Origin of the sequence: Lysobacter sp. yr284, assembly GCF_900107375.1 — a bacterium.
Taxonomy (GTDB): domain Bacteria; phylum Pseudomonadota; class Gammaproteobacteria; order Xanthomonadales; family Xanthomonadaceae; genus Lysobacter.
The window spans coordinates 680,817-911,502 of the sequence record NZ_FNPT01000001.1; the positions used below are offsets into that span (position 1 = coordinate 680,817).

General features: G+C 70.6%; 178 protein-coding genes, 7 tRNA genes and 1 pseudogene (2 of these 186 only partly in view). 100 read left to right on the forward strand and 86 right to left on the reverse strand.

Going from position 1 to position 230,686, the window contains the following annotated elements:
* Window positions 1–352 carry the 3' portion of a response regulator gene (locus tag BLV01_RS02805; protein ID WP_091793836.1) on the forward strand. 371 nt of this gene lie to the left of the window's left edge, so only the last 352 of its 723 coding nucleotides appear in the window; the start codon falls outside the window, past its left edge; its stop codon occupies window positions 350–352.
* 352 nt (window positions 353–704) lie between these two features.
* Here BLV01_RS02805 and BLV01_RS02810 read toward each other — a convergent pair.
* From BLV01_RS02810 to lexA, 9 genes are all read right to left on the reverse strand, one after another.
* Window positions 705–781, reverse strand: a tRNA-Arg gene (locus tag BLV01_RS02810).
* Window positions 782–1,336: 555 nt separating this feature from the next.
* Window positions 1,337–1,413: transfer RNA gene (locus BLV01_RS02815), tRNA-Arg, on the reverse strand.
* 129 nt (window positions 1,414–1,542) lie between these two features.
* Window positions 1,543–1,635: transfer RNA gene (locus BLV01_RS02820), tRNA-Ser, on the reverse strand.
* Between the two features lie 100 nt (window positions 1,636–1,735).
* Window positions 1,736–1,939 carry a carbon storage regulator CsrA gene (gene csrA / locus BLV01_RS02825; protein ID WP_057948118.1) on the reverse strand — a complete coding sequence of 68 codons (204 nt, stop codon included), beginning with the start codon at window positions 1,937–1,939 and terminating at the stop codon, window positions 1,736–1,738.
* Between the two features lie 144 nt (window positions 1,940–2,083).
* Entirely contained in the window at window positions 2,084–4,717 is a 2,634-nt protein-coding gene (gene alaS, locus BLV01_RS02830) for an alanine--tRNA ligase (protein ID WP_091793838.1), read from the reverse strand.
* Window positions 4,718–4,880: 163 nt separating this feature from the next.
* On the reverse strand, window positions 4,881–5,381 hold the full coding sequence (gene recX / locus BLV01_RS26715; RefSeq protein ID WP_139178495.1) for a recombination regulator RecX: 501 nt from the start codon (window positions 5,379–5,381) through the stop codon (window positions 4,881–4,883).
* Window positions 5,382–5,926: 545 nt separating this feature from the next.
* Window positions 5,927–6,952: a recombinase RecA gene (recA, locus tag BLV01_RS02840; protein WP_091793840.1), complete on the reverse strand. Its 1,026-nt coding sequence runs from the start codon at window positions 6,950–6,952 to the stop codon at window positions 5,927–5,929.
* 36 nt (window positions 6,953–6,988) lie between these two features.
* Complete coding sequence (locus BLV01_RS25130; RefSeq protein WP_139178405.1) at window positions 6,989–7,228, reverse strand: hypothetical protein; 240 nt, start codon at window positions 7,226–7,228, stop codon at window positions 6,989–6,991.
* On the reverse strand, window positions 7,225–7,887 hold the full coding sequence (gene lexA / locus BLV01_RS02845) for a transcriptional repressor LexA (protein ID WP_091793842.1): 663 nt from the start codon (window positions 7,885–7,887) through the stop codon (window positions 7,225–7,227). The genes BLV01_RS25130 and lexA overlap by 4 nt, the downstream gene beginning before the upstream one ends.
* A 118-nt stretch (window positions 7,888–8,005) precedes the next feature.
* Between lexA and BLV01_RS02850 the strand changes: the two genes are divergently transcribed.
* Window positions 8,006–8,947: a bifunctional helix-turn-helix transcriptional regulator/GNAT family N-acetyltransferase gene (locus tag BLV01_RS02850; RefSeq protein ID WP_091793844.1), complete on the forward strand. Its 942-nt coding sequence runs from the start codon at window positions 8,006–8,008 to the stop codon at window positions 8,945–8,947.
* 290 nt (window positions 8,948–9,237) lie between these two features.
* Here BLV01_RS02850 and BLV01_RS02855 read toward each other — a convergent pair whose 3' ends face one another.
* The 4 genes from BLV01_RS02855 to BLV01_RS02870 form a co-directional block, all read right to left on the reverse strand.
* Window positions 9,238–9,762, reverse strand: a complete 525-nt coding sequence (locus BLV01_RS02855; RefSeq protein WP_091793846.1) for a CinA family protein — start codon at window positions 9,760–9,762, stop codon at window positions 9,238–9,240.
* Window positions 9,763–10,052: 290 nt separating this feature from the next.
* Window positions 10,053–12,575, reverse strand: coding sequence for a TonB-dependent receptor (locus BLV01_RS02860; protein WP_091793848.1), 2,523 nt, complete (start codon window positions 12,573–12,575; stop codon window positions 10,053–10,055).
* A 542-nt stretch (window positions 12,576–13,117) separates the two neighbouring features.
* Entirely contained in the window at window positions 13,118–14,044 is a 927-nt protein-coding gene (gene rocF / locus BLV01_RS02865; protein ID WP_091793850.1) for an arginase, read from the reverse strand.
* A gap of 286 nt (window positions 14,045–14,330) precedes the next feature.
* Window positions 14,331–15,104 carry a ferredoxin--NADP reductase gene (locus tag BLV01_RS02870; protein WP_091793852.1) on the reverse strand — a complete coding sequence of 258 codons (774 nt, stop codon included), beginning with the start codon at window positions 15,102–15,104 and terminating at the stop codon, window positions 14,331–14,333.
* Between the two features lie 724 nt (window positions 15,105–15,828).
* Here BLV01_RS02870 and BLV01_RS02875 point away from each other — a divergent pair.
* The 9 genes from BLV01_RS02875 to BLV01_RS02915 all read left to right on the forward strand — a co-directional run bounded on the left by BLV01_RS02875 (window position 15,829) and on the right by BLV01_RS02915 (window position 36,599).
* Window positions 15,829–16,704 (forward strand): sterol desaturase family protein, encoded by an 876-nt coding sequence (locus BLV01_RS02875; protein ID WP_091793854.1) that lies wholly within the window; start codon window positions 15,829–15,831, stop codon window positions 16,702–16,704.
* A 139-nt stretch (window positions 16,705–16,843) separates the two neighbouring features.
* Window positions 16,844–26,329 (forward strand): HSAF biosynthetic non-ribosomal peptide synthetase/polyketide synthase, encoded by a 9,486-nt coding sequence (locus tag BLV01_RS02880; protein WP_091793856.1) that lies wholly within the window; start codon window positions 16,844–16,846, stop codon window positions 26,327–26,329.
* Entirely contained in the window at window positions 26,319–28,067 is a 1,749-nt protein-coding gene (locus BLV01_RS02885; RefSeq protein WP_091793858.1) for a phytoene desaturase family protein, read from the forward strand. Before BLV01_RS02880 ends, BLV01_RS02885 begins: the two co-directional genes overlap by 11 nt.
* A gap of 80 nt (window positions 28,068–28,147) precedes the next feature.
* Window positions 28,148–29,884: a phytoene desaturase family protein gene (locus tag BLV01_RS02890; RefSeq protein ID WP_091793860.1), complete on the forward strand. Its 1,737-nt coding sequence runs from the start codon at window positions 28,148–28,150 to the stop codon at window positions 29,882–29,884.
* A gap of 13 nt (window positions 29,885–29,897) precedes the next feature.
* A complete protein-coding gene (locus BLV01_RS02895; protein ID WP_091793862.1) occupies window positions 29,898–31,625 on the forward strand; it encodes a phytoene desaturase family protein in 1,728 nt (575 codons plus the stop codon).
* Window positions 31,622–32,677, forward strand: coding sequence for an MDR family NADP-dependent oxidoreductase (locus BLV01_RS02900; protein ID WP_091793864.1), 1,056 nt, complete (start codon window positions 31,622–31,624; stop codon window positions 32,675–32,677). Before BLV01_RS02895 ends, BLV01_RS02900 begins: the two co-directional genes overlap by 4 nt.
* 586 nt (window positions 32,678–33,263) lie before the next feature.
* Window positions 33,264–34,754: an MFS transporter gene (locus BLV01_RS02905; protein ID WP_091793866.1), complete on the forward strand. Its 1,491-nt coding sequence runs from the start codon at window positions 33,264–33,266 to the stop codon at window positions 34,752–34,754.
* Window positions 34,755–34,968: 214 nt separating this feature from the next.
* On the forward strand, window positions 34,969–35,991 hold the full coding sequence (locus BLV01_RS02910; protein WP_175485747.1) for a M15 family metallopeptidase: 1,023 nt from the start codon (window positions 34,969–34,971) through the stop codon (window positions 35,989–35,991).
* 326 nt (window positions 35,992–36,317) lie between these two features.
* Window positions 36,318–36,599: a hypothetical protein gene (locus BLV01_RS02915; RefSeq protein ID WP_139178407.1), complete on the forward strand. Its 282-nt coding sequence runs from the start codon at window positions 36,318–36,320 to the stop codon at window positions 36,597–36,599.
* Window positions 36,600–36,674: 75 nt separating this feature from the next.
* On the opposite strand, the gene BLV01_RS02920 is transcribed toward BLV01_RS02915, so the two are convergent.
* Window positions 36,675–38,090: an amino acid permease gene (locus BLV01_RS02920; protein WP_091793873.1), complete on the reverse strand. Its 1,416-nt coding sequence runs from the start codon at window positions 38,088–38,090 to the stop codon at window positions 36,675–36,677.
* A 154-nt stretch (window positions 38,091–38,244) separates the two neighbouring features.
* On the reverse strand, window positions 38,245–39,078 hold the full coding sequence (locus tag BLV01_RS02925; RefSeq protein ID WP_091793875.1) for an oxidoreductase: 834 nt from the start codon (window positions 39,076–39,078) through the stop codon (window positions 38,245–38,247).
* Between the two features lie 89 nt (window positions 39,079–39,167).
* On the opposite strand from BLV01_RS02925, the gene BLV01_RS02930 reads away from it, so the two are divergent.
* Window positions 39,168–40,121 (forward strand): AraC family transcriptional regulator, encoded by a 954-nt coding sequence (locus BLV01_RS02930; protein WP_091793877.1) that lies wholly within the window; start codon window positions 39,168–39,170, stop codon window positions 40,119–40,121.
* Between the two features lie 24 nt (window positions 40,122–40,145).
* Here BLV01_RS02930 and lnt read toward each other — a convergent pair whose 3' ends face one another.
* The 3 genes from lnt to BLV01_RS02945 are packed head-to-tail and all read right to left on the reverse strand — an operon-like array spanning window position 40,146 to window position 44,411.
* Window positions 40,146–42,590 carry an apolipoprotein N-acyltransferase gene (gene lnt, locus BLV01_RS02935; protein WP_091793879.1) on the reverse strand — a complete coding sequence of 815 codons (2,445 nt, stop codon included), beginning with the start codon at window positions 42,588–42,590 and terminating at the stop codon, window positions 40,146–40,148.
* Window positions 42,591–42,634: 44 nt separating this feature from the next.
* Window positions 42,635–43,294: a hypothetical protein gene (locus tag BLV01_RS02940; RefSeq protein ID WP_091793881.1), complete on the reverse strand. Its 660-nt coding sequence runs from the start codon at window positions 43,292–43,294 to the stop codon at window positions 42,635–42,637.
* A 28-nt stretch (window positions 43,295–43,322) separates the two neighbouring features.
* Window positions 43,323–44,411, reverse strand: coding sequence for a hypothetical protein (locus BLV01_RS02945; RefSeq protein ID WP_217633429.1), 1,089 nt, complete (start codon window positions 44,409–44,411; stop codon window positions 43,323–43,325).
* A gap of 636 nt (window positions 44,412–45,047) precedes the next feature.
* Between BLV01_RS02945 and BLV01_RS02950 the strand changes: the two genes are divergently transcribed.
* From BLV01_RS02950 to BLV01_RS02965, 4 genes are all read left to right on the forward strand, one after another.
* Window positions 45,048–45,833, forward strand: a complete 786-nt coding sequence (locus BLV01_RS02950) for a TSUP family transporter (protein ID WP_091793883.1) — start codon at window positions 45,048–45,050, stop codon at window positions 45,831–45,833.
* 103 nt (window positions 45,834–45,936) lie between these two features.
* Window positions 45,937–46,701, forward strand: a complete 765-nt coding sequence (locus BLV01_RS02955; RefSeq protein ID WP_091793885.1) for a DJ-1/PfpI family protein — start codon at window positions 45,937–45,939, stop codon at window positions 46,699–46,701.
* A 163-nt stretch (window positions 46,702–46,864) separates the two neighbouring features.
* Entirely contained in the window at window positions 46,865–47,335 is a 471-nt protein-coding gene (locus tag BLV01_RS02960) for a hypothetical protein (RefSeq protein ID WP_091793887.1), read from the forward strand.
* A 232-nt stretch (window positions 47,336–47,567) separates the two neighbouring features.
* Entirely contained in the window at window positions 47,568–47,882 is a 315-nt protein-coding gene (locus BLV01_RS02965) for a hypothetical protein (protein WP_139178409.1), read from the forward strand.
* A 13-nt stretch (window positions 47,883–47,895) separates the two neighbouring features.
* Here BLV01_RS02965 and BLV01_RS02970 read toward each other — a convergent pair whose 3' ends face one another.
* Together BLV01_RS02970 and BLV01_RS02975 are read right to left on the reverse strand one after the other, a co-directional pair.
* Entirely contained in the window at window positions 47,896–50,976 is a 3,081-nt protein-coding gene (locus BLV01_RS02970; RefSeq protein ID WP_091793891.1) for an efflux RND transporter permease subunit, read from the reverse strand.
* On the reverse strand, window positions 50,973–52,079 hold the full coding sequence (locus BLV01_RS02975; protein ID WP_091793893.1) for an efflux RND transporter periplasmic adaptor subunit: 1,107 nt from the start codon (window positions 52,077–52,079) through the stop codon (window positions 50,973–50,975). Before BLV01_RS02975 ends, BLV01_RS02970 begins: the two co-directional genes overlap by 4 nt.
* Window positions 52,080–52,401: 322 nt before the next feature.
* On the opposite strand from BLV01_RS02975, the gene mutS reads away from it, so the two are divergent.
* The 3 genes from mutS to BLV01_RS02990 all read left to right on the forward strand — a co-directional run bounded on the left by mutS (window position 52,402) and on the right by BLV01_RS02990 (window position 60,411).
* Window positions 52,402–55,005: a DNA mismatch repair protein MutS gene (gene mutS / locus BLV01_RS02980; RefSeq protein WP_254782485.1), complete on the forward strand. Its 2,604-nt coding sequence runs from the start codon at window positions 52,402–52,404 to the stop codon at window positions 55,003–55,005.
* A 260-nt stretch (window positions 55,006–55,265) separates the two neighbouring features.
* Window positions 55,266–58,658 carry an AAA family ATPase gene (locus BLV01_RS02985; protein ID WP_091793895.1) on the forward strand — a complete coding sequence of 1,131 codons (3,393 nt, stop codon included), beginning with the start codon at window positions 55,266–55,268 and terminating at the stop codon, window positions 58,656–58,658.
* Between the two features lie 289 nt (window positions 58,659–58,947).
* Window positions 58,948–60,411, forward strand: a complete 1,464-nt coding sequence (locus tag BLV01_RS02990) for a catalase (RefSeq protein ID WP_091793897.1) — start codon at window positions 58,948–58,950, stop codon at window positions 60,409–60,411.
* 116 nt (window positions 60,412–60,527) lie between these two features.
* On the opposite strand, the gene BLV01_RS02995 is transcribed toward BLV01_RS02990, so the two are convergent.
* Window positions 60,528–60,734, reverse strand: coding sequence for a hypothetical protein (locus BLV01_RS02995; RefSeq protein ID WP_091793898.1), 207 nt, complete (start codon window positions 60,732–60,734; stop codon window positions 60,528–60,530).
* A 529-nt stretch (window positions 60,735–61,263) separates the two neighbouring features.
* Between BLV01_RS02995 and katG the strand changes: the two genes are divergently transcribed.
* Window positions 61,264–63,447: a catalase/peroxidase HPI gene (gene katG / locus BLV01_RS03000; protein ID WP_091793900.1), complete on the forward strand. Its 2,184-nt coding sequence runs from the start codon at window positions 61,264–61,266 to the stop codon at window positions 63,445–63,447.
* A 1,153-nt stretch (window positions 63,448–64,600) separates the two neighbouring features.
* Window positions 64,601–65,242: a DUF937 domain-containing protein gene (locus BLV01_RS03005; RefSeq protein ID WP_091793902.1), complete on the forward strand. Its 642-nt coding sequence runs from the start codon at window positions 64,601–64,603 to the stop codon at window positions 65,240–65,242.
* A gap of 450 nt (window positions 65,243–65,692) precedes the next feature.
* Here the strand turns inward: BLV01_RS03005 and BLV01_RS03010 are convergent, their stop codons facing one another.
* Window positions 65,693–66,115, reverse strand: a complete 423-nt coding sequence (locus BLV01_RS03010; RefSeq protein ID WP_254782486.1) for an RNA-binding S4 domain-containing protein — start codon at window positions 66,113–66,115, stop codon at window positions 65,693–65,695.
* A gap of 185 nt (window positions 66,116–66,300) precedes the next feature.
* On the opposite strand from BLV01_RS03010, the gene BLV01_RS03015 reads away from it, so the two are divergent.
* Window positions 66,301–67,824, forward strand: coding sequence for an MATE family efflux transporter (locus tag BLV01_RS03015; RefSeq protein WP_091793904.1), 1,524 nt, complete (start codon window positions 66,301–66,303; stop codon window positions 67,822–67,824).
* A gap of 139 nt (window positions 67,825–67,963) precedes the next feature.
* Here BLV01_RS03015 and BLV01_RS03020 read toward each other — a convergent pair whose 3' ends face one another.
* From BLV01_RS03020 to ffh, 9 genes are all read right to left on the reverse strand, one after another.
* Window positions 67,964–68,329: a hypothetical protein gene (locus BLV01_RS03020; protein WP_091793906.1), complete on the reverse strand. Its 366-nt coding sequence runs from the start codon at window positions 68,327–68,329 to the stop codon at window positions 67,964–67,966.
* 152 nt (window positions 68,330–68,481) lie between these two features.
* On the reverse strand, window positions 68,482–68,877 hold the full coding sequence (locus tag BLV01_RS03025; RefSeq protein ID WP_091793908.1) for a hypothetical protein: 396 nt from the start codon (window positions 68,875–68,877) through the stop codon (window positions 68,482–68,484).
* 308 nt (window positions 68,878–69,185) lie between these two features.
* On the reverse strand, window positions 69,186–69,584 hold the full coding sequence (rplS, locus tag BLV01_RS03030; protein ID WP_057948153.1) for a 50S ribosomal protein L19: 399 nt from the start codon (window positions 69,582–69,584) through the stop codon (window positions 69,186–69,188).
* A gap of 111 nt (window positions 69,585–69,695) precedes the next feature.
* On the reverse strand, window positions 69,696–70,532 hold the full coding sequence (gene trmD / locus BLV01_RS03035; RefSeq protein WP_091793910.1) for a tRNA (guanosine(37)-N1)-methyltransferase TrmD: 837 nt from the start codon (window positions 70,530–70,532) through the stop codon (window positions 69,696–69,698).
* A gap of 70 nt (window positions 70,533–70,602) precedes the next feature.
* Window positions 70,603–70,845, reverse strand: coding sequence for a hypothetical protein (locus BLV01_RS03040; RefSeq protein WP_091793912.1), 243 nt, complete (start codon window positions 70,843–70,845; stop codon window positions 70,603–70,605).
* A gap of 58 nt (window positions 70,846–70,903) precedes the next feature.
* A complete protein-coding gene (rimM, locus tag BLV01_RS03045) occupies window positions 70,904–71,419 on the reverse strand; it encodes a ribosome maturation factor RimM (protein WP_091793914.1) in 516 nt (171 codons plus the stop codon).
* A gap of 40 nt (window positions 71,420–71,459) precedes the next feature.
* Window positions 71,460–71,717, reverse strand: coding sequence for a 30S ribosomal protein S16 (gene rpsP / locus BLV01_RS03050; protein ID WP_091793916.1), 258 nt, complete (start codon window positions 71,715–71,717; stop codon window positions 71,460–71,462).
* A 323-nt stretch (window positions 71,718–72,040) separates the two neighbouring features.
* Window positions 72,041–72,943, reverse strand: coding sequence for a hypothetical protein (locus BLV01_RS03055; protein WP_139178411.1), 903 nt, complete (start codon window positions 72,941–72,943; stop codon window positions 72,041–72,043).
* A 462-nt stretch (window positions 72,944–73,405) separates the two neighbouring features.
* A complete protein-coding gene (gene ffh, locus BLV01_RS03060; RefSeq protein WP_091793920.1) occupies window positions 73,406–74,779 on the reverse strand; it encodes a signal recognition particle protein in 1,374 nt (457 codons plus the stop codon).
* Between the two features lie 320 nt (window positions 74,780–75,099).
* Here ffh and ccsA point away from each other — a divergent pair, with 320 nt between their 5' ends.
* The 6 genes from ccsA (at window position 75,100) to BLV01_RS03090 (ending at window position 82,059) form a co-directional block, all read left to right on the forward strand.
* Entirely contained in the window at window positions 75,100–75,891 is a 792-nt protein-coding gene (ccsA, locus tag BLV01_RS03065; protein WP_091793921.1) for a cytochrome C assembly family protein, read from the forward strand.
* A gap of 53 nt (window positions 75,892–75,944) precedes the next feature.
* On the forward strand, window positions 75,945–76,607 hold the full coding sequence (locus BLV01_RS03070; protein ID WP_091793923.1) for a CPBP family intramembrane glutamic endopeptidase: 663 nt from the start codon (window positions 75,945–75,947) through the stop codon (window positions 76,605–76,607).
* Between the two features lie 304 nt (window positions 76,608–76,911).
* Window positions 76,912–77,370 (forward strand): MarR family winged helix-turn-helix transcriptional regulator, encoded by a 459-nt coding sequence (locus BLV01_RS03075; RefSeq protein ID WP_091793925.1) that lies wholly within the window; start codon window positions 76,912–76,914, stop codon window positions 77,368–77,370.
* Window positions 77,371–77,373: 3 nt separating this feature from the next.
* A complete protein-coding gene (locus tag BLV01_RS03080) occupies window positions 77,374–78,894 on the forward strand; it encodes an efflux transporter outer membrane subunit (RefSeq protein WP_091793927.1) in 1,521 nt (506 codons plus the stop codon).
* Window positions 78,891–80,087 (forward strand): HlyD/EmrA/EmrK family protein, encoded by a 1,197-nt coding sequence (locus BLV01_RS03085; protein WP_091793929.1) that lies wholly within the window; start codon window positions 78,891–78,893, stop codon window positions 80,085–80,087. Before BLV01_RS03080 ends, BLV01_RS03085 begins: the two co-directional genes overlap by 4 nt.
* Window positions 80,088–80,469: 382 nt before the next feature.
* Complete coding sequence (locus BLV01_RS03090; RefSeq protein WP_091793931.1) at window positions 80,470–82,059, forward strand: DHA2 family efflux MFS transporter permease subunit; 1,590 nt, start codon at window positions 80,470–80,472, stop codon at window positions 82,057–82,059.
* 240 nt (window positions 82,060–82,299) lie between these two features.
* On the opposite strand, the gene BLV01_RS03095 is transcribed toward BLV01_RS03090, so the two are convergent.
* On the reverse strand, window positions 82,300–84,024 hold the full coding sequence (locus BLV01_RS03095) for an enoyl-CoA hydratase-related protein (RefSeq protein WP_217633430.1): 1,725 nt from the start codon (window positions 84,022–84,024) through the stop codon (window positions 82,300–82,302).
* Between the two features lie 282 nt (window positions 84,025–84,306).
* Between BLV01_RS03095 and BLV01_RS03100 the strand changes: the two genes are divergently transcribed.
* From BLV01_RS03100 to BLV01_RS03120, 5 genes are all read left to right on the forward strand, one after another.
* Window positions 84,307–84,507 carry a hypothetical protein gene (locus tag BLV01_RS03100; RefSeq protein ID WP_091793933.1) on the forward strand — a complete coding sequence of 67 codons (201 nt, stop codon included), beginning with the start codon at window positions 84,307–84,309 and terminating at the stop codon, window positions 84,505–84,507.
* Window positions 84,508–84,854: 347 nt separating this feature from the next.
* The gene (locus BLV01_RS03105; protein ID WP_139178413.1) at window positions 84,855–85,079 is read left to right on the forward strand and encodes a hypothetical protein; all 225 of its coding nucleotides are present in this window, start codon (window positions 84,855–84,857) and stop codon (window positions 85,077–85,079) included.
* Between the two features lie 104 nt (window positions 85,080–85,183).
* Window positions 85,184–85,396 (forward strand): hypothetical protein, encoded by a 213-nt coding sequence (locus tag BLV01_RS03110; protein WP_139178415.1) that lies wholly within the window; start codon window positions 85,184–85,186, stop codon window positions 85,394–85,396.
* A gap of 247 nt (window positions 85,397–85,643) precedes the next feature.
* Entirely contained in the window at window positions 85,644–85,880 is a 237-nt protein-coding gene (locus BLV01_RS03115) for a hypothetical protein (protein ID WP_091793939.1), read from the forward strand.
* Window positions 85,881–85,977: 97 nt separating this feature from the next.
* Complete coding sequence (locus BLV01_RS03120) at window positions 85,978–86,385, forward strand: glutaredoxin family protein (protein WP_091793941.1); 408 nt, start codon at window positions 85,978–85,980, stop codon at window positions 86,383–86,385.
* A gap of 60 nt (window positions 86,386–86,445) precedes the next feature.
* Here the strand turns inward: BLV01_RS03120 and BLV01_RS03125 are convergent, their stop codons facing one another.
* The 3 genes from BLV01_RS03125 to BLV01_RS03135 form a co-directional block, all read right to left on the reverse strand.
* A complete protein-coding gene (locus BLV01_RS03125; RefSeq protein WP_091793943.1) occupies window positions 86,446–87,816 on the reverse strand; it encodes an NHL repeat-containing protein in 1,371 nt (456 codons plus the stop codon).
* A gap of 184 nt (window positions 87,817–88,000) precedes the next feature.
* Window positions 88,001–89,413, reverse strand: coding sequence for a DNA repair protein RadA (gene radA / locus BLV01_RS03130; RefSeq protein ID WP_091793945.1), 1,413 nt, complete (start codon window positions 89,411–89,413; stop codon window positions 88,001–88,003).
* Between the two features lie 308 nt (window positions 89,414–89,721).
* Window positions 89,722–90,009, reverse strand: a complete 288-nt coding sequence (locus BLV01_RS03135; RefSeq protein WP_123647600.1) for a hypothetical protein — start codon at window positions 90,007–90,009, stop codon at window positions 89,722–89,724.
* Between the two features lie 552 nt (window positions 90,010–90,561).
* On the opposite strand from BLV01_RS03135, the gene BLV01_RS03140 reads away from it, so the two are divergent.
* The 6 genes from BLV01_RS03140 to BLV01_RS03165 all read left to right on the forward strand — a co-directional run bounded on the left by BLV01_RS03140 (window position 90,562) and on the right by BLV01_RS03165 (window position 100,176).
* A complete protein-coding gene (locus tag BLV01_RS03140; protein ID WP_175485748.1) occupies window positions 90,562–95,025 on the forward strand; it encodes an Ig-like domain-containing domain in 4,464 nt (1,487 codons plus the stop codon).
* A gap of 141 nt (window positions 95,026–95,166) precedes the next feature.
* Window positions 95,167–95,658 (forward strand): hypothetical protein, encoded by a 492-nt coding sequence (locus tag BLV01_RS03145; RefSeq protein WP_091793951.1) that lies wholly within the window; start codon window positions 95,167–95,169, stop codon window positions 95,656–95,658.
* A 348-nt stretch (window positions 95,659–96,006) separates the two neighbouring features.
* On the forward strand, window positions 96,007–97,005 hold the full coding sequence (locus BLV01_RS03150) for a glycoside hydrolase family 16 protein (protein WP_217633431.1): 999 nt from the start codon (window positions 96,007–96,009) through the stop codon (window positions 97,003–97,005).
* A 237-nt stretch (window positions 97,006–97,242) separates the two neighbouring features.
* A complete protein-coding gene (locus BLV01_RS03155) occupies window positions 97,243–97,908 on the forward strand; it encodes a hypothetical protein (RefSeq protein WP_091793952.1) in 666 nt (221 codons plus the stop codon).
* 134 nt (window positions 97,909–98,042) lie between these two features.
* Window positions 98,043–98,118: transfer RNA gene (locus BLV01_RS03160), tRNA-Thr, on the forward strand.
* A gap of 462 nt (window positions 98,119–98,580) precedes the next feature.
* Window positions 98,581–100,176 carry a hypothetical protein gene (locus BLV01_RS03165; protein ID WP_175485749.1) on the forward strand — a complete coding sequence of 532 codons (1,596 nt, stop codon included), beginning with the start codon at window positions 98,581–98,583 and terminating at the stop codon, window positions 100,174–100,176.
* Between the two features lie 146 nt (window positions 100,177–100,322).
* On the opposite strand, the gene ispH is transcribed toward BLV01_RS03165, so the two are convergent.
* The 5 genes and pseudogenes from ispH to murJ all read right to left on the reverse strand — a co-directional run bounded on the left by ispH (window position 100,323) and on the right by murJ (window position 107,879).
* Entirely contained in the window at window positions 100,323–101,273 is a 951-nt protein-coding gene (ispH, locus tag BLV01_RS03170) for a 4-hydroxy-3-methylbut-2-enyl diphosphate reductase (protein WP_091793956.1), read from the reverse strand.
* A 106-nt stretch (window positions 101,274–101,379) separates the two neighbouring features.
* Window positions 101,380–101,901 (reverse strand): signal peptidase II, encoded by a 522-nt coding sequence (gene lspA, locus BLV01_RS03175; protein ID WP_091793958.1) that lies wholly within the window; start codon window positions 101,899–101,901, stop codon window positions 101,380–101,382.
* Between the two features lie 76 nt (window positions 101,902–101,977).
* Window positions 101,978–104,836, reverse strand: a complete 2,859-nt coding sequence (gene ileS / locus BLV01_RS03180; RefSeq protein ID WP_217633448.1) for an isoleucine--tRNA ligase — start codon at window positions 104,834–104,836, stop codon at window positions 101,978–101,980.
* A gap of 235 nt (window positions 104,837–105,071) precedes the next feature.
* Window positions 105,072–105,995: pseudogene (locus tag BLV01_RS03185) on the reverse strand (bifunctional riboflavin kinase/FAD synthetase); the annotation flags it as partial.
* A gap of 255 nt (window positions 105,996–106,250) precedes the next feature.
* A complete protein-coding gene (gene murJ, locus BLV01_RS03190) occupies window positions 106,251–107,879 on the reverse strand; it encodes a murein biosynthesis integral membrane protein MurJ (RefSeq protein ID WP_091793964.1) in 1,629 nt (542 codons plus the stop codon).
* A 191-nt stretch (window positions 107,880–108,070) separates the two neighbouring features.
* On the opposite strand from murJ, the gene rpsT reads away from it, so the two are divergent.
* Window positions 108,071–108,343: a 30S ribosomal protein S20 gene (gene rpsT, locus BLV01_RS03195; protein ID WP_091793966.1), complete on the forward strand. Its 273-nt coding sequence runs from the start codon at window positions 108,071–108,073 to the stop codon at window positions 108,341–108,343.
* A gap of 274 nt (window positions 108,344–108,617) precedes the next feature.
* Here rpsT and cgtA read toward each other — a convergent pair whose 3' ends face one another.
* The 4 genes from cgtA to BLV01_RS26055 form a co-directional block, all read right to left on the reverse strand.
* A complete protein-coding gene (gene cgtA, locus BLV01_RS03200) occupies window positions 108,618–109,685 on the reverse strand; it encodes an Obg family GTPase CgtA (RefSeq protein WP_091793968.1) in 1,068 nt (355 codons plus the stop codon).
* A 187-nt stretch (window positions 109,686–109,872) separates the two neighbouring features.
* On the reverse strand, window positions 109,873–110,133 hold the full coding sequence (rpmA, locus tag BLV01_RS03205; protein WP_078998824.1) for a 50S ribosomal protein L27: 261 nt from the start codon (window positions 110,131–110,133) through the stop codon (window positions 109,873–109,875).
* Between the two features lie 12 nt (window positions 110,134–110,145).
* Entirely contained in the window at window positions 110,146–110,466 is a 321-nt protein-coding gene (rplU, locus tag BLV01_RS03210) for a 50S ribosomal protein L21 (RefSeq protein WP_057948185.1), read from the reverse strand.
* 540 nt (window positions 110,467–111,006) lie between these two features.
* Window positions 111,007–111,168 (reverse strand): hypothetical protein, encoded by a 162-nt coding sequence (locus tag BLV01_RS26055; RefSeq protein WP_175485750.1) that lies wholly within the window; start codon window positions 111,166–111,168, stop codon window positions 111,007–111,009.
* Window positions 111,169–111,660: 492 nt separating this feature from the next.
* On the opposite strand from BLV01_RS26055, the gene BLV01_RS03215 reads away from it, so the two are divergent.
* From BLV01_RS03215 to BLV01_RS03230, 5 genes are all read left to right on the forward strand, one after another.
* On the forward strand, window positions 111,661–113,733 hold the full coding sequence (locus tag BLV01_RS03215; protein ID WP_217633432.1) for a S8 family serine peptidase: 2,073 nt from the start codon (window positions 111,661–111,663) through the stop codon (window positions 113,731–113,733).
* Window positions 113,734–113,950: 217 nt separating this feature from the next.
* Window positions 113,951–114,919 (forward strand): hypothetical protein, encoded by a 969-nt coding sequence (locus BLV01_RS25140; protein ID WP_139178419.1) that lies wholly within the window; start codon window positions 113,951–113,953, stop codon window positions 114,917–114,919.
* A 491-nt stretch (window positions 114,920–115,410) separates the two neighbouring features.
* Complete coding sequence (locus tag BLV01_RS03220) at window positions 115,411–116,325, forward strand: OmpA family protein (RefSeq protein ID WP_091793970.1); 915 nt, start codon at window positions 115,411–115,413, stop codon at window positions 116,323–116,325.
* A gap of 401 nt (window positions 116,326–116,726) precedes the next feature.
* Entirely contained in the window at window positions 116,727–119,690 is a 2,964-nt protein-coding gene (gene uvrA, locus BLV01_RS03225) for an excinuclease ABC subunit UvrA (RefSeq protein ID WP_091793972.1), read from the forward strand.
* A 317-nt stretch (window positions 119,691–120,007) separates the two neighbouring features.
* A complete protein-coding gene (locus tag BLV01_RS03230; protein WP_091794673.1) occupies window positions 120,008–120,433 on the forward strand; it encodes an acyl-CoA thioesterase in 426 nt (141 codons plus the stop codon).
* A gap of 171 nt (window positions 120,434–120,604) precedes the next feature.
* Here BLV01_RS03230 and BLV01_RS03235 read toward each other — a convergent pair whose 3' ends face one another.
* On the reverse strand, window positions 120,605–120,931 hold the full coding sequence (locus BLV01_RS03235) for a copper chaperone PCu(A)C (protein ID WP_343124238.1): 327 nt from the start codon (window positions 120,929–120,931) through the stop codon (window positions 120,605–120,607).
* Here BLV01_RS03235 and BLV01_RS26720 point away from each other — a divergent pair.
* The 3 genes from BLV01_RS26720 to BLV01_RS03245 are packed head-to-tail and all read left to right on the forward strand — an operon-like array spanning window position 120,867 to window position 123,499.
* On the forward strand, window positions 120,867–121,088 hold the full coding sequence (locus BLV01_RS26720; protein ID WP_254782516.1) for a hypothetical protein: 222 nt from the start codon (window positions 120,867–120,869) through the stop codon (window positions 121,086–121,088). The two genes, BLV01_RS03235 and BLV01_RS26720, sit on opposite strands and share 65 nt — an antisense overlap.
* A gap of 54 nt (window positions 121,089–121,142) precedes the next feature.
* The gene (locus BLV01_RS03240) at window positions 121,143–122,744 is read left to right on the forward strand and encodes a DUF4139 domain-containing protein (protein WP_091793974.1); all 1,602 of its coding nucleotides are present in this window, start codon (window positions 121,143–121,145) and stop codon (window positions 122,742–122,744) included.
* Complete coding sequence (locus BLV01_RS03245) at window positions 122,741–123,499, forward strand: enoyl-CoA hydratase/isomerase family protein (RefSeq protein WP_091793976.1); 759 nt, start codon at window positions 122,741–122,743, stop codon at window positions 123,497–123,499. Before BLV01_RS03240 ends, BLV01_RS03245 begins: the two co-directional genes overlap by 4 nt.
* Window positions 123,500–123,619: 120 nt before the next feature.
* Here BLV01_RS03245 and BLV01_RS03250 read toward each other — a convergent pair whose 3' ends face one another.
* The 5 genes from BLV01_RS03250 to BLV01_RS03270 form a co-directional block, all read right to left on the reverse strand.
* On the reverse strand, window positions 123,620–124,960 hold the full coding sequence (locus BLV01_RS03250; protein ID WP_091793979.1) for a substrate-binding domain-containing protein: 1,341 nt from the start codon (window positions 124,958–124,960) through the stop codon (window positions 123,620–123,622).
* Window positions 124,961–125,325: 365 nt separating this feature from the next.
* Complete coding sequence (locus BLV01_RS03255; RefSeq protein ID WP_091793981.1) at window positions 125,326–126,177, reverse strand: sulfurtransferase; 852 nt, start codon at window positions 126,175–126,177, stop codon at window positions 125,326–125,328.
* Window positions 126,174–126,974, reverse strand: a complete 801-nt coding sequence (locus tag BLV01_RS03260) for an NUDIX hydrolase (RefSeq protein ID WP_091793983.1) — start codon at window positions 126,972–126,974, stop codon at window positions 126,174–126,176. The genes BLV01_RS03255 and BLV01_RS03260 overlap by 4 nt, the downstream gene beginning before the upstream one ends.
* Window positions 126,971–127,153, reverse strand: a complete 183-nt coding sequence (locus BLV01_RS03265; protein ID WP_091794696.1) for a DUF1289 domain-containing protein — start codon at window positions 127,151–127,153, stop codon at window positions 126,971–126,973. Before BLV01_RS03265 ends, BLV01_RS03260 begins: the two co-directional genes overlap by 4 nt.
* A gap of 208 nt (window positions 127,154–127,361) precedes the next feature.
* On the reverse strand, window positions 127,362–128,048 hold the full coding sequence (locus BLV01_RS03270; protein ID WP_091793985.1) for an FKBP-type peptidyl-prolyl cis-trans isomerase N-terminal domain-containing protein: 687 nt from the start codon (window positions 128,046–128,048) through the stop codon (window positions 127,362–127,364).
* Between the two features lie 236 nt (window positions 128,049–128,284).
* On the opposite strand from BLV01_RS03270, the gene BLV01_RS03275 reads away from it, so the two are divergent.
* The 17 genes from BLV01_RS03275 to BLV01_RS03355 all read left to right on the forward strand — a co-directional run bounded on the left by BLV01_RS03275 (window position 128,285) and on the right by BLV01_RS03355 (window position 144,493).
* The gene (locus BLV01_RS03275) at window positions 128,285–129,067 is read left to right on the forward strand and encodes an enoyl-CoA hydratase/isomerase family protein (RefSeq protein WP_091793987.1); all 783 of its coding nucleotides are present in this window, start codon (window positions 128,285–128,287) and stop codon (window positions 129,065–129,067) included.
* Window positions 129,068–129,101: 34 nt separating this feature from the next.
* Window positions 129,102–129,545 carry a hypothetical protein gene (locus BLV01_RS03280; RefSeq protein ID WP_091794699.1) on the forward strand — a complete coding sequence of 148 codons (444 nt, stop codon included), beginning with the start codon at window positions 129,102–129,104 and terminating at the stop codon, window positions 129,543–129,545.
* A gap of 324 nt (window positions 129,546–129,869) precedes the next feature.
* Window positions 129,870–130,526, forward strand: a complete 657-nt coding sequence (gene nth / locus BLV01_RS03285) for an endonuclease III (RefSeq protein WP_254782511.1) — start codon at window positions 129,870–129,872, stop codon at window positions 130,524–130,526.
* A gap of 146 nt (window positions 130,527–130,672) precedes the next feature.
* Entirely contained in the window at window positions 130,673–131,965 is a 1,293-nt protein-coding gene (locus BLV01_RS03290; protein WP_091793991.1) for an OprO/OprP family phosphate-selective porin, read from the forward strand.
* 225 nt (window positions 131,966–132,190) lie between these two features.
* Window positions 132,191–133,210, forward strand: coding sequence for a phosphate ABC transporter substrate-binding protein PstS (gene pstS / locus BLV01_RS03295; RefSeq protein ID WP_254782487.1), 1,020 nt, complete (start codon window positions 132,191–132,193; stop codon window positions 133,208–133,210).
* Window positions 133,211–133,723: 513 nt separating this feature from the next.
* On the forward strand, window positions 133,724–134,815 hold the full coding sequence (gene pstS, locus BLV01_RS03300) for a phosphate ABC transporter substrate-binding protein PstS (RefSeq protein WP_091793994.1): 1,092 nt from the start codon (window positions 133,724–133,726) through the stop codon (window positions 134,813–134,815).
* 319 nt (window positions 134,816–135,134) lie between these two features.
* Window positions 135,135–136,109, forward strand: a complete 975-nt coding sequence (gene pstC, locus BLV01_RS03305) for a phosphate ABC transporter permease subunit PstC (protein WP_091793996.1) — start codon at window positions 135,135–135,137, stop codon at window positions 136,107–136,109.
* A complete protein-coding gene (gene pstA / locus BLV01_RS03310; protein WP_091793998.1) occupies window positions 136,109–137,014 on the forward strand; it encodes a phosphate ABC transporter permease PstA in 906 nt (301 codons plus the stop codon). The genes pstC and pstA overlap by 1 nt, the downstream gene beginning before the upstream one ends.
* Before the next feature lie 34 nt (window positions 137,015–137,048).
* Entirely contained in the window at window positions 137,049–137,858 is an 810-nt protein-coding gene (pstB, locus tag BLV01_RS03315; RefSeq protein ID WP_091793999.1) for a phosphate ABC transporter ATP-binding protein PstB, read from the forward strand.
* Window positions 137,859–137,991: 133 nt separating this feature from the next.
* Window positions 137,992–138,702, forward strand: coding sequence for a phosphate signaling complex protein PhoU (phoU, locus tag BLV01_RS03320; protein WP_091794001.1), 711 nt, complete (start codon window positions 137,992–137,994; stop codon window positions 138,700–138,702).
* 363 nt (window positions 138,703–139,065) lie between these two features.
* Window positions 139,066–139,581 (forward strand): RNA polymerase sigma factor, encoded by a 516-nt coding sequence (locus BLV01_RS03325; protein ID WP_091794003.1) that lies wholly within the window; start codon window positions 139,066–139,068, stop codon window positions 139,579–139,581.
* 218 nt (window positions 139,582–139,799) lie between these two features.
* Window positions 139,800–140,240 (forward strand): hypothetical protein, encoded by a 441-nt coding sequence (locus tag BLV01_RS03330; protein WP_091794005.1) that lies wholly within the window; start codon window positions 139,800–139,802, stop codon window positions 140,238–140,240.
* A gap of 7 nt (window positions 140,241–140,247) precedes the next feature.
* Window positions 140,248–141,138, forward strand: a complete 891-nt coding sequence (locus BLV01_RS03335; RefSeq protein ID WP_217633433.1) for an HvfB family MNIO-type RiPP peptide maturase — start codon at window positions 140,248–140,250, stop codon at window positions 141,136–141,138.
* Window positions 141,139–141,142: 4 nt separating this feature from the next.
* Complete coding sequence (locus BLV01_RS03340) at window positions 141,143–141,910, forward strand: HvfC family RiPP maturation protein (protein WP_091794007.1); 768 nt, start codon at window positions 141,143–141,145, stop codon at window positions 141,908–141,910.
* Window positions 141,911–142,074: 164 nt separating this feature from the next.
* The gene (gene rnt, locus BLV01_RS03345; protein WP_091794009.1) at window positions 142,075–142,731 is read left to right on the forward strand and encodes a ribonuclease T; all 657 of its coding nucleotides are present in this window, start codon (window positions 142,075–142,077) and stop codon (window positions 142,729–142,731) included.
* 19 nt (window positions 142,732–142,750) lie between these two features.
* Window positions 142,751–143,731: a hypothetical protein gene (locus BLV01_RS03350; RefSeq protein WP_091794010.1), complete on the forward strand. Its 981-nt coding sequence runs from the start codon at window positions 142,751–142,753 to the stop codon at window positions 143,729–143,731.
* Between the two features lie 150 nt (window positions 143,732–143,881).
* On the forward strand, window positions 143,882–144,493 hold the full coding sequence (locus tag BLV01_RS03355; protein ID WP_175485752.1) for a glycoside hydrolase family 19 protein: 612 nt from the start codon (window positions 143,882–143,884) through the stop codon (window positions 144,491–144,493).
* A 136-nt stretch (window positions 144,494–144,629) separates the two neighbouring features.
* On the opposite strand, the gene BLV01_RS03360 is transcribed toward BLV01_RS03355, so the two are convergent.
* From BLV01_RS03360 to rnr, 4 genes are all read right to left on the reverse strand, one after another.
* Complete coding sequence (locus BLV01_RS03360; RefSeq protein ID WP_254782488.1) at window positions 144,630–145,088, reverse strand: acetyltransferase; 459 nt, start codon at window positions 145,086–145,088, stop codon at window positions 144,630–144,632.
* Window positions 145,089–145,228: 140 nt separating this feature from the next.
* Window positions 145,229–145,540: a quaternary ammonium compound efflux SMR transporter SugE gene (sugE, locus tag BLV01_RS03365; protein WP_057948212.1), complete on the reverse strand. Its 312-nt coding sequence runs from the start codon at window positions 145,538–145,540 to the stop codon at window positions 145,229–145,231.
* A 345-nt stretch (window positions 145,541–145,885) separates the two neighbouring features.
* Window positions 145,886–146,641: a 23S rRNA (guanosine(2251)-2'-O)-methyltransferase RlmB gene (gene rlmB / locus BLV01_RS03370; RefSeq protein WP_091794014.1), complete on the reverse strand. Its 756-nt coding sequence runs from the start codon at window positions 146,639–146,641 to the stop codon at window positions 145,886–145,888.
* A 201-nt stretch (window positions 146,642–146,842) separates the two neighbouring features.
* Entirely contained in the window at window positions 146,843–149,350 is a 2,508-nt protein-coding gene (rnr, locus tag BLV01_RS03375; RefSeq protein ID WP_091794016.1) for a ribonuclease R, read from the reverse strand.
* Between the two features lie 699 nt (window positions 149,351–150,049).
* Between rnr and BLV01_RS03380 the strand changes: the two genes are divergently transcribed.
* Window positions 150,050–151,435: a trypsin-like serine peptidase gene (locus BLV01_RS03380; protein WP_091794018.1), complete on the forward strand. Its 1,386-nt coding sequence runs from the start codon at window positions 150,050–150,052 to the stop codon at window positions 151,433–151,435.
* A 204-nt stretch (window positions 151,436–151,639) separates the two neighbouring features.
* On the opposite strand, the gene BLV01_RS03385 is transcribed toward BLV01_RS03380, so the two are convergent.
* Both BLV01_RS03385 and BLV01_RS03390 read right to left on the reverse strand, forming a co-directional pair.
* Window positions 151,640–152,155 carry a hypothetical protein gene (locus BLV01_RS03385; RefSeq protein WP_091794020.1) on the reverse strand — a complete coding sequence of 172 codons (516 nt, stop codon included), beginning with the start codon at window positions 152,153–152,155 and terminating at the stop codon, window positions 151,640–151,642.
* Window positions 152,156–152,183: 28 nt separating this feature from the next.
* Window positions 152,184–154,013 carry a monovalent cation:proton antiporter-2 (CPA2) family protein gene (locus BLV01_RS03390; protein ID WP_091794021.1) on the reverse strand — a complete coding sequence of 610 codons (1,830 nt, stop codon included), beginning with the start codon at window positions 154,011–154,013 and terminating at the stop codon, window positions 152,184–152,186.
* A gap of 235 nt (window positions 154,014–154,248) precedes the next feature.
* Here BLV01_RS03390 and BLV01_RS03395 point away from each other — a divergent pair, with 235 nt between their 5' ends.
* The 3 genes from BLV01_RS03395 (at window position 154,249) to BLV01_RS03405 (ending at window position 157,398) form a co-directional block, all read left to right on the forward strand.
* On the forward strand, window positions 154,249–155,466 hold the full coding sequence (locus BLV01_RS03395; protein ID WP_091794023.1) for a YfaP family protein: 1,218 nt from the start codon (window positions 154,249–154,251) through the stop codon (window positions 155,464–155,466).
* 61 nt (window positions 155,467–155,527) lie between these two features.
* Window positions 155,528–156,700: a polysaccharide deacetylase family protein gene (locus BLV01_RS03400; protein ID WP_091794025.1), complete on the forward strand. Its 1,173-nt coding sequence runs from the start codon at window positions 155,528–155,530 to the stop codon at window positions 156,698–156,700.
* 233 nt (window positions 156,701–156,933) lie between these two features.
* On the forward strand, window positions 156,934–157,398 hold the full coding sequence (locus tag BLV01_RS03405; RefSeq protein ID WP_139178421.1) for a hypothetical protein: 465 nt from the start codon (window positions 156,934–156,936) through the stop codon (window positions 157,396–157,398).
* 221 nt (window positions 157,399–157,619) lie between these two features.
* Here BLV01_RS03405 and asnB read toward each other — a convergent pair whose 3' ends face one another.
* A complete protein-coding gene (gene asnB, locus BLV01_RS03410) occupies window positions 157,620–159,305 on the reverse strand; it encodes an asparagine synthase B (protein WP_091794029.1) in 1,686 nt (561 codons plus the stop codon).
* A gap of 533 nt (window positions 159,306–159,838) precedes the next feature.
* Here asnB and BLV01_RS03415 point away from each other — a divergent pair.
* Window positions 159,839–162,256 (forward strand): penicillin acylase family protein, encoded by a 2,418-nt coding sequence (locus BLV01_RS03415; protein WP_091794031.1) that lies wholly within the window; start codon window positions 159,839–159,841, stop codon window positions 162,254–162,256.
* 146 nt (window positions 162,257–162,402) lie between these two features.
* Here BLV01_RS03415 and dapE read toward each other — a convergent pair whose 3' ends face one another.
* The 6 genes from dapE to map all read right to left on the reverse strand — a co-directional run bounded on the left by dapE (window position 162,403) and on the right by map (window position 168,869).
* Window positions 162,403–163,551: a succinyl-diaminopimelate desuccinylase gene (dapE, locus tag BLV01_RS03420; RefSeq protein ID WP_091794033.1), complete on the reverse strand. Its 1,149-nt coding sequence runs from the start codon at window positions 163,549–163,551 to the stop codon at window positions 162,403–162,405.
* Window positions 163,548–163,907, reverse strand: a complete 360-nt coding sequence (locus BLV01_RS03425; RefSeq protein ID WP_091794035.1) for a Spx/MgsR family RNA polymerase-binding regulatory protein — start codon at window positions 163,905–163,907, stop codon at window positions 163,548–163,550. Before BLV01_RS03425 ends, dapE begins: the two co-directional genes overlap by 4 nt.
* Window positions 163,908–163,976: 69 nt before the next feature.
* The gene (locus tag BLV01_RS03430; protein WP_139178423.1) at window positions 163,977–164,447 is read right to left on the reverse strand and encodes a hypothetical protein; all 471 of its coding nucleotides are present in this window, start codon (window positions 164,445–164,447) and stop codon (window positions 163,977–163,979) included.
* A 2-nt stretch (window positions 164,448–164,449) separates the two neighbouring features.
* Window positions 164,450–165,364, reverse strand: a complete 915-nt coding sequence (gene dapD, locus BLV01_RS03435) for a 2,3,4,5-tetrahydropyridine-2,6-dicarboxylate N-succinyltransferase (protein ID WP_091794039.1) — start codon at window positions 165,362–165,364, stop codon at window positions 164,450–164,452.
* On the reverse strand, window positions 165,361–168,096 hold the full coding sequence (gene glnD / locus BLV01_RS03440; protein WP_091794041.1) for a [protein-PII] uridylyltransferase: 2,736 nt from the start codon (window positions 168,094–168,096) through the stop codon (window positions 165,361–165,363). The genes dapD and glnD overlap by 4 nt, the downstream gene beginning before the upstream one ends.
* On the reverse strand, window positions 168,093–168,869 hold the full coding sequence (map, locus tag BLV01_RS03445) for a type I methionyl aminopeptidase (RefSeq protein WP_091794707.1): 777 nt from the start codon (window positions 168,867–168,869) through the stop codon (window positions 168,093–168,095). Before map ends, glnD begins: the two co-directional genes overlap by 4 nt.
* Before the next feature lie 550 nt (window positions 168,870–169,419).
* Between map and rpsB the strand changes: the two genes are divergently transcribed.
* The gene (rpsB, locus tag BLV01_RS03450) at window positions 169,420–170,268 is read left to right on the forward strand and encodes a 30S ribosomal protein S2 (RefSeq protein ID WP_091794043.1); all 849 of its coding nucleotides are present in this window, start codon (window positions 169,420–169,422) and stop codon (window positions 170,266–170,268) included.
* A 269-nt stretch (window positions 170,269–170,537) separates the two neighbouring features.
* A complete protein-coding gene (gene tsf / locus BLV01_RS03455) occupies window positions 170,538–171,419 on the forward strand; it encodes a translation elongation factor Ts (RefSeq protein WP_091794045.1) in 882 nt (293 codons plus the stop codon).
* 82 nt (window positions 171,420–171,501) lie between these two features.
* Here tsf and BLV01_RS03460 read toward each other — a convergent pair whose 3' ends face one another.
* From BLV01_RS03460 to BLV01_RS03480, 5 genes are all read right to left on the reverse strand, one after another.
* Window positions 171,502–171,735 (reverse strand): hypothetical protein, encoded by a 234-nt coding sequence (locus tag BLV01_RS03460; RefSeq protein ID WP_091794047.1) that lies wholly within the window; start codon window positions 171,733–171,735, stop codon window positions 171,502–171,504.
* 130 nt (window positions 171,736–171,865) lie between these two features.
* Complete coding sequence (locus BLV01_RS03465) at window positions 171,866–172,270, reverse strand: hypothetical protein (RefSeq protein WP_091794049.1); 405 nt, start codon at window positions 172,268–172,270, stop codon at window positions 171,866–171,868.
* A gap of 20 nt (window positions 172,271–172,290) precedes the next feature.
* Window positions 172,291–172,698, reverse strand: coding sequence for a hypothetical protein (locus tag BLV01_RS03470; protein WP_091794051.1), 408 nt, complete (start codon window positions 172,696–172,698; stop codon window positions 172,291–172,293).
* A 59-nt stretch (window positions 172,699–172,757) separates the two neighbouring features.
* A complete protein-coding gene (locus tag BLV01_RS03475) occupies window positions 172,758–173,150 on the reverse strand; it encodes an SH3 domain-containing protein (RefSeq protein ID WP_139178425.1) in 393 nt (130 codons plus the stop codon).
* A 91-nt stretch (window positions 173,151–173,241) separates the two neighbouring features.
* Complete coding sequence (locus BLV01_RS03480) at window positions 173,242–173,934, reverse strand: AIM24 family protein (RefSeq protein ID WP_175485753.1); 693 nt, start codon at window positions 173,932–173,934, stop codon at window positions 173,242–173,244.
* A 220-nt stretch (window positions 173,935–174,154) separates the two neighbouring features.
* Between BLV01_RS03480 and pyrH the strand changes: the two genes are divergently transcribed.
* Window positions 174,155–174,877 (forward strand): UMP kinase, encoded by a 723-nt coding sequence (gene pyrH, locus BLV01_RS03485; RefSeq protein WP_091794057.1) that lies wholly within the window; start codon window positions 174,155–174,157, stop codon window positions 174,875–174,877.
* Window positions 174,878–175,216: 339 nt separating this feature from the next.
* On the opposite strand, the gene BLV01_RS03490 is transcribed toward pyrH, so the two are convergent.
* Together BLV01_RS03490 and BLV01_RS03495 are read right to left on the reverse strand one after the other, a co-directional pair.
* A complete protein-coding gene (locus tag BLV01_RS03490; protein ID WP_091794059.1) occupies window positions 175,217–177,571 on the reverse strand; it encodes a M56 family metallopeptidase in 2,355 nt (784 codons plus the stop codon).
* A 1-nt stretch (window position 177,572) separates the two neighbouring features.
* Window positions 177,573–177,959, reverse strand: a complete 387-nt coding sequence (locus BLV01_RS03495) for a BlaI/MecI/CopY family transcriptional regulator (RefSeq protein ID WP_078998049.1) — start codon at window positions 177,957–177,959, stop codon at window positions 177,573–177,575.
* Between the two features lie 229 nt (window positions 177,960–178,188).
* Between BLV01_RS03495 and BLV01_RS03500 the strand changes: the two genes are divergently transcribed.
* From BLV01_RS03500 to BLV01_RS26065, 18 genes are all read left to right on the forward strand, one after another.
* A complete protein-coding gene (locus BLV01_RS03500) occupies window positions 178,189–179,334 on the forward strand; it encodes a cation diffusion facilitator family transporter (protein WP_217633434.1) in 1,146 nt (381 codons plus the stop codon).
* A 308-nt stretch (window positions 179,335–179,642) separates the two neighbouring features.
* The gene (gene frr / locus BLV01_RS03505; RefSeq protein ID WP_057948248.1) at window positions 179,643–180,200 is read left to right on the forward strand and encodes a ribosome recycling factor; all 558 of its coding nucleotides are present in this window, start codon (window positions 179,643–179,645) and stop codon (window positions 180,198–180,200) included.
* A 156-nt stretch (window positions 180,201–180,356) separates the two neighbouring features.
* Window positions 180,357–181,124 (forward strand): polyprenyl diphosphate synthase, encoded by a 768-nt coding sequence (uppS, locus tag BLV01_RS03510; RefSeq protein WP_091794061.1) that lies wholly within the window; start codon window positions 180,357–180,359, stop codon window positions 181,122–181,124.
* Window positions 181,121–181,975, forward strand: coding sequence for a phosphatidate cytidylyltransferase (locus BLV01_RS03515; protein WP_091794063.1), 855 nt, complete (start codon window positions 181,121–181,123; stop codon window positions 181,973–181,975). Before uppS ends, BLV01_RS03515 begins: the two co-directional genes overlap by 4 nt.
* Before the next feature lie 4 nt (window positions 181,976–181,979).
* On the forward strand, window positions 181,980–183,173 hold the full coding sequence (gene dxr, locus BLV01_RS03520; RefSeq protein WP_091794065.1) for a 1-deoxy-D-xylulose-5-phosphate reductoisomerase: 1,194 nt from the start codon (window positions 181,980–181,982) through the stop codon (window positions 183,171–183,173).
* A 7-nt stretch (window positions 183,174–183,180) separates the two neighbouring features.
* The gene (gene rseP / locus BLV01_RS03525; RefSeq protein ID WP_091794067.1) at window positions 183,181–184,542 is read left to right on the forward strand and encodes an RIP metalloprotease RseP; all 1,362 of its coding nucleotides are present in this window, start codon (window positions 183,181–183,183) and stop codon (window positions 184,540–184,542) included.
* 106 nt (window positions 184,543–184,648) lie between these two features.
* Window positions 184,649–187,114 carry an outer membrane protein assembly factor BamA gene (gene bamA, locus BLV01_RS03530; protein ID WP_091794710.1) on the forward strand — a complete coding sequence of 822 codons (2,466 nt, stop codon included), beginning with the start codon at window positions 184,649–184,651 and terminating at the stop codon, window positions 187,112–187,114.
* A gap of 26 nt (window positions 187,115–187,140) precedes the next feature.
* Window positions 187,141–188,163: a UDP-3-O-(3-hydroxymyristoyl)glucosamine N-acyltransferase gene (gene lpxD / locus BLV01_RS03535; RefSeq protein WP_091794069.1), complete on the forward strand. Its 1,023-nt coding sequence runs from the start codon at window positions 187,141–187,143 to the stop codon at window positions 188,161–188,163.
* Between the two features lie 162 nt (window positions 188,164–188,325).
* Window positions 188,326–188,781 (forward strand): 3-hydroxyacyl-ACP dehydratase FabZ, encoded by a 456-nt coding sequence (gene fabZ, locus BLV01_RS03540; protein ID WP_057948254.1) that lies wholly within the window; start codon window positions 188,326–188,328, stop codon window positions 188,779–188,781.
* Window positions 188,782–188,785: 4 nt separating this feature from the next.
* The gene (lpxA, locus tag BLV01_RS03545) at window positions 188,786–189,568 is read left to right on the forward strand and encodes an acyl-ACP--UDP-N-acetylglucosamine O-acyltransferase (RefSeq protein ID WP_091794071.1); all 783 of its coding nucleotides are present in this window, start codon (window positions 188,786–188,788) and stop codon (window positions 189,566–189,568) included.
* 7 nt (window positions 189,569–189,575) lie between these two features.
* Window positions 189,576–190,082 carry a hypothetical protein gene (locus BLV01_RS03550; RefSeq protein ID WP_091794073.1) on the forward strand — a complete coding sequence of 169 codons (507 nt, stop codon included), beginning with the start codon at window positions 189,576–189,578 and terminating at the stop codon, window positions 190,080–190,082.
* A 32-nt stretch (window positions 190,083–190,114) separates the two neighbouring features.
* Window positions 190,115–191,356, forward strand: a complete 1,242-nt coding sequence (lpxB, locus tag BLV01_RS03555) for a lipid-A-disaccharide synthase (RefSeq protein WP_091794074.1) — start codon at window positions 190,115–190,117, stop codon at window positions 191,354–191,356.
* A gap of 117 nt (window positions 191,357–191,473) precedes the next feature.
* On the forward strand, window positions 191,474–192,094 hold the full coding sequence (gene rnhB / locus BLV01_RS03560) for a ribonuclease HII (RefSeq protein WP_175485754.1): 621 nt from the start codon (window positions 191,474–191,476) through the stop codon (window positions 192,092–192,094).
* Window positions 192,095–192,454: 360 nt separating this feature from the next.
* Window positions 192,455–193,081, forward strand: coding sequence for a hypothetical protein (locus BLV01_RS03565; RefSeq protein ID WP_139178427.1), 627 nt, complete (start codon window positions 192,455–192,457; stop codon window positions 193,079–193,081).
* A gap of 545 nt (window positions 193,082–193,626) precedes the next feature.
* Complete coding sequence (gene dnaE, locus BLV01_RS03570; RefSeq protein ID WP_091794078.1) at window positions 193,627–197,163, forward strand: DNA polymerase III subunit alpha; 3,537 nt, start codon at window positions 193,627–193,629, stop codon at window positions 197,161–197,163.
* A gap of 166 nt (window positions 197,164–197,329) precedes the next feature.
* Complete coding sequence (locus BLV01_RS03575; RefSeq protein ID WP_091794080.1) at window positions 197,330–198,289, forward strand: acetyl-CoA carboxylase carboxyltransferase subunit alpha; 960 nt, start codon at window positions 197,330–197,332, stop codon at window positions 198,287–198,289.
* A 53-nt stretch (window positions 198,290–198,342) separates the two neighbouring features.
* Window positions 198,343–199,122 carry a hypothetical protein gene (locus tag BLV01_RS26060; protein ID WP_175485755.1) on the forward strand — a complete coding sequence of 260 codons (780 nt, stop codon included), beginning with the start codon at window positions 198,343–198,345 and terminating at the stop codon, window positions 199,120–199,122.
* On the forward strand, window positions 199,119–199,859 hold the full coding sequence (locus BLV01_RS26065) for a transglycosylase domain-containing protein (RefSeq protein ID WP_175485756.1): 741 nt from the start codon (window positions 199,119–199,121) through the stop codon (window positions 199,857–199,859). Before BLV01_RS26060 ends, BLV01_RS26065 begins: the two co-directional genes overlap by 4 nt.
* A 102-nt stretch (window positions 199,860–199,961) precedes the next feature.
* Here BLV01_RS26065 and BLV01_RS03585 read toward each other — a convergent pair whose 3' ends face one another.
* Window positions 199,962–201,029 carry an NADH:flavin oxidoreductase/NADH oxidase gene (locus BLV01_RS03585; protein ID WP_254782489.1) on the reverse strand — a complete coding sequence of 356 codons (1,068 nt, stop codon included), beginning with the start codon at window positions 201,027–201,029 and terminating at the stop codon, window positions 199,962–199,964.
* A 105-nt stretch (window positions 201,030–201,134) separates the two neighbouring features.
* Here BLV01_RS03585 and tilS point away from each other — a divergent pair, with 105 nt between their 5' ends.
* From tilS to BLV01_RS03605, 4 genes are all read left to right on the forward strand, one after another.
* On the forward strand, window positions 201,135–202,436 hold the full coding sequence (tilS, locus tag BLV01_RS03590; RefSeq protein ID WP_091794084.1) for a tRNA lysidine(34) synthetase TilS: 1,302 nt from the start codon (window positions 201,135–201,137) through the stop codon (window positions 202,434–202,436).
* Between the two features lie 635 nt (window positions 202,437–203,071).
* Entirely contained in the window at window positions 203,072–203,347 is a 276-nt protein-coding gene (locus BLV01_RS03595) for an exodeoxyribonuclease VII small subunit (RefSeq protein WP_091794086.1), read from the forward strand.
* Window positions 203,340–204,281 (forward strand): (2E,6E)-farnesyl diphosphate synthase, encoded by a 942-nt coding sequence (gene ispA / locus BLV01_RS03600; protein ID WP_091794720.1) that lies wholly within the window; start codon window positions 203,340–203,342, stop codon window positions 204,279–204,281. Before BLV01_RS03595 ends, ispA begins: the two co-directional genes overlap by 8 nt.
* Window positions 204,282–204,559: 278 nt before the next feature.
* Window positions 204,560–206,698 (forward strand): tripartite tricarboxylate transporter substrate-binding protein, encoded by a 2,139-nt coding sequence (locus BLV01_RS03605; protein ID WP_175485757.1) that lies wholly within the window; start codon window positions 204,560–204,562, stop codon window positions 206,696–206,698.
* A gap of 75 nt (window positions 206,699–206,773) precedes the next feature.
* Here BLV01_RS03605 and BLV01_RS03610 read toward each other — a convergent pair whose 3' ends face one another.
* From BLV01_RS03610 to pmbA, 4 genes are all read right to left on the reverse strand, one after another.
* Window positions 206,774–207,121: a DUF4870 domain-containing protein gene (locus BLV01_RS03610; protein WP_091794090.1), complete on the reverse strand. Its 348-nt coding sequence runs from the start codon at window positions 207,119–207,121 to the stop codon at window positions 206,774–206,776.
* Between the two features lie 261 nt (window positions 207,122–207,382).
* Window positions 207,383–208,549 carry a DUF1501 domain-containing protein gene (locus tag BLV01_RS03615; RefSeq protein WP_091794093.1) on the reverse strand — a complete coding sequence of 389 codons (1,167 nt, stop codon included), beginning with the start codon at window positions 208,547–208,549 and terminating at the stop codon, window positions 207,383–207,385.
* A 1-nt stretch (window position 208,550) separates the two neighbouring features.
* Window positions 208,551–210,074 carry a DUF1800 domain-containing protein gene (locus tag BLV01_RS03620; RefSeq protein WP_091794095.1) on the reverse strand — a complete coding sequence of 508 codons (1,524 nt, stop codon included), beginning with the start codon at window positions 210,072–210,074 and terminating at the stop codon, window positions 208,551–208,553.
* Between the two features lie 335 nt (window positions 210,075–210,409).
* Window positions 210,410–211,783 carry a metalloprotease PmbA gene (gene pmbA / locus BLV01_RS03625; protein ID WP_091794097.1) on the reverse strand — a complete coding sequence of 458 codons (1,374 nt, stop codon included), beginning with the start codon at window positions 211,781–211,783 and terminating at the stop codon, window positions 210,410–210,412.
* Between the two features lie 71 nt (window positions 211,784–211,854).
* Between pmbA and yjgA the strand changes: the two genes are divergently transcribed.
* On the forward strand, window positions 211,855–212,427 hold the full coding sequence (gene yjgA, locus BLV01_RS03630) for a ribosome biogenesis factor YjgA (protein ID WP_091794099.1): 573 nt from the start codon (window positions 211,855–211,857) through the stop codon (window positions 212,425–212,427).
* 258 nt (window positions 212,428–212,685) lie between these two features.
* Here the strand turns inward: yjgA and tldD are convergent, their stop codons facing one another.
* From tldD to BLV01_RS03650, 4 genes are all read right to left on the reverse strand, one after another.
* The gene (tldD, locus tag BLV01_RS03635) at window positions 212,686–214,128 is read right to left on the reverse strand and encodes a metalloprotease TldD (protein WP_091794101.1); all 1,443 of its coding nucleotides are present in this window, start codon (window positions 214,126–214,128) and stop codon (window positions 212,686–212,688) included.
* Window positions 214,129–214,588: 460 nt separating this feature from the next.
* The gene (locus tag BLV01_RS03640; protein WP_091794103.1) at window positions 214,589–218,779 is read right to left on the reverse strand and encodes a YhdP family protein; all 4,191 of its coding nucleotides are present in this window, start codon (window positions 218,777–218,779) and stop codon (window positions 214,589–214,591) included.
* Window positions 218,780–218,914: 135 nt separating this feature from the next.
* Window positions 218,915–220,402, reverse strand: coding sequence for a ribonuclease G (gene rng, locus BLV01_RS03645; protein ID WP_091794104.1), 1,488 nt, complete (start codon window positions 220,400–220,402; stop codon window positions 218,915–218,917).
* A 201-nt stretch (window positions 220,403–220,603) separates the two neighbouring features.
* Complete coding sequence (locus BLV01_RS03650; protein ID WP_091794106.1) at window positions 220,604–221,173, reverse strand: Maf family protein; 570 nt, start codon at window positions 221,171–221,173, stop codon at window positions 220,604–220,606.
* Window positions 221,174–221,297: 124 nt separating this feature from the next.
* On the opposite strand from BLV01_RS03650, the gene BLV01_RS03655 reads away from it, so the two are divergent.
* From BLV01_RS03655 to BLV01_RS26075, 3 genes are all read left to right on the forward strand, one after another.
* Window positions 221,298–222,098 (forward strand): SIMPL domain-containing protein, encoded by an 801-nt coding sequence (locus BLV01_RS03655; protein ID WP_091794108.1) that lies wholly within the window; start codon window positions 221,298–221,300, stop codon window positions 222,096–222,098.
* Between the two features lies 1 nt (window position 222,099).
* Window positions 222,100–222,276, forward strand: coding sequence for a hypothetical protein (locus BLV01_RS26070; protein ID WP_175485758.1), 177 nt, complete (start codon window positions 222,100–222,102; stop codon window positions 222,274–222,276).
* 489 nt (window positions 222,277–222,765) lie between these two features.
* Window positions 222,766–223,449 (forward strand): energy transducer TonB, encoded by a 684-nt coding sequence (locus tag BLV01_RS26075; protein ID WP_175485759.1) that lies wholly within the window; start codon window positions 222,766–222,768, stop codon window positions 223,447–223,449.
* Window positions 223,450–223,658: 209 nt separating this feature from the next.
* On the opposite strand, the gene rlmH is transcribed toward BLV01_RS26075, so the two are convergent.
* The 7 genes from rlmH to lon form a co-directional block, all read right to left on the reverse strand.
* Window positions 223,659–224,129 (reverse strand): 23S rRNA (pseudouridine(1915)-N(3))-methyltransferase RlmH, encoded by a 471-nt coding sequence (gene rlmH, locus BLV01_RS03665; protein WP_091794723.1) that lies wholly within the window; start codon window positions 224,127–224,129, stop codon window positions 223,659–223,661.
* 286 nt (window positions 224,130–224,415) lie between these two features.
* A complete protein-coding gene (locus BLV01_RS03670; RefSeq protein ID WP_091794112.1) occupies window positions 224,416–226,407 on the reverse strand; it encodes a SurA N-terminal domain-containing protein in 1,992 nt (663 codons plus the stop codon).
* Between the two features lie 281 nt (window positions 226,408–226,688).
* A tRNA-Asp gene (locus BLV01_RS03675) sits at window positions 226,689–226,765 on the reverse strand.
* A gap of 105 nt (window positions 226,766–226,870) precedes the next feature.
* Window positions 226,871–226,947, reverse strand: a tRNA-Asp gene (locus tag BLV01_RS03680).
* A gap of 104 nt (window positions 226,948–227,051) precedes the next feature.
* Window positions 227,052–227,126: transfer RNA gene (locus tag BLV01_RS03685), tRNA-Val, on the reverse strand.
* Between the two features lie 62 nt (window positions 227,127–227,188).
* Window positions 227,189–227,461 (reverse strand): HU family DNA-binding protein, encoded by a 273-nt coding sequence (locus BLV01_RS03690; RefSeq protein ID WP_057948278.1) that lies wholly within the window; start codon window positions 227,459–227,461, stop codon window positions 227,189–227,191.
* A 235-nt stretch (window positions 227,462–227,696) separates the two neighbouring features.
* A complete protein-coding gene (lon, locus tag BLV01_RS03695; protein ID WP_091794114.1) occupies window positions 227,697–230,141 on the reverse strand; it encodes an endopeptidase La in 2,445 nt (814 codons plus the stop codon).
* A 199-nt stretch (window positions 230,142–230,340) separates the two neighbouring features.
* Between lon and BLV01_RS03700 the strand changes: the two genes are divergently transcribed.
* Window positions 230,341–230,686, forward strand: partial view of an SMI1/KNR4 family protein gene (locus BLV01_RS03700; protein ID WP_091794116.1) — the 5' portion only. Its footprint extends 308 nt past the window's final position; 346 of the gene's 654 nt are visible here — the first part of the coding sequence; its start codon is at window positions 230,341–230,343; the stop codon falls past the right edge of the window.

A 230,686-nucleotide genomic window follows, 5' to 3' on the forward strand; every position in this document is an offset into this window, starting at 1 on the left:
CGTGCGCGCCCTGCTGCGCGCGCACGGCCCGCAGGGCGAGGCCCTGCCGGTGTTCGACGACGGTCGCTTGCGCATCGACCTGGCCCGGCGCGAGGTCCACCTCGACGGCGAACCGGTCGCGCTCGCGCGCAAGGAATACGCGCTGCTGGCCCTGCTGTTCCAGCACGCCGGCCGGGTGGTGACCCAACCGCAACTGCTGCGCGAACTGTGGGGCCCGACCCACCAGGAAGACACCCACTACCTGCGCATCCTGGTCGGCAAACTGCGCCACAAACTCGGCGACGACGCCGCCGCGCCGCGCTACATCGCCACCGAACCGGGCGTGGGGCTGCGCTTCATCGACACGCGTTGACGCCGCGCAACGCGCCTGCCCTGCCTGTAGGAGCGGCGCAAGCCGCGACCGCGCCGAAACGAGCGATCTCGCGTACGGCGCCCGGCGCCGGGCCTCATCGACAGCCGCCGCCACGAGCCGCCGCCGCGCATCGCGCCCCGGCTACCTGTAGGAGCGGCGCAAGCCGCGACCACGCCCGCACAGACCGCCGCGCCACTGACGGAGCACTCGTGAGAGTGGCTACGACTCGTCTTCCCACGCGCGTCGCAGCTTCGCTTTCGCGGTCGCGGCTTGCGCCGCTCCTACAGCTAGGCCCCGCGCATCGCAGGCAAAGAAAAAGCCGGCAATCGCGAGATTGCCGGCTTCTTGATGATGGCGCGCCCGGAAGGATTCGAACCTCCGACCCCCAAGTTCGTAGCCTGGTGCTCTATCCAGCTGAGCTACGGGCGCCTGAGTGCAATTATGACGTGTTATTCGCGCGGCGGGAAGCGTCATCGCCGCCTCGCAGCGATATAGCGACACATCGGGAAAACACCGCGTCGGCGCAGGCAGCGGTTGGCGATCATGCTTGTCTGCGCGGGCGCTTGCGACGCTGCGTTGGGCAGCGGCGAACCGATCGCAGAGCATCGGGCCTGAAGGCCCTCCCACTTCGTCGCTTCGGTAACGATCGCGATCGCGGCGACGAAGCCATCGCATGGAGTGGCGAAGCTCCGACGCTTCGCTGCCGAGAGCCTTCGTTGCTTCATTGTCTCGGCACCCGATGCCTCGGCGGTTTGCGCCGGGTCGCGGCATCGCGCCGACGGCTTGGACCCATCGCCTCGATGCCTCGACGGCTTGCGCCCCATCCGCCTCGACGATGCGTGCCTTGCCGCCTGCCTGCACGAAACGACGCACCCGATCCCGCATGAGCCGGCCTGCAAAACCGGAGGCGACCCGCCGCCGCACCGAACCAAAATCGGGACAAAAGAAAAAGCCGGCAATCTTGCGATTGCCGGCTTTCCAATTTGGCGCGCCCGGAAGGATTCGAACCTCCGACCCCCAAGTTCGTAGCCTGGTGCTCTATCCAGCTGAGCTACGGGCGCTTAGTTGGAAAATTATGACGAACAAACGGTCTTCCGTCAACATTTTCCGTGAAACCCTTTCGTCGTTCCGGCCGTGTCGCATGGCCGGATCGGCGAAAGAAAAGCCGCCGAAGGCGGCTTCGGTACAACTGGCGGAGAGTGAGGGATTCGAACCCTCGATAGAGTTTTTGACCCTATACTCCCTTAGCAGGGGAGCCCCTTCGGCCACTCGGGCAACTCTCCGCATCTATCAAGCGATGCGGGCGGCAATCATAACGGCTCGCCCGATTTACAGCAACAGCCGCAACAACATTTGCGGCGATGCTTTCAGGCGAACTGTTCCTCAGCCGCCCGTGTGTTTGCCCGAATCGTCCGACGCGTCCTCGCCGCGCTGAATGCGCTGGTAAATCTCCTCGCGATGAACCGCGACATCTTTCGGTGCGGTAATACCGATACGCACCTGGTTGCCCTTGACGCCGAGCACGGTGACCGTCACCGAGTCGCCGATCATCAGGGTTTCGCCGACGCGACGCGTCAGGATCAGCATTGAAAACCTCCTCGAGCCGGCACCCGGGGCACCGGCGTTGGCATTCTTTCCGTGCGGAAGAATGCTTCAATTTGTACACAAACGTGAACCATCTTAGCGACCGGTCAAACCTGGTCGCAAGCGATAGCAGTCACTGTTCGCCATTCAGACAAGCTTACTCTCAACCCAGTGCGCGACGCCCGCAAGAGCCTGGACCAGGGCCGGGCCGTCGTCGCCGCCGCCCTGAGCCATGTCCGGTCGGCCGCCGCCTTTACCGTTGATCTGACCGGCCACGTGCGAGAGGAGTTCCCCCGCCTTGACCTTGCCAGCCGCGCTTCCGTTCACTCCGGCGACCAAGGCCGCCTTACCGTCGCTGGCGCCTGCCAGCACGATCACTGCATCGCCAAGCTGCTGCTTGAGGCGGTCGACCGCCTCGCGCAACGCCTTGGCGTCGAAACCTTCCAGCCGGGTGGCCACGACCTTGACCGGACCGATCTGCGCCGCCGAGGCGGCCAGGTCGGCCGCGGCGCCGGAGGCGGCCTTGGCCTTGATCGATTCGAGCTCGCGCTCGAGCTTCTTCTGCCGGTCCAGCAGCGCGCGCACCTTGTCGGTCACGTCGGCCGGGTTGCCGCCGAGCAGGCGCGCGGCCTGCTCCAGGCGCGCTTCCTCTTCGGCCACGTAGTCCAGCGCGCCCTGCCCGGTCACCGCCTCGATCCGGCGCACGCCGGCCTGGACGCCGCCTTCGGCGACGATCTTGAACAGGCCGATGTCGCCGGTGCGCGACACGTGGGTGCCGCCGCACAGCTCGGTCGAAGCCTCGCCCATGCGCAGCACGCGCACGCGGTCGCCGTACTTTTCGCCGAACAGCGCCATGGCGCCGAAGTCCAGGGCTTCCTGCATGCCCATCTGGCGGACTTCGGCCTCGTAGTTGCCGCGCACATCGCGGTTGACCTGGCGCTCGAGCTCGGCGAGCTCGGCGTCGGTCAGCGGGTTGAAGTGCGAGAAGTCGAAACGCAGGCGATCCGGCGCGACCAGCGAGCCCTTCTGGGTGACGTGGTCGCCGAGCAGGCGGCGCAGGGCCGCGTGCAGCAGGTGGGTCGCCGAGTGGTTCAGCACGATGGCGGTGCGGCGGCCGGCGTCGATGGCGCCGCTGACGCGGTCGCCGACCTTGAGGCTGCCGTCGGTCAGCATGCCGACGTGGCCGTGGAACTGGCCGGCGAACTTCAGCGTGTCGGCGACCTGGAACAAGGCGCCGGACGCCTGCAGCTTGCCGGTATCGCCGACCTGGCCGCCGCTTTCGGCGTAGAACGGGGTGCGGTCGAGGATCACCGCGCCTTCGTCGCCGATGCGCAGCTCGTCGACCGCAACGCCGTCGCGCAGCAGCGCGACGACTTGCAGGTCGCCTTCGACCAGGCGGTCGTAGCCGAGGAATTCGGTCGGGGCCAGGCGCGCGGCGACTTCGGCCGGCATCGCGGTCTTGTTGCCGAACTTGCCGGACTGGCGCGCGATCTCGCGCTGCTTTTCCATTTCGGCTTCGAACCCGGCCATGTCCACCGACAGGCCGCGCTCGCGCGCGATGTCGCCGGTGAGGTCGGCCGGGAAGCCGTAGGTGTCGTAGAGCTTGAACGCGTCGGCGCCGGCGATGACGCCGCTGGAACGCGCGGCGATCTCGTCGAAGATGCGCATGCCCGAGTCGAGGGTGGCGGCGAAGCGCTCTTCCTCGGCGGCCAGCGCGGCGGCGACGAACTCGGCCTTGGCCGCCAGTTCGGGATAGGCATCGCCCATCACCTCGACCAGCGCCGGCACCAGCGTGTGGAAGAACGGGCCCTTCTGGCCGAGCATCCAGCCGTGGCGCAGGGCGCGGCGGATGATCCGGCGCAGCACGTAGCCGCGGCCGTCGTTGGACGGCAGCACGCCGTCGACGATCAGGAACGAACAGGCGCGGATGTGATCGGCGATCACCCGCAGCGACTTGTTCTCCAGGTCGGGGGTGGACGTGGCTTGCGCCGCGGCCGCGATCAGGTGGCGGAACAGGTCGATCTCATAGTTGCCGTGCACGCCCTGCAGCACCGCCGCGACGCGCTCCAGGCCCATGCCGGTGTCCACGCACGGCGCCGGCAGCGGCAGCAGGGTGCCGTCGGGCTGGCGGTCGAACTGCATGAAGACCAGGTTCCAGATCTCGATGAAACGGTCGCCGTCCTCGTCCGGCGAGCCCGGCGGGCCGCCGGCGATGTGCGCGCCGTGGTCGTAGAAGATCTCGGTGCACGGGCCGCAGGGGCCGGTGTCGGCCATCTGCCAGAAATTGTCCGAGGCGAACGGCGCGCCCTTGTTGTCGCCGATGCGCACGATCCGCTCGGCGGGCACGCCGATCTTCTTGTGCCACAGATCGTAGGCTTCGTCGTCGGTGTGGTAGACCGTGACCAGCAGGCGCTCGGCCGGCAGCTGCCACACGCCGGTCAGCAGTTCCCAGGCCCAGGCGATGGCGTCGGCCTTGAAGTAGTCGCCAAACGACCAGTTGCCGAGCATCTCGAAGAAGGTGTGGTGGCGCGCGGTGTAGCCGACCTGGTCGAGGTCGTTGTGCTTGCCGCCGGCGCGCAAGCAGCGCTGCACGTCGGTCGCGCGCGAGTAGCCCGGCTTCTCGCTGCCGAGGAACACGTTCTTGAACTGCACCATGCCCGAGTTGGTGAACAGCAAGGTCGGGTCGTTGGCCGGCACCAGCGGTGCCGACGGCACGACGGTGTGGCCTTTGCCCCGAAAGAACTCGAGGAAATCGCTGCGGATTTCGGTGGTCGTTTTCATGCCTGGGGAGATTCGCCTGGTCGGGAGCGGAGCGCTCGACCGAAGCCATGCCACCACGATGGGGGCATCGACTGGAACAGGCAACCCGGGACCCGAAAGCCGCGTAGCCTAGCAGGCCGGAGGCCCTTGTGCGCAAGGCCTGACAGGAAAAGTGCCTGAACGTTCAGTCCGATACGTACGAACGGCTGGCGATGCGAATGGTTTCCATGTCGAACCCCCGCCGCATGAGCAAATCGGCGGCCTTGCGGCGGCGCGCCGGGTCCTGCGCATAGGCCTCGCCGAAGCGGCGCCGGAGCAGGTTTCGGGCGTTCTCCAGCCAGTCGCCTTCGAAGGCCGCCATGGCCACGGCGATGGCCTCGCCGTCGAGCCCGTGGGTGCCCAATTCGGCGCGGATGTGGACCGGGCCGTAGCCGTTGTTGGCGCGGCTGCGGACCAGGGTCTCGGCGAAGCGGGCATCGTCCTGCCAACCGGCGTCGGCGAGGCGGTCCACCGCCTCCACGACCTGCTCGCGGTCGAGGCCGCGCGAGGTCAGTTTGCGGGTCAGTTCCTTGCGCGAATGCTCGCGCCGGACCAGCAACCCGAGCGCGCGCTGGGCCGGAGTCTGTTCGCGCGAAGCGCGGCGGCGTTCGCGGCGCGAGGGGCCGCTAGTACTTTGGTCGAACAGGTGCCCGTCGCCATCGGCAAACGGGTGTTCGAACGTGGATTCGGACGTGGAATGCGCGGGGAACAGGCCGGCCGCGGGATCGGCGGCGTCTTCGGCCGGCGTCGGCTCGGCGGCCGCTGCCGAGGGGTCGGCCGCGACGCGGCGGTCGTTGGGAGCGCCGCGGTCGCCGGGGCGGCATGGCGCGGCTTCGAACAGGCCTGGGTGGCCGCGAGCGGCGGCATCGGTTACGGATGGAACCTGGACGTCCGGCCTTGCCGGCGATTCGGCCTGCGGATCGCTGCCGCTGCCGCTGCCGCTGCCGGTGTCGGTGTCGGTGTCGGTGTCGGAAAACGACGATTCGCGGGACGGCCGATCCGCATCCGCGGACCGGCTCCCGCTTTCGATCGCACGCATGCGCGCGCGCAGGTCGTTCAGACTCATCGCTCCACGGCCGGGCGAGGGCTCGCCACCCTGCCCGGCCGTGCTGCCGGCGCCACCACCATGGCGCCGTCCGTCATCCCGATCGGAACTCATTGCAAAGACGATTCGCTAAGCGCCGGCGAGGATCAGTCCTCGGCGGCCTCTTCGCGCGAAGCCTCGGCCGGCACGAACTTCTCGCGCAGGTTGGCTTCCAGGCGCTGGGCCATTTCCGGGTTTTCCTTGAGGTACTGGCGGGCGTTTTCCTTGCCCTGGCCGATGCGCTCGCCGTCGCAGCTGTACCAGGCGCCCGACTTCTCGACCAGCTTGGCTTCCACGCCCATGTCGATCAGTTCGCCTTCGCGCGAGATGCCTTCGCCGTAGAGGATCTCGGTGACGATCTGCTTGAACGGCGGCGCCATCTTGTTCTTGACGACCTTGATCTTGGTCTGGTTGCCGATGATCTCGTCGCCCTTCTTGATCGCGCCGATGCGGCGGATGTCCAGGCGCACCGAGGCGTAGAACTTGAGCGCGTTGCCGCCGGTGGTGGTTTCCGGGCTCTGGCCCGGCATCATCACGCCGATCTTCATGCGCAACTGGTTGATGAAGATCACCAGAGTGTTGGAGCGCTTGATGTTGCCGGTGAGCTTGCGCAGCGCCTGCGACATCAGGCGGGCCTGCAGGCCCGGCAGCTGGTCGCCCATCTCGCCTTCGATTTCGGCCTTCGGGGTCAGCGCGGCGACCGAGTCGATCACGACCATGTCGACCGCGGCCGAACGCACCAGCATGTCGGCGATTTCCAGCGCCTGCTCGCCGGTGTCGGGCTGCGAGACCAGCAGGTCGTCGATGTTGACGCCGAGCTTGCCGGCGTAGATGGGGTCGAGCGCGTGCTCGGCGTCGATGAAGGCGGCGGTGCCGCCGTTCTTCTGGCACTGGGCGATGGCCTGCAGGGTCAGGGTGGTCTTGCCCGAGGATTCCGGGCCGTAGATTTCGACCACGCGGCCCTTGGGCAGGCCGCCGATGCCGAGCGCGATGTCGAGCATCAGCGAGCCGGTGCCGATCACTTCGGCGGCTTCGACCGGGCGGTCGCCCATGCGCATCACCGAGCCCTTGCCGAACTGCTTTTCGATCTGGCCCAGGGCGGCCGCTAGCGCGCGCTTCTTGTTCTCGTCCATCGCTGTGTTCCTTGAGTCTGTCGTGGTGGGGATACGTTAGAGGGCGCGTATCGCAGAGGCTGAGATCGTGGCGCCGAGAGCCAAATTATCCGTCGAAGCGGCCGTGCGCTGCCGGGCGGTTGCCGGCGCCGGGGTCGGATTTCCCCGCGCCAGCGCAGCGGAAATCGTCTCGTCCAGGGCGCGCAATGCGGCTTCGGCGGCCGGCACCGCGGCGCATTCGCGGGCGAAGCCGCGGCGGTCGTAGAGGCAGGTGCGGGCCATCGCGGCGCGGTTCAACGGTTGGGCCGGACCAGCCCGCAATACAGGCCTTCGATGGCGAAGTCCTGGTCGGGCTGGACCTCGATCGGCGCGTAGTCGGGGTTGCGCGGTAGCAGGCGGATGCGGTCCCTGCCGATCTTGAGCAGCTTGACGGTGATCTCGTCGTCGATGCGGGCGACCACGATCTGGCCCGAACGCGCATCGCGGGTGCGGTGCACGCCGATCAGGTCGCCGTCGAAGATGCCCTCGTCGCGCATCGAGTCGCCCTTGACCTTGAGCAGGTAGTCGGGCGACGGGAAGAACATGTTGCGGTCGAGCAGGACGTAATTGTCGGGCTCGATGCCGGCGGCCGAGCCGATCGGCGCGCCGGCGGCGACCCGGCCGAGCACCGGCAGGCGCAGCGCGTCCTCGTCGAAGGCCTGCGCCGGCGCGGCGACCAGGCCGAGCTCGCGCTGCGCCTGCGGCGGCGGCTGCAGCACGCGGATGCCGCGCGCGCGGCCGGGCCGGCGTTCGATCGCGCCGGCCGCCTCGAGCGCCTCGAGGTGGTACTGCGCGGCGCGCACGCCCTTGAAACCGAAGGCGCGGGCGATCTCCGTCTGCGACGGCGGAAGACCTTCGGCGTCGATCCGTTCCGCGATCAGCGCGAGGATGGCTTGCTGGGTGTCGGTCAGGCTCATGGTTAGTAGTATTACTACTAACAACCGACCGGGCAAGACCGCTCGTCCGGCAATTGATTGACTCAGTCAAATAACTCTCGCACGCTGCGGTTCCGCCCTCGCCCGCCGAACCGCCGCCATGGCCCACCCGATCGAAGCCGCCCAGGTCGACGCCGTCCGCGCCTTCAACCGCTTCTATACCCGCCGGATCGACGTGCTGCGCGAGGACCTGCTCGACAGTCCGTTCACCCTGACCCAGGCGCGGGTGCTGTTCGAGCTGGCCCAGCGCGAACCGGTGGCGGCGCGCGACATCGGCGAAACCCTGGGCCTGGACGCGGGTTACCTGAGCCGGATCGTGCAGGGCTTCGTCGACGCCGGGCTGGTCGCCAAGGCGCGCAGCGAACACGATGCGCGCAGCTTCGCGCTGAGCCTGACCGCGAGCGGTCGCGAGACCTTCGCCGGGCTCGACCGCAGTTCGCACCGGACCACCGCGGCGATGCTGAAGGCCCTGTCCGCGCTCGACCGCGACCGCCTGCTGCGCGCGATCGCCGAGGCCGAACGCGCGCTGACCCCGCACGCGCTGCCGGCGCCGCAACGGCTGCGCGTGCGCGAGCACGCGATCGGCGACCTCGGCTGGGCGATCGAGCGCCATGCCCGCCTGTACGCCGACGAGTACGGTTGGAATGCGGACTTCGAGGCGCTGGTGGCGAAGCTGTTCGCGCAGTTCGCGAGCGCCCGCGATCCGGCGCGCGAACGCTGCTGGATCGCCGAGATCGACGGCGAGCGGGTCGGCTGCGTGTTCGTGGCCGCCAACGCCGACGACGCGCGGGTCGCGCAGTTGCGCTGCCTGCTGGTCGACCCGCGCGCGCGCGGGCTGGGCGTGGGCCGGCGGTTGGTCGAGACCTGCATCGGCTTCGCCCGCGAGGCCGGGTATCCGCGCATGCGCCTGTGGACCAACGACATCCTGACGGCGGCGCGGCGCATCTACGAGGACTTCGGGTTCGTGCTGGTCGAGCAGGAGCGGCATCGCAGCTTCGGCCACGATCTGGTCGGGCAGGTTTGGGAACTGGAATTGACGTGAGCGGCCGCGGATGCGGTGGACGCGCCCGGTAGCAGCGGCGCAAGCCGCGACGCGGCCGTCGCGATCGTAGATGTACGCCGTGGCCGGCGCGCGCCGGCGCATCGTGCGCCCGGCGCGATCTGTTGTGGCGCGGTCGCGGCTTGCGCCGCTCCTACAGAGGGATCGCGTGGCGGCGTCGGATCGGGCTGGTACGGTCGCGCCATGCCGAGGATTCGGCGCGATCTGCCGCGACGCGGTCGCGGCTTGCGCCGCCCCTGCCCAGGATCGCGGCGCCTGCGCCATGGCTCGCTTCAGGACGCCAGCGTTTCCAGGCCTTGCAGGGCCGCGGCGACGGTCTGGCGGCGCACGGCTTCGCGGTCGCCGTCGAAGTGGAAGGCTTCGGCGCGCGGGTAGCCGCCGCGGCGTTTCCAGGCGACCCAAACCGTGCCGACCGGCTTGTCCTCGGTGCCGCCGCCGGGGCCGGCGATGCCGGTGACCGCGACGGCGAGGGTCGCGCCGGTGTTGGCCAGGGCGCCGGAGACCATCTCGATCACGGTCTCGCGGCTGACCGCGCCGTGCTGTTCGAGCGTCTGCGGGCGCACGCTCAGCAGCGCCTGCTTGGCCTCGTAGCTGTAGGCGACCAGGCCGCATTCGAACCACGCCGAGGAGCCGGCGATGTCGGTCAGGGTCTTGGCGATCCAGCCGCCGGTGCAGCTCTCGGCGGTGACCAGCATGTGGTGGTTGCGGCGGGCGGTTTCGCCGATGCGGGCGGCCAGGGCATCCAGGGCGGCGTCGCTGGCGTCGGCGGGGGCGATGGCGGGGGTGTGGGCGCTCATGGGCGCCACTATAACGGGCACGGAGACGCGGGCTTTGCCGGGTCGGACGGTTCGGCGGCGGGTGTCGGGGCGGACGCGACGCTGGCTGCGGCCGGGACTTCGGCGATTGCAGTGGCCACGTCGCGGCTTGCGCCGCTCCTACAGTCGGATCGCATGCCACGGCCTGGCCCTGTAGCAGCGGCGCGAGCCGCGACCGCGGGACTGCCGTTCGCGACGCGACGACGAGGCCCGTACGACGACAACGGCGGCCGCACGCATGTCGCGCGCGGCCGCCGTCGCATCGCCTGGGCTCAGTAGCTGACCCGCAAGGTCACGCCGTAGGTGCGCGGCGCGCCGAGGAAGGCGTTCCACGAGCCGGTCTGCAGCGGCGCGTCGAAGCCGACCTGCTTGTACTCCTCGTCGAACAGGTTCATCGCCCAGGCCTCGACCATCCAGCGGCGGTTCTTGGCGCCGACGCCGAGACGCGCGTTGACCACGGTGTAGGCGTCCTGGCCCTTTTCCGGGTCGAGGTCGGAACCGGTGTTGTAGTCGGAGGAATACTTGGCGCCGATGTTGAAGCGGCCGATCAGGTCGGGGCCGAAGTCCCATTGGTAGGTCACCGCGGCCGAGGCCGACCACAGCGGGGCGAAGCTGGCGCGCGCGCCGGGCAGCTTGGCCAGGTCGGCGTCGGGCAGCAGGTCCTTGCCGTACTTGGTGTCGGCGTACATCACGCCGCCCTGCAGCATCAGGCCCTTGACGCCGGTCTGCCACAGCACTTCGGTGTCGATGCCCTGCGACCGGACTTCCGGGATCGAGCGCACCACGAAGCTGGTGCCCAGGAAGCTGTTGAGCTGGAAGTCGCTGTAGGTCTGGTGGAACAAGGTCGCGTTGAGCAGCAGGTTGCCGCCGGCCCAGGTGGTCTTGGCGCCGAGCTCGTAGCTGTCGACGAACTCGCCCGGGAACGAGGTGTCGTTGACCGGGGTGATGCCGGCGGTGCCCGCCGACAGGCCGTTGGACGACTGCACCCGGTCGAGGTTGAAGCCGCCGGCCTTGTAGCCGCGCGCGGCCGAGGCGTAGCCCATGACGTGCTCGTTCCAGCGGTACGCGGCCTTGAGCGTGCCCGACCATTCCTTCTCGTCGCGCTCCTGGTTCGTCACCCGGCCGTTGTGCAGGGTGTTCGCCCACGGCAGGCACATGAAGCCGAGCACCTGCGGCACCAGCGCGTTGATCGCCGCCAGCGGCACGCCGCGCGCGGCCAGCGCCTGCCCCACCCGCGCCGGATTGGCCAGGCCCGCGCCGCAGCCGACGCCGCCGTTGGGATTGCTGTAGACCGAGTCGAGCTCCTTGTTCTCCTTGGTGTAACGCAGGCCCAGGGTCAGGTCGAGCTTGTCGGTGGCGTGCCAGGTGTTGTTGGTGAACAGCGCCACGCTGGTGCTGTTCTGTTTGTAGCGGTCGAGCGCGCCGAGGCCGGCGAAGGCGCTGCCGAACGGACGCCCGGACGCCTGCGACAGGAACGTCGCGGCGTTGGCGGTGTTGACCACGCCGGCCGGGAAACGCGCGGCGATCTGGCTCAGCACCGCGGTCGCCAGGTACGGCTCGTAGGCCGCGCCGAGGCTGTAGGAATCGTTGCGCTTGAGGTCTTCGTCGGCATAGAACATGCCGAACATCCAGTCGAGCTTGTCGGTGGAGCCGGTCAGGCGCAGTTCCTGGCTGAACTGCTTGAAGCCGGTGAACGACTCGTCCGGATCGGCATTGCGATAGATCATGTCGGCGGTGGAGAAATCGAAGTCCAGGCCGTTGATCGCCTGCCAGTCGCGCGCGGCGGTGATCGAGGTCAGGGTGGCGCCGCCGAACCACGGGGTGATCCAGTTGATCTCGGCCGAGACGCCCTTGTCCTTGATGTCCTGGGTGGTCGGCCGGTTGCTCCAGGCGCGGCGCGCGAACGGATCGGCCACCGGCGCCACGCCGGTGCCGCCGGCGAGCGCGTTGACGATCGCCGCGGTCGGGCCGCGCACCGTGGTCAGGCCAACGCAGCAGTTCTCTTCGCGGCTGCTGAAGTCGGCGATCAGGTTGATGTCGAGGTTTTCGGTCGGCTCGAACAGCAGCTGGCCGCGCAGGGTGTGGAAGTTCTGGTCGCCGTCCTCGCGCTCGGCGCGCGGGCCGCGGCCGACTTCGACGTCGGTGAAGCCGTCGCGCTTGCGCTTGGCGCCGTAGATGCGGAACGCGGCGTGCTCGCCGAGCGCGGTGTTGAACGAGCCGGCCGCGCCGACCGCGCCGTAGTCGCCGATGGTCAGCTCGCCCTCGACCTTGGTGTTGTAGTCCGGCCGGCGGGTGATGACGTTGATGACGCCGGCCGAAGTGTTCTTGCCGAACACCGTGCCCTGCGGGCCCTTGAGCACTTCGATCCGCTCGATCTCGCCGAGGTCGCCGAAGCCCACGCCGTTGCGCGGGCGGTAGACGCCGTCGACGACCACGCCGACCGAGGATTCCAGGCCGGCGTTGTCGCCGACCGTGCCGATGCCGCGGATGCGCGCCACCGTCTGCACTTCGCTCTGGGTGCTGCTGACGGTCAGGCCGGGCACCAGCAGCTGCACGTCCTTGATGTCGCGCACGCCGGTGTCCTGCAACAGCTGCTCGGGCAAGGCGGTGATCGAGATCGGCACGTCCTGCATCGCCTCCTCGCGTTTTTGCGCGGTGACGGTGAGGCCGGCCAGGGTCTTGGCCTCGTCCTCCTGCGCCGGCGCGGACTGCTGCGCGTGCGCGGCGGCGGACGCGGCCAGGCTCAGGGCGACGGCAAACGACAAGGTCTTGCGACCCGGCGAGCGAGCGATCATCAGGCATTCCCCTCTTGTGACGACGTTTCCTACGAAAAACGCTGGATTCCAACGCTGGACTTCGATGTCTCGCGATATCGGCGCGCACTGCCGCGCGCGGCGCCGCGCGGTCCCCGGCGCGGTGCGTCCTCGACGTATACGCGATCGGCGGGGGAAGTCGGCCGGGCTACGCGGGAAGCAGGATGGGCGGAAAATTAGCACGCCGCGCGCAGTCGTCATGCGGCGTCGCAGCACCGTTGTGTCGGCAAACAGTTTGCTGACGTTGCGAACGAACGTTCGCAAATCGGGGAGGGACGCCGGCTTTTGTGGGAGGGACTTCGGTCCCGGCGCCTTTCGCTCAGGTCATCGCGATCTGGCACAAGAGCGTCGGGCCTGAAGGCCCTCCCACAACAGCCGAAGGCCCGCAGACTGCGCTGTTTTGGTGGGAGGGACTTCAGTCCCGATGCCTTTCGCTCAGGTCGCGGCGATCTGGCACGAGAGCGTCGGGCCTGAACGCCCTCCCACAACAGCCCAATGCCTGATCGGGCCGCGACGCTCCACGCTCAGCCACGCACCAGCGTCGACTTGCCGAACAGGCTCTCGACCAGGTCGATCGCGATCAGCGCGGTGGCGTTGTCGCGGTCGAGGATCGGGTTGAGCTCGACGATGTCCAGCGAGCCCATGCGCCCGCTCTCGGCGATCATCTCCATCGCCAGTTGCGCCTCGCGGTAGTTCGGCCCGCCGGCGACGCCGGTGCCGACGCCGGGGGCGATGCTCGGGTCGAGGAAGTCGACGTCGAAGCTCACGTGCAGGTGGGTGTCCTCGTCGAGGTCGGCCAGCGCGTCCTCCATCACCCGCTTGATGCCGATGTCGCCGATCCGGCGCATGTCGTACACCGGCAGGCCGTGGCGGCGGATCAGTTGCTTCTCGCCGGCATCGACCGAACGCGTGCCGATCTGGCGCATCTGCCCGACCTGCATCGCCGGCGCCTCGCCGCCGAGGTGGGTCAGCTCGCGCGGCCCCAATCCGATCAGGCAAGCCACCGGCATGCCGTGCAGGTTGCCGCTGGGGGTGATGTCGTTGGTGTTGAAGTCGGCGTGCGCGTCCAGCCACAGCACGCGCAGTTTCTTGCCTTGCGCGCGGCAGTGCTGGGCGACGGCGGTGATCGAGCCCAGGCCGAGGCAGTGGTCGCCGCCGAGCAGGATCGGCATGCGGCCCAGGCCGAGTTCGGCCGAGACGGCGTTCATCACCTGGCGGTTCCAGGCGATCACTTCGTCGAGGTGGCGGTAGCCGTCGACCGGCCCGGTCCAGGGGTTCGGCGGGCCGTCGAGGTTGCCGCGGTCGGCCACGTCCAGGCCGAGGCCGTGCAGCGCTTCGCGCAATCCGGCGATGCGCAGGGCCTCCGGGCCCAGGCGCGCGCCGCGATCGCCGGCGCCGACGTCGGTCGGTGCGCCTATCAACGAAACCGGCAAGGCAGTGGGGGAGCTCATGTGCGGGTCCTGAGCGGCCGCTTCGGCGGCCGCGTGATGTGGGTGAAGCCGCGTGGGCGGCCGAACGATGGCGATGCGACCGTCGCGGCGGCCGGTGGGCAGGAATGCGCTCGCCGCAGCGGTTGCGCGATGCGGCTGCATCGGCGTCGGGCCGGCGCGCGGCGCAACCACGACCTCGCCATGCCGATACGGCGCGCACGCCGCGGCCGCAGCGAAACCGATGCGGCGCGAGCGCGCCCGACCCTGCCGCGCATGCGCCTGCCGCCCCCTGCCCCGCCGCGCCGTTTCACTTCTCGACGAAGGCCCGCTCGATCACGTAGTCGCCCGGCTCGCGCGTGCGCGGCGAGGCGACGAAACCGCGCCGGTCCAGCAGCGCGGCGGTGTCGGCGAGCATCTGCGGGCTGCCGCACAGCATCACCCGGTCCTCGGCCGGGTCCAGCGGCGGCAGGCCGAGCGCCTGGGTCATGGTGTCGGCGTCGATGGCGTCGGTGAGCCGGCCCTGGTTGCGGAACGGTTCGCGCGTCACCGTCGGGTAGTAGCGCAGCTGCTGCCGCACCGGCGGGCCGAGGAACTCGTGCTTGGGCAGTTCGCTCTCGATGAACTGCTGGTAGGCCAGATCGTCGATCCGGCGCACGCCGTGGGCGAGCACCACGGTCTCGAAACGCTCGTAGGTCTCCGGGTCGCGGACGATGCTCAGGAACGGCGCCAGGCCGGTGCCGGTGCCGAGCAGGTACAGCCGCTTGCCCGGGTTGAGGTCGTTCAGCACCAGCGTGCCGGTCGGCCGGCGGCTGACCAGGATCTCGTCGCCGCGCTCGATGTGGCGCAGGCGCGAGGTCAGCGGGCCGTCGGGCACCTTGATGCTGAAGAACTCCAGGTGTTCCTCGTAGTGCGCGCTGGCGATCGAGTACGCGCGCATCAGCGGGCGGCCGTCGATCTCCAGCCCGACCATGACGAAGTGCCCGCTGTCGAAGCGGAAGCCGGGGTCGCGGGTGGTGCGGAAGCTGAAAAGGCTGTCGTTCCAATGCCTGACTTCGATGACGCGTTCGGTCGCCAACTGCATCTGGGTGACTCCTGCATGGAAGGGGCGCGATGGGTGTGGGGCGGCGGGTCCGCGCGAACGCGCACCGGGGCAGACCCGGCGCGCGGCGTCGGCTGCAATCGATGCGTCATCGTGCTGACGCGCTCGGGTAATTAATGGCCATCGCGGTCGCAGCGCTCGCGACGCAGGCGCGGCGCGACGGCCGGGCAATACCAGCACATTATTTTTTCCGGAGGGAAACGGATATTCCAAAGAATGATCCGCGTCGCAGGATAATCGGGCCTGCGCCTTTGACTGCGGATCGGGCTTGCCGCGAATATTCGCCGGCATTATCTGAATCACATCGTCCGGCCGTCACGGAGCGCGCGAGCGCATAACCGGGCCGACCACCACCAGCCTGCCGGGAGGATCGCATGGGCGATTCGACGGGAACCTCTGCGCCAATGAATTCAAAGACCTGCGAAAAACCGCCGAGCGCTCGCCGGTTTCCGGGCGGCAGCGGTCTCATTATCGAAACGCGGCGGCCAGCTCATTTTCTCGAACATAATGGAAAAAGAAAATGAATGGATTATCAGAGCACACTTTCGAAACGCGTGCTGCGTCGCAACAAGAGAGTGACGCGGCCGGGCAGGACGGCGCCGCCGCGGCCGGCGCCGGGATTATCCCGGAGCGGAACGCCGACCCGGTCACGCCGGCAGCGACGACGCGGCTGGATTTTCTGCGGCACTGCGCCCACCCGCTGCTGATGCTGGCGGTGGCGGCCTACGTCTATGCAGGCATCGCGCGCGGCTGGGACCTGGGCGGCGCCAACTTCGCCTTCGTGTTGCTGACCATCGGCTACCTGGCGCTGCTGGAGCGGCTGATCCCCTACGAGCGCGGCTGGCTGCCGGATCGGCGCGAGTGGGGCCTGTACGGCGTGTACTTCTTCCTCACCGTGGTCGGCGGCGCGCTCGCGCAGATTCCGTTGATGGCGGCGGTGTCGGCGGTGGCGCCGCTGCATCCGGCGCTGCCGCTGTGGGCGGAAATCCCGCTGGCGCTGCTGCTGAGTTCGCTCGCCAGCTACGCGGTGCACCGCGCCGGCCACGACATCCCGCTGCTGTGGCGGCTGCACGGCGTGCACCACGTGCCGGACAAGGTCAACGTCGGCAACAACGGGGTCAACCACGTGCTCGACGTGACCCTGGCCCAGTTCGTGGTGCAGTTCGCGCTGGCGCTGGCCGGGTTCTCCGCGCATTCGCTGTTCGCGGTCGGCATCTTCGTCATCGCCCAGGGCTATTTCGTCCACGCCAACATCGACGTGCGCCTGGGCTGGCTCAACCACGTGCTCGCCAGCCCCGAACTGCACCGCATGCACCACAGCGCCGACAAGCACGAGGCCGGGCATTTCGGCTCGGACCTGTCGATCTGGGACCGCCTGTTCCGCAGCTACACCTGGCGGCCCGGCAAGCGCCCGCACCGGATCGGCCTGTTCGCGCCGGGCACGTTCCCGCCCAACCGCGCGCTGTTGTCCACCTTGCTGCATCCGTTGCGGCCGCGGCGCTATCCGCCCGCGCCGCCGCCCTCGCCCGCCCGCGCATCGCTCGCCTCCGCCGCACCCGCCGCGGACCGCGCGCCGCCCTGACCGCTTTGTTTCAGATCCAGGCCGGAACCCGTTCCGGCGCGCCACCGAACCGCTCCGCAAGACGCCCTTAAGACGACCCGACGACCCGATCACACGGCCCGCCGCGCTCGCGCGTGGACGCATCTCCAAGGAATCGACCATGACGGACTCCAGCAAGAAGCCTTCCTCCAGCGAAGCCTCCGCTCACGACGCCCACGACGCCGCCGCACGCGCGGCCGCCGATGGCGTCGCCCAGACCGGCGGCCCGGTGGCGATGGAGGACCGCATCGCCATCATCGGCATCGGCTGCCGCCTGCCCGGCGGCGCCAGCGACTACCGCGCGTTCTGGCAGAACCTGGTCCAGGGCAAGGACTGCCTCACCGACACCCCGCTCAACCGCTACGACGTGCGCACGCTCGGCAGCCGCGACAAGAGCAAGCCCGGACGCCTGGTCGGCGGCCGCGGCGGATACATCGACGGCTTCGACGAATTCGATCCGGCGTTCTTCGGCATCAGCCCGCGCGAAGCCGACTACATGGATCCGCAGCAGCGCAAGCTGCTGGAAGTGGCCTGGGAAGCGCTGGAAGACGGCGGCCAGAAGCCCGGCGAATTGGCCGGCCAGGACATCGGCGTGTTCGTCGGCGCGTTCACCCTGGACTACAAGATCGTCCAGTTCGCCGACCTGAGCTTCGACACCCTGGCCGCGCACACCGCCACCGGCACGATGATGACGATGGCGTCGAACCGTATTTCCTACTGCTTCGACTTCCGCGGCCCCAGCCTGTCGATCGACACCGCCTGCAGTTCGTCGCTGGTGGCCGTGCACCTGGCCTGCCACAGCCTGCGCCGCGGCGAGAGCAGCCTGGCCCTGGCCGGCGGCACCCTGCTGCACATGACCCCGCAGTACACCATCGCCGAGACCAAGGGCGGGTTCCTGTCGCCGGAAGGCAAGTCGCGCACCTTCGACGCCTCGGCCAACGGCTATGTGCGCGCCGAGGGCGTCGGCATCGTCGCGCTCAAGCGGCTGGAGGACGCGCTGCGCGACGGCGATCCGATCCACGCGGTGATCCTGGCCACCGGCGTCAACCAGGACGGCCACAGCAACGGCATCACCGTGCCCAATCCCGACGCCCAGGTCGCGCTGATCCAGCGCGTGTGCGGCGAAGCCGGGATCGCGCCGGGCAGCCTGCAGTACATGGAAGCGCACGGCACCTCGACCCCGGTCGGCGACCCGATCGAGGCCCGCGCGCTGGGCCGCGCGCTGGCGCAGGGCCGCGAGCCCGGCGCGGAATGCTTCGTCGGTTCGGTCAAGACCAACATCGGCCACACCGAGGCCGCCGCCGGCGTCGCCGGGCTGATCAAGACCGCGCTGGCGCTCAAGCACAAGCAGATTCCGCCGCACATCAATCTCAAGACGGTCAACCCGGACATCGACCTGGCCTCGATGCCGTACAAGATCCCGACCGAACTGACCCCGTGGCCGGCGCACGAAGGCCCGGCGCGCGCCGCGGTCAACTCGTTCGGTTTCGGCGGCACCAACGCGCACGTGGTGCTGGAGGAAGCGCCGATCCGCGCGCAAGCCGCGGCCGCCGTCGAAGAAAACGCGCCCGCCGACATCGGCGGCTACAACCTGCTGCCGCTGACCGCGCGCGACTCCGCCGCGCTGCCCGAGCTGGCCGCCGGCCTCCTGAAGGAACTCGATCGCGAAGGCGACGACGCGGTGTCGGTCGACGACCTCGCCCACACCCTCGCCCATCGCCGCCAGCACCTGGAATCGCGCCTGACCCTGGTCTACGACAGCCGCGAGGCCCTGCGCGAGCGACTGGCCGCCGCGGCCGCCGGCGAAGCGCATCCGCTGGCGCTCGCCGACGACCGCCGCGGCGCGGCCGCGCCGAAACTGGCCTGGGTCTTCACCGGCATGGGCCCGCAGTGGTGGGCGATGGGCCGGCAGTTGTTCGAGCGCGAACCGATCTACCGCGAAACCATCGAGCGCTGCGACGCCGAACTGCGCAAGCACGTCGACTGGTCGCTGATCGAACACCTGGGCGCCGCCGAAGCCGACTCGCTGATGAGCGACACCTGGCTGGCGCAGCCGGCCAACTTCGCCGTGCAGATCGCGCTGGCCGCGATGTGGCGCGCGCGCGGGGTGAGGCCCGACGCCATCGTCGGCCACAGCACCGGCGAGGTCGCCGCGTTCTATGAGGCCGGCGTCTACACCCTGGAACAGGCGGTGCGCGTGGTCGTGCACCGCAGCCGCCTGCAGCAGACCCTGGTCGACACCGGCAGCATGCTCGCGGTCAGCCTGACCGAAGCCGAAGCGCAGCGCCGCATCGCGCCCTACGGCGAGCGCGTGTCGATCGCCGCGGTCAACAGCCCCGGCGCGATGACCCTGGCCGGCGACCAGGACGCGCTGGCCGAAGTCGCCGCGCAGCTGCAGGCCGAACAGTTGTTCGCCAAGTTCCTGACCGTGCGCGTGCCCTACCACAGCGCCAAGATGGACCTGATCAAGGACGAGCTGCTGCAATCGCTGGAAGGCCTGGCGCCGCATCCGGCGCAGCTGCCGCTGTACATGACCGCCAAGCCCGGCATCGCCGCGGGCCGCGAGCTCGACGCGCAGTACTGGTGGGAGAACGTGCGCAACAGCGTCGGCTTCCGCGCCGCCATCGACGCGATGGCCGACGACGGCTACGAGCTGTTCCTGGAGATCGGCCCGCACCCGGTGCTGGGCCACTCGATCAACGAATGCTTCGCCGCACGCGGCGCCAGCGCGCGCAGCGTGCCCTCGATCCGGCGCCAGGAAGACGAGGCCGCGCGCTTCGCCGCCTCGCTGGCGACCCTGCACAACCTCGGCGTCGCCATCGACTGGCAGGCGCTGCACCCGCGCGGCCGCCAAGTCGCGCTGCCGCGCTATCCGTTCAAGCGCGACCGTTACTGGGTCGAGCCGCGTGCGGTCGAGCAGATCCGCCTGGGCCGGCTCGACCACGCGCTGCTGGGCCGGCGCATGGCCAACGCCGAGCCGACCTGGGAAGCGCGCCTGGACGCCGAACACCAGCCCTACCTGCAGGACCACCGCATCCAGGGCAACGTGCTGTTCCCCGCCGCCGGCTACATCGAGATGGCGGCCCAGGCGGTGCGGGCGATGACCGGCGGCGGCAGCGCCGCGATCGCCGACATCGAGCTGCGCAAGGCGCTGTTCCTGTCCGACACCGAAGCGGTGACCGCGCAGCTGTCGTTCTCCTCCGACGGCGCCGGCTTCAACGTCTCCACCCTGTCCGCCGACGGCGGCGAGCGCACCGTCCACGCCGCCGGCAGCGTGCGCGCCAGCCAGGGCCGCCGCGCGGCGCCGGCGCTGGACGCGCGCGCCGTGCGCGAGCGCAGCCCGCTGTACCTGGCGCGCGCGGCCTGCTACCAGCAGCTCGGCGAGATGGGCTACCACTACGGCCCGGCGTTCCAGGGCATCGAGGAAGTGTGGATCGGCCACGGCGAGGCGCTCGCCAAGATCGTGCCGACGCAGCAGTTGCTCGGCGGCGCCGCCGACCACCACTTCCACCCGGCCATGCTCGACGCCTGCTTCCAGGCGCTGCTGGCCCCGCAGATCCTGCAGCGCCAGATCGCGCTGGAGACCGGCCGCGGCGGCGACGCCGGCACCGGCATCCGCCTGCCGCTGTCGATCCAGGAAGTGCGCAGCGAAGCGATCGGCGAACGCACGCTGTGGGCGCATGCGCGGATCACCCACGACAGCGGCGACGAGCTGATCGGCGACATCCTGGTCTACGGCGAAGACGGCCGTGCGCTGGGCAAGGTCGCCGGCTTCCGCGCCGCCAACGTCGAGAACGCCAGCGCCAAGGTCGGCCTGCCGACCATCGACGGCTGGCTGGCCGAAACCCATTGGCATGAGATCGCCGAAGACGAAGCCGACCCGCCGCAGGCCGGCGAAAGCGAAGGCTGGCTGATCTTCGCCGACGAGCACGGCCTGGGCGACGAGCTCGCCGCGCTGGCCGCCGACCGCGGCGAACGCGTGCACCTGGTGCGTCCGGGCAAGCGCTACAAGCTGGAGAAGGACCTGCACGAGTCCAGCGTCGCGCCCGGCGTGGCCAAGGACCTGCAGCGCCTGTTCGCCGACCTCGACAAGTCCGGCGCCGGCCGCTTCGGCCGCATCGTGCACCTGTGGAACCTCGACCAGCCCAGCGTCGAGGCCGCCGACACGCCGGCGCTGCAGAACGGCAACAGCCGCGGCGCCTACTCGCTGATCGCGCTGGCCCAGGCGCTGACCGCCGCGCATCCGCACGGCCGGCTGCACATCGTCACCCGCGGCACCCAGGCGGTGAACCGCGGCGACGCCGTCGAGCCGCTGGGCGCGCCGGCCTGGGGCATCGGCCGGGTGCTGTGGTACCAGGAACTGATCGCCCAGCGCGGCAAGCTGATCGACCTGCCGCTGCGCGACGCCCACGACCCGGCCGAACGCGTCGCCGAGGCCGCGCTGCTGCGCAGCGAACTGCTGCGCAGCGACGAGGACGAAGTGGCTCTGCGCGAGGGCAAGCGCTACACCGGCCGGCTGCTGCCGGCGCAAGGCCTGACCAAGCCGCTGCCGCTGCGCCTGCGCAGCGACGGCGCCTACCTGGTCACCGGCGCGTTCGGCGCGCTCGGCCGGCTGCTGTGCCGCACCCTGGTCAAGCGCGGCGCGCGCAAGCTGATCCTGGTCGGCCGCAGCAAGCTGCCGCAGCGCGCGCAATGGCGCGACACCGACCCGGACACCGCGGTCGGCCGCAACGTGCGCTTCCTCAAGGAACTCGAGCGCCTGGGCGCCGAGCCGATCCTGGCCCAGCTCGACATCACCGACGAAGGCGCGCTGCGCGGCTGGCTGGCCGATTACCGCCAGCGCGACCTGCCGCCGATCCGCGGCGCGTTCCACCTCGCCGGGCAGGTGCGCGACACCCTGCTCGCCGACATGCAGCGCGACAGCTTCGATCCGGTCTACGAGCCCAAGGTCATCGGCGGCTGGCTGCTGCACAAGCACCTGGCCGACGAGCCGCTCGACCACTTCGTGCTGTTCGCCTCGATCGCCTCGATCGTCACCACCGCCGGCCAGGCCAACTACGCCGCCGGCAACGCCTTCCTCGACGCGCTTGCGCACCACCGCCGCGCCCAGGGACTGCCCGCGCTGGCGGTCGACTGGGGCCCGTGGGCGACCGGCATGATCGAGGAACTGGGCCTGATCGAGCACTACCGCAACAGCCGCGGCATGAGCTCGCTCTCGCCCGACGCCGGCATGGACGTGCTCGAGCGCGTGATCGGGCAGGATCGCGCCCAGCTGCTGGTCGCGACCGTGGTCGACTGGCCGATCTTCATGGCCTGGTATTCCTCGCCGCCGCCGCTGATCCAGGAACTGGCCAAGCTCGGCGCCGGCAGCGGCGCGGCCGAGCACGGCAGCTTCGTCGAAGCCTTCCGCGACGCCGACGCGCTGGCGCGCTGGAGCCTGCTGGGCGAACGCTTCCACGGCCTGATCGCCCAGGTCATGCGGGTCAAGCCCGAGCAGATCGACGCCGACGCCAGCCTCAATGCGCTCGGCCTGGATTCGCTGCTGGCGATGGAACTGCGCGCGCGCATCCACACCGAGCTCAAGGTGGCGCTGCCGGTGGTGACCCTGCTGAGCAGTTCCTCGATCGGCACCCTGACCGAGCAGCTGCACGCCGGCCTGGTCGAACTGGTCGCCGCGCAGGGCCAGGACGACGGCGCCGCCCAGTACGAGGCGCATACCGACGACGCCCGCTACCCGCTGAGCCAGAACCAGAACGCGCTGTGGTTCCTCAAGCAGCTCAACCCCGACGGCTTCGCCTACAACATCGGCGGCGCGGTCGAGGTGCGCACGCAGCTGCAGCCGGAGCTGATGTTCCAGGCGGTGCGCGAACTGATCGCGCGCCATCCCAGCCTGCGCGCCAACTTCGTGCTCGACCGCGGCCAGGCCGTGCAGGTGATCCGCCCTCACAGCGACGCCGACCTCGCTCTGTTCGACGTGCAGGACAAGCCCTGGGACGAGATCTACCAGCAGATCATCCGCGAGTACCGCAAGCCCTACGACCTGGAACACGACCCGCTGGTTCGCTTCCGCCTGTTCAAGCGCGGCGAGGACCGCTGGGTGATCATGAAGGCGGTGCATCACATCATCTCCGATGCGATCTCCACCTTCACCTTCATCGAAGAACTGCTGGCGATCTACGAAGGCCTGCGGCGCAAGGAAAAGGTCGAGCTGGCGCCGGTGCGCGCGCGCTACCTGGACTTCTACAACTGGCAAAGCAAGTTCCTCGCCTCGCGCGAGGCGGCGAAGATGCTGGAGTACTGGAAGTCGCACCTGCCCGCGCAGGTGCCGATCCTGGCCCTGCCGACCGACAAGCCGCGCCCGGTGGTGCAGACCCACAACGGCGCCTCGGAGTTCTTCGCTCTCGATCCGGAACTCAGCGCGCGCATCCACACCCTGGCGCGCGAGCACGGCGCGACCGTGTTCATGGTGCTGATGGCGGCCTACTACGTGCTGCTGCAGCGCTACACCGGCCAGGACGACGTGATCGTCGGCAGCCCGGTGATGGGCCGCACCCAGGAGGAGTTCGCCCAGGTCTACGGCTACTTCGTCAACCCGCTGCCGCTGCACGTGGACCTGAGCGCGCAGCCCAACGTGGCCGAACTGATCGCGCAGGTGCAGCGCACCGTGCTCAACGGCCTGGACAACCAGGAATACCCGTTCGTGCTGCTGGTGGAGAAGCTCGGCCTGCAGCACGATCCGAGCCGCTCGGCGGTGTTCCAGGCGATGTTCATCCTGCTCGCGCACAAGGTCGCGACCGAGAAGTACGGCTACCGCCTGGAGTACATCGAGCTGCCGGAAGAGGAAGGCCAGTTCGACCTGACCCTGTCGGCCTACGAGGACGAAGCCGACGGCCGCTTCCACTGCGTGTTCAAGTACAACACCGACCTGTTCATGGCGCAGACCGTGCGGCGGCTGGCCGCGCACTACGTCAACCTGCTCGACGGCCTGACCCGGCTGCCGGCGCAGGCCTCGATCGCCGAGCTGCAGCTGCTGGGCGCGGACGAGCGCCGCGACGTGCTCGGCCGCTGGAGCGGCGCCGACGACCGCGTCGCCGCCGACGTGCCGGTGCCGACCCTGGTCTCGCGCGCCGCCCAAGCCGACCCGGACGCGCTGGCGGTGGCGGTGCCGAGCGAGCGCGGCGACACCCGCCGGCTCAGCTACGGCGAACTGGAGCGCCGCTCCAACCGGCTCGCGCGCAAGCTGCGCGAACTCGGCGTCGGCGCCGGCTCGGTGGTGGCGCTGTGCCTGGACAAGTCGCCCGAGCTCATCGTCGCCCTGCTCGCCGTGCTCAAGGCCGGCGGCGCCTACCTGCCGCTGGACCCGGACTACCCGGCCGAGCGCCTGGCCTACATGGCCGGCCATGCCGGCGCCCGGCTGGCGGTGATCGACGAAGAGCGGCGCGAGCGCCTGGCCGGCTGGGACGGCGACGTGCTGACGCCGGACGAGCTGCAGCTGATCGCCGATGCCGACACCGACGCTTCGCCGCTGGCGTTCGCGCCGGCGCTGTCCGACACCGCCTACGTGATCTACACCTCCGGCTCGACCGGCAAGCCCAAGGCGGTGCGCGTCACCCACGGCAACTGGGCCTGCGCCTACGCCGGCTGGCAGCGCGAGTACGCGCTGGAACTCACCCACGCGCACCTGCAGATGGCCAGCTTCTCCTTCGATGTGTTCGCCGGCGACTTCGCCCGCGCGCTGTGCGCGGGCAAGACCCTGGTGCCGGTGACGCGCGAGCTGCTGTTCAACACCCAGCGCCTGTACCAGGCGATGGTCGAGGAGAAGATCGACGCGGCCGAGTTCGTGCCGGCGGTGGTGCGCGGGGTGATGGACTACTGCGAGCGCGAAGGCAAGCGCCTGGACTTCATGCGCCTGCTGGTGGTCGGCTCGGACGTGTGGAAGGTCGAGGAATACCGGCGCCTGCGCGCGCTGGCCGGGCCGGCCACGCGCACGATCAACTCCTACGGCCTCAGCGAAGCGACCATCGACAGCACCTACTTCGAGGGCGAGGCCGCCGAACTGGAAGGCAGCCGCATGGTGCCGATCGGCCGGCCGTTCCCGAACACCGCGCTGTACATCCTCGATGAGCGCCGCCAGCCGGTGCCGGCGGGCGTGGCCGGCGAGCTGTGGATCGGCGGCGGCGGCGTGTGCGCGGGCTACGTCAACGACGACGAGCAGACCGCGCAGCGCTTCGGCGAACTGCCGCTGGGCGCCGACGGCGCGCCGGTGCGGGTCTACCGCACCGGCGACCTGGCGCGCTGGAGCAGCGACGGCCAGGTCCAGCTGATCGGCCGCGCCGACGGCCAGGTCAAGGTGCGCGGCCACCGCGTCGAGATCGGCGAGATCGAATCGCAGCTGGCGGCGTGGCCGGACATCGCCCAGGCGGTGCTGACCGTGCGCGAGGACGCGCGCGGCGAAGCCTCGCTGTGCGCCTACTGCGTCGCCGCCGACGCCGGCGCGACGCTGAACTGGCGCGCGCTGCGCGAGCACCTGGCCCAGTACCTGCCGACCTTCATGATCCCCTCGCAGTACGTGCAGCTCGACGCGCTGCCGCTGTCGGGCAACGGCAAGGTCGACCTCGCCGCGTTGCCGGCGCCGGACGCCAACGCCGTCGCGGACGCCTACGAGCCGCCGCAGACCCTGTTCGAAACCCGCATGGCCGAACACTGGAAGCAGCTGCTGGGCCTGCAGCAGGTCGGCCTGCACGACGACTTCTTCGAGGTCGGCGGCAGCTCGATCAAGCTGATCGAACTGATCTACAACCTGCAGAGCGAGTTCAACATCGCCATCGCGGTGAGCCAGCTGTTCAAGCTCACCACCCTGCACGGCATGGCCAAGACGGTGGAAGCGATCAGCCTGGGCCGGGTCGCCGGCGCGCAGCCTTACCTGCGCTTCAACGCCGGGCGCGGGCACGAGCAGACCATCTTCTGCTTCCCGCCGGCCGGCGGCCACGGCCTGGTCTATCGCCAGCTCGCGGTGCACCTGCCCGAGTACGAGTTCGTCTCGTTCAACTATCTGCTCGGCGACGACAAGGTCGCGCGCTACGCCGACCTGATCGAGGGCATCCACGCCGACGGCCACTGCACCTTGTTCGGCTACTCGCTGGGCGGCAACCTCGCCTTCGAGGTGGCCAAGGAACTCGAGCGCCGCGGCCGCGAAGTGCCGAACGTGGTCATCATGGATTCCTACCGCATCCCGGAATCCTTCGAACTGGGCAACGAGCACTTCGAAGCCTTCGAGCACGAGCTGACCGAGCACCTGCGCAAGCACACCGGCTCGGACCTGCTGGCCCACGACACCCTGGAGCAAGCGCGCGACTACATCCGGTTTTGCAGCCGGACCCCGAACCTGGGCACCATCGCCGCGCCCGTCAGCGTGATCTCCGACGAGGACAAGCTGGTGTTCTACGGCACCGGCCAGCGCGGCACCTGGCACGGCAGCTCGCTGACCCGCAGCCAGGTGTTCCGCGGCTACGGCAAGCACGCGGACATGCTCGATGCCGACTACATCGAGAAGAACGCGGCGCTGGCGCGCGGCATCCTGGTCGGGGAGACGCTCCATGTCGCCTGATTCCAGCGGCGATGCCGTCGCCAGCAAACGCGGGCCGGACTGGAGCGCGCGCACGCGCGCTCCGGGTTCGCGGCCGCGGGTCATCATCGTCGGCGCCGGCATGGCCGGCATGGCCACCGGCTGCTACGCGCAGATGAGCGGGATCCAGACCCGCATCTTCGAAAAGCACGTGCTGCCGGGCGGCTGCTGCACCGCCTGGTCGCGCGGCGGCTACATCTTCGATTACTGCATCGAGTGGCTCAACGGCACCGCGCCGGGCAACAACGCCAACCAGGTCTGGCGCGAACTCGGCGCGCTCGACGGCAAGACCGTGCGCAACTTCGAGCTGTTCAACAAGGTCGTCGACGAACACGGCCGCGAGGTCAACTTCTACAACGACCCCGACAAGCTCGAACGCGAGCTGATCGCGGTGTCGCCGCAGGACGCTGCGCTGATCAAGGCGTTCTGCGCCGATTTCCGCCGCTTCACCAAGCTCGCCCTGCACCCGTTCCTGAAGCCGCCGCCGCTGGAGAGCTGGAAGGAGAAGCTGGCCACGCTGCGCCAGGTGCTGCCGGCGTTCGCGCTGTTCTGGCGCACCGGCGCGGCGCAGATGGGGCCGTACGCGGACCGCTTCGCCGATCCCTTGCTGCGCCGCGGTTTCCGCAACATGTTCTTCCAGGACCCGGGCAACTTCGCGGTGCTGCCGTTCCTGTACAACCTGGCCGAGGCCTACAACGACAACGTCGGCTTCCCGCAGGGCGGCTCGCTGGGGCTGTCGCGCTCGGTCGAGGAACGCTACCTCGGCCTGGGCGGCCACATCGCCTACCGCACCCGGGTCGACCGGGTGCTGGTCGAGGACGGCCGCGCGGTCGGCGTGCGGCTCAAGAACGGCGAATGCCACTACGCCGACCACGTGGTCTCGGCCTGCGACGGCCTGTTCACCCTCAACACCCTGCTCGACGGCCAGTACAGCAACCCGCGCCTGGACAAGCTGTTCAAGGAAGTGCTGCCGCGGCCGGGCGAACGCTATCCCGGCGTGGTCTCGGCGTTCGTCGGTTTCGACGGCGACGTGCCGGCCGGCGAGTCGCACAGCACCACCTACCTGCTCGGCGCCGACGACGCGGCGCGGCTGCCCGGCGGCGACCAGGGCAGCCTGGTGGTGCAGTTGCGCTCGCGCTACTCCGACGGCTTCGCGCCGCCGGGCAAGTCGGTCATCCACGTCACCTACTTCAGCGACTACGACTACTGGAAGCAGCTGCGCAGCAGCGACCGCCGCCAGTACTGGGCGAAGAAGCGCGAGGTCGCCGAGTTCGTGCGCGAGTTCCTGGAACGCACCTATCCCGGCATCGGCGCGCGCATCGAGCTGGTCGACGTCGGCACCCCGGCCACCACCGAGCGCTACACCGGCAACCACAAGGGCGCGATCCTGGCCTGGAAGTCGCCCGACGCCGACGACCTGATCGCCGCGCTGATCGCCAAGGACCGGCTGCGCCTGCAGGGCCTGCGCGGGTTCTCGATGGCCGGGCACTGGGTCGCCGGCGGGAGCCTGATCAAGGCCGCGTCCAGCGGCCGCTTCTGCGCGCAGTACCTGTGCGAAGAACTGGGCGTGCCGTTCAAGGCCTGGGAGAGCGGCAACCGCGAGCCCTGGCATCGCGACAAGCTCGGCCAGCTGCCGCAACTCGACGACGGCCCGGCGCTGGAACGTCCGTCGCGGCCGCGCGCCGTCCCCACCGCCGTCGCGGCGCTTCCGGCCGCCTGACCCCGAGGACCCGACCATGCCGCACCCCCACGGCAACACAGCGCGCGCCCGCGACCGGCGTTTCCCCGCGGAGGCCGGCCATGGCGCGCGATAACGGCCCCGATTGGAGCGAACGCGGCGCGTCCGCGGACGGCAAGCCGCGGGTGATCGTCATCGGCGGCGGCGTCGGCGGCCTGTCCACCGGCGTCTACGGCCAGATGAGCGGATTGCAGACGCGGATCTTCGAGACCCACGTGCTGCCCGGCGGCTGTTGCACCGCCTGGTCGCGCCAGGGCTACATCTTCGACTACTGCATCGAATGGCTGATCGGCACCGGCGCCGGCAACGACGCCAACCGGGTCTGGCGCGAGCTCGGCGCGCTCGACGGCAAGACCGTGCGCGACTTCGACATGTTCAACAAGGTCGTCGACCGCGACGGCCGCTCGGTGACCTTCTACAACGATCCCGACCGGCTCGAGGCGCACCTGCTGGAAATTTCCCCGGCCGACGCCGAACCGATCAAGGCCTTCTGCGCCGACCTGCGCCGCTTCGTCAAGATCGAGCTGTACCCGTTCCTGACCCCCGACCCGCTCAAGAGCGTCGGCGAAAAACTGCGCACGCTGCTGAAGGTGCTGCCGGCGTTCCGCCTGTTCTGGCGCAACGCCGCCACGCCGATGCATCGCTTCGCCGACCGCTTCAGCGACCCGTTGCTGCGCCGCGCGTTCCGCAACATCTTCTACCAGGACCCGGAAACCTTCCCGGTGCTGCCGTACCTGTACAACATGGCCTGCGCGCACAACCGCAACGCAGGCTTTCCCGAGGGCGGCTCGCTGGGTCTGTCGCGCTCGATCGAAGAGCGCTACCTCGCGCTCGGCGGCATCCTCAACTACCGCTGCCGGGTCGACAAGATCCTGGTCGAGGACGGCCGCGCCGTCGGCGTGCAGCTCAAGGGCGGCGCGCGCCACTACGCCGACATCGTGGTGTCCGCCGCCGACGGCTACACCACGCTGTACGGCATGCTCGAAGGCAAGTACACCAGCCCGGCGATCGAAACCCTGTACGGCGAGATGCTGGACAAGCCCGGCATCCTGTTCCCGGCGGTGGTCTCGGCCTTCGTCGGCCTGACCGGCGACTTCGACCCCGACGACTCGCACAGCACCACTTACCTGCTCAGCGAGGAAGAAGGCCGGCAACTGCCCGGCGCGCTGCAGAACAGCATCGTGGTGCAGCTGCGCTCGCGCTATTCCGACGGCTTCGCCCCGCCCGGCCGCGCGGTGATCCACTGCACCTACTTCAGCGACTTCCACTACTGGCGCACGCTGCGCACCGAAGACCGCAAGCGCTATTGGGCGGAAAAGCGCCAGGTCGCGCAGTTCGTGCGCGGGTTCCTGGAGCGGCGCTATCCGGGCATGAACGAGCGGATCGAACTGGTCGACGTGGCCTCACCGGCCACGACCAAGCGCTACACCGGCAACAGCAACGGCTCGATCCTGGCCTGGAAGGCCTTCAGCGACGCCGAGGACCTCGCCAACGAGCTGGTCAACAAGGGCCGCATGCAGTTGCCCGGCCTCAAGGGCTTCTACATGGCCGGGCAATGGGTCGGCCTGGGCGGGCTGATCCGCGCCGCCTCCACCGGCCGCTTCGCCATGCAGTACATCTGCAAGGAACTGGGCCGCGAATTCCAGGCCTTCGAAAGCCAGGGCGGCGAACGCTGGCACACCGGCAAGCTCGGGCAGTTCCCCCAGCTCGACAAAGCACTCGACAAGCAGTCGGCCGACCGCCCCGCGCGCGCTGCGCGCGGCGACGACGCGCCGGCGCTGCACGCCACCATCGTCTGACAGGAGCACGGCCATGCCGAGCAGCAAGCGGGAAAGCATGATCATCATCGGCGCGGGGTTGGGCGGCCTGTCCACCGGCTGCTACGCGCAGATGAACGGCTACAAGACCCAGATCTTCGAGATGCACGAGATCCCCGGCGGCTGCTGCACGGCCTGGGACCGCGGCGATTTCACCTTCGACTGCTGCATCAGCTGGCTGCTCGGCAACGGCCCGGGCAACGAGATGCACCAGATCTGGCTGGAGCTCGGCGCGCTGCAGGGCAAGCAGATGCGCCACTTCGACGTGTTCAACATCGTGCGCGGTCGCGACGGCCGCGCGGTGTACTTCTACTCCGATCCGGACCGGCTGGAGGCGCACCTGCTGGAGCATTCGCCGGCCGACGCCAAGCTGATCCGCGACTTCGTCAAGGGCCTGCGCAGCTTCCGCAAGGCGCTGGCGGTGTATCCCTTCCTCAAGCCGGTCGGGCTGATGGGGCGCTGGGAGCGCTGGAAGATGCTGGCGTCCTTCCTTCCGTACTTCAACGCCATCCGCAAGTCGATCAGCGTGCTGATGACCGACTACTCGGCCAAGTTCAAGGACCCGCTGCTGCGCGAGGCGTTCAACTTCATCCTCTACGAGAAGCACCAGAACTTCCCGGTGCTGCCGTTCTACTTCCAGCTGGCCTCGCACGCCAACCTGTCCGCCGGCGTGCCCGAGCACGGCTCGCTCGGCCTGGCCAAGTCGATCGAGGAACGCTACCGGCGCCTGGGCGGCCAGGTGCACTACAACGCGAAAGTCGAGGAGATCCTGGTCGAGGACGACCGCGCGGTCGGCATCCGCCTCAGCGACGGGCGCGAGATCCGTTCCGACATCGTGGTCTCCGCCGCCGACGGCCAGACCACGCTGATGAAGTTCCTCAAGGGCCGCTACCTCAACGACACCTACCGCAAGCTCTACACCCAGACCATCGCCGAGCCGCACATGGTCTTCCCGGGCTACTTCATCACCTTCCTGGGCTTGAACAAGCCCTTCCCCGAGGGCGAGCCCTGCGCGACCTACCTGCTCGACGACGAGGAAGCCCAGGAGATGCTCGGCATCCGCCACCCGAGCATCAACGTGCAGTTCCGCAGCCAGCACTATCCCGAGCTGGCGCCGAAGGACCATTGCATCGTCTACGCCACCTACTTCTGCGACATCGCGCCGTGGCGCGAACTCAACGAAGGCCCCGAGCAGGTCAGCCGCAAGCGCAAGGGCGAAGAGCTGCACACCCTGCCGGTGCGCCGCGGCCACGAGTACCACGCGGCCAAGCGGCGGGTCAGCAACGCGATGATCCGGCTGCTGGAGAAGCGCTATCCCGGGCTCAAGGATTCGATCGTCGTGCGCGACGTCTCCAGCCCGCTGACCCAGGTGCGCTACACCGGCAACTTCGACGGCACCGTGCTGGGCTGGCAGCCGTTCGTGGAGAGCGGCGAGACCATGGAGGAGGAGATCAAGAAGCACGGCCCGGTGATGGAAGGGCTGTCGAACTTCTACATCTCCGGCGTGTGGGCCACCACCGGCGGCCTGATCCGCGCCGCCGCCGCCGGCCGCCACGTCATGCACTTCGTGTGCAAGGACGACGGTCGCGACTTCACCGCCAGCATCGACGACCACGCGCCGATGCCGACCCACCTGATCCACCCGGTCGGGCCGAGCAAGCCCGCCTACGCGCCGCCCAGCGGCTTTCCGCAACTCGCCACGACCAGGACCGCAAGCACATGAAGACCGAACGTTGGGTGGTACGCGAACACGTCGAGGGCGTGCCCGATGCCGCGCGCATCTACGAAAAAGTCGAGACCGAACTCGACACCCGCCTGGGCGAGGAGCAGATGCTGCTCAAGACCCTGTACGTGTCGGTCGATCCCTATCTGCAGGGCATCTGCCTGGACACGCCGATCGGCGAACACATGGGCGCCGACTCGATCATGCAGGTGCTCGACGCCGGGCCGAAGGCGCCGTTCCGGCCGGGCGACCTGGTCCAGGGCTTTGGCGGCTGGCGCACCCACCTGGTCAGCGACGGCAAGCCGAAACTCTGGCAGACCGGCACCTTCCCGATGGTGTTCCCGGCCTATCGCAAGCTCGACCTGCGCCGTTACGACGACGCCCTGCCGCTGTCGACCGCATTGGGCGTGATGGGCGGCCCCGGCATGACCGCCTGGGGCACGATGACCAAGTTCATGCAGGTGCGCCCCGGCGACACCGTCGTGGTCAGCGGCGCCTCCGGCATGATCGGCACCCTGGTCGGGCAGATGGCCAAGCGCGCCGGCGCGCGCGTGGTCGGCACCGCCGGCTCGGCCGGCAAGGCCCAGTACCTGAGCAAGCTCGGCTTCGACGCGGTGATCGACTACAAGCTCGCCGACGACGCCGACAAGATGCGCGAGGCGCTGCGCGAAGCCGCGCCCGACGGCGTGGACAAGTACTTCGACAGCATCGGCGGCAGCGTCACCGACGCGGTGTTCTCGATGCTCAACGTCGGCAGCCAGGTGGCGGTGTGCTGGCAATGGGCGACCCAGGTCCAGCGCGACTACCACGGCCCGCGCCTGCTGCCGTACATCATGTTCCCGCGCGCGACCATCCGCGGCATCTTCTCGCTGGAATGGTTCACCGAGCAGAACTGGGACGCGCTGCACGAGGAACTCGGCGGGCTGGTGCGGCGGCAGGAACTTATCGCGCACGAAACCGTGCAGGACGGGTTCGAGCGCATTCCCGAGGCCTACCAGACGCTGTTCTCGGCCAGCGAAAGCAACCGCGGCAAGGTGCTGGTGCGGGTGTGAGCGCGGCGCGGCGAACGCGCCGGTGCGCGCGTTCGCTGCCGCGCGTGGCGTTGGTTGTGTTTGCCTCGTCGCCGGTTCAACGCGCGACTTGCTTCGCGCTCGCACTCATCCCACGTTCCCACATTCGCCCGCACCGTCTCCACGCTCGCTCGCATCGTTCCCGCACTCGCCCCCACACCCGTCATTCCGGCGAACGCCGGAACCCATTTCGGCTTCGCTTCCGGTTCGCCCGCGTCCATCCGAAGCGAACGCCGAAAAAACAAAATCAAAATGGATTCCGGCTTTCGCCGGAATGACGATGGGCGGCTTCGGAATCGCGATGGGTAGCTTTCGCCGGGTCGACCATCGGCGGCTTTCACTGCAATGACGATGGACGGCTTTCGCAGGAGCGATGGCGAACGGCTCTCGCCGCAACGATAGCGAGCGGCTTCCGCGCAACGGCGGCGAGCGCGGTTCACCGGTCGGTAGTCGGATGGCGTTCGCCGCAACCACAGCCAGCAGCAATCGGCCGCCAACGATCGGCCAAGGTTTCCCGCGCCTTGTTCCTCCCTGATCCCTCCTCGCTCCCACCTTCCAAGGACCGGCCATGCCCGCCCCCTCGCCCGCCCTCGCCGGCCATTCGCGCCTGCTCACCGGCCTGCTGCTCGCGCTGTTCCTCGGCGCGCTGGAACAGACCATCGTCGCCACCGCGCTGCCGGCGATCGTGCGCGACCTGGCCGGGTTCGACCTGCTCGGCTGGGCGCTGTCGGCCTACCTGCTCGCCACCGCCGCGGCCACGCCGGTGATCGGCAAGCTCAGCGACCTGCACGGCCGCCGCGCGCTGCTGCGCGCATGCATGGCGCTGTTCGCGCTGGGCTCGGCGATCTGCGCGCTGGCGCCGGACATGCGCACGCTGATCGGCGGACGCGCCGTGCAGGGCATCGGCGGCGCCGGCCTGATCGTGGTCGCGCAGGCCGCGGTCGCGCAGCTCGCCGGCCCGGCCCAGCGCAGCCGCTACGCCGGCTACTTCGCCCTGGTGTGGGCGGCGGCCGGCCTGATCGGCCCGCTGCTCGGCGGCGCGCTCAGCGACTGGCTGCATTGGCGCGCGATCTTCTGGATCAACCTGCCGCTGGGCGCGCTGGTGCTGTGGATCGGCGCGCCCGGATTGCGCGCGCTCGGCCCGGGCCACGGCGAAGGCCGCATCGACCTGGCCGCCACCGCGCTGTTCGCCGTCGCCACCGGCGCGTTCCTGCTGGCGCTGTCGTGGGGCGGCGCGCGCCATCCGTGGCTGTCGGCGCCGGTGCTCGCCGCGCTGGCGACCGCGCTGCTGGCCGGCGCGGTGTTCCTCGCCCGCCAGCGCCGCAGCGCCGACCCGCTGCTGGCGCCGGCGTGGCTGCGCGATCCGGCGATCGGCCCGGCCCTGGCCGCGAGCCTGCTGCTGTACGGCTTCTACATCGCGGTGGCGGTGCTGATGCCGGCGTACTGGCAGCTCGGCCACGGCCTGCGCCCGACCGTGTCCGGCGCGTTGCTGGTGCCGGCGCTGATCGCCGGCGCGGCCGGCGCGCTGATCGGCGGCCGCGCCGCCGCGTGCAGCGGCGACTACAAGCGGCCGGTGCTGCCGGGGCTGGCGATCGCCGCGTTGACCCTGACCTTGATGGGCGCGCTGGCCTCGCAACTGAGCGCCTGGTCGGTCAGCGCCCTGCTCGCGGTGGTCGCGTTCGGCATCGGCCCGTGCACGGCCACGGTCAACGCGGTCGCGCAGAACGCCGCGCCGGCGCGGCAACTCGGCGCGCTGACCGGGGCGATGGCGCTCAGCCGCACCCTCGGCACCGCGGTCGTGGTCGCCGCCGGCTCGGCGATGATCGTCGCCCACGTCCGCCTCGGCGGCGGCGCGCTCGCCGGCGGACTGCTCGGCGGCGGCGAAAGCGCCGCCGCGCAGACGCTGCCCGCCGCGACCCGCGCGCTGCTGCGCGACGCCTACGCCGAACTGTTCTTCTTCGCCGCCGCCGGCATCGCCCTGGCGCTGCTGTGCTACGCCTGGATCCGGCCGCGCACCGCGCACGCGGCCGAGCTGGCCGAGACCGCGCCCGGCGCGTGATGCGCGGCAGCTGGCGCGAGCTGCGTCGGCGCGGACCGCAACGCCGCATGAGATGCGTGACCTGCGACACAGCGCCGATGCGCGTCGCACGCCGGTCCTAGGGTCGTTCCTAGCTGGCCGCGCGCGCCCGCAACGCCTGCAATGGACGCTACGCCCACCGCCGCCGCGCGCAGCTGCGTTCCGCCGCGACGGCGCACGACCAGGAGACCGGCCCATGGACAGCGTCAACGGCGCTTCAGGCAGCTCAGGCAGTTCCAGCACTCAAGACAGCGCCTCCGCTTCGCAAGCCGCGCAAACCGCGCCGACCGCGGCCGAAACCCGCGCGCAGGAGATCGACGACGCGCTGGAGAACAATCCCCAGGCCGCGGCCGCGCTGGCCGCGCTCACCGCCGATCCGAACTACGCCCGGCTCAGCGTCGAACAGCAGGTGCAGGCGCTGGACGCGTTCAACGCCGCGCCGAACCTGGCCACTGCGACCTACCTGCAGGGCGTGGCCGAACAGACCCTCGACCCGCAGGCCACGCCGAGCGCGCTGACGCCCGATGCCGGCACCCTGACCCTGGACGGGCAGACCTACGACATCCGCAACGGTGAGTTGGTCGGCGCCGACGGCCAGGTCGCCGGCAGCATCCGCAACGACGGCCAGGTGCGGCTCAACGGCGAGACCGCGCCGCGCAGCGTCTACGACGACATCAACACCCGCGTGCAACTGCGCGAGGCGGACGCGGCCGGGCAGATGCGCAACCTGGTCGATCTGCACGCCGCCGATCCCAACGCGCGCCTGGACAGCGCCGACCTCAACCGCGAACTGAGCCAGCGGGTCGAGGCCGTGATCTCGCAGGCGCGCCGCGAAGGCATGGACATGCGCGTCACCGACACCTTCCGCAGCGTCGAGGAACAAAACGCGCTGTACGCGCAGGGCCGCACCGCGCCGGGCCGGATCGTCACCAACGCCACCGGCGGCAGTTCCTGGCACAACTACGGGCTGGCCGCGGACGTGGCCTTCAACGACGCCCGCGGCCAGCCGAGCTGGCCCGACAACGGCAACTGGGACCGCTACGGCGAGATCGCGGCCGCCAACGGCCTGGAATGGGGCGGCAACTGGCGCGGCATCACCGACCGTCCGCACGTCGAGTACCACCCCGGCCTCGGCGCCGGCGAAGCGCGCACGATGCTGCCGGCCTATCGCCAGGGCGGCGTGCAGCAGGTCTGGAACAACCTCGGCCTGGGCCGTTGAAAGCGGCAGATCGCGGTCGGGACACAGGAGACGGCAAAAGCCGGGGCGACGGCGCCGGCGCTCGCTGACTCCTGTCCACTACTCGCCATCTCCTGCCCTCTAGGGTCGCTCCTAGCTGGCGGCCGTCGCCGCATTCGCGTGCAATGCCGCACTTCGCGTGCGATCCTCGCCGCGGGATGAGGGGGACGTCTTGCACATGCAGCAGCCGCATCGCGCCATCAAGCTACGCGCCACCCGCACAAGCGCCAGCCACGCAAACGCATAAGCGCGTCCGAACGCGCACCGCGGCCGCAGCGGCCGCACCCGCCACACTTCCTCGGTATCGCATGAAAACCACACTCGGCGTAGCCCTTACGCCTCCGAGCGCGGCCGCGTTGATCGCCGGCGCCTGCCTGCTAGCGGCCGCGTTCCTGCCCTCGTGCCACACACGCGACTACGCCCAGGCCAGCGCCGCGGCGCCGGCGGCGTCGCCGTGCGCGGCGGCGGCCGAACCGGCGCAGGCGTTCGCCGCCGATCCGCCCGACGAAGCCGCCGAAGCGGCGCAGGCCGCGCGCTACGCGCCCGGCGCGGCGCAGATCCAGGGCCATTCCGCCAGCGGCCAGCGCTGAGCGCGGCGCATCCAGGCGCGCCGCCGGCGGCGGCGCTTCGGCCGAGCTCGATTCGACCGGCGCGCACTCAGCGCTCTAGGCGTCGGCGGATGCGCGCGCCAGCCGGCTGTGGCGGATACCGTATCCGAAGTACACCGCGCACCCGGCCAGCAACCACAGCGCGAAACGCTCGTAGGTGACCCACGGCAATCCAGAGATCAGCCACAGCGAAAAGCCGATGCCGATCAGCGGCACCCACGGCATCCACGGCGTGCGGAACGGCCGCTCCAGGTCCGGCCGGGTCCGGCGCAACACCAGCACCGCGCTGCAGATCACCACGAACGCGCACAGCACGCCGATGTTGACCAGCTTGGCCAGCTCTTCGAGGGTGAACAATCCCGCCGCCAGCGCCGCCACCGCGCCGATCAGCCAGGTCGTGCGCCACGGCGTGCGCCAGCGCGGGTGGGCCTGGCCGAACCACGCCGGCAGCAGGCCGTCGCGGGCCAGCGCGAACCAAATCCGCGCGCCGGCCATCAGGTTGGCGAAGATCACGCTGGTGATGCCGCATATCGAAGCCAGCGAGATCGCCACCATCACTTTCGGCTGGCCGACCGCAGCGAAGGCGTTGGCGACCGGCGCATCGTTGCCGAGCGTGGCGTAGGACACCATCCCGGTCAGCACCAGGCAGATGCCCACGTACAAGGTCATCGCGATCGCCAGCGACAGCACCACCGCGCGCGGCAGATCGCGCTGCGGATCCAGCGCCTCCTCGGCCGCGGTGGTCATCATCTCGTAGCCGAACACGGCGAAGAACACGATCGAGGCGCCGGTGACCACGCCGCCGAAACCGAACGGCATGAACGGCTGCCAGCGCGCCGGATCGACGAAGGCCGCGCCGGCGGCGATCACCAACACCGCCGCACCGATCTTGATCGCCACCACCACGGTGTTGAAGCGCGCGCCGGCCTGGGTGCCGAACGCCAGCAGCGCAGTGATCGCCAGCGCCACGAACACCGCCGGCAGGTTCACCCATTGCCCCGGCACGTCGCCGAAGTACGCCCCGCGCGCCCACAGCGGCAGCTCGACCCCGGCCGCGGCCAGCAAGGCCTGCACATAGCCCGACCAGCCCACCGCCACCACCGCCGCGATCAGCGCGAATTCCAGCAACAGGTCCCAGCCGATCAGCCAGCCGGCGAATTCGCCGAGCACGGCGTAACCGTAGGTGTAGGCGCTGCCCGAGACCGGGATCAGGCCGGCGAACTCGGCGTAGCACAGCGCCGCCGCGGCGCTGGCGATGCCGGCGATGAGGAAGGACAGCACCACCGCCGGCCCGGCGTGGCCGGCGGCGACGGTGCCGGTCAGCACGAAGATGCCCACGCCGATGATCCCGCCCAGGCCGATCGCGGTGAGATGCCACAGCCCCAGCACCCGCTGCAGTTCGCCGCGCGCTTGCGCCTGGCGTTGCAATTGTTCGACCGACTTGCGGCGCAACAGGCGGGCGGCGAGGCTCATCGAAGCTCCAGCGGCGGCGGACGACCCCGGCGATGCTCGCACCGGCGCGGCGCGCCGGACTAGTCGCGCTTGCGCGGTTGCGATGCGGAAGTCCGCACAACCGCATCGCGGTCCGCGCGCCGGTTCGCCGCCGGGCCGGCCCCAACGCGCGACCTCAACCGTCGGTCGAGCGGGTCACCGCTTCCCAGCGATCCAACTCCTGCAGCAGCCCCACGGTTTTCTCGCGCACCAGCCGCAGCGCATCGCTGCCCAGCAACAGGTGCGCGGGCGGCGCGGGGCTGTCGATGATCCGCAGCATGGCCTGCGCCGCCTTGTCCGGGTCGCCCAGCTGTTGGCCGCTGGCCTGTTGCCGGCGCTCGCGCAGCGGGTCGAACACCGCGTCGTAGTCGTCGATCGAGCGCGGCGTGCGCACCATCGAGCGGCCGGCCCAGTCGGTGCGGAACGAGCCCGGCGCCACCGCGGTGACATGGATGCCCAGCGCGCTCACTTCCTGGCCCAGCGCTTCGCTGATGCCTTCCAGCGCGAACTTGCTGCCGCAGTAATAGGCGATGCCCGGCATGGTGATGAATCCGCCCATCGAGGTGATGTTGAGGATGCGGCCGCGGCGGCGCGCGCGCATGCCCGGCAGCACCGCTTTCATCATCGCCACCGCGCCGAACACGTTGACCTCGAACTGGCGCCGCAGCTGCGCCAGCGGCGACTCCTCCAACACGCCTTCGTGGCCGTAGCCGGCGTTGTTGACCAGCGCATCGATCGCGCCGACATCGGTTTCGATCGCATCCACCACGGCCGGGATCGCGTCGAAGTCGGTGACATCGAGCAGCCGCGCGTGCGCGCGTCCCGGCGCCAGCGCCTCGAACGCGCGCGCCGCGCCGGCATCGCGCAAGCTGCCGACCACGCGGTGCCCGGCCGCCAGCGCCGCCTGCGCCAGCGCGCGGCCGAAGCCGCTGCCGACGCCGGTGATCAGGATCAATTTGGGTGCTTGCATCGATGCGCTCCAGGACGAAGTGGAGTGCACAATAGGCAAGAATCGCCGGCCGGATAAGGCGCGCGACGCTGGTAAAATTGCCTATTCCTATGAGCCCCGCCAAACCTCCCGCTCCCCCTCGGGCCACCGCCCTGGCCCCGCTCGCGCAGTCCCTGGCGCCGCTGGAGGGCTACAACCCGACCGCCCTGGCCGGTGTCCGCCTGCTGCGCTCGAACCGGCCGCTGGCGCGCACGCCGGTGCTCTACGATCCCGGCATCGTGATCGTGTTCCAGGGCCGCAAGCGCGGTTACTTCGGCCAGCGCACCTACGTCTACGACGCGCACCAGTATCTGGCGGTGTCGGTGCCGGTACCGTTCGCGATGGAAACCGACGCCAGCGCCGAAGCGCCGCTGCTGGCGCTGTACCTGCACCTGGACTTCCCGCTGGCCGCGGAGCTGACGCTGGAGATCGGCCGCCACGGCGGCGGCCACGACCAGGCCGAGCCGCAGAGCATGCTGTCGAGCCCGCTGGACGAGGCGATGCAGCTGTCGCTGCTGCGCCTGCTCCAGGGCCTGGCCGATCCGGTCGAAGCCGCGGTGCTGGGCCCGCAGCTGTTGCGCGAGCTGTATTACCGCATCCTCACCGGCCCGCAAGGCCCGACCCTGCGCTCGGCCCTGGCCATGCAGGGCCGCTTCGGCAAGATCGGCAAGGCGCTGCGGCGCATCCACGCCGGCTACGCGCAACCGCTGGATGTGGCCCGGCTGGCGCAGGAGGCCGGCATGAGCGCGCCGTCGTTCCACAGCCACTTCAAGGCCGTGACCTGCACCTCGCCGATGCAATACCTCAAATCGATCCGGCTGCACCAGGCGCGCCTGCTGATGGTGCGCGAAGGCATGACCGCGGCGGCCGCGTGCCACGCGGTGGGGATCGAAAGCAGTTCGCAGTTCAACCGCGAGTTCAAGCGCCTGTTCGGCCTGACCCCGGCGCGCGAAGTGCGGCGCATGCGCGCGAGCTTCGCCCTGCCGCGCCCGCCGCCCGGCGCGGCGTTCGTTTCCTCGCATTGAATCCGCGCCGGCGCCGCGCCCGCCTCATCCCGCCGACAGCAACCGCCACGCCAACCATGCCGGCACGCCGAGATAGAACACCGCCCGGCCCAGCCATTCCAGCGCGTCGCGCACCGCCGCGGCCTGGGTGGCGCGCACGATCAGGCTCGGAGCCACCGCGGCCTCGATGCCGATCCGCAGCACCGCCGCGAGCAGCATCAAGCCGATCGACCACGACGCCCACCAGATCAGCAATCCGCTCAGATACGCGCCGAGCCCGTAGCTGTAGTACTCGCCGAAGGTGCCGCCGAAGGCGATGACCTGATGCAGGCGGAACGCGACCAGCGCCAGCAGCAGCGGGAACAGCGCGAACTTGGCCAGCGGATGGTCGAGCCGGCGCCGATACGCGTCGGCGCGGGCCTGCGCCCAGTCGGCCCAGGCGGCGGCGAAGCGGCCTTCCCAGCGGACCGGCGCGCCGCCGGCGGCCAGCAGGCGATGCAGCGACTGCGGGCGCGCCAGCGCCAGGCTGCGGGTCCAGCGCGGGCCTTCGGCCAGGCGCACATCGACGCCGCGGCCGGGCAGCGGCAGGCGCCACGGCCGCAGCGCGGCGAGCGCGGCCAGCGGCAGTTCGATCCGTTGCCGACGCTGCTCCAGCACCCACACCCCGGCCTCGACCCGCGCCTGCGCGGCGAACGCGCGGCCGATGGCCCACGCGGCCGCGATCGGCGCCAACACCGCCGCGGCGAACCAGCGCAACTGCGCCAGCGACTGAATCTGCAAGCCGATGCGGGTCAGCATGTCGTAGGCCAGCAACGCCAGGCCGAGGCCCGCGCACAGCCGCATCGCGCCGGCCAGCGCGCGCCACGGCGGCGTCAGCACCACGACCTCGACCGCCGTCTCGACCCGCGCCGGCGCCGCGTCGGCGCGGCGGCGCGCCGACTGCCAGGCCGCCAGCGCCGCCAGCGCGAGCAGGAACGCCGCGCCCGCGCGCCCGACCCAATCGCCCCAGCGCACCATCAGCGTCGGCGCCGGGTCGCGCGCGCCGATGGTCGCGGTCAGCACCGCCTGGTCGCCGGTCGCGGTGTGCGCCAGCACCTCGCCGGTCTCGTCGATGATCGCGCTGAGCCCGTTGCTGGTGACGCGCACCTGCGGCAGCCCGGTCTCGATGCTGCGGAACGCCGCGACCGTCAGGTGCAGGCGCGCGCCGACCGGGTAATCGGTGAACCACGAATCGTTGGACATGCCGACGATCGCCTGCGCGCCGAGCCGGGCGCCGTCGATGGCCAGGCCGGGATGCACGTCGTCCAGGCAGATCAGCGGCACCACCTGGACCTCGCGCCCGTCGGCGCTGCGCAGCGGCAGCACCCGCGCGCCGTCGCCCGCACGCCAGCCGCCGGTCCACGGCAGCGCGCTGCGCAACCGCGGGCCGTCGAGCCACGCCGGCACGTATTCGGTCAGCAGGAACGGATAGGTCTTGCGGTACATGCCGAGCAGGCCCTTGCCCGGCTCCAGGAACGCGGCCGCGTTGTATTCGCCCAGCGCGTCGCGGTCGTAGGTGCCGAACACCAGCGGCACGCCGGCGTGATCGACGAAGCCCTGCAGTTCGCGGTCGAATTCGGCGCCGGCCTGGCTGCGCGGATGGCCGAAGCTGGTGGGATAGACGGTTTCCGACCACAGCAGCACGTCGGCGCCGTGGTCGTTGATCGCCGAGGCCGACAGCGCGTAGTGCGCGTCGAGCACCTTGCGCACCACGGCCTGCGCGCCGATCCGCGCGCGCAGGCGTTCGTAGTCGACGATGCTGGCCTGGACCATCGCCACGCGCAGCGAGGGCGCTTCCACCGGCGGCGCCAGCAGCGACGCGCGCCGGACCATGCCGTAGCCGCCCATGCACGCCACGATCAGCGCCGCGGCCGTCAGCGGCCGCGCCAGCGCGCGCAGGCCCTGCCGGCGCCGTTCGAGCGCCGTCGCGAACGCCTCGTTGACCAGCAGCAGCAGCGCCGTCAGACCCGCCGCGCCGCCGAGGTCGGCGACCTGGCGCAACGCCGCCGACGGATACAGGCCGTGGCCGAGGGTGTCGCCGAGCAACTTCGGCACCAGCCACTCGCAAGCCAACCACGCCGACGTCGCCGCCAGCGCGCGCAGCGCCGGGCCATAACGTCGTCCCGCCCACTGCCGCGCCAGCGCGAAGGCCAGCCATTGCGGTTGCATCAGCGGCGCCAGCGCCAGCAGCGCCGCGGTCGCCGCGCCGGCGCCCACGCCGAGGTAGGCGCCGATCGCCGCGCCGAACCAATAGAACACCGCGGCGACGAAGGCGACGCTCATCAGCGCGCCGCTCGCCAGCGCGCCGCGCAGGCTCGCGCCGCGCCCGAGCGCCAGCAACCACGGCACCAGCGCGACGAACCCCAGGCCCCAGGCGAGGCCGCCGCGGGCGTACAGGCCGAGCAGGACCGCAGTGGCGAGAATGCCGGCCAGACCGCGCCAGCGGGACAAGGACGACCGCTCCTGGACCAAATCGAACGCTCCGTGTCGCGGGGTCAGTGGCGGGGAATCTCGATCTTGCGCTGCGGCATGCCCGGCGGCGCCAGTTCCGGCGGCACGATCCGGTCTTGCGGCATCGCGATCGGCTGCCCGCGCGCGTCGCGCAGGACGAAGCCCGGCGCGAACATCAGCACCGGTTCGATCGGCACGCCTTCGTCGGTCACCTGGTGATGGCGCACGTAGCCGGTCGGCAGTTCGTAACCGTCGGGCACCGCCAGCCCGGCCAGCGGCGGGCTGGTGCCGGGCGGATTGAACGCGCCGATGCCGGTGCGCACGCCGGCCTGGTTCAAGGCTTCGATGACCTGCGCGCCGGTGGGCTCCGGATCGCCGGGGCGGAAATACGCGGCGAGGTCGTCGGGATCGTTGCTCGGCATCGCCGGCGGTTCCGGTCGCGGTGCGGCGTCGGCCGCGGGCGGCGAACCGCCCACGCGCGCGGCCGCTTCATCGTGTTGCGCGCGCGCCGGCGGCATGCCGCCGGCGTTGGCGCCGCGCGCGGGCCACAGCCACCAGCCGGCCAGCGCGCCGGCGACGGCGACGGCCACGCAGGCCGCGCCCCATCGCCGTCCATCGCGCGCCTTTACCGGTTTCGCGATCACGCGCAGGCCCGCGCCGTCCGCACGCGACGGCGAAGCCTGCGCGCGATTGCGCTCGGTCATGGCGCGATGCCCTGGGCGTGCGCGCGGTTCACGGGCTCGCCGGCTGGTACACCGACAAGGCCCAGCCCATGCGCTCGTGGCCGTACTGGTTCCAGATCGGGTTGCGGCCGCTGTTGATGGTCGGATAACGCGACGCGCCGCTGCCGGTGGTGCCGCCCCACAGGCCGGCCGAGACCGTGCCGCCGGTGTAGGTCGGGTGGGTGTCGTCGGACTGGATGTAGTCGTAGGAGCTCGACGACGAGACGAACTTGGTGTTGGCGTCGCGCAAGGTCGCGCGCAGGGTCACCGAGGTGCGGTTGACGTAGCTGGCCTCGGTCTCGCCGGCCACGTAGCGCAGCGCGTCGGCATCGATCTGGCCGTCGCCGTTGCTGTCGTAGTCCGCGCCCATGTACTGGGCGAAGCTGTCGGCGCACTTGAAGCCCTTCTGGCGCGCGTACTCGCACGTCCAGTAGTTCATCTTGGCGATCGCCGGCAGGAACTTGTCGCGCAGGCTCACGGTCTGGCCGGTGGCGGCGTCGCGGCAGGAGCTCTGCACGTTGTCGGCGGCGTAGCCGGGGTAGTACAGGTTGGACACGACCTTGAGCTTGACGTTGGCGTGGGCGTTGGCGTTGATGTAGTCCATCGCCGCGGCCACGTAGGTCTTGCACGAGTTCACCGCCGAATCCAGCACGGCGTAGTTGCAGGTACCGGTCTGTTCCTTGAACGCGGTGCGCGCCTGCAGGCCGTCGTTGCCGCACATCTCGAAGCTCACCGCGCGGGTCGAGGCGGCCTGCATGTAGGAGCGCTCGGCCACGATCTTGTTCTCGTAGACATCGCGCGCCACCGCGCCGGACTTGGCCCGGCGGACGTTCTCGATGTCGGCGTTCCAGCGCGCGGACAGATATTCGGCGTCGACCGTCGGCGCCGAGTACTTGGCCGCGTTGCTGATCGAACCGTTGTAGCCGGCGAAGATCGAATCGCCGTAGGCGACGGTGCGGTAGACGGTGCTGGTGCCGGCCCGGTCGATGGTCCACGACACGTTCTGGTTCAAGGTGCTGGCCATGGCCGGTGCGCAGAGCGCGAACAGGGCCGCAGCCGGGAGCAACCGCCCCGCGTTGTTGCGGAACAGAGTCTTCATCCTTAATTCCCCTTCGAGATGATGTGCGCGGCGGACGCCCGCGGGCGTCCGATGAGAAAGTGCGGAAGGCAGAAGCTGGGCGATACGGGCGATACAGCGCGAGCCCCGTGCGCAGGCTCGCTTCACGACAAGTCCGACTCATGACAACCCGGCCGGGGCCGGCGCCGCCGTGGCCGATCTGCGACGGGCCTCAACGACGGGCCGCCTGCGATGCCGCTGCGCCGCCCCTGTCATCGCCCCCCGGACGCTAGCGTACGGTTTCGAGCCGGCGCAATGTGCGCTGCAACAGCCACACCGGGCTGCATCACGTTTTCGCGATCGCGATGGCGCGCACGCCGCAGCGCGCACGCAAGTCGAGGCGCCGGGCGAGCATCGCGGCCCGCCGCGGCGATGCAGGCAGCGGACCGGTCGGCCGGCTGCGCGAACCGCCGCGGCGGCCTTGACGCATGCCCCCGGTGCGAGGCTGTCCGGGCGAGAACGCGGCGCCGCCCCGCCACCGCCGGATCCCGCATCGGATCGGCGCGGCCTGTTCGCGCCGCGCCCGCCGGCGGCGCAGTGGGCGGTGCGGTTTGCTTCATAATCGGCGCATAAGGCCGCATCGACTCCGACGCCGCTGTACACGCTTTCAGGTCAAGTATGGAATTCGGCATCGAAGTGATTGCGCTGCTCATGGCGGTGGCGTTCGTGGCGGGCGTGATCGACGCGCTCGCCGGCGGCGGCGGACTGCTGACGATCCCGGCGCTGATGGCCGCGGGCATTCCACCGGTCGCCGCGATCGCCACCAACAAACTGCAGAGCAGTTTCGGCACCGCCAGCGCCGTGTATGCGTTCGCGCGCAAGGGCAGGATCGATTTCCGCCGCTTCCGCAAGCCCGCGCTCGCCGCGTTCGCGGGCTCCGCGCTGGGCGCCTTGGCCCTGCAACGCGTGTCCCCGGCTTTCCTAACCGGGCTGATCCCGGTGCTGCTGATCGCGATGGTGGTCTATTTCGCGCTCGCGCCCAAAGCCTCGGAGGAAGACCGCCACAGCCGCCTCGGCCCCGCGGCGCTGATCGGCCTGGTCGCCGCGATCGGCTTCTACGACGGCTTCTTCGGCCCCGGCACCGGCGCGTTCCTGACCACCGCGCTGGTCGCCTTGTTCGGCATGGGGTTGGTCTCGGCCACCGCGCACACCAAGTTCCTCAACCTCTCCAGCAACGTCGCCGCGCTGCTCGCCCTGATCGTCGGCGGCCAGGTGCTGTGGACCCTGGGCCTGTTGATGGCGCTGTCGAGCGTGCTCGGCGGCCAACTCGGCGCGCACCTGGCCTTGCGCGTCGGCGCGCGGGCGATCCGCCCGCTGCTGCTGGTCATGTCGCTGCTGCTGACCGCCAAGTTGCTGTCGGACCCGGCCAACCCGCTGACCCGCTCGCTGCTGGGCCTGTTCTGAAGACGCGCGCGCCGCGCGCAGGCGCGCGCGGTCTGTGGCGTTCTGCCGCATCCGGCCCGCGCCGCCGCGTCTCTACAGTCGCAAGCCGGACTGGAGCGATGCGATGAACGACCTCACTGGCGGCATGGACCTCAACGGGCGCTCGCGGCGGGCGGCCCTGCTCCACCTGGGCCTGGCCGCCTCGGCGGTCGCGTTGACGACGGGCGCCGCGCGGCCAGCAGGCGGCGCAAACGTCGCAACCGGCGCGGGCGAGGATCTCATGCGGGTCGGCATGGTCGTCTTCGACGGCTTCCAGTTGCTCGACGTGTTCGGCCCGCTGGAAATGTTCGGCGCCCTGCGCGATCGGCTGCGGATCGTGGTCATCGCGCAGAAGACCGGCCTGGTCGCGAGCAGCGCGGGGCCGGCGGTCGCGGTCGACCACGCGTTTGCCGACGCGCCCGACCTGGGCGTGCTGCTGGTTCCCGGCGGAATGGGCACGCGCCGCGAAGTCGACAACGCCGCGCTGGTCGAAGCGGTCAAGGCGCTGGCGCTGAAGACGCCGCATGTCGCCAGCATCTGCACCGGCGCGGCGATCCTGGCCCGTACCGGCCTGCTCGACGGCGCCAAGGCCACCACCAACAAACGCGCCTTCGCCTGGGCCACCGCGCAGGGGCCCAAGGTCGATTGGATCGAGCGCGCGCGTTGGGTCGAGGACGGAAAATATTTCACCTCCTCGGGAATCTCGGCCGGAATGGACATGTCGCTGGCGCTGATCGCCAAGCTGTTCGGCGGCGATACCGCGACGCGGGTGGCGAACGGCGCCGAGTACCGCTGGAACAGCGATCCGGGCGACGATCCGTTCGCGGCGCTCAACGGCCTGGCGCGATGACGCCGGCGGCGCCGCGACCGCCGGGCGCGCGACCCGCCGCGTTGCGCAAGACGATCTAGGGCCATCCCCAGTGCCGCCGCGCGCCGGCCGGGATTAGGTTCGGACTGCGGCGCCGGCCCCGCGCGCCATCCCCCTGTCCGAACGGACCACAACGAGCGTACCCATGGCCGATTCTTTTTCCGGCGCCTCCGGCGTCGGCGATTCCGACGCCGCCAGCAACGCCAACGCCGCCAGCCAGGCGCAGGTCGGCGCGCTGGCGCAGGACGCCACCGCCGCGGCGCAGAAAGCCGCCGACGCGGCCGCCGCCGCGGCGCGGGCCTGCAACGATCCGGCCGCCGCCAAGCAGGCCGCCGAGACCGCGCAACAGGCCGCCAAGGCCGCCGCGGACGCCGCGCAGGCGGTCGACGATGCGATCGGCGGGATGATCGCCAGCGACGCCCAGTTGAGCGCGCACGAGGAAGCCGGCAATGCGGCCGCGGCCGCCGGCCGCTCGGCCCAGGCCGCCCAGGACGCCGCCGAGCGCGCCGCCGAATCGCGTTGCGAGGGCGTGCCGATGTCGCAGGCGCAGCCGCCGGGGCCGACCCAGGGGCTGTCGCTGGCGGCGATCAGCCAACTCGATCCGCGCAACGCCTGATCCTGGCGCGCTCCGCCGCGGCGCGGCGCCTGCGTCCGCCGCGGCGGCGCCGGCGCGCGCCGATTGCCGCGCGGGCCGCGCGGCGCCAAGCTGACGGCCGCACTCCCGCAGCGACAGGCGCCGCCAGATGACCGACGAACGAGCGCCCGCACGCGCAGCGGCGGACTGCGAACGAACGTGCGAGGAACGGGCCGAGTACCTGGCCCAATATCTGGCCCGTTTCCTGGCCGAGTTGGACGCGCGCGCGGACGCCATCGACGCCGCCCTGCACTTCGACGACCGCGCCGCGGTGAAGCCCGGCTACGACGAACTCATGCGCGTCGCCGCCGCGTACCGCGAACGCTGGCCGCGCCTGCGGCCCCTGCCCTGCGCATGCGCGCAGACGGCCGATGCCGACGCCTGTCGCGAAGCGGTCGCCGCCGCCGAAGCGGTCGCGGCGGTGCTGGGCGAGATGTCCGCCGGCGCGTCGGGCTATCAAGCCCTGGCCGGCGAACTCGCGCGCGCGCGGGCCCGGCTCGCCGCCGCGCTCGCACGCCCGCCCCGCTGAGTCCGCGCCGCGCTCAGCCCGACGCCGCCGGCGGCGCCGGGTGCGAGGAGCGGTGGCGGAACTTGCGGGTCAGCCATTCGCCGAGGTCGTCGATGACGGTGAAGGCCGCCGGAATCACGATCAGGCTGAGCAGGGTCGAGGTGATCAGGCCGCCGATCACCGCGATCGCCATCGGCGCGCGGAAGCTGGAGTCGCCGGAGAACCCCAGCGCGATCGGCATCATGCCCGCGCCCATCGCCAGCGTCGTCATGACGATCGGCTGGGCGCGCTTGCGGCAGGCGTCGATCAGCGCATCGTGCTGGGTCATGCCGTGCTCGTCTTCGGCGATCACCGCGTAGTCCACCAGCAGGATCGAGTTCTTGGTGGCGATGCCGATCAGCATCAGCAGGCCGATCAGGGCCGGCAGCGACAGCATGTTCTGGGTCAGCAGCAGCGCGCCGAACGCGCCGCCGGCGCACAGCGGCACCGCGGTGAGGATGGTCAGCGGCATCAGCGCGTGGTTGAACAACAGCAGCAGCACCATGTAGATGCACGCCAGCCCCGCCGCCATCGCCAGCAGGAAGCCGACGAACAGTTCGACGAAGACCTCGGCGTCGCCGGTGTTGAGGAAGCTCACGCCCGGCGGCAGTTGCTTGACGCCCGGCAGCCCCTGCACCGTCTCCATGACCTCGCCCAGCGGGCGGCCGTTGAGTTCGGCGGTCAGGGTCACGTTGCGCTGGCGCTGGTAGCGCGAAATCTGCGAAGGGCCGCTGCCCATGCGGATCTCGGCGACCGCCGCCAGCGGCACCGGGCCGTTGCGGCCGGGCACGCGCAGCTGGCCGATCAAGGCCGGATTCGCCAGCGTCGCCTCGGCGAAGCCGACCCGGATCGGAATCTGCCGGTCCGGCAGGTTGAGCTTGGCCAGGCGCTGTTCGTAGTCGCCGGCGGTGGCGATGCGCGCGGCCTCGGCGATGTCGGCGGTCGCCACGCCCAGGTCGGCGGCGCGGGCCGGATTGGGCACGATCTGGATTTCAGGCCGCAGCAGCGACGCCGACGAGGTCACGCTGCCCAGCCCCGGGATCGCGCGCAGATCGCGCTCCAGCGCGATCGAGGCGTCCTGCAGCCGCTGCGGATCGTCGCCGGACAGCACCAGTTGCAGCAGGTTGCCGGGCTCGGAACTGACATAGCTCACCCGCACCCCGGCCAGGTCGGCCAGGCGCGCGCGGGCGTCGCGCTCGAGCGCGCGCTGGTCGCGCTCGCGGCCGTCGGCCAAGCCCCAGTCCAGCACCAAGGTGGCCTTGCGCACGTCCGGCACGCCGGTGGTCGAGGGATCGCCCAGGTCCAGCACGCTGCCGATCGCGGTATAGACCTGCTTGAGCTCGGGCATGTCCTTGAGCAGCGCGCGCGCGCGCTCGGCGACCGCGCGGGTTTCCTCCAGGCGCGTGCCCGGCGGCAGTTCCAGGCTCAGGTTGCTGCGGCCCAGATCCGACTGCGGAATGAAGGTGGCCGGGATCAGCGGCACCAGCGCCAGCGAGGCGACGAACAGCGCGGTGGCGATCCACAGCGTGCGCGCGCGATGGCGCAGCGCGGCATCGACCCAGCCCAGGTACCAGCGCATCAGCCGGGTGTCGCCGGCCTCCTCGCCGTGCGGCTTGAGCAGGTAGGCCGCCATCATCGGGGTGAGCAGGCGCGCGACCAGCAGCGAGAACAGCACCGCGGTCGCCGCGGTCCAGCCGAACTCGCGGAAGAACTTGCCGGCGATGCCGGGCATGAACGCCACCGGCACGAACACCGCCGCCAGGGTCAGCGAGGTCGCGATCACCGCGTTGCCGATCTCGCCCGCGGCCTCGCGCGCGGCCTCCAGCGGCGGCTTGCCCATGCGCAGGTGGCGCACGATGTTCTCGATCTCGACGATGGCGTCGTCGACCAGGATGCCGACCACCACCGACAACGCCAGCAGGGTGATCAGGTTCAAGGTGAAGCCGAACCAGTACATCACCGCGAAGGTCGGGATGATCGACAGCGGCAGCGCCAGCGCCGACACCCAGGTCGCGCGCCAGTTGCGCAGGAACGCGAACACCACCAGCAGCGCCAGCAGCGCGCCCTCCCACAGCATGGTCATCGACGAATCGTAGGAGCGGTGGGTCTCGTCGATGGCGGTGGTGACCAGGCGGAAATCGATGCCGGGATGGCCGGCCTTGAGCCGGTCCAGCGCCGCGTGCACGCCGGCTTCGACCTTGACCTCGCTGGAGCCGCGCGTGCGCGACATCGAGAAGGCGACCACGTCGCGGCCGTCCAGCAACGCCGCTTCGCTGGGGTCGGCGGCGGCGTCGCTGACCCGCGCCAGCGTGGACAGCCGCACCGCGCGCCCGTCGGGCAGGCTGATCGAGTAATCGCGCAGCGCCTTGGCATCGGCGACCGTGCCCAGGGTGCGGATGGTCTGCTGCGCGCCGTCCAGCTCGGCCTTGCCGCCGGCGCGCTCGACCTGGATCGCGGCCAGCTGCCGCGACACCGCGCCGGCGGTGACGCCGTAGGCGAGCAAGGCGTTGGGGTCCATGTCCACCCGCACCTGCCGATCCACGCCGCCGACCCGGGCGACCCGGGCCACGCCGGGCACGCCGTACATGGCGCGGGCGACTTCGCGGTCGACGAACCAGCTGGCCTCGTCCGCGCTCATCTGCGGCGCCACCAACGCGTAGGTCATCAGCGAGCCGCCGATCTCGACCTTGGAGATCACCGGTTCCTGGATGTCCTGCGGCAGGTCGGTGCGGATGCGGGTGACCGCGTCGCGGGTGTCGTCCAGCGCGGTGGCCAGGTCGGCTTCGAGCTGGAACTCGATCTGGGTGGTGCTCACGCCCTCGCTGACCGTCGACATCACCCGCTTGACGTTGGTGACGGTGGCCACCGAGTCCTCGATCTTGCGGGTGACCTCGGCCTCCAGCTGGCTCGGCGAGGCGCCCGGCTGGGTCACCGTGACCGTGGTCATCGGGAACGCGATGTCCGGAAAGCGCGCCACCGGCAACTGGTGGAAGCCCCACAGTCCGGCGACGCAGAGCACGAAGAACACCATCATCGCCGGCAGCGGCCGGCGGATCGCCCAGGCGGAGAAATTCACGGCGCGCGCTCCGCGGCCGCCGGCACCACCCGCACGCGGTCGCCGTCGCCGAGGAAACCGGCGCCGCCGCTGACCACGCGCTCGCCCGGCTTGAGCCCGTCGACGATCTCGATGCCGCCGCGCGCGGTCTGGCCGGTGCCGACCCGCCGGCGCTGCACCGAGTGCGCGTCCTTCATCGTGAACACATAGCTGTGGCCGTCGCGCTGCACCACCGCGGCGCTGGGCACCATCAGCGCCTGGCCGTCGCCGGTGACGATGCGGCCCTCGACGAAGACCCCGGGCTTGAGCGGGCCGGGCTGCGGCAGGTCGGCGTAGACGGTGCCGGTCCGGGTCTGCGCATCGACGCCGGGGCTGACCGCGCGGATGCGGCCGGCGACGGACTGGGCGCCGTACGCCAGTTCCACCGGGTCGCCGACGCCGACGTCGGCCAACTGCGCCTCGGACAGTTCGGCGCGCCATTCCAGCCGGCCGTCGCGGATCAGCCGCAGCAGCTCGGCGCCGGCCGAAACCACCTGGCCCGGCTGCACCAGGCGCTTGGACACCACGCCGTCGGCGGGCGCGCGCAGTTCGGCGAAATCGCGGCGCAAGCCGGCCGCATCGCGGCTGGCGCGGGCGGTGGCGACCTGCGCCTCGGCCTGCACCCGGGTCGCGCGCAGCTCGTCCAGGCTGCTGGCGCTGATCAGCTGGGTGGCGGCGAGCTTGGCGCCGCGGTCGTAGTTCACCTGCGCCAGCGTCAGCGAGGCCTGGGCCTGTTTCAGGCTGGCCTGCGCCTGGGCGAGCTCGCTGTCCAGCGTGCGGCGATCCAGTTCCAGCAACACCTGGCCGCGGCGCACCGACTGGCCGACATCGACATGCAGCGCGGTCACCCGCTGGCCGCTGAGCTCCACGCCCAGCAGCATCTCCTCGTAGGCCGACACCGGGCCGGACACGCTGACCGAGCGCTGCACCGGCTGCAGCCGCGCCTGGCTCAGCGAGACCGCCAGCGCCGACGCATCGGCGCCGCCGCCGGCGGCATCGGCGGCCGCCGCGTCCGGTTTGCCCCCGCAGCCCGACAAACCCGCACACACAGCGATCAGGGCGAACCAGCGGATTGTTGAGGGCATCGGGGCTTCGTCAGAGGCATGGAATGGGCCGCGCGCGGACCGGCGAGGCAGGCGCCGCCGGCGTCGCAGCGATCGCGGCAGCCTAGTGTGGCGGATTTAGAAGTTATTAAAGTCCGCGACGTTGCCGCGGCGCGAGGATGGCGCATACGCCGCGCCATGCGCGCCCCACTCCGCGCGGCGCGGGCCCTGGCGCCGCCGACTCAAACCCGGCGCGGCGGCCGCAACGCCGGCGCCGCAGCGGGCCGGGCGTGTCTGGACGGCCGCGATTGTCCATACTGGTCGGCAATTCGCTGCGCCGAAATCATCTAAATCGTTGAATCAAATGCAGAAAACCCAGAAATCCAGCGCCAGCAAGGGCGCCGAAGAACACACCCCCCTGATGAAGCAGTACTTCGCCGCCAAGAGCGAGCACCCCGACGTGCTGCTGTTCTTCCGCATGGGCGATTTCTACGAACTGTTCTACGACGACGCGCGCAAGGCCGCGCGCCTGCTCGACATCACCCTGACCCAGCGCGGCGCTTCGGCCGGCCAGCCGATCCCGATGGCCGGCGTGCCGCACCACGCCGCCGAGGGCTATCTGGCGCGGTTGGTGGCGCTGGGCGAGTCGGTGGCGATCTGCGAGCAGATCGGCGATCCGGCGCTGGCCAAGGGCATCGTCGAACGCAAGGTGGTGCGCATCATCACCCCCGGCACGGTCACCGACGAGGCGCTGCTCAACGAGCGCCGCGACACCTTGCTGCTGGCGGTCTCGCGCGGCAAGAACGGCTGGGGCCTGGCCTGGGCCGATCTGGCCGCGGGCCGTTTCCTGGTCAACGAAGTGGCCACCGAAGACGCGCTGGAAGCCGAACTGGCGCGGCTGGAGCCGGCCGAAACGCTGATGCCCGACGAAGACGGCTGGGCGCCGTTCGTGGCGCAGCGCAACGGCGTGCGCCGGCGCGCGCCGTGGCTGTTCGACGTCGACAGCGGCCGCCGCCAGTTGCTGCGCTTCTTCGGCCTGCACGACTTGTCCGGTTTCGGCCTGGAAGACAAGCCGCTGGCGGTCGCTGCGGCGGCTGCGCTGCTGGGCTATGTCGAGGAAACCCAGAAGCAGCGCCTGCCGCACCTGACTTCGATCGCGGTGGAATCCGGCGACGGCGCCATCGCCATGAACGCCGCTACCCGCCGCCACCTGGAACTGGACAGCCGCATCGACGGCGACAGCCGCACCACCCTGCTCGGCGTGCTCGACAGCACGGTCACGCCGATGGGCGGGCGCCTGCTGCGGCGCTGGCTGCACCGGCCGCTGCGCGACCGCGCCGCGCTGCGCCACCGCCATCAATCCGTCGGCACGCTGATCGAAAGCCGCGCCGGCGACGACGTGCGCGAACGCTTCCGCGCGCTCGGCGACCTGGAGCGCATCCTCTCGCGCATCGCCCTGCGCAGCGCGCGCCCGCGCGACCTGTCGACGTTGCGCGACGGCCTGGGCCTGCTGCCGGACGTGCGCGGCCTGCTGCGCCCGCTCGACGCGCCGCGGCTCACCGCGCTGGCCGACGAACTCGGCGAGCACGACGCCCACGCGCACCTGCTGGCCGAAGCGATCGTGCCGCAGCCGCCGGTGCTGGCGCGCGACGGCGGCGTGTTCGCGCCCGGCTACGACGCCGAGCTCGACGAGCTGCGCACGCTGTCGACGAACGCCGACCAGTTCCTGGTCGACCTGGAAGCGCGCGAGCGCATCGCCAGCGGCATCCCCACGCTCAAGGTCGGCTACAACCGCGTCCACGGCTACTACCTGGAAGTCAGCAAGGCCCAGGCCGACAAGGCGCCGACCCACTACACCCGCCGCCAGACCCTCAGCAACGCCGAGCGCTACATCACCGAAGAGCTCAAGCAGTTCGAGGACAAGGTGCTGTCGGCGCGCGAACGCGCGCTGGCGCGCGAGCGGCTGCTGTACGAACAACTGCTCGACGCGCTCAACGAACGCCTGGAACCGCTCAAGCGCTGCGCCGCGGCGCTGTCGGAACTCGACGTGCTGTGCGGCTTCGCCGAACGCGCCGCCAGCCTGGACTGGTCGCAGCCGGAACTGACCGACGCGCCGGGCCTGTGCATCCTGCGCGGCCGCCATCCGGTGGTCGAGGCGGTGCGCAACGATCCGTTCGAGCCCAACGACCTGGTGCTCGACGACAGCAACGGCCGCCGCATGCTGGTCATCACCGGCCCGAACATGGGCGGCAAGTCGACCTACATGCGCCAGAACGCGCTGATCGTGCTGCTCGCGCACATCGGCAGCTTCGTGCCGGCCTCGCGCGCGGTCATCGGCCCGGTCGACCGCATCCTCACCCGCATCGGCGCCGGCGACGACCTCGCCCGCGGCCAGTCGACCTTCATGGTCGAGATGAGCGAGACCAGCTACATCCTGCACCACGCCAGCGACCGCTCGCTGGTGCTGATGGACGAGATCGGCCGCGGCACCTCGACCTACGACGGCCTGGCCCTGGCCGAGGCCTGCGCGCGCCACCTGGCCCACCACAACCGCGCCTACACCTTGTTCGCGACCCACTACTTCGAACTCACCGCCCTGGCCGAACCCGGCAACGGCATCGCCAACGTGCATCTGGACGCGGTCGAGCACGGCGAGCAACTGGTGTTCATGCACGCGGTCAAGGACGGCCCGGCCGACCGCAGCTTCGGCTTGCAGGTGGCGGCGCTGGCGGGGCTTCCGAAGTCGGTGGTCAAGCAGGCGCGCGGTCGTCTGATCGAACTGGAAAACCAAGGCCGCGAGACGCCGAAGCCGTCGTTCGCCAAGGCCGCGCTGGATGCGCCGCAGCAGTTCGGCCTGTTCGCCGCGCCGTCGTCGGCCGCGCTGGACGCGCTGGCCGAGGTCGATCCGGACGAGTTGACGCCGAAGCAGGCGCTGGAGGCGTTGTACCGGATCAAGGCGCTGGCCTGAACACTGCAGTGGGAGGGTCTTCAGGCCCGATGCCTTTCGGTCGGATCGCGACGATCGGACAAAAAAGCATCGGGCCTGAAGGCCCTCCCACAACAACGAGCGCATCGCCCTGCCCACACCCGCGCATCGCTGTTGTGGGAGGGGCTTCAGCCGCGATGCTCCCGTCCCAGCCACCGCGCAATCTGTGACCGCCGCAACCCCGCCGCGAGCCACACACCCCAGCCGCTAAACTGTCGCCCGGAACGGACACCGGAGCGCCTGTGGAAGCCCTGCTATTCCTGGTCGGCATCGTCGCCGGCCTGATCCTCGCCCGCCTTTATCGCCCCGCCGCGCCGGCGGCGCCGCCCGTCGTCGCGCACGCGACCGGCCGCGGCGACGACGACACCCGCCAGGACGACGCCGCGCCGCGCGCTGGCGCCGATGCCGATGCCGATGCAGCGCCGCAAGCCGAGGAAACCCCGCAGGAGCGCCTGTTCGCCCTAGTCCGCCGCATCGACGCGGTCGACGAACGCATCCAGCGCCCGCAGGACCTGCTCGCGCTGCCCGAATTCCACCAGGGCGCCGAACTGCTCGCCGACCAGGCCGCGTTCGGCGCCGACGAACTGATCCGCCACCTCACCGGCTCGGGCTACGTGCTGCAATCGATGGTGACCAAGGCGCTGCCGCAGCGCCCCGACGTCGCGCTCGAACCGGTGCTCGACCAAGCCGCCAGCTTCGGCGGCTATCCGCTGCATTTCCTGATCGAACACCTGCGCACCCGCGCCGACGCCGCCGCGCTGCCGCGGCTGCTGCGCCACGCCCAGCCGTGGTGGTGGGAGTTCGCGCCGGTGCGCCAGCACCTGCGCGATTACCTGCACTGGGCCGAACAGTTCGGCCCGGCGCCGGCCGCGCCGGCGTTGGACGATCTCGAGGAAAACCCCGCCGGCCAGCTGCGCGACACGCTCAAGCGCTTCGACTCGCCGATGCTGCAACCGCTGATCGAACAGGCCGAGCGCGCCGTCGGCCGCCGCCGCGAGACCCGCGTGCTCGGCGCGTTCGGCCGCGTCGACGCCGCGCCCAAGCCGGGCGTGCGCGTGGCCCATCCCGCGCTGGAACAGCAGCTCGAACGCCTGCACGAACTGCTGACCGGCGACGCCGCCGCCTCGGTGCTGGTGACCGGCGAACACGGCGTCGGCAAGACCGTGCTGATCGACCTGCTGGCGCAGCGCCTGCAGGCCGAAGGCTGGCTGGTGTTCGAGGCCAGCGCGGCGGAAATCCTGTCCGGCCAGAGCTACATCGGCGAGCTGGAAGAGCGCGTGCGCGAGATGCTGGCCGTGCTCGACCGCCCGCGCGCGCTGTGGCGCGCGCCGGAGTTCTTCGACCTGCTCGCCAAGGGCTCGCACGCGCGCGACCCGCGCGGCCTGCTCGACCTGGTGCTGCCGGCGATCGAGCGCGGCCGGCTGAGCGTGATCGGCGAGATCACCCCGCGCCAGTTGGCCCAGTTGCTGGTCGCGCGGCCGGTGATCAAGCATCACTTCGAGCTGCTGAACCTGGCGCCGCTGGAGCCGGCCGCGCTGGCCGAGGTCGCCGCGCAATGGGCGCGGATCGAAAGCGAGCGCCTCGGCCGTGACGTCGCCGACCCGCGCACCCTGGCCGAAGCCGCGCGCATGGCCGCGCAGTATTTTCCCGAACAGCACGAACCCGGCCGCCTGCTGCGCCTGCTCGGCGACGCACTGCAGGCCGCGGGCGCGCAGGAGCCGCCGGCGCTGCCGCTCGACGGCGAGCGCCTGCTCGCCGCCATCGCCCAGCGCAGCGGCCTGCCGCTGGAGGTGATCGACGACCGCCAGAGCCTGGACCTGCAACGCCTGCGCGAGTTCTTCCAGCGCCGCGTGCTCGGCCAGGACGAAGCGGTGGACGCGCTGCTCGACCGCATCGCCATGCTCAAGGCCGGCCTCACCGACAACGGCCGGCCGATCGGCGTGTTCCTGTTCGCCGGCCCCACCGGCACCGGCAAGACCGAACTGGCCAAGGCCCTGGGCGAGTTGCTGTTCGGCAGCGACGAGCGCCTGCTGCGCCTGGACATGAGCGAGTTCCAGTCCGAGGACTCGGCCTGGCGCCTGACCGCCGACGAAGGCGGCGCCGGCGGCGTGCGTTCGCTGACTTCGCGCATCCGCGAGCAGCCGTTCTCGGTGGTGCTGCTGGACGAATTCGAGAAGGCGCACCCGAAGGTGTGGGACCTGTTCCTGCAAGTGTTCGACGACGCCCGCCTGAGCGACCGCAGCGGCCACACCGCCGACTTCCGCCACAGCATCATCATCCTGACCAGCAACGTCGGCTCGACCATTTCGCGCAGCGCCGGGCCGGGCTTCACTTCGGTGCGCGGCGGCTATTCGCGCAGCGCGGTGGAGAAGGCGCTGTTCGAGACCTTCCGCCGCGAGTTCATCAACCGGCTCGACCGGGTGGTGCTGTTCAACCCGCTCGACCGCGCGCTGATGCGCGAGATCCTGCACAAGGAACTCGCCCGCGTGCTGACCCGGCGCGGCCTGCGCAACCGCGATTGGGCGGTCGAGTGGGAACCCTCGGCGATCGAGTTCCTGCTCGACCGCGGCTTCACCCCGGACCTGGGCGCGCGCCCGCTGCGGCGCGCGATCGAACACTACCTGCTGGCGCCGCTGGCACGCAGCATCGTCGAGCACCGCGCGCCGCAGGGCGACCAGTTCCTGTTCGTGCGCAGCGCCGGCGACAAGCTCGAGGTCGAGTTCATCGATCCCAACCCCGCCGCCGGCGCGCTGGCGCCGCCCGCGCAAGCGCCGCAACCGTCCGACCAGGCGCCCGCGCCCGCGGCCGACGACCTGCGCGACCTGGTCTACGCGCCGGCCGCCGGCAGCGAGGCGGTCGCGCGCCTGGACGCGCGGCTGGCGGCGCTGGAGGACGTCGTGCTCGGCGCGCCCTGGCGCGGCGAACGCGAGGCCGACTACGCGCGCATGGCCGCCGCCGGCTTCTGGGAGTCGCCCGAACGCCATGCCGCGCTCGACCGGATCGAACGCCGCGACCGCATCGAAAGCGCGCTCGACACCGCCCTGCGCCTGCAGCAGCGGCTCGGCCGCGACGGCGGCAACGCCCGCTTCGTGCAGTCGCTGGCGCAGTTGCTGTTCCTGCTCGGCCTGGCGGTGGACGCGCTGCGCGGCGACCGGCCGCAGGACGCGCTGGTGGAGATCGACCTGAGCGAATCGGCGCAGCAGCGCCAGCACCCGGACCTGCGCCAGTGGTGGCAGCGCGTGCTGGCGATGTACCAGGCCTGGGCGCAGCGCCGCAACATGCGCGTGCAGGTGCTGCGCGAGGACCGCGAGCGGTGCAGCGCGTGGCTCGCGGTCAGCGGCTTCGGCGCGTTCGACCTGCTCGAAGCCGAAGCCGGCCTGCACGTGTACGAGGACAAGGCCGAGGACAGCACCCAGCGCCTGACGGTGCTGGTCCAGGTCGCGCCCGACCTGCCCGGCCGCACGCGCCAGCCGCAGGCGGCGCCGGCGTCCGCGGGCGGCGAAAGCGAGCGGCGCATCGCCCGGCGGTATCGGCAGTCGCCGTCGCCGCTGGTACGCGACGGCGTGCGTGGATGGCGCAGCGGGCGGCTGGATCGGGTGCTGGCGGGCGAGTTCGATGCGATGAGCGGGGAGTGATTGGTGTGCGGCTGCGGTGAAGCGAGGCCGCGGCTGGGAGGAAAGCGTCGGGCCTGAAGGCCCTCCCACAACCGCAGCCGGACGCCTCGACCGCTGTTGTGGGAGGGCCTTCAGGCCCGACGCTCTTTTCCCAGGCCTCACGCAACCTGCGACCGCGCTCACAACATCGCATTCCATCGCGACTGCAATAGCCCCGCCCTATCGAACGAGTCGAAACATTCAATTTCCTAATCCCGCTCCACCCGCCTATCGTCGAAGCTCCTCCCGCTCCTCGAGGCACGAAGCCAGCATGAGCCAGCCCGACGATTCCAAGCCCCGCAGCAAGCTCACCACCGCCTTCGGCGCGCCGGTGGTCGACAACCAGAACAGCATGACCGCCGGCCCGCGCGGCCCGCTGTTGATGCAGGACCTGTGGCTGATCGAGAAGCTCGCCAACCTCAACCGCGAGATCATTCCCGAGCGTCGCATGCACGCCAAGGGCTCCGGCGCGTTCGGCGCGTTCACCGTCACCGGCGACATCCGCCGCTACACCCGCGCCAAGATCTTCGACGGCATCGGCAAGCGCACGCCGATGTTCGCCCGCTTCACCACCGTCGCCGGCGAGCGCGGCGCGGCCGACGCCGAACGCGACATCCGCGGCTTCGCGCTGAAGTTCTATACCGAGGAAGGCAACTGGGATCTGGTCGGCAACAACACGCCGGTGTTCTTCGTGCGCGATCCGCGCAAGTTCCCCGACCTCAACAAGGCGGTCAAGCGCGATCCGCGCACCAACCTGCGCAGCGCGCGCAACAACTGGGACTTCTGGACCAGCCTGCCCGAGGCGTTGCACCAGGTCACCATCGTCATGAGCGACCGCGGCATCCCGGCCAGCTATCGCCACATGCACGGGTTCGGCTCGCACACCTACAGCTTCATCAACGCCGACAACGAGCGCTTCTGGGTCAAGTTCCACCTCAAGACCCAGCAGGGCATCAAGAACCTGACCGACGCCGAGGCCTCCGAACTGATCGGCCGCGACCGCGAAAGCCACCAGCGCGACCTGTTCGAGGCGATCGAGCGCGGCGACTTCCCGAAGTGGAAGGTCTACATCCAGGTCATGCCCGAGCTCGACGCCGACAAGGTGCCCTACCATCCCTTCGACCTGACCAAGGTCTGGCCGAAGAAGGACTACCCGCTGATCGAAGTCGGCGAGATGGAGCTCAACCGCAATCCCGATAATTTCTACGCCGACGTCGAGCAGAGCGCGTTCGCGCCGAACAACCTGGTGCCGGGCATCAGCTACTCGCCCGACAAGATGTTGCAGGCGCGCCTGTTCGCCTATTCCGACGCGCAGCGCTACCGGCTCGGGGTCAACCACCACCAGATTCCGGTCAACGCCGCGCGCTGCCCGGTGCACAGCAACCACCGCGACGGCGCCATGCGCGTGGACGGCAACTACGGCGGCGAGCTGCACTACCAGCCCAACAGCTACGGCCAGTGGGAAGAACAACCCGAATACCGCGAGCCGCCGCTGCGCATCAACGGCGACGCGGATTTCTGGAACTTCCGCGAGGACGACGCCGATTACTACCGCCAACCCGGCGATCTGTTCCGGCTGATGACCCCGGCCCAGCAGCAGGTGTTGTTCGACAACACCGCGCGCGCCATGGGCGATGCGCCGGAGTTCATCAAGCGCCGCCACATCGGCAACTGCAGCAAGGCCGATCCGGCCTACGGCGCCGGCGTCGCCAAGGCGTTGGGCCTGAGCGACTGAAACGTCCGCCGCGCCGCTCCTGCGGGGCCTGCCCTGTAGGAGCGGCGCAAACCGCGACCGCGCCGCGTCGCGCTCGCGGCGAACCCGCGCGACCGCCGGTGTTCATTCCACCTGCCTCACTCCACTTGGCACGAAGCCAGACACTCCCGATACAAGCGCCCGCAATGCGCGGTGCTGCCGCCGCCGGCCTGGGCCCTGCAATCGTTGGCCAGTTCCTGGCAGGCGCTGTAGCAACCCGGATCGGACGCCGACGCCGACGCGCCGAACCCCATCCCGAACACCAGCGCCGCCGCGGCCAACCATCCCATGTGCATCCGCTTCATCGTCTTGCCTCCTTGGACTTTGGATCGCAGGCGCCGGCCACCGTGGCCGGCGCTGGCCGCAGTGTAGGCAGCGCCGTGGCCGCACAAAGCGTGCTGCACGGCAACAAGTCGCGCGATGCGCGCCGTGCGTCGCGATTCGCGCGCGCGCTCACGCCGCCGCCATCGCCCGGCTCGCATGATCGGCCGGCGAAGCGGATGCCGGGCGGGCGTTCCTATAGTCGATCCCTATCGAATATTACGTAAGGATCAATTTCACTTCGGGCCCGACCCCGCCTATCGTCGCTTGGCACTCCGCGATCACGACGCCAGCGATGAGCCAGCCGGACGATCCCACCGCTCCTTCCCCCGCGGCCGCCCACGGCAACGCAAGCGCTGCGCGCGCGCCTCGCCCACGCCGATCCGTTTCGCCCCACCCGCCTCCTCCGCTCCGCTGAGCGCGCACCTCGCGCGCGTCGGCCCGGCGCAGCGTTGCGCCCGCACCTTCCATCCCCGCCCACCCGCCCGCACCCACCGTCAAAGGCACGCACCCATGTCGAAAGAAAACAAATGCCCGTTCAACCACGCTGCCGGCGGCGGTACCTCCAACCGCGACTGGTGGCCCAAGCAGCTCAACCTCAAGATCCTGCATCAGCAAGCGCCGGCGACCGACCCGATGGGCGAAGGCTTCGACTACGCCGCGGCCTTCCGCAGCCTCGACCTCGACGCGGTGAAGCGAGACCTGCACGCGCTGATGACCGATTCGCAGGATTGGTGGCCGGCCGACTTCGGCCATTACGGCCCGTTGTTCATCCGCATGGCCTGGCATAGCGCCGGCACCTACCGCATCTTCGACGGCCGCGGCGGCGCCGGCGCCGGCCAGCAGCGATTCGCCCCGCTCAACAGCTGGCCCGACAACGGCAACCTCGACAAGGCGCGGCGCCTGCTGTGGCCGATCAAGCAAAAGTACGGCAACCGGATTTCCTGGGCCGACCTGCTGGTCCTCACCGGCAACGTCGCGCTGGAATCGATGGGCTTCAAGACCTTCGGTTTCGCCGGCGGCCGCGCCGACGTGTGGGAGCCGGAAGAAGGCGTGTACTGGGGCGCGGAAACCACCTGGCTCGGCGACAAGCGCTACACCGGCGACCGGGTGCTGGAGAACCCGCTCGGCGCCGTGCAGATGGGCCTGATCTACGTCAACCCGCAGGGCCCCAACGGCCATCCCGACCCGATCGCCGCCGCGCGCGACATCCGCGAGACCTTCGCGCGCATGGCGATGGACGACGAGGAGACCGTCGCCCTGATCGCCGGCGGCCACAGCTTCGGCAAGACCCACGGCGCCGGCCCCGAATCGCACGTCGGCCGCGAACCCGAGGGCGCCGACCTCGCCGACCAGGGCCTGGGCTGGGCCAGCAGCTTCAACAGCGGCAAGGCCGGCGACGCCATCACCAGCGGCCTGGAAGTCACCTGGACCAGCACGCCGACGCAGTGGAGCAACGAGTTCTTCGCCAACCTGTTCGGCTACGAGTGGGAGCTGAGCAAGAGCCCGGCCGGCGCGCACCAGTGGATCGCCAAGGACCCCGCCGCGGCGAACAAGATTCCGCACGCGCACGATCCCGACAAGCGCCAGGCCCCGACCATGCTCACCACCGACCTGTCGCTGCGCTTCGATCCGGCCTACGAGAAGATCTCGCGCCGCTTCTTCGAAAACCCCGACCAGTTCGCCGACGCCTTCGCCCGCGCCTGGTTCAAGCTCACCCACCGCGACATGGGCCCACGCGTGCGCTACCTCGGCAAGGAAGTGCCGGCCGAGGAGCTGATCTGGCAGGACCCGATCCCGGCCGTCGACCATGCGCTGATCGATGCCGGCGACATCGCCGCGCTCAAGGCCAGGATTCTCGCCTCGGGCCTCAGCGTTTCCGAACTGGTGTCCACCGCCTGGGCCTCGGCCTCGACCTTCCGCGGCTCGGACAAGCGCGGCGGCGCCAACGGCGCGCGCATCCGGCTGGCGCCGCAGAAGGATTGGGAGGTCAACCAACCCGCGCAACTGGCCAAGGTGCTGGCGACGCTGGAAGGCATCCAGACGGACTTCAACGCCTCCGCCGGCGGCGGCAAGAAAGTCTCGCTGGCCGACCTGATCGTGCTCGGCGGCGCCGCCGGCGTCGAACAGGCCGCCAACAACGCCGGCGTGGCGGTCGAGGTGCCGTTCGCGCCGGGCCGCATGGACGCCAGCGCCGAACAGACCGACGTCGACTCCTTCGCCGTGCTCGAACCGCTCGCCGACGGCTTCCGCAACTATCAGCAAGGCCGCTATGAACCGACCGCCGAAGCCTTGCTGGTGGATCGCGCGCAACTGCTCGGACTCAGCGCCCCGGAGATGACCGTGCTGGTCGGCGGCCTGCGCGTGCTCGGCGCCAACGCCGGCGACAGCCGCCACGGCGTGTTCACCGACAAGGTCGGCGCGCTGAGCAACGACTTCTTCGTCAACCTGCTCGACATGGGCACGGCGTGGACGCCGACCTCCGACGCCCAGGACGCGTTCGAAGGCCGCGACCGCGCCACCGGCGCGCCGAAGTGGACCGGCACCCGCATCGACCTGGTGTTCGGCTCGCACTCGCAACTGCGCGCGATCGCCGAGGTGTACGCCAGCGGCGACGCCCGCGAGAAGTTCGTACGCGACTTCGTCGCCGCCTGGAACAAGGTGATGAACGCCGACCGGTTCGACCTGAAGAAATGAGCGTCGCTCCGCCGCGGCCGCCGCTTCCCGCGGCGCCGCGGCGCGGCTGCGGACACCCCAACCCTGTGCGACCTCCTGCCCGGCCTCGCGCCGGGCTTTTTTTCGGATCGCCCACCGCCTCGGCCGCTTGCAAGGAACGGCGCACGCTGCGAGCGCGTCGACGAACCCACCGCAGCCCTACCGCCCCGCCGCCCCACCCGTCATTCCGGCGAAAGCCGGAATCTATTTTCCGTTGCCGTTGCTGTTGCCGTTCGCTCGGACGCAACTCCACGCGAAGAACATGTCCCGCGGCCCCGGAGGGCGTGCGCATGGATGCGCACGCGCGCCATGGGGCAGGATGCCCCTTATGGCGCGGCCCCGCGCCGCTGTGAGCCATAGTGGCTCTTGATCCGAAAAAAGAATGCACTTTCTTTGGTTACTTTCTTTGTTGCTTTGGACAAAGAAAGTGACCCGGCCGCTTGCGGACGGAAGCTTTGGATCTTTGCTTGTCGTCACTCGCTGCTGCGATAAAGGCCGAACCCACCGCGGCACGCCCCCTGTAGGAGCGGCGCAAGCCGCGACCGCGCCATCGCAGCGATTGCGAAAGTTTCGTCGTAGTTGCGTTGTCGCGGTCGCGGCTTGCGCCGCTCCTACAGTCGGATACGCAACTGCACTGCCGTCGTTGACGAGTGACGACAAGCGACAATCAAGAGCTTTCGTCCGCAAGCGGCCGAGTTACTTTCTTTTGGCAGCGCGCCAAAAGAAAGTAACCAAAGAAAAACGCTTGTCTAAAGTCACGAGCCACTAAGGCCAGCACCTTGCGCCGGGATGCGCCGTAAGGGGCATCCTGCCCCTACAGCGCACGCACGCATCCATGCGCGCGCCCTGCGGGTCTGCGCAGCATGAACCTCGTTCGGGGTTGAGATAAAACCAGCAGAGCAACGGCAACGACGATGGCGGCAGCGATCGTAACGGCCGCACCAGCTATGCCCTCGCCCGGCAAACCCATCGCATCCGCCGCCGACACCTCGACCACACCCGCAATACACCGCATCACACCCCGCGAGCGCCGCCACGCACTCTGCGTCCACACCCAATCCCGCCCCACCCGGCATCACTCCGCACTAACGAGCCAGCGCTAGCATTTGCACTCCCCGTACACCGGAATTTAACGATGAGCGCCTCGCTGACCGACGACCTCCTCAACCAGCTCCAGGGCCAGCCGCTGGCGCAGATAGGCAGCCAACTCGGCCTGTCCGAGTCGCAGACCCAGAGCGCGGTCGGCCAGGCGCTGCCGCTGCTGCTCGGCGCGCTGGGCCGCAACGCCAGCCAGCCCGAGGGCGCGCAGGCGCTGTTCGGCGCGCTGCAGCGCGACCATGCCGACGCGGCCGGCGGCAGCGCGGCCGGGTTCGACCTGGGCGGCGTGCTCGGCGCGGTGCTCGGCGGCGGCGGCGGTGGCCGCCAGACCGACGGTGCCGGCATCCTCGGCCACATCTTCGGCGGGCGCGAGGACACCGCCGCGCAAGGGCTCGGCCAGAGCACCGGCCTCGCCGGCGGCCAGGCCAATACCCTGCTGAAGATCCTCGCCCCGATCGTGCTGTCCTACCTCGCCCAGCGCATGTTCTCCGGCGGCAACCAGGCCGCGGCCAACCCGCAGCAGCTCGGCGACGCGCTCGGCCAGGAACACCAGCGCATCCAGCAACAGGGCGGCGCCGGCGGCCTGCTCGGCGCGGTGCTCGACCAGGACGGCGACGGCCAGCTCGGCATCGGCGACCTGCTCAAGATCGGCGGCAACCTGCTCGGCGGCAAGCGCTGAGCCCCCTGCCCGGCAGCGCGTCGTCGCCGGGATTCGCCGAACGGCCGCCTTGCGCGGCCGTTCGCGTGTCGGAGGCCCGCGATTTTTCGCAGCGGCGAAGCGGGCCGCGGCGGCGATGCCGGAAACTCCCTCGCTTGGCCCCGGCGACTTGCACGATACGAGCTCAGTCGCGCCGGCTGCTGCAATAGCGCGGTCGCGGCTTGCGCCGCTCCTACAGGGGCGGTCGAAGGGCGCGATCTTCCTGTAGGAGCGGCGCGAGCCGCGACCGCGGATCGGCGGCCCGCGCCGCAATCTCGACCGCAGCGGCGAACGCATCGACGAAATCGCACCCTTACCGCCCGCTTCGCACACGCATCCTCGAAGGGATCGGGACCGCAAATCGCGTCCCGACCTCAAGCGCGCTATCGCCTGCGACCGCTTCGTCGGCCACGCAAGCCAGCGCAGGCGCCGCTACAACGCGTCGATATCCCCCAACGCCTTGATCAACCGCCGCGCGCGCTTGTCCGGCTTGGTCTCCGGGGCGCGGTAGCCGTTGCGCTCGGCCGCGCGCAAGGCGCGCGCCTGTTCGCGCGCCAGGCGCGAGGCCTCGGTTTCGGCGTACAGCGTCTGCGCGACGCCGGCCGGCCCGCGGGTGTCGCTCAGGCCGGTCACCGCGATCTCGAAGTGTTCCTCGCCGCGCGCGATCTTCAGCGCGTCGCCCACGCGCACCGCGCGCGAGGCCTTGGCGCGCTGGCCGCCGACTTCGACCTTGCCGGTCTCCACCGCCTGCCGCGCCAGCGCGCGGGTCTTGAAGAAGCGCGCGGCCCACAGCCACAGGTCCAGGCGCACCGTCGCCTGCACGGGCGCGGCCATCGTTTCGTCTTGCTTGCTCATCGGCGCGAACGATACCACCGCGCAGGTTGCGCCGATGCGGCGCCGCGGCGCCGTCCGTCGTCGCCGCGCGGCCGCGGCGCGGGCGGACTCCGGCCGCTGCCGCCGCCGCGCGCACAGGCGCCGACGACGCGCCGCCCCCGGCGCGGGTCATACTGCCGGACCTCGCCCGTCCGCCCGGTACCGACATGGCCCCCAGCGCTTCCCGCGGCAGCCACTTGCTGACCGAAGGCCCGATCGGCCGCACCATGATCTCCTTCGCCCTGCCGATCATGGCCGGCAACGCCGCGCAGTCGCTCAACGGCTCGATCAACTCGATCTGGGTCGGCCGCTACCTCGGCGAGGCCGCGCTCACCGCGACGGCCAACGCCAACAACATCATGTTCTTCCTGATCGGCTCGATGTTCGGCATCGGCATGGCCGCGACCATCCTGATCGGCCAGGCCACCGGCGCGCGCGACACCGCGCGGGCGCGGCAGATCATGGGCACCAGCGCCAGTTTCTTCCTCGGCCTGTCGGTGGCGATCGCGGCGATCGGCTGGTTCTTCTCCGATGCGATCCTGCGCGGCATGGCCACCCCCGCGGCCGCGCAACCGCTGGCCGAGCAATACCTGCGGGTGATCTTCCTCTCGATCCCCTTCATCTACGCCTTCGCCTTCCTGTCCTCGGCGCTGCGCGGGCTGGGCGACTCGCGCACGCCGTTCCGGTTCCTGCTGATGTCGGTGGCGCTGGACATCGTGCTCAACCCGCTGCTGATCTTCGGCTGGGGCCCGCTGCCGGCGCTGGGCATCGCCGGCTCGGCGCTGTCGACCTTCATCGCCCAGGGCGCCAGCCTGGCCGCGTTGATGCTGCACCTGCGGCGCAAGCGCCACGTGCTGTGGCTCGGCCGCGGCGACGCGCATCTGCTCAGGATCGACCCGACGGTGCTGCGCGCGCTGATCGTCAAGGGCGTGCCGATGGGCCTGCAGATGGTGCTGATCTCGCTGGCGATGATCGCGATGATCCGCCTGGTAAACGCCCACGGCACCGCCATCGCCGCCGGCTACGGCGCCGCGCTGCAGTTGTGGACCTACGTGCAGATGCCGGCGATGGCGATCGGCGCGGCATGCTCCTCGATCGCCGCGCAAAGCGTCGGCGCCGGCCGCTGGGACCGGGTCGACGCCGCCGCGCGCACCGGCACCTTGTTCAATTTCCTGCTGACCGGCGCGCTGATCGCGCCGTTGATCCTGTTCGACCGCTACACCCTGGCGCTGTTCCTGCCCGACGGCAGCGCCTCGTTCGAGATCGCCCGCCACCTCAACCACATCGCGGTGTTCTCGTTCCTGTTCTTCGGCGTGACCTTCGTGATCTCCGGCGTGGTCCGCGCCACCGGCGCGGTGATCCCGCCGCTGCTGATCCTGGGTTCGGCGCTGTGGGGCGTGCGCGTGCCGTTCGCGACCTTCCTGCAGCCGGTGCTGGGACTGGACGCGCTGTGGTGGAGCTTCCCGGTCAGCGCGCTGTGCTCGATGCTGGTCTCGATGGCGTACTACCGCTGGGGCGGCTGGCGCCGCGCCAGGATGATGGCCGCGCCCGAGCGCGTGGCCGCGCCGGTGGCGACCCAGACCATCGCCACGCCGGCGGAAGTGCCGGCGCATACGCCGGCGCCGGTGGCCGATGCGAGTCCCGACGACGACGCGGTGGCGGTCGACAAGGACCCGCTCGAACGCGGCTGAGAGGCACGGCGGCCTGGCCTTTGTTTTCGGTGGGAAGACCTTCAGGCCCGATGCTTTCCTTTCAGATCGCATCGGCCTGAGAGGAAAGCATCGGGCCTGAAGGCCCTCCCACAAAAGCGAAACCTGGCTACCGTTGCCGCTAGATCTGCTCCAGCGCCAGGGTGAACACCCCGGCCTCGCCCTGGTCGAAGGCCTCGCGCCAGATCCGGTAGCCCTCCAGGTCTTCCTCGCGCACCGGCATGCGCCCGATCACCTGCGGCTGCGCTTCGGCCACGCGCGTGCCGACGATGGGAAAATGGCCGAGCAGGCGCAGGGTCTTGAGTTCGGCCACGTCGGCCTCGTCCTCGCGCCGGATCTCGTCGACGGTATGGGTGTCGAACTTGCGCAGCGACAGCGCCTCGCGCCCGTCCGGCAACGCATCGATGCGTTGCACCCAGAAAAAACCCCAGGTGCCGTCGCTGCGCGGATAGGTGCAGATGTCGCCTTCGGACAGGCCAGGATTCATGGACGCTCCCGCCGCGGGGGCGGCGCGATGTTCGGGGAATGCGGCGGGCAGGGCCGCGTGGCGAATCTAGCGCGATTCGCGGCCCGCGCACAGCGGCGCGGCCGGCCGGGCGCGAGGGCGATCGCGGCCACGCCCGCGGCCGGCGCGGACGATCAAGCCGGCGCGTAGCGCAGGAACTGCGCGTCTTCGTCGATGTGGACGACCCACTCCAGCGCAGCGCCCGGCGCGGGGCCGACCAGCAGCTCGCGCAGGTCCCGGCCGGCGATCGCCGCGCGCAGGAATCCGATCAGTTCGGCCCGCTGCGCCAGCGCGAACGCACCCGCGAACCGGCGGGCCTTGCCCTTGCTCTGGATCAGGCGATGGGCGACGCAGCAGGGGCCGTCGGGCAGCGCCGCCGCCAATGCCTCGAGCGTCTCCAGCCGCCGCTCGATGCGGCCGTCGCGCAGCAGGTCGTGCATCGCGAAGAAGATCGCGCTCGCGGCCTCGGCGGACGGCGCATCGATGCCGCCGGCGCGCGGCAACGCGTCGAGACGATAGCGATTGCGCATGTGTGCGGACTCCTGGTGGGCGCTCGGCACGCAGGGTCGCGGGCTTCGCGGCGTTCCGGCCAAGGCTTGCTTCACCGCGAATGCTGAGGCTTGATTGCGTTACCGCCGATGCAGCCGCGGGACACGGCTTTCGCAGGGCAGCGGCTTCAAGGCTTGCATCGGCGCGCCAGAGCTTCGCAGAGGCGGCCGCTTCAAGGCTCGCATCGGCGCCGGAACGCAGCGCGGCCCGCCGGTTGCACGCCGCAGCTGCGCAAATGCAAACGGCCGCCTTTCGGCGGCCGTTCGCGACGCAGCACGGGCGTACCGAATTACTCGGCGGCCGGCGCGTTCTTGGCGCGCGCGTAGGCGGCCAGATCTTCCTTGATGCGGGCCTTCTTGCCTTCCAGGCCGCGCAGGTAGTACAGCTTGCCGGCGCGGACCTTGCCGCGGCGCTTGACCTGGACCGAGTCGATCACGGCGCTGTGGGTCTGGAACACGCGCTCGACGCCGTAGCCGTGCGAGATCTTGCGCACGGTGAAGGACGAGTTGAGGCCGGCGTTCTTCTTGCCGATGACCACGCCTTCATAGGCCTGGACGCGCTCGCGGTTGCCTTCCTTGACCTTGACGTTGACGACGACGGTGTCGCCCGGGCTGAACTCGGGCAGCTTGCGCTGTACCTGCTCGGCTTCGAAATTCTGGACCAGCGTGTGGATCGACGGCTTGTTCATGGCTATGGCCTGTTGGATTAGTTGTTGCGCGAGTGCACGTGGACCCGCGTCATGGCATGGATACAGCTAAGCGGCTAATTATAACGGGAATTTTTCGGCCGTGGCTAGGGCTCAATCGCCCCGGGCCGCGCCGCGGGTCGCAGAACCGTCCGATTCCGGGTCCGCACCGGCCGCGGAAGCGGCCGTGGAACCGGTTTCCGCGCCCTTCCCGGCCGCCAGCTCGGCCCGGTAGGCCGCCAGCAGCTTGCGGTCGGTCTTGGACAGAGCGGCCTCGTCGAGCAGGTCCGGGCGGCGCTGCCAGGTCCGGCCCAGCGACTGCTGCCGGCGCCACTGGGCGATGCGGGCGTGGTTGCCCGACATCAGCACCTCCGGCACGGCGCCCAGCTCGTGCTCGACCGGGCGGGTGTAGTGCGGGCAGTCCAGCAGCCCGTCCTCGAAACTGTCCTGCACCGCCGATTCCGCATCGCCGAGCGCGCCGTCCTGCAGCCGCGCGACCGCGTCCACCACCACCGCCGCGGCCAGTTCGCCGCCGGACAGCACGTAGTCGCCGATCGACAGTTCCTCGTCGACCTCGGCCCGGATCAGCCGCTCGTCGACGCCTTCGTAGCGCCCGCACAGCAGGATCAGCCGCTCGTGGCCGGCCAGTTCGCGCGCCTTGGCCTGGTCCAGCCGCGCGCCCTGCGGGCTCATGTAGATCGTCCGCGCCGGCGCCGGGTCGGCCGCGCGCGCCGCGCGGATCGCCGCGCGCAGCGGGTCGATCAACATCACCATGCCCGGCCCGCCGCCGAACGGACGCTCGTCGACCCGGCGATAGTTGCCTTCGGCGTAGTCGCGCGGATTCCAGCCGTGCATCGACAGCAACCCGCGCTCGCCGGCGCGGCCGACCACGCCGAACGCCGCGCATTGCGCGACGAACTCGGGGAACAGGCTGATCACATCGATGCGCATGGGGTCGTGGGACGCGATAGCGGAGGTGGCTTGCGGAAGGACGCTGCGAAAAACGCCGGCGACGCGGCGCTCAATCGAGCCGCTGCAGGTAGTCGGCCAGTTCGCGGTCGTTCGCCTCCCAGCGATCGCCGCGCAACTGCACCATCGCGATCAGGCCGAGCAGTTCCACCGGGTTTTCGGCCTGGAACGCGTCCTCGCCCTTGCGCGCGACCAGCCAGCCGGGCCAGTCGGGATGGCGCTCGAGCGCATAGCCCAGCTGCTGTATCGCCGCGCTCGCAGGCGCCAAGACGTTGCCGGCCATCGCCACGCGCATATCGACCTCGCAAGAGCTTCAAACCGCTGGCCCGTCCGGCGCCAGCGCGCGGACGGCCTCAGAACTCCGGATCCCAATCGACGGTCACCCGCCGGGCATCGAAGTCCACCGACACTACGTACTGCGGAATCACGAACGGAATCATGCGCTCGCGTTCGTCGTCGCGCGCCACCAGCACGTCGTTGGCGCCGGTGGCGAACAAATGGCTGACCTTGCCCAGGTCGACGCCCTGGGTGGTGACCACGCCCAGGCCTTCCAGGTCGACCCAGTAGAACTCGCCTTCGCGCGGCGGCGGCAGGGCCGAGCGCGGGACGTAGATTTCGGTGCCGCGCAGCGCCTCGACCGCATCGCGGTCGGTCACGCCCGGCAGGTTGGCGATCAGGTACTTGCCGCTTTCGCGGCCGCGCACGCCCGACAGTTCGCGCTCGCCGCCCTGCGGATCGCGCACGATCCAGGGCTGGTAGCGGAAGATCGCGGCGCGCGGCTCGGTCCAGGACTCGAGCTTGGCTTCGCCGCGAATGCCGAACGCGCCAAGCACCCTGCCCAACAGGATGCGGCGCGGGGATTCGCTCATATGCGAAGAGGGCCGCGCGCTCGGCGCGCGACCCGCCGGCTCAGGCGGCCGGAGCGGCCTTGACGGCCTGCTTGTACAGATCGGCGACCTTGTCGGTCAGCTGGGCGCCGTTGCCGACCCAGTGCTTGATGCGCTCGAGGTTCAGCTCGACGCGCTTCTCGTTGCCGGCGGCGACCGGGTTGTAGAAACCGACGCGCTCGATGTTGCGGCCGTCGCGGGCGCTGCGGCTGTCGGTAACGATGATGTGGTAGAACGGACGCTTCTTGGCGCCGCCACGGGTCAGGCGAATCTTGACCATGAGGGTTGCTTTCCTGTGTTGCCCAGCCGTCGGAATGACGGGGTAAGCCGCCGATTATAGCCAATCGGTCGCCTCAGGCAAACCCGCGGCCTGGACCGGGCCGCCGCCGGCCGGTCCGCCCGCTCCCGCGGCGAATCGACCCGGGCCGTCCCCGGGCGGCATTGCGCCCGGTTTCGGCCCGCGATCGCCGGGCCTCCCTGCCCGCCCTCCTCGCCCCGGCCCGCGCCAGCGAGCCATCGGCGGGACGGCGCCGTCCTGGCGCCGCCCCTGCGGCCGGATCGCCCCCGACGCCGGCCGCGACTTGCCTCACCTGAACGGCCGGCTCAGCGCTTGTAGCGCAGGCTGCCGCGCAAGGCGGTCGATCCGGCCTCGCAGCGCTGCTCGAAATCGGCCGACAGGCCGGTGACCAGGCGCGTGAGCGGGTCCACTTCGACCGCCTTGATCGCGATCGAACCGGCGACCCGGTTGCAGCCGCGGCCGTTGCCGGCGAAGTCGAAGCCGAAGCTGTTGGCGTCGCCGAAGCGGCTGATCGGATAGGTGCCGACGCCCAGGGTCTGGCCGGTCGGCGGACGCAGGATCGCCGACCACGAGTCGCGCTGGCCCGAGACGCTGTAGATCAGGTAGCCGTCGTTGCCGGACACGGCGAAGGTGCTGGTGTCGCCGGCGTAGTCCTTGCGCAGGCCGCGGCCGATGTAGTCGCCGGCGTCGCTGTCCAGCGCCAGCGACAGCGGCGGCGCGTTGTAGCGCAGCTTCGCCGTCAGCAGCGGCGCGTTCTCGCGTTCGCAGCGCTGCAGGCCGGTGGCTTCCAGCGCGGTCACCGCGTCGTCGGCGCCGAACTCGATCTGCTGGATGTAGACCGAGCCCCAGGCGTTGCCGCAGCCGCGGCCGTTGCCGTCGATGTCGATGCCCGGCGAGCGGCCGGTGCGGAACGCGGAGCGTTCGGCGAAGTAGTAGCGGCCCGGCTGCAGGCGCTGGCCGCGCGGCGCGCTGAGCTCGATCCGCCAGTTGTCGCTGCCCCTGCTCACGCTCATCTGCAGCGCCTGCGCATTGCCGCTGACGGCGATGTTCGCGTCGGCGCCGGTGTACGTCCTGGACTGGCCCTGTCCGATGTAGTCGCCGGTTTCGCTGGCGAAGGAATACGAGGTCTCGGCCAGGGCCGAGGGTGCGGCGGCGAGGCCGGCGATGGCCAGCGCGAGCGCGCCGCACATCGTCGAAAGTCGGGTCATCGAGCGATCTCCATGATCGGTTGCGGCCGTGCGGATGCGCGGCCGGTCCTTGCTGGGGTCAGGCGTATCGAGCGCGGGCGCCGCCGCATCGCGCTCGCTGCGATGCGATGCGACGGCGCGTTGCCCGATGCGCTTGCCGTGGTGCGGTGAAAGTCTGGCGCGCGGGCATCTCGCGCGAAGAGAACGGCGCGGGCCTTCGGTCGGCGATGCGCGGGAAGCTCGCGTCGCGATGCGCGCGACGGGAGGCTTGCGTGGAGCGATCCGGCGTGGGCGCTGCGCGCCGCGCGTCGTGTCGCGGCGGACGCGGCGGCCAAGGAATCGACGGTGGCGTCGTCGTTGTAGTGGCGCGGCGCGGCTTGCGCCGCTCCTACACGAGGCGGTACGGGGCTGCGCGGGAGCCTAAACGACGACGGCGGCCCGCAGGCCGCCGTCGTGGCGCGAATCGCAGCGCAGCGCGTGCGGTCAGCGGAACGGCAGGCCGCCGCGGCCGCCGCCGCCCATCATCCCGCGCATGCCGCGCATCAAGCCCTTCATGCCGCCGCCGGAGAGCTTGCTCATCATCTTCTCCATCTGCTGGTACTGCTTCATCAGCTTGTTGACGTCGGCCGGGGTCAGGCCGGCGCCCTTGGCGATGCGCGCGCGGCGCGAGCCGTTGAGCAGGCCCGGGTTGCGCCGCTCCTTCTTGGTCATCGAGTTGATGATCGCGACCATCCGCGGCACTTCCTTGCCGGTGATCTGGCTCTTGACGTTGTCCGGGATCTGGCCCATGCCCGGCAGCTTGTCCATGAGCCCGCTCAGGCCGCCCATGTTCTGCATCTGCTCGAGTTGGTCCTTCATGTCGTTGAGGTCGAACTTCTTGCCCTTGGCGACCTTCTCGGCGAGCTTCTGCGCCTTGTCCTTGTCGACCTGCTGCTCGACCTGCTCGACCAGCGACAGCACGTCGCCCATGTCGAGGATGCGGCTGGCGACGCGGTCGGGGTGGAACACGTCCAGGCCGTCGGGCTTCTCGCCCACGCCGATGAACTTGATCGGCTTGCCGGTGATGTAGCGCACCGACAGCGCGGCGCCGCCGCGGGCGTCGCCGTCGGTCTTGGTCAGCACCACGCCGGTCAGCGGCAGCGCTTCGCTGAAGGCCTTGGCCGTGGTCGCGGCGTCCTGGCCGGTCATCGAGTCGACCACGAACAGGGTTTCCACCGGCGCGACCGCGGCGTGCAGCGCCTTGATCTCGCTCATCATCGCCTCGTCGATGGCGAGGCGGCCGGCGGTGTCGACCAGCAGCACGTCGACGAAGGACTTGCGCGCATCGACGATGGCCGCGCGCACGATCTCTTCGGGCTTCTGCGACGCGGACGAGGGGAAGAACAACACGTCGACCTGCTCGGCCAACTGCTTGAGCTGCTCGATCGCCGCCGGGCGGTAGATGTCGGCGGAGACCACCATCACCTTCTTCTTGCGCCGTTCCTTCAGGTGCTTGGCGAGCTTGCCGACCGTGGTGGTCTTGCCCGCGCCCTGCAGGCCGGCCATCAGGATCACCGCCGGCGCCGGCACGTTGAGGTTGAGGTCGGCGGCCTGCGAACCCATCACCGCGGTCAGCTCGTCGCGCACGACCTTGATCAGGGCCTGGCCCGGGGTCAGCGACTTGATCACTTCCTGGCCGACCGCGCGCACCTTGATGCGCTCGATCAGGGCCTGCACCACCGGCAGGGCGACGTCGGCCTCCAACAGGGCGATGCGCACCTCGCGGGTGGCTTCGCGGATGTTTTCCTCGGTCAGGCGGCCGCGGCCGCGCAGGCGCTCGATGGTGCCGGAGAGGCGTTGGGTCAGGGATTCGAACATGGCGCTTACCTGGAATGCGGGGCCGGCGCGGCCGGGAACGGGCCCGCGCGCCTTGCCGAACGGGGCAGGACAACAGAGGGCGGGCAGTATAGGCCATCCCCACCGCCGTCTCGTCCTGGCGGTCGCGCGCGGGCGCCGCTGGGTTCCGCCGTTGCGCGGCGGCACTGCGCTCGGCGGCGCCGGGCGTCGTCGCGGCCTCCGCGCTTCTGCACGCCGCCGTCCCGCCGGAACCGTCCGCCGCCGGCGGCCGCGGCGTTCCGCCCCGCTGCGCGCGCCGTTTGCCGCTACGGATCGCCGCAGCGCTATGCCACACTGCGTCGATGACAATCGTTCTCATCGCCATCGCCCTGTACCTGAGCGCGACCGGTCTGCTGGTCTCGGCGGTGCGCCGCGACGGCGGCCGCGGCGCGCGCGGCTGGCTGCTGCCGGCCAACCTGGCGGTGCTGCTGCACGGACTGGCCCACCTGATGGCCTGGCGCGGCGCCGGCGGCGCCGACCTGCACTTCTTCGCCGCGCTGTCGCTGGTCGGGCTGGGGATGTCGATCCTGACCGCCATCGTCGGCGCGGCCGGGCGCATGGCCGCGCTGGGCGTGGTGGTGTTCCCGCTGTCGGCGCTGATGCTGCTGGCCTACCAGCTCTACGGCCACGTCCAGCACCCCGAGCCGCTGGACTGGCGCCTGCAGCTGCACGCGTGGATGGCGCTGCTGGCCTACGCCACCCTGGCGGTGGCGGCGCTGTTCGCGATGATGCTGTGGCTGCAGGAACGCGCGCTGCGCCGGCGCGAGTTCCACGGCTGGCTGCGCGCGCTGCCGCCGCTGGTCGAGCTGGAAAGCCTGCTGTTCCGCACCATCGCGGTCGGCTTCGTCCTGCTCACCGCGACCTTGCTGACCGGCGTGCTGTTCGTGGAGAACCTGCTGGCCCAGCACCTGGTGCACAAGACCGTGCTCAGCGTGCTGTCGTGGCTGGCCTTCGGCGGGCTGCTGCTGGGGCGCTGGCGCTACGGCTGGCGCGGCGTGGTCGCGGTGCGCTGGACCCTGGCGGCGATGGCGCTGCTGGTGCTGGCGTTCTTCGGCAGCAAGTTCGTGCTGGAACTGGTGTTGCGGCGGGTCTGACCGGCGCGGATCGAATCGGGGGCGGCCGGCCCGGCCGGCGCAAGGAAGGCACGATGCTCGACTGGATCAAGTCGCTGTCGAACCGCAGCGAATTCGTCGGCGTGCTGGCCCTGGCCTTCGGCTGGCCGATCTGCCAGAGCCTGAGCATGGCGCTGTCGCCGCAAGCGCTGACTGCGGTGTTCGACAACGCCAGCCTGAGCGGGCTGATGGGCACGCAACTGGCGACGGTGGCGATCATCGGCGCCTTCTTGCGCGTGCGCGGCTGGACCTGGGCGCGGCTCGGGCCCGCGCCGGGCTGGCGCGACCTGCCGCAGGGGCTGGGGCTCGCCGCCGCGACCTTGATCGGGTTCTCGCTGCTCCACGCCGCAGCCGCGTTGATCGGGCTGTTGCCGGTCGACGCCGACGATTCTGTGCGCGTCGCGCCCGACCTGGACTGGCGGCTGATGCTCGCCGCCTCGGCCGTGAACGGATTCTTCGAGGAAGCCCTGGTCTGCGGCTACCTGGTCTCGGCCCTGCGCGAGCGGCCGTCGATGTGGACCGCGATCCACCTGAGCACCGCGATCCGCGCCAGTTACCACCTCTATCAGGGCGAGGCCGGCGCGATCATGGTGCCGATGGGCCTGGCCTTCGCCTGGCTGTACTCGGTCAGCGGCCGGCTATGGCCGCTGGTGGTGGCGCACATCGCGCTGGACGCGCTGGCGCTGTTCTCGCGCTGACCCCCTGGCGCCGGGCGCCATCGGCCCGCTGCCCGCCCGCCGGGCCCGCGCCGTTCGTCGCCGGCTTGGCCGTCTTTGGCCTGTTGCGGCGCACCAAATCGTCCCGGGCAGCGTGCGGTGAGTATTCGACCGCCTGCGTCACAGTCGCGCCCTCCGGATAAACATCATTATTTATCAATAACTTACAAAATAAGATCGAGGCGAAGCGTATTAAGCACGCTCGGTCGGTACTTGCTGAACGGGGCTATTGTCAGCTCAATATTTGCATTGACAACTATTGCGCGGGCGAGCACTATGCCGCGCCATGACGACCCCGACCCCCACCCAGCCCTGCTCCACCTCCAACCTCGGCCTGCTGTTCCGCCAAGTGCGCGACGCGATGTGGGCGCAGATGGAGCGCGAGCTGGCCCAGGCAGGCCACGATCTGACCTTCAGCCAGTTCATCACCCTCAAGGAGTTGGCCATCGGCACCGCCGGGGTCACCGAACTGGCGCGAGCGGCCCAGCTCAATCCGGGCGCCATGACCCGCCTGCTCGACAAGCTCGAGAGCCGCGGCCTGGTCGCGCGCGTCGCCGATCCCGACGACCGCCGGGCGCTGAACATCCACCTGACCGAAGCCGGCGCCGCGATCTGGGCCGACATCGACCAGTGCGGCCGCCGCGTGCGCGAGCGCGCGATGGCCGGGCTCAGCGATTCCGACCGCGAACAGCTCTACCGCCTGCTCGAACAGGTCCGCGACAACCTCTCCCTCTCCGGTTCCTGAGCCATGTCCGCCCACGACCCTCGCCCGCGCCGCGGGCTGCTTTACGTGCTCACGCCGCTGGCCGCGGCGCTGATACTCGCCGGTTGCGCCAGCACCCGCGGCCTGCAGCCCTCGGGCCGCGCGCTCGACGCCGACAGCCTCGACGCCAAGCGCAGCCTCGCCGTCGCCGACCTGTCCGCCGCCGCGTTCCCGCAGCGCGACTGGTGGACCGCGTTCGGCGACGCGCAACTCGACCGCCTCATCGACGAAGCCCTGGCCGGTTCGCCGAGCCTGGACGCGGCCGACGCGCGCGTGCGCCAGGCGGTGGCCCAGGCCGGCCTCGCCGACGCGGCGCGCAAGCCGACCCTCGGCGGCAGCGCCCAGTACTCCGGCGCGCACCTGCCCGAAACGCTGGCGCCGGACCCGATCGGCGGCAAGTACCTCGGCGCCGACGTGCTGATGCTGAGCTTCAAGTATTCGCCCGACCTGTGGGGCGGCAAGCGCGCGCGCTGGCAGGCCGCGCTGGGCCAGTCGCGCGCGGCCGAAGTCGAAGCCCAGGCCGCGCGCCTGACCCTGTCGTCGAACATCGCCCGCAGCTACGTTTCGCTGGCCCAGGCCTTCGAGGCCCAGGACGTGGCCAAGTCGGAGAAAAAGCGCTCGGACCAGTTGCTCGGTCTCGGCCAGCAGCGGGTCAAGGCCGGCCTCGACAACCAACTGCAGATCCGCAACGCGCAGAGCGCCAGCGCCAGCGCCGACCAGCAGATCCAGGCCGCGCAGCAGCAGATCGACGCCGCCCGCAACGCGCTCGCCGCGCTGCTGGGCAAGGGCCCGGACCGCGGCCTGGACATCGCCCGCCCGACCCTGCTGGCCGGCAACGCCGCCGGCGTGCCCGACGTGCTGCCGAGCGAACTGCTCGGCCATCGCCCGGACGTGGTCGCCGCGCGCTGGCGCGTGGAAGCCTCCTCGCACGGGATCAAGGCCGCCAAGGCCGACTTCTACCCGACCGTGAACCTCAGCGCGATCGTCGGCCTGGCCACCGCGCATCTGTCGGACCTGTTCACCAGCCAGGCGCGCCTGTACCAGGGCGGCCCGGCGATCAGCATGCCGATCTTCGACGGCGGCCGGCTGCGCAACGAACTGGCCGGCAGCGACGCCGACTACGACCTGGCCGTGGCCAACTACAACCAGAGCCTGATCGGCGCGCTGCGCGAAGTCGCCGACGCGGTGCAGTCCTCGCGTTCGCTCGACGGCCAGTTGGCCTCGGCGCAGCAGGCGCGCGACGCCGCGCAACAGGCCTGGCAGATCGCCAGCAGCCGCTACCGCGCCGGCCTGGGCACCCAGATCGACGTGCTGACCGCGCAACGCCCGCTGCTGCAGCTCGACCAGCAACTGGCCACGCTGCGCGCGCAGCGCCTGGCCGCGCGGATCGACCTGGATCGCGCGCTCGGCGGCGGCCTGCAGTTGAGCCCGCCCGACCCGGTGGCCGCGACGGTCCCCGACGCATCTTCCGATAACAACGCTATTGCCAAGGCCCCCACGCCATGACGACCGAAATCAATCCCAATGCCGCCGCGGCGGCGCCGGCCGCGCCGCCGAAGAACGGCAAGCGCCGCAAGGCGCTGCTGATCCTGTTCACCGTGGTCGCGGTCGCCGCGGTCGCCTGGACCCTGTACTACATGCTGGTGCTGCGCTGGCACCAGGACACCGACGATGCCTACGTGCAGGGCAACGTCGTCAACATCACCCCGCAGGTGCAGGGCACCGTGGTCAGCATCGGCGCCGACGACGGCATGAAGGTCGCCGCCGGCCAGGTGCTGGTGCAGCTCGATCCCAACGACGCCCAGGTCGCCTACGACCAGTCGGTGGCCAACCTCGCCAACACCGTGCGCCAGGTGCGCGGTCTGTTCAGCGCGGTCGACGCCGGCCAGGCCGACCTGTCGGCGCGCGAAGTGGCGGTGCAGAAGGCCCGCGCCGACGTCAAGCGGCGCGAAGGCCTGGTCGCCAGCGGCGCGGTCTCGGCCGAGGAACTGGCCCACGCCCGCGACGAACTGGCTTCGGCCGAAGCGGGGCTGTCGTCCTCGCGCGGCACCCTGGCGCGCAACCGCGCGCTGGTCGACGCCACCACCATCGCCCGCCAGCCGCAGGTCGCCGCGGCCGCCGCGCAGCTGCGCCAGGCCTATCTGAACCTGCAGCGCTCGGCCATCGTCGCGCCGGTCAACGGCTACGTCGGCAAGCGCAACGTGCAGCTGGGCCAGCGCGTCGCGCCGGGCACGGCGCTGATGACGATCATCCCGCTCAACGAAGTGTGGGTGGACGCCAACTTCAAGGAAACCCAGCTGGCCAACATGCGCATCGGCCAGCCGGTCGAACTGCATTCGGACCTGTACGGCTCCGACGTGCGCTACGACGGCAAGGTCGTGAGCCTGGGCCTGGGCACCGGCAGCGCGTTCTCGCTGCTGCCGGCGCAGAACGCCAGCGGCAACTGGATCAAGATCATCCAGCGCGTGCCGGTGCGCATCGAGATCGAGCCCAAGCAACTGGCCGAACACCCGCTGCGCCTGGGCCTGAGCATGCACGTCGACGTCGGCATCCGCGACCGCAACGGCGCGGTGCTGGCCTCCGCGCCGCCGGCCAAGCCGGTGCTGAGCACCGACGCCTACGCCAAGCAGCTGCACGACGCCGACGCGATGATCGACAAGATCGTGCGCGAGAACCTGCCGGGCGTGCAGCACGGCTGAGCATGGAAGCGGCCGGACGCGCACTGCGCGCGTCCGGCCGCATTGCGGCGCGGGCCGCGTTCGCATCGGCCGATGTCCCATCCCCCCGCATCGGGATCGAAACGAACGCGTTCCGCCGCCGCAAGGCGCAGGCGAGCACCTCCCCCACGTCGTTCTCGCCTGCGCTTCCTTTTTATTGCGAACGAACCGATCCGTGCGATTCGTGCACGGTTGCGTCGCCGCAAACCTCCAGCGCCGTCATTCCGGCGGAAGCCGGAACGACGCGGCGGAAGGATCGGCCTGTACCGATCGCGCACGCCACCGCACTACCCCGATTCGCGGCCCCGCGCCCCCACGCGGCCCGTCCTGAGCGATCAGGCCCCCGACTCAACAGGCACGTTCCATGTCCGCCACCACCGCCAACGCTGGACCCGCCGGCCCCGCCGCGCCCGCGCAGCCGCAAGCCGCCTTCAAGCCGCCGAACATGGCGCTGACCACGCTGGGCCTGGCCCTGGCGTCGTTCATGCAGGTGCTCGACACCACCATCGCCAACGTCTCGCTGCCGACCATCTCCGGCAACCTCGGCGGCAGCGCCAACCAGGCCACCTGGGTCATCACCTCGTTCGCCGTCAGCAACGCCATCGCGCTGCCGCTGACCGGTTTCTTCACGCGCAAGTTCGGCGAACGCAAGCTGTTCATGTGGGCGACGCTGCTGTTCGTGATCGCGTCCTTCCTGTGCGGCCTGGCCAACAGCATGGGCCTGCTGGTGGCCGCGCGCGCGCTGCAGGGCTTCGTCGCCGGGCCGATGTATCCGGTCACCCAGGCGCTGCTGATCTCGATCTATCCACCGCACAAACGCGGACAGGCCATCGCGCTGCTGGCGATGGTGACCGTGGTCGCGCCGATCGCCGGGCCGATCCTCGGCGGCTGGATCACCGACAACTACAGTTGGGAGTGGATCTTCTTCATCAACGTGCCGATCGGCATCTTCGCCAGCATCGTGGTCGGCAACCAGTTGCGCGGCCGCCCGGAGCGGCTGGACAACCCGAAGATGGACTACATGGGCCTGGCGATGCTGGTGATCGGCGTGGCCGCGCTGCAGATCATGCTCGACCTGGGCAACGACGAGGACTGGTTCAACTCCACCACCATCGTCGTGCTGACCATCGTCGCGGTGATCGCGCTGGCGGTGTTCGTGATCTGGGAACTGACCGAGCGCGACCCGATCGTCAACCTGCGCCTGTTCCGCCACCGCAACTTCGCCAGCGGCACCGCCGCGATGGTGCTGGCCTACTCGGCGTTCTTCGCCATCGGCCTGCTGGTGCCGCTGTGGCTGCAACGCAACCTGGGCTACACCTCGATCTGGGCGGGCCTGGCGACCGCGCCGATCGGCATCCTGCCGGTGCTGCTGACGCCGTTCGTGGGCCTGTACGCGGCGCGCTTCGACCTGCGCTGGGTCGCCACCGGCGCGTTCATCGTCATGGCCGCGACCAGCTTCGTGCGCTCGGGCTTCAACCTCGACGTGGACTTCCACCACGTCGCCCTGGTGCAGTTGTGGCAGGGCCTGGGCGTGGCGCTGTTCTTCATGCCGGTGCTGACGATCCTGCTGTCGGACCTGGAGCCGCACGAGATCGCCGCGGGCTCGGGCCTGGCGACGTTCGTCAGAACCCTCGGCGGCAGCTTCGCCGCCTCGCTGACCACCTGGGCCTGGAACCAGCGCAGCACCATCCACCACGCCCAGCTGACCGAACACATCGGCGCCTACGACCCGCAGATCCAGCAGACCGTGGACCAGCTCGGCCGCGGCGACCCGACCCGCGGGGCGCTGGCGTTGAACCAGATGATCTCGCAGCAGGCCGCGCAGATCGGCTTCAACGAGATGCTGTACCTGATCGGCATCCTGTTCGTGGTGGTGACCGCGTTCGTGTGGATGGCCAAGCCGCCGTTCACGGCCAAGATGGGCGGCGGCGCCGCGGCGGCCGGCGGGCACTGAGGCCCGGACATCGTCGGATGCATCGAACAGGCCGGGGCGACCCGGCCTGTTTCGTTTGCCTCGCGGCTGCGGTGCCGCGGTCGCGGCTTGCGCCGCGGCTACAGGCAGGCCATGCGGTAGCCCGACGCGCGGCGCGATCCGACTGTAGGAGCTGCGCGAGCTGCAACCGCGAAACATGGCTTGCCTCGCAGCTGCGGTGTCGCGGTCGCGGCTTGCGCCGCTCCTACCGGGGCTTCGGGGTCATGCGTCGATGCGGGCGGCGGCGCGCTCGGTGGCGAAGCTTTCGCCGGCTTCGCACGGGGCCGCGGCGTGCTTGCGCACGAAGCGGCGGCGGGCTTCGTGGTAGCTGCGGTCGCCGCCGAAGAAATTGCGGTACATGTGCGCCAGTTCTTCCGCGCCGTAGCTCTCCAGCGGCTTGCGCCGCTCGTCTTCGTTGCGGCGGCGGCGCTTGAGCGCCAGCGCCTTGCGGCAGGCGCCGGGTTCGGCCAGGCGTTCGGCGCGCTGCTCGACATGGGCGAGGAAGTCGGCGCCGCCGGCGCCGAAGGCGGCGTCGATCAGGCCGATGCGCTCGGCCGCGGGCGCGCCGATCGGGCGCAGGCCTTCGGTCAGTTCCTGGGCCGCGGTCTCGCCGACCCGGCGCGGCAGCAGGTAGGTCCAGTATTCCGAACCGTACAGCCCGCCCATGCCTTTGTAGTGCGGGTTCATGACCACCCCGCGCCGCGCCCAGACCTCATCGGCGGCCAGCGCCAGGATCACCCCGCCGGCGCCGGCGTTGCCCTGCATCGCCGCGACCACCCGGTGCGAGTCGGTCAGCACGATCTCGCGCACCAGCGCATTCATCGCCAGGATGTTGCGCCACGATTCCAGCGCCGGGTCGGCGGCCGCCTCGATGGCGTTGAGGTGGATGCCGTTGGACCAGATGTCGTCGCCGCCCATCAGCACGATCGCCCGGGTCGGGCGCTGGCGCGCGTGCAGGAACGCGGTGCGCAGGCGGTCGCACTGCTGGGTCGACATCGCGCCGTTGTAGAAATCGAAATGCAGGTAGCCGACCGCGCCGGCTTCGCGGTAACGGATCTGGCGATAGCCGTGGTCGCGCCGCCCCGCCACCGAGGTGACCGGCTTGAGCGCGCGCGCCGGCACTCCGCGCAGGCGCGCCTCGCCCAACACCTGGGTCGCCGGCAGCTTGATCCCGTCCTTCTCGCGCAGGTGGCTCAACCACAGCGCGCCGTCGGCGCTGGCGACGCACACCGCGCCTTCGCGGCGCCCGAGCAGTTCGCCGGGACGGCCGCGCAGCGAGGGCTCGACGTGGGCGCCGAACACCTGGCAGCGCAGCCCGGCGATCTCGCCGCGCGCGCCCGGCGCGCTGTCGCCGCAGCGCACCCGCGCCAGCAGCGCGGCGTTGTCCATCGCCCAGTCCAGCGCGCGGTCGCCCGGGCGCATGCTCGGGCGCAGCCGCCCGCGCACCGCCGGGTCGGCGTAGTCCAGCGGCTGCGGCGCGAAGCCGCCGGCTTCGAAGCGCTCCACCGCCTGCAGCAAGGCGCGGACCGCCGCGTCGGTGACTTCGTGGCGGTAGAGCTGGCTCTTGGACGCGCCGCGCACGGCGAAGCCGGCGCTGGCCCAGATGTCGCCGGCGTCCATCTCGGCCGCGGCCTGCAGCACGGTGACGCCCCAGTCGTGTTCGCCTTCCAGGATCGCCCAGTCCAGCGAGGACGGGCCGCGGTCGCCGACGATGCCGGGGTGCACGATCAGGCAGGTATGGCGGCTCCAGATATCGTCGGGGATCGCCGACTTGAGCATCGGCGCGACGATCAGTTGCGGCCGCTCGCGCGCCACCGCCGCACGCATGCTGTCCGGGTCGGACGCCACCTGCACCGCGACCGCGTGCCCCAGCTCGGTCAGCTCGGCCCAGGCGCGTTGCGCCAGCCCATTGAACGCAGTGCATAGAAACACGATGCGCAGCGACATGGTCCATCCCCCTGTCACGACGAAGGCTCGAATGTGTGCCAATGCGTGTTCATAAACATGAGCAAAGATCACAAATTCCTGCTGCATCGCAGCGGCCTTGCGTTTCTTCGACGCGCATCGCCGTTCCACCAGAAAAGCGTCGCGAAAGCGCCGATCAGTGGCCGACGCCGGCGCCGGACCGCGTTCGCCCCAGCCGTCGCGCCCGCACCGCGACCGGCCGTCCCCGCGTCGGCCGAACACCGCTCACGACGAGCGTTCGTCCAACCGCACAAGGAGAGATCGATGTTCAAACACGCCCGCCGCACCGTCGTCGCCACCGCGTTCTGCTTCGGCCTGGCGTTCTCGCTCGGCGCCTTCGCCCAGGACGAGTGCCAGGCCTGCATCGACGATTGTTATGTGCAGTACGAGGAGTGCCTCAACACCGGCATGTTCTGCAAGCCCGCGTTGAACCGCTGCACCGCGGCCTGCGGCTGCCAGGTCTGAGCGCAGCGCCGCCGCGGACGGCCCGGGCGGATGCGAACGTCCGCCCGGGCCGGATTCGGGATTCGGGATTCGGGATTCGGGATTCGGGATTCGGGATTCGGGATTCGGGATTCGGAATCATCGAAAGCGGCGCGGCCGCTGCGCCGCACCGGCGCAAAACCCATGCCGCAGCGCAGCGCAGAGCGCGCCCGCAACGCAGGCCTGCGCCGAGGCCCGCGCCGCAAAGCGGCCCATGCGCAGGAATTCCGCAACCGGCATCACATCCACGATGCCAAGCCGAGATGGAATGCGTGCGCAGCGGTGCTATAACTTCAGCGCGCCCACAGACGGGCACAGGGAGGAACATGATGTTCGCCACCGCTCGACGCCGCGCATCCGCGGCCTATCTCGCCGGCTTCGCGTTCTGCTTCGGCCTGGCTTTCTCGCTCAGCGCTTCCGCCGTCGGCTGCTCGGACTGCTGGGACCGCTGCTTCGCCGAGCGCCGCGAATGCCGCCAGGCCGGCAACCCTTCCGCGCAGTGCCAGGAAAACTTCCAGGACTGCGGCAACGGCTGCGGCTGCCCGATTCCCTGATTCCATTCGCAGCACGACCCGACGGCCGTCGCGGCTCCCCCGCGGCGGCGGCGCGGTCGCGCCTGCGCGTACCCCCGCAACCACCGACCGATCCAGGAGGGATCATGTTGCAACGCATGCGTAATCGTCTGGCCCTGCTCGCCACCGTCGCCGCTTTCGGCTTCGGCCTCGCCTTCTCCGTTACCGCCGCACCGGAAACCTGCCAGCAATGCCTGGCCCGCTGCGATCAGATGCGCGCCAACTGCACCACCGCCGCCTGCGTGCACGAGGCGAAGATGTGCGCGATCCGCGACTGCCGCAGCGCCTGCACCAACTGATCGCAAGCGCCGCGCGGCCTGCGCCCCCGGGCGCTGGCCGCGCAAAGCTTTGCCGCAGCGCAGCGTAACGCGCGCGACCGGCGCCGCCGTCCCCGCCGTGGGCGGCGGCGGCGCCTGTCGGAATCGACAGGGCTCACGCCTTTTCCGCCACCCGCATCACATCCGCCGCGGCGTCGGGACGTGGAACGCGTGCGGCGCGGTGATATAACGCCACAGCGCCCACCCACGGGCACAAGGAGGAACAGCGATGCCGACCGCCGTCTTGCGCCGCGCACCCGCGGCCCGTCGCCTCGCCGGCCTGGCGTTCTGCTTCGGCCTGGCCTTCTCGCTGAGCGCGTTCGCCGGGCTGACCCCGGAGCAGTGCGCGCTGTGCTGGGACGACTGCAACGCGCGCGCGCAGCTGTGCCGCGAAGACGGCGGCACGCCCGCGCAGTGCGGCCGCGAACGCCTGCGCTGCGTCAACGCCTGCGGCTGCCGCGCCTGAGGCCGCGTCGCGGCGCCGGCGGGTTTGCGACTCCCGCGCCCGTTTCCCATCGCGGCATCCGCCGCACACCACCACCACGATCCACCGAGGACAAGGAATGAATTTCAAGTCGATCCTGACCACCATCCTGGTCGTCGCCCTGGCCCTGGGCCTGGGCGTTGGCGCCGGTTACCTGGTCCGCAACACCGGACTGCTCGGCGGCGGCGGCAAGGGCGTGGAGATCGTCCAGGGCGACTACTCGGCCATCTACGCCAAGGCCGGCGGCGACATCGTGCTGTACTCGCTGTCGACCTGCCCGTTCTGCCACAAGGCCAAGGAACTGCTGGACAAGCACAACGTGCGCTATGTGGAGCGGGTGATCGACAAGGACGAAGCCGCGCGCAAGGAAGCCGACGGGCTCAAGATCAACAGCGTGCCGGTGATCTACATCGGCGACCAGAGCATGCGCGGTTACGACGAGGCCAAGCTGGCCGAGCTGATCGACAAGCACGGCAAGAAGGCCTGAGCCCCGAACCGGCAGCGGCGATGGCCGCTGCCGGCTGCGCCCGGCGCCCGGGCCGACGGCTTACGGCGCCGGCCGCAGGCGTTTGACGAAAAACGCGTCGCTCGCGTTGTAGTGCTTGACGCCCAGGTAGAGCGCGCCGTCGCCGGATGGGACCAGCGCGACCGTCGCGGTGTTGTCCGAGCTCGGTTGTGCGAACGGCGCAGCCCACCACTGCGCGCCGGTCGCCGGCGAGTAAGCGATCGCCGCCGGGAAGTACTTGCCGTCGGCGCCGGCCGCCCAACCGGCCACCTGCACCCCCGCCGCGCCCAGGACGATGGCGTAGGCGCTTTCCTTGACCGCCCACGGCGACTGGCTGATCGCGCGCCACACTTCGCTGCCGTCGACCCCGGAATACTTGACCGTCGCCATCCGCCAGTCGGCCGCGGGCGTGTTCCACCAACTGGCGCCGGCGACGTAGATATCGTCGTTGGCGTCGATCGCCAGGGCCTTGGGCTGGTCGGCGCGCGAGATTCCCGCGTCGAAGCGCGCGACCCAGCGCTGCGCGCCGGTGGCGCCGTCGTACTTGATCGTGGCGAAGTCCTGGAACCGCTCGCCGAAGGAATCGCCGGTCACCACCGGATCGCCCTGGCTGTTGACGGCGATGTCGAGGCCGAAGTGCGCCACCGACCGCCCCCACAGCATCGGCGCGTACAGCGCGACCCACTGCTGCGCGCCGGTAGCGCCGTCGTACTTGACGGTCGCGAAGTGGCTGAACTGCGAGCTGCCCGACGCGCCGGTGACGAAGACGTTGCCGTGGCGGTCCAGGGCCACGGCGGCCGGCTCGTCGGATTCGTTGACGATCCGCCCGTAAGTGCTGGCCCACAGCTGCTGGCCGTCGCTGCCGCGGTACTTGACCGTGGCGTAATCCGTGCCGATCTGGCGCTTGAGCGCGGTGCCGATCACCACCACGTCGCCGGCCGCGTCGATCGCCAGCGCGGCGCCGAACCCGCCCTCCACGTCGCGCCAGCGCCGCTCCCACAACGGGCGGCCGTCGGCGCCGGAAAACTTGATGGTCAGGAAGGTCGGCCAGCCGCCCTGCGACGAGGCGCCGGTCACCACCGGATCGCCGTTGGGATCGACCGCCACCGCGTAAGCGTAGTCGAAGCGCCGCTCAGGCCCGTTGTTGCTGGCCTGCCAGAGCAGTTCGCCGCTGGGCGAGAGCTTGTTGACGGTCCACACCGTGGCCGGGCCGAGCGGCCGGTAGCCGACGATGTAGACGTTGCCGGCGGCGTCGCTGGCCATGGCGTTGCGCTCCACCGGATCGCAGCACGAGCTGTGCCGGTTGGTGCTGCCGTCCAGGCGCGGCGAGGTCCATTCCACGACCGGCGATTGCGCCTGGGCCGCGCCGGCGACGGCGATGAGCGCGGCGGATACTGCGATGCGGGAGTTCATGCGTGCGTCCTTTGCGATGAGGTGTCGAAGCGACGTAAGCGTCGCCGCACCAGTATCGCCACGGCGCCTGCGCGAACTGCGAACGCAGGCGCGGAACCTCGATGCCGCGGCGGCGCGCGAACGCGAACGGGCGCGGACGGGCGACGCGCGCCAGGCGCGCGCGCATCGCCGGCGCCGGCGCGGCTCAGATCGCGTCGATGGCCTCGGCCAGCCGCTCCACCGCGACCACTTCCATCTCCCCGACCCGGCCGCCGCGCGGCGCGTTGCCCTTGGGCACGATCGCGCGCTTGAAGCCGTGGGTGGCGGCCTCCTTCAAACGATCCTCGCCGTTGGGCACCGGCCGGATCTCGCCGGACAGGCCGACCTCGCCGAAGGCCACGGTCTGCTCGGCCAGCGACTGGTCGCGCAGCGAGGACAGCACCGCCAGCAGCAGCGGCAGGTCGACCGCGGTTTCCTGCACGCGGATGCCGCCGACCACGTTGACGAACACGTCCTGGTCGCCGACCGCGATGCCGCCGTGGCGGTGCAGCACCGCCAGCAGCATCGCCAGGCGGTTCTGCTCCATGCCGACCGCGACCCGGCGCGGGTTCGACAGCGGCGAGGAATCCACCAGCGCCTGCACTTCCACCAGCAGCGGGCGGGTGCCTTCGCGGGTCACCATCACGCAGCTGCCGGGCTGCGGGCTGCGGCTGCCGGACAGGAAGATCGCCGACGGGTTGGGCACTTCGCGCAGGCCCTTGTCGCTCATCGCGAACACGCCCAGTTCGTTGACCGCGCCGAAACGGTTCTTGAACGCGCGCAGCACCCGGAAACGGCTGCCGCTTTCGCCTTCGAAGTACAGCACCGCGTCGACCATGTGCTCGAGCACGCGCGGGCCGGCGATGCCGCCTTCCTTGGTGACATGGCCGACCAGGAACACCGAGGTGCCGGTTTCCTTGGCGTAGCGCACCAGCCGCGCCGCGCTCTCGCGCACCTGGCTGACCGAACCGGGCGCGGCGCCGAGCTGTTCGGTCCACAGGGTCTGGACCGAGTCGGCGACGATCAGCGCCGGCTTCATCTTCGAGGCGTGTTCGAGCACGCGCTCGACGCAGGTCTCGGCCAGCGCGTGCACGCCGTCGAGCGGCAGGCCCAGGCGCGCGCCGCGGCCGGCGACCTGCGACAGCGACTCCTCGCCGGTGACGTACAGCCCCGGCAAGGTCTGGGCCATGCGGGTGATCGCCTGCAGCAGCAAGGTGGACTTGCCGATGCCCGGATCGCCGCCGACCAGCACCACCGCGCCGTGCACCAGGCCGCCGCCGAGCACCCGGTCGAACTCGCCGATGCCGGTGGTGACGCGCGATTCTTCCTGGTGGGTGACGTCCTTGAGCGCGGTCACCACCGGCGCGTCGGCGCGCCCGGCCCAACTGGTGCGGCGGCTGGCGGCGAGGTTGGGCGCGCCGCCCTTGACCGCCGGCTCGACCACGAACTCGCTGAGCGTGTTCCAGGCCCCGCATTCGCCGCACTGGCCCTGCCACTTGTTGTAGTCGGCGCCGCACTCGGAACAGACATAGGCGGTGCGCGCCTTGGACGCGGCGGACTTGGCGGGGGCTTTGGACATGGCGGACGGCGACTGCGCGGGTAAAGCGGCACTTTAGCCGCTGATCGTCGCAGCGTGCGAGACGCGGCGCGGCGGGTTGCTGCGCGCGGTGCGGGTGCGGGTGCGAACGTGCGGGTGGGCTGCGGAGGGGTTCGCGGCGGGTGGGCGGTTCGCGGTCGCGGCTTGCGCCGCTCCTACAAGGGGCGGCGGATCGATCCGGGCGAGCGGTAGGAGCGGCGCAAGCCGCGACCGCGCCACCGCGCTACGGTGCCGGCCTCGTCAAACGGTGCTCCTGCGCACGCGCCGCGTTCCCGCCGCGCGAACCGCGCTCAGGCCGCCATCGGCCGATGCTGCTCGGGATAGATCGCCGGCAGGTTGTGCTGCGGGATCGCCAGCAGGCCGCTGACATCGGTCGAGGCGACGATGCTGTAGCCGCGCGCGTCGATGTCGTTGCCGATCGCGCGCCAGTCGAGCTTGGGCATGGCCAGGCCGGTGTCGATGGTCCAGCCGAAGCGCAGGGCGCCGAGCGCGCGCATCTCGTCCAGCGGCAGCCAGCTGTCGGACGGTGCGACCACATACCCCTCGTTGTCGCCTACCACGAATACGTCTACGCGCATTTTCGTCACTGCCTTGTCTGCCTGTGTCGCGGGCCGGCGCATGGTGTCCATCGGGGCGATAAAAAAGAGTGAAGAAGAAATGGTCGATTGGTAAAGACCGCGGCGGCGAGCAGTTTGAGTTCACCTTCTATGCAAGCCGATGACAGCCGCCGGTCCGGATCGGCGACGGCCGCCCTGCCGCATTCAGGATGCCGCGCGGGCGTCGCAGGGGCCGCGACCGGCGCCCGTCGCCGACCGGCGGCGCGACGTTGCCGGGTGAGACGCGACTGAGCTTCAATACTGCGCAACGGCGCCACGCCAATGGCATGGTCTTGCCGCCTACGGGCCGCGCAGGGGAGTTCCTGCGGCCCGCAGGCGAGCGCAGGCGCGACGCCGTCCGCGCCAGCTCCCGGTCCCACCCCGTCCGTGCGACAAGAACGCCGCCGGTGCGCGCCGCGCGCCGGCGATCCGGTTGCCCACGCTGTAAGCACGTTGTCCGCAAGCGACTCGCTCTCACCCGGCACGCCCTCGACATCCCGCTCCCACACGTCATTTTCTAAGGAAGGAAACGACATGCCCTTTTCATCGCAATCCCCATCCGGTCGCTGGACCTGGTGCGGCGCCGCCGCGGCGCTGGGCCTGGCCGCCGCCGCGACCGCGCTGCACATCGGCACCGCCGACGCAGCGCTGCAAGCGCTGCCGCCCGAACTGGCGCGCAGCCTCGCGCTGCATCCGCGCGAAGCGCGCACGCAGCTGCCCGACGGCAGCTGGCTGGTGCTCGAACGCGACGGCAGCGCGCTCAAGCGGGTCGAAGACCGCGCCGGCGGCCGCACCCTGCGGCGCTGGCCGCTGGCTTCGCCGCGCCGCTACGCCAGCCTGAGCCTGCTGCCGAGCGGCCGCGCGCTGCTGTGGGGCGGCGTCGACGCGCAGCATCGCCTGCAAGCCGGCGGGCTGTGGTTCGATCCGGCCGCCGCCGCGCTGACGCCGGCCACCGAGGTGCCGCTGTCGCCGCGCGCCGGCCACGCCGCCAGCGTGCTCAGCGACGGCCGCTTGCTGGTCACCGGCGGCTGGACCGCCGCCGCCGATGCCGGCGCGCGCGCCGAAACCTGGGACGAACGCGACCCGCGCGCCGCCGTCGCGGCGGCGGCGCCGGCGCGGCTGGGCCATCGCGCCCGGGTCGAAGCCGACGGCCGTGTGCGCCTGTTCGACGGCCTGGATGGGCAAGGCCGCGCGCAGGCGCAGGACCAGTTCTACGATCCCGCGCGCGGCGCCGCCCGCGCCGCGGCGAGCGCGCCGGCGGCCGCGGCCGCGCCGCGCCTGAGCGCGTCCTCGCCGCGCGATGGCCAGACCGCCGTCGCCACCGACGCGCGCCTGTCGCTGCGCTTCAGCGAACCGCTGCGCGCCGGCGAACTCAACGCCGCCAGCGTCACCCTGCTCGGCCCCGGCGGCTACGCCGCGGTGCAGGTGACCCCGGCCGAAGCCGGCCGCCTGCTGTTCGTGACGCCGCGCCAGCGCCTGCAGGCGAATGCCGAGTACTCGCTGCTGGTCGACGGCGCGCACGCGCGCAACGGCCTGCCGCTGACGCCGACCGTGGTCGATTTCGCCACCGGCGCGGCGCGCGCCGACGCCGCGACCGGCGACGCCGCCGCCGGCAAAAACCCGCCCCAACCCGGCCAGCGCACCGCGCAGGCCAAGCCGGTCCGCGCAACGGCGGCCGCGCCCGCAGCGGCCGCGCCCGCAGCGCGACCGGCCGCGTCCGCTGCCGCGCGCAACGCCACGCCCGCCAAGCCCCAGCGCGACAGCGCGCGCACGGCGCTGGCCGCGGCGGACGTCGTCGTCGACGGCGCGTCCGTGTCGGTGCAGACCGACAACGCCGAGGAAGCGGTCGAATTCGGCTTCGACATCGCCCAGGCCGGCGACTACGGCCTGGGCCTGTCCGGATTCGCCACGCCCGGTTCCACCGCGGCCGCGACGCTGACCGTGCAAGCCAGCGCCGGCACCGTGGCGACCCTGGCCTGCGCGGCCGCCGACGACGGCTGCGGCGCCAACCTGCCGGCGCTCGCGCCGGGGCGCTACACCGCGCGGGTGCAGCCGCCGTCCGGCGCGACGCTGCGCTTCGCCGCGACCCTCAGCCGCGACCTGTCCGCCGGCCTGTTCCCGGGCTACGGCCGTCCCATCGCCCTCACCCGCCGCGGCCGCGACGCCTCGGTGGACCTCGCCGTCCCCGGCGCCAGCCATCTGCAGGTCAGCGCGCAGAGCACCCAGCCGGCCGCGCGCGAGGTGCGCTACACGCTGTACGCGGACGACGGCACGCTGCTGCAGAGCCTCGCCGTCGCCGGCGCCCACGAGGTGATCGACCTGGCCACGCCGGAACGCGGCACCTACCGCCTGCGCATCGACCCGGCCTACGGCGCGACCTACGCCGCCACGCTCTCCATCGGCTACGGCGCCGCCAACGTGTTGGTCGCCGACGGCCCGGTCCGCGACTTCGTCTCCGAGCCCGGCGTGCCGGTGCGGATGCAGTTCGTGCTGGAAAGCGGTCGCCCGCTCGGCCTGGGCATCGGCAATCTCAGCATCGCCGGCAGCGGTCAGCCGGCCACGCTGCAGTTGTACAAGCCCGACGGCAGCTCGGCGCTCACGCCGAAGTCGTGCCTGCCGGCCAACGGCGGCTGCGACCAGGCGCTGGCGGTGTACGCCAGCTACCTGCCGCCCGGCGTCTACACCGCCGCGCTCACGCCGCCGGCCAACGGCACCGCGCGATTCAGCGCCGCGCTGAGCAGCGAACGCACGGCCGACATCGCCCTGGGCGGCAGCGCCAGCCTGAGCCTGGACCGCTACGGCCGCAACGGCCGCTTCGCCTTCGATCTCGCCGCCGGACAGGTGTTGCAGTTGAACGTCTCGCCCGACACGGTGCCGGCGCAGCGCCCGGTCGGCTACAGCCTGGTCGGTCCTGACGGCGCAACTGTTTTCGTCAAGCCGCCGGCGGTCGGCGCGCAGTCGCTGGTCGCCGCCGCGACCAAGGCCGGGCGCTACGCCTGGGTGGTGGACCCGCAGCAAGGCGAGCTGGCGACCGTGAACGCCACCCTGACCCAGGCCAGCGGCTCCACCGCGATCGGCGCCGAGCCGGTGTCGCTGTCCACCCAGGCCTCCGGCGCGCGCGCGAGCTTCAGCTTCGCCAATCCGCAACGCAGCGACCTGGGCATCGGCATCGCCGACCTGCAGCTCGTCGGCGGCGCGTCCTACGCCGACGTCACGGTACGCAACTCGCGCAACGCGCTCATCGCCAGCGAGCAATGCCACGCCGACGCCGCGCGCGGCGGCTGCGACATCGACCTGCGCGATCTCGCCGCCGACGTGTACACGGTCGAACTCGTCCCGCACGACGGCCAGGGCCTGCTGAGCCTGCGCGCGGCGGTCAGCGAGGACCTGGTGCTGCCGCTGTCGCGCGCGCAGCCGGTCGACCTGCAAATCGCCCGGATCGGCCAGAACGCGACCCTGGAGTACGACGCCGGCGCCGGCGAGAACCTCAACGTCGCCATCACCGGCCAGCTCACCGGCCCGGCCGGTCGCTTCGTGCGCTACGGCCTGCAGGCCCCGCCCGGCTACGAGATCGCCAACAACTCGGTCGGCGCCAACGGCAGCGGCGGCATGAGCCGGGAGAACGTCGCCGCCGGCCGCTACCGCGTGCGCATCGATCCCGAGTACGGCGCGACGGTGTCCGCGCGCGTGGCGATGATCGACGACTTCGCCGACGAACTCGTCGTCGACGGCGCGCCCCGGCAGATCGCCACCCAGCTGAGCGACCAGAGCGTGCGGCTGTCGTTCCAGGTCGAACCCGGCGCCCGCCTCGGCCTGGGCATGGATCAGTTGAGCGGCATGCAGCCGTTCCCGCTCGACCTGACCCTGTCGGCCGCCGACGGCCGCGTGGTGTGGACCGACCTGTGCCGCGAGATGGACAAGAGCTGCGCGTTCAATCTCGACGGACTGCCCGGCGGCCGCTACACGCTCAAGGTCGATCCGCCCAGCCAACAGGGGCCGTACGGCTTCCGCGCGACGCTGAGCTCGGATCTGGAACTGCCGCTGACGCTGGGCCAGACGCTGGCGCTGCAGCAGGACCGCTGGGGCCGCAACGTGCGCCTGCGCTTCCATGCCGAACCCGGCGACGATCTCTACCTCGCCGTCGCCGACGTGACCCGGCTGTCGCCGCCGCCCGGATCGGACCGGCGCGACATCCAGTACACCCTGCGCGGCCCCGACGGCGAGACGATCCGCAGCGATTCCGACGACGACGGCCTGTCGATGCGCATCTCCGAGCTGACCCAGAGCGGCGACTACACCCTGACCATCGACCCGCCGCTGGGCGACGCGCTGGGCGCCAACGTCTGGCTCGGCCGCAACCAGCCGCTCGGCGAACTGGCGATCGACGGCGATGCCGCGGTGTTCGCCTCGCCGCTGCCCGGCGCGCCGATGCGGGTGAGCGTGCAGGCCCCGGCCAACGCCAAGCTGCGCTTCGGCATCGCCCCGGACGGGCCGGTGCCGGCGCGCGGTTTCATCGTCAACGGCCTGCGCTGTTATTTCGGCGACAACGACGCGCCCGGCTGCGCCTACGGCATGCAGACCACCGAGGCCGGCCGCTATGAGATCAGCGTGTACCAGGACTACCTGGTCCCGCCGACCCAGTTCCGCGTGCGCGCGATCGTCAGCACCACCTACGAGGCCGCCCTGCAGCTGGGCGTGCCGCAACCGCTGAACCTGCGCAGCGGCCAGAACGCCTTGCTGAGTCTCCACGGCACCGCCGGGCAACGCCTGCGGCTGACGGTGTCGGGACAGGCCACGCTGCCCGCCGGTTACAAGGCGTACTACAGCCTGCGCCGGCCCGGCGAACGCCTGCCCGACTTCAGCGCCGTCGCCGACGCGGCGGCCGGCACCTGGGAGCTCCCGCCGCTGCTGGCGACCGGCGACTACGTGCTGGAAGCCACCGCGATCGGCTGGCCCGGCCTGCAGACCACGGTGCTGCTGGAGCCGACGACGCCCTGAGCCCCCGCCCGCGCGCCGCCATGCGGCGCGCGGGCGGCCACGGCGGCGCCCGCCGCCGTGCGGGTGTGGCCTGCGCGCGATGCTGCGATACTGGCGCGAATCGCGCGTCCTTCCGCACGCGCCGCATCGGAATCCACGCTCATGGAAGACACCACCACGCTGGCCCGGCCCGGTTGCGCTCGCCGCCGGTTCGTCGCGATGTTCGCCCTGCCGATCGCGCTGTGCGCCGTCGTCGCCGCGCCCGCCGCGTTCGCCAGCGGCCACCTGCCCGGCTTCCCGATCCCGCCGCGCAGCTTCGCCGATTACGCCGCGTGCAAGGCCTTCCTCGAACAGACCGCGCGCGACGACCGCGCCCGCGCCGAGGCCCAGCCGCGCGAGACCGAACCCGGCGTCACCCGGCAGACGCTGGTGATCAGCGACGGCGTGACCGAGTCCGGCGAGAATCAGGCCGCGTACCGCGTCCAGGTCGGCGCGCAGTTCCGCCGCCGCGACGAAGCGCGCGAGTCGATCGTGACCACGTTTTCCTACGACGAGAACAGCTACCGCTGCAACGGCGGCCAGCTCAGCGGCGAGTCCGGCGCGCGCGGTTACTACCAGCCCGGCTACGAGCCGCTTCCCGCGCCGGCGCGTTGAGGCGCGCAACCGCGAGGCTGCGCAGGCCCGGATTGCTGGCGCGGTGCGCCCGGTTCGAAAACGACAGCGTCGGGCCTGAAAGCCCTGCTACCAAGCTGCGGCCGGCACTGCCGCTTGCGGCCTATCGCTCACGGCTCACGGCTCACGGCCGCCCTCGCCCTCGCCGGACAGGCCGTGCCGCGTGCGCAAGACCGGCGCCCAGGGCCGATTTGTTTTTTTGGGTGTTTCTGACCGGTGCAGCCGCCGCGCCGGTTTGACAACGTTGTCATCCGTGCGCGAAGTTTGTCCGCTGCGATCCGTCGCCAGTGCGCGATCACCCGAACACTCGACCACAAAGGGACCAACCCCATGGGGCAGCACCGTTGCCTGGGCGCCGGCATTCTCGCCGCGTCGATCTTCCTTGCCGGCTGCAATCAACACGCCGACCCGGCCGCCGCGCCGGCGCCCAAGCCGGCCGAACCGGCCGCCGCCGCGCCGGCCGCGGCCGAAGCCGCGGTGTTTTTCGACGACTTCACCTACCCCGACTTCGCCGCGTTCCAGAGCAACGGCTGGAAGGTCCGCACCGAGACCGGCCATCCCGGCATCAAGGGCGCGACCTGGTCCGCCGAAGGCCTGTCCTTCCACGCCGACATCGCCGATACCCAGGGCGGCGCGGTGCGGATGAGCTCGGTCACCAACGGCAAGGCCGACAAGACCCGCCAGACCCAGTTCTGCCACGCGCGCAAATACCGCGAAGGCACCTACGCCGCGCGCATCTTCTTCCGCGATACGCCCAGCTACGGCCCGGACGGCGACGAAGTCATCCAGACCTTCTACGCCATCAGCCCGCTCAAGGCGCCGATGGACAAGAACTACAGCGAGACCGACTTCGAGTACCTGCCCAACGGCGGCTGGGGCGAGAACAGCAAGCCGGCGATGTGGACCACCAGCTGGGACACCTTCCAGCTCGAACCGTGGACCAAGGTCAACGAGTTCACCCGCCACGAAGGCAGCTACGCCGGCTGGCGCACCCTGGTGCTCACCGTCGCCGACAAGCAGCTCAAGTACTACGTCGACGGCAAGCTGTTCTCCGAACACAGCAGCGCGGTGTATCCGGAAGACTTCATGTCGATCAACTTCAACCTGTGGTTCATGCCCAAGGGCGCGGACGGCTCGCTGGGGCCGGTGGATTCGCCGCAGATGCGCGAGTACCAGGAAGACATCGACTGGGTGTTCTTCCACGAAGGCGCGGCGCTGTCGACCGCGGACGTGGAGAAGCAGGTCGCCGCGCTGCGCGGCAAGAACGTGGCCCACCTCGACAACGTCAAGGAACAAAGCCCGCCGCTGCCCTCGCCCTGCGGGCTCTGATCGCCGCCCGCCGCCGCGCGCGGCGCCGCACCTGCCAAAGGCCCGCGAATGCGGGCCTTTTTCTTGCCGGCGCGGCAGCGACCGGCGCGACCGGGCGTTTGCGCCCGCCGCGCGGGTTCACGGCCGGCCGCGCGCCGCGTTGGTAAGGGCGAACTCGGCCGACGCCGCGCGGGCGGCCCGACCGCAGCGACGGCGCCGGCGCGAGAGCGACCCCACCCGAGACACGAGGAAGCCGTCATGAGCAACTACTGGCCCGAGCAGAACTTCGACACCGGCAAGTTCCACCTGCAGCTGCACCCCTACATCGCCGCGCCGGAGAACGTGTTCGATCCGCACGCGGCGCTGCAGTACGGCGCCGACTTCAAGGCCCGCTTCGCCCGCGCCGCGCCGCAAACCGACGAGATCGGCCTGCTGCAACTGATCTTCCCGCAGACGGCGGTGTTTCCGGCCACCCAGGTGCGCGCGTGGAACGTCGACAAGCGCGCGCCCACGCCCGCGCTGACGCCGATGCGCAACTGCCTGTACAGCGAACCCGGCGCGGTCATCGGCACGCACTCGCAGTTCTACGCCGGCCAGCCGACCCGCTACCTGTCGCCGACCGAATGCTGGCTGATCGACACCCCGCGCGAGTTCAACAACCGCTTCGACCAGGGCCACTTCACCGGCGACACCACCACCAAGTTCGCCAATTACGTGGTCAACACGGTCAGCGGCAAAGTCTTCGACCAGGGCATGGTGTGGGGCTATCACGTCGTGCAGAACAGCAAGAAGCTCACCGAGTTCGAACCGGTGATCCTGGCGCCGAAGGAATCGCGGCTGAGCCAGAGCAACGAACACCTCGACGCGATCGCGCGCTTCCTCAACCTCACCCGCGAACAGGTCAAGAACTACATCGCCACCTGAGCGCACGCGGCCGGGCCGCCGCGCCGGCCGCGCGCGGGCGCGCCCGGCGGCGCATCGCCCCGTCCCGCCCCACCGCAGCGCGACCGCGTCCGAATTGACCGCCCTGCCCCCGGCGCCTAGAATTGCCGTCCTTCGCCGGAATAGCTCAGTTGGTAGAGCGGCGCATTCGTAATGCGTAGGTCGCAGGTTCGATTCCTGTTTCCGGCACCAAGTAACCCCGAGAACAGCCCAACCGCCCGGCCAACGATCCAACGGCCGCGCCGCGTCCGGACGCCTCTCCCAAACGGCCCCGCCTCCACGCGGGGCCGTTTGCGTTTCCGGCGCCGCCCGATCCGGCCGCGCGCGGATGGCGCCCGGCTGCGCATCCCGGCGCCCGGCCTGCGCCACCCGCGCCCGCGCCATCCCTGCCCGCGCCGCGCCGTCCGCCTGGCGAAACCCGCAAGCGTGGCGCCGTCTTCGCGACTGCGCCGCCCCCAGCGCACGCCCGGTGCGCTTCGCCGCGCACGCCCGATCCGCGACCTCGTTGCCGCTTTGCGCCATAGCGCACGTCGAATGTGCTGTTTTGTGCGCTCGCGCCAAGGCGGGGCGCTTGCCGATGGCCGAGTCTCGCCGCGCGGCGCGGGTGCAGGGGGCCGCTGCCGCTGCCACCTTTCTTCGCAGCAGGAGCCCCCCATGACCCGTTCTGTGTTGCAACGCGGCTTGCCGCTCGCGCTGGCGATCGGCGCCACGCTCGCCGCCGCCTCGGCCCACGCCAAGCTGCCCGACGGCGCGCTCGATCCCGCCTTCGGCCGCCGCGGCCTGGTCGTCACCGATTTCCCGGTCAACGACGATTTCGTCCGCGCCGTCGCGATCCAGGCCGACGGCAAGATCCTCACCATCGGCGAAGGCGGCGGCGACGAGCCGCTGCACCGCGATTACCTCCATTGCCGGCTGTTGCGCTTCGGCGCCGACGGCAAGCTCGATGCCGGCTTCGGCGACGGCGGACAGGTGCGCATCGCGCTGCGCTCCAACGCGCAGCCGTCCGCGTGCCGCGCGCTGGCGGTGCAGGCCGACGGCCGCATCCTCGTCGCCGGCGGCAACAAGGGCGATGCGCTGCTGCTGCGCTTCCTCGCCGACGGCCGGCCCGACCGCAGCTTCTCGCGCGACGGCGTGCAGACCCTCGACGCCGGCGGCTTCGACGAGTTCTACGGCCTCGCGCTGCAGGCCGACGGCCGCATCCTCGCCGCCGGCAAGCGTTTCGACGCCGCCAGCGGCCAGGATGCGGTGGTGCTCGCGCGCTACCGCGGCGACGGCAACGCCGACCGCAGCTTCGGCCGCAACGGCGTGGTGGTGACCGCGCATCCCGAGCAGGCCCAGGGCGCCGGCGCCGGGCACGTGCTGTTGCAGCCCGACGGCAAGATCGTCGTCGCCGGCGGCGGCGGGCGCTGGAACCTGATCGCACGCTACCTGCGCGACGGCCGCCCCGATCCGGCGTTCGGCAAGAACGGCAGCACCCTCGACCGCATCACCGGCCTCGACGCCGGCGCGCAGGGGCTGGTGCTGCAGACCGACGGCAAGTTCCTCAGCAGCCATCCCATCGTCGCCGGCACCGGCGTGCGCGGCACCCTGCTGCGCCACAACGCCGACGGCAGCCTCGACACCGCGTACCACCGTCCGGACCTGGAGATCGCCGGCCGGCTGGCGCCGCAGTCCGATGGCCGCGTGCTGGTGGTCGGCAACACCGCCGGCGCCGCGCCCAAGCCCGGCCGCCTGCAGCGGGTGAACCCGGACGGCTCGGTCGATACCGGCTTCGCGGTCGCGCCGATCGACTTCGGCGGCAACGAGGATTACTTCATCGACCTCGCCGTGCCCAGCGGCGGCCGCATGGTGGTGGCGGCGTGGCTCAGCGACGAGAACCGCATCGGCCTGGCGCGGGTCGCGGCGACTACTTACTGCCTGGCCGACCCGGTCAATCCGGGCCGCTGGATCGGCTTCAGCGAAAGCGGCTGGTTCGCCACCATCGACAGCGGCGTCGGCGGCAGCGGCCAGGGCCTGCTGGCGAAGGGCCGGCTGCGCTCGGTGCAGCCGCCGGGCCAGCCGGCCGGGCGCGCGCTCAGCGCCGGCGGCCCGGCGCCCGCGGCGTACCGGGTCGACGCGTTCGCGGTCACCGGCGACGTGCGCGGCTTCGGCTTCGCCAACGTCAGCAAGCGCGGCAGCGCGCCGGCGACGTACGGCCTGGTGGATACGCGCATGAACGATCCGGCCTGCAGGATCCTGCCGGGGCGGTAGGCCGCGGCGCGCGCGGACCGACAACCGCCGCTCCGCGCAAGCGCGTTCGCGCCGCGAGCGAGCCGGCGCACGCCAGGCGGCGCAAACAAAAACGGCCGGACCTTCGGGTCCGGCCGCCATCGCGGTCTTCCTGTTCGTACGGCGCGTCAGCCGACCAGCTGCAGCCGCAGTTCCTTCGGCAGCGCGAACACCATGCTCTCCTGCTCGCCGTCGAGCTCGGTCACGCGATCGGCGCCGAGTTCGCTCAGGCGGTCGATCACCCCGCGCACCAGCACTTCCGGCGCCGAAGCGCCGGCGGTGATGCCGATGCGGCTGCGGCCCTCGATCCAGCGCGGATCGATCTCGTCCGCGCCGTCGACCAGGTAGGAGGTCACGCCCTCGCGCTCGGCCAACTCGCGCAGGCGGTTGGAGTTGGAGCTGTTCGGCGAACCGACCACCAGCACCAGGTCGCAGCGCGCGGCCAGTTCGCGCACCGAATCCTGGCGGTTCTGGGTGGCGTAGCAGATGTCGTCGTTCTTCGGGCCCTGGATCGCCGGGTACTTGGCGCGCAGCGCCTCGATCACGCTGCGGGTGTCGTCGACCGACAGCGTGGTCTGGGTGGTGTAGGCCAGGTTGTCGGGCTGGTCGACCTGCATCGCGGCGACGTCGTCGGCGTCCTCGACCAGGTAGATGCGGCCCGAACCGGCCTCGCGCTTCCACTGCCCCATCGTGCCCTCGACTTCGGGATGGCCCTCGTGGCCGATCAGCACCACGTCGCGTCCGGCGCGGCAGTGGCGCGAGACTTCCAGGTGCACCTTGGTCACCAGCGGGCAGGTCGCGTCGAACACCTTCAGCCCGCGCCGCTCGGCTTCCGCGCGCACCGCCTTGGACACGCCGTGGGCGCTGAAGATCACGGTGGCGCCGTCGGGCACCTCGTCGAGTTCCTCGACGAACACCGCGCCGCGGTGCTTGAGGTCGTCGACGACGAAACGGTTGTGCACGACTTCGTGGCGCACGTAGATCGGCGCGCCGAGGGTCTCGATCGCGCGCTTGACGATCTCGATGGCGCGGTCGACGCCGGCGCAGAAGCCGCGGGGGTTGGCGAGCAGGACGTCCATGGCGCGATTGTACTCCGGTGCCGGCGGGCGGACGGTTAAACGAGAGCGGCGGCGAGCGAAACCGGCGGAACGCGGCGTTGCGGCAGGCCCGCGCCCGGCCTCGCAGTCAGGCCTTGCCCGCGCCCGGCGGGCGGCGTTCGGCCTCGGGCTTGCTGAACAGCCCGAACGCGGCGATCCCGATCGCGCCGCCGACGATGGCCGCGTCGGCGATGTTGAACGAGGGCCAGTAGAAGCTGCGCCAGTACCACTGGATGAAGTCGACCACGTGGCCGTGCATGAGCCGGTCGATGACGTTGCCGATCGCCCCGCCGATCACCAGCGCGTACGGCAGCGCGGTCTTCCAGTCGCCGCGCGGGGTGCGTGCCAGCCAGCGCGCCAGCAGGCCGCTGATGGCCAGGGCCAGGACCAGGAAGAAATACTTCTGCCAGCCGCCGGCGTCGCTGAGGAAGCTGAAGGCCGCGCCGGTGTTGTAGCTGCGGTACCAGTTCCAGAAGCCCTCGATCACCACCACCGGGGTGTATTCGGGCAGCGAGGCCAGCACCCAGTTCTTGCTCCACTGATCGAGCGCGACGATCGCGATCGAGACGATCAACCAGGGCAGCGCGTTCTTGGCAGGGGTGCTTGTCATTGGCTCGGGGTCGGGAAGTCGGGATCGGGGAGTCGGGAAGCGGCGCGCGCGGCGAAGCGCGCGCGCCGCGGTCGCATCAGAACCAGCGGCGTTCTTCGCCGGGGCCTTCGACGTTGCTCACGCAGCGTCCGCACAGCTGCGGGTGCCGCGGGTCGGAACCGACGTCGGCGCGGTGGTGCCAGCAGCGCACGCACTTGGTCTTGCCGGTCTTGGCCGCGAGCACGGCGATGTCCTTGATGCCGTCGTCGGCCACCACCTCGACATCGCCGCTGATGAACAAGAAGCGCAGTTCGTCGGCCAGCGGCGCCAGCCAGTTCTGGTCGGCCACGCCGCAACGCAGCGAGATCTCCGCCTCCAGCGCCGCGCCGATCTCGCCGGCCGCGCGCATCGGTTCCAGCGCGCGGGTCACGCTCTCGCGCAGTTCCAGCAGGCGCTTGAAGTCCTCGTCCGACAGCGCCGCGTCGGCCGGCAACGGCGCCAGGCCGTCGTACCAGGTGGCGAACAGCACGTTGCCTTCGCGCGCGCCGCGGTCGGTGCCGGCTGGCAGGTGGCGCCACATCTCGTCGGCGGTGAACGCCAGGATCGGCGCGATCCAGCGCACGAACGCCTCGGCGATGCGGTACATCGCGCTCTGCGCCGAACGGCGGCCGCGCGAGTTCTCGCGCATGGTGTAGAGCCGGTCCTTGGTCACGTCCAGGTACAGCGAGCCCAGGTCGACGCTGCAGAAGTTCGACAGCACCTGCACGATCTCGGCGAAGTCGTAGCGCTCGTAGGCCGAGGCGATGCGGTCCTGCACTTCGCTGGCGCGGTGCACGATCCAGCGGTCGAGCGCGACCATGTCCTCCAGCGCCACGCAATCGCGCGCCGGGTCGAAGCCGCTGAGGTTGCCGAGCAGGAAGCGCGCGGTGTTGCGGATGCGGCGGTAGACGTCGGCGTTCTGCTTGAGGATCTTGTCCGACACCGACATCTCGGCGCTGAAGTCGGTCGAGGCGACCCACAGGCGCAACACGTCGGCGCCCATCGCGTCGATGACCTTCTGCGGCACCACCACATTGCCGAGCGACTTGGACTGCTTCTTGCCCTGCTCGTCGACCGTAAAACCGTGCGTCAGCACCTGCCGGTACGGCGCCACGCCGTCCATCGCCACGCCGGTCAGCAGCGCGCTGTGGAACCAGCCGCGGTGCTGGTCGGAGCCTTCCAGGTACAGGTCGGCGGGCTTGCGCAGGCCGTCCTGCGGCCGCTGCGCGAGCACGCATTCGTGGCTGGCGCCGGAGTCGAACCAGACGTCGAGGATGTCGGTGACCTTCTCGTAGTCGGCCGCCTCATCGCCGAGCAACTGTTCGGCGGTCATCGCGTACCACGCGTCCACGCCCTCGCGCTCCACCGCGTCGGCGACCTGGCGCATGATCTCGACCGTGCGCGGATGCGGCTGGCCGCTCTCGCGGTTGAAGAACAACGCGATCGGCACGCCCCAGTAGCGCTGGCGCGAGATGGTCCAGTCCGGACGGCTCTCGATCATGTTGTAGATGCGCGACTCGCCCCAGCCCGGGATCCAGGTCACGCCCGGGATCGCCTTCAGCGCATCGCGGCGCAGCCCGGCCTGTTCCATCGAGATGAACCACTGCGGCGTGGCGCGGAACACCACCGGCGTCTTGTGCCGCCAGCAATGCGGATAGCTGTGCTTGATCCGGCCGCGCGCGAGCAGCGCGCCCTGCTCGCGCAGGATCTGCAGCAACAAGTCGTCGCTCTTGAAGATGTGCTTGCCGGCGAGCGCGTGCTCGCCCACCGCCGGGGTCGACGGCAGGTACAGGCCGCGGCCGTCGACCGGATTGATCTGGCCGGCGGTGTAGCGCTGGATCAGGCCGTACTTGAGCGAGACCGCGTAGTCCTCCTGGCCGTGGCCGGGCGCGGTGTGGACCGCGCCGGTGCCGGCGTCGGTGGTGACGTGCTCGCCCAGCAGCACCGGGATTTCGCGCTCGGCGTAGAACGGATGGCGCAGGCGCAGGCCCTCGAAGGCCTCGCCGGGGTGCGCGGACCAGTCGCGGGTCTCGACGCTGTGGCCCTGCTTGAGCGCCTCGGGCTGGGTGATCGCGGCCAGCACCGCGCTGACCAGCTCGCTGGCGATCAGCAGGTACTCCGGGCGCTGGCCCGGCTCCTTGAACAGCGCGTCCTCGCCCGGCTCGATCCGCACCAGCGAGTACTCGACGCTCGGGCCCATCGACACCGCCAGGCTCGCCGGCAGCGTCCACGGCGTGGTCGTCCAGATCGGCACCGACAGCGGGCTGCCGTCGTCCTGGATCCCGAACACGTCGAACACGCGCTTGCGGTCGAGCACCGGATAGCGCACGTAGATCTGGGTCGATTCCTTGTCGTGGTACTCGATCTCGGCCTCGGCCAGGGCCGAGCCGCAGTCGAAGCACCAGTGCACCGGCTTGGAGCCGCGCACCAGGTGGCCGCGTTCGACGATCTTGGCCAGCGACCGCATGATGTCCGCCTCGTAGCGGAAATCCATGGTCAGGTACGGGTTCTCCCAGTCGCCGATCACGCCCAGGCGCTTGAAGTCGCGGCGCTGCAGATCGACCTGGGTGGCGGCGTACTCGCGGCACTTGGCGCGGAACTGGGCCGCGTCGAGCTTCTCGCCGACCTTGCCCCAGGTCTTCTCGACCTTGGTCTCGATCGGCAGGCCGTGGCAGTCCCAGCCCGGGACATACGGCGCATCGAAGCCGGCCAGCAGCCGCGACTTGACCACGATGTCCTTGAGCACCTTGTTGAGCGCGTGGCCGATGTGGATCTCGCCGTTGGCGTACGGCGGGCCGTCGTGGAGCACGAAGCTGCGCTCGCGGTCCTTCGCCTTCTCGCGAATTCGCTGATACAGGCCTTCGCTTTCCCAGCGCGCCAGGGTCTCCGGCTCGCGCTTGGGCAGGTCGCCGCGCATCGGGAATTCGGTCGCCGGCAGCAGCAAGGTGGCCTTGTACGGGTTGCCGGCGGCGGGTTGGCTCGGGTCGTTGGTCACAGCGGGTCTCGGACGGGTCTTCGGCGGATTGGGTGAAGCTGGGGGCTTACGCGTTCTTTTCGGCCGCGATCGCGGCGGTGTGTTCGGCCGCGCCGGCCAGCGCGCGCAGCGGATCGGGCGGCGACGCGGGATCGAGGCGGCGGCGCTGCGCGTCCAGCGCCAGCGACTCGCGCGCCTGCGCGGCGTCGCGGTGCATTTGCTCGGTCAGCGTCGCCAGGTCGGGGAACTTGAGTTCGGCGCGCAGGTGGGCGACGAATTCGACCTCGATCCTGCGACCGTACAGGTCGCCGTCGAAATCGAACAGATGCGCTTCCAGCAGCGGCTCCACCCCGGCCACGGTCGGACGCGTGCCCAGGCTCGACACCGACGGCCGCGGCCGCTCGCCGATGCCGTGCACCCAGGTGGCGTAGATGCCCGACAGCGCCGGGGTCTTGCCGCCGAAGCGCAGGTTGGCGGTGGGAAAACCGAGGGTGCGGCCGAGCTGGCGGCCGCGCACCACGTGGCCGCCGATCGCGTAGGGCCGGCCGAGCAGGCGCGCGGCGGCGGCGAAGTCGCCGGCCAGCAGGGTCTCGCGGATGCGGGTGCTGGACACGCGCTCGCCGTCCAGGTGCACCGGCTCGATCTCGTGCGCGCCGAAGCCGGCGGCTTCGCCCATGCGCCGCAGCAGCGCGATGTCGCCGCCGCGGGCCTTGCCGAAACGGAACTGCGGGCCGACCCAGACCTCGCGCGCGGCCAGTCGCTCGACCAGCACGCGCTCGACGAATTCCTCGCCGCTCCAGCGGCTCAGCTCGCCGTTGAAGCGCAGCAGGCCGACCTGGTCGGCGTCCAGCGCCAACAGGCCGGCGGCCTTGGCCCGCGGCAGCAGCAGCCGCGGCGGCGGCGCGGCCGGGGCGAAGAACTCGCGCGGCAGCGGCTCGAAGCTCAGCGCCACCGCCGGCACGCCCAGCGCGCGCGCGCGCGCCACCGTGTGGCGCACCAGCGCGCGATGACCCAGGTGCAGGCCATCGAAGGCGCCGATGCAGACCACACTGCCGTGCGGGCATCGCGTCCCGCGGTCGACGTCTCGAAACAGCCTGCTCATTCGGATTCTGGCGTGGAGGAACCCGGATCGCCCGGGATACGGCTCGAAGGATGAATCAGGAAGTATAGCCGCCGGGCGCCGCTCTCAATGGCACCGGGCACCGCGGTTGGCTGCGGGTCGCCGCACGCGGGCCCTCAGCAATGCGCGGGAGGGCCTTCAGGCCCGACGCTTTTGCGCCGGAACCCGGCGACCTGCCCCGAAAGCGTCGGGCCCGAAGGCGCTCGCACAATTCTTGGCCGACGCCAGTGCGCAGCCTCAGTGCCCGCGCAGATCCCGCGGCCGGATGCCCTGCAGCCACAGCAGCGCGCCGTACGCCGCGCCGCCCGCGCCGACCACCACCGCCAGCTTCCACGCCCGCTCCCACCACGGCCAGCCGGTCCAGCCCGGCCACAGCCACAGCAGCAACAGCACCACCACGCTCAGGCCGACGCTGGCCACGCCGATCTGGCGCAGGAACCGGCCCCAGCCCGGCTGGCGCCGGTACACCTTGGCCCGGCGCAGGTACCAGGCCAGTTGCAGCGCGTTGGTCCAGCCGGCGATGGCGATCGCCAGGGCCAGACAGGCGTGCGCGCCGGGCACCTCGCCCAGCGCCTGGGTCAGGCTCGCCCCGCGCGCCAGAGCGGCGCGGCCGGCGTCGCTGAAGTACACCGCCAACAGCAGCAGGCCGACCGTCGACAGCAGGTTCACCGCCACCGACACCACCGCCGACTTGACCGGGGTCTTGGTGTCCTGGCGCGAATAGAACGCCGGCGCCAGCACCTTCACCAGCAAGAACGCCGGCACCGCGGTCGACTGCGCCATCAGGCTCAGCTGGATCATGCGGGTGTCCTGCGGGGTCAGCCGGCCGTACTGGAACAGCGCCGCGATCAGCGCCTCCGCGCACAGCACCAGCCCCAGGCAGGCCGGCACGCCGATCAGCAGGCACAGGCGGAAACCCCAGTCCAGGGCCTTGGAATAGCCCTCGCTGTCGGTCGCGGCGTGGCGCTTGGACAGGTGCGGCAGGATCACCGTGCCGATGGCGACGCCGAACATGCCGAGCGGGAATTCCAGCAGGCGGTCGGTCAGGTACAGCCAGCTGACGCTGCCGACGATCAGGAACGAGGCCAGCGCGGTGTTCAGCAGCAGGTTCAGCTGGGCCACCGACGAGCCGAACAGGGTCGGCACCATCAGCTTGAGGATCTTGCGCACGCCCGAGTGCTTCCAGCCCCAGCGCGGCCGCGGCAGCAGCCCGAGCTTGGCCAGCGCCGGCAACTGGAACGCCAGCTGCAGCACGCCGGCGAAAAACACGCCCCAGGCCAGCGCCAGCACCGGCTCGGCGCCGAACGGCCGCATCAGCGGCGCGGCCGCGGCGGCGGCGGCGATCATCGAGATGTTCAGCAGCACCGGCGACAGCGCCGGCACCGCGAATTTCTCGTAGCTGTTCAACACCCCGCCGACCAGCGAAGCCAGCGAGATGAACAACGCGTACGGGAAGGTGATCTGCAGCATCTGGGTCGCCAGCCGGTACTGCTCGCTGCCGGGGGCGAAGCCCGGCGCGAACACGCCCATGACCCAGGGCGCGGCCAGCACCACCACCGCGGTCAGCACCACCAGCGCCGCCGTCAGGGTGCCGGTGACCCGGTCGATCAGCTCCTTGACCGCGGCGTGGTCGTGGGTTTCCTTGTACTCGGCCAGCACCGGCACGAAGGCCATCGAGAACGAGCCCTCGGCCGACAGCCGGCGCATGAAGTTCGGAATCCTGAACGCGACGAAGAATGCGTCCATCGCCGGGCTCGCGCCGAACTGCCAGGCGTAGACTTGGTCGCGGATCAGCCCGGTGATGCGCGAGATGAAGGTCATCGCGCTGAACACCACCGAGGAGCGCAGCAGGCCGCCCTTGCTCATGCCCGCCCTCCCCGGCGCTGCCCCGTATTGCCACGCCCGAGTCCGGGCGGGTTGACGCAAGCCCCTGAATCGCCCATACTTTTGGGTCTGATTTTCCGCGACTGCGCAAGACCCGGTTCCGACCGTCGTCCGGCGTCTTGTCTCTCGTCTAGTTTCATCAACGTTTTCAACCTAATTTTCAGGAATTCACCGTGGCAAACATCAAGTCCGCCAAGAAGCGCGCCAAGCAGACTGTCGTGCGCAACGCCCGCAACGCCAGCCAGCGTTCGATGCTGCGTACCGCCGTCAAGAAGGTGCTCAAGGCCCTCGGCGAGAACGACGCCGCCGGTGCCAAGTCCGCGTTCGCCGTCGCCCAGCCGATCCTCGACCGTTTCAGCGCCCGTGGCCTGATCCACAAGAACAAGGCCGCTCGCCACAAGAGCCGCCTGTCGGCGCGCATCAAGGCGCTCGCGACCGCCGCTTGACCCGCCGCCCATCCGGGCTGCGACAAACACAAGCCCGGCCTCGGCCGGGTTTTTGTTTGCCTGCAATTTCGTGCCGGCCTGCGCCGCCGCACCCTGCCCGGCCGCGCGCGCGCGCAGCGATGCCGGGACGGGACGAAGTACGCGCATGCCGCGCATCTTCGGCGCGGCCGGTGAAGCGGGATTGAAGTCGGCCGCGCCGCTCGCGCGCACGGCGCGGCCGCGGCGCAAGCCGCGCCGCGACGGGTTCACATGTTGAGGATGCCGAGCCCGAGGCTCAGGGCGCATGGCCGCCGACGGCGTTGGCGGCTTCCAGCGCGTCCTCGCGCTGGCGGTCGAAGAACGCCATCACGTCGCGCATGATCGGCGCCGTGCCTTCGCGACCGATCGCCGAGACCACGTACCAGCGATCCGTCCAGCCCAACTCGGCGAGCGTCGCGCGCACGATCTCCTCGCGCTCCTCGTCCAGCAGCAGGTCGGACTTGTTGAACACCAGCCAGCGCGGCTTGTCGAGCAATTCGGGATCGTGCTTGCGCAACTCGTTCTCGATCGCACGCACCTGCTCGGCCGGGCTCAGGCCCTCAACCCCGCCTTCCATCGGCGCGATGTCGACCAGGTGCAGCAACAGCCGGGTGCGCTGCAGGTGGCGCAGGAACTGCGCACCCAGGCCGGCGCCGTCGGCCGCGCCCTCGATCAGGCCCGGGATGTCGGCAATGACGAAGCTGCGGTGCGCCTCGACGCTGACCACGCCCAGGTTCGGATACAGCGTGGTGAACGGATAGTCCGCGACCTTCGGCGTCGCCGCCGAGACCGCGCGGATCAGGGTGCTCTTGCCCGCGTTGGGGAAGCCGAGCAGGCCGACGTCGGCCAGCAGCTTCAACTCCATCTTGAGCATGCGCTCCTCGCCCGGCAGGCCCGGCAGCGCCTTGCGCGGCGAGCGGTTGACCGAGCTCTTGAAGTGCATGTTGCCCAGGCCGCCCTTGCCGCCGCGCGCGACCAGCAGGCGGTCGCCGTTGGCGGTCAGGTCGCCGATGACCTCGTCGGTCTCGACATTGGTCACCACCGTGCCGACCGGCACGACGATGATCAGGTCTTCGCCGCCCTTGCCGTACATCTGCCGGCCCATGCCGTTCTCGCCGCGCTTGGCGCGGAACTGCTTCTGGTGGCGGAAATCGACCAGGGTGTTGAGGTTCTCGTCGGCCAGCAGGTACACGCTGCCGCCGTCGCCGCCGTCGCCGCCGTCGGGCCCGCCCAGCGGGATGAACTTCTCGCGGCGGAAACCGACGCAGCCGTTGCCGCCGTTGCCGGCGATGACCTGGATTTCAGCTTCGTCTACGAGTTTCATAAGGCGGCAATGAGGAAAATGAGAGGAACGGAGAATGGGGAGCGCGCGGCATCCGCGAGTCTAACTCGGCGTGCCGGCGCATCGGCCCGGACAGCGAAAGCGGGCGGGGACCCAGCGCCCCATCGCCTGCCCTTGAAACGAAAAGCCCCGCCGAAGCGGGGCTCCTCGCGGCAACGTCGCGGCGCGATTACTCGGCGACGACGACGCTGACGGTGCGGCGGCTCTTCGGGCCCTTGGTCGAGAACTCGACCTTGCCGTCGACCAGCGCGAACAGCGTGTGGTCGCGGCCGAGGCCGACGTTGGCGCCCGGGTGGAACTGGGTGCCGCGCTGGCGCACGATGATGTTGCCGGCTTCGATGGCCTGGCCGCCGTAGATCTTCACGCCCAGGTACTTCGGGTTGGAGTCGCGGCCGTTGCGGGTGGAACCTACGCCCTTTTTATGTGCCATGGCTGCTGCTCCTTACTTGTTGTCGCCACCGGCAATGCCGGTGATCTGGATTTCGGTGTAGTGCTGACGGTGGCCCATCTGCTTGCGATGGTGCTTGCGGCGGCGGAACTTGACGATGCGCACCTTGTCGGCGCGGCCGTGGCCGACGACCGTGGCGGTGACGCTGGCGCCCTTGAGCGCGTCGCCGATCTTGATGCCTTCGCCGTCGCCCAGCATCAGGACGGTATCGAACTTGATTTCGCTGCCGGCTTCGACGTCCAGCAGCTCGACGCGGAGCGTCTCGCCTTGCATCACGCGGTATTGCTTACCGCCGGTGACCAGAACTGCGTACATGACCAGATTCCTCTGTAGTTATTTTGGTCCTGCGCCGCCCAAGGATGGACGGACAGAAGCGGAATTCTAGGCGCTTCAGCGAGTTACGGCAACTGCAAGGGTCCGGCGGGCGCGGCCGGGCCTGGCCGCCAAAATCCAGGCCTTGAAAATCAACGACTTAACGGGGCGTAGCTTTGCCCTGCCGATGCCGCTTCGGATCGGGCGCCAGCGAGGCCACCTGAATGCGGCGCAGAGGCCCGCCCGGCCCGGCCGGCCCGGCCGGCCCGGCCGGCGTGTCGCCTTGCCTCGGCCTGGCCGGCCCCGCCCTGCCCCGCAATGAGCCGGCCGGGTGCGTGGTCACGCAGCGCCACGACCCGGCCGGCGCCGGGCCGCCTCCCCGCCTTCGCGACTTTGGCCGATGCGCCAAAGCCGATTCGGCAGCGGAAACAAATTCGCGCGCCCACCTCCACCGCGGTCGCATGCAGTCGCATGTGCGGACAAGAAGCGTGCAAGCGCTCAAGAAAATGCGCCGCCGCGCATCAGAAAGCGCGGCGACGAAGTTCACAGTTCCGGAAGAAATTTTTTCGCGCGAAAAATCCGCGCGCGCATCGCCGCCGACGCCTGCGCGCGCGAAAACGCCTGCAAATCCAGGCCCGCACGAATACCGCTGAAATCGCGGCAAAAAAACCGCCCCTGCATGGATGTGCGCTCAGTCGCATTCATCCGCCGTACACCGCTTCGATGACACTTGCATGCCACCGTCGCGCTCAATTAGCTTCGGACGCGAGCGACTTGCAGGGGGTCGCGCGACATGGAACGGCACCGTCCTTGCGCAGCGCGTGCGACGCATGCGCGCCAGCATGGTGCAGTCGCGTCATCGGGGACTTCCTGCATGGGCTTGCAGTCGTCTGTTCGCTGTCCCGCCAATCCATCGGCACGCACATCGGCAATCCGCGCGGCGGTCCGTCGCCGCGCAACCGCACGCACGCATTCGCGCTGTCCACGCCGCCCGCGGCGCATGGAGACGCAGCGCTGCGCGCGCCGCACACCGCAGCACGCCGGCCCCGCGCCGCGCGCGCTCGCCCAGCAAGTCCCGCCAGCGCGCCCGGCACGGCGCCTGCGCGGACCAAGGCCCGACGCTCGACAGGGGATGCGAAGGGGATCATGCGCAACGAAGGATCAAGGAAGTTTGTCATGACTCGCAAAGCACGTTCGATGAAATGGACCGCTCTGGCGCTGGCGACTGCCGTGGTGATCGCGCCGGTCGCCTATTCCGGCGGCAAATTGCAGGCCGTCAACAAGGTGCCCAACGCCAAGGCCGCCGCCTCGCAGAAGGCGACCAAGCTGGCGCAGGCCAAGCAGACGCCGCAGACCACCTCCAGCCGCTTCATCATCACCCGCGCGTCGGGCGCCGCCGCCAAGGTGAGCGCGGCCGCGATGAACCAGCAGTACGCCAAGGCCGCGACGAAACTCGGCCTGGGCATCAAGCCGCTGCGCACGCTGGCGACCGGCGCGCAGCTGATCAAGACCGATACCCCGCTCGATGCCGCCGCCGAGAAAGATCTGGCGATCGAGCTGATGAAGAACGACCCGAGCATCGTCGAAGTCACCCGCGACAAGCGCGTGCATTCGTTCATGGTGCCCAACGATCCGGGCTACGCCCAGCAGTGGCACTACAAGAACGGCCCGGGCGGCCTCAACCTCGAACCGGCCTGGGACATCGCCACCGGCAGCGGCATCGTGGTCGCGGTGCTCGACACCGGCATCACCCCGCACAGCGATCTCAACGCCAACATCATCCCGGGCTACGACTTCATCGAAGATCCGGAAGTCAGCGTGGACGGCGACGGCCGCGACGCCGACCCGAACGATCCGGGCGACTGGCACGACGGCGAGTGCAACATCTTCGGCATTCCCGAAGACAGCAGCTGGCACGGCACCCACGTGGCCGGCACCATCGCCGCGGTGACCAACAACGGCACCGGCGTGGCCGGCGTCGCCCACGGCGCCAAGGTCCAGCCGGTGCGCGTGCTGGGCAAGTGCGGCGGCTACACCTCCGACGTCATCGACGCCGTGACCTGGGCCTCGGGCGGCAGCGTCGCCGGCGTGCCCAACAACGCCACCCCGGCCGAAGTCATCAACCTCAGCCTCGGCGGTTCCGGCGCGTGCTCGGCGGCCGAGCAGACCGCGTTCGACGGCGCGCGCGCGCGCGGCACCACCGTGGTCATCGCCTCGGGCAACGCCGGCAGCGACGTGTCCGGCTACTCGCCGGCCAACTGCGACGGCGTGATCGCGGTGTCGGCGGTGGGCCCGACCGGCACGCTGGCCGACTACTCCAACTTCGGCAACAAGATCGACGTCGCCGCGCCCGGCGGCTCGGGCGTGGTGCCGGCGGCCGACAACATCCTGTCGACCCTGAACCTGGGCCTGCAGGGCCAGGAAGGCGAAGGCTATGCGTGGATGGCCGGCACCTCGATGGCCTCGCCGCACGTGGCCGGCGTGGTCGCGCTGATGCAGTCGGCGGCTTCGACGCCGAAGACCCCGGCCGAGATCGAGAAGATCCTGGTCAACACCGCCCACGTCGGCGGCCTGCCGGGCGGCTGCAGCTGGAGCAACTGGTGCGGCTCGGGCATCGTCGACGCGCGCCTGGCCACCGCCGTGGCCAAGGGCACCGAAGCGCTCCCGCCGGACCCGCAGGCGCCGGAACCGGAGCCGGCGACCGAGCTGGAGAACGGCATCACCGTGACCAACATCGAGGTCGACGCCAACGGCATCCTGCGCTACCAGCTGCTGGTCCCGAACGGCGCCTCGAACCTGCTGTTGGCCATGTACGGCGGCACCGGCGATTCGGACATCTACGTCAAGTACGGCGCCGAGCCGAGCAGCACCTCGTACGACTGCCGTCCGTTCACCGCCTCCAACAACGAGACCTGCTTCTTCCCGACCCCGAAGGGCGGCGTGTGGTACGTCCAGATCAAGGGCTATCGCGCCTCCAGCGGCATCTCGCTGTACCCCAGCTTCGTCGACGCGAACTATCCGCGCCGCCTCGACGCCAAGGCCAGCGCGCTGCCGAACCACCGCACCTCGGTCAACCTGTCGTGGGAGAAGGGCAAGAAGAACATCGACATCTGGCGCAACGGCGCGATCCTCAAGACCGTCCGCAACACCGGCGCCAATACCGATACCTTCCGCATCATCGGCAGCGGCACCATGAGCTACAAGGTGTGCAACAACGGTACGCAGGAATGCGACGATCCGGTCGAGATCAGCTACAACTCGAGCCGCTGATCGCCGCGCTGCGGCACAGGCACTAAGCGAAGGGCCCGGTACGCCGGGCCCTTCGTGTTTGCGGCACGGCGGGCCCGGCGTCGATGCGGACGCGGCGTCATACCGATACGCCATTTGATTTCAGCACTGACTATGATTATAAGCAGAAAAGAATATCACTTGCTTCTTCCCGGCAGGGTCAGGATATTTAAAATTTATTTATTGAAATTATAATTCCATGAAAAGATATATTTTACCGCTAACCATCTTGCTTGCAACTTTAAGCTGCTCTCAAACACCCAGCCAATTGAATACGAAGCAGAATACAGAAATTAATTCTAAAAATATTATAGAAAAAACTCTTCGGCAAATAAAGCATTACGCCCAGGAGCCAAAATATGTCATCTACCACACCAACGGGATGTGCAATTTTGAAATTTTCATAAACGACATCAAGGCTTCCAAAAGTTTCAACAACAAATCGTTTAGCACAGGCAACGAGATCAATCCGTATCTTAACGGGAAGACCAACACCTTAAAAATAATACTTTATCCGAGAGAAGATCAGGCCAAATTAGATGCTCAGACGGAATTTGATCTAAAAGTCGAATCCTATGAGAATACAGACAAGCTTTCAACTGAAAAACAACAGGATAATTTGTTTGCATATAGCGCCCCCAAGGATAACGATAGATTATTCAACGGAGCAGGCAAAGAAAGTTTTGAAGAGGAGAAAATTTTTAAATTATCAAATGTACCGTTCGCCATTGATGGCTGGAAAGAAAGCCAGGACCTCAGGAGTTTCGATAAAAAAACATTAGAGGGGACGGCGCTTCAGGCCTATAAAATGATACAGGATGCGTTCAAGGCAAAGGACACGGATAAAATTGCACAGTTCTCTTATAGCAGAATAAAGGATCAGGCAATTTCTCAGTATTTTGACAAAGACGAAATAGAGGAAAGATGGAATGAAGTGGCGTCTATAGCAAAAGCCGATCATTTGGAATTCGCGCCCTTAGATCATTACGAATTGGTTTTTTACGGAGAAGGAAGGCTTGCGGGGTTGAAGAGCATTAGAAAAAATAAAGGCTCCAGAGGGACCTCAGTCTTATCATACAAGTTCAAACAAAATGACAGCTGGACCGAAGCGGAATTAGATTATTTAATACACATCCCAAAAAATAAAACAAAATTTGAAATTTATTGAATCTTGAATATTTATTAACGAAGAAAATTTACCCCCCCCCTTCCCGCAGAAGAGTTTTATAATCGGTTTATTTACATATTGCGTCGCGCAGTTTCCAGCCGTTCTTCCCGCGAACGCGGGAATCCAGGACTTTTCGAGCGGGAAGCCGTCGCTTCCAGTCGACCCCGGCATAGGCGGACGGCGGCATTGCAGCGATGAGGCCCTGGATCCCCGCGTTCGCGGGAATGACGGGATGGACGAGCGCCGACATGCACGGACGAATCGGCGATGCTGCAGCCGCGGTCGAGCCGCTTGCGTCGCGGTGCGTGCAGCGCGAGCGCGACTGATTCGCCGGGAACTTGCGCGCCGCGACGAACTCCGTTAACCCGTAGCCACTGGCCTGTCACCGCCGCGATGCATCGACACCGAAGCGTCACGGCACGCATCACCTCGTTGCTCGCAGCCCATCTCCTCGCAGCCCATCTCCTCGCAGCCCATCCAGCGGAGACTCCATGCGCACTGCCCGTTCCAACCGCCACCCCGCATCCCGCGCCCGCCGCGGCGCCCTCGCCGCCACCGCGCTGCTGGCCGCCCTCGCCGGCCTGGGCGCCTGCAACCGCAACGCCCCGGCCACCGACGCCGCGCCCGCTGCCGATGCGGCCGCGCCGGCGGCCGCCACGGCGCCGGTCGAGCCGGTCGAAGCCAAGCTCGGCCTGGCCAACAACAACGGCGCGATCCGCTACGACGGCCGGGTCGACAGCGAAGCCGCCCGCAAGGCGCTCGGCATCGCCCTCGCCCAGGCCTATTCGGGCCAGATCGCCGGCGATCTGGAGGTCGCCAAGGCGGTCAAGCCGGCGCCGTGGCAGGAGAAACTGCCGCAGTTCGTCGCCGCGCTGACCATGTCCGGGGTCGCGGTGACCTTCGAAGGCAACAGCGTCGAGCTCAGCGGCCAGGCCAGCGACGCCGACCGCGCGCTGCTGCTGGAGAAGGCCAAGACCCTGTTCCCGGGATTCCGCTACGGCGGCCTGTTCGAGGGCGTCGGCGGCGAAGCCGCGTCCAGCGACGCCGCCGCGCAGGCGCTGGCCGCGCTGGTGCCGGGCAAGTCCGGCGCCGGCGAGATCGCGCAGGCGCTGAACAAGGTCGAGGTGCGCTTCGAGGACGGCGGCGCGCGCATCGCCCCGGCCAGCCTGGACATCCTCAGCCGCGCGGCCAAGGCGATCGCGGCCGGGCCCAAGGACGCGCGCTACGAGATCGTCGGCCCGGGCGGCGGCGCCGGCCAACCGGCCGACAACGAGATCCTCTCGCGCCAGCGCGCCGAAGCGGTCAAGGTCCAGCTGATCGTCGCCGGCGCCAACCCCGGCGCGCTCGACACCCGCGGCGAAGCGGGCGCGACGGCGACGCCGCTGAAGTTCAATCCGGTCAAGTAGCGCCCTGAATCGAACCGTCCGGCGGCCGCCGCGAACCGTCGCGGCGGCCCAAAACTGAACGAAGACGACAAACGCGGCCAAGGCCGCGTCCTGTGGCAGGGCCTTCAGGCCCGATGCTTTGGTCCCAAGATCGCGGCGATCTGAGACAAGAGCATCGGGCCTGAAGGCCCTCCCACAGCCTTATGGGCCGCGCATTTTCGCGTCGTCCGCCGCGTCGCCGCGCGCGCGTCCGGCCTGCGGCCGCGACCCGCGACCCAAGCCCCACGGGCCTGCGCCGGCATCGCCCGCGCGCCCCGCCGCGGCTTCGGTTCCGCCGATTTGCCCCCATCTCCCCCACTCGATACGCTCCCCTGTTCGCCGTCGCCTTCCGCGCCGGCGACCCTCCCCCTTGCAGGCACCCGATGGCGCTGGACTACATCCGCATCCGCGGCGCGCGGACGCACAACCTCAAGAACATCGATCTCGATCTGCCGCGCGACAAGCTGATCGTGATCACCGGGCTGTCCGGTTCGGGCAAGTCCTCGCTGGCCTTCGACACGATCTACGCCGAAGGCCAGCGCCGCTACGTCGAGTCGCTGTCGGCGTACGCCCGGCAGTTCCTGTCGGTGATGGAAAAGCCCGATGTCGACCACATCGAAGGCCTGTCGCCGGCGATCTCGATCGAGCAGAAATCCACCTCGCACAACCCGCGCTCGACCGTGGGCACGATCACCGAGGTCTACGACTACCTGCGCCTGCTGTACGCGCGCGTCGGCAGTCCGCGTTGCCCGGATCATCACTATCCGCTGGAAGCGCAGACCGTCAGCCAGATGGTCGACCAGGCGATCGCGTTGGACCCGGAGCAGCGCTACATGCTGCTGGCGCCGGTGATCCGCGAGCGCAAGGGCGAGCACGCCCAGGTGTTCGAGCAGCTGCGCGCGCAGGGCTTCGTGCGCGTGCGCGTGGACGGCGCGCTGTACGAGATCGACGCGGTGCCGCCGCTGGCGCTGCGGGTCAAGCACACCATCGAGGCGGTGGTCGACCGCTTCCGCCCGCGCGAGGACATCAAGCAGCGCTTGGCCGAATCCTTCGAGACCGCGCTCAAGCTCGGCGACGGCATGGCCCAGGTGATGTCGCTGGACAACGCCGAGACCGCGCCGCTGTTGTTTTCGTCCAAGTACAGCTGCCCGGTCTGCGATTACTCGTTGCCGGAACTCGAACCGCGGCTGTTCTCGTTCAACTCGCCGGTCGGCGCCTGCCCGACCTGCGACGGCCTCGGCGTGGCCGAGTTCTTCGATCCGGCGCGCGTGGTCGTGCATCCGGAGCTGTCGCTCGCCGCCGGCGCGGTGCGCGGCTGGGACCGCCGCAACGCCTACTATTTCCAGCTGATCCAGTCGCTGGCCAAGCACTACAAGTTCAACGTCGACACGCCGTGGCAGTCGCTGAGCGCCGCCCAGCAAAAAGCAGTGCTGTACGGCAGCGGCGACGAGCTGATCAGCTTCAACTACATCACCGAGAACGGCGGCCGCAGCCAGCGCAAGCACCGCTTCGAAGGCATCGTGCCGAACCTGGAGCGGCGCTACCGCGAGACCGAATCGGCCGCGGTGCGCGAGGAATTGGCCAAGTTCATCAGCCAACGCCCCTGCCCCGACTGCGGCGGCGCGCGCCTCAACCGCGCCGCGCGCAACGTGTTCGTGGCCGAGCGGCCGCTGCCGGACCTGGTGGTGCTGCCGGTCGACGATGCGCTGGAATTCTTCAAGACCCTGCAGTTGCCGGGCTGGCGCGGCGAGATCGCGGTCAAGATCGTCAAGGAGATCGTCGACCGCCTGCGCTTCCTGGTCGACGTCGGCCTGGATTACCTCACGCTCGAGCGCAAGGCCGACTCGCTGTCCGGCGGCGAGGCCCAGCGCATCCGCCTGGCCAGCCAGATCGGCGCCGGCCTGGTCGGCGTGATGTACGTGCTCGACGAGCCGTCGATCGGCCTGCACCAGCGCGACAACGAACGCCTGCTCGGCACCCTGACCCGCCTGCGCGACCTCGGCAACACGGTGATCGTGGTCGAGCACGACGAGGACGCGATCCGCCTGGCCGACTACGTCGTCGACATCGGCCCCGGCGCCGGCGTGCACGGCGGCGAGGTGATCGCGCAAGGCCAACTGCAGGACGTGCTCAAGGCGCCGCGTTCGCTGACCGGCCAGTACCTCAGCGGCAAGCGCAAGATCGACATCCCGAAGAACCGGCACAAGCCCAATCCGAAGGCGACCATGCACCTGCGCGGCGCCACCGGCAACAACCTCAAGGACGTCGACCTGTCGATCCCGGCGGGCCTGCTGACCTGCGTCACCGGCGTGTCGGGTTCGGGCAAGTCGACCCTGATCAACGACACCCTGTACGTCATCGCCGCCAACGAACTCAACGGCGCGGCGCAGACGCCGGCGCCGCACAAGGCGGTCGAGAACATCGAGTTGTTCGACAAGGTCGTGGACATCGACCAGTCGCCAATCGGCCGCACCCCGCGTTCGAACCCGGCCACCTACACCGGCCTGTTCACCCCGCTGCGCGAGCTGTTCGCGCAGGTGCCGGAAGCGCGCTCGCGCGGTTATTCGCCGGGCCGTTTCAGCTTCAACGTGCGCGGCGGCCGCTGCGAGGCTTGCCAGGGCGACGGTTTGATCAAGGTCGAGATGCACTTCCTGCCCGACGTGTACGTGCCCTGCGACGTCTGCCACGGCAAGCGCTACAACCGCGAGACGCTGGAAGTCCTGTACAAGGGCTACAACATCAACGACGTGCTGGAGATGACGGTCGAAGCCGCGCTGGGGCTGTTCGAGGCCGTGCCGACCATCGCCCGCAAGCTGGAAACGCTGATGGACGTGGGCCTGAGCTACATCAAGCTGGGCCAGAGCGCGACCACGCTGTCCGGCGGCGAGGCGCAGCGGGTCAAGCTGTCCAAGGAACTCTCACGCCGCGACACCGGCCGCACCCTGTACATCCTCGACGAGCCCACCACCGGCCTGCACTTCCACGACATCGAGCACCTGCTCGCAGTGCTGCACCGCCTGCGCGACGACGGCAACACCGTGGTCGTGATCGAGCACAACCTCGACGTGATCAAGACCGCCGACTGGGTCATCGACCTGGGCCCGGAAGGCGGCCACCGCGGCGGCAGCATCCTCGCCACCGGCACGCCCGAGCACATCGCCTCGTTGCCGCAGTCCTACACCGGCCGCTTCCTGGCGCCGATGCTGGGGATGCCGGTGCCGGGCGAACCGGCGTCGGGCAAGGCCGGCCGCGACAAGAAGCCGGCCAAGCCCGCCGCCAAGGCGCCCGCCAAGAAGACCAAGACCGACGCGCCGGCCGCGCGCGCCAAGAAGAAATCCGCCGCATGAGCGACAGCGACAAGCAGACCCCGGCCAAGGCCGACCACCCGGCCGACGCCAAGCGCGACGGCAAACCGGCCGCCAAGCAGGCCGGCAAGAAAGCAGCCCCGCGCAAGCGGGCGCCGCGCAAGCGCAAGAACGACGCGGTCGCGCCCGCGCCGGCTGCCGCCGCCGACAGCAGCGTTGCGACGACGCCCGAGGCAAGCGCAGGCGAAGCGGCCGCGGCCGTTTCCGAAACGACTCGCGCGCGCGAGCCCCGTCCCGCCCGCGCGCGCAGCGAATCCGCGGCGCCGCCGGCGCAGCCGCCAGCGCCGGTCGTCGCGCAGATGGTCGAATCCGTCGCCGTCGCGCCCGCCGCGTTGATCCGGGTGCCGCTGTCGGTGCGCTGGCGCGACCTGGACGCGTTCAACCACGTCAACAACTCCAAGTTCCTCAGCTACCTCGAGGAAGCGCGCCTGCGCTGGATGGTGACCCTGCCCGGCCACGGCATGGACGAGCACGTCGCGCCGGTGGTCGCGGCCGCGCACCTGAACTACCGCCGGCCGATCGAATGGCCGAAAGAGATCGACATCGAACTGTTCGTCGAGCGCCTGGGCAACACCAGCCTCAGCGTCGGCCACCGCATCGTCGGCGCCGACGATCCCGACGCGCTGTACTGCGACGGCAACGTGGTGATGGTGTGGATCCATCGCGAGACCGGCCAGCCGGCGGCGCTGCCGGAGCCGGTGCGGCGGGCCTGCACGGCGGGCTGAGCGGCCGCGGTCGGTACATGTGGGAGGGCCTTCAGGCCCGAGGCGTTTGTTTCAGGACGGCGCGACCGGGCCGAAAGGCATCGGGCCTGACCGCCGTCCCTCAGCAGCAAGAGCATCGGGCCTGAGGGCCCCTCCCGCACAAGCATCCGCGGCCCCGCACGGGGCCTGCCTTCAAGGCGCGGCCTTGCGCACCTCGAACTCGCCCAGCAGCGAGCCGCCGCCCTTCAATTCGAACTCGATCGCCACCCGGCTGCCTTGCTTGAGCGGCGCGTGCGGCTGCATCAGCATCAGGTGCATGCCGCCGGGCTTGAGCACGGCCGCGCCGTCGGGCGCGATGCGCAGTTCCGGCAGCGCGCGCATCTTGCTGACACCGTCGACGATGCGCGTCTCGTGCAGCGACACGTCGGCGAAGGCCGCGCTCTTGGCGCCGACGATGATCACCGGCGCCGCGCAGCGGTTCTCGATCCGGCCGAAGCCGGCCATCATCGGCATCTGCATCGGCGGCAGCCGCACCCAGCCTTCGCGCACCTGCGCCGCGCACGCCTTCGCCGCTGCCGGCGCGGGCGATTTCGCCGCGACGCCGTTCATCGAAGCGGCCAACAACGCCGCCAGCGCCAACCCCGTTCGGATGCGAGATACGTTCATCGGCCTATGATAACCCTCGGCCGACGATCGGCCGTACAGGTAGGGAACCATCAAGGAGTCGACGATGAACCAGCCGTTGCGTCCCCGTTTCTCGCCGTCCGCGCTGGCTGCGCCCGCGCTCGGCGCGCTCGCCGCGGGACTGCTGGCCGCCTGCGGCGGCGCCCCTTCCGGCGACCGCCCCGCCGCCCCGGCCGGCAAGCCCGCCGACGCCCGCCCGCCCAAGCCCGAGGCCGGCCACGACGGCGCGCTGCGCCTGACCGTCTACAGCGGCGACTACGAGGCCCTGGCCAACGTCCGCGCCGCCAGCGCCGGCATGCCCGGCTACGCCTTGGTCGAGCGGCCGCTGCGCGAATCGCTCAAGCGCGGCGCCAACGCGATGGAGGAATCGCCGCTGCCGCCGTCGATGGACGTGGAAGCCGCGACCCTGGTCCCGCGCACGCCCGGCGTCGGGGTGACCGCGCAACGCTATCTCGCCGCGGTCTCCGGCGCGCAGAACATCATGAGCGGCGCGATCGGGCGCAAGGTCGCGGTCGAGCACACCTCCGGCGGCGCCAAGCAGACCGACAGCGGCGTGCTGCTCGCCGCCGGCGACGGCCTGACCCTCGCCCTCGACGACGGCCGGATCAAGGTGGTCCGCAACTACGACAGCTTCAGCCTGATCGACAACGAAGGCGCGTTGCCGCGCCGCTCCTCGCTGCAGTGGACGGTCGAGGCGGCCCAGGCCGGCGACGCCGACTTCGTGCTGAGCTACCCGATGGGCGGCCTGGCCTGGCGCGCCGAGTACCAGGCCACGCTGGCGCCGGGCGCGGGCTGCACGCTCGCGCTCGACGGCGCGGCGCTGGTCGCCAACCGCTCCGGCCGCGGCTTCGAACGCGCGCGGCTGAGCCTGGTCGCGGGCGAGCCCAACCGCCAGCGCAACTACGGCATCGCCCCGCCGCCGATGCCGGCGCCGATGGAGGCCTACGCCGCCGATGCCGCCGCCGCGCCGGCGCCGCCGATGCCGGTCGAACGCGCCGCCGGCGAGTACCACGCCTACGACCTGCCGCAGCCGGTCAACCTGCGCAACGGCGGCAGCGAACGCATCGCCCTGTTTGCGCGCAACGGCGCGGTCAAGTGCGAGCGCCTCTACGCGATCGAGACCGGCGGGGTGAATTGGTACACCGGCACGCCGCTGGTGCTGCGCGACCTGCAGAGCGAAACCGGCGAAGTGCCGGTGGTGAGCAAGGTCGAGTTCGTCAACGACCGCGCCGCCGGCCTCGGCCTGCCGCTGCCGGCCGGGCGCATGCGCGTGTTCGACGGCGGCGATTTCCTCGGCGAATCGCGGCTGGAGCACACCCCGGACGGCGCCGACATCAAGCTCGAACTGGGCCGGGTGTTCGACCTGACCGCCAAGCGCGAACCCATCGATTTCGGCCTGGACCGTACCGGACGGACGATGACCGAATCGTTCGCGATCACGATCAAGAACGCCAAGAAGACGCCGGCCACGGTCCGCGTGGTCGAGCCCTTGCCGCGCTGGACCGATTGGGAGATCGTGGCGTCCAGTTTGCCGGCCAAGAAGAAGGACGCGCGCAGCGCGCAGTTCGAGGTGCCGGTGCCCGCGCAGGGCGAGACCAAGCTGACCTACACCGTGCGCTACCGCTGGCCCCAGGACGTCAAACCATGAATTGCGTAGAAACCCAGACCCACGGCGACATCGTCGAAATCAAGCTGGCGCGCGCGCCGGTCAACGCGCTCAACCCGGCGCTGTGCAACGCCGCGCGCGAAGCCGTCGAGCACGCCATCGGCCACGGCGCCCAGGGCATCGTGCTCAGCGGCGGGCCGAAGGTGTTCTCCGCCGGGCTGGACGTGCCCTACCTGCTCTCGCTGGGCGACCAGCGCGATCACCTGCTGCTGGCCTGGCAGTCGTTCTTCGGCCTGGCGCGCACGCTGGCCTCGGCGCAGGTGCCGGTGGTCGCGGCGATCGCCGGCCACGCGCCCGCCGGCGGTTGCGTGCTGACGCTGTGCTGCGATTACCGGGTGATGGCCGCCGGCGGCTACCGCATCGGCCTCAACGAGACCCAGGTCGGCCTGGTCGCGCCGGAAGGCATCCAGCGGCTGATGCGCCGCGTGGTCGGCACCTATCGCGCCGAACGCCTGCTGGTGGCCGGGGCGATGGTCGACGCCGACACCGCGCTGCGTATCGGTCTGGTCGATGAGCTGGTCGAGATCGACCAGGTCGCCGCGCACGCGCGCGAGTGGCTGCAGCAACTGCTGAGCCTGCCGCGCAGCGCGATGCTGCAGACCCGCGCGCTGGCCCGCGCCGACCTGATCGAGGCGCTGCGGCCGGAGCACATCGAGCTGGATCGCTTCGTCGATTCCTGGTATTCGCCGGATACGCAGGCGGCGTTGCAGGCGCTCGTGGCGAAGCTGGGCAAGTAAGCCAGCGCCGTCGTTCGTGTTGTCGCGGTCGCGGCTCGCGCCGCTCCTACAGGCAGCCCTTGTAGGAGCGGCGCGAGCCGCGACCGCGCTGTTTCAGCGACGACGCAGGCCCGGCCCGACTTACAGCAACCACACCTCGACCCGCTCGTTGCGATACCGCGCCAGCGGATCGCGCGGCCCGGCCACCGCCAGCGCGGTGCCCATGCCGCGCGCCACCTGCACCTTGATCCCGCGCGAGACCAGTTCCTGCGCGACCAGGTCGGCACGGTCGTTGCTCATCATCATCGAGGCCATCGGCGAGCCGGCGCTGGCGTCGGCGAAGCCGACCACCAGCACGCTGCGGCCGCGGTTGGGCGGCAGGCGCATGAAGCTGCGCAGGCGGTCGAGGTCGCGCACCGCGCGGCTGTCGTAGACGCTGGCCGCGACCGCGGCCTCGCCGGAGCCGGCGAAGTTGAAGCGCAGGCTCAGCGGCAGGCGCACCGCGCGCTCGACCATCTGCCGGTACTCCAGCGGCCCCAGGGTCAGCGGACGCTCGCGCCCCGGCACCAGGGTCACCGCGACGTGGCCGGCCTGGGCGACCGCGCGCTGGCCGCCGCGGCCCATCGCATACAGGGCGAAGCTGCGGCTCAGCGCGCCCATGATCTGGCCGCCGTAGAGATACAGCCGGCGGCTCAGCGGATAGTCCTCGCTGAGCACGTCGGTGCGGGTCGGCGCGATCGCGCGGCCGCCGTCGGACACCGCCACCGGACGGGTGCCCGGGCCGTAGCTCTCGCCGATCGGAATCAGCCCGACCGCGAACGCATCGGCGGCGACCGCCGCGACCAGCGCGCGCGCGTCGCCGTGCACCTGCGCTTCGCCGAACGCGGCGCCGCGCATGACCTTGTCGTTCATCAGGTCGCGCACCGCGCCGGCGTTCGCGTCCAGGTGCAGGTGCACTTCGCCGGCAGCGGCGCCGAGTTCGCGCCAGTCGCGCGAGCGGCCGGAGAACAGCGCGCGCAGTTGCTCCAGGTCCAGCCGCGCGATCGGGTTGGCGCGGTTGACCACCACCGCCACGCCGTCGAGCGCGACCACGAATTCCTGGTCCTGCGAGGCCAGGTCGCCGAGCTGCCAGCCGGCGTCGATCTCGGCCGCGTTCGGCCGCCTCGCCATCATCGCGATCTGCGCACGGCCCTCGACCAGATCGGCGAAGCCGAGCGCCGAATCGCTGGCGGCGATCTCCACCACCAGCGGCTGGCCGTCGCGGCTGGCGTGGATCTCGGTCAGCGCCGCGCGCGGCGTGCGCACCTGGATGTCGCGATAGCCGATATCGCGCAACCAGGCCTGCGCCACGGTCGGCACCAGCGCGTGCGCGAGCGTATTGGAACCGCTGATGCGCACCCGTTCGGCCTCCTGCGCGGGCGCGGCCGCGGCGAACACGAGGACGAACCAGAACAACAGCGACGAAACCGCGGCACGCACCATGGCGCGCTTCCCCTGAAGAGCGAATTGCGCGCAAGGATGGGAACGGGATGTGACGCAGCGATTACGCGATGCGCATCACCTTCATATTGTTATCAAATGCACTGATTGCGCATGAAAAAGCGATGCCTTTCTCATGGCTTCGGTGCGACGGGCGGATGCGTCGATTGCGGTTGCGGGAGGGCCTTCAGGCCCGATGCTTTTCGCTCAGGGCGCGGCGATCGGAGCGCACAGCGTCGGGCCTGAAGGCCCTCCCACAAAAGCCGTTGCGCGCGCAGGCGATGCGCTTGCGTGCTGAAGGGCACTGAAGTCTCTGGATCCCCGCGTTCGCGGGGATGACGGCCGATCGGAGCGCGGCGCAGCCCGCCTCACTCGTCCCCGGTCGCGACCGGTCGCTGCGGGTCCTCGATCCAGCCGCTCCACGAGCCGGTGTAGAGCCCGGCGCCGTCGAAGCCGGCATGCGCCAGCGCCAGCAGATGATGGCAGGCGGTGACGCCCGAGCCGCACATCGCCGCGACTTGCGCGGGTTCGCGCCCCTGCAGCAGCGGCGAGAATTCCTGCGCCAGCGCCTGCGGCGACTTGAAGCGGCCGTCGTCGAGGTTGAGCGCGTAGGCGCGGTTGCGCGCGCCCGGCACGTGGCCGGCGCGCTTGTCCAGCGGCTCGACTTCGCCGCGGAAACGCTCGCCGGCGCGCGCGTCGATCAGCAGGCCGCCGGAATCGAGCAGCGAACGCACTTGCTGCGCGTCGAGCAGGCGGCGCGCGTCGTAGCTGGCCTCGTACCGGGCCGGTTGCGGCGTCGGAATGTCGGCATCGACCGGCAGCCCGAGCGCGCTCCAGCGCTGCCAGCCGCCGTCGAGCACGGCGACGCGGCGATGGCCGAGCACGCGCAGCAGGAACCACAGGCGCGAGGCGGCGAGCGCGCCGTCGGCGGCGTCGTAGACCACGACCTGGTGCTGCGCGGTCACGCCCCAGCGGCCGAGCGTGGCGACGAAGTCGGCCGCGTCCGGCCACGGGTGGCGGCCGCCGCCGGGCTTGCGGTGGTCGGACAGGTCGCGGTCGAGGTCGGCGTAGCGCGCGCCGGGAATGTGCGCCGCGCGGTAGGCCTGTTCGCTGGCGGCGCGATCGGCCAGCGAGGTGCGCGTGTCGATCACGATCAAGTCGTCGCGGCCCAGCGCCGCGGCCAGGTCTTCGGCCGATACCAGGGTGGTCCAGTCGCTCATCGCACGGCCTCCAGGCGTTGTCGCAGGTTGAGCAGCATCGACGCGGTCGCGCCCCAGATGCGCTGGTCGGGCCAGCGGTATTCCAGCACGTGGCGCGCGCGTCCCTTGTATTCCAGGGTGCGGGTGGTGAGGTTGTCGGGATCCAGCAGGAACGCCAGCGGCACCTCGAACACCGCCGCCACTTCCGCCGGATCGGGCGCGGCGACATAGGCCGGATCGACCGTCGCCACCAGCGGCAGCACGCGGAAGCCGGTGATGGTCACCAGCGGGTCGAGGAAGCCCAGCGGCGCGATCTGCGAAGGCGGTACGCCGATTTCCTCGAACGTCTCGCGCAGCGCCGCGGCGACCGCGTCCTCGTCGTCGGGCTCGATCCGCCCGCCCGGGAAGCTGACCTGGCCGCCGTGCTGGCGCAGGCCGTCGGTGCGCCGGGTCAGCAGCACCTGCACGCCCTGCGGCCGCGGCACCAGGCCGACCAGCACCGCCGCCTGCGCGCGCAGCGCGTTGTCCGGCAGCAGGCCGTGCAGGTCGTCGAGGTTCCAGCCGTCGTCCTCGGGCGCGGCGTCGAGCGGATGCAGCGCCGCCAGCAGGCGGATGCGCGCGCGCGAGTCGCCGGCGAGGAAGTCGGCATCGAAGCGGTTGCCCACGGCGGGCGCGTCGGCAACGGCGGTGCTCGCCGCCGCGTTCGCAGCGGTCTTGCGCGAACCTGGGCCGTCGGTCGCGCACGCGCCCGCGGCGTGCTCGTCCGGGGCGCGCGCGTCCGCGGCGCGTTCGTCGCCGGGGCGGTCGCGCCCGCTCATGAGCGGTTGGATTCGCGCTGCGGCAGCACGTGTTCCATCAGGCGCAGGCGTTCGTCGTCGTTCATCTGCGACCAGCGCGCGATCTCGGCGGTAGTGCGGTGGCAGCCCAGGCACAGGCCGTCGTCGCCGAGTTGGCAAATGCCGATGCAGGGGCTCAGCACCGCGCGGAATGTCGTCATGTCGTCCACCGGGGCCATGCCGCCATTGTGCCTGGCGGCGCAGCCGGGTAAAGCCTCGCCGCAACGATGAAGTCGCGTCCGGCGGCGAGCGCAGCGATAAACGGCGGACGCCGGCCGCGGCGCGCGGCGGCGGCGTTCGCCCCAGAAACGACTTGCGCCGGACGAGCCGGCGCAAGTGCGGTGACACGTAAGACCGCGATCGCGGGACTTACTTGACGCTGATCAGCTTGATCTCGAACTGCACGGCCACGTTCGGCGGGAACGGGGTGCGCGGGTCGGCGCCGTAGGCCTTCTCGGCCGGCAGGGTCACTTCCCACTTCGAGCCGGCCGGCATCTGCAGCAGCACGTCGCGCATGGCCTGCATCTCGATCTCGCTGACCTTGATCGACGGGATGTTGTTGGCCGGACGCGCCTGCGCCGGACGCTCGCCCCACGGGAACGGACCGGCCACTTCCAGGGCCACGGTGCTGGCCTGGGTCGGCTTGGCGCCGGTGCCGTTCTCGACCACGCGGTACTGGGCGCCGCCCGGCAGCAGCTTCACGCCGGCCTTGGCCTTGTTGGCGTTGATGAAGGTTTCGCTCTTGGCCTTGTTCTCGGACGCGGCCTTGTCCCACTCGGCCTTGGCCTTCTCGGCCTGGCGCTTCTGCATGTTCTGCACCGCGGTGCGCAGCTGATCCACCGGCACCGAGGGCTGCTTCTTGGCGTAACCGTCCTGCAGGCCCTTGACGATGGTGTTCACATCGACCTGCTCGCCGCTTTCCACGGCATTGCGGCCGAGATCGTAGCCGAGCGCGTAGCTCAGCTTGCCCTTCTCGGAAGAAGTGTCCTGCGCGACGGCGTTGCCGGCGGTCAGAGCCAGGGCCGCGACGGCGGCAGCAATCAAACGCAACTTCATTCGATGAAATCTCCGGTAATGGCACGGGGCGACCTGAGCCGCCCCGATCAGCTTGGGAGCACCTTCCAATGCCCCGTATGTAGTGTCCATCGGTCGAAAGGCCCCGACAGGACGGGTTAGGATACCGGCGGCAGCGCTTAACCGCCACTGACGCCAGCCCGCTCTGACCGCGCCGCCGGCGCGGAGTTCAACGGCGGTCGCAATCCCCCCTCGTTCCTGAACCTTACGGCCATCACATGACCGAATCGCCCTTGCTGATCGCCGATCGCGGCGCCGTGCGCCAGATCACCGTCAACCGCCCGGACAAGCTGAATGCGCTCAACGCGGCCACCCTGGACGCCTTGCTGGCCGCTTTCGAGGCCGCCGCGGCCGATCCGGCGGTGCGCACCGTGGTCCTGACCGGGGCCGGCCCCAAGGCCTTCGTCGCCGGCGCCGACATCGCCGAAATGAACGGCCTCGCACCGGTCCAGGGCCGCGATTTCTCCCTGCGCGGGCAGAAACTGATGCGCCGGATCGAGAAAATGCCCAAGCCGGTTGTCGCCATGATCAACGGCTTCGCCCTCGGCGGCGGCCTGGAACTGGCGATGGGCTGCCACCTGCGCATCGCCGCGGACACCGCCAAGGTCGGCCAGCCGGAGATCAACCTCGGCCTGATCCCGGGCTTCGGCGGCACCCAGCGCCTGCTGCGCCTGGCCGGGCGCGCGGCGACCCTGGAGCTGTGCCTGCTCGGCGCGCCGATCGACGCGGCGCGCGCGCAGCAGCTGGGCATCGTCAACCGCGTGGTCGCGGCGGCCGAGCTGGAAGCGGAAACCTTCAAGCTCGCCGAGCAACTGGCCGGGTCCGCGCCGCTGGCGCTGCGCGGCGTGCTCGACTGCATCGCCGTCGGCGGCGAATGCGGCATCGAGGAAGGCCTGGAGTACGAGACCGCGCAGTTCGGCCTGATGTTCTCCACCGACGACATGCGCGAAGGCACCACTGCTTTCCTGGAACGGCGCAAGCCGGCGTTCCGCGGCAGCTGAGCCGGCCGTGAGCGAGCGAGCGCCGACCGCCTGCGTGTGCGCCTGCGCCGATCCGGCGGGCGCGCGCGCGCATGCGATCGCGCGCGCGCTGGCCGGCGACGATCTCGACGGCGCGATCGCGCTCGGCCTGCTCGATCCGGACTTCGACACCGCCTGCGCCTGCGCCGCCTGCGCGCCGACGTGCGCGCAACGCAGCCGCGACGCGCGCCAGGCGCGCCTGCGCGCGCTGGCCGCGCGCGAACGCCACCGCGCCCGCGACCGTCGCCTGCAACGCCGCGCCGAGGAACGCGCGGCGCAGCGCGCCGCGCCCGCCGGCGCCGCCGACACGGCCGCACGCAGCGACGACGCGGCCGCCGCGGCACCGGCCGAAAGCGCCGCCGTTCCCGGCGCCGCGCCGCCGCACCCGGCCTTGCCCAGCGCCGTCGCCGCCGCGCTGGCGCGCGCCAAGGCCAAGGCCGCGCAGCGCGGGTCGCCGTAAGCCTTACCCTTTCCCATCCCCTCGCAGCGCCCGCCCCGCATGCCCAAGACCGCGCCCGCCTCCCGGCCAGCCACGTCCGCCCGTTCGTCCTCCGCTCGCACTGGCGCCGTCGCCGCGAGCGAGAAGACAGCGAAAAAGAAGCCGGCCGCACGCGCAGCCAGGAAGCCCGCGGCCGGCAAGGCCGCGCCGGCGAAAACCGCGAAGCGCGGCGTCGCGGCCAAACCGCTCGCGACCGGCAAGCGCGCCGCCGCCAAGCCTGCGGCGAAACCGCCCAAGCCCAGCGCGCGCGTCGACGCGACGGTGCGCGAACGCGCCGGCGCGCAGATGAAGCCGGCGCAGATCGAGGACATGTTCGCGCGGCTGCAGGCGCTCAATCCGCATCCGGCCACCGAACTGGAATACACCACGCCGTTCGAGTTGCTGGTCGCCGTCGCGCTGTCGGCGCAGGCCACCGACGTCGGCGTCAACAAGGCCACGCGCAAGCTGTTCCCGGTGGCGAACACGCCGCAGGCGCTGGTCGATCTCGGCGTGGACGGGCTCAAGCCGTACATCGCCACCATCGGCCTGTTCAACACCAAGGCGCAGAACGTGGTCGCGCTGTCGCAGCAGTTGCTCGACCGGCACGGCGGCGAAGTGCCGCGCGAGCGCGCCGCGCTGGAGGCGCTGCCCGGCGTCGGCCGCAAGACCGCCAACGTGGTGCTCAACACCGCGTTCGGCGAGCCGACCATCGCGGTCGACACGCACATCTTCCGGGTCGCCAACCGCACCGGGCTGGCGCCGGGCAAGGACGTGCTCGCGGTCGAGCACAAGCTGCTCAAAGTGGTGCCCGATCGCTACCTGCAGGACGCTCACCACTGGCTGATCCTTCACGGACGTTACGTTTGCAAGGCACGCAAACCCGACTGCCCGCACTGCGCCATCCGTGATCTTTGTCGCTTCCCGGACAAGACACCGGGCGATCCTGAGCCCGTATCCGCTTGATCGGAAAGGATATTTCAGCCGAAACCTGGCCGTTGTAACCACGTCATCCCGCGGTCATGCCCAAGAAATAAGTCAGTCCTGTCACATTTACGCAACTTTCACACCCTAGCCTGCGCGCCATCTCTCCACGCCTCAGGGCTAGCCCAATGAAACTCTCGCGCACCACCCTCGCCGTTGCGTTGCTCGCTGCGCTCGCCGCGCCCGCCGCGCACGCCGAAATCGCCCTCGACGTCATCGGCGACTCGGAAGTCACCTTCGAAGGTCTGGTCCAGGCGGATTACAACGACTTCAACAGCGATGTCCTGAACCTCAACGGCGACCTGCCGGACGGCAAGGACACCGACCAGGAACTGCGCCGCGCCGAGCTGGTGCTCAAGGGCAAGGGCCCGGGCAACTTCGAGTGGGTCGCCGGCTACGACGCCAAGGCCGACAAGTTCCTCGACGTCAACCTGAAGTACAAGATCGGCGGCGACGGCAACCACTTCGTGCAGTTCGGCCAGTTCAAGCAGCCCAACAGCATGGAAGAGCTGTCCTCGACCAAGAACAACGACTTCATCTCCAAGGCGATGGTGACCAACACCTTCGGCATCGCCCGCCGCCTCGGCGCCGCCTACAGCTACGGCACCAACGACTGGAGCCTGACCGCCAGCTACTTCGGCGACGAGCTGACCCGCAACCAGAAGCACGGCAAGGGCTACGGCCTGCGCGGCACCTTCGCCCCGATCAACGAGAAGGGCAACGTCCTGCACCTGGGCCTGTCGTACGTGAACCTGGACGCGGTGCTGGAAGGCAACACCGGCATCCTCGACAACAGCGCGCGCATCCGCACCCGTCCGCAGGCCGACCTGGCCGCCGGCCGCCTGGTCGACTCGGGCACCCTGACCAACGTCGACACCCAGGCCATCATCGGCGCCGAGGCGATGTACGTGCAGGGCCCGTTCAAGGTCCAGGCCGAGTACATGCGCAGCACGCTGGACCGCTACAAGACCGCCACCCTGACCGGCAAGGACTACACCACCGACAGCTGGTACGTCAGCGGCATGTGGAACATCACCGGCGAGACCTGGGGCTACAAGTCGGGCACCCCGACCACCCCGCTGCCCAACGAGCCGGCCACCGGCATGTGGCAGGTCGGCCTGCGCTACGACAAGATCGACCTGAACGACGGCAGCCTGCGTCCGGGCGCCACCCCGACCGCCGCTCCGATCGTCGACGGCGTGCTCGGCGGCGAGATGAGCGCCTGGACCGTGGGCGTGAACTGGTACTGGCGCTCGAACTTCAAGTTCATGCTGGACTACTCGATCGTCGACAGCTCGCGCTACATCGGCAAGACCAGCGCGACCTACTCGCAGAGCCCGCAGTACAACAACCGCACCTTCAACCGCGTGGTCGACGACAGCCCGAACGTGCTGTCGGCGCGCCTGCAGTTCTACTGGTAAGCGTCCGAAGACTCTCTCTCCCCCTCGATCGGTTTCGATCGTTACAGGGCGCGGCCGGTGCCGCGCCCTTCTTTTCGCAGCCGGCCCGGCGACGGCGCCTGCCGCGCATCGGTCGACGGGGCGCGTCATCCGTTCGTCATTCTTCCGACCTGCCGCTGTCACCCGTCCGTTATGCAATGCGCGCCAATGGATTCGTGCCAGCCGTCTCTCTTCAGGAGCCCCATCGTGTTCAATTCCCGTAGCTTCCGCGTGACCGCGCTGGCCCTGGCCGCCGCGTTCGCCTTCAATGCGCAGGCCGCCGACGTGACCGGCGCCGGCGCCTCGTTCGTCTACCCGGTGATGTCCAAGTGGTCGGCCGACTACGCCAAGGCCACCAACAAGAAGGTCAACTACCAGTCGATCGGTTCGGGCGGCGGCATCGCCCAGATCAAGGCGGCGACCGTGGACTTCGGTTCCTCCGACGCCCCGCTCAAGCCCGAAGAACTGGCCAAGTTCGGCCTGGCCCAGTTCCCGTCGGTGATCGGCGGCGTGGTGCCGGTGGTCAACGTCCCGGGCGTGGCGTCCGGCGCGATGAAGCTCGACGGCGCGACCCTGGCCAACATCTTCCTCGGCAAGATCACCATGTGGAACGATCCGGCCATCGTCGCCCTCAACGGCGGCGTCAAGCTGCCGGAGAAGAAGATCACCGTCGTGCACCGCTCCGACGGTTCGGGCACCACCTTCAACTTCGTCAACTACCTGTCCAAGGTCAGCCCGGAGTGGAAGAGCTCGGTCGGCGAAGGCACCGCGGTCAAGTGGCCGACCGGCATCGGCGGCAAGGGCAACGAAGGCGTGGCCGCGTACGTCAAGCAGATCCAGGGCGGCATCGGCTACGTCGAGCTGTCCTACGCGCTGCAGAACAAGATGGCCTATTCGCGCCTGAAGAACGCCGACGGCAAGTTCGTGCTGCCGACCGACGAGACCTTCTCGGCCGCCGCCGCCAGCGCCGACTGGGCCAACGCGAAGGACTTCTACCTGGTCATGACCAACGCGCCGGGCGAGAACTCCTGGCCGATCACCGCGACCAACTTCATCCTGATGTACAAGCAGCCCAAGAACGCCGAAGGCGCCAAGAACGCCAAGGAATTCTTCAAGTGGGTCTACGCCAACGGCGATGCGCAGGCCAAGACCCTGGACTACGTGCCGCTGCCCGACGCGCTGGTCAAGCAGATCGAGACCTACTGGCAGAGCAACATGAGCTATTGATCCACCGGGAAAGCGATCGGACCGGGGGGTTGCGGTCGCTTGCCAGGGGAGATCGGACGCAACGGGCCTTCGGGCCCGTTTCGTTTTTGCGGCCCGCGCGGGGATGGGCCCGGCGGGGGCAGGCTCGCCGGGAGCGGGCTCATTGGGGCCGGGCTCGCCGGGACCGGGCCGGAGCGCCGGCTCTGGTGGGAGGGCCTTCAGGCCCGACGCTGTTCGGCCGGATCGCCGCGACCTGGAACAAGCGCGTCGGGCCTGAAGGCCCTCCCACAACACCTCCCGGCCGCCAACCAGGCCACGTTCCGGGATCGAACCAGGACCGCCGCCAGGCCGCCCGGCATCGCTTTGTTACCGCCAATGCGCACCGAAACCCCGCAAAAACGCGAACTTGGACACCCCCCGCGGCCTTTCACTACAGATTCGTGACGAATCCATGTCATAGCCGTGTAACAAAAAGATCATCAAATGGCGCCACCCAGCCGGCGCCCAGCCGGCCTCCCCTCGATGGAGCTCCGAATGAAATCGTCGCCGGCCCGCCTCGCCGTCCTCTCCCTTGCCATCGCGCTGACCGTCGCCGCCTGCGGTGGCGGCAATTCGCAGAATCCTGCCGCGTCCGGCGAAGCCAAGACCGACGCGGCCGCCCCGGCCGGCGACAAGGTCGCCGCCCAGATCACCGGCGCCGGCGCGACCTTCATCTTCCCGCTGCTGTCGAAGTGGTCGGACGACTACAACAAGGCCACCGGCGCCAAGGTCAACTACCAGTCGATCGGCTCCGGCGGCGGCATCGCCCAGATCAAGGCCGGCACGGTCGACTTCGGTTCCTCCGACAAGCCGCTGCCGAGCGACGAGCTCGCCGCCGCGGGCCTGGGCCAGTTCCCCTCGGCGATCGGCGGCGTGGTGCCGGTGGTCAACGTGGAAGGCATCGACGCCGGCAAGCTGCGCCTGACCGGCCCGCTGCTGGCCGACATCTTCATGGGCAAGGTCGCCAAGTGGAACGACGCGGCCATCGTCGCGGCCAACCCCGGCGTGACCCTGCCGGACCTGAAGATCAACGTCGTGCACCGCTCCGACGGCTCGGGCACCACCTTCAACTTCTCCAACTACCTGTCCAAGGTCAGCCCGGACTGGAAGAGCAAGGTCGGCGAAGGCACCTCGGTGCAGTGGCCGGGCGGCGTCGGCGGCAAGGGCAACGAAGGCGTGGCCTCGTACGTGAAGCAGATCAAGGGCTCGGTCGGCTACGTCGAACTGGCCTACGCGATGCAGAATAAGATGGCCCACACCCAGCTGCAGAACGCGGCCGGCCAGTTCGTCCAGCCCAGCGCCGAATCGTTCCAGGCCGCGGCCTCGACCGCCGACTGGGCCAGCGCCAAGGACTTCAACCTGGTGATCACCAACGCCGGCGGCGAGAAGTCCTGGCCGATCACCGCGACCAACTTCATCCTGATGTACAAAACGCCGAAGGACGCCAAGCGCAGCGCCGACACCCGCGCGTTCTTCAAGTGGGCCTTCGAGAACGGCCAGTCGCAGGCGCAGGCGCTGGACTACGTGCCGCTGCCGCCGGAACTGGTGAAGCAGATCGAGGCGTATTGGGGGTCGCAGTTCAAGTGACGTTCTGACCCGCGCCCGCTTAGCGGGCGCGGCTTTGTCAGAACGTCATCCCCGCGAAAGCGGGGTGAGCGGATGCGCTGGCGAGCCACTGGCTCGCGCATCCGCGAACGCCAGGGCGCGCTGCGCCCTGGCCGGGGCGCTCAAGCCTTAAGCGCCCTGCTTGTTGATGAAAAGTTCCGTAGGGATGAAGCCCTGGATCCCCGCCTGCGCGGGGATGACGAGCCCAAAACCCGCGCTATCCGGTCCAACGCAAGCCTCCCGCTTCCCGCTGAAACGGCCCGCCCCTGAAAGCTCCGGCAACGACGGACCCCTCTCGCAAATGAACGCGACCGCCCTACCCGCCCAGACCGGCCCCTCCTCCGCCCGCGACGTCAAAGACGCGCGCCAGGACCGCCTGTTCCGCTACGTCCTCACCGCCACCGTCGTCTTCGTCCTCATCGCCCTCGCCAGCGCCGCGCTGTCGATGCTGTGGGGCGGCCGCCACGTGCTGGAAGAAGAAGGCATCGACTTCTTCATCACCGCGCAGTGGAACCCGGTCGAGAACCACTACGGCGCGCTGGTTCCCATCTACGGCACCATCGTCACCGCGCTGATCGCCATGGTCATCGCCGTGCCGGTCAGCTTCGGCATCGCCTTCTTCCTGACCGAGGTCGCGCCGCGCTGGGCGCGCGGTCCGATCGGCACCGCGATCGAGCTGCTCGCGGGCATTCCCTCGATCATCTACGGCATGTGGGGCCTGTTCGTGCTGGTGCCGGTGATGACCGAATACGTCACCCCCTGGCTCAACGACCACGTCGGCACCTGGCCGCTGATCGGCCCGCTGTTCCGCGGCCCGCCGCTGGGCATCGGCATGCTCACCGCCGGCATCGTGCTGGCGATCATGGTCATTCCCTTCATCTCCTCGGTGATGCGCGAAGTGTTCCTGACCGTGCCCACGCGCCTGAAGGAATCGGCCTACGCGCTGGGCTCGACCAAGTGGGAAGTCAGCTGGGACATCGTCTTGCCCTACACCCGCTCGGCGGTCATCGGCGGCATCTTCCTCGGCCTGGGCCGCGCGCTCGGCGAGACCATGGCGGTGGCCTTCGTGATCGGCAACTCGGTCAACTTCTCCGCCTCGCTGCTGGAGCCGGGCACCACCATCGCCGCGCTGATCGCCAACGACTTCGGCGAAGCCACCGAGACCTACCGCTCGGCCCTGCTGCTGCTCGGCTTCGTGCTGTTCATCGTGACCTTCGTGGTGTTGGCCGCGGCGCGGCTGATGCTGATGCAACTCGCGCGCAAGGAGGGCAACTGATGAGCGCCGTCGCCAACAAGCACGACCCGGCCGAAGCCGCGCGCCACCGCACCGCCGACTCGCTGTACCGCCGCCGCCGCGTGGTCAACGCGCTGTCGGTGCTGCTGGCCTGCGGCGCCGCGCTGTTCGGCCTGTTCTTCCTCGGCTGGATCCTCTACACCCTGATCTCCAAGGGCATCGGCGGCATCAACCTGGCGCTGTTCACCCAGAACACCCCGCCGCCGATGCAGGAAGGCGGTTTGCTCAACGCCTTCTTCGGCAGCGCGGTGATGTGCCTGATCGCGATCGTCATCGGCACCCCGCTCGGCATCGCCGCCGGCACCTGGCTGGCCGAGTACGGCGCCGGGCGCAAGATGGGCACGGTGGTGCGCTTCGTCAACGACATCCTGCTGTCGGCGCCGTCGATCGTGCTGGGCCTGTTCGTCTACACCCTGGTGGTGATGCAGACCGGCGGCAACTTCTCGGCGCTGGCCGGCGCGATCGCCCTGGCCTTCATCGTGCTGCCGGTGGTGGTGCGCACCACCGACGAAATGCTGCGGCTGGTGCCGCCGCAGATGCGCGAAGCGGCGCTGTCGCTGGGCGTGCCGCAGTGGAAGGTGATCATGCAGGTGCTCTACCGCAGCGCCTCGGCCGGCATCGTCACCGGCGTGCTGCTGGCGCTGGCGCGCATCAGCGGCGAAACCGCGCCGCTGCTGTTCACCGCCTTCGGCAACCAGTACTGGAGCCACAACGTGCTGCAGCCGATGGCGAGCGTGCCGGTGGTGATGAACCAGTTCGCCGGCAGCCCGTACGAAACCTGGCAGACCCTGGCCTGGGCCGGCGCGCTGGTGCTGACCTTCTTCGTCCTCGTCGTAAGCCTGCTCGCGCGCGCGCTGGTGCTGCGCAATCGGATCTCCAATGACTGACCTCTCCACCACCCCCGCCGCCCGGAACCCGGTTATGAATGACGCTCGTTTGTCCGTCGCCACGCCCAGTCGCGAAGCGGTCGGCGCCAATCCGGTCAAGCTGGCCGCGCGCGATCTGAACTTCTATTACGACAAGTTCCACGCGCTCAAGTCGATCAACCTGGAAATCCCGGAGAAGCAGGTCACCGCGCTGATCGGCCCGTCGGGCTGCGGCAAGTCGACCCTGCTGCGCATCTTCAACCGCATCTACGCGCTGTACCCGAAGCTGGAAGCGCGCGGCCAGGTGCTGCTGGACGGCGACAACATCCTCGACCCGAAGTACCCGATGAACCGCCTGCGCAGCAAGGTCGGCATGGTGTTCCAAAAGCCGGTGCCGTTCCCGATGACCATCTTCGAGAACGTCGCCTACGGCATCCGCCACCACGAGAAGCTGTCGAAGGCGGAAATGAACGACCGCGTCGAGCACGCGCTGCGCCAGGGCGCGCTGTGGGACGAGGTCAAGGACAAGCTGGGCCAGAGCGCGCTGGGCCTGTCCGGCGGCCAGCAGCAGCGCCTGTGCATCGCCCGCGCGGTGGCGCTGAAGCCCTCGGTGCTGCTGCTCGACGAACCGACCTCGGCGCTGGACCCGATCTCCACCAGCCGCATCGAGCAGCTGGTCGAGGAGCTGAAGAAGGACTACACGATCGCGATCGTGACCCACAACATGCAGCAGGCCGCGCGCGTGTCCGACTTCACCGCCTTCATGTACCTGGGCGACCTGATCGAACACGGCCCGACCGAGCAGATCTTCTCCAAGCCGACCAAGCAGCAGACCGAGGATTACATCACCGGTCGCTTTGGTTGATCCGGCCGGGAATCGGGTACGGGGAATCGGGAATCGCAAAAGCGATTCCCGCTCCGCCCCGGACCTCTCCCGACCTCGCAGGACCGCTTTTACGATTCCCGATTCCCCATTTCCCATTCCCGGCGGTACCGCCATGAGCAACCAGATGCACGACCACATCGTCAAGAGCTACGACGACGAGCAGCGCCGCCTGCTCGACGAAACCCTGCGCATGGGCGAGATCGCCGCGGCGCAACTGGAATCCGCGCTCGACGTGGTCCAGCGCCGCGACGACAAGGCGGCCGAGCGCATCATCGCCAACGACGAGGCGATCGACGCGCTGGAGCAGGAAATCAGCCACGACGTGATGAAGCTGGCGCTGCGCGGACCGATGGCGCGCGACCTGCGCGAGATCCTCGCCGCGATCCGCATCGCCTCCGACATCGAGCGCGTCGGCGACTACGCCGCCAACGTCGCCAAGCGTTCGACCGCGCTGAACCTGTCGCCGCCGCTGCCGCACGTGGCCGGCCTGCACGCGCTGGGCACCCTGGCGGTCAAGCAGTTGCGCGACGTGCTGGTGGCCTACCGCGACAACGACGTCGAGCTGGCGCAGCGGGTGCGCGACCGCGACGCCGAGGTCGACACCGCCTACACCGGCCTGTTCCGCGAGCTGCTGACCTACATGATGGAAGACGCGCGCAGCATCACCGCCTGCACCCATCTGCTGTTCATGGCCAAGAACATCGAGCGCGTCGGCGACCACGCCACCAACATCGCCGAGAACGTGTGGTTCCTGGTCAAGGGCGACGAGCCGCTGCCGCCGCGCGACAAGCGCGACGTCACCAGCACCACCGGCGCGGTCTGACCCGCCGACGCCGGCCGGCGCAAGCTTCCGCCACCGGCAAGCTTGCCGGCCCGCCGCGCACTGCGCGGCGCGCCGGCGCGTTTTCGCGGTTCCGATCCGCGCAGCCTGAACGCCGCCGCCCGCTGCACCGCAGCATACGGCGCAGGCCGCCCGGCGCGGCGCCGCGGCCAGCCGCGCGCGCAAACGTCGCAACCGCGCGGATGCAACCGTTTTCAACGTCCGCGCGCTGAATGCTTTCTTAACCCAGGCGCGCCGCCGCGCCGCGGCCGCGAACCCTTCGTCCCCGCCCCCGCCTCTTGATGGATGCCCGCAGCCCCCGGCTTTGGGTGTATTTTCCACAAGCTTAAGGAGGACACCGGGGACATGACGTCGTTACTGGCCAATGGCGATCTGGCCGCCGCCCGCGCGGGCGACACGGCCGCGCTGGAACGGGTGCTGCGGCACTCGCGCCAGGACCTGCGCCGCTACGCCGAATTCCACTGCGTCATCAACGACGTCGAGGATGCGGTGCAGGAGAGCCTGATCGCGGTGTCGCGCAAGCTGCGCGACCTGCGCGTGCTCGAATGCTTCGTCTCCTGGACCTTCCGCATCGTCAAGCGCGAGTGCAACCGGCTCAAGCGCATGCGCCGCATGTTCAGCGGCCAGGCGATCACCGAGGAGATCGCGCCGGTGGTCACGCCCGAGCCGGCCGAATGGCGCCACGACGTCGCCGCCGCGCTGGAATCGCTGCCGGCCCATTACCGCCGGATCATCCTGCTGCGCGACCTGGAAGGCCTGACCGTGGCCGAGATCGGCGCGGAACTGGGGCTGAGCCGCGAAGCGGTGAAGTCGCGCCTGCACCGGGCGCGGGTGCTGGCGCGCGAGTACCTGTCGCCGTGACTGCATCCGCGCCGCGCCGTCCGCCGTATCCCTGTATCGAAGCCGGCCCGCCACCGCGGCCGGCCCCGGATCCCGTACCGGCCAGGCCGTTACGGATGTCACCGCGCACCACCCCGCAACCGTTCTAAGCTCCGCACCAGCACCATCCAACCGGGTCCCCCGGGGCCCAGCGCAAGACCACGGCGGAGCAATCGCCCGTCGCCACCTGGAGAGAACGCATGTCCAAGAAAATCAACAAGCCCGTCGCCCTCGCTCTCGGCGCCACCCTGCTCGGCGGCCTGAGCCTGTCGGCTTCCGCGTTCGCGATGAGCGACCTGTCGCAGGGCTACATGCTCGGCGCGCAGCAGGCCCAGACCGCCGAGAAGGCCGCCGACGCCAAGGCCACCGACGCCAAGAAGGCCGAGGGCAGCTGCGGCGCGAAGAAGGCCGAAGGCAGCTGTGGCGCCGACAAGAAGAAGGCCGAAGGCAGCTGCGGCGCCGACAAGAAGAAGGCCGAGGGCAGCTGCGGCGGCGACAAGAAGAAGGCCGAAGGCAGCTGCGGCGGCGACAAGAAGAAGGCCGAAGGCAAGTGCGGCGGCGACAAGAGCAAGACCGACGCCAAGGCCAAGAAGGCCGGCGAAGGCAAGTGTGGCGAAGGCAAGTGCGGCGGTTCGATCTGATCGCGGCATGACGATGGACGGCACGCATCCGTTGACTCCGGATGCCGTCGGCCTCGGCCTGCGGCGGGCCCTGTTGGGCCCGCTGCAGTCCGCGCCGCACGCGCCCGGCGCCGCGCGCGACTTCGATTTCCTCGAACTCGCCCCGGAGAACTGGATCGGCGTCGGCGGCCGCTACGGCGAGCAGCTGCGCGAGCTGTCCTCGCACTACCCGTTGGTGTGCCACGGCCTGTCGCTGTCGCTCGGCGGCACCGCCGCGCTGGACGAGACCTTCCTCGCCCGCGTGCGCCGCTTCCTCGACGAACACGGCGTGGCCTGCTACAGCGAACACCTGAGCTACTGCAGCGACGACGGCCATCTGTACGACCTGCTGCCGATTCCGTTCACCGAGGAAGCCGTGCGCCACGTCGCCGCGCGCATCCGCCGCACCCAGGACATCGTCGGCCGCCGCATCGCGGTGGAGAACGCCTCCTACTACGCCGCGCCGCACCAGGAAATGAGCGAGATCGAGTTCACCCGCGCGGTCCTGGCCGAAGCCGATTGCGACCTGCTGCTGGACGTCAACAACGTCTACGTCAACTCGATCAACCACCGCTACGACGCGCGCGCGTTCATCGCCGCGATGCCGCACGAGCGCATCGCCTATATCCACGTCGCCGGCCATTACGACGAGGCCGACGACCTCAAGGTCGACACCCACGGCGCGCCGGTCAAGCACGAGGTCTGGGACCTGCTCGGCGACGCCTACCGCCTGTTCGGGCCGCGCCCGACCCTGCTGGAGCGCGACTTCAATTTCCCGCCCTACGCCGAACTGGTCGACGAACTGGGCACCGTGCGGCGGATCCTGCGCGAGTCGGCCGCGCCGGCCGCGCGCGAACCGGCCCGGCGCGCCCGCGCCTGAGCCCATGAACGACGCCCCTTCGCGCCTGCGCGCGCAGCAGTTCGAACTGACCCGGCACCTGCGCGACCCCGCCGCGAGCCCGGCGCCGGCCGGGATCGAGGACCGCCGCCTGGCGGTCTATCGCGAGCTGCTGTTCAACAACATCGCGAGCCTGCTGTCGGGCAACTTCCCGGCGATCGAACGCATCCTCGGCGAGCAACGCTGGGAAAAGCTGGTGCGCGATTTCTATCGCGACCACCGCTGCCACACGCCGCTGTTCGCCGAGATCGCGCGCGAGTTCCAGCGCTATCTGCAAGACCTCGACGAACGCGAGCCGGACGGCCTGGACCCGCCGTTCCTGCAGGAACTGGCGCATTACGAATGGGTCGAGCTGGCGCTGCAGCTGAGCGAGGCGCAGGCGCCGCACGACGACGCCGGCCACGACCCGGCCGACCTGCTGGACCGCGCGCCGCGGCTGTCGCCGCTGGCCTGGCCGCTGGCCTATGCCTGGCCGGTGCACCGGCTCGGCCCCGACTACCAGCCGGCGCAGCCGCCGCCGGCGCCGACCTTGCTGCTGCTGCGGCGCGAGGCCGACGGCGAGGTGCGCTTCTCCGAACTCAGCCCGCTCGCGTTCCGGCTGTTGCAGCGCCTGGAAGAATCGCCGCAGCTGAGCGCGCGCGAGCAGTTGCGCGCGCTCGCGGCCGAGGCCGGCAGCGACGACGAAGCCGGCTTCCTCGACATGGGCGCCGCGCTGCTGCGGCAGATGCGCGCCAACGGCGTCGTCTACTTCTGACCCGAAGCTCCCTGTAGCAGCGGCGCGAGCCGCGACCGCGACAACGCAACTGCGGCGCAAGCCTCGGCGCGATTGCGTCGTCGCGGTCGCGGCTCGCGCCGCTCCTGCAAGGGGGGCGCCGCCGCCCGGCGACCGCTCAGCGTCGATTTGCTAGGCTTCCCGCCATGATCGACCCCGGCCCCGCCTCCAGCGCCGCTCCTGCCGCGCCTGTCCCCGCCACCCTCGCCACCCGCTTCCGCGGCTACCTGCCGGTGGTCGTGGACGTGGAAACCGGCGGATTCGACTGGAACAAGCACGCCCTGCTGGAAATCGCGGTGCAGCCGATCGAGCTGGATGCCGACGGCCGGCTGGTGCCCGGCGAGGTCGCCAGCGCGCACGTGGTGCCGGCCGCCGGCACCCTGATCGACCCCAAGTCGCTGGAAGTCACCGGCATCGACATCGACCATCCCTTCCGCGACGCCAAGCCCGAGCGGCAGGCGCTGGAAGCGGTGTTCGCGCCGGTGCGCGAGGCGGTCAAGCGCCACGGCTGCCAGCGCGCGATCCTGGTCGGCCACAACGCCCACTTCGACCTCAACTTCCTCAACGCCGCGGTCGCGCGCAGCGGCCACAAGCGCAACCCGTTCCACCCCTTCAGCGTGTTCGACACCGTGACCCTGGCCGGCGTGGCCTACGGCCAGACCGTGCTGGCGCGCGCGGTGCAGGCGGCCGGCTTCGTCTGGAACGGCGAGGAAGCGCATTCGGCGGTGTACGACACCGAGCGTACCGCCGAACTGTTCTGCAAGATCGTCAACGCCTGGCCGGCGCGCGGCGCCGGCGGCTGAGCCGGCGCCGCGCGCGCTCATGGACGAGCCCTTTGCGCCGCCCTACCTGTGGATCCCCGGTCTCGGCGCCGATCCGGATGCGCTGCGGCGGCTGCGCGAACGCGCGCCCCGGCCGCGCGAGCCGATGGGCGAAGCCTGGTTCATGGGCGGCGACCGCCACTACTATCGCGGGCTGATGGCCGGCGCTGCGGCCGACTGGGAGCTGGGCGAACTCGAAAACGCGTTGACCGAACTGACCAGCGGCCCGACCTCGTTCGATCACCTCGACGAATGGAGCTTGTGGTTCGACTACCTGCTGCCGCGCGCGCAGGAACGCGCCGACGAGACCCGGCATCTGCACGAGTTGTTGGTCAGCGCGGTATGCGTGCATTGCCTGGACCCGGCCCTGCCCGGCCGCCCCGCGGAGTTCCGCCGCGACCTGCTCGATACCCTGGGCCGCGCGCTGATGGCGCCGCAGCGCTGGCGCGACGGCCGCATCGTCGCCGACCGCGTGCTCGATCCGCTGCGCAGCTACGTCTGCGGCTGGACCCTGGAAAGCGGCGCCGCGTTCTCGGCGATCTGCAGTCTGGCGCTGCGCTACCTGGAAACGGACGCGGTCGACGCCTGGATCGGCTCGTTGCTGGCGATCGACGATCCGCTGTGGCGCGCGGTCTTCGTCGTCTGGCTCGACGGCGCCGAGCCGTTGCTGTTCGAAGGCCAGCAGCCCGAACAGGCAGAGCACGACCCGATGAAGAACATCGCCTGGGATTGGTGCTGGGTGCTGCGCGGCGCCGTGCCGTCGCCGCAACTCGATCCCGAGGCGCGCGTGCACGCCTTCTTCCCGCCCGGCAACGTCGCCGCGCTGGCCGCGGCGCTGCGGCGGCGGCTCGGCCTGGACGCGCTGTCGCAGTGGAGCGCCGCGCTGCGCGTCGCCTGCGGGGAAACGCGCGATCCGGGCACCGCGCTGTGGCAGTTCGAGACCTCCGCGCTGCGTGTGGCCGAACGCTTCGGCCTGGATTGAGCGCGCCGCCCGGCCGCGTATCGCCGATGCAACATCGCGCCTTGGCCGCCGCCGCAGCATCGCTTCGTTGATCCGTGTGTACGCGGCCCGATGCCGCGCCGCCGGCGGCCGCAGACGCTCGCCCGCGCCGGCCCACGCAGGGAGAACAGGATGTTCGCTTTCGACGACGAGCAGTTTCTCGACGGCTACCGCAAACGCTTCGGCCCGCTGCGCGACGACCTCGCCCAGGCCGTGCGTTTTTTGATCGGCCGGATCGAGCGCGACGCCAGTTTCAGCGCCAATCCGGTGCATCGCTACCAGATCGCGTATTGCCTGGCGACGTTCAAGTGGGAGACCGCGCACACCCTGCGGCCGATCGACGAATTCGGCGATGACGCGCGCTTCGAGCGCCTGTACGGGCCGGACACGCGCATCGGCAAGGCGCTGGGCAACACCCGGCGCGGCGACGGCGCCAAGTACCACGGCCGCGGCTACGTGCAGCTGACCGGGCGCGCCAACTACGAACGCGCCGGCAAGTTCCTCGGCATCGACCTGGTCGGCAAGCCCGAGGACGCCAAGCAGCCCGAGATCGCCTACGCCATCGCCATGCAGGGCATGAAGCAGGGCTGGTTCACCGGCAAGAAGCTCGACCACTATTTCAAGCCGGGGCAGCTGCCGAACTACGAAGAGGCGCGGCGGATCATCAACGGCCAGGACAAGGCCCAGACCATCGCCGACATCGCGCGGCGCTTCGACGAGTTGCTGGCGAACGCGCTGGAGTGAGCGCCGCGGCGGCCGGCGGCGCGCCTGCTGCTTGCTGCTTGCCGCTTGCCGCTTGCCGCTTGCTGCTTGCTGCTTGCTGCTTGCAACTCAGCCCGACACACAGCGGCCGGCGCGCAAGAGCGGCCGGCGCTGTGGCTCAGGCGTCCGCGTCGCGCGGCAAGGCCATGTGAATCAGCGGGAACGGCCGCCCCTGCCCGTCCAGCGGCGAACGCCCGATGTCGACGAAGCCGTAGCGCCGGTAAAAGCCGTGCGCCTGCGGGTTGTGTTCGTTGACGTCCACCGTCAGCGCGCCGCGCAGGCCGCGCGCGTGGTCGAGCAGGCGCGTGCCGATGCCCTGGCCGCGGCGCGCGGGCTCCAGGAACAGCATCTCGACCTGCGCGTCGGCCAGGCCGACGAAACCGGCGAGGCCGTCGGCGTCTTCGAACACCCAGATCTCGACCGCGTCGAGATAGACGTCGCGCACCTGCGGACGCAGCGCGTCGACGTCGGCTTCGGCGAGGAAGTCGTGGGTGGCGCGCACCGAGCGTTCCCACAGCGCCAGCAGTCGGGGATTGTCGTCGCGGCGGCGTTCGCGGATCGGCATGGCGCGGGTCATCGTTGGCGTCGGTGGAAACGAAAAGCGGCGCCGCTGCTGCGGCGCCGCTCGGGGCGATGATGGCCGGTCGCCGGCGTTCTCGCCAGCGCCGCGCCACGGCGCGAATCGCGAACGTCCGGGCGCAGGCCGAAGGCCGGCCCTCAGGCCAGCTTGAGGCCGACCAGGCCGGCAACGATCAGCACGATGCTGGCGATGCGCAGCGCGGTGGCCGGCTCGTTGAACAGGACCATGCCGAGGATCACCGTACCGACCGCACCGATGCCGACCCAGATCGCGTAGGCGGTGCCGACCGGCAACGACTTCATCGCCAGGCCGAGCAGGCCGACGCTGATCGCCATCGAGGCGACGGTGCCGACCGACGGCCACAGCCGGGTGAAACCCTCGGTGTATTTGAGGCCGATGGCCCAGCCGATTTCGAACAGGCCGGCGAAGACGAGAAGAACCCAAGGCATGATGCAGCTCCCATGATCGATGGGGCCGTCCCCGGATGTAACGCGCGCCGCTCGATGTTGGGTCGGACTGCGCGGACCCGGGCCGTCCCGGGTCGGTCGCGGCGAATTATATCGACGCGGCCGGCGCTGGGGCCTGAGCGCGGGCCTTGGGGTCAGCGGGGGGTTACATAGGTCTTGGCGGCGTCATGGCAGTGTGGGAATCGCTGCGCCGGAGCGGAAAGCGTCGGGACTGAAGTCGCTCCCACAAAAGCCGAGCGTCTCCCAAAGGCCTCGGGCGGGCCGATGGCGGCTGTTGTGGGAGGGACTTCAGTCCCGACGCTTTCCGGCCAAATCGCCGCGCCCCGCTCAACCGCGCTGCCGCACCGCCTCGAACAGGGTCACGCCGGCCGCCACCGACACGTTCAGGCTCTCCACCCCGCTGGCCGCATCGCCGCCGGGCATCGGGATCTTGACCAGTTCGTCGCAGGTCTCGCGGGTCAGCCGGCGCAGGCCGTCGGCTTCGCCGCCGAGCGCCAGGGCGACGTTGCCGCGCAGGTCCAGCGAGTACAGCGAAGCCTGCGCCTCGCCGGCCAGGCCGTAGATCCACACGCCGAGCTTCTGCAGGTCGCGCAGGGTCCGCGCCAGGTTGGTCACCGGGACCACCGGCACGCTGTCGGCGGCGCCGGCCGAGGTCTTGCGCACGGTCGCGTTGACCTGGACCGACTTGTCCTTGGGGATGATCACGGCGGTCGCCCCGGCCGCGGCCGCGCTGCGCAGGCAGGCGCCGAGGTTGTGCGGGTCCTGCACGCCGTCGAGGATCAGCAGCAGCGCGCGTCCCTGCGCGGCCTCGACCAGCGCTTCGAGCTCGTTCTCGCTCCAGGTCTTGGCCGCCGCGTAGCGCGCGACCACGCCCTGGTGGCGCAGCCCGCCGACCACGCCGTCCAGCGCCTGGGTCGCGACCCGGCGCACGTCGATGTCGGCGCGGCGCGCGGCGGTCTCGATCTCGGTCAGGCGCGGGTTCTTGGCGCCGGCCTCGATCAGCACCTCGCGCACGTTGGCCGCGTCGTGCTCGATCGCGGCGGAGACGGCATTGATGCCGGCGATCCATTGTTTCTGGCTCATGGGTGGTCCGTGTGGGCCTGCGGCCCGGTGAGGCGTGGGGGCGGGAATTCTACGCCATGAGGCCGCCGAGGCCCCGACCGCCCCTGTAGGAGCGGCGCGAGCCGCGACCGCGGCAACGCAGCTACGGCGAGGGTTTGGACGCGGCGGAAACCCCGCGGTCGCGGCTCGCGCCGCTCCTACGGGGAGCTACCGCAGCCACCCTCAGTACTTCTGCTTGACCCGCTTCGCCGGCTGCCCGCGCGGCGGCAGCGGCTTGGCGCCGCGCTCCTCGTCGACCAGCTTGAAGTCGATCTTGCGGTCCTCGACGCTGGCCTTGAGCACGACGATGCGCACGCGGTCGCCGAGGCGGTATTCGCGGCCGGTGCGTTCGCCCGACAGGGTCTTGCGGATCGGGTCGAAGTGGTAATAGTCGTGCGGCAGCTGGGTCACGTGGACCAGGCCGTTGACCTTGGAGCCGTCGAGCTCGATGAACAGGCCGAAGCTGGTCACGCCGCTGATCACGCCGTCGAATTCGCCGCCGACGTGCTGTTCCATCCACGCGGCGCGGTAGCGTTCGTCGACCTCGCGCTCGGCCTCGTCGGCGCGGCGTTCGCGCTCGGAGCACTGCAGCGCCAGCGCCGCCATCTGCCGCGGCGAGTACAGGTACGCGGACGGCTTGGCGCCGCTCAGGGCGTGCTTGATCGCGCGGTGCACCAGCAGGTCCGGGTAGCGCCGGATCGGCGAGGTGAAGTGGGCGTAGGCGTGCAGCGCCAGGCCGAAGTGGCCGGTGTTCTCCGGCGCGTACACCGCCAGGCTCTGGCTGCGCAGCAGCACCGATTCCAGCAGCGTGGCGTCGGGGCGGTCGCGGATCTTCTTGAGCAGGTGGGTGAAGTCGCGCGGCTCGACCTGGTTCCAGGCCGGCATGCGCAGCTTGAATTCCTTGAGGAACTCCTGCAGGTCGGCGTACTTCTGTTCCGGCGGCCGCTCGTGGTCGCGGTACGGCGCCGGAACCTGCTGGTCCATGAGGTACTTCGCGGCCTCGACGTTGGCCGCGATCATGCATTCCTCGATCAGCTTGTGCGCGTCGTTGCGCTGGAGCATCCCGGCCTGCACCACCTCGCCATCCTTGCCGATGACGAAGCGCACTTCGCTGGATTCGAACTCGATCGCGCCGCGCTGCTGGCGCGCCTTGACCAGCACCTGGAACAACTGGTGCAGGCGCTGGATGTTCGGCAGCAGCGAACCGATCTGCGCCTGCGCGTCGGCCCTGGCGTCTTCGGGCACGTCGCCGACCGCGTTCCACACCGTGGTGTAGGTCAGCCGCGCGTGCGAGTTCATCACCGCTTCGTAGAACTTCGACGAAGTCACCTCGCCGCTGTGGTCGATCTGCATGTCGCAGACGAAGCACAGCCGGTCGACCTTCGGGTTCAGCGAACAGATGCCGTTGGACAGCGTTTCCGGCAGCATCGGCACGACGAAGCCGGGGAAGTAGACCGAGGTCGCGCGCTTCTGCGCCTCGTCGTCGAGCGGCGTGCCGGGGCGGACGTAGTGGGAAACGTCGGCGATCGCGACGACCAGGCGGAAGCCCTTGCCGTTGCTCTCGCAATAGACCGCGTCGTCGAAGTCCTTGGCGTCCTCGCCGTCGATGGTCACCAACGGCATCGCGCGCAGGTCGACGCGTTGCGCGGCGACGGCTTCGGACACGGTCAGCGGCACCGCCGAGGCTTCGTCCAGCGCTTCCTGCGGGAACACGTCGGGAATCTCGTGGCCGTGGATCGCGGCCTGCACCGCCAGCGAGGCGGTGAGCTTTTCGCCCAGCACCGCCAGCACCCGGCCGATCGGCGGACGGTGGTGGTCGGGCGCCTGCACCAGTTCGCACACCACCAGCTGGCCGCTCTTGGCATCCATGCGCGCGTCCGGCGGGATCTGCACGTTGCGCTGGATGCGGCGGTCGTCGGGCACCACGTAGCTGATGCCCTGTTCGAGGGTGAAGCGGCCGATCAAACGGTTGAGCCGGCGTTCGAGCACTTCCACGATCGCGCCTTCGCGGCGGCCGCGGCGGTCGACGCCGGTGACGCTGGCGAGCACGCGGTCGCCGTGCATGGCCTTGCGCATTTCGAACGGCGGCAGGAACAGGTCGTCGCCGCCGCCGGATTCCGGGCGCAGGAAGCCGAAGCCGTCGGGATTGGCGATCACCACGCCCGGGATCAGGTCCATCTGCGCGGCCGGGGCGAACTCGCCCTTGCGGTTGAGCAGCAGCTGGCCGTCGCGGATCATCGCCGCCAGGCGCTTGCCGAGCGCGTCGGCGCGCTCGGGCTCGGTTAGTTCCAGGCGCTGGGCCAGTTCTTCGGCGCGCATCGGGCCGTCGGCGCCGCTGAGGGTCTGCAGGATCAGTTCGCGGCTGGCGATGGGCTGGGCGTAGCGTGCGGCCTCGCGCTCGGCGTGCGGATCCTGGTGCTCGCCGTAGTTCGCGGTCGGCAGCGGCGCGGCCGCCGGGCGCTTGCCCGGGGCGCCCGGGGTGCGGGCGGCGCCGGAGGGCGCGCCCTCGCCCTTGCCCGGTCGGGGCTTGCCGCGCGGGCCCTTGCCGGGGCCGTGCTGGAGGTTTTCCGGCAGCCAGGCCGGGCGCGGCGCGGCGGGCTTGCGGGCGCTGCTCTTGCCGCCCGGGGCCGCGCTGGAGGAGGTCGTGGTATTGCCGGTCTTTCCGGTCTTGTTCTTGGTCTTCTTGGTCATGGCCGATATGGTCTCACATCGCCATGAAAGCGGCGTCGGGGCGGCGTGGAGGGCATGCGAACGGCGGCGGCGGGCGACGAACGGCACGCTGGCGGAAACGCCGCGGCCTGGTTCCGGCGAACGCGGACGGCCCGCGGACTTGGGCGCGATACCAGGATGAAGCCCTGGATTCCCACGTTCGCGGGAACGACGGAATCGAAGGATCGCGCGCGCTCGCGGGTGCGCACGCACAAATACGCTCGCTCGCGCAGGTACTCGCGTCGTGCGCTCGCATCGCGTACTGGCCAACTCGCGTTGGCCGTAGTTGCGCATCCTCGCTTCGCGCCGTCGCGCCGTCGCGCGGATCGGCATTCCATGTTCTCTCGCGCGACTGCCAACGTCGCGATTCCAGCCAGCGCGACCTCGCAGTTCGCGCGCAACACTCCGCTCCCGCCGCGCAAAGCCAGCGTGCATATCCGACCTCGCTCACATCGAATCCCGGCCCCAGCCGATCCGCGCATTTGTGATCGCAACCACGCTTGCCCGCGATGGTTTCGCCGGTAACCGCTTGCACTTCCATGGCTTCCGAGAAGCCCGCTTGAGCGCACAAAAAGTCCACACCGATGCCGACTAGGTTGGACCGCGCCCGCGACTTCAGCGGGCGTCGCGGCGCGAGTCCGCCGCCCTTCCCTATTCGCCATTCCGACAAGGAAACGCACGATGATCCGCAAGAACGCGCTTTGCCTGGCGCTCGTCGCCGGGCTGTCTGGTTTCTGCACCCTGGCTTCGGCCAAGTCCCCGGTCGCCGAGATGGATTCGGCCCCGGTCACCGGTACGCCCTCGGCCGGCGCCATGGGCGCTGCCGAATTCGCCGCCACCGCCAAGGCCAGCGTGCCGCGCGTGGTCAGCCTCGGCCAGCCCACCAGCCTGGACGCGTCGGCGCTCAAGAGCCGCCGCTTCGAGCAGGACAAGCACGGCCAGCCGCTGGAGATCGGCTTCGCCCGCAACATCGCGCGCAGCGCGATCGACCTGGGCACCCTGGCCTGGCAGCCGCTGGCCGACGGTGGCCGCGCCGCGCGCTTCGAAGTGTCTTCGGCCGGCGCGGTGGCGTTGCGCGCGGGCCTGTCGCTGCGCGGCGCCGGCGCCAAGTCGGCGACGCTGCACTTCGCCGGCAGCGACGGCCGCGTGTTCGCCCAGAGCGGCGCGGATTTCGCCGGCAACGAACTGGGCTGGTCGCCGGTGGTGGAAGGCGACACGCTCACCGTCGAACTGGTCCTGCCCAAGGGCGTGGACGCCAAGACGCTGAAGCTCAACCTGCCGCAGCTCTCGCACCTGGACATCAGCCCGATCGCCAGCGACAAGGACATCCAGTCCAAGATCGCCAAGGTCGGCGGCAGCGATTACTGCGAGAAGGACATCGTCTGCCGCGTCAGCCCGCCGTCGGGCTTCGTCTCCACCGCCAAGTCGGTGGCGCGCATGACCTTCACCACCTCCGGCGGCACCTACCTGTGCACCGGCACCCTGCTCAACAACAACTACTCGCCGAAGAAGCGCCTGTTCTGGACCGCGGCGCACTGCATCAGCACCCAGACCGTCGCCAACACCCTGCAGACCTACTGGTTCTACGACGTCACCACCTGCGGCGGCAGCACGGTCAACCCGGCCTACACCACGCTCAGCGGCGGCGCCTTCCTGCGCCACGCCAACACCACCCGCGACACCTCGCTGCTGGAGCTCAAGACCGCGCCGCCGTCGGGCGCCGTCTACGCCGGCTGGTCGAGCGCGGCGATCGCCTCCACCGGCACCGCCATCGAAGGCATCCACCACCCGGCCGGCGACGTCAAGAAGTACTCGCTGGGCTCGGTCAACGGCCTGTCGACCTCGATCGACGGCAAGTCGCCGCTGTACCGCGTGGTCTGGAGCACCGGCGTGACCGAAGGCGGCTCCTCGGGCTCGGGCCTGTTCACCGTCACCAGCACCGGCGGCTACCAGCTGCGCGGCGGTCTGTACGGCGGCACCTCGTACTGCAGCGCGCCGCGCGATCCGGACTACTACTCGCGCTTCGCCGACATCTATTCGAGCGTGTCGTCCTACTTCAATCCGTAAGCGTCGGGTCGCAACGCGACACAATGCCGGCCGTCGCCTCGTGCGACGGCCGGTTCGTTTTGGCGGGGGCGATACTGGCCGCGCCTGCTTGCGATGCGAGCCTGCGACTGCGCGGTCGCGGCTTGCGCCGCTGCTGCAAGGGCTTTGCGCCGCGCGTGGCTGGCGGCGGGTCCCGGCCTGGCGCTGGCAGTTAGCGCAATCGCGTCAGGGCAACAGCCAGTGGACGCTGCCGACCAGTCCGCCGATCGTGGCGCAACCGCACAGCACCAGCGCCACCACCCGGATCGCGATGCCCGCGCCGATCGGCCGCTGGACCACGATCGATGCGCGTTGCTGCGCCTTGGGCGACATGCCTTCCACACTCAGGCTCAACTCGCAGTCGCGCGCGAGTTCGAACCAGCCGGTGCCGACCCGGGTCGAGCTGATGCCGCTGACCTTGGTGCGGCTGAGGTATTTGCGGTGCACCAGGATCGGTGCGCCGCCGGCGGCTTCGTGCAGCGCGTAGCGCACGCCGAGGAAATCGGCGCTGAAGGTGCGCCCCTCGATGCACAGGTCGTAACGGCCGGCCGGCACGCTCAGGCGTTCGCCGCTGCGCGCCGGCACGCGCGCGACCACGGCGCCGTCGAGCAGTCGCAACAGCGAGCCGATCGTGCGCGCCAGCGCGACCGCGCCGGCCACGAACAGCAACGGGAACAGCAAGCCCCACAGCGCGGCGCTCATCGCCGCGCCGTCGCCTGCCGCCGCCGGCTCACGCCGAAATGCCGGGCACGTGTTCCTCCGCCTCGTCGGCGTCGTGCGGGCGCGGCTTGGGCGCGATCAACGGCGTCTGCTGCATGTTGCCGTACAGCAGCGACACGCCCGCGCGCACGCCGTCGACCAGTTCCAGCTCGAAGCGCTCGGCGTCGCGGCGGCGGATGTCGGCGACCACCTCGGCCGCGTCGTCGGCCGACACGCCCAGCTCGATCAGCGCCGCCTCGCCGAAGCGCATCGCCGATTCGAAGGTCTCGCGCACCTGCAGGTCGACCCCGGCGTGCACCAGCTCCAGCGCATGCTCGCGGTCGAAGCTGCGCGCCAGCACCCGCGCCTGCGGGAACTCGTGGCGGATCAGCTGGGCGGTGCTCGTCGCCGCGGCGCGGTCGTCGATGCAGATCGCGATCAGCTGCGCGGTCGCCGCGCCGGAGGCGTGCAGCACGTCCAGGCGGGTGCCGTCGCCGTAGTAGACCTTGAAGCCGAAACTGCGCGCGCTTTCGATCATCTCCACGTCGGTGTCGATGATCGCCACCTCGACCCCGCGCGCCAGCAGCGACTGCGACACCACCTGGCCGAAGCGGCCGAAGCCGATCAGCAGCACGCTGCCGCTGAGGCCGTTGGGCTCGTCCACGCCTTCCAACGACAGCGCGGTCTTGGGCGAAAGCCGGCGCAGGACGATGATCGCCACCGGCGTGAGCACCATCGACAGCACCACGATCGCGGTGAGGTTGGCGCCGATCTCGGCCTGGATCAGGCGCGCGTTGACCGCCGCGGAGAACAGCACGAAGGCGAACTCGCCGCCCTGCGCCATCAGCACCGCGCGGTCCAGCGCCTCGGTGTGGCAGGACTTGAGCAGGCGCGCGACGATGTAGATGCACAGCGCCTTGACCAGCATCAGCGCGAGCACGCCGCCGACGATCAGCGGCCAGTTCTGCGCCACCACGGTCAAGTCCAGCGACATGCCCACGCTGAGGAAGAACAGGCCGAGCAGGATGCCGCGGAAGGGTTCGACGTCGGCCTCGAGTTGGTGGCGGAAGCTGGATTCCGACAGCAGCACGCCGGCCAGGAACGCGCCCATCGCCATCGACAGGCCGCCGACCTGCATCAGCAGCGCCGCGCCCAGCACCACCAGCAGCGCCGCCGCGGTCATCACCTCGCGCGCCTTGGCCGCGGCGAGGACGCGGAACATCGGATTGAGCAGCCAGATGCCGGCGGCGAGCAGCGCCGCCAGCGAGGCCAGGGCGATGCCGACGTCGGCCCAGCGCGAATGCGCGGCGGCCGCAGCGGCGCTCGGATCCGGCGGCGCCATCAGCGCCACCAGCGCCAGCAGCGGCACGATCAGCAGGTCTTCGAACAGCAGGATCGAGACGATGCGCTGGCCGCGCGGCAGGGCCAGGTCGCCGCGCTCGCCGAGGATCTGCATGACGATCGCGGTGGAGGTCAGCACGAAGCCCATCGCGCCGATGAAGGCCACCACCGGCGGGAAGCCGGCGAGCAGGCCGACGCCGGTCATCGCCGCCGAGCACAGCGCGATCTGCGCGGTGCCCAGGCCGAAGATCTCGCGGCGCAGGCTCCACAGGTGCGAGGGCCGCATCTCCAGGCCGATGATGAACAAGAACATCACCACGCCGAGTTCGGCCACGTGCAGGATCGCCTGCGGGTCGGCGAAGAAGCCCAGCCCGAACGGGCCGATCGCCAGGCCCGCGGCCAGGTACCCCAGCACCGAGCCCAGGCCGATGCGCTTGAAGATCGGCACCGCGACCACGCCCGCCGCCAACAGCACCACCACCTTGACCAGTTCGCTCCCGCCTGCCGCTTCGGCCGCCATCGCACTCTCCTCTTGCCGCGCCGCCGGCGCGCCGTTCACGTTCACGGGACCGGCCGCGCGGACCGGGGCCACAGCCTAGCAGGCGAGCCTGCAAGGCGACGCACACACGCGCCGCACGCTGCATTGCCCGCGGCGCGGCTTGCGCGGGCGTACATCGTCGCCAGTTGAGGGCTTGCGCCAGCGCCGCGGCCTTGCGCCGCAGCATGCCCGTTCGCCAGCACGTATCATCGCGGCGATGCCTTCCCGCCCCGCCCTCTGCGCCGCCGACGGCGCGCCGCGATCCTCGCCGCCGCGCGCGTTGCGCCGCGCGGCCGCAGCCGCGCTGCTCGCCTGGAGCGCCGGCGCCGGCGCCGCCCCAGCCGACGGCGCGATCGACGTGCTCGACGCCACCCGCGCCGACCGGCGCATCGAAGCGGCCAACGTGGAGCTGCGCCGCGACGGCCAGCCCACCCTGGCCGCCGCCAGCGACGCGCAAGGCCGCGCCGCGCTCGACCCGGCCGCGCTGCGCGACCCCGCCGCGCGCCTGAGCATCCGCAAGCCCGGCTATGCCGAACTGCTGGCGCAATGCCCCTGCGACGGCCGCCGCTATGCGCTGAGCCCGGCCCTGGCCAGCCTCGACGGCCTGCGCGTGGTGCTGGGCTGGGACGCGCCCGGCGTGGATCTGGACGCGCACCTGAGCTACCCCGGCCAGCACGTCTACTTCCAGCGCCCGCGCGGCCTGGAAGCGCGCCTGGACCTGGACGCGGCCGACCATCGCCGCCCGGAGACCGTCACCATCGCCCGCCGCCGTCCCGGCGAGACCTACACCTACGCCGTGCACGACTTCGGCCATCGCCAGCGGCCCGAGGCCGACGCGCTGGCGCGCAGCGGCGCGCGGGTCTACGTCTACGTCGGCCAGTCGCTGGTGCGCACCTACGCGGTGCCGGCGCAGCCCGGCAACGTGTGGACGGTGTTCCGGATCGACGGCGAGGGACGGTTCGAGGAGATCGACCGCATCGCCGCCAGCCGCGCCAGCGCCGATGCGCTCGGCGCCGAACTGGCGCGCGCGCCGGGCCAGGCCGCCGCCGCCGCGGCGGCCGACGGCGAGGACGCGGTCGCCGCCAACCAACGCGGCGAAGCCGCCTACCGCAGCGGCGACCTCGCCGCCGCCATCGCCGCCTACCAGCAGGCGGTCGAGCTGGACCCCGGCTACGCCCTGGCCTTCAGCAACCTGGGCCTGGCCTATGTGCGCAAGGGCCGCGCCGCCGAGGCGATCTGGACCTCGCGCCGCGCCATCGCCCTGGCCAAGGGCCCCGGCGCGGCGACCATCCGCGCCGGCGCGTACTACAACATCGGCAAGCTCTACGAACTCGACGGCCAGTACGAGCGGGCGATGTCGAACTACCTCGCGGCCAAGCGCGAGAAACCCGACAAGAGCTACGACGAAGCGCTGCAGCGGGTCAGCGGTTATTGAACCCCGGCCGCGGCGGCCGCGAACGCCGCAGGCCAAGACGCAATCACGCAAGGACAGGCAGATGGACACGACCCCGGGCCGCAAGCCTCCACTTTCGCCGCTCCGCCGCGCCGCGCCGGGCGTCGCCGCGCTGTGCGCGCTGCTGGCGCTGGCCCCGGCCCACGCCGCCGGCCCGGCCGAAGTCGCCGCCGCCGACCGCGCCACCTGGCCGCGGCCGATCGATTCGCCGGCCGCGTTCGACCGCGCCTCGCGCGCCGAGATCCTCGCCTTCGCCCACGAGCTGGCGGCGTCCGAACCGCTCGACGACGCCGCGCTGGCGCAGCGCCTGCGGCTCAAGCAGGTCGATCGCGCCAGCGTCGACAAGATCCGCGCGCGCTGGTGGCAGCGCCTGGCCGACAACTACCGCCTCGCCGCGCGCGCCTGCGCGCCGCGCGAGCCGTTCTGCGCGCCGGCCGGCGATGCCGCCGCGCTGCGCACGCTGGCCGCCGGCTTCGACGCCGCGCCGCAACCCGAGTTCGCCGCCTGGCGCGCCGACGCCGCGCGCTTCCACCGCATCTACCTCGACGAACAGCTGCGCCTGGCGGCGCTGTTCCCGCGCACCAGCAGCGAGATCGACACCTATTCGGCGCAGGAGATCGACGGCAGCGAACTGCCCGACCGCCAGTTCCTGCTGACCTTCGACGACGGCCCGACCGCGCCCGGCGGCAACACCGACACGCTGCTGCGCACCTTGCGCGAGCACAAGCTCAACGCGACCTTCTTCGTGCTCGGCGAGCGGCTGCAACCGCGGATCAAGTCCGAGGCCGCGGCCAAGACCTACGCCGGCATGTGCGTGGCCTCGCACGGCTGGGAGCACCAGTCGCATTCGCGCTGGCCGCAGTGGCAGGACTCGGTGATCCGCAGCAGCGCGCTGGCGCGCGAGCACGCCGGCGCGCTGTACCGGCCCCTGTTCCGCCCGCCGTACGGCCAGCGCCGCGCCGACAGCGGCGAGTTCTTCCGCGCGCAGGGCCTGCGCGTGGCGCTGTGGACGATCGACTCGCAGGACTGGAACGCCAAGGTCGGCGCCGGCGAGGTGCAGGGCCGGCTGCTGAGCCTGATGCTGCTGTGGCGGCACGGCACGATCCTGTTCCACGACATCCACGACAAGGCCCGCATCGCCCTGCCCTGGCTGCTGCGCCAGACCCGCGGCGCCGGCGTGCGCTGGGTCGATTGCAAGACCTATCCCGCGCCCTGACCGAAGCCCCCTGTAGGAGCGGCGCAAGCCGCGACCGCGACATCGCGGCTACGTCGCAACCTTCGCCGTAGCCGCGATGTCGCGGTCGCGGCTCGCGCCGCTCCTACAAAAAGCGGGCCGCGAACGATTGGCTTCGCGTGCGGATCGCCGATGAGCCGTTTGCGCCGCCGATGGCGAGTAACCCGGCGGCGCCGCACATCCGCGGCGCCGTCCACGCCAAGGAGGCCATGCTCATGTCCCACCCGTTCTCGCTGCCGGCGCTCGCCGGCGCCCTGTGTCTGGCGCTGCCGATGGCGGCGTTCGCCAGTCCGCCGCCCAACGCCAGCCAGACCGTTCCGGTCTGCGGCTACGTCATGGAAATGAATCTCGGCTTCGTCGCCACCGGCACCACCGCGCGCGTGCTGGCGCAGGCCAACCTGCGCCCGGACGGCTTCAGCCCGCCTGCGCCGCCGCCGGTCAGCTACACCGTGTACGCCGCCGGCTGGTGGCGCGACGACACCCATCCGAGTTGGGAGATCGACGAGGATTCGCGCAGCGGCAGCCAGTCGTTCCCGGCCGAGCCGGCGGTCGCCGGCCAGTACGCGTTCCTCAACGGCGGCTGCCAGCTCAAGGGCGTGGCCACCGTCGTGGTCAACTGTCCGTCCGGCCCGCCGCAGGTGCGCACGCTCGAACGCATCTGGGTTGGCTGCGGTCTCTGATCGCGGCGGCGCGGGCGGCCTTGGCCGCCCGCTTTTTCAGTTGCTGCGGCCTTGGCCGCCTACTTTTTCGGCTGCTGCGGCCTTGGCCGCCAGCTTTTTCGGCTGCCGCGGCTTTGGCCGCCCGCGTCTCGCCGCTACGGCCCAGGCCGCTTCTGCTTCGCGGTCGCAGCCTCGGCCGACCGCGTTTTCATCGCAGCCCCATCGCCGTCGCTGCGCCGGACTCAGGCCAACGCCGCCTGGTGCACGCCCGCCACCGCGCGCCCGGACGGATCGGCCGCGTTGGCGAACGCGGCGTCCCAGGCGATCGCCGCCGGCGACGAACAGGCGATCGACTTGCCGCCCGGCACCGTGTTGGCGCAGGCCTCGCCGGGGAAGTGGCGCTCGAAGATGCTGCGGTAGTAATAGGCTTCCTTGGTCTGCGGCGTGTTGACCGGGAAACGCACCGCCGCCGCGGCGAGGTCGCGGTCGCTGACCTGGGCCTCGGCGTGCGCCTTGAGCCCGTCGATCCAGCCGTAACCGACGCCGTCGCTGAACTGCTCCTTCTGCCGCCACAGGATCGAGTCGGGCAGATAGCCTTCGAAGGCTTCGCGCAGGATCGATTTCTCGATCTTGCCGGCGGCCTTGTCGACCATCTTGGCCTGCGCGTCCATGCGCATCGCCACGTCCATGAACTCCACGTCCAGGAACGGCACCCGCGGCTCCACGCCCCAAGCCATCATCGACTTGTTCGCGCGCAGGCAATCGTAGCTGTGCAGCGCATCGAGCTTGCGCACCAGTTCCTGGTGGAACTCGCGCGCGTTGGGCGCCTTGTGGAAGTAGAGATAGCCGCCGAAGATCTCGTCGCTGCCCTCGCCCGACAGCACCATCTTCACCCCCATCGCCTTGATCCGCCGCGCCAGCAGGAACATCGGCGTGGACGCGCGGATGGTGGTGACGTCGTAGGTCTCCACATGCGCGATCACGTCCGGCAGCGCGTCCAGGCCTTCCTCGAAGGTGTAGGTGAAGCCGTGATGGACGGTGCCCAGCGCCTGCGCCGCCACTTCCGCCGCGGCCAGATCCGGCGAGCCGTCCAGGCCGATGGCGAAGGAGTGCAGGCGCGGCCACCACGCCTCGGACTGGTCGTCCTCCTCGATCCGGCGGCGGGCGAAGCGCGCCGCGCAAGCCGCGACCAGCGAGGAATCCAGGCCGCCGGACAGCAGCACGCCGTAGGGCACGTCGCTCATCATCTGCCGGTGCACGGCGCGCTCGAACGCCTCGCGCAGTTCCTGCCGGCTCACCTCGACCCCGCGCACCGCCTCGTAATCGCGCCACGGGCGCTGGTAGTACTTCACCGGCGCGCCCACCTCGCTGTCGTAGTAGTGGCCGGGCGGGAACGGCGCGACGTCGTCGCACAACCGCGCCAGCGCCTTCATTTCCGAGGCCACCCACAGGCGGCCGTCGGCGTCGTGGCCCCAGTACAGCGGGCACACCCCGATCGGATCGCGCGCGATCAGGCAGCGGCCGCGCGCGCCGTCCCACAGGGCGAAGGCGAAGATGCCGTTGAGCCGGCCGAGCAGTTCGCCCGGTTCCAGGCCCTCGCGGTAGAGCGCGTTGATGACTTCGCAATCGGACTTGGTCTGGAACGCATACGGCTGCGCGAGCCGCTGTTCGAGTTCGCGATGGTTGTAGATCTCGCCGTTGACCGCGAGCGCCAGTTCGCCGTCGGCCGAGCGCAGCGGCTGCGAACCGCCGCTGGGATCGACGATGGCCAGGCGCTCGTGCACCAGGATCGCGCGCGGCTCGGCGTGCACGCCGGACCAGTCGGGCCCGCGGTGGCGTTGCCGCGCCGACAGCGACAGCGCCAGGGGCCGCAGCGGTCGCAGGTCGGCGCCGGGGCGGAGGTCGAACAGGCCGAGGATCGAGCACATCGGGGAATCTCCAGTGGGGTTCGAAGCGGTGGGGAGGAGGCGGGAGGGTTTTGCGGAGGGCAGAAACGACGAAGCCCGCGCTGGTCGGCGCGGGCTTCGGTGCGATCTAGCGTGTCTTGCGCGCGCTAGTCGCCGGCCCGCGGGAGGCTGGCGTTATTGCGGTTATTGTTGTTGCCGCGCGCGTTCGCAGCGGCCGCGCGCGAACGGCCGGCCGAAGCGGCGGCGTTGCGGACAGCGGCGGTAGCGAAGAAGGAAGTCACGGGCCGATCCTGCTTGAGGATCGCAGCGGATGCAAGCGCCGCCGGTCGATTCGCCGACCCGCGCCGCGCTTTTGGTGGGCGGGCCTGCAGCCCCGGTGCTTTCGTCTTTTGTGGGAGGGCCTTCAGGCCCGATGCGTTTCGATCAGATCGCCGCGACCTGAGACGAAGGCATCGGGCCTGAAGGCCCTCCCACAGAAGCCCGCTCGCACAAGCAGTCCTCGCACAGGCCAGCCGGAGTCCACATCGGCTAAGCTCGCCGGCACGGAGGACCCCATGGCCAAATGGATCAAGCGCGGCCTGCTCGCGCTGCTTTGCCTGTTCGCGATCGCCGCCGGCGGCGCCTGGTGGCTGCTCAGCGGCAGCCTGCCGCAACTCGACGGCCGCCCCGCCCTCGCCGGCCTGTCGGCGCCGGCTACGGTCCAGCGCGATGCGCTCGGCGTGGTCACCGTCGATGCCGCCAGCGAAATCGATGCGATGCGCGCGCTCGGCTACGTCCACGGCCAGGAGCGCTATTTCGAGATGGACCTGCTGCGCCGCACCGCCGCCGGCGAGCTGTCGGCGCTGTTCGGCGAACGCGCGCTCGACTACGACCGCCGCCATCGCGTGCACCGCCTGCGCGCGCGGGTGCAGTCGCACCTGGCCGCCTTCAGCGGCGACAAGGCCGCCTTGCTGCAGGCCTACGCCGACGGCGTCAACGCCGGCCGCCAGGGGCTCTCGCGCAAGCCCTGGCCCTACCTGCTGCTGCGCAGCGAGCCCGAGCCGTGGACCGTGGCCGACTCGGCCCTGGTCGGCTATGCGATGTACTTCGACCTGCAAGGCGGCGACAACGCGCGCGAGCTGGCGCTCTCGCGCATCCAGCCGCACGTGCCGCCGGCGCTGTTCGCGCTGCTGACCAATCCCGGCAGCACCTGGGACGCGCCGCTGTTCGGCGCGCCGTTCGGCGACGCCGCCCTGCCCGGCCCGGACCAGCTCGACCTGCGCAAGCTGCCCGCGCCGCCGCCGGGCGCGCTGAAGCCGCTGCCGTTCCTGGACGAGATCGGCAGCAACAACTTCGCCGTCGCCGGCAGCCTGACCGCCGACCGCCGCGCGATCGTCGCCGACGACATGCACCTGGGCCTGCGCGCGCCCAACCTGTGGTTCCGCGCGCGCCTGCGCTATCCCGACCCGCGTTCGCCCGGCGGCAAGACCGACGCCAGCGGCTTCACCCTGCCCGGCCTGCCGGCGGTGGTGGTCGGCAGCAACGGCCACGTCGCCTGGGCCTTCACCAACAGCTACGGCGACTGGGCCGACTGGTCGCTGCAGCCCGGCTGCGCCGGCGCCGCCAAGCCCGGCGATTGCGCCGGCCTGAAGACCTACGAGGAAACCATCGCCGTCGCCGGCCGCGCGCCGGAGAAGCTGACGGTGCGCGAGACCGAGTGGGGCCCGCTGCTGCACGACAACCCCGACGGCAGCGCGCTGGCGCTGCGCTGGAGCGCGCACCTGCCCGGCGCGCTGAACATGGGCCTGGCCGACCTGCTGCACGCGGGCTCGGTCGAGGATGCGTTGCAGATCGCGCGCGGCGTGGCGCTACCGGTGCAGAACCTGGTCGTCGGCGACCGCCAGGGCAAGATCGCCTGGCGTCTGCTCGGCCCGATCCCGGAGCGCGAAGGCGGGTGCTCGACCGCCGCGCTGGTCGAGAACGCCGACGCCGCCGGCCGCGCGCTGCCGGCGCCGACCTGCCCGCCGTGGTCGATCCAGACCGTCGACGCGCCGAGCCTGGTCGCGCCGCCCTCGGGCCGGCTGTGGACGGCGAACACGCGCACCCTCGACGGCCTGGAACTCGAACGCATCGGCCAGGGCGACTACGTGCTCGGCGCGCGCGCCGGGCAGATCCGCGACGGCCTGTTCGCCAAACAGCGCTTCAGCGAACGCGACCTGCTGGCGATCCAGCTCGACGACCGGGCGCTGTTCCTCAAGCACTGGTGGGACCTGCTGCAACGACAAGGCGGCCAGGCCGCGCAGGCCAAGGACCGGCCCGCGCTGGCGGCGCTGGCGCAGGCCGCGCAGCGCTGGGAAGGCCGCGCGGAGCCGGGATCGGTGAGCTATCGCATCGTCCGCGACTGGCGCCGCGCGGTGTTCACCCGCATCGCCAACGGCCTGACCGCGCCGGCGCAGGCGGCGCTGGGCGCGCAGTTCGAGATGCCCGACCTCAAGCAGATGGAAGGCGTGATCTGGCCGCTGCTGACCCAGCGCCCGGCGCACCTGCTGCCGCGCAACGAGCGATCGTGGGACGGCCTGCTCGAACACGCCGCGCAGGACGTGCTGGCCGAACTCAAGGTCCAGCCCGGCGCCGACGCCGCCGCGCAACTGTCCAAGCGCACCTGGGGCGAACACAACACCGCCTCGATCTGCCACCCGTTGGCCTCGGCCCTGCCCGGCTTCGCCCGCCGCGCGCTGTGCATGCCGCCGGACCAGCTGCCCGGCGATGCGGCGATGCCGCGCGTGCAGCGGCCGGACTTCGGCGCCTCCGAGCGCATGGTGGTGTCGCCGGGCCACGAAGCCGACGGCATCGTGCACATGCCCGGCGGCCAGAGCGGCCACCCGCTGTCGCCGTTCTGGGGCGCGGGCCACGACGACTGGGTGCACGGCCGGCCGACGCCGTTCCTGCCGGGCGCGGCGAAGTACACGATGACGTTGCAGCCGGCGAAGTAACGAGCGCCGGCGCTGTTCCGCCGGCTGCCTGTAGGAGCGGCGCAAGCCGCGACCGCGGCAACACAACTACGGCGTAGCCATCGTCGTAGTTGTGTTGCCGCGGTCGCGGCTCGCGCCGCTCCTACAAGGGGCTGCCGAAGCCGCGCTCAGCGCATCAAACGCTCGATCAACGCCAGATACAGGTCCGGCAACGCTTCCAGATCGGCCACCGACACGTTCTCGTCGACCTTGTGGATGCTCGCGTTGACCGGCCCGATCTCGATGCACTGCGCGCCCAGCGGCGCGATGAAACGCGCATCCGAAGCCCCGCCGCCGGTGCTCTCCTCCGGCGCCGCGCCGGCGAACTGCGCCAGCACCTCGCGCGCGGCCGCGCGCAACGGCCCTTCCGGGGTGTAGAACGGCTCGCCGCCGCGGAACCAGGCCAATTCGTACTGCAGCCCGTGCGCGCGCAACACCGCTTCGCACTCCGCTTCCAGCCGCTGCGCGTTCCAGCTCGGGTTGTAGCGCAGGTTGAACAACACCTGCAGCTCGCCCGGAATCACGTTGTTGGCGCCGGTGCCGGCGTGGATGTTGCTGATCTGCAACGACGTAGGCGGAAACGTTTCGTACCCCTCGTCCCAACGCCGCGCCGCCAGCTCCGACAGCGCCGGCATCGCCTGATGGATCGGGTTGCGGGCTTTTTCCGGATAGGCCACATGGCCCTGCACGCCGATCACCTTCAGCGTCGCCGACAAGGTCCCGCGGCGGCCGACCCGCAACAGATCGCCGAGCTTGCGCGTCGACGAAGGCTCGCCGGTCACGCACCAATCGATTTGCTCGCCGCGTGCGCGGAAGGTCTCGGCGACGCGGCGCACGCCGTCGATGGCGTCGCCTTCCTCGTCCGAGGTCAGCAGCAGCGCGACCCGGCCGCGATGGCGCGGATGCGCCGCGGCGAAGCGCTCCAGCGCGACCACGAACGCGGCCACGCTGCCTTTCATGTCGGCCGCGCCGCGGCCGTACAGCACGCCGTCGCGGATCTGCGGCGCGAACGGATCGCTGGCCCAGGCCTCGACCGGGCCGGACGGCACCACGTCGGTATGGCCGAGCAAGACCAGGGTCGGCCCGTCGCCGTCGCCGTGGGTCGCCCACAGGTTGTCGACTTCGCCGTAGCGCAGGCGCTCGCAGGCGAATCCGGCGCGTTGCAGGCGCTGCGCGATCAACTCCTGGCAACCCAGGTCCGCCGGCGTCACCGACGCGCGCGAAATCAATTCGCAGGTCAGCGCCAGCACCTCGCTCGGCGCGGCGGCCGCGCTCACGCGCCGATCCCGAAGCGCTGCTTGAAGCCGTTGTCGCTGAAGCCCTGGCTGACCTTGCCGTCGTCGGTGACCACCACCGGCCGCCGGATCAACTGCGGATACTCCTTGAGCAACAGCTTCCACTCCGCGTCCGACGCCGGTTCCTTGCGGTTCGGCGCCAGCGTGCGCCAGGTGGTCGAGGACTTGTTGATCAACGCCTCCCAGCCGCCGAGCTGGGTCTTCCACTCCACCAGCGTTTCCGGCGCCTGCCGGTTGTCGCGGTAATCGACGAAAGTGTGGGCGACCCCGAAACGGTCGAGCCACTTGCGGGCTTTCTTGCAGGTATCGCAGTTATTGAGGCCGTACACGGTGGTCATGGCAGAACAACCTTTCGATCGAAAAAAGTAAGCGCGCACCGGCGCCGCGACGCGCGGATGCGCGCCGGTTCACGGGTGCAGGCGCAGCAGTTGCGCGCGCGTCCTGAGCTCGTAGGCGAGCGGATGCTCGACGTAGGGAAACCAGCGGGTCCCCTTAGGAATGAAGGCGATCGTGTCGCCCAGCCGGCCCGGCCGGCGCAAGGTCAGGATCAGCCGCTCGGGGTTGTGGCCGAAGCCGCGGCGGATCGCCGCCACGTCGCGCAGCATGACCTTCTCTTCGATCCCGTCCGAGCGCACCAGCAGATGGTCGCCGCCGTCCACGACTTCGTCGGCCAGATGCCGGGCCATCGCTCTTTGGATCATCACCGCCAACGCGACCAGGCCCAAGGCGACGACGACGCTCGCCGGCTGCAGGGGGCGGCTGAAGACCCCGCCCACCAGCATCGCCCCGAGCACGACCAGGGCCATGCCCGGAAACGGCTTTTTCACCCATCGCGTCATGAACGCATTGGAGAGCCTGGATGCGGCGGGCGAGGCCACGCTCAGTCCGCCAGCCCGCGCAACAGTTCGTTGATGCTGGTCTTAGCCATGGTCTTGGCATCTACCTGCTTGACGATCACCGCGCAGTACAGCGAGTGCGAACCGTCCTTCGCCGGCAGCTGGCCCGACACCACCACGCTGTACGGCGGCACGTAGCCGTAGCTGATCTCGCCGGTGGCGCGGTTGTAGACGCGGGTGCTCTGGCCGAGGAACACGCCCATGCCGATCACGCTGTGGTGGCCGACGACGAAGCCTTCGACCACTTCCGAGCGCGCGCCGATGAAGCAGTGGTCTTCGATGATCGTCGGCGATGCCTGCAACGGCTCCAGCACGCCGCCGATGCCGGCGCCGCCGGAAAGATGGCAGTGCTTGCCGATCTGCGCGCACGAACCGACCGTGGCCCAGGTGTCGACCATGGTGCCTTCGCCGACGTGCGCGCCGATGTTGACGAAGCTCGGCATCAGCACCACGTCCTTGCCGATGTAGGCGCCGCGGCGGGCGATCGCGCCGGGCACGACGCGCGCGCCGAGCTTGCGGAAATCGGCTTCGCCGTAGCCTTCGAAACGCGCCGGGACCTTGTCCCAGAACGGCGCCGGATCGGCTTCCACCACCTGCATGTCGTTGACCCGGAAGTACAGCAGCACCGCCTTCTTGAGCCACTCGTTGACCTTCCAGCCGCCCTTGCCGTCGGGCTCGGCGACGCGGAACTCGCCCTGCTCCAGGCCCGAGATCACCCGCTCCACGGTCGGCCGGGTCGAGCCTTCGACCTCGTCCGGGGTCAGCATGGTGCGGCGCTCGAAGGCGCTGTCAATCATGAACTTGAGTTCGTCGGCGCCCGGCGCCTGCGGCTTCTTCTTCACGGCCTTGACGGCCTTCTTGGTCGTCTTCTTGACCATCTTCTTCGGGGCGGAACTCATCGCTTGTCTCCTTCGAGGCAGGCCAGCAGCGCGTCGCGCAGGGCCTGCTGTTGCGTTGCATCGAGCGCGAGATCGCGCTCGTCGGTGATCTGGAACACGTCCTCGGCGCGCTCGCCGAAGGTGGCGATGCGCGCGTCGTACACGCGCAGGTTCTGCCGGCGCAGGGCCTGGGCGACGTCGGCCAGCAGGCCCGGGCGGTCGGTGCAGACCAGGCTCAGCATGGTCCGCGGCCGCGCCTGCTCGCCCTTGCGGTAGTCGGAAAACCCGATCTGCGGGGCGATGCGGAAATGACGCAGGTGGCGCGGCTGCGCACGCCTCGCCGGGCGGATCTTCTCCAGCGGCCCGGCCAGCGCCGCGGCCAGCCGGCGCTCGACGTCCTCGGCGCTGGGCGGCTGGCGCGGATCGGTCGGCACCACTTCGAAGGTGTCGAAGATCGCCCCGTGCGGGCCGTCGAGCACGCGCGCCTGCTGGATCGCCAGGCCGAGCCGGTCGAGGGTGGCGACGATCGCCGCGAACAGGCCGTCGCGGTCGGGCGAATGCACGAACACTTCCAGCGCGCCGGCGTGGGCGCCGCCGTGCGCGCTGACCGGCCGCGCGCGCACCCGCGTATCGCCGAGCGCGACCCCGCGCAAGGACGCCGCCTGCCACGCGATCTGATCGGGCCGGCCGCGCTGGAACGCGATCTGCGGCATCCGCGCGAACAGCGCGGCGATGTCCTCGTCGCGCGCGCCGAACGCGGCCAGCATCGCGTGCGCGGCCTCGCGCGTCTCCGCCGCGCGCTCCTCGCCCGCGACCGGATGCTCCAGCCCGCGGCGCAGGGCCAGGCGGGTGGCGGTGTACAGATCGGCCAGCAGCCGGTCCTTCCACGCGTTCCACAGCTTGGGCGAGGTGCCGGCGATGTCGGCGCAGGTCAGCAGGTACAGATGGTCCAGGTGCTCGCGGTCGGCGACCTTGCTGGCGAAGCGGTGGATCACCTCGGGATCGGCGATGTCCTGCTTCTGCGCGGTCACCGACATCAGCAGGTGCTGGCGCACCAGCCACTCCACCAGCGCGGTGTCGGATTCGCTCAGGCCCATGACCGCGCCGAACGCGCGCGCATCGTCGCCGCCGAGTTCGGAATGATCGCCGCCGCGGCCCTTGGCGATGTCGTGGAACAGCCCGGCCAGCAGCAGCAGTTCCGGCTTGCGCAGGCGCGGCCACACTTCATGGGCGATGCTGAAGCGCTCGTCGGCCACGCCGGACGCGAAGCGCGCCAGGTTGCGCAGCACCGCCAGCGTGTGCTGGTCGACGGTATAGACGTGGAACAGGTCGAACTGCATGCGCCCGGAGACTTTCGAGAACGCCGGAATCCAGCGCCCCAGCACGCCCAGGCGGGCCATGCGTTCGAGCGCGTGCACCGGATGCGGGCCGCGCAGCAGCTTGAGGAAGCGCTCGCGCAACGCCGGCTCGGCCTGCTCGTAGCCGGGCACCTGGGTCAGCGACTCGGCCAGCGCGCGCGCGGTCTGCGAATGCAGGCCGCGGATCTCGTCGTGCGCGGCCCACGCGGCGAACAGCGCGAACACGTCGGAGGCGTCGCGCGGCCAGTGCGGCTCGCGCGCGGCGATGTAGTCGCGGCGCAGCTCGAACGCATCGAACGGCACGCCCAGCGCCACCGGCGCGGCTTCGCCTTCGATCTGTTCCTCGAACCGCTGCAGCAGGCGCTCGCCGATGCGCAGCACCAGCGCGGCGCTGCGGTAGAAGCCCTGCATCATCTGCTCGACGGCGAGGTTGTCGGCGCTGTCGACGTGGCCCAGGCGTTCGGCGAGCACCTTCTGGTAATCGAAGCGCAGCCGCTCCTCGCGCTTGCGCGCGACCAGGTGCAGGCCGAAGCGCAGCCGCGACAGCGCGCGGCGCTCGCGTTCCAGCGTCGCCCATTCGTCGGCGCCGAGCTGGCCGATCGACACCAGCGACTCCAGGTCGGAGGTGCCGATGATGCGCAGCGCCATCCAGTGCAGGGTCTGCACGTCGCGCATGCCGCCCGGCCCTTCCTTGAGGTTGGGTTCCAGGTTGTCGGCGGTGTCGCCGTAGCGCGAATGGCGCTGGCGCAGTTCGTCGCGCTTGGCCAGGAAGAACTCGCGCGCCGGCCACACCTGCGACGGCGCGATCGCCGCCTGCAGGGCCATGCGCGCGACCGCGTCGGCGGCGATCGGGCGCGCTTCCAGCATCGCGGTGAGCACGGTCAGGTCGCTGCCGGCCTCGGCGCATTGCGCCGCCGAGCGCACCGCGTGGCCGACCGGCAGGCCGGCGTCCCACAGGCTGGCGAGGAAGCAGCCGAGCTGCTCGGCCTGCGCGGCCTGGGCCTGCGGTTCGGCCAGCACCAGCAGGTCGATGTCCGATTGCGGGAACAGTTCGCCGCGGCCGTAGCCGCCGACCGCGAACAGCGCCAGCGGCGCGCCGTCGGCGATGCAGGCGCGCCATGCGGCGCGCACCTGCGCGTCGACCGCGTCGGCGCGCGCGCGCAGCAGCTTGTCGATGTCGGCGTCGCCGCCGTTGTCGAAGCGGTCGGCCAGCGCCGCGTCCACCGCCGCGAGCGCGGCGCGGATCGCGGCGGGGGTGCCGGGCGCGGGCGGCGCGCCGTCGCCGGGATCGGGGTTCGGATTCGCGCCGGCCGCGCAAGGACGGCGGGCGTCGGCGGCGCCATCGGCCGCCGCCGCGGGCGTCGCCGAGCGTTCGTCGGCGACGGGGCCGGTCATAGGTCGTTGTCGTCGCCGGGCACGCGGGTCAGGATCTCGACCCCGTCTTCGGTCACCGCGACGGTGTGCTCCCACTGCGCCGACAGCTTGCGGTCCTTGGTCACCACGGTCCAGCCGTCCGGCAGGGTCTTATGCCGGTAGGTGCCTTCGTTGATCATCGGCTCGATGGTGAAGGTCATGCCGGGAACCAGCTTGATGCCCTCGCCCGGCCGGCCCACGTGCAGCACCTGCGGCTCTTCGTGGTAGACCCGGCCGATGCCGTGGCCGCAGTAATCGCGCACCACGCTGAAGCGTTCGGCCTCGGCGTAGGTCTGGATGATGTGGCCGATGTCGCCGAGGGTGGCGCCGGGCTTGACGAAGCGGATCGCGCGGAACATCGCCTCGCGGGTCACCTCGACCAGGCGCTTGGCCATGACCGAGGGCGTGCCGGCGTAATACATGCGGCTGGTGTCGCCGTGCCAGCCGTCCTTGATCACGGTGACGTCGATGTTGACGATGTCGCCGTCCTTGAGGATCTTCGAATCGCTGGGAATGCCGTGGCAGATGACGTTGTTGACCGAGGTGCACACGGTCTTGGGGAAGCCCTTGTAGCCGACGTTGGCCGGGATCGCCTTCTGCACGTTGACGATGTGGTCGTAGCAGATGCGGTCCAGCTCGCCGGTGCTGACGCCGGGCTTGACGTAAGGGGCGACGACCTGGAGCACCTCGGCGGCCAGGCGGCCGGCGACGCGCATCTTCTCGATCTCTTCGGGGGTCTTGATAGAAATGGCCATGCCGGCATTATCGCTCATTCAGGCGACCGGGATCACCGCACCGTACGGTCCGCAGCGTGCCGGGACGGGCCATTGAAACGGTCTCAGACCATTCAGAGATCGCGCCTCGCTCTTGTGGGAGGGTCTTCAGGTCCGAGGGTCTTGTGCCGGATCGCCGCGATCCGAGCGGAAGGCATCGGGACTGAAGGCCCTCCCACAAGGGCACAAGCCGGGGCGCATCCGCTTTCCGCGGGGTCCCGGTCCCGGGCGGAAACCGCCGATTTGCCCCCAGCCCCCGTCGCGGCTACAATTCCGCGGCTCTGCGACCGGACCGCCAGTTCCTGGCCCCGACCGCAGCCGTCCACGCCGGACGTCACCGGCGAATTCACACCTGCCGCCATTCCCCGTGCCGGGGTGCCGCCCAGGGCCAGGAGCCGCAAGCTCCGCCCGCAGCGGTTCGGACACGGAAGCGACAGGGAGGCCCAACCCCGGAACCACGCGACCGCGGCTCGCCGCGGCGCAGCGCCCATACCTTTCGCGGCGCCGGTTCCACTGCCTTCGGAGTTTTGCAATGCCCCAGATCACCATGCGCCAGATGCTGGAAGCCGGCGTCCACTTCGGCCACCAGACCCGCTACTGGAACCCCAAGATGGGTCCGTACATCTTCGGCGCGCGCGGCAAGATCCACATCATCAACCTCGAGAAGACCGTTCCGCTGTTCAACGACGCGATGAACTTCATCTCGGGCATCGCCCAGAAGCGCGGCACCATCCTGTTCATCGGCACCAAGCGCTCGGCGCGCGAGTCGATCAAGGAAGAGGCCGAGCGTTGCGGCATGCCGTTCATGACCCAGCGCTGGCTGGGCGGCACCCTGACCAACTTCCGCACCGTCAAGCAGTCGGTCTCGCGCCTGAAGGAACTGGAAGCCGGCGAAACCGACGGCACCTTCCAGAAGATGGTCAAGCACGAAGTGCTGGGCCTGCGCCGCGAGCGCGACAAGCTGGAAGCCTCGCTGGGCGGCATCAAGGACATGAACCGCCTGCCCGACGCGCTGTTCGTGATCGACATCGGTCATGAAGACATCGCGATCAAGGAAGCCAAGAAGCTCGGCATCCCGGTCATCGCCGTGGTCGACACCAACTACAACCCGGAACTGGTCGACTACGCCATCCCGGGCAACGACGACGCCATCCGCGCCGTGCAGCTGTACGCCCGCGCCGCGGCCGACGCCGTGCTGGAAGGCAAGGCCGCTTCGCCGACCGCTGGCGGCGTGCGCGAGGAAGACTTCGCCGCCGAAGCCGGCAGCGAAGAGGCCGGCAAGGACGGCAAGGCTCCGCGCGGCCGCGCTCCGGCCGCCAAGAAGCCGGCCGCCGCTCCGGCCGCTGCCGCCGCCAAGCCGGACGCCGCTGCGGCCGAGTAATCGGCCCGCAGTCGCCGCACCGTCATGCAGCCGCGCGACACTGCGCGGCTGCGACACCCGCATCCCGCTCCCGCAGGAGCGGCGTAAGCCGCGACATAACCAAGCTGCGCGCGCGAACCACCCGGGCCCGATCGGCCCTTGCGCGCGCATCGGAGCGAAAGGCTGGCCGGACACCATCGCTCCGGCCGATTTCGCGCATCGCGCCGCTTCGTTTTGTCGCGGCTTACGCCGCTCCTGCGACGAGCCACACGAATACCCGAGGTAATCTCATGGCTGAAATCACCGCTTCCCTGGTCAAGGAACTCCGCGAGCGCACCGGCGCCGGCATGATGGAGTGCAAGAAGGCCCTGACCGAAACCAACGGCGACCTGGAAGCCGCCGTCGAGTGGCTGCGCAAGTCCGGCGCCGTCAAGGCCGAGAAGAAGGCCGACCGCGTCGCCGCCGAGGGCCGCATCGCGGTCGCCCAGGACGGCGGCAAGGCCGTGCTGGTCGAGATCAACTCGGAAACCGACTTCGTCGCCAAGGACAGCAACTTCCTGGCCTTCACCGACGCCGTCGCCCTGGTCGCCCTGACCTCCGGCGCCGCCGACGTGGACGCCCTGAAGGCCGCCAAGCTGCCGTCGGGCGAGACCGTCGAGGAAACCCGCGCCGCGGTCATCGCCAAGGTCGGCGAGAACCTGCAGGTGCGTCGCCTGGTCCGCGTCGACAGCGCCAACAACGTCGCCGCCTACGTGCACGGCGGCAAGATCGGCGTGCTGATCGAGCTCAAGGGCGGCGACGCCGAACTGGCGCGCGGCATCGCGATGCACGTCGCGGCGATGAACCCGCCGCACATCAAGGCGTCCGACGTCCCGGCCGAGTTCGTGGCCAAGGAAAAGGAAATCGAGCTGGCCAAGATGTCCGAGAAGGACAAGGCCAAGCCGGCCGACATCCTGGAGAAGATCATCAGCGGCAAGATCGCCAAGATCGTCAACGAGGTCACCCTGTACGGCCAGCCGTACGTGCTGAACTCGGACCAGACCGTCGAGCAGGCGGTCAAGGCCGCCGGCGCCGACGTGGTCGGCATGACCCGCCTGGTCGTGGGCGAGGGCATCGAGAAGCAGACCGACGACTTCGCCGCCGAAGTCATGAAGCAGGCCGGCCTGGCGTAAGCCGCCCTACCCTGCTGCGCAGTACGAAAAAGGCCGCGGTTTCCGCGGCCTTTTTCTTTGGCTCGGCGCCCGCGGCCGCCGATCAGGGCTCCAGCGGCGGGCACGACTCGGCATAGCTGGTGGTGCGCGACACCACGGTCCATTGCCCGCCGGTATAGCGGTACTTGGTCAACACGATCTCGTAAGCCCAGCCGGCGTATTCGCAGGTGGTCTCGGTGTAGAACGATCCTTCGACCGGATCGGCCCGGGCCGCCGGCACCGACAACAGCAGGCCGCACAGGCCCAGCGCGCACAGCGTCTTGCTCAGCACGTTCATGTCCGACCCCTCCTGGGTCCGCGGCGAGGCATTCGCCGTGGCCATCATAGGGCGGCCAGCGGCGCGGCGGTCGCGGGCCCGGCGCCCGCGCGCCGACGCGGCGATCGCCGCGTCCGGGCCGCGTCTCGCCTCAGCCCGCCATCAACTCGATCCAGCGGCCGTGCACCCAACCGGATTTGCACGGCCCGCGATATGGCTGCAGTTTGGCGATCGGCGAACCCACGCCGCAGCGGCCGAGCCGCGAATCCTCGCCGTAGACCACCGCGATCCACTCGCCGCGCTGGTCGCACATCATCACCCAGCGGTCTTCGCCGAGTTTGTCGGTCATCGCATACGCCGCGCCGGGACCGTCGCGCACCGCCAGGAAGCCGTCGCCGCCGGTCTTCAGGCCGTGCACGCGCCCCTGCGAGCCGCACGCGTCGAGAACCTCGTTGCCGCCGACCATCACCGGCACCGCGCGCGGCGGCGCGGCCACGGTCGCGTTCGCGCACAGCGCCAACGCCAGCGCGATCAGCGCCGATTTGCTCGATTTCATCGCAATCTCCTCGATCCGCCTCAACCGGCGACCACTTCGATCCAGGCCGTATTGACCCAACCCGATTCGCACGGGCCGCGGTAGACCTCGACCTCGGCGATGGCCCAGCTCACGCCGCAGGCGCTGGCGTCCGCGCCCGGCGGCGCGTACACCACGGCCGTCCAGCGGCCGCGGCTGCCGCACAGATACACCAGGCGGCCGTTGCCGAGCTTGTCGAGCATCGCGTAGTCGGCGCCGGGCCCGGCGCGCACGGCGAGAAAACCGTCGCCCTCGGCCTTGAGCCCGCGCACCCGCCCGGTCGAACCGCAGGCGTCCCATTCCTCGCTGCCGCCGACCTGCACCGGCACCGCGCGCGGCGGCGCGGCCTGGGCCGGAACCGCGGGCAGCGCCAGCGCCATCGCCAGCAGCGCCGCTTTGCTTGCCTTCATCGCAATACTCCTTTATCGCTGCGCAAGTTCTTGCGATCCGATGCCGTGCGCGAGCGGCTTCAGCCGGCGACGATCCGGATCCAGTTCCAATGCACCCAGCCGAAATTGCACGGCCCCCGGTAGCGGCGGATATCGGCCGAATCGGGCTCGCAGCGCATGCCCGAACCCGGCGGCGGATACATCACCGACACCCAGCGGCCTTCGCTGCGGCACAGCCGGACCCGGCGCTCGCTGTCGAGCCGGTCGACCGGCGCATAGCCGGTACCCGGCCCCTCGCGCACCGTCAGGAAGCCATCGCGCCCGGCCTTGAGCCCGACTACTTGGCCGATCGATTCGCAGGCGCCGCCTGCGCCGATGTCGCCCACCGGCGTGGACGCGGGCGGCTCGGCCGCGGCCGCAACCGCGAGCAGCGCCAATGCGCCGCCCAGACATACCAAAATCGTTCGATTCATCGCTGCGCTCCTTGCCGCGCCATCCCGCTCTTCCCTGCCGCCCGCGCCAGCGCGCCGCCGCGGCGGCACGCCGGCGAGGACTCCGCCGGGTTTACTCGCCGCTCTGGAAGTAGACCTCTTCGTACGGCTGCACCACCACCCAGCCGTTGCCGGAGAACTTGAGCTGGATGCTCTCGCCCGAGCCGCGGCCGAACAGCGTGCCCAGCGAGATGTCGGTGACGATGTCCGGGCTCAGCCCGCCCGACCACGCCACGGTGGCGTTGGGGTCGGTGAACACCGGCTGGTCCGGGGTCACCGCCAGGGTCAGCGGCTCGTAGTGCGAGGTGATCGCGACCACGCCGCTGCCGCTGAGCTTGATGTTGAACAGGCCGCCCGACATCATCCCGGCGACCTTGCGCATCATCTTGATGTCCGAGGCGATGCCGTCCTCGAAGGCCAGCACGTCGTTGCCGTTGACGAAGATCGACTCGCCGTTCAGGCGCAGCAGGGTGATCTTCTTGCCGGCGTCGGCGACGTAGACCCGGCCCTGGCCTTCCATCTTCATCAGCTGGGTGCCTTCGCCGCTGATCGCCTTCTTCAGCAGATTGGTGAAGCCCTGCTCCATCAGGCCCTGGCGCACGAACTTGACCCCGCCGCGGTAGGCGACCATCGAGCCGGACTTGGCCCAGACCCGGCCGTTGAGCTTGACCTCCAGCAGGTGCGAGCTCTCCAGCTCGAACGCGTCGGGGCTGAGGTCCTTCTGCTTGGAGCTCTCGAGGAATTCGTTGAGGTTCTTGATCGTCACTTGGCCATCTCCTTGGGTGGTGCGCGGCGCGCCCGGGGGCGGCGACGGCCGCGGCGGTTCCTGTAGCGGACCTGCGGCGGCGATCATACAGGCTGAACGTGGCCCGCCGCCGGTCGCGGGAGCGGCCGAAAAGCGCTGCGGCCGGCCCATTCCCGCACGCCGCGGACGCCGGGCTTGGGCTACAATTCCGGCCGTTTTCCGCCTTCCCCCGAGACCGCCCATGTCCCAGCTCGCCTATCGCCGTGTCCTGTTGAAACTTTCCGGCGAGGCGTTGATGGGGGACGAGGATTACGGCATCGATCCCAAGGTCATCGGCCGGCTCGCGCGCGAAGTCATCGAAGTGCAGCAGGCCGGCGCCGAAGTCGCGCTGGTGATCGGCGGCGGCAACATCTTCCGCGGCGCGGGCCTGGCGGCCGGCGGCATGGACCGGGTCACCGGCGACCAGATGGGCATGCTGGCCACGGTCATCAACGCCCTGGCGATGCAGGATTCGCTGGAAAAGCTCGGCGCCAAGGTGCGGGTGATGAGCGCGATCAAGATCAACGACGTGTGCGAGGACTACATCCGCCGCCGCGCGATCCGCCACCTGGAAAAGGGCCGCATCGCGATCTTCGCCGCCGGCGTCGGCAGCCCGTTCTTCACCACCGACTCCGGCGCCGCGCTGCGCGCGATCGAGATCGGCGCCGACCTGTTGCTCAAGGCGACCAAGGTCGACGGCGTGTACGACAAGGATCCGAAGAAGCACAGCGACGCGGTGCGCTTCGACAAGCTCAGCTACGACGAGGTGATCACCCGCGACCTGCAGGTCATGGACACCGCCGCGTTCGCGCTGGCGCGCGACAGCGAACTGCCGCTGCGCATCTTCGACATGAGCCAGCCGGGCGTGCTGCTGAGCATCCTGCGCGGCGAGAACATCGGCACCCTGGTGCAGGGCCGCGGCTGAGGCCGGAGGGCCGCGCCGGCGGCCGGCGCGGACGCGCGCAACGACGACGAAGACAAAGAGACGGCCTCGGGCGCACTGCGACCGGGGCCGTTGCCTTATGCGGGGAACGCGTCGGGCGAAGTACGGGAATGAGGGTGTTTCGGTGGGTTCGGCCCAGCCCGGCCGGTGGGTTCGGCTCGATGAGTTCGGCCGGCTCGGCCCGACGCGCTCGATAGACGCGCTCGGCCCGGCTTCGATCGGCTCGTATCGTTCGGTTCGCCCGCGCCGCTTGGTTTGCGCATCGATGTGCGGGTCTGCACGCGGCCAAGCGCATCGCGCCAGGCCGGCTCGCAGCGCGAGTCAGGCGCCGGCGTCGACCAGTTCGCGCCGCACCTGGCGCATCGCTTGCTCGACCGCGCGCAGCGACTCGCGCCGGATCGCTTCGCCGTCGCGCAGCGTCGCGCCCGCGCCGGCCGCGGCCTCGCGGCGCAGCGCATCGACGTCCAGCGCCTCGACCGCGCGCCGCGCGGTGTCCGCGTAGGCCTGCAGGCGCGCCCGGTCGGCCGCGCCGATGCGGCCGTCGCGCTGCGCCTGGCCGGCGTCGCGATGCGCCTGCTGGCTGTCGCGCAAGGCCTGCTCGACGTCGCGCTGCAACTGCGCCGAATCCAGCGGCTGCTGGCGGGCGTCGCGCGCGCGCTGTTCGGCGTCGCGCCGCGCCTGGGCGCCGTCGCGCTGGGCCTGTTCGCGATCGCGCTGGCGCTGGGCCGCGTCGCTGCGGGCCTGCTCGGCGTTGCGCCGCGCCTGCTCGGCGTCGTACCGGGCCTGCTCGCCGTCGCGCTGGCGCTGGCCGGCCTCGAGCCGGGCCTGCTCGCCGTCGCGCCGCGCCTGTTCCGCATGGCGCAGCGCGTGGGCGCGGTCGCGCTGGGCCTGCTCGCGGGCCAGCCCGGCATCGCGCAGGGCCTGGTCGGCGTCGCGGCGGGCCTGTTCGGCATCGCGCAACGCCTGCGCGCGGCTGCGCTCGGCCTCGATCCGCGCGCGCTCGCCTTCGGCGCGGGCGCGGCGGCCTTCTTCCTGCGCCTGGCGCCCGGCCTGTTCGGCCTGCGCGCGCGCGCGATCGGCCTCGGCCCGGGCGCGGCGTCCCTCCTCGCGCGCCTCGCGTCCGGCGCGTTCGGCCTCGATCCGGGCGCGCTCGCCTTCCGCGCGCGCGCGGCGGCCCTCTTCCTGCGCTTCGCGCCCGGCGCGCACGGCCTCGCGCGCGGCCTCGGCCGCTTCGATCTCGGCTCGCGCGGCGTCGCGCTGCATGCCGTCCAGGCGCGCGCGGGTGGCGGCGTCGCGCACGGGTTCGTAGCGGCCGTCGTCCATGACCCGGAAGTACTGCCCGTCCTTGATCGCCCAGACCCGCATATCGCCGTTGTTGATCTCGGTGATGCGCTGTTCGCCGCGGACGCTCTTGCCGTCGTTGATGACGACCTTCGACTCGCTGCGGGTGGCGGTGCGGGTGGGCGCAGGCGCGCTCGCCGCGGCCGCGCCGGCGACGGCGGGCGCGGCGACGGCCGCACTGGCGACAGGAGCCGCAACGGCCGCGCCCGCAGTGGCCGGGGCCACGACGTTCGCGGCGACGGCGCCGACGGTCGCGGCCGCAGCGGCTTCGGCGGCGGCGGTGACCTTGTACGGCACCAGTCCGAACGCGGCCACCGCAGCGATCAGCGCGGCGCCGCCCAGGCGCGCGATGAAGGTGCGCTCGGCCGGCGCGCGCGCGGCGAGGGTCTTGTTTTGCAGCATGGTCAGTCTCCGTTTGAGCACGGTATAGGTGGGCGACGCGCCGGCCACGCCGGTCGCCGGACGCGGCGCCACGCCCAGGCGCAGCAGCAGCCGGCCGTAGTCGTGGGCGGCGTAGCGGCGGCTGTCGAGCACGGCCGCGTCGCAGGCCTGCTCGCGGGCGACCGCGTATTCACGCGCGATCACGTGGGCGAGCGGGTGGAAGAAGAACAGGTGGCGCGCCAGCGCCGGCACCCAGCCCCACCACAGGTCGCGGCGGCGCAGGTGGGTCAGTTCGTGGTGCAGGGCCATGGCCAGTTCGTCGTCGCTGAGTTCGGCCAGTTGCCGCTGCGGCAGCAGCACGGTCGCCGGCGGGCCGACCAGTTGCGGCGAATCGATCTGCGCCGACACCCGCAGCGGCGGCAACCGGCGCAGGCCGAGGCTGGCGCCGAGCGCGCGGTAGGCGCGCAGCGCCGGGCCGTGTTCGCATTCGTCGGCGCCGGCGACGCGGCGGCGCACCGCCAGGTAGGCGCGCGCGCTGGCCACCGCCAGCACGATCACCCCGGCCAGCCACAACGCCGCGAACAGCGCCGGCCACGACAGCCACTGCAGCGCGTCGGCCGGCGCGGCGGCCTGCGCCGGCGCCGCGGCCAGGTCGGCGCGCGTCACCAGGTAAGGCATCTGCGCGGCCGGCGACAACTGCGCGGCCGCCGGCGCGGCGGCGGCTTCGGCGGTGCGCTGCCAGTCCGCCGGCAGCAACGCCAGCTCCAGCGGCGCCGGCCACAGCGCGCCGACCAGCAACTGCAGCGCCGCGCACCACCACAGCCAGCACCGCACCGCCGCGCTCGGCCGCAGCCAGCGCACCAGCAGCCAGATCGCCGCGACCATCAGCAGCGATTGAACGCCGGCGGCGAACAGCCGCGGCAGCAAGACGTCGCCAATCCAGTGCAGGGTCATGTCAGTCCTCCTTGCGCCGCGCTTGCAGGTCGGCGACCAGGCTTTCCAGTTCGGCCAGTTCGGCGTCGCTGACCTGGGCGCGCTGCGACATCCACGCCACGAACGGCGACAGCGAGCCCTGCAACGTGTTGGCGACGAAGCTGCCGACCGCCGAGCGCATCACGTCGTCGGCCGGGGTCTGGGTGGCGTAGCGATACACGCCGCCGACCTTGCGCCGGCGCAGGTAGGCCTTGGCGCGCAGCCGCTCCATCATCGTCAGCACGGTCGAGCGGGCCAGCCCGCGCGCCTCGCCGAAGTCGGCGGCGACTTCGCCGACCGAGGCGTCGCCGCGCTCGGAGAGGTAGTTCAGCAGCGCCAGTTCCTGGTCGCCGATCGACTTGCGCGCCATCGGGAATCGCCTCTTAGCTACAGTTGTAGTCAATGTGCCGTTGACTACAGCTGTCGTCAACGTGACTGAAGTCATGGGGCCGGGCCCGGCGCCGGGCGCTGCCCAACCCCGCCGCAGCGCCGGATCCGGCCGCCGCAGTTGGGATTCGCCGGAGCCGGTCAAGGTTTAAGGCCGCGCGCCGCGCAGGCTGTAATAGTGTTCGCGGCGACCGCCGTGACAGCATTCGCCCATGCACTCGCACAGCCATTCCCACGGCGGCCACGGCCACCATCACGGCCTGGAAAGCGGCACCCGCGCGTTCGCCGTGGTGACCCTGATCAACCTGGCCTACACCGCGCTGGAAGCCGGCTACGGTTTCTGGACCAATTCGCTGGCGCTGCTGTCGGACGCGCTGCACAACCTCGGCGACGTGGTCGGCCTGGGCCTGGCCTGGGGCGCGGCGGTGCTGGCCAAGCGCCTGCCGACCGAGCGCCACACCTACGGCTGGCGCCGCGCGACGCTGCTCTCGCCGCTGGCCAATGCGCTGCTGCTGGTCGGCTTCTCCGGCGCATTGGGCTGGGAGGCGATCCGCCGCTTCGGCGCGCCGCCGGACATCCCGGCGCTGCCGGTGATCGTGGTCGCCGCGCTCGGCATCGTGGTCAACCTCGGCGCGGCATGGCTGGTGCGCGACGGCCACGAGCACGATCTCAACCGCCGCGGCGCGTTCCTGCACCTGATGGCCGACGCGGCGGTGTCGCTGGCGGCGGTGCTGGCCGGCGCGGGCATGTGGCTGACCGGCTGGGTCTGGCTGGACCCGGCGATCGCGCTGCTGATCGGCGTGGTGGTCGCGGTGGGCGCGTTCGGCCTGCTGCGCGAGAGCTTCAACGCGGCGATGGACGCGGTGCCGTCCAACATCGACCGCGGCGAAGTCGAAGCGCTGCTGCACGCGCAACCCGGCGTGCGTGCGGTGCACCACGTGCACATCTGGTCGCTGGGCGCGGGCGAGATCGCGATGACCGCGCACATCGTGCGTCCCGACGACCGCGACCACGACGTCTTCATCGACACGCTCAACCGCGAGCTCGACCGCCGCTTCGGCATCAACCACCCGACCCTGCAGGTCGAGCACGGCGGCGCCTGCGAACACGACCGCCACGACCGCGCGCCGCACGGCGGGCACGGACACGGGCATGGTCACGACGACCACGACCACGACGATCATGGCCGCCACCACGACCACGGTCATCGAGACCCTGCCGGGCAAGGGCACGGGCACGATCACGCCCACCACGACAGCGGGCGCGCAACCGCCGCCGCCCACGCCTGCGACGCGCACGCACGCGAGCGCGAGCGCCACGACCACCCGCGCCAGCACGACCACGCCCCGCGCGACTGAACCCGCCATGCTGCACTGCAGCGCGGCCGCTGCCGGCACCGCTGCCGGCACCGCGGCCGGCCGCGGCGCGCGCGCCTGAGCGCGCAAAACCCCGCTCCCGGGCGTTCGAAACCGGACGCCGGCAGCGCTTTCCCGCCCGCGCCGATGCGCCCGCGCCGCAGCGCCTGACCGCTGTTTTGGCCGCCTCCGGCGCCGTTTCCGGCCCCGGCCCCGGCCCGTCTGCGGCCGCGCTCCCGGCCGACGTGGCCCGCAAAACCGGCCCCAGCCCATATAATCCCGCGATTACCGCTACAGGATCGGAGCCGGCGATGCTCAACGACATCAAGAAAGACGCACAGAACCGCATGGCCAAGAGCGTGGAAGCCTTCCGCCACGATCTCACCAAGGTCCGCACCGGCCGCGCCTCGACCGCGCTGGTGGACCACCTGAAGGTCAACTACCACGGTTCGGAGATGCCGTTGAACCAGGTCGCCAGCGTCCAGGTCAGCGACGCGCGCACCCTGACCATCACCCCGTGGGAGAAGCAGATCGTCGGCGCGGTCGAAAAGGCCATCCTCGCCTCCGACCTGGGCCTGACCCCGAACACCGCCGGCACCGTGATCCGGATCAACCTGCCGGCGCTGACCGAGGAGCGCCGCAAGGAGCTGACCAAGGTCGTGCACAGCGAGAGCGAGAACGCCAAGGTCGCCGTCCGCAACATCCGCCGCGACGCCAACCACCAGGCCAAGGAACTGCTCAAGGACAAGAAGGTCACCGAGGACGAGCTGCGCGGCTTCGAAGGCGACATCCAGAAGATCACCGACAGCGCGATCAAGGACGTCGACGGCGTGGTCAAGGCCAAGGAGCAGGAGCTGATGGCGGTCTGACCGCCGCGCGCGGCGGGCCCGCACTGAACTTCCGCGCCGCGCGCGGGTCCAGTCCCGGTTCGCCGCGATTCGCGCCCCGCGCGGCGCACGTCCTCCCGTTCCGCCGCGCTACCGCGCTTGTCCGCCCTTCCGCCTGAGGTTCCCGTCATCGGCGCCATGCCTTCCGAGCCCGCCAACGCCGCGCCCGCACGCATCCCGCGCCACCTCGCCGTGATCATGGACGGCAACGGCCGCTGGGCCGAACGCCGGCGGCGGCCGCGCATCATCGGCCACCGCGCCGGCGCGCGCGCGGTCAACGTCTGCATCGATTTCTGCATCGAGCGCGGCGTCCAGGCGCTGACCCTGTTCGCCTTCTCCAGCGAGAACTGGGGCCGGCCCGAGGACGAGGTCGGCGGCCTGATGAAGCTGTTCCTCAACGCGCTGGAGCGCGAGGTCGAGGAACTCGACCGGCGCGGCGTGCGCGTGCGCTTCATCGGCGAGCGCGAGCGCTTTTCGGCCAAGATCCGCGAACGCATGGCATCCGCCGAGCGCCAGACCGAGCGCAACGGCGCGCTCCACCTGACCATCGCCGCCAGCTACGGCGGCCGCTGGGACATCGCCCAGGCCGCGCGCTCGCTGGCCCAGGACGTGGCCGCCGGGCGGCTCGCGCCGGAAGCCATCGACGAGCGCCTGCTGGGCGCGCGGGTGTGCCTGGCCGACCTGCCGCCGCCGGACCTGTTCATCCGCACCGGCGGCGACACCCGGGTCAGCAACTTCCTGCTGTGGCAGCTGGCCTATACCGAATTGTGGTTCACCGAAGCCCTGTGGCCCGAGCTCGACGCGGCCATGCTGCAGCGCGCGCTGGACGAGTACGCCGGGCGCGAGCGCCGTTTCGGCCTGACCGGGGCGCAGATCGCGGCCCAGACCAACGAGACCGTTGAATGACCAAAACCCGCCTGATTGCCGCGCTGGTCATGGCCCCCGTGGCGATCGCCGCGATCCTGCTGCTGCCGACCCCCTGGCTGATCGCGGCGGCCGCGGTCGTGTTCCTGGCCGGGCTGTGGGAGTGGTTCGACCTGGCCGAGATCGAGGACACCCTCTCGCGCACCGTGCTGCTGGTGGTGCACATGGCGCTGATGGTGGCGCTGGTGTGGGCCTCGCGCGGCGGCGGCGCCGGCGATCCGGCCCAGCCGCCGTCGATGGTGCTGTTCAAGATCGCCTCGCTGGTCGGGGTGATCTGGTGGCTGCTGGCGCTGCTGTGGCTGCAGCGCTTCAACTTCGCCAGCGACCACCGCACCTATGCGCGCATGTTCAAGCTGGCCGCGGCCGCGCTCAGCGTGATCCCGGCCTGGTGCGCGCTGACCTGGATCCACGCCGAAGGCGGCAACGGCCACTGGTGGCTGCTGACCGCGCTGGCGGTGGTGTGGGCGGCGGACTCGGGCGCCTACTTCGCCGGGCGCAAGTTCGGCATGCTCAAGCTGGCCCCGCGGGTCAGCCCGAACAAGACCGTCGAAGGCCTGATCGGCGGCGCCGTGGCCGGCGTCGCGGTCGGCGTCGGCCTGTCGCTGCTGGCCGGCGCGACCAACGCGCAACTGCCGTGGGTGGCGCTGGTGTCGCTGGTCGCGGTGCTGTTCTCGGTGGTCGGCGACCTGTTCGAGAGCCTGCTCAAGCGCCATGTCGGGGTCAAGGATTCCGGCCACCTGATCCCCGGCCACGGCGGCGTGCTCGACCGCATCGACGGCGTCCTCGCCGCGCTGCCGGCGTTCGCGCTGGGCAAGGCGATCTTCGGGTTCTGAGCCGATGACGCTGCCCATGCGCAAGGTCGCCGTATTCGGCGCCACCGGTTCCATCGGCGCCTCGGCGCTGGACGTGATCGCCCGCCATCCGCAGGCGCTGCGCGCCACCGTGCTCGCCGCCGGCGGCAAGGTCGAGGCGCTGCTGGCGCTGTGCGAGCGCCATCGCCCCGACCACGCGGTGATCGCCGATCCGGCCGGTTTCGACCTGCTGCGCGACGGCCTGCGCGCGCGCGGCCTGGCCGCCCAGGCCCATTGCGGCGACCAGGCCCTGGTCGAGCTGGCCGGTTCGGACGCCTGCGATACCGTGGTCGCGGCCATCGTCGGCGCCGCCGGCCTGGATTCGACCCTGGCCGCGGCGCGCGCCGGCAAGCGCCTGCTGCTGGCCAACAAGGAATCGCTGGTGCTGGCCGGCGAGCTGCTGATGCGCGCCGCGCACGAGGCCGGCGCGACCATCGTGCCGATCGACAGCGAGCACAACGCGATCTTCCAGTGCCTGCCCGACGCCCACGCCCACGCCGGGCTCAAGCGCATCCTGCTGACCGCCTCGGGCGGGCCGTTCCGCGGGCGTACACGTTCGGACCTGGGCGAGGTCACCCCCGAGCAGGCCGTCGCCCACCCGAAGTGGTCGATGGGGCCGAAGATCTCGGTCGACTCGGCCACGCTGATGAACAAGGGCCTGGAGGTGATCGAGGCCCACCACCTGTTCGGCCGCCCCGGCCTGCCGATCGAGGTGCTGGTGCACCCGCAGAGCCTGGTCCATTCGCTGGTCGAATTCGTCGACGGCTCGACCCTGGCCCAGCTCGGCCTGCCGGACATGCGCACCTCGCTGGCGGTCGGTTTCGGCTGGCCGCAGCGGATCGAATCGGGCGTGGCCGGGCTGGACCTGCTGGCCCACGGCAAGCTCGAATTCGAGCGCCCCGACCTGGACGCCTTCCCGTGCCTGCGCCTAGCCTTCCAGGCCCTGGCCGCCGGCGGCACCGCCCCGGCCACGCTCAACGCCGCCAACGAAGTGGCCGTTTCAGCCTTTCTTCAGCGCCGTGTGGGTTTCCTAGCGATACCCGCGCTGGTCGAGGACACCCTCGCCGCGCTCCCGCCCACCCCGGCCAGCTCGCTGGCGGCGCTGCGCGAGGCCGATGTCCAGGCCCGCCGCCACGCCGAGCAGGCGATCGGCCGCGCTGCCCGAACCTTGCGAGCCTGATCCGGCCATGAGCGAAATCCTGGGCTCCCTGTGGTGGCTGATCATCAGCATCGGTTTGCTGGTGACCTTCCACGAGTTCGGCCATTTCTGGGTCGCCCGCCGCTGCGGGGTCAAGGTGCTGCGCTTCTCCATCGGCTTCGGCAAGCCGCTGTGGATGCGGGTCGGCCAGGACGGCACCGAATACGCCATCGGCCGCATCCCGCTGGGCGGCTACGTCAAGATGCTCGACGAGCGCGAATACGAGATCGGCGAAGCGCTCAAGCCCTACGCCTTCAACCGCAAGCCGGTGTGGCAGCGCATCGCGATCGTGTTCGCCGGCCCGGCCGCCAACCTGATCCTGTGCGTGGCGTTCCTGTGGGGCATGTTCGTGATCGGCCGGCCGGACTACGCGCCGGTGGTCGGCTCCAGCGCCGGCATCGCCGCCGAAGCCGGGCTGCGCCGCGGCGACACCATCGAGGCCATCGGCGCGCGCGCCACCCCGACCTGGAGCGAGGTGCAGATGGCGCTGATCCCGCACGCGCTCGACCGCGAGGACGTCGCGGTCAAGGTGCGCGCGCACAACGGCAGCCAGCAGACCCGCACCCTGCGCCTGTCGCAGCTGCCGGCCGGCTTCGACGAGCGCCGCGCGGTCCAGGTGATCGGCCTGGGCGGCCGCCACGAGCTGATCCCGGCCCTGGTCGGCCGGGTCGAACCCGACAGCGCCGCCTGGCGCGTGCTGGCCGAGGGCGACCGCATCACCGCCCTGGACGGCGACCCCATCGCCAGTTGGAACGACCTGCCGGCGGCGGTCGCCAAACTGGGCGAGCGCGGCGGCAAGGCCATGATCGAGGTGCAGCGCAACGGCGACCGCCTGGCCCTGGAAATCCAGCCGCGGCAGATGAAGCGCGACGACGGCGAGACCTTCTGGGGCCTGGGCGTGGCCGTGGCCGCCCCGGCGCCGCCGCAGCGCGACGCGGTGCTGCGCTACGGCCCGCTGGCCGCGGCCCCGGCCGCGCTGCGCGAGAGCTGGCACCAGGCCGGCGAGCTGTTCGCGATGATCGGCCGCGCCTTCACCGGCCGGGTCTCGCTGCAGAACACCGTGGCCGGCCCGGTCACCATCGGCCGCGCCGCCAACGCCTACGCCAGCAACGGCCCGGCCTGGTACCTGCAATTGCTGGCGATGCTGTCGCTGAGCCTGGGCATCCTGAATCTGCTGCCGATCCCGATCTTGGACGGCGGACACCTGCTGTATTACCTTATCGAGCTTGTCAAAGGCAGCCCAGTCAGCGAACGCGTGATGGCGGCCGGGCATTTCGTCGGCCTGGCGCTGATCGCGAGCCTGATGGGGCTGGCCTTCTACAACGACATCTTGAACAACCTGGTGCGCTGAATGCCGGCCTGACGCTCGCTCCAACGCTATCGCCCCGACCCACCAGCCGCTTCAGCCCCCTGCCCGCGCCGCTGCGCTGCAGACCAGACCCCCAACGGACGTAATGATGACGCGAACCCCTAATCGCCGCCTGCTGGCCCTCGCCCTTGCCACGGCAATGACCTCGGCCCCGGCGATTCCCGCGATGGCGCAGTCGGCCGATCCGTTCGCCCTGGGAGGCGGCGCCAAGTCCCCGGCGCCGGGCTCGTTCACCGTCAGCGACATCCGCATCGACGGCCTGCAGCGCATTTCCGCCGGTACGGTGTTCACCTACCTGCCGGTCGAGCGCGGCGACACCATGGACAGCGCCAAGGCCGGCGACGCGATCCGCGCGCTGTACAAGACCGGCTTCTTCGAGGACGTGCAGCTCGACCGCCAGGGCGGCATCCTGGTGGTGACCGTGACCGAGCGTCCGGCGATCAACAAGCTGACCCTGACCGGCAACAAGGACATCAAGTCCGACGACCTGCTCAAGGGCCTCAAGGAGATCGGCCTGGCCGAAGGCGAGACCTTCGACCGGCTGGCCCTGGACAAGGTCACCCAGGACCTGGCGCGCCAGTACAACAACCGCGGCAAGTACAACGTCGAGATCACCCCGACCGTGTCGCGGCTGGACCGCAACCGCGTCGACATCACGATCAACGTCAAGGAAGGCAAGGCGGCCAAGATCCGCCACATCAACCTGATCGGCAACGACAAGTTCGAGCAGAAGGACATCCTCAATGCCTGGGAGTCGCGCGAGCACAACTGGCTGAGCTGGTACCGCCGCGACGACCAGTACTCGCGCGAGAAGCTCTCCGGCGACCTGGAAAAGCTCAACTCCTTCTACCTCGACCGCGGCTACGTCGACTTCAGCATCGACTCGACCCAGGTCGCGATCAGCCCGAACCGGCAGGACATGTTCCTCACCGCCGGCATCAACGAGGGCGACCAGTACAAGATCGCCAGCGTGCAGGTCACCGGCGACACCGTGCTGCCGAAGGAAGACATCGAGAAGCTGGTCATCGTCAAGCCCGAGCAGATCTTCTCGCGGCGCCTGCTGGAGATCAGCTCCGACGCGATCACCGCGACCCTGGGCAACGTCGGCTACGCCTTCGCCCAGGTCAATCCGATCCCGGACATCAACCGCGAGAACAAGACCGTCGGCATCAACATGCAGGTGGTGCCGGGCCCGCGCGTGAACGTGCGCCGGGTGATCTTCAAGGGCAACACCCGCACCGGCGACGAGGTCCTGCGCCGCGAGATGCGCCAGTTCGAAGGCACCTGGTATTCGCAGGCGGCGATCGACCGCTCCAAGATCCGCCTGCAGGGCCTGGGCTACTTCGAGACCGTGGACGTGGAAAGCAAGCCCGTGCCGGGCAGCAGCGACCAGGTCGACGTGGTCTACAACCTCAAGGAAACCACCTCCGGCAGCTTCGTGTTCGGCCTGGGCTATTCGCAGCTGGGCAAGCTGACCACGCAGATCCAGCTCTCGCAGAACAACTTCCTCGGCAGCGGCAACCGCGTGTCGGTGCAGGCGCAGCGCAGCTACTACCAAGAGCGCTTCGACTTCGCCTACACCAACCCCTACTTCACCGACGACGGCGTCTCGCTGGGCTACAACCTGTCCTGGCGCAAGCTCGACTACTCCGACTTCAACACCGCGCAGTACTCGACCACCAACGGCACCGCGCAGGTCGTGCTGGGCATCCCGCTGACCGAGACCGACTCGATCACCGGCCTGGTCGGCATCGACAGCAACGAGATCCTCGCCGGCTACGGCTACACCCCGACCAGCATCGTCGACTACCTCGACGCGCTCGGCCACCGCACCTTCCACGCCTGGCGCGCGCAGGTCGGCTGGGGCCGCAACAGCCTCAACCACGCGCTGACCCCGACCGCGGGCACCCAGCAGCGCCTGTGGCTGGAAGCGACCCTGCCGGGCTCGACGGTCGAGTACTACAAGCTCAACTACAGCTTCTCCAAGTTCTGGCCGCTGTCGCGCCACTTCGTGCTCAACACCCGCGCCGAACTGGGCTACGGCGACAGCTACGGCAAGGACGTCAGCCGCGTGATCGACCGCGACGGCCCGACCGGGCCGCTGCCGCCGGAGACCATCACCGCCACCGGCCTGCCGTTCTTCGAGAACTTCTACGCCGGCGGCGTGCGCTCGGTGCGTGGCTTCACCGACAACACCCTGGGCCCGCGCGAAGCCGCGGCCGCCGGCAGCTACGCGCAGCCGCTGGGCGGCGCGTTCAAGACCACCGGCTCGCTGGAAATGTACTTCCCGACCCTGCTCGACACCCCGGCCGCGCGCGTCTCCGCGTTCGTGGACTTCGGCAACGTCTACAAGGACTACGACGCCTTCGACGCGGGCGAACTGCGCGCCTCGGCCGGCATCGCGCTGATGTGGCGCTCGCCGATGGGCCCGATCTCGATCAGCTACGCGTTCCCGTTCAAGAAGCAGGACAACGTGCTCGACGTCAACGGCAAGCCCACCGGCCGCAGCGACGAACTCGAACGCCTGCAGTTCACCTTCGGCGGCACGTTCTGAGCGCGGCCGCGCAGCCGCACGCCCCGGTGGACAGTCCAGGCCACACCGCCCATGAGCTGGCCGAGCGTTTCGCGCTCGGCCTGCACGGCGACAGCGCGGCGCGCGTGAGCGGCGTCGGCACCCTGGCCAAGGCCGGGCCGGCGCAGCTGGCGTTCCTGGCCAATCCCAAATATCGCTCGCAACTCGACGCCAGCGCCGCCGGCGTGGTGGTGATGCGCGAGCAGGACGCCGCCGGCTACGCCGGCACCGCGCTGATCGCGCGCGATCCCTACTCGGCCTTCGCCAAGATCTCCGCCCTGTTCGAGCCCCGGCCCGAACGCCCGGCCGGCATCCATCCTTCCGCCGCGATCGATCCCAGCGCCGAGGTCTCCCCGGCCGCGCACGTCGGCGCGTTCGTCAGCATCGGCGCGCGCAGCCGGGTCGAGGCCGGCGCCGCGATCGGCCCGGGCTGCGTGATCGGCGAGGACTGCACGGTCGGCGAAGGCTGCGAACTGGTCGCCCGGGTGACCCTGGTGACCCGGGTGCGCCTGGGCAAGCGCGTGCTGGTCCATCCCGGCGCGGTGCTCGGCGCCGACGGCTTCGGCCTGGCGATGGAGGCCGGCCGCTGGCTCAAGGTGCCGCAGCTCGGCGGGGTGCGCATCGGCGACGACTGCGAGATCGGCGCCAACACCTGCATCGACCGCGGCGCCATCGAGGACACCGTGCTCGAGGAGGACGTGCGCCTCGACAACCAGATCCAGATCGGCCACAACGTCCACATCGGCGCGCACAGCGCCATGGCCGGCTGTTCGGCCGCGGCCGGCAGCGCCCGGATCGGCCGCTACTGCCTGATCGGCGGCGGCGCCGGCGTGCTCGGCCACCTGGAAGTCTGCGACAAGGTCACCATCACCGCGATGAGCCTGGTCACCAGCTCGATCCGCGAGCCGGGCGAATACTCCTCCGGCACCCCGCTGATGGACAACCGCAGCTGGCGCAAGAACGCCGCGCGCTTCAAGCAGCTCGACGCGATCGCCCGGCGCACCCGCGGCAGCGGCGGCGACGGGGCCTGAGCCGCGCGCGCGGCGCCCGGCTGGGTACGATGCCGCTTCCATACGGTGCCGCCACACCCGCCGCGGAAACTGCGGGACAATGACGGAACCGTGTCACACCACAAGGGCCGCCATGCACGGCGGCCGCGAGCACAGGACGTGCGTCAAAGGACGAAAGACAAGATGAGCCAGACCCTGCAACTCCCGCTCGACGTGCCGGCGATCCAGCAGTTGCTGCCGCACCGCTATCCGTTCCTGCTGATCGACCGCGTGCTCGAGTTGGAACCCAACAAGCGCGTGCTCGCCATCAAGGGCGTGAGCTGCAACGAGCCCTTCTTCAACGGCCACTTCCCCGGCAACCCGGTCATGCCCGGCGTGCTGGTGATCGAGGCCCTGGCCCAGGCCGGCGGCCTGCTGACCCAGGTCACCCACGGCGGCGTCGCCGCCGGCCGCTCGTTCTACCTGGTCAAGGTCGACAAGGCCAAGTTCTCGCGCATGGTCGTGCCCGGCGACCGCCTGGAGCTGGAAGTCACGCTCAAGCGCATGATCCGCAACATGGCCCTGTTCGACGGCGTCGCCCGCGTCGACGGCAACGTGGTGGCCTGCGCCGAGATCATGTGCGCCGAAGCCAAGGAATGACCCGATGAGCGCCACCATCCACCCCACCGCCTTCGTCGATCCCGCCGCGAAGCTCGGCGACGGCGTCGTGGTCGGCGCGTTCTGCTACATCGGCGCGCAGGTCGAAGTCGGCGCCGGCACCGCGTTCGGCCCGCACTGCGTGGTCCAGGGGCCGACCCGGATCGGCCGCGACAACCGCTTCCACGCCCAGTGCGCGATCGGCGGCGACCCGCAGGACAAGAAATTCGCCGGCGAGCGCACCGAACTGGTCATCGGCGACGGCAACAACTTCCGCGAGTTCGTCACCGTCAACCGCGGCACCGGCAGCGGCGGCGGCGTCACCCGCATCGGCGACCGCAACTGGCTGCTGGCCTACACCCACATCGCCCACGACTGCCAGGTCGGCAACGATTGCGTGTTCTCCAACAACTCCACGCTCGCCGGCCACGTGGTGGTCGAAGACCACGTGATCATGAGCGGCTTCGCCGGCATCCATCAGTTCTGCCGGGTCGGCGCGCACGCCTTCATCGGCATGGGCGCGCTGGTCAACGGCGACGTCGCGCCGTTCCTGATGGTCGCCCAGGACGGTTACGGCCGCCCGCGCGGTATCAACGCCGAAGGCCTCAAGCGCCGCGGCTTCGGTCCCGAGCGCATCGCCGCGATCAAGCGCGCCTACCGCGCGGTGTTCATGTCCGGCGCCTCGCTGGAGGACGCGCGGGCCAAGCTCGAGGAACTCGCCGCCGACAGCGTCGACGTGCGCGCGTTGCTGGACTTCATCGGCAACGGCGAGCGGCCGCTGCTGCGCTGAGGCGAGGATGGCGACGACGGTCCAGCGCCTGCGCATCGGCCGGACCGCGTTCGCCTACGCCACCGACGGCGCCCAGCAGCGCGCCGAGGTCGCCGAGATCTTCATCGACGAGCGTCCGCTCGCGCACTGGCTCGGCATCGCCCGCGACCTGGGCAACGCCGACACGGACCTGGAGACGCAACGCCCGCTGGCGCTGGTCGAACGCGGCCGCGCCGCGTTCCTGGGCCTGCAGCCGGCGCACAACCAGTTCGGCTCGGGCCGGCTGGTGCTGTACCGCTGCCACTGCGGCAGCGACTATTGCGGGACGATCTCCTGCGTCCTGGAAGTTGACGGCGATCACGTCGTTTGGCGGCAAGTGACCCTCGAGGACGACAATGGCCCCATGTCCGGGGCCGATCCGGGCGAGAATGCGGCCTCATCCGCCTGCCCGCCCGGCGCGCCGTTGCGGTTCGTGTTCGACCGCGACCAATACCGAGGCGAACTGGAACGCCACTTCACACCGCGCCGGTCCTGACGGCGCAACGTCCAAGAGCGCCCCATCCCCCGATGAACGCCCCTGCGCCCGCTCCGATCGCCGCCCCCATCGACGAGATCTTCCCCGCCGCGCCCCCGCCGCCGCCGCGTTTCGCCCTGATCGCCGGCGAAGCCTCCGGCGACCTGCTCGGCGCCGGGCTGATCGAGGAACTGCGCCGGCGCCATCCCGGCGCCGAGTTCGTCGGCATCGGCGGCGAGCAGATGCGCGCGGCCGGCATGGACTCCTGGTTCGACGCCGGCGAACTGGCGGTGATGGGCCTGGCCGAAGTGCTCAAGCACCTGCCGCGGCTGCTGCGCCTGCGCCGCGACGTGCGCCAGCGCATCCTCGACTGGAAGCCCGACGCCTTCATCGGCATCGACGCGCCCGACTTCAATCTCGGCGTGGAGCGATGGCTCAAGCAGCGCGGCGTGCGCACCGTGCACTACGTCAGCCCGTCGGTGTGGGCGTGGCGGCGCAAGCGCGCGCAGAAGATCGGCCAGAGCGCCGACCGGGTGCTGTGCCTGTTCCCGATGGAGCCGCCGATCTACGCAGAATACGGCGTGGATGCGCGTTTCGTCGGCCATCCGCTGGCCGACGAGATGCCGATCCATCCCGACCGCGACGGCGCGCGCATGACCCTGGGCCTGGACGACGAGGCGCCGATCCTGGCGATGCTGCCGGGTTCGCGGGTCGGCGAGATCGAGACCCTGGCGGCGGATTTCATCGCCGCCGCGGCCGTGCTGCTGGCGGCGGAACCGCGCCTGGGCATCGTCGCGCCGATGGCCAGCGCGCGCGCGCGCGGCGCGTTCGAACGCATCCTCGACGCCCATCCCGACGGCGCGCGGGTGCGCCGCGCGCTGCGCGTGGTCGACCGCGGCGCGCGCACGGTGATGGTCGCCAGCGACGCGGTGCTGCTGGCCTCGGGCACCGCCACGTTGGAGGCGATGCTGGCCAAGCGGCCGATGGTGGTGGCCTACAAGGTTTCGCCGCTGACCTACGCCCTGGTCAAGCGCCTGGGCATGCTCAAGGTCGACCGCTACGCGCTGCCGAACGTGCTGGCCGGCGAGGCGGTCGTGCCCGAGCTGATGCAGCACGACTGCACCCCGGAGAACCTCGCCGGCGCGGTCCTGCGCTGGCTGCGCGACCCCGCCGCGGGCGCCGCGCTGCTGCCGAAATTCCAGCGCATCCACCTGGAGCTCAAGCGCGACGCCTCCGCGCGCGCCGCCGACGCCATCGTCGAGCTGATCGGCGAGCGCGCCGCGAGCGCGGGCTGAGCCGGCGGCGGGCGTCCGGCCCCGCCTGATAAGCTTGCGCGCGTGCAGGAGCGGGCCGTCCGCCGCCGCTCGCGCCTTGCCGCCCTGCGCTCACTTCTCTGCCAACCGCCGCCCGCCTTGAACGCAACCGCCGCCCCGCCCCGCCCTCGCAGCAAGCCGCGCCTGATCGCCGGGGTCGACGAAGCCGGCCGCGGCCCGCTGGCCGGGCCGGTCGCGGTGGCCGCGGTGATCCTGCATCCGCGCCGCCGCATCGACGGCCTGGACGATTCCAAGAAGCTCACCGAAGCCCGGCGCGAAGCGTTGTTCCCGCTGATCCAGGAACGCGCGCTGGCGTGGCGGATCGAGTTCGTCGAGGTCGAGGAGATCGACCGCATCAACATCTTCCAGGCGACCATGACCGGCATGCGCCGCGCGCTGCTGGCGCTGACGCCGCAGGCCGAGCTGGCGCGGGTGGACGGCAACCACCTGCCCCGCGACTTGCCCTGCCGCGGCGAGGCCCTGGTCGGCGGCGACGCGCTGGAGCCGGCGATCATGGCCGCCTCGATCCTGGCCAAGGTCGCGCGCGACCGGCTCATGCAGCAATTGCACCAGCAATGGCCGCACTACGGTTTCGACCGCCACAAGGGCTATTCCACCGCCGCGCACCTGGCCGCGCTGCAGGCGCACGGCCCGTGCCCGCAGCACCGGCGCAGCTTCGCGCCGGTGCGGATCGAGGCCGAGCAGCGCTCGTTGTTCTAGGCCGCCGCCGCGGCCCGCAGGCCCGGCGCCTGGACTCCCGTGCAGGCCCTCCGAAGCTCGCAAGCCTTGGCTGTCGTGGGAGGGCCTTCAGGCCCGATGCCTTTCGCTCAGGCCGCGATGATCCGAAACAACCGCCTCGCGCCTGAAGACCCTCCCCCAACAGCCAGCGCCCGGACCCGCCGCAAGCCGCCTGAACGTCCGGCCGTGCCACAGGTCACAACGACTTGCGACCCGCGCGCGCACACTCGCGCCAGGCGCATCGTTGGCCATCCTCCCAACGCACCGGTCCGCGTCGTTTCCCGGCCCGCGACGCGAGCCTCCCCGCCCCCGCAACGGCCGGACGCGAGGTGTTCCATGCGCATGCCTCACCCCACCCCGACCGCCGAGCCGCTGCCGTTCGAGCGCGCGCCGCCGCCGCACCACCTGCAGCCCTACGAGCCGGCCATGGCCCTGCGCCCGGCGGCGATCGCCGCGTTCGACGCGCTGCTGCACGAACTCCACCCCGACGCCGCGCGGATCGACGCCGACCGCCTGCAACGCCTGGCCGCGTGGCTGGCCGCGCTGCCGCCGCAGCGGGCGCGGGGCGTGGTCGACGAGCGCCTGCGCTGCCTGCAGGACCTGCGCACGATGGCCGCCGACCCGGCCTGGAACTGCGATCCGGCGCTGCGCCGGCGGCTGGAGCGGCTGTTCGCCTACGTCGACCACGACGAGGGCCTGATCCCCGACCGGGTGCCGCTGCTGGGCCTGCTCGACGACGTGCTGCTGGTCGAACTGGCGTGGCCGGCGTTCGCCGCCGAAGCCGAGGACTACCGCGACTTCTGCGCCTACCGGCAGCTGGAGCATCCGCCCGGCGACGCCGAAGCGCAGCGCGCGGCCTGGGCGCGCGACCGGCTCGCCGAACTGGCGCTGCTGCAGCACCACGCCCGGGTCAGCGACAGCCACTACGCCAACGGACGCACGCCCGAGCCGGTGTTCCGGATCGCGTGAACGCGCGTGGCGGCCCGCCACCGCGTTCCCGCATCGGCCCTCTGCAGGAGCGGCGCAAGCCGCGACCACAGGGCGGCCGATCGCGTCGCCCGTCCGCCATCGCCGACCACAACCCGCAACCGCGCTCCCGCCATCGCCCCCTGTAGGAGCGGCGCAAACCGCGACCGCGGGACGGCCGATCGCATCGCAGACCGCGGCTCGGGCGTTCGCTGCTCGCGAGCTTGCCGCGCAGCGGATGGGCCTCTGCGTACGCGATGGCGTCGCCGGCGACGCGACCGGCCGCCTCGCGGTCGCGGCTTGCGCCGCGCCTACAGTCGCCGGGTCCGGCATCCGCGCGCCCAACCGCGCACCGCACGATTCCCAATCCGGTGAGATTCGCCGCGCGCCGGCGATCGTCCCCTGTCAAGCCTTGCCCCACGCCACCGGGCTGATACCCTGCAATCCGGCACTTTCCCCGCCGTGCCGACTGCCGTCCCGGGCTCCCGCCGCCAAGGCGCGCGACGCCCGGCACGAGCTGCCCCGGCACGGCCGCACAACCGGTACGCATGTCCGCTCCCTTCGTTCATCTCCACCTGCACAGCGAATATTCGCTGGCCGACTCGACCATCCGCATCGGCGAACTGGTCAAGCGTTGCGTCGCCCTCGGCCAGCCGGCCGTGGCGCTGACCGACGTCGACAACATCTTCGCCGCGGTCAAGTTCTACAAATCCTGCGAAGGCGCCGGCATCAAGCCGATCATCGGCGCCGACGTGCACCTGGCCGACGGCAACGAGGCCGCCTCGCGCCTGACCCTGCTATGCCGCGACCGCGGCGGCTACCTGAGCCTGTCGCGCCTGCTCAGCCGCGCCTGGATGGAAGGCCACCGCACCGAAGGCGTGGTGCTGCGCCCGGAATGGCTGCGCGAGGACAACGACGGCCTGTTCGTGATGGCCGGCCGCCACAGCCTGGCCGGGCGCCTGGCCGGCAGCAACCGCCACGAACTCGCCCATGCCTGGCTGGTGGACTGGCAAGGCGTGTTCGGCGACCGCCTGCACCTGGAGCTGACCCGCACCCAGCGCGAGGGCGAGGACGCGTTCAACGCCTTCGCCCTGCAGGCCGCGGCCAAGCGCGGCCTGCCGGTGGTGGCCAGCAACGACGCGCGCTTCCTCGACCGCGACGGCTTCGAGGCGCACGAGGCGCGCGTGTGCATCGCCTCCGGCCGCGTCCTCGACGACCCCAAGCGCCCGCGCGACTACAGCGAGGAGCAATACCTCAAGACCAGCGAGGAAATGGCCGCGCTGTTCGCCGACGTGCCCGACGCGATCGACAACGCCCTGGCCCTGGCCACGCGCTGCAACGTCGAGCTCAAGCTCGGCGAGTACGCGCTGCCGGCGTTTCCCACGCCCAGCGACCACACCATCGAGTCGTGGCTGCGCAGCCAGTCGCGCGAAGGCCTGGCCAAGCGCCTGGAGAAGAACCCGCTCGCGCCCGGCAAGACCCGCGAGGAATACGACGAGCGCCTGGAAATCGAGCTGGACGTCATCATCAAGATGGGCTTCCCCGGCTACTTCCTGATCGTCGCGGACTTCATCAACTGGGCCAAGGATCATGAGATCCCGGTCGGTCCGGGCCGCGGCTCCGGCGCCGGTTCGCTGGTGGCCTGGGCGCTGGGCATCACCGACCTCGACCCGCTGCCGTACGACCTGCTGTTCGAGCGCTTCCTCAATCCCGAACGCGTGTCGATGCCCGACTTCGACATCGACTTCTGCATGGACCGCCGCGACGAGGTCATCGACTACGTCGCGCGCAAGTACGGCCGCGACCGCGTCTCCCAGATCATCACCTACGGCACCATGGCGGCGAAGGCGGTGGTGCGCGACGCCGGCCGCGTGCTCGGCCATCCGTACGGCTTCGTCGACGGCATCGCCAAGCTGATCCCGATGACGTTGGGCATCTCGCTCGACGACGCGCTGGGCGAATCCGAAGCGGCGGCGAAGAATCCGGACCTGGCCTCGACCGACCTGATCCAGCGCTACCGCAACGAAGACGACGTGCGCGACCTGCTCGACCTGGCGCGCAGCCTGGAAGACCTGACCCGCAACGCCGGCAAGCATGCCGGCGGCGTGGTCATCGCGCCGAGCCCGCTGTCGGACTTCTGCCCGCTGTTCGCCGAACACGACGGCGAAGGCCGCGGCCGCAACCCGGTGACCCAGTTCGACAAGGACGACGTCGAAGCGGTCGGCCTGGTCAAGTTCGACTTCCTCGGCCTGCGCACGCTGACGATCATCGATTGGGCGGTGCGCGCGATCAACAAGCGCCGCGCCAAGGAGGGCCAGGAGCCGCTCGACGTCAACGCGCTGGAGCTGACCGACAAGCCCACCTACGAACTGTTCGCGCGCGGCGACACCGTCGCGGTGTTCCAGTTCGAATCGCGCGGCATGCGCGAGCTGCTCAAGCGCGCCAAGCCCGACACCTTCGAAGACATCATCGCGCTGGCCGCGTTGTTCCGTCCCGGCCCGCTCGGCTCGGGGATGGACAAGGACTGGGTCGACCGCAAGCACGGCAACGCCGAGGTCACCTACCCGCACGACTCGCTGGAACCGGTGCTGGCGCCGACCTACGGCGTCATCGTCTACCAGGAACAGGTGATGCAGATCGCCCAGGTCCTGGCCGGCTACACCCTCGGCGGCGCCGACATGCTGCGCCGCGCGATGGGCAAGAAGAAGCCGGAGGAAATGGCGAAAGAGCGCGCCAAGTTCGAGGCCGGCTGCGCCGAGCGCAACATCCCGGCCAAGCAGGCCAGCCCGATCTTCGACCTGATGGAGAAGTTCGCCGAGTACGGCTTCAACAAGTCGCACTCGGCCGCCTACGCGCTGGTGGCCTACCAGACCGGCTGGCTCAAGCGCCACTACGGCGCCGAGTTCATGGCCGCGACCTGCTCGTCGGACATGGACAACACCGACAAGGTGGTGAACTTCCTCGACGAAGCGCGGGTGATGGGCATCACCGTGCTGCCGCCGCACGTCAACCAATCCGAATACATGTTCGAGGCGATCGACGCCGACACCATCCGCTACGGCATCGGCGCGGTGAAGGGCGTCGGCCGCGGCGTGTGCGAGTCGATCGTGGAAGCGCGCCGCGCCGGCCCGTTCGTCGACCTGCTCGACTTCTGCAAGCGCGTGGACAGCGGCAAGCTCAACCGCCGCGCGCTGGAAGCGCTGACCCACGCCGGCGCGCTCGACGGCCTGGGCAAGAACCGCGCGAGCCTGATGTTGCAGCTGCCCGAAGTGCTCAAGGCCACCGACCAGATGGCCAAGGAGCGCGCCGCCGGCCAGGTCTCGCTGTTCGGCGGCTTCGAGGCCGCGACTCCGGCGCTGCACCTGGACCTGAGCGAAACCAACGAATGGCCGCTGGCGCAGATCCTGCACGGCGAACGCGAGACCCTGGGCCACTACCTCAGCGGCCATCCGTTCGATCCGTACCGCGAGGAAGTGCGCGCGCTGGTCGGCACCGACCTGGGCGAACTCGAAGGCATCTGGGAAAAGCGCCCGGAAAGCGCGCGCAGCGGCTGGCGCCCGGAACTGGAAGTGATCGTCGCCGGGCAAGTGGTCGGCCTGCGCAAGAAGGGCGACAGCCAGATGTTCGTGCAGATCGAGGACGGCCGCGGCCGCCTGGAGTGCGCGTTCTTCTCCGAGACCTACAGCGAGTTCGCCGCGATGCTCGCGCGCGACCGCCTGCTGGTGATCCAGGGCGGCCTGCGCGAGGACGCTTTCAGCGGCGGCTTCGCCCTGCGCGCGGCGCGCTGCTGGGACTACAACGCGGTCTGCGGCAAGCACGCCCAGCGCCTGGCGCTGCGCCTGGACCTGCGCGTGCCCGGCACCTGGCAGCGGGTCGATGCGCTGCTCGCCAAGCAGCGCCCCGGCCCGACCCCGATCCGCCTGGACCTGCTGCGCGACGGCGCCGCCGGCATGCTCGATCTCAACGGCCCGCAATCGGTGCGCATCGACGCCGAACTGGCCGGCCTGCTGCGCGCCCAGCCCGGCGTCAAGGCGGTCAAGGTGACGCTGTCCAAGCCGTGGGCGCGCGCCGCCGGCGGCGACTGAGCGCGCCGTCGCGCGGCGAAAAACGGCAACGAGTCAAGCGTCCAGGCGCAACGCCGTTGCCGTTTTCCCGCGAACGCCTTGGCAGTTTCCGTACCTGCCCCATGCCTATCGGTACGGTCCGGCCGGCTAGGCTAGACTGTGCCCTTCCCCGGCCCATGGCCTACGCATGAACCCCAATTACCTCGACTTCGAGCAGCCCATCGCCGACCTGGAAGCCAAGATCCAGGAGCTGCGCCATGCCAGCAGCGGCCCGGCGGTCGACATCGACACCGAAATCCACGCCCTGCAGGACAAGCTGCGCCTGCGCACCGCGCAGATCTTCCGCGACCTGAGCTCGTGGCAGATTTCCCAGCTCGCCCGCCACCCGGCCCGGCCGTACACGCTGGACTACGTGCGGGTGATGTGCGACGAGTTCCAGGAACTGGCCGGCGACCGCGCCTTCGCCGACGACAACGCCATCGTCGGCGGCCTGGCCCGCATCGGCGGCCGCGCCGTGGTGGTGATCGGCCACCAGAAGGGCCGCGACACCAAGAGCAAGATCAAGCGCAACTTCGGCATGCCGCGCCCGGAGGGCTACCGCAAGGCGCTGCGGCTGATGAAGCTGGCCGAACGCTTCGGCCTGCCGCTGCTGACCTTCATCGACACCGCCGGCGCCTGGCCGGGCATCGACGCCGAAGAGCGCGGCCAGTCCGAGGCGATCGCGCGCAACCTGCTGGAGATGGCCGAGCTCAAGGTGCCGGTGATCTGCACCGTCATCGGCGAAGGCGGTTCCGGCGGCGCGCTGGCCATCGGCGTCGGCGACCGCACCTTGATGCTGGAATACAGCACCTACTCGGTGATCACTCCGGAAGGCTGCGCCTCGATCCTGTGGAAGACCGCCGAGAAGGCCAAGGACGCGGCCGAGCAGCTCGGCCTGACCGCCAAGCGCCTGTCCGAGCTGGGCCTGATCGACAAGATCGTGCGCGAGCCGATCGGCGGCGCGCACCGCAATCCCAAGCAGATGGCCACGCGCCTGAAAGCGGTGCTGCTCAACGAACTCGACGCGCTCGAGAACGTGCCGGTGGCGGAACTGCTGCAGCGCCGCTACGAGCGGCTGCGCGGCTACGGCGCGTACGAAGCCGCCTGATCCCTTGAGCGCCTGAAGCCGCCTGGGCGCGGCGCGACGACGGAGAGCCACGGATGGCGCTGGGAACCTTCTTCAAATGGGCCGGGGGCGGCGTGGTCGCCCTCATCGCCGCGCTGTGCCTGCTGCTGCAGGGCGCGTACTGGTACGGCGCGTCGATGTTGCCCGAACGGCTGCCGCAGCCGCGGCGCGAGTATCCGCCGCTGGCGCGCGAGGTCTTGTGGCGCAGCCTGGGCGGCGGCGACCGTCCGCTCGAAGTGCGCCGGCTCAACATCTTCAGCTACACCGGTTTGATCTTCGAAGCCGTGGCGACGTACTTGGCGCAGACCGACGGCCTCGCCAAGGAACCCGCCGACCTGAGACTGGTGGACTGGACCTCCAGCGCGGCCCGATCGGCGATCGTCGAGGCGCGGTATGCCCATATCGTCGCGCCTGCGCCTTCGGGAGCCTCCAACGCAGAAGCGCTGCAGCAGTTCAGTTACGACCATCAATTCGAGTCGCTGGCGCTGTTCATCCGCTCCAGCCGCGAATGGCCGGCCGAGCGCATGGCCGACCTCGTGCTGGACTCCGGCGACTACGGCCGCGACAGCGCCACCCTGGAACAGGCGGCGCAGGCCTACTTCGCGCAGCCGGTCGAACGGCTCACGCGCGAGCAGCTGACGCTGCTGGTCCTGCTCGACCACGGCCTGCACAACCACGATCCGCAGTGCCGCGCGCAAACGTTCCGCGACGCCTATGCGCAGGCCCTGCAGGAGATCGGCGATCCCAAGCTGCCCACGTTGTCGGCGCAAACGCTGGCGCGGCTCAAACCCATCGACTGCCCGCCCGACGCATGAGCCAGGCCCCGACCGCACCGCGCCAGCGCGCGCCTGCCCGCCGACGCGGGCCGATCGTCGCCGGCGCGCTGCTGATCGTGCTCGCCGCGACTGCCTTCGCATTGCCGTATGCGCTGTACTGGCACGCGCTGAAGCACTTGAGCGAGCCTGCGCCGCAAGCGCAACAGCGCTATCCCGACGCGCTGCGGCAGTTGTACTGGACCTTGCACGGCGGCCACGGCCCGATCCGGGTGCGGCGCCTGAGTCCGCCCGGCTTCGCCCGCGAGTTGCTGACCGATCCCGGCGACGGACGCGCGGCGAGCGTACCGGCCGACCAGCGGCTGCTGTACCGCGTCGCTTACCTCCAGCGCACCCGGCTGCCGTCGCGCACGGGCACGCTGCAACGCCACCTGGCCCAGGCCGCGCTGGCGATCCGCCTGAGCCGCGAATACGACGGCGCAGGCCTGATCGACTACGCGCTGGAGCAAGACCGTTTCGCCGACGGCGGCCCCGCCGGCATCGACGCCGCCGCGCGCCGTTACTTCGACCGGCCGGCGCAGTCGCTGTCCGCGCATGAACAAGTCGCGCTGCTGATGCTGGCGCAGGCGCCTTCGTATTTCGATCCGGGCTGCCATCGCGAACGTTTCGCCCGGCGTTATGCGTGGGCGCTCGAAAAAACCGGCGTGGCGTCGACGCAAACGATACCGGCGCGGATGCGCACGGGGATTTGTGCCCGCGGCGGCGGCGACCCGGGCTGAGCGAAACGCATCGGACCCGAAGGCGCAACTTCAGAGCCGCGCCATCGCTTCGCTTGTGGGAGGGCCTTCAGGCCCGACGCGGTCCGCCCAGCCCGCGGCGATTCACGCCCAGGCGCGCTGATACTGCTCCGGCACATGCGCCGCCGCGCCCAACTCGCGCGCCGCGCGATGCGGGAAATACGGATCGCGCAGCAACTCGCGCGCCAACAGCACCACGTCGGCCTCGCCCTGGGCGACGATGCTCTCGGCCTGCGCCGCACGCGTGATCAGGCCGACCGCGCCGGTGGCGATGCCGGCTTCGCGGCGGATGCGCGCGGAGAACGGCACCTGGTAGCCCGGCTCGTCGCCGGGAATGCGCGCATCGGGAAGCAGGCCGCCGCTGGACACGTCGATCAGGTCGACGCCCAGGTCCTTGACCATGCGCGCCAGCTCCACGCTCTGCTCGATGTCCCAGCCGCCCTCGGCCCAGTCGGTGGCGGAGATGCGCAGCCACAGCGGCAAGCGCTCCGGCCACACCTCGCGCACCGCCGCCAGCACTTCGCGCAGCAAGCGGGTGCGGTTGTCGAAACTGCCGCCGTAGCGGTCCTGGCGCCGGTTCGACAGCGGCGACAGGAACTGGTGCAGCAGGTAGCCGTGCGCGGCGTGGATCTCGACCAACTGGAAGCACGCATCCAGCGCGCGTTGCGCGGCCGCGGCGAAGTCGTCGACCACGGTGCGGATCTCGATCGGCTGCAGTTCGCGCGGTTGCGTCGCGCCTTCGCGGAACGGCAGCGGCGAGGCCGCCACCGGCGTCCAGCCGCCGTCCTGCGGCGCCACCGGCCGCCCGCCGAGCCATGGCGCCTCGACGCTGGCCTTGCGTCCCGCATGCGCCAGTTGCACGCCCACCGCCGCCTCGCGCGAACGCAGGAAGCAGGAGATGCGATGCCAGGCCTCGGCTTGCGAGGCGTTCCACAGGCCGGTGTCGGCGGCGGAAATGCGGCCTTCCGGCGACACCGCGCAGGCCTCGGTCAACACCAGTCCGGCGCCGCCGACCGCGCGGCTGCCGAGGTGGACCATATGCCAGTTGTTGGGCAGGCCGTCGCTGGCCGAGTACTGGCACATCGGCGAAACCGCCAGCCGGTTGCGCAGGGTCAGCGAGCGTTGCGACAGCGGAGCGAAAAGCCGGGACACGACGGGACTCTCATCAGGGGAACGCGAATCAAGGTATAGGCGCCCCGGCGCCGGGGCAGCACCACGCATGGGTTGCTGCGTCCCGCGGCGTGGCACCATGCGCGCATGTCCTGCTCAGGCGCCGATGCGCTTCCCGCCGCCCTCGCCGCCCTGCCCGCCGCGCCGGTGTGCGTGGGCTACAGCGGCGGCCTGGATTCGAGCGCGCTGCTGCATGCGCTGGCGGCCTCGCCGCTGGCGCGCGCGCGCGGCCTGCGCGCCTGGCACGTGCACCACGGGCTGCATCCGCAGGCCGACGGCTGGGCCGCGCATTGCGCCGAAGTCTGCGCCGGCTACGGCCTGGAACTGACCGTTTCGCGGGTATCGGTTGCGCGCGACAGCGGCGACGGCCCCGAGGCCGCGGCGCGCGCCGCGCGCCATGCCGCGTTCGCCGCCGGCCTGGGCGAAGGCGAGGCGCTGGCGCTGGCGCACCACCGCGACGACCAGGCCGAGACCGTGCTGCTGCGCCTGCTGCGCGGCTCCGGCCCGGACGGCCTGGCGGCGATGCGCGAATGGCGCGAGTGCGGCCGCGGGCGCCTGTGGCGGCCGCTGCTGGCGCTGCCGCGCGCGGCGCTGGAGGCCTACGCGCAGCGCCACGGCCTGCGCTGGATCGACGACCCCAGCAACGCCGAGGACCGCTACGACCGCAACTTCCTGCGCCAACGCGTGCTGCCGCTGCTGCGCGAACGCTGGCCGCAGGCGCCGGCGGCGCTGGCGCAATCGGCGCGCCTGCAGGACGACGCCGCCGGCCTGCTCGAACAGGGCGACGCGCTGGCCCTGGCCCAGGCGCGCAGCCTCGACCCGCACGCGCTCTCGCGCAGCGCCCTGCGCGCGCTGGCGCCGGCGCGGCGCGCGCGCGTGCTGCGGCGCTGGATCGCCGCGCTGGCGCTGCCGCCGCTGCCGGCGCAGGGCGTGGCCCGGATCGAAACCGAGCTGCTGTACGCGCGCGCCGACGCCGACGCCGAATTCGCCTGGAACGGCGCCCGCGTGCGCGCCTGGCGCGACCTGCTGCACGCGGCGCCGCAACGCCCGCCGCTGCCGCCGGACTGGCGCGCCGACTGGGACGGCGCCGCGCCGCTGGCGCTGCCGGGCGGCGGTCGCTGGCGCCTGCACGGAACCGACCGCTTCGACGCCGCCCTGCGCGCGCACCCGCGCAGCGGCGGCGAACGCATCGCCCTGCCCGGCCGCGCTCATCGCCACAGCCTCAAACATGCGCTGCAAGCGCTCGGCGTACCGCCGTGGGAACGCGAACGCCTGCCGCTGCTGAGCGCGGCCGACGGCGAACTGCTGGCCGCGGGCGACCTGTTGTACTCCGCACGCCTGCAGGCTTGGCTGCGCGAACGCGCGGCGCGGCTGGAGTGGGAACCGTAGCCGTCGCCGCAGCGGCCGATTCGCAGTCGCGGCTCGCGCTGCTCCTACAAGGCCAGCCCGAAGCTTCGCGACCTCCCTGTAGGAGCGGCGCAAGCCGCGACCGCGCCACCGCAACGCCCGGCGAAACCCTCCAGCACGACGCCATCGGCAAGCCGAAACCGCCGCAGCAACTGCCGATTCGCAGTCGCGGCTCGCGCCGCTCCTACAAGGCCAGCCCGAAGCTTCGCGACCTCCCTGTAGGAGCGGCGCAAGCCGCGACCGCGCCACCGCAACGCCCGGCGAGCCCCTCCAGTACGACGCCATCGCCAAGCCGAAACCGCCGCAGCAACTGCCGATTCGCAGTCGCGGCTCGCGCCGCCCCTACAAGGCCAGCCCGAAGCCCTGCGACCTCCCTGTAGGAGCGGCGCAAGCCGCGACCGCGCCACCGCAACGCCCGGCGAAACCCGCCTATGCGACGTCATCGCCAAGCCGAAACCGCCGCAGCGGCCACCGATTCGCGCCCGCACCTCGCACCGTTCCCGCAAAGCCACCGCGCAACCGCGCGGCCCCCGCCACAACGCGCCTGCGACCTGCCGCCGCAGCCTCTTCACCCCGCGCGCATTGACCCCGTCCGCCCCCCGGCTCACACTTTCCCCATGCCCCGCAAAACCACTATCGAAGCCTCGCCGGTCGCCGATTTCGAGCAGTCGCTGGATGCGCTCGAGCAACTGGTCGAGAAGATGGAACACGGCGAGATGAGCCTGGAAGAGTCGCTGGCCGCCTACGAGCGCGGCGTCGGCCTGTACCGCCGCTGCCAGAGCGCGCTGGAGCAGGCCGAGCTGCGCGTGCGCCTGCTGACCGATCCGCAGGAGCCGGCCAGCGCCGAGCCGTTCGGCAACGCCGGCCCGCCGGGCAGCGATGTCGATGCCTGAGCCGCGCGCCGCCGGGTCCGCGCCCGGCGCGGACGCCGCGACCGATCCGCGCGCGCTCGATGCCGTCCTCGGCCGCTGGCGCGAACGCGCCGACGCCGCGCTGGCGCGGGTCCTGCCCGACAGCGAGGCCGAGCCGCGCCGCCTGCACCAGGCCATGCGCCACGCCGTGCTGCTCGGCGGCAAGCGCATGCGGCCGCTGCTGGTCTACGCCAGCGGCGCCTTGTTCGAAGTCGCGCCGATCGCGCTCGACGCGCCGGCCGCCGCGGTCGAGCTGATCCACGCCTATTCGCTGGTCCACGACGACCTGCCGGCGATGGACGACGACGCCCTGCGCCGCGGCCAGCCGACCGTGCACGTGGCCTTCGACGAAGCCACCGCGATCCTCGCCGGCGACGCGCTGCAATCGCTGGCCTTCGCCACCCTCGCCGACACCGACGTCGCCGACGCGATCCGCGTCGACCTGCTGCGCAGCCTGGCCCAGGCCGCGGGCGTGGCCGGCATGTGCGGCGGCCAGGCGCTGGACATCGACGCCACCGGCGCCGGCGTGCAGCTGTCCCTGGACGCGCTGGAACGCCTGCATTCGCTCAAGACCGGCGCGCTGATCCGCGCCAGCGTGCGCATGGGCGCGCTGTGCGGCGGCGCCGACGCCGCCGCGCTGGCGGCCCTGGACCGCTACGCGCACGCGCTCGGCCTGGCCTTCCAGGTGCGCGACGACATCCTCGACATCGAAGGCGACAGCCAGACCCTGGGCAAGACCGCCGGCAAGGACCTGGCCCAGGACAAGTCGACCTTCCCCGCGCTGATCGGCCTGGACGCCTCGCGCGCGCGCCTGGACGAACTGGCCGCGTCGATGCGCGAAGCGCTGGAGCCGTTCGGCCCGCGCGCGGCCGCGCTGCACGCACTCGGGCGGCTGGCGATCGAACGCGATCGCTGACGCGCGCGGCGGCGCAGCGACGACCACATCGGCGGGCTTCGGCCCGCCTTTTCGTTTCGGCGCCCGCGCCGGCGCGGCGGCGATGGCCCGGACCGCCTCGCGCCCCTTTCGTCCTTCGTCGACCGCAGCCCAGTTGTCAGGCTTCGACGCCAGCGCCTACGCTGCGGTCGAAGCGGCAACGGCTAGCGACCGACGCCGCCTGGAACGCCATCGCCCAGGCGATGGCTTCGGCCGTCGCTCGCGAGCGCCGCGGCCCATCAAGGAGGATGCACCGCCCCATGAAGCGCCTACTTCCGTTCGCCGTCGCGCTGTGGCTCGGCGCCGCGCTTTTCCCGGCCCAAGCGGCGCCGCCGAGCCAAGACGACCTGCGCGCCAATCCCGACGCGCTGCCGATGCAATCGGTATGGCAGCTGCGGCCGGTGGATCCGCAGGCGCCGCCGTGGCAGGACGTGTTCGCCTTCAGCCTGGGCATGGCGCCCGAGCAGATGGCGCGGTCGCGCTGGTTGGGCCTGAATACCGGCGCGGACAGCGAGCGTTCGCCGGCGCTGTTCGACGCGCTGGACGGCCGCGCGGTGTTCCTCTCGCCCGCGGCCCGCGGCTTCTGCGACGGCCGCTGGCGGGTCGTGCGGCTGGAGCGGATCGACCTCGACGATTCGCTGCAGCCTTCGCTCAAGCTGTGGTTGGTCGAGCGCGCGCCCGATGGCGCCCAGCGCACCGCGCTCGGCTACGGACGCGTCGACGAACAGGGCCGATGGACCGTGCCGCCCAAGACCTGCGCCGGCGAAGACAGCGCCCTCGCCGCATCGTCCGCGGCCCTGCCCGCGCCGATGCCGGGCGAACCCGCGCCGCCCGCATCCGGCCTGCGCGTGGACACGGTGGCCGGACAGCCCGGCTTGCGCGACGCGCAGGGCCGCTGGCGCAGCCCCGCGCCGTTGCGCGACATCGCCACCGCGCAGTGGCTGCGCAGCCGGCAAGCGCCGGTGGCTGCCAGCGCGACCGCCCTGGGCCTCATCGACGGCCGCGGGCGCACGGTGATCCCGTTCGTGTTCGAGCAACTGGCCGATGCGGCCACGCCGCGCCGCATCCGCCTGTGCACCGCCGCCGGCCAGGATCCGCAACTCGATGCCGCCACGCCGCGCGTCTGCGGCTGGCAACGCCTGCGCGGCGGCAAGGCCGCGGCCCTGCGTCCCGTCCAGGACCCGGGCACCGGCCGATGGGGCTACCAGGACGCCCGCGGGCGTTGGGCGATCGCGCCGCAGTTCCGGCAGGCGCGCGCCTTCCGCCATGGCTATGCGGTGGTCGCGGGGCCGTATCCGCACGACTGGCGCCCACCCGGCTGGAACGACGAACGCCCGATCGTCCGCAAGATCCAGCGCGTGGGCCGGCACTGGGTCGCCGAAGCGATGGTGCGCAACGCCTCCACCGGCGCCGACTGGAGCCTGCGCTACGGGCTGTTGAACGACGCCGGGCAGTGGCTCGCGCCGGTGCCGGACCACGCGCTGCACATCGCCGTGCTGTTCCCGCCCGGAGGCCGCAGCGGTTTCTACGCGCAAATGCTGGCCGAGCACCTGCCCCGGCTGTTGGGCCGCGAGGTGCGGGTCGACTACATGCCCTCGGCGACCGAGGACGCCTACCGCCAACTGATGACGCAGGGCGGGAACGCCAAGGTCCTGCTGGCCGCGCTGCGGCTGCCGCGTGGCGGCATCCAGGGCGTGCACAGCGGGCAGGCGATCGATCGGCTGATGCACGCGCTGCGTCCGGTCACCCTGCTGACCTCCGAGCCGCTGGTGCTGGCCATCGACAGCGCCAAGGCCGATGCGCTGGGCATCCACGACACCCAAGGCCTGCTCGCCTATGCGCGCGCGCATCCCGGCGCGCTGCGCATCGCCACCGGCGACGACGGCTGGACCGGGCACCTCGCCTTCGGCCAGTTCCGCGCGCTGAGCGGCGTGGACGTGCAGCGGGTGATCATCGCCGGCATGTATCCGCCCTCGGACATCGTCACCCAGGCGCATGCGGCGGAATTGCTGTTCGCCCCGGTGAACGGCGTGGCGGTGGCGGTGCGGCGCGGCCAGTTGCGGGTGATCGGGACCGCCGCCGAGCCGGCGCATCCGCAGGTCTTCGACGGCGCGAGCTGGCCGACGCTGGCGTCGAGCGCGCCGCTGGCGGACTTCACCGCCTACGACCGCTTCAGCCTGTGGGCGCCCGCAAATTCGGACGCGGCGTCCGAGCGCAGGCTGCAGCAGGCCGTGGCCCAGGTCCTGGCGCTGCCGTCGGTGCAAAAACAGTTGCAGGACCTGCAAGTGGTCGCCGGCGGCGGTTCGCCCGACGCCTTGCTGGCGCTGGAACACGAAGAACGCCAGCGCTGGGAACGCGCGATTTCGGTCCCGGCTTCCGAATCGCCGCCGACGCCATGACCGGCCCGGCGCGGAAACGAAAAAGGCGGGCCGAAGCCCGCCTTTCGCATTCGTGCGGCGTGCGCCGCGAGCCGCTTACTTCACCAGACGCAGGGTGAAGGGGTAGCGGTAGGCCTCGCCCTTGTTGGCGGCCAGCGCGGCCATGATGGTCAGCACCAGCCAGGCCAGGCCGACGGCGATCATCACCAGCACGCCGATCAGCACCAGGGTCAGGATGCCGCCGATGATCATGCCGATGATCACGGTGATGTTGAAGTTCAGCGCTTCCTTGCCCTGGTCGGCGACGAAGGGCATGGTGTCCTTCTTCATCAGCCACACCACCAGCGGGCCGAGCAGGGTGCCGAAGGGAACGATCAAACCGACCAGCGTGCTCAGATGAGCCAGCATGCCCCAAGTCTTTTCGTCCTGACTGATATCGTTCATTACGCTTCCCCTACGTGGTATTGGATGGAGTGGGTGGTCGAAGTTCCCGCGCCGGCGGCCCGGTTCCCCTGCCCGGCATCATAAACCGCTTTCATCACAGATTAACCACGGCACAGCGCAAGTTTCGCAGGCCGCGGCGCAACGCAATGCGGCGGCGTACGCGGCCGCCCCGCCCTGCGCGGGCGCCACGGTTTCGGAATCGGAAAAGCGCGCGCGGCGCAGCGCCGGTTCGCGGCCGCTGCCGGCCGCGCCCGGCGCCGCTCAGGCCCGGCGCCAGTCGCGCAGCGGCGGCAAGCCGCGGCTGTCGGGGAACACGCTGCGCTCCACCGCCGCATCGGCCACGCCCAGGTGCTCGACCAGCACGCTCTTGAACACCGCGCGCAGGTCGGTGGTGGCGCGCAGGTCGCGGCCCTCGTTGAGCTGGGACGGCGCCAGCCCCGGCCAATCGCCGCCGATGCGGCCGCCGCGCACCGCGCCGCCGCACAGCAGGGCCATGCCGCCGGTGCCGTGGTCGGTGCCGTCGGTGCCGTTGAGCGCGGCGGTGCGGCCGAACTCGGTCACCACCGCCACCACCGTGCGCGGCCACGCCGCGCCGAAGCCTTCGCGCGCCGCGGCCAGGCCCTGGTCGAGCTCGGCCAGCTTGCGCTGCAGCTGCGGCGCCTGGTTGCGGTGGCTGTCCCAGCCGCTGTCCTCGACGAAGCCGATGCGCGGGCCGTCGGCCGCGCCCATGCGCTGCGCCGCCACCCGCATCGCCTCGGGCAGGGCGAACGCGCCCTTGCCGTCGCGCTGCATTCCGGCGCTGCCGGCGGAGCGCTGGAAGGTCTCGCTCAGGCGCGGATCGGCCGCGTACAGCGGCTGCAGCTGTTGCAGCAGCTGCGGATCGACCGGGCGCGGCAACGGCGGCCACCAGTTGCTGGCGCGGTCGCTGCCGCGCAGCGCCAGCGGCATCACCGCCGCCACCGCCAGCGCCTGCCCGCCGGGCATCGCGCGCGCGCAGCGGCCGAGCCAGCCGTCGCGCGCGCCGTTCGGGGTGGCGGTGCCGTTCTCCAGGCAATCCTGGGCGTCGAAGTGCGAGCGCTGCCGGTACGGCGGCGCCACCGCCACCAGCGGCAGCAACTGCCCGGCGCGGTACATCGCCGCGGACTGCTGCATCGCCGGGTGCAGGCCGAACAGGCCGTCGATGCGGATCGGATCGGCGACCGCGCCGTCGCGGCGCAGGCCGGCGTAGGCCGGCTCTGCATACGCGGGCAGCAGGTGCAGGCCGTCCAGGCCGCCGCGCAACAGCACCAGCAGCAGGCGCGTGTCGCGGCCGCCGGCCGCGGCCGCGGTGACGCGCGGGAACAGGGTCAGCAGCGCGCTGGCGCCGAACGCGGCGAGCAGGCCGCGACGCTGGCGGTCGAGCGCGCTCAGGGTCTGGTCGTGCGCCATCTCAGACTCTCCACTGGAACGCGGGGCTGGCGAACAGCAGCGAGCAACCGTCGCTGGCCGAACCGGCGCGGCGCAGGCCGATGGCGAAGTCGCCGCTGACCGCCTGGCTGCCGAGCACCGCCAGCGCGCGCTGGTACGGGGTGATGTCGCCCGAGTCCACCCGCGCGGCGAACATCTGCGCGGCCTGGATGCGCTTGAACAAGCCGTCGGGGCTGCTCCAGTCGGCGGCGGTGTCGGGAAAGCCGGCCGGCGAGCGCGGCGTGAACACCGGCTGGCCGAGGCTGGCGAGCAGCCCGACCAGCGCGCGCGCCTGGTCGCCCACCGGCAGTTCGCCGGCGCGCAGCGCGGAGATCACGAAATCGTTGGGCGTCTTGAACTTGCGCGCGTCCGCCGTCCAGGCCTGCTCGCTTTCGAGCAGCGCGCGGTACAGCGCGCGCAGGTCGCCGTCCTCGCGCAGGTAGGCCTGGGCCATGCGCTCCACCAGCGCCGGCGGCGGCTGGTCGGCGACGAAGTGGCGGGCGAGCTTGAAGCTGAGGTGGCGCGCCGTGGCCGGATGCCGGGCGAGATCGGCCAGCACCGCGCGGCCCTGCTCCTGCCCGCCTTCGGCGTAGCTGCGGCCGAGCACGCGGCGCGCGCCGGGCTCGTGCGCGTTGGCGCGGAACACGAACGACTGCGCGGCGGCGGCGTCGCGCGGGCCGGGCGTGCTCCAGCCGGTGATCGCGCGCGCCAGTTCGATCACGTCCTCCTGGCGATAGCCGCCGTCGACGCCGAGGGTGTGCAGTTCGAGGATCTCGCGCGCCAGGTTCTCGTTGAGGCCGCGCTTCTCGCGCCCGAGCCTTTGCGCGCGCATCGCCACGCGCGAGTCGTCGCCGATGGACGCGGCGTTGTCGAGATAGCGCAGCATCGCCGGGTGCCGCTCCACCGCCAGCAGCATGTCCTGGAAGCGGCCGAGCACGTGCGGGCGGATCGCCTCGCGCTCCATCGAGCCGGCGTACAGGCGGGCGTTGCCCTTGTCGATCGACACGGCGAAATGGTTCGACCAGAACTGGCTCAGGCGCTCGACGAAGGGCGCGTCGGTGTCGGCGGCATGGCGGTAGCGCGCGGCGAATTCGGCCAGTTGCCGGCGGCGCAGTTCGCGCCGCAGCTGGTCGGCGGGATCGCCGTCGTCGCGGCCGGCGGGCGGGCGCTCGCGCGCGGCGTCGCCCGGATCGGCGGCGCGCGCGCGCCGGCGCGTGCGCGGCAGGGGCTCGTCCGCGGCCGCCATCGTCGCGGGCGCGGCCGGGTCGGCCATCGGCGCGGCGACGGCGCCGCGCTGCGCGCGCGCGGCGCGACTGAGCTGCTGCTGGCGGAATTCCAGGCGCAGGGTCTCGACGCTGCCGGGCAGGCCGGCGAACGCATCGAGCGCAGGCGGGCGGCGCAGCTGCGCGAGCAGGATCTCGCGCCCGTCGTCGCCGCTGCGCTCCAGTTCGCCCGGGCGCGCGCCCAGTCCGAAACGATTGGCGGCCGTGGCCTTGCTGGCGCTCATCGGGGTTCCCGGCGGGTGGACTACCCGATGGAAACGGCCCGGCGCGGCGCGGGTTGACAGCGCGGGCGCCCGTTCAGGGCGCTGCCGCGCAAAACCGCGACAGCGGCCCGGCGCTTGTGGGAGGGGCTTCAGCCCCGACGCTTTGCGCTCAGGTCGCGACGAGCGGCGACGACCGCGCCGGAGCCGGCGCGTGTGTGAGCGGCCCCAGCCCCGACGCCTTGCGCACAGGCCGCGGCGAACGGCGACAGGAGCGTCGGGGGCTCAAGCCCCTCCCACAACCGCCGCCTCGCGATGCTTCCTCGTCGGCCGCGCGCCTTGCGCGCGCGGCGCGGGCCTCACTCGCCCGCCACCGTCATCTTGCCCAGCAGGATCGAACCGGTGCGGATGTGCGAGCGCGGGTCGATGTCGGTGCCGACCGCCTCGATCCCGGCGAACATGCGCCGCAGGTTGCCGGCGATGGTGATGCCGTCGACCGGGTACTGGATCTCGCCGCCCTCGACCCAGAACCCGGCCGCGCCGCGCGAGTAGTCGCCGGTGACGCCGTTGACGCCCTGCCCCATCAGCTCGGTGACCAGCAGGCCGCGGCCCATTTGCCTCACCAGCGCATCGAAATCGCCGGCATTGGCGGTGACCTGCAGGTTGTGCACGCCGCCGGCGTTGCCGGTGGTGCTCAGGCCGAGCTTGCGCGCGGAGTAGCTGCCGAGCACGTAGCGCTGCAGCACGCCGCCTTCGATCAACGACGATTCGCGCGTGGCCACGCCCTCGGCGTCGTAGGAGCTCGAACGCAGGCCGCGCACCAGGAACGGGGTTTCCCGGATCGAGAACCATTGCGGAAACAGCGTCTGGCCGACGCTGTCGACCAGGAAGCTGGTGCGCCGGTACAGGTTGCCGCCGCTGATCGCGCTGATCAGGTGGCCGATCAGCGAGCGCGCGCTCTCGGCCGCGAACATCACCGGGTACTCGCCGGTGGCGAGCTGGCGCGGCGCCAGCCGCGAGACGGTGCGCTCGGCGGCCTTGCGGCCCACCGCCGCGGCCGATTCCATGTCTTCCGGCGCCAGCCCCAGGGTGTACCAGCCGTCGCGCTGCATCTGCTCGCCGCGCCCGCCGATCAGCGCGCAGCTCAGGCTGTGCTGGGTGCTGCGCTCGCGGCCGATGAAGCCGTGCGAGTTGGCGTACACGCCGATGCTGGCGCCGGTGCCGATCGAGGCGCCGTCGGAGTTCTCGATCCGCGCATCGGACCCGCGCCCGGCCGACTCGCAGGCCAGGGCCAGCTCGATCGCCCGGTCGGCGTCGATCAGCCAGGGGTGCCAGGTGTCGAAGTCGCGCTCCTCGCGCGCCATCAGCGCCGCGTCGGCCAGGCCGGCGGCCGGGTCGTCCTCGGTGTAGCGGGCGATCGCGCAGGCCTGCTCGACCGTCGATTCCAGGCTGTCCTCGCGCAGGTCGGCGGTGCTGGCGCTGCCCTTGCGCTGGCCGAAGTAGACGGTGATGCCGATTCCGCGGTCGCGGGTGGACTCCACCGTCTCGACCTCGCCCATGCGCACGTTGACGCTGAGGCCGGCGTCTTCCGAGCACGACACCTCGGCCTGGGTCGCCCCGCGCGCGCGCGCCGCCGCCAGCAGGCGCTGGGACAGCTCGGCCAGCGCGTCCAGGCGCGCATCCGGGTCGGCGAAGGTGTGGGCGGCGGCGGCGGTGAGGGCTTGCGCGTTCAATGGCTTATCCTAGTCGGTGGCGGCGCCGCGGGCGGCGTCGCCGTAATGTTCAGTTTATCGAGGGAAGTGCGATGCGCGGCAGAGACGAAGACACCGGCGAATTTTTCAGCCCCAGCCGCAGCCAGAACCGGCGCGAGGCGCTGGAGGTGCTGGCGCTGGCGGAAAAACTGGTCGCCCTGACCGAGGCCCAGCTGGCCAAGCTGCCGGTGCCCGAGGCGCTGCTGCCGCACATCCGCGAGACCAAGCGCATCACCGCCAACGTCGCCCACAAGCGCCAGCTGGCGTTCCTGGCCAAGCAGATGCGGCGCGAGGACGAGGACGCGCTGGAAACGCTGCGCGACGCGATGGACGAGAACGGCGACGCGGCGCGGCGCGAAGTCGCGGCGATGCACCGGGTCGAGCAATGGCGCGATCGCCTGCTCGAAGACGGCGACACCGCGCTGGCCGCGCTGCTCGACGAGCATCCGCAGGCCGACCGCCAGCGCCTGCGCCAGCTGGTGCGCAACACGCTCGAAGAGCGCAAGCGCAACAAGCCGCCGCATTCGTTCCGCGAGCTGTACCGCGAGCTGCGCGCGGCGATCCTCGGCCAGGGCGCGAGCGACGAAGACGCCGGCGACGACCAGGCCCCGCCGGACCAGGAGTGAGCGCAGCGCGCGCCGGCCATGGCCGGCGACGGGCGATTGCTGCGCAGCGAGACCTGGCGGACGCGCTTCATCGACCGAGGCATCGAAGCCATCGGTGCCTTTTCGCTCGAACATCCGGCTGCCGACAAGAAAGCGCTCAAGCGCTGGGTGCGGCAGGCGCAGGCGGCGAAACGTCGCCACGGCACGCCGCGGCTGCGCCAGCCGCGCGCGCCCGACGAGGCCCGCCGACGCGGCCCGCGCCCGCTCGCGGCGAAGGCGTCACGACTGGGTGCCGCCGACGGTCACCCCGTCGATCAGCAACGACGGCTGGCCGACGCCGACCGCCACGCTCTGCCCGTCCTTGCCGCACACGCCCACGCCCTCGTCCAAGGCGAGGTCGTGGCCGATCATGCTGACCTTCTGCATCGTCTCCGGGCCGTTGCCGATCAAGGTCGCGCCCTTGACCGGCGCGGTGATCCTGCCGTCTTCGATCAGGTAGGCCTCGGTCGCCGAGAACACGTACTTGCCGCTGGTGATGTCGACCTGGCCGCCGCCGAAATTGACCGCGTACAGGCCCTTCTTGACCGAGCGGATCATCTCTTCCGGGTCGTGGGTGCCGGCGAGCATGTAGGTGTTGGTCATGCGCGGCATCGGCAGGTGGGCGAAGGATTCGCGGCGGCCGTTGCCGGTCGGCGCCATGCCCATCAGCCGGGCGTTGAGGGTGTCCTGCATGTAGCCGACCAGCACGCCGTCTTCGATCAGCGTGGTGCAGTTGGTCGGGGTGCCTTCGTCGTCGACGTTGAGCGAGCCGCGGCGGCCTTCCAGGGTGCCGTCGTCGACGATGGTCACGCCCTTGGCGGCGACGCGCTGGCCCATGCGGCCGGCATAGGTCGAGGTGCCCTTGCGGTTGAAGTCGCCTTCCAGGCCGTGGCCGACCGCTTCGTGCAGCAGCACGCCGGGCCAGCCCGAGCCGAGCACCACCGGCATCACCCCGGCCGGCGCGTCGACCGCGTCGAGGTTCACCAGCGCCTGGCGCAGCGCTTCGCGCGCCCACTGCTGCGGCCGGTCGCTGCCGAGCAGGTCGGCGTAGCTGTAGCGTCCGCCGCCGCCGGCGTAGCCGCTCTCGCGGCGGCCGTTCTGTTCGACCAACACCTGCACGTTCAAGCGCACCAGCGGGCGCACGTCGGCGGCGAGCACGCCGTCGCTGCGCGCCACCAGCACGGTGTCGAGCACGCCGTTGAGGCTGACCACGACCTGGCGCACGCGCGGATCGGCGGCGCGCAACAGTTGGTCGAGCTGGCGCAGCGCCTCGACCTTGGTCTCGTTGGAGACCGAATCGATCGGGTCTTCGCTGCGGTACAGCGAACGGCCGCTGCCGCGCACCAGCGTGCGCGGCGCCTGCGCGCCGCCGTCGCGGGCGATCGCGCGCGCCGACTTGGCCGCGCCGAGCAAGGCCTCGCCGTTGATCTCGTCGGAATAGGCGAAGCCGGTCTTCTCGCCGCTGATCGCGCGCACGCCGACGCCTTGCTCGATCGAATGCGCGCCGTCCTTGACGATGCCGTCCTCGACCGTCCAGCTCTCGCGGCGCGAATGCTGGAAGTAGAGGTCGCCGAAGTCGATGCCCGGCCCGAGCAGGGTGCCGAAGCTGCGCTCCAGGCCGCTGGCGTCGAGCCCGGCGGGCAGGAGGAGGCGGGATTCGGCGAGCTGGATCGGCAGGGTCATGTCGGAACCGGGATGAGGGGAAAGGGCATCTTAGGCGCCCGCGGCGCCGCTGTGGCGGCGCGCAGGGCGGGACTGGGACAAGACACTAGATAGTGGCGGCGGGCGCCGGATCAACCGTGGGCGGGGCGTCTGGGCCGGTGCCGTTCGGTGGGTCGCGGCGGTCTGGCACGCGAGCGGCGGGCCTGAAGGCCCTGCCGCAGGAACAGCGCCTTGGCCTCGGGCTTTGTGAAGAGACTTCGGCCCCAGGCTTGCGGGAGAAGCCTCAGCCGGGGCTTGTGGGAGAAGCCTCAACCGGGGTTTGCGGGAGGAGCCTCGGCTCATGGCCTTTGTGGGAGGGGCTTGAGCCCCGACGCTTTCCGGCCGGGTCGCCGCGGCCGGGCACAAAGGCGTCGGGCCTGAAGGCCTTCCCATTAAAACGACGCGGCCCCGACACGCCCGGCCCGCAGCCGCCTGGGCGGCCCTACCCCGCCGGCGGCGGCGCCTTGGCCGCGGCGCGGGTCTGCTCGCGGCTCACCACTTCGACCTTCGGCTCCTTCCACGGGCCGGTCACCCGGTAGGTGCGCGAGGTCAGGCTGCCCAGCGGCTTCTGCAGCACCGCGTTGGCGGCCGCGCCGATCGCCGCGCCGACCGGACCGGCGGCGAGCGCGCCGACCGCGGTCAGCACGTTGGCCGCCTTGGGCCGCACTTCGATGGTCTGGTCGTAGCTCTGCGCGCGCAGGTCGGCGGCGCCGCGGATGGCGATGCTCGCGGCCGGGCCGTCGATGCTGAGGTCGTCGCTGCGCGCGCTGCCGTTGCCGAAGCGCACCGTGCCGCCGACCCGGTCGAAGGCGAAGCCCTTGGAGAACAGGTCGCGGAAGTCCAGGGTCAGCCGCCGCGGCAGCTGGGCCACGCTGAGCAGGCCGAGCATGCGGCCGGCGCCGGGCTCGACCTCGATCAGGCGGCCGTCGCGCACGTCCAGGCTGAGGCTGCCTTCCAGCGAGCCCAGCGCGATCGCCGCCGGCGCGCCGGGCCAGCCGGCATCGAGCCGCGCCTTGCCCTTGCCGCCGCCGATCTGGCCGCCGAAGCCGAAACCGTTCATCAGCGCGCCGACGTCGCCGCTGTCCACGGTCGCGCTCAAGTGGGTGCGCGCGGCGGCGCCGCGGCCGGTCCAGTCGCCGCTGAGGTCGATGGACTGCTTGCCGCCGCGGGTGCTGATCTGGTCGATGCGCATGCCCGCCGGGGTCGGCCGGGTGCGCACGCTGGCGGTGCCGAGCGCGGCGCTGCCGAAGCGCAGGTCGGCGATGTCGAGGTTCAAGGCCGGGATCTTGGCCGGGTCCATCGCGGCGTCGGCCGGTTTGGCCGCGGCTGCGGCCGCGGTCGCGGCGCTCGCCGGCGCATGCGCGCCGTTGCCGCCGGCGCCGGCCGCAGCCGCGCCGCCGCCCGCGTTGACCGCCGTCCAATGCACCCGCGCGAACTTGCCGGCGATGCTGCCGCCCTCGCCGGCCGGAATCATCACCGCGCCGTCCAGCGCCGCGCCCTCGGCGCGCACCGCGGTCGCGCCGCGCGCGGCCGGCGCCACCACCAGGCGGGTGTTGGGGAACACCCCGCCGAGCAGTTGCAGGCGCTGCACGTTGACGTCGATGCGCTGCAGCGGCAGGCCGTCGTCGGAACCGTCGCCGTGGGCCAGCGCGATCCAGTCGATCGCCTCCAGCGTGTCGGTGCGGCCGGTCACCAGCAAGCCGCCCGGCGGCGGCGCGTCGTCGACGCGATTGGCGCCCAGCACCACCCGCACCCCGGTCTTGCCGTTGCTGTTGCGCGAACGCAGCGCCAGGGTGTTGCCGAGCGCGACGCGCACATCGCCGCTGCCCAGCGGCAACGGCGTTTCGATGCTCGCCTGCAGCGGCGTCGCCGCGGCCTTGTTCAACGGCGGCGGCAGGCCGATCGCGGTGCCGACCAAGTTGGACTGCAGCTGCAGCAAGGTCGGCGGCTGCGCCGATGCGCCGGCCGCCTTCGCCGCCGGCGTCCTGGGAATCGAAATCCCCACCGTCCACAGCGAGCGCCCGTCCAGGTACGGCTTGAGCCAGGCCAGATCGTCCGGCCCGCGCGCGATCAGGTCGTCGGCGCCGGACATCGCGTCCAGCCCCGCTTCGAACGCATTGCCCTTGTCGCGCACGTAGTCCTCGCCGGCGCGCAGCGACAGCTTGCCCGGCGCGCCGTCGTGCAGCACCGACAGATTCTCCGCGGCGAACCCGGCGCGGCTGAAGTCGGCATGGCCGCGCACTTGTTCGAAGGCGACCTTCCAGCGCGGATCGGCGAGCTTGGCATCGGCCAGGTCGACCCCGCCCTTGAGCGTGGTATGCCCGCCCTCGCGCAGCGCCAATTGCATATCGAAGGCGACCGCGGCCGGGCCGCTCGCGCGCAGGTTGTCGAGGGTGTCGGCATGTTCCTTGTGCAGCGGGCTCTGCCGCAGCAGCGCCAGCAGTTGGCCGGCCTCGGCGTCGGTCTGCGCCTTCACGTACAGCACGCCGTCGTGGTAGCGCTCGATCCCGGACTGCACCTTGCGCACGCCGACCCCGGCGATCCTGCCGCCGCCCTCGACGCTGAAGCCGTCGCCGACGAAAGCGATGTCGGCGTCGAGCGCCTCCACCGCCGGCCAGTCGGGCTGGAACTTCACGGTCGCGCCGCGCAGCTTGCCGCCGGCGTGGAACAGGCCGTTGTTGCGGTTGAACGGCCAGTCGTCGAGATCGCCCGAGACCACCGCATGCGCGTCGGTCAGGGTGCCGGCGACCAGCGCGGTGTCGAGCCAGTTCAACAGCCGTTGCGACATCTGGCTGCGCACCCAGAAACCCTTGGCGACCGGCAGCCGGATCGGATCGAGGTCGGCGGCGATGTCGATCCACGGCCGCGAACCGTCGCCCTGCCACCACATCCCGCCGCGCGCGCGCAGGCCGAAATCGCCGCCGTCGATGCGCAGCGCGGTGGTGCCCACGCGCCAGCCGCCGCCCTCGCGCCAGCCGCCGACGCTGCCGCCCAGCTTGACCGTATGCGGCACGCCGAACCCCGACGGCCAGTCGAAGCGCATCGGCGAATTCGGATCCAGGTCGAAGGCGAAGCCGTCGGCGTCGGCCTGGAACGTGCCGGCCAGCCCTTGCAGGCCCGGCGAATGGCCGACCGGATCGAAGCCGAGCGCATCGACCCGGGCGCTGGCGAACATCGGCCCGTCGCGATGGCCGTTGACCGCGATCGCGCTCAGCGACACCCGCGGCCTGGCGGTCTCGAACCAGCGGCGCAGGCGTTCGGGCAGCGCATCGCTGAGCGCGGCGACCGCGATCAGCGGGCCGGCGTCGATGCGGTCGGCGCGCAGCGCGTAGCGCACGCCGCCGGCGACGGCCAGGCCGTCGAGGGTCTGCACGTTGGCGCCGCTGCCGATGCGCAGCCTGGACGCGTCCAGGCGCCAGCCGTTGTCGGTGAGGCGGTAATGCGCGAGCGCCTCGACGTGTTCGAACTCGACCCGCGCCGGCGGCGGGGTCTTGGCGGCGCCCGCATCGGCGCCGGCTTTTGTGGGAGGGGCTTCAGCCCCGATGCTCTTCGTTCCGCTCGCCGCGACCGGGCCGGAAGGCGTCGGGCCTGAAGGCCCTCCCACAGTCGCTGCGGCCGATTTCTTCGAAGAGGCGTCAGCCGCGACGCCGTCGGCCCCGCTTGCCGCGGACGGGCCGGACGGCTCGTTCAACGCAGCGGCGACCGGCGCCGCGGCCGCGGCGATCGCCGCGGGCACCGAGGTCGACGCCGCCGTCGCCGGCGCGTCCGCCGGCGCGGTGCGTTCGGCGCGCAGGCCGACCCGGTCCAGCGCCGCCGACACCATCACCCCGGCCACCCGGTGCTCGCGCAGGTCGGCCCAGGCCTCGGCCCGGCCCTGCCCGGAGTCGATCCGGATGCCGGCGATCTTCAACAGCGGCGACCAGCCCGCCAGGTCGGCGCGCACCGCGCCGGCATAGGCGCGGCCGTCGCCGCGCTTGCGGTCGAAATCCAGCACCACGTCCAGCGGCGCGGACGGCGCGCCGTCCGCGCCCGCGCTCGGCCAAGCGCGCGCGCCGGCGCGCACGCGGTCGCCGTTCACGCGCAGGCGCAGGTCGATCTTCGGCACCCGCGCGTCCAGGCCCAGGCTCGGCGCGACCACCGCCAGCTTGGCGCCGATCACCTGCAGCTCGCCCAGGCCTTCCAGCGCCGACAGCGGATCGCCCTGGTCGGCGCGTTCCTGCCCGGGCAGGCCGCGCACTTTCCAGCGGCCGTCGTCGGCGCGCTCCAGGGTCAGGTCGAGCCCGCTCAGGCGCAGTTCGGAGAACGCCTGCCCCGGCCACACGCCGGCATACAGCGACACCAGCATCTGCGCATCGCCGATGTTGAACGCCTGCGCGCCTTCGCCGATGCGCAGCCCGTCCAGGCGCAGCAACGGCCCGCGCCGGGTCCACTGGGTCTCGACCCGGTCGAACGCGACCGGCCGCCCGGCGCGCTGGCTCAGCCACGCCGCGACCCGGTCCGGATGGCGCTCGGCCAGCGGCAACAACTGGCTGGCCAGCGCCAGCAACGACGCCACCAGCACCAGCACCACCACCGCGCCGTAGAACGCGGCACGGCGGGCGATGCGCAGGCGGCGGCGCAGGGGCGGGGGCATCAGCGGGCCGCGCCGCAGTGCGCGGCGCTCAGGCGAGGGGCGAAACCCGCAACGGGGACTGCAGCGGCCGCGCACGCGCGCAGCGACGCGGAACGGCTGCCGCCGCTGCCCGCCGCCCGCGCCCGGCGTGCCGCTTTAAAGCAACACCACATCGAACTGCTCCTGCGCATACTGGTCGTCGGCCTGGAACCGGATCGACTTGCCGAGGAACTCCTCCAGCTCGGCCACCGCCGCCGACTCCTCGTCGGTGATCCGCGCCACCACCTTGGGCGAGGCGATCACCAGCAGCCGCGCCGCGTCGAACTGGCGCACCTGGCGGACGATGTCGCGGAAAATCTCGTAGGTCACCGTCTCCGGCGTCTTCAGCGTGCCGCGCCCGCCGCACTCGTGGCAGGCCTCGCTGAGCTGGCGCTCCAGGCTCTCGGTGGTGCGCTTGCGGGTCATCTCCACCAGGCCCAGCGGCGAGAACTCGTACACCGTGGTCTTGGCGTGGTCGCGGGTCAGCGACTTCTCCAGCTGGCGCAGCACCTGGCGCTTGTGCTCCGGGTCGGTCATGTCGATGAAGTCGATGATGATGATCCCGCCGAGGTTGCGCAGCCGCAGTTGCCGGGCGACCGACTGGGCCGCCTCCAGGTTGGTGCGGTAAACGGTTTCCTCCAGGTTGCGTTGACCCAGGAACGAACCGGTGTTCACGTCGATGGTGGTCATCGCCTCGGTTTGGTCGATCACCAGGTAGCCGCCGGACTTCAGCGGCACCTCCTTGTCGAGCGCGCGCTGGATCTCGTCCTCGACCCCGTACAGGTCGAAGATCGGCCGCGCGCCGGTGTAGTGCTCGATCTTCTCGGCCAGCCCCGGCATGTACTGGGCGGCGAAGCTGCGCAGGCGCTCGCTGGTCTCGCGCGAGTCGACCTTGACCTTCTCCACGTCGCGCCGGATCAGGTCGCGCACCGCGCGCAGCGGCAGGCTCAGGTCCTCGTACACGCGCTCGCCGATCTTGCTGCTGCGCGACTTCTCCGCGATCAGCGCCCAGGCCCGGCTCAGGTAGGCGATGTCCTCGGCCAGCGCTTCCTCCGGCTGGCCCTCGGCGTTGGTGCGCACGATGTAGCCGTGCTGCTCGGTCGACGGCGCCAGCGCGGTCACCAGCGACTTCAGCCGCGCGCGCTCGCCCTCGTCCTCGATCCGCGCCGACACCCCGACCACGCGCGTGCGCGGCAGCAGCACCAGGTAGCGCGAGGGGATCGACAATTGCGTGGTCAGGCGCGCGCCCTTGCTGCCGATCGGGTCCTTGACCACCTGCACCACGATTTCCTGGCCTTCGCGCAGCAGCTCGGCGATCGGCCGGGTCGGCGCCGGCGGCAACGGCGCTTCGTCGCCCTCGCCTTCGCCGAGCTGGCTGGGCTTGACGATGTCGGCCGCGTGCAGGAACGCCGCGCGCTCCAGGCCGATCTCGACGAACGCCGCCTGCATCCCGGGCATGACCCGCTGCACCTTGCCCTTGTAGATGTTGCCGACCACCCCGCGGCGCCAGCCGCGCTCGATGTGCAGCTCCTGCAGCATGCCGTTCTCGACCACGGCGACGCGGGTTTCGCGCGGGGTGACGTTGACCAGGATTTCTTCAGTCATGAGGCGGCGCGGGTCCGGTGCGGGGGGCGTGGAAACGATCGGGGAAACGGCGTGTCGGGGAAATACGGAAGAACGCGGCGTGGGCGGCGCGCGACGGGCGCGGGACCAAGATAGCGCGCGGCGCCCGCAGGATCGGAGCCGATGCGGCAGGCTAAGTTCCGCCGCGTCGGAAAAACGCCCGCGGCGCAGGCCCGGCGCCGGCTAGGCGCCCAGGCCGAACTCGCGCAGCAGCCGCGCGGTCTCGTGCAGCGGCAGCCCCATCACGCCCGAATAGCTGCCGGCCAGATGGCTGACGAACACCTCCGCGCCGCCCTGGATGGCGTAGGCGCCGGCCTTGCCCATCGGCTCGCCGCCGGCGACGTAGCGCTCGATCTGGCCTTCGTCGAGCGCGGCGAAGCTGACGTCCGACACCGACACCGCCTGCGCCTCGCGCGCCGGCGTGACCAGCGACACCGCGCTGATCACCTGGTGGGTGCGGCCGGACAGCCGCCGCAGCATGGCGCGGGCGTCCTCCGCATCGCGCGGCTTGCCGAACACCTCGTCGTCGAGCACCACCTCGGTATCGGCGCCGAGCACCACCGCGGCCGGGTTGGCGACCACCTTCAGCAGGCCGGCGCCGGCCTTCTCGCGCGCCACCCTGCGCACGTAGTCGGCGGCGGGCTCGCCGGGCTGGCGTCGTTCGGGAATATCGAGATCGATGAGGCCGAATTCCAGGCCGAGCCGGCCGAGCAATTCGCGTCGCCGCGGCGACTGGGAGGCTAGATAGAGCATGCGCGAAAGCATAACCCGCGCTGACTGAGCGCCGCCCCAAGCCCGACGGCGCAAACCCCGCACCGAATCACGGTTCGTTAACCGGTTCAGCAAGACCCTTACCTCGTCCCTCAAGGAGTTCCACATGACCCGGTCGTCGTCCTCGCCGCTCGTCCGCCTGCCGTCGCTGTCGCCCCGCCTGTCCCGCCTGTCGTTGCGCCCGCTGGCGCTCGCCGCCGTCCTCGCCTTCGGAGCCGCAACCGCCATGACCGCGTCCGCCCAGACCGCGCCCTACGTCGCCACCGACGGCACCCTGCTGTCGGTGTCGGCCGAATCCACCGCCAAGCGCACCCCCAACATCGCCACCGTCTCCACCGGCGTGGTCACCCAGGCCGCCGACGCCAACGCGGCGATGCGCGCCAACGCCGAGCAGATGGCCAAGGTCGTCGCCGCGATCAAGGCCGCCGGCATCGCCGAGCGCGACATCCAGACCAGCGGCATCAACCTCAACCCGCAGTACCGCTACCAGGAAAACCAGCCGCCGCAGATCACCGGCTACCAGGCCAACAACAACGTCAACATCGTGATCCGCGACATTTCCAAGGTCGGCAAGATCCTCGACTCGCTGGTCGCCACCGGCGCCAACCAGATCAACGGCCCGACCTTCGACCTCGACGACAAGGACAAGGACGCCGCCTTCGACGAAGCCCGCCGCGGCGCCATCGAGAAGGCCCAGGCCCGCGCCGAGATGTACGCCAAGACCCTGGGCATGAAGGTGCGCCGCATCGTCAGCGTCAGCGAGGGCGGCCGCTTCGCCCCGCCGATGCCGATGCCGATGATGGCCATGCGCATGGAGAAGGCCGGCGCCGCCGCCGACACCTCGGTGTCGCCGGGCGAGAACAGCCTGTCGATGAACCTCGACGTCGTGTTCGAGCTGGGCAAGTGAGATGAGCGGCAAGAAGACCGTGCCGGGCGGTTCCGACCCGCGTCCGGGCCGCAGCCCGGGCTATCCCGAGCCGCAGCCGCAGGACCGCGAGGACGCGCACCGGCCCAAGCGCCCCAAGCCCAACCCCGACGAGGGCGGGCTGGAGCGCGAGCCGGAGACCGGGCCGGGCCAGGACTGAAGCCGGCTGCGGTGGCGCAGTGACCAAGACGAGGCCCGCGCAAGCGGGCCTCGTCGTTTTCGCGGGTGCGCAGCGGGTATGGCTGCGTCGCCGCGGCTGCGCGCCTGCATGCGTTCGGGCGCGGACGCGCGCATGGCCTGCACGCGAGTCAGACCCGACGACGCACGACAAGTGGCCAAGCGCATGACCGGCCGAACGCCGTTGCCGGTCGTTCAGGCAAGCTGCCCCTCGCCGGGCTGCGCGCGCGCGGCGCATGGCGCCGGAAATGGGCGCCGATCCCCGCACGAATCCAGACGTTGCCGGCCCGCTCGCCTCGCTGCGTGCGGCCGCCCTGCCCCCTCGCCTCCACCCAAAGTCGCAAACGAGAACCGCTTGCATCCGCGCCGGGACCCAGCGCATTTTTGTGACACGGCGCCGTCTTCAGCTTCAACCCCGCGGGCGGTACCGGGCCGTTGTCACTGCTGCACGACAAACTCAAGGAGGATGCCCATGGTCCGCACGCTCCCGTCCCATCACGCCCACGAATCCCTGGACGGCACCCGCATCGCCGCCAACGCCGGCGCCATCGCCTTCAACGCCGCCATGCTGATGCTCATGCTGGCGCCGCTGAGCGCGCCGCAGTTGATCCAGAAATCGCTCGACCCGGTGACCGACATCGTCCTGCTGCCGCGCCCGCCAAGGCCGATCGACCCGCCGAAGCCGCCGCCGAAGCCGGAACCGGTGCGCACGATCGTCAAAGACCCGCCGCCGCAGATCCAGCGCCCGGTGCAGCAGGAGGTCGCGCCGCCGCAGGAAGTCGTGGTCGACCAACCCGCGCTGCCGATGGATTTCCAGGGCGTCGAGCAGGTCGCGATCGCCACCCCGCCGAGCACCGGCATCGGCCGCGGAACCATCGAAGGCGCGACCCTGCAGGTGCTGCGCAACCCGGCGCCGACCTATCCGGTCGACGCGATCCGCAACAACCTCACCGGCACGGTCGAGCTGGAGATCCTGGTCGGCATCGACGGCAAGCCGCTGGAGGTCAGCGTCGTGCGCAGCAGCGGCCACCGCTCGCTCGACCAGGCCGCGCGCAAGGTCGTGCTGCAACGCTGGACGTTCCAGCCGGCGATGGAGAACGGCCAGGCCGTGCAGGCGCGCGGCCGCGTGCCGATCCAGTTCAAGCTCGATCAGTAGCGGCGAGGCGCTCGTCGGCGCGACGCAAGCCGCCGCCGCCGAACCGGCTGCGCAAGGCCCTCGCCCGAGGGCCTTGCGCTTTTGCGGGAGGGCCTTCAGGCCCGATGCTGTTGTCCCCGATCGCCGCGAACCGGGCGCAAGGCATCGGGTCTGAAGGCCCTCCCGCAAACGCGAAAAACAGCGTGCCCGCCGGCGCTGCCGCGCAACGATCAGGCGCGGTGATAAGGATGATTGGCCAACAGCGCCGCCGCCCGGTACAACTGCTCGGCCGCGACCAGCCGCACCAACATGTGCGGCAAGGTCAGCGGCCCCAGCGACCATTGCTCGTCGGCGCGCGCCAGCGTGTCCGGCGCATGCCCCTCCGGCCCGCCGATCAGGAACGCCAGGTCGCGCCCCTGCCCGCGCCAATGCTCCAGGCGCTGCGCCAGTTGCTCGGACGTCCACAACCGTCCGCGCCCTTCCAGCGCCACCACGCAGGCGTTCTTCGGCAACGCCGCCAACACCCGCACGCCCTCGTCGGCGGTCGCGCGCGCCGCGTCGCGGCCCTTGCCGCGCAGGCCCGGCTCGATCTCCACCAACTCCAGCGGCAACCAGTGCGACAAACGCTTCTGGTACTCGCCGAAGCCTTCGGCGACCCAGCGCGGGGCGCGTTCGCCGACGGCGATCAGTTTGCTCTTCATGCGCGCATGGTAGCCCGGCGGCGGCGGACGCGATGCGCAGGCGCGGCCGGCATCGCGCTGCAATGCCGCGATGACGGCTCGCCCCGCAGCGCTGCGTCGCAACGGCTCAATCCCTGTAGGAGCGGCGCAAGCCGCGACCACGACAACCAAACCACCGCGCCCGCAAGCTTCCGCTGCGCGCGCTTGGGTTTGCGACGAACACGAAACCCGCCACCCGCGCCGCAAAACGAAAAGGCCCGGCGATCGCCGGGCCTTTTCGCTCACGCAGGTCGGGCGAATCCGCGCCTCAGCGCAGGTTCTCCTCGACCACCTTGATCTGCATGCGCTTGCGCAGCGACGAAGTCAGTTCGGTCACTTCGTCCTGCGCCGCCGCCTGCGCGGTCTGGCTGCGCAGCATGTCCATCTCGGCCGGCTTGAGCGTGGTCTTGTCGCCCGGCGCGATCTTGCCGATGGCGAACACGACGTAGCGCCCGTCGGGCAGCCTGGCCTTGCCGGCCGCGATCTTGCCCTGCGCCGCGGGCTGCACGGCGAAGATCGCCTCGGTCATTTCCGGCGGCAGCATCGGCATGCCGCGGACCACGCCCGGCAGCTCCTGCGGCGGCGGCAACTGCTTGGAGCTGGCGATGGCCGCCAGCGCCTCGCCGCCGACGATGCGCGCGATCAGCGCGTCGGCGTTCTTTTCCGCGGCCTTGGTCGCGCGATCGGCGCGAACCGCGGCGATCACCTTGTCGCGCACCTGCGCCAGCGGCTGGGCGCGCTCGGGCGTGTGCGAGACGACGCGGATCAGCACGCTGTGGTCCTGGCCGATGTCGATCGGATCGCTGACGGTGTTGTCCTGGATGCGCTGGTCGGAGAACGCCGCGCGCACCACCGCCGGGTTCTGCGCGACGCCGACGTTGGCCGCGGCGTTGCGGGTCACCGCCGCCAGCTTCTGCACGGTCAGGCCGGCGGCCTTGGCCGGGCCTTCCAGCGTGGTCGGGTTCTTGTAGACCTGATCGACCAGCTTGGCCGAGAACTCGTTGAAGGCGCGCTCGCGGGCGGACTCGGTCTCCTCGCGCAGCAGGGTCTCGCGCACCGCCTCGAACGGCTGCTGCGAGCCGCTCTTGATCTCGCGCACCTGGATGATGTGCCAGCCGCCCTCGGCCTTGACCGGGTCGCTGACCTGGCCGGCCTGGAGCTTGAACGCGGCGTCGTTGAACGCGCCCGGGATCGCGCCGCTGCCCATCCAGCCCAGGTCGCCGCCGGCGGCCTTGGAGCCCAGGTCGTCGCTGTTGGCGCGCGCCAGCGCGGCGAAGTCGGCGCCGGCCGCCTTGGCCTGGGTCGCGACCTGCTTGGCCTTGTCCTCGGCCGCCTTCTGCCCGGCCGCGTCGGCGCCGCTGGGCACGTTGATCTGGATGTGCGAGACCAGGCGCTGCTCGGCGGCCTGGAACTTGTTCTTCTCGGCCTCGTAGCGCTTGAGCAGGTCGGCCTCGGTCGGCGCCGCCGGCGCCGGCATGTTCGCGGCGTTGAGTTCGACGTACTCGATGCTCACGCTCTCGGGCAGGCGGAAATCCTTGCCGTGGCCGTCGTACCACTTCTGGATGTCGGCCGCGGCCACGTCGGCGGTATCGGCCGGCTGCGGCGGCAGCTCGATCAGGCTGATGTCGCGCTTCTCGCCGAGCAGCTTGATCAGGCGATCGGTCTCGCTGGCGGTGGCGAAGCTGCTGCCGGCCAGAGCGGCGGGCAGCATCGAGGTCTGCAGGGTGTCGCGCACGTACTGCTCGAACTGGGTCGGCGTACGCGGCGGAGTGCCCATCTGCAGGCCGAGGATGTAGCGCTCCTGGTTGAACTTGCCGCTGCCGTCCTGGAAGTCCGGGATGCCCTGGATCGACTTGACCACCAGCGCGTCGCTGACGATCACGCCGTCGACTTCGGCGGCGAGCTTGCGCACGCGCTCGTCGATCAGGCCGTCGAGCACTTCGCGCTTGCTCTCCAGCTTCTCGAATTCGCGCGCGTCGAAGTTGGCGCCCTGCTGCTGGCGGGCCTGGTCGCGGGCGCGGTTGAAGCGCTCGTCGAAGTCGGCGCGGGTGATCGATTCCTTGCGCCACAGCATCGAGGCCGGCCACCACGACGGCGCCGAACGCCACCACGTCGGCGCGATCTCGATGCGCGCGACCGCGTTGTCGGTACGCTGCACCATGTACTGCTCGATGCCGACGAAGGCGAAGGGAACGATCAGCAGGCCGAGGATCACGGTGGCGATCCAGCCCGAGGTCTTGTCGCGGAGTGTCTGCAGCATGTCCGGGTCGGGTTAAGTCGTAAGCCGGACAGTTTAGCGCGGTTCTGCGGCCTGGGCGGCGCGGGACGACGGTCGTCGCATTCGGCCGGGCCGGCGGCGCGGCCCGTGCGGCTCCGGCCGCGTCGGAATCCGGGTGGAGGCCGCGGGCCAAGCCTCATCGGCCGCTTGCTGCGAACGTACGTTCGCATCGCTCGGGCGCGGGAATCCGGATGCGCAACCCGGACGTGGCATCCGCGCGCGGAAAAAAGAAAAGGCACCGTTTCCGGTGCCTTTCAAACAACTGGCGGAGTGGACGGGACTCGAACCCGCGACCTCCGGCGTGACAGGCCAGCATTCTAACCGACTGAACTACCACTCCGCGCTTTGAAACTCCGGCCTTCGATCGGTGCCGCAGTGCGACAAAATCGAGGACCCTCACTTATATAAAAAACGAAGGCGCCGTTTCCGGCGCCTTCGACAAAACTGGCGGAGTGGACGGGACTCGAACCCGCGACCTCCGGCGTGACAGGCCAGCATTCTAACCGACTGAACTACCACTCCGCATTTTTCGAAACTTTACTACTAAAACTCGTTTCCGAAAACCCGTTTCGCTCGTCGATTCCGCTTGCGCGAAGGAACCGGAACGGCAGAAAGACCAGCGACTCTGGTGGGTGCTGAGGGTTTCGAACCCCCGACCCTCTCCTTGTAAGGGAGACGCTCTACCGCTGAGCTAAGCACCCGGATGACCTGGGCTGACTGCTTTGGGTTTCGTCGACAGTGCGCTGCACCGCCGCCGAGTTGATTAGTTTACGGCATCCTTCAGCGCTTTGCCAGCCTTGAAGGAGGGATTCTTCGAGGCCGGGATCTTGATGGTCTCGCCGGTCTTGGGGTTGCGGCCCTGGCGAGCGGCGCGCTTGCGCACCTGGAAGGTGCCGAAGCCTACGAGCGTGACAGTGTCGCCCTTCTTCAGCGCCTTGGTGACGACATCGATCAGCGCATCGACGGCGGCGGTAGCGTCGGTCTTCGACAGCTCGGCGGTTTCGGCGACGGCGCCTACGAGTTCGGCCTTGTTCATTATTTTCTTGACTCCCTGTGCGGTTGCGACCGCGAGTTCTGAGAATCGGAGCGACGCCGCAGGAGGCGCGCTCCGATCAAGTATGCCGCGCAGAAGTTGTACTTCGATTGGGGCTGCGCGGTTGCGGTCGTTATACCAGCGGCCTATAGGGGGCGCAAGCTTGAAAGCCAGCACTGGCGCGGCTTTCAGCGTTTTTTCGCGCCCCCTTCGGGCGCCCTCCGACCGACGGCCCGGGTCAGTGCTTGACGTCGGGCTGCGGGCCGCTCTTGCCGCTTTCGCGCACCGCGATGTCGCCTTCGCCCTCGCCCGACGCGGCGGCCGGCGCCGGCGCGATCGGACGTTCCAGCGCGATGTCGAGCACCTCGTCGATCCAGCGCGCCGGGATGATCTTCAGGCCCTGGGTCACGCTCTTGGGCAGGTCGGCGAGATCCTTGCGGTTCTCCTCGGGGATGATCACGGTGCGGATGCCGCCGCGCAGTGCGGCCAGCAACTTTTCCTTCAGGCCGCCGATCGGCAGCACGCGGCCGCGCAGGGTGATCTCGCCGGTCATCGCCACGTCGGCCTTGACCGGGTTCTTGGTCAGCATCGACACCAGCGCGGTGGCCATGCCGATGCCGGCGCTGGGGCCGTCCTTCGGCGTGGCGCCCTCGGGCACGTGCACGTGCACGTCGTGCTTCTGCAGGAACTCGACGTCGATGCCCAGGCGCTCGGCGCGCGCGCGCACCACCGACAGGGCCGCCGACACCGACTCCTTCATCACGTCGCCGAGCTGGCCGGTCAGGATCAGCTGGCCCTTGCCCGGCACCAGCGTGGCTTCGACCTGCAGCAAGTCGCCGCCGACTTCGGTCCAGGCCAGGCCGGTGACCAGGCCGATCTCGTTCTGCTCCTCGGCGCGGCCGAAATCGAAGCGGCGCACGCCCAGGTACTTCTCCAGGTTCTTGGAGCTGACATTGACTGCGCCGTCCTTGCTCTTCTTCTTCGGAGCCGGACCGGCGAGCGCGATTTCCTTGACCACCTTGCGGCAGATCTTGGAGATCTCGCGCTCCAGGTTGCGCACGCCCGACTCGCGCGTGTAGTAGCGGATGATGTCGCGCACCGCGCTTTCGGCGATCTTGATCTCTTCGGGCTTGAGGCCGTTGTTCTTGATCTGCTTGGGCAGCAGGTAACGCATCGCGATGTTGAGCTTCTCCTCCTCGGTGTAACCCGGGATGCGGATCACTTCCATGCGGTCCAGCAAGGGGCCGGGAATGTTGAGCGAGTTGGAGGTGGCGACGAACATCACTTCGCTGAGGTCGAGGTCGACTTCCAGGTAGTGGTCGTTGAAGGCGTTGTTCTGCTCGGGATCGAGCACTTCCAGCAGCGCCGAGGACGGATCGCCGCGGAAGTCCATCGACATCTTGTCGATCTCGTCGAGCACGAACAGCGGGTTCTTGCTGGCGACCTTGTTGAGGTTCTGCACGATCCGGCCCGGCATCGAACCGACATACGTGCGGCGATGGCCGCGGATCTCGGCCTCGTCGCGCACGCCGCCGAGCGACATGCGCACGAACTTGCGGTTGGTGGCCTTGGCGATGGACTGGCCGAGCGAGGTCTTGCCGACGCCCGGCGGGCCGACCAGGCACAGGATCGCGCCCTTCATGTTCTTCACCCGCGACTGCACCGCGAGGTACTCCAGGATGCGTTCCTTGACCTTCTCCAGGCCGAAGTGGTCGGCGTCGAGCACGTCCTGCGCGGCCTTGAGGTCCTTGCGGATCTTGCTGCGCTTCTTCCACGGCACGCCCAGCAGCCAGTCGAGGTAGTTGCGCACCACCGCGGCTTCGGCCGACATCGGCGACATCTGCTTGAGCTTGTTGAGCTCGTTCTTGGCCTTGGTCTCGACCGGCTTGGGCATGCCGGCCTCGGCGATCTTGCGCGCGAGCTCGTCGATGTCGTTGGGCGCATCGTCGATCTCGCCGAGCTCCTTCTGGATCGCCTTCATCTGCTCGTTGAGGTAGTACTCGCGCTGGCTCTTCTCCATCTGCGACTTGACCCGGCCGCGGATGCGCTTTTCCAGCTGCTGCACGTCGATCTCGCCGTCGACCAGGCCGACCAGCTGCTCCAGGCGCGCGCCGATGGCGTGGGTCTCCAGCAGCTTTTGCTTGTCGCCGATGCGCACGCCCAGGTGGGCGGCGACGGTGTCGGCCAGGCGGCCGGGCTCGTCGATGCCGGCGAGCGTCTGCATCAGCTCCGGCGGCAGCTTGCGGTTGGTCTTGACGTACTGTTCGAACAGGCCCATCAGCGAGCGCGCGATCGCTTCGATCTCGCGCTCTTCGCGATCGACCTGCGGCTCGACCACGACCGCGTGGCCGGACAGCGCGCCGTCGCGCTCGGCCACCTCGTCCACGCGCACGCGCGAGACGCCTTCGACCAGCACCTTGATGGTGCCGTCGGGCAGCTTGAGCAATTGCAGGACCTGGGCCAGGGTGCCGATCTCGTAGAGATCTTCGGCGCCCGGATCGTCGGTTTCGGCGGACTTCTGCGCGACCAGCAGGATGCGCTTGTCCGATTCCATCGCCAGGTCGAGGGCGCGGATCGACTTGTCGCGGCCGACGAACAGCGGAATCACCATGTGCGGGAACACGACCACATCGCGCAGCGGCAGCACCGGCAGGGTCATGGATTCGGCGGAAGACTGGGTCATTGGAGCTCTCGACAAGCGTGGGGTGAGGATGCCGGGGCATCCAGGCTCCCGTTATGGGGGTGGCGGCCCGGGAGCGCAAGCAAAGCCCGCCGGGCGGCCCGCAAAATCGACAAAAACCGCTTTGAAATCATCGCCTTGTGATACAAATCCTTGGCTGGGACAAAGCGTCCCGCCCGCCCTCCCCGCCAGGACGCCACCGATGCAACGATTGCAGGCTGCCATCGATCGATACAACGAAATCCGGACCCGGTTCTGGGACGACGACTACAACACCCTGCTGCCGGCCGGGCCGGCCGCCAGCGACGAGATCGCCCGCCTGCAGGCGCTGGAGCCGCGGCCGCTGCCGCAGGACTTGCAAACCTTCTACCGCCAGTTCGGCGGCCTGCAGAACTGGAACAACACCGAGTCCCATTGCATGCAGCTGCCCGACCCGGCGCAATTGGCCGATGGTCTGGAGCACGCCGATGCGTGGCAGCGGATCCGCTCGCTGGGGCTGGCCGACATGATCGTCTACAGCTGGGCCAACGACCGGCACGAATTCGCGC

Bases quoted from the DNA above. Each gene is read 5' to 3' on its own strand.
- csrA (WP_057948118.1), bottom strand. From the start codon at position 1,939: ATGCTGATCCTGACGCGTCGCGTCGGCGAAACCCTGATGATCGGCGAC.
- alaS (WP_091793838.1), bottom strand. From the start codon at position 4,717: ATGAAAACGACCACCGAAATCCGCAGCGATTTCCTCGAGTTCTTTCGG.
- recA (WP_091793840.1), bottom strand. From the start codon at position 6,952: ATGGACGAGAACAAGAAGCGCGCGCTAGCGGCCGCCCTGGGCCAGATC.
- lexA (WP_091793842.1), bottom strand. From the start codon at position 7,887: ATGAGCCTGACCGACACCCAGCAAGCCATCCTCGCGCTGATCGCGGAA.
- BLV01_RS02850 (WP_091793844.1), top strand. From the start codon at position 8,006: ATGGCCCACCCGATCGAAGCCGCCCAGGTCGACGCCGTCCGCGCCTTC.
- BLV01_RS02855 (WP_091793846.1), bottom strand. From the start codon at position 9,762: ATGAGCGCCCACACCCCCGCCATCGCCCCCGCCGACGCCAGCGACGCC.
- BLV01_RS02860 (WP_091793848.1), bottom strand. From the start codon at position 12,575: ATGATCGCTCGCTCGCCGGGTCGCAAGACCTTGTCGTTTGCCGTCGCC.
- rocF (WP_091793850.1), bottom strand. From the start codon at position 14,044: ATGAGCTCCCCCACTGCCTTGCCGGTTTCGTTGATAGGCGCACCGACC.
- BLV01_RS02870 (WP_091793852.1), bottom strand. From the start codon at position 15,104: ATGCAGTTGGCGACCGAACGCGTCATCGAAGTCAGGCATTGGAACGAC.
- BLV01_RS02875 (WP_091793854.1), top strand. From the start codon at position 15,829: ATGCTGGCGGTGGCGGCCTACGTCTATGCAGGCATCGCGCGCGGCTGG.
- BLV01_RS02880 (WP_091793856.1), top strand. From the start codon at position 16,844: ATGACGGACTCCAGCAAGAAGCCTTCCTCCAGCGAAGCCTCCGCTCAC.
- BLV01_RS02885 (WP_091793858.1), top strand. From the start codon at position 26,319: ATGTCGCCTGATTCCAGCGGCGATGCCGTCGCCAGCAAACGCGGGCCG.
- BLV01_RS02890 (WP_091793860.1), top strand. From the start codon at position 28,148: ATGGCGCGCGATAACGGCCCCGATTGGAGCGAACGCGGCGCGTCCGCG.
- BLV01_RS02895 (WP_091793862.1), top strand. From the start codon at position 29,898: ATGCCGAGCAGCAAGCGGGAAAGCATGATCATCATCGGCGCGGGGTTG.
- BLV01_RS02900 (WP_091793864.1), top strand. From the start codon at position 31,622: ATGAAGACCGAACGTTGGGTGGTACGCGAACACGTCGAGGGCGTGCCC.
- BLV01_RS02905 (WP_091793866.1), top strand. From the start codon at position 33,264: ATGCCCGCCCCCTCGCCCGCCCTCGCCGGCCATTCGCGCCTGCTCACC.
- BLV01_RS02910 (WP_175485747.1), top strand. From the start codon at position 34,969: ATGGACAGCGTCAACGGCGCTTCAGGCAGCTCAGGCAGTTCCAGCACT.
- BLV01_RS02915 (WP_139178407.1), top strand. From the start codon at position 36,318: ATGAAAACCACACTCGGCGTAGCCCTTACGCCTCCGAGCGCGGCCGCG.
- BLV01_RS02920 (WP_091793873.1), bottom strand. From the start codon at position 38,090: ATGAGCCTCGCCGCCCGCCTGTTGCGCCGCAAGTCGGTCGAACAATTG.
- BLV01_RS02925 (WP_091793875.1), bottom strand. From the start codon at position 39,078: ATGCAAGCACCCAAATTGATCCTGATCACCGGCGTCGGCAGCGGCTTC.
- BLV01_RS02930 (WP_091793877.1), top strand. From the start codon at position 39,168: ATGAGCCCCGCCAAACCTCCCGCTCCCCCTCGGGCCACCGCCCTGGCC.
- BLV01_RS02940 (WP_091793881.1), bottom strand. From the start codon at position 43,294: ATGACCGAGCGCAATCGCGCGCAGGCTTCGCCGTCGCGTGCGGACGGC.
- BLV01_RS02945 (WP_217633429.1), bottom strand. From the start codon at position 44,411: ATGAAGACTCTGTTCCGCAACAACGCGGGGCGGTTGCTCCCGGCTGCG.
- BLV01_RS02950 (WP_091793883.1), top strand. From the start codon at position 45,048: ATGGAATTCGGCATCGAAGTGATTGCGCTGCTCATGGCGGTGGCGTTC.
- BLV01_RS02955 (WP_091793885.1), top strand. From the start codon at position 45,937: ATGAACGACCTCACTGGCGGCATGGACCTCAACGGGCGCTCGCGGCGG.
- BLV01_RS02960 (WP_091793887.1), top strand. From the start codon at position 46,865: ATGGCCGATTCTTTTTCCGGCGCCTCCGGCGTCGGCGATTCCGACGCC.
- BLV01_RS02975 (WP_091793893.1), bottom strand. From the start codon at position 52,079: ATGCCCTCAACAATCCGCTGGTTCGCCCTGATCGCTGTGTGTGCGGGT.
- mutS (WP_254782485.1), top strand. From the start codon at position 52,402: ATGCAGAAAACCCAGAAATCCAGCGCCAGCAAGGGCGCCGAAGAACAC.
- BLV01_RS02990 (WP_091793897.1), top strand. From the start codon at position 58,948: ATGAGCCAGCCCGACGATTCCAAGCCCCGCAGCAAGCTCACCACCGCC.
- BLV01_RS02995 (WP_091793898.1), bottom strand. From the start codon at position 60,734: ATGAAGCGGATGCACATGGGATGGTTGGCCGCGGCGGCGCTGGTGTTC.
- katG (WP_091793900.1), top strand. From the start codon at position 61,264: ATGTCGAAAGAAAACAAATGCCCGTTCAACCACGCTGCCGGCGGCGGT.
- BLV01_RS03005 (WP_091793902.1), top strand. From the start codon at position 64,601: ATGAGCGCCTCGCTGACCGACGACCTCCTCAACCAGCTCCAGGGCCAG.
- BLV01_RS03010 (WP_254782486.1), bottom strand. From the start codon at position 66,115: ATGAGCAAGCAAGACGAAACGATGGCCGCGCCCGTGCAGGCGACGGTG.
- BLV01_RS03015 (WP_091793904.1), top strand. From the start codon at position 66,301: ATGGCCCCCAGCGCTTCCCGCGGCAGCCACTTGCTGACCGAAGGCCCG.
- BLV01_RS03020 (WP_091793906.1), bottom strand. From the start codon at position 68,329: ATGAATCCTGGCCTGTCCGAAGGCGACATCTGCACCTATCCGCGCAGC.
- BLV01_RS03025 (WP_091793908.1), bottom strand. From the start codon at position 68,877: ATGCGCAATCGCTATCGTCTCGACGCGTTGCCGCGCGCCGGCGGCATC.
- rplS (WP_057948153.1), bottom strand. From the start codon at position 69,584: ATGAACAAGCCGTCGATCCACACGCTGGTCCAGAATTTCGAAGCCGAG.
- trmD (WP_091793910.1), bottom strand. From the start codon at position 70,532: ATGCGCATCGATGTGATCAGCCTGTTCCCCGAGTTCGTCGCGCAATGC.
- BLV01_RS03040 (WP_091793912.1), bottom strand. From the start codon at position 70,845: ATGCGCGTGGCGATGGCCGGCAACGTCTTGGCGCCTGCGAGCGCGGCG.
- rimM (WP_091793914.1), bottom strand. From the start codon at position 71,419: ATGAGCGAATCCCCGCGCCGCATCCTGTTGGGCAGGGTGCTTGGCGCG.
- rpsP (WP_091793916.1), bottom strand. From the start codon at position 71,717: ATGGTCAAGATTCGCCTGACCCGTGGCGGCGCCAAGAAGCGTCCGTTC.
- BLV01_RS03055 (WP_139178411.1), bottom strand. From the start codon at position 72,943: ATGACCCGACTTTCGACGATGTGCGGCGCGCTCGCGCTGGCCATCGCC.
- ffh (WP_091793920.1), bottom strand. From the start codon at position 74,779: ATGTTCGAATCCCTGACCCAACGCCTCTCCGGCACCATCGAGCGCCTG.
- ccsA (WP_091793921.1), top strand. From the start codon at position 75,100: ATGACAATCGTTCTCATCGCCATCGCCCTGTACCTGAGCGCGACCGGT.
- BLV01_RS03070 (WP_091793923.1), top strand. From the start codon at position 75,945: ATGCTCGACTGGATCAAGTCGCTGTCGAACCGCAGCGAATTCGTCGGC.
- BLV01_RS03075 (WP_091793925.1), top strand. From the start codon at position 76,912: ATGACGACCCCGACCCCCACCCAGCCCTGCTCCACCTCCAACCTCGGC.
- BLV01_RS03080 (WP_091793927.1), top strand. From the start codon at position 77,374: ATGTCCGCCCACGACCCTCGCCCGCGCCGCGGGCTGCTTTACGTGCTC.
- BLV01_RS03085 (WP_091793929.1), top strand. From the start codon at position 78,891: ATGACGACCGAAATCAATCCCAATGCCGCCGCGGCGGCGCCGGCCGCG.
- BLV01_RS03090 (WP_091793931.1), top strand. From the start codon at position 80,470: ATGTCCGCCACCACCGCCAACGCTGGACCCGCCGGCCCCGCCGCGCCC.
- BLV01_RS03095 (WP_217633430.1), bottom strand. From the start codon at position 84,024: ATGTCGCTGCGCATCGTGTTTCTATGCACTGCGTTCAATGGGCTGGCG.
- BLV01_RS03100 (WP_091793933.1), top strand. From the start codon at position 84,307: ATGTTCAAACACGCCCGCCGCACCGTCGTCGCCACCGCGTTCTGCTTC.
- BLV01_RS03105 (WP_139178413.1), top strand. From the start codon at position 84,855: ATGTTCGCCACCGCTCGACGCCGCGCATCCGCGGCCTATCTCGCCGGC.
- BLV01_RS03110 (WP_139178415.1), top strand. From the start codon at position 85,184: ATGTTGCAACGCATGCGTAATCGTCTGGCCCTGCTCGCCACCGTCGCC.
- BLV01_RS03115 (WP_091793939.1), top strand. From the start codon at position 85,644: ATGCCGACCGCCGTCTTGCGCCGCGCACCCGCGGCCCGTCGCCTCGCC.
- BLV01_RS03120 (WP_091793941.1), top strand. From the start codon at position 85,978: ATGAATTTCAAGTCGATCCTGACCACCATCCTGGTCGTCGCCCTGGCC.
- BLV01_RS03125 (WP_091793943.1), bottom strand. From the start codon at position 87,816: ATGAACTCCCGCATCGCAGTATCCGCCGCGCTCATCGCCGTCGCCGGC.
- radA (WP_091793945.1), bottom strand. From the start codon at position 89,413: ATGTCCAAAGCCCCCGCCAAGTCCGCCGCGTCCAAGGCGCGCACCGCC.
- BLV01_RS03135 (WP_123647600.1), bottom strand. From the start codon at position 90,009: ATGCGCGTAGACGTATTCGTGGTAGGCGACAACGAGGGGTATGTGGTC.
- BLV01_RS03140 (WP_175485748.1), top strand. From the start codon at position 90,562: ATGCCCTTTTCATCGCAATCCCCATCCGGTCGCTGGACCTGGTGCGGC.
- BLV01_RS03145 (WP_091793951.1), top strand. From the start codon at position 95,167: ATGGAAGACACCACCACGCTGGCCCGGCCCGGTTGCGCTCGCCGCCGG.
- BLV01_RS03150 (WP_217633431.1), top strand. From the start codon at position 96,007: ATGGGGCAGCACCGTTGCCTGGGCGCCGGCATTCTCGCCGCGTCGATC.
- BLV01_RS03155 (WP_091793952.1), top strand. From the start codon at position 97,243: ATGAGCAACTACTGGCCCGAGCAGAACTTCGACACCGGCAAGTTCCAC.
- BLV01_RS03165 (WP_175485749.1), top strand. From the start codon at position 98,581: ATGACCCGTTCTGTGTTGCAACGCGGCTTGCCGCTCGCGCTGGCGATC.
- ispH (WP_091793956.1), bottom strand. From the start codon at position 101,273: ATGGACGTCCTGCTCGCCAACCCCCGCGGCTTCTGCGCCGGCGTCGAC.
- lspA (WP_091793958.1), bottom strand. From the start codon at position 101,901: ATGACAAGCACCCCTGCCAAGAACGCGCTGCCCTGGTTGATCGTCTCG.
- ileS (WP_217633448.1), bottom strand. From the start codon at position 104,836: ATGCGCGGCGACCTGCCCAAGCGCGAGCCGGAGACCCTGGCGCGCTGG.
- murJ (WP_091793964.1), bottom strand. From the start codon at position 107,879: ATGAGCAAGGGCGGCCTGCTGCGCTCCTCGGTGGTGTTCAGCGCGATG.
- cgtA (WP_091793968.1), bottom strand. From the start codon at position 109,685: ATGAAACTCGTAGACGAAGCTGAAATCCAGGTCATCGCCGGCAACGGC.
- rpmA (WP_078998824.1), bottom strand. From the start codon at position 110,133: ATGGCACATAAAAAGGGCGTAGGTTCCACCCGCAACGGCCGCGACTCC.
- rplU (WP_057948185.1), bottom strand. From the start codon at position 110,466: ATGTACGCAGTTCTGGTCACCGGCGGTAAGCAATACCGCGTGATGCAA.
- BLV01_RS26055 (WP_175485750.1), bottom strand. From the start codon at position 111,168: ATGAATGCGACTGAGCGCACATCCATGCAGGGGCGGTTTTTTTGCCGC.
- BLV01_RS03215 (WP_217633432.1), top strand. From the start codon at position 111,661: ATGAAATGGACCGCTCTGGCGCTGGCGACTGCCGTGGTGATCGCGCCG.
- BLV01_RS25140 (WP_139178419.1), top strand. From the start codon at position 113,951: ATGAAAAGATATATTTTACCGCTAACCATCTTGCTTGCAACTTTAAGC.
- BLV01_RS03220 (WP_091793970.1), top strand. From the start codon at position 115,411: ATGCGCACTGCCCGTTCCAACCGCCACCCCGCATCCCGCGCCCGCCGC.
- uvrA (WP_091793972.1), top strand. From the start codon at position 116,727: ATGGCGCTGGACTACATCCGCATCCGCGGCGCGCGGACGCACAACCTC.
- BLV01_RS03230 (WP_091794673.1), top strand. From the start codon at position 120,008: ATGGTCGAATCCGTCGCCGTCGCGCCCGCCGCGTTGATCCGGGTGCCG.
- BLV01_RS26720 (WP_254782516.1), top strand. From the start codon at position 120,867: ATGATCACCGGCGCCGCGCAGCGGTTCTCGATCCGGCCGAAGCCGGCC.
- BLV01_RS03235 (WP_343124238.1), bottom strand. From the start codon at position 120,931: ATGCAGATGCCGATGATGGCCGGCTTCGGCCGGATCGAGAACCGCTGC.
- BLV01_RS03240 (WP_091793974.1), top strand. From the start codon at position 121,143: ATGAACCAGCCGTTGCGTCCCCGTTTCTCGCCGTCCGCGCTGGCTGCG.
- BLV01_RS03245 (WP_091793976.1), top strand. From the start codon at position 122,741: ATGAATTGCGTAGAAACCCAGACCCACGGCGACATCGTCGAAATCAAG.
- BLV01_RS03250 (WP_091793979.1), bottom strand. From the start codon at position 124,960: ATGGTGCGTGCCGCGGTTTCGTCGCTGTTGTTCTGGTTCGTCCTCGTG.
- BLV01_RS03255 (WP_091793981.1), bottom strand. From the start codon at position 126,177: ATGAGCGACTGGACCACCCTGGTATCGGCCGAAGACCTGGCCGCGGCG.
- BLV01_RS03260 (WP_091793983.1), bottom strand. From the start codon at position 126,974: ATGAGCGGGCGCGACCGCCCCGGCGACGAACGCGCCGCGGACGCGCGC.
- BLV01_RS03265 (WP_091794696.1), bottom strand. From the start codon at position 127,153: ATGACGACATTCCGCGCGGTGCTGAGCCCCTGCATCGGCATTTGCCAA.
- BLV01_RS03270 (WP_091793985.1), bottom strand. From the start codon at position 128,048: ATGAAGTTGCGTTTGATTGCTGCCGCCGTCGCGGCCCTGGCTCTGACC.
- BLV01_RS03275 (WP_091793987.1), top strand. From the start codon at position 128,285: ATGACCGAATCGCCCTTGCTGATCGCCGATCGCGGCGCCGTGCGCCAG.
- nth (WP_254782511.1), top strand. From the start codon at position 129,870: ATGAAGCCGGCGCAGATCGAGGACATGTTCGCGCGGCTGCAGGCGCTC.
- BLV01_RS03290 (WP_091793991.1), top strand. From the start codon at position 130,673: ATGAAACTCTCGCGCACCACCCTCGCCGTTGCGTTGCTCGCTGCGCTC.
- pstS (WP_091793994.1), top strand. From the start codon at position 133,724: ATGAAATCGTCGCCGGCCCGCCTCGCCGTCCTCTCCCTTGCCATCGCG.
- pstC (WP_091793996.1), top strand. From the start codon at position 135,135: ATGAACGCGACCGCCCTACCCGCCCAGACCGGCCCCTCCTCCGCCCGC.
- pstA (WP_091793998.1), top strand. From the start codon at position 136,109: ATGAGCGCCGTCGCCAACAAGCACGACCCGGCCGAAGCCGCGCGCCAC.
- pstB (WP_091793999.1), top strand. From the start codon at position 137,049: ATGAATGACGCTCGTTTGTCCGTCGCCACGCCCAGTCGCGAAGCGGTC.
- phoU (WP_091794001.1), top strand. From the start codon at position 137,992: ATGAGCAACCAGATGCACGACCACATCGTCAAGAGCTACGACGACGAG.
- BLV01_RS03325 (WP_091794003.1), top strand. From the start codon at position 139,066: ATGACGTCGTTACTGGCCAATGGCGATCTGGCCGCCGCCCGCGCGGGC.
- BLV01_RS03330 (WP_091794005.1), top strand. From the start codon at position 139,800: ATGTCCAAGAAAATCAACAAGCCCGTCGCCCTCGCTCTCGGCGCCACC.
- BLV01_RS03335 (WP_217633433.1), top strand. From the start codon at position 140,248: ATGACGATGGACGGCACGCATCCGTTGACTCCGGATGCCGTCGGCCTC.
- BLV01_RS03340 (WP_091794007.1), top strand. From the start codon at position 141,143: ATGAACGACGCCCCTTCGCGCCTGCGCGCGCAGCAGTTCGAACTGACC.
- rnt (WP_091794009.1), top strand. From the start codon at position 142,075: ATGATCGACCCCGGCCCCGCCTCCAGCGCCGCTCCTGCCGCGCCTGTC.
- BLV01_RS03350 (WP_091794010.1), top strand. From the start codon at position 142,751: ATGGACGAGCCCTTTGCGCCGCCCTACCTGTGGATCCCCGGTCTCGGC.
- BLV01_RS03355 (WP_175485752.1), top strand. From the start codon at position 143,882: ATGTTCGCTTTCGACGACGAGCAGTTTCTCGACGGCTACCGCAAACGC.
- BLV01_RS03360 (WP_254782488.1), bottom strand. From the start codon at position 145,088: ATGACCCGCGCCATGCCGATCCGCGAACGCCGCCGCGACGACAATCCC.
- sugE (WP_057948212.1), bottom strand. From the start codon at position 145,540: ATGCCTTGGGTTCTTCTCGTCTTCGCCGGCCTGTTCGAAATCGGCTGG.
- rlmB (WP_091794014.1), bottom strand. From the start codon at position 146,641: ATGAGCCAGAAACAATGGATCGCCGGCATCAATGCCGTCTCCGCCGCG.
- rnr (WP_091794016.1), bottom strand. From the start codon at position 149,350: ATGACCAAGAAGACCAAGAACAAGACCGGAAAGACCGGCAATACCACG.
- BLV01_RS03380 (WP_091794018.1), top strand. From the start codon at position 150,050: ATGATCCGCAAGAACGCGCTTTGCCTGGCGCTCGTCGCCGGGCTGTCT.
- BLV01_RS03385 (WP_091794020.1), bottom strand. From the start codon at position 152,155: ATGAGCGCCGCGCTGTGGGGCTTGCTGTTCCCGTTGCTGTTCGTGGCC.
- BLV01_RS03390 (WP_091794021.1), bottom strand. From the start codon at position 154,013: ATGGCGGCCGAAGCGGCAGGCGGGAGCGAACTGGTCAAGGTGGTGGTG.
- BLV01_RS03395 (WP_091794023.1), top strand. From the start codon at position 154,249: ATGCCTTCCCGCCCCGCCCTCTGCGCCGCCGACGGCGCGCCGCGATCC.
- BLV01_RS03400 (WP_091794025.1), top strand. From the start codon at position 155,528: ATGGACACGACCCCGGGCCGCAAGCCTCCACTTTCGCCGCTCCGCCGC.
- BLV01_RS03405 (WP_139178421.1), top strand. From the start codon at position 156,934: ATGTCCCACCCGTTCTCGCTGCCGGCGCTCGCCGGCGCCCTGTGTCTG.
- asnB (WP_091794029.1), bottom strand. From the start codon at position 159,305: ATGTGCTCGATCCTCGGCCTGTTCGACCTCCGCCCCGGCGCCGACCTG.
- BLV01_RS03415 (WP_091794031.1), top strand. From the start codon at position 159,839: ATGGCCAAATGGATCAAGCGCGGCCTGCTCGCGCTGCTTTGCCTGTTC.
- BLV01_RS03425 (WP_091794035.1), bottom strand. From the start codon at position 163,907: ATGACCACCGTGTACGGCCTCAATAACTGCGATACCTGCAAGAAAGCC.
- dapD (WP_091794039.1), bottom strand. From the start codon at position 165,364: ATGAGTTCCGCCCCGAAGAAGATGGTCAAGAAGACGACCAAGAAGGCC.
- glnD (WP_091794041.1), bottom strand. From the start codon at position 168,096: ATGACCGGCCCCGTCGCCGACGAACGCTCGGCGACGCCCGCGGCGGCG.
- map (WP_091794707.1), bottom strand. From the start codon at position 168,869: ATGGCCATTTCTATCAAGACCCCCGAAGAGATCGAGAAGATGCGCGTC.
- rpsB (WP_091794043.1), top strand. From the start codon at position 169,420: ATGCCCCAGATCACCATGCGCCAGATGCTGGAAGCCGGCGTCCACTTC.
- tsf (WP_091794045.1), top strand. From the start codon at position 170,538: ATGGCTGAAATCACCGCTTCCCTGGTCAAGGAACTCCGCGAGCGCACC.
- BLV01_RS03460 (WP_091794047.1), bottom strand. From the start codon at position 171,735: ATGAACGTGCTGAGCAAGACGCTGTGCGCGCTGGGCCTGTGCGGCCTG.
- BLV01_RS03465 (WP_091794049.1), bottom strand. From the start codon at position 172,270: ATGAAATCGAGCAAATCGGCGCTGATCGCGCTGGCGTTGGCGCTGTGC.
- BLV01_RS03470 (WP_091794051.1), bottom strand. From the start codon at position 172,698: ATGAAGGCAAGCAAAGCGGCGCTGCTGGCGATGGCGCTGGCGCTGCCC.
- BLV01_RS03475 (WP_139178425.1), bottom strand. From the start codon at position 173,150: ATGAATCGAACGATTTTGGTATGTCTGGGCGGCGCATTGGCGCTGCTC.
- pyrH (WP_091794057.1), top strand. From the start codon at position 174,155: ATGTCCCAGCTCGCCTATCGCCGTGTCCTGTTGAAACTTTCCGGCGAG.
- BLV01_RS03490 (WP_091794059.1), bottom strand. From the start codon at position 177,571: ATGACCCTGCACTGGATTGGCGACGTCTTGCTGCCGCGGCTGTTCGCC.
- BLV01_RS03495 (WP_078998049.1), bottom strand. From the start codon at position 177,959: ATGGCGCGCAAGTCGATCGGCGACCAGGAACTGGCGCTGCTGAACTAC.
- BLV01_RS03500 (WP_217633434.1), top strand. From the start codon at position 178,189: ATGCACTCGCACAGCCATTCCCACGGCGGCCACGGCCACCATCACGGC.
- frr (WP_057948248.1), top strand. From the start codon at position 179,643: ATGCTCAACGACATCAAGAAAGACGCACAGAACCGCATGGCCAAGAGC.
- uppS (WP_091794061.1), top strand. From the start codon at position 180,357: ATGCCTTCCGAGCCCGCCAACGCCGCGCCCGCACGCATCCCGCGCCAC.
- BLV01_RS03515 (WP_091794063.1), top strand. From the start codon at position 181,121: ATGACCAAAACCCGCCTGATTGCCGCGCTGGTCATGGCCCCCGTGGCG.
- dxr (WP_091794065.1), top strand. From the start codon at position 181,980: ATGACGCTGCCCATGCGCAAGGTCGCCGTATTCGGCGCCACCGGTTCC.
- rseP (WP_091794067.1), top strand. From the start codon at position 183,181: ATGAGCGAAATCCTGGGCTCCCTGTGGTGGCTGATCATCAGCATCGGT.
- bamA (WP_091794710.1), top strand. From the start codon at position 184,649: ATGACGCGAACCCCTAATCGCCGCCTGCTGGCCCTCGCCCTTGCCACG.
- fabZ (WP_057948254.1), top strand. From the start codon at position 188,326: ATGAGCCAGACCCTGCAACTCCCGCTCGACGTGCCGGCGATCCAGCAG.
- lpxA (WP_091794071.1), top strand. From the start codon at position 188,786: ATGAGCGCCACCATCCACCCCACCGCCTTCGTCGATCCCGCCGCGAAG.
- BLV01_RS03550 (WP_091794073.1), top strand. From the start codon at position 189,576: ATGGCGACGACGGTCCAGCGCCTGCGCATCGGCCGGACCGCGTTCGCC.
- lpxB (WP_091794074.1), top strand. From the start codon at position 190,115: ATGAACGCCCCTGCGCCCGCTCCGATCGCCGCCCCCATCGACGAGATC.
- BLV01_RS03565 (WP_139178427.1), top strand. From the start codon at position 192,455: ATGCCTCACCCCACCCCGACCGCCGAGCCGCTGCCGTTCGAGCGCGCG.
- dnaE (WP_091794078.1), top strand. From the start codon at position 193,627: ATGTCCGCTCCCTTCGTTCATCTCCACCTGCACAGCGAATATTCGCTG.
- BLV01_RS03575 (WP_091794080.1), top strand. From the start codon at position 197,330: ATGAACCCCAATTACCTCGACTTCGAGCAGCCCATCGCCGACCTGGAA.
- BLV01_RS26060 (WP_175485755.1), top strand. From the start codon at position 198,343: ATGGCGCTGGGAACCTTCTTCAAATGGGCCGGGGGCGGCGTGGTCGCC.
- BLV01_RS26065 (WP_175485756.1), top strand. From the start codon at position 199,119: ATGAGCCAGGCCCCGACCGCACCGCGCCAGCGCGCGCCTGCCCGCCGA.
- tilS (WP_091794084.1), top strand. From the start codon at position 201,135: ATGTCCTGCTCAGGCGCCGATGCGCTTCCCGCCGCCCTCGCCGCCCTG.
- BLV01_RS03595 (WP_091794086.1), top strand. From the start codon at position 203,072: ATGCCCCGCAAAACCACTATCGAAGCCTCGCCGGTCGCCGATTTCGAG.
- ispA (WP_091794720.1), top strand. From the start codon at position 203,340: ATGCCTGAGCCGCGCGCCGCCGGGTCCGCGCCCGGCGCGGACGCCGCG.
- BLV01_RS03605 (WP_175485757.1), top strand. From the start codon at position 204,560: ATGAAGCGCCTACTTCCGTTCGCCGTCGCGCTGTGGCTCGGCGCCGCG.
- BLV01_RS03610 (WP_091794090.1), bottom strand. From the start codon at position 207,121: ATGAACGATATCAGTCAGGACGAAAAGACTTGGGGCATGCTGGCTCAT.
- BLV01_RS03615 (WP_091794093.1), bottom strand. From the start codon at position 208,549: ATGGCGCACGACCAGACCCTGAGCGCGCTCGACCGCCAGCGTCGCGGC.
- BLV01_RS03620 (WP_091794095.1), bottom strand. From the start codon at position 210,074: ATGAGCGCCAGCAAGGCCACGGCCGCCAATCGTTTCGGACTGGGCGCG.
- yjgA (WP_091794099.1), top strand. From the start codon at position 211,855: ATGCGCGGCAGAGACGAAGACACCGGCGAATTTTTCAGCCCCAGCCGC.
- tldD (WP_091794101.1), bottom strand. From the start codon at position 214,128: ATGACCCTGCCGATCCAGCTCGCCGAATCCCGCCTCCTCCTGCCCGCC.
- BLV01_RS03640 (WP_091794103.1), bottom strand. From the start codon at position 218,779: ATGCCCCCGCCCCTGCGCCGCCGCCTGCGCATCGCCCGCCGTGCCGCG.
- rng (WP_091794104.1), bottom strand. From the start codon at position 220,402: ATGACTGAAGAAATCCTGGTCAACGTCACCCCGCGCGAAACCCGCGTC.
- BLV01_RS03650 (WP_091794106.1), bottom strand. From the start codon at position 221,173: ATGCTCTATCTAGCCTCCCAGTCGCCGCGGCGACGCGAATTGCTCGGC.
- BLV01_RS03655 (WP_091794108.1), top strand. From the start codon at position 221,298: ATGACCCGGTCGTCGTCCTCGCCGCTCGTCCGCCTGCCGTCGCTGTCG.
- BLV01_RS26070 (WP_175485758.1), top strand. From the start codon at position 222,100: ATGAGCGGCAAGAAGACCGTGCCGGGCGGTTCCGACCCGCGTCCGGGC.
- BLV01_RS26075 (WP_175485759.1), top strand. From the start codon at position 222,766: ATGGTCCGCACGCTCCCGTCCCATCACGCCCACGAATCCCTGGACGGC.
- rlmH (WP_091794723.1), bottom strand. From the start codon at position 224,129: ATGAAGAGCAAACTGATCGCCGTCGGCGAACGCGCCCCGCGCTGGGTC.
- BLV01_RS03670 (WP_091794112.1), bottom strand. From the start codon at position 226,407: ATGCTGCAGACACTCCGCGACAAGACCTCGGGCTGGATCGCCACCGTG.
- BLV01_RS03690 (WP_057948278.1), bottom strand. From the start codon at position 227,461: ATGAACAAGGCCGAACTCGTAGGCGCCGTCGCCGAAACCGCCGAGCTG.
- lon (WP_091794114.1), bottom strand. From the start codon at position 230,141: ATGACCCAGTCTTCCGCCGAATCCATGACCCTGCCGGTGCTGCCGCTG.